We start from the raw sequence: 179,031 nt of genomic DNA on the forward strand, positions 1-179,031 counted from the left end.
GGGTGACGCGCTCGCCGAACGGCCGTAGCGCGGTGGGTACTTCGGCACCGCGGGCGACCAGGACGACTTGGTTGCCGGGATGCCGGAGGAGGAGGTCCGCGGCCAGGGTGGTGCCGATGCCGCCCGTGCCGCCGAGGACCAGATGGGTGCCCGGCGCGGCGGCAGGGCGGGGCGCCTCACCGGCGGGCACCGGCACGGTGGTGCGGTGCCACCAGAAGCCGTCGCGCAGCGCCGTCGCCCGGTCGGTGACGGTGTCGTCGAGGAGCAGGTCGGGCAGGTGGGCGGCCCAGGCCGCCGGGTCGGGGCCGGGCAGGTCGGTCCAGCGGAGCGTGACGCCCAGTTCCTGCCGGGGGACTTCGAGGGCCCCGGCGAGCAGACCGGCCAGGGGGACGTGGACGGTCCCGGTGACCGGCTGTGCCCGCTGGGACAGCAGCCAGGCCCGGGGCCGGTCCGCCGCCGGGCGGTCGGCGAGGGCCAGTGCGAGGGCGGCGACCGTGTCCAGGCAGGCCCACTCGGCGGTCCGGAGACCGGTCGCGTCCGTGCCGTCGCCGAGGGCGAGGGGCAGCGCGTGCAGCCAGTCGACGGGGGGTTCGCCCGCGCCGGTCAGGCGGTCGAGCAGGGCGGCGAGTTGTGCGGCGTCGGCGACATCGGCCTCGTAGCGGTCGTCGCCGAGCCGGGTCAGGCCCTGTCCGGCGCGTACGGTCACCACCCGGGCGTAGGGGCGCTCCAGGAACCGCCAGTTCTCACCGTCCTGTCCGGGGCCGATCACCACCACGGCGGTACGGCGGGACGCCGGTGCGCCGGTGCGGGCGCGCCGTGAGCGGGTCCACAGGGGTTGGTGCAGCCACTGGGCGGCGGGCAGCCGGGGGACAGCGGGCAGCCGGGAGACAGCGGACGGTGCCTCGGGGGCGCGCGGGATGTCGTACTCGGCCGTGTCGAAGGCGGGCGGTGGGAAGTCCCAGGGCGCGGGCGCCGGGCCGGGCGGCCAGGCGACGGTGCGGCCGGCCGTCCAGGCCCCGGCGAGGGCGTGCGGGTCGAGGTCCGCCACGGCCGGCGCGTCCTGGGCCGGGGGCGCGGTGACCGCGGGCAGGGACCGCAGCCAGGCGACGGCGGACGCGGCGTCGGGGTGGACGGCCGCCGCGCGGTGGGCCAAAGCGGGCCGCCCGGCCTGGAGGTGCCGCAGCACCTGGGGGTAGGTCTCGGGGCGGGCCGCCAGATAGTCGGCGATTCGGCGCCCGTCCGCGCGGACGGCGGCTTCCGAGGCGCCGGACAGCACCAGGCACGGCGGTATCTCGGGCGGAACCCGCTCCGGCACCGCGGCCGGCTGCTCCAGCAGGAGGTGGGCGTTGGTGCCGCCGATGCCGAAGCTGCTCACCCCGGCCACCCGGGGCCGGTCCGCGGCCCAGGGTTCGGCGGCGACCGGGATCCGGAACGGGCCGTCGGCGATCTCCGGGTTGAGCCGGTCGAAGTCGGCCGTCGGCGGTACGACCCCGTGGTGCACCGCGAGCACCGCCCGCACCAGTCCCGCCACCCCCGCCGCCGCGCCCAGGTGGCCGATCTGGCTCTTCACGGACGACAGCGCCAGCCGCGCGTCCGCCGCCGGCCGGTACGCCTGGCGCAGCGCCGCCGCCTCGACCGGGTCCCCGAGCCGGGTGCCGGTGCCGTGCGCCTCGACGTATCCGACCTCGTCGCCACGGCGGCCGCTCCGCTCCAGCGCGGCACGGATCGCGGCGCGCTGCCCGGGCAGCGACGGGGCGCTGTATCCGAGCTTGCCGGAGCCGTCGTTGTTGAGCCCCGAGCCGGTGACGACCGCGTAGACGGTGTCGCCGTCCCGGCGGGCCGCGGCCAGCGGCTTGAGGACGACCACCGCGGTGCCGCTCGCGCCCACGGTGCCCTCGGCGTCCGCGCTGAAGGGCCGGCAGTGCCCGTCGGGGGAGAAGATGTGCTGCGGCCGGTAGGTGTAGCCGTCGGTCAGCTCGGTGTCGACGAGGACCCCGCCGACGAGCATCACCTCGGCGTCGCCCTGCCGCAGCATCCCGGCGGCGATGTGCACCCCGGCGAGCGAGCTGGAGCAGGCGGACTGGAGGGTGAACGCCGGTCCGGTCAGCCCGAGATGGTAGGCGGCCTTGGTGGCGAGGAAGTCCTTCTCGTGGTGCAGGGCGAGCCGGAAGGAGTCGGGCAGCAGGTCCGGGTCGCCGTCGCGGAGCATGCGCCGGAAGTAGGTGTTCTCGCCGCAGGAGGCGACCAGACCGACCGACAGCCGCGCCGGGTCGCCGATCCCGGCGTGGGCGAGGGCCTCGGCGCAGTTCATCAGCAGCTGGCGCTGCTGGGGGTCCATCAGCCGCGCCTCCTGCGGGCTGATCGTGAACCGGCCCGGGTCGAAGGCGAGCGGCCCTTCCAGCTGGCTGCGGGCGCCGACCCGGCCGTCGGCCGCGGCGAAGTGCTCGATGCCGCGCCGGCCGGAGACGACCAGGTCCCAGAACGCGGCCAGGTCGGGCGCGCCGGGCAGCCGTACGGCCATGCCGACGACGGCGACGGGCTCGTCCGCCCGGCGCGGTTCCGGACGGGCGCCAGGGGTGTCCGGGGCGGTGCCGTCGTCCGACACCAGCCGGGCCAGGGCGCGCAGGGTGACGTGCTCGAACAAGTCCGGTACGGAGAAGGGGAGATCGCCCTCGCCCGCGCATCTGAGCTGGAAGCGCATCAGGTCCAGGCTGGTGGCCCCGGCGTCGAAGAACCGCTCGTCCACGGCGATGCTCCGCCCGGTCGCAGTCCGGAACAGGTCCGCCAGCCGCCGTTCGAGGGGCGACAGCCCGGCGTCCGCGCGGTCGCCCGCCCGGTCGCCCGCCCGGTCGTCCGCGCGCAGTTCGCGCCCCGGAGCGGTGAGCGCCGCCCGGCGGTCCAGTTTGCCGCTCGGTGTGCGCGGCACGTCCGTGACGCGGCGGAACCGGGCCACCCGGACGTAGGCGGGCAGCAGCCGCGCCAGCTGCCGGGCCAGGTCCGCCGGGTCGGGATCCTCGCCCCGGCACTGGAGGACGGCGACCAGCCGGCCGTCCAGCACGCCCGCGACCGCGTTGACCACTCCCGGACAGCCCAGCAACGCGGCCTCGACCTGGCCCAGTTCCAGGCGGTGCCCGCCCAGTTTGACCTGGCCGTCGTCGCGCCCCGCGTAGTGCAGCAGTCCTTCCTCGTCGAAGCGGGCCCGGTCGCCGGTGCGGTACAGGGTGCCCAGCTCGGGGTCGTCCACGAACCGGTCCCCGTGTGCGGCGGGGTCGCCGAGATAGCACCGGCCCGCCATCGGACCGCCGACGAGCAGCTCGCCCGTCACCCCCGGCGGTACGGGCAGACCGCCCTCGTCGACCACCCGCAGTACGGCCCCCGCCACCGGGCGCCCGATGGCCGGTCGGGCCGGCCAGCCGCCCGGGTCGCCTTCGAGGCACAGGCCGCTGACGACATGGGTCTCGGTCGGCCCGTAGTGGTTGAACAGCCGGGCACCGCCCGGCAGCCCCGCGAACCAGCGCCGGATCGCGTTTGTGCACACCAACTGCTCTCCGGCGGTGACCACTTCACGCAGCCGGGACGGGAACACTCCGCCGCGCACCCCGTGTTCGGCGAGCAGCTGCAGGGCCACGTACGGCAGGAAGATCCGCTCCGCTCCGCCCGCCTCCAACTGCCGCAGCAAGGTGGGCATGTCCTGCCGCCAGGCCGGTCTCACCAGGCGCAGTTCGCCGCCGGAGCAGAGCGTGGTGAGGATCTCCTGGAAGGAGACGTCGAAGGAGAGCATGGAGAACTGCTGGGTGACGGCGGGCCGTTCGAGTCCCCCCGCGACCCGCTGCCAGGCGATCAGGTTGCACAGGGTCCGGTCGGGCACCTGCACCCCCTTGGGCGTGCCCGTGGAGCCGGAGGTGAACAGGGTGTACAGCGGCCGGAGTCCGCGGTGCCGGTACGGCACGGGCGGCGCGGTGGGTGTGCGGGTGAGGGTGACGACGTGCCGGGGCAGATCCGGCGGGGCGATCGTGGCCAGGACGTCGAGGTCCTGGGCGCCGGTGAGTACGCACAGCGGGTCCGCGTGGTCCAGGACGTGCCGCAGCAGGGCCGGCGGGTAGGCGGGGTCGAGGGGGACGACGGTCAGGTTGAGCCGGGCCGCCGCGAGCAGGGCGACGACATGCTCGACGGACGGCTGCAGGCAGAGCGCCACGGATGCCGGGGCGGCGGGATCCTCGGGGGCCGTCAGGAGCGACGCCAACTCGTTGGCCTGCGCGTCGAGTTCGGCGTAGGTGAGCGTGGTCCCGCCGAGGGTGACGGCGGGCGCGTCCGGGGTGCGGGCCACCTGACGGGCGAAGCCCTCGGCGACCGTCGCGAAGTCCGCTGCCACGGGGACGCCGTGGACCGTCGCCGACGTGCGGTGCGGGGCGACGAGTTCGCCGAGGCTGATGTCGCCGCCGTCGTCGCCGGTCAGCCGGTCCAGGGCCTGCCGGAACAACCGGGCCGCGCTCTGCGCGCGTTGGGCACCGAAGTCGTCGCGGTACTCCCAGAGGCAGGCGAACCCGGACTCGTCCTCCACCACCGACAGCGTCAGCGCGCACTTGGCGCCCAGCGGCTCGGGCCACAGCGGCTCGACCGCGCAGTCCGTCAGACGCAGGGCGGAGAACTCCGTGTTCTCCAGGACGAAGAGGTAGTCGAAGAGGGGCGAGCGGCCGCGGAACGCCGGGTCGGCGAGGACATCGGCGAGGAGAACCTCCTGCCCCCGCAGAACCCGCCGCACGGTGTCGGCGTGCGACGCGAGGTGGGCACGGAGGGAGTCGCCGGGCCGGGCGTCCAGGCCGAGGAGCACGGTGTTCGCGAACATGCCGACGGTCTCGGCGAACTCGGGGCGCGGCCGGTTCGCCACGGGAGCGGCGACCAGCGGCCGGGCCTGCCCCGTCACGCCGTACAGGCACGCGCCGAACGCCGACACCAGCAGCTGGAACCTGGTCAGGCCGAGCTCCGCGGCGCGCCGGTCCAGTGCGCTCCGGCGGACCAGGTCGAGGGAGGTGCGCAGCAGCCGCGCCCGGGCCGGTGCCGGGGGCCGGGCGGTGGACGTCGGCACGGGCCGGGGCAGGGGCACGGGTTGGGGCTGGGGTGGGGGTTGGGACTCGGATGCAGACAGGGCGGGTGACGGTTCCGGCGCGGCGGCGTAGTGCTCGCGCAGCCGGGCGCGGTGGTCCGCGTAGCCGGGGGCCGCCCGCCGGTCCCGCTGCCAGCGGGCGAGGTCGAGCGGGCCGGCGGCCGGGGCCGGACGTCCGGCGGCGCCCGCGTAGGCCTCGGCGAGGTCCCGGAAGAGGACGTTGAGCGACCAGCCGTCCACGGCCGCGTGGTGCAGGTGCAGCAGCAACAGGCCGCCGTCGGCCCGCTCCGTCCAGGCGGCCCGCAGCATACGGGGCTCGGTCAGGTCGAAGCGGTGGGCGAAGAAGCGGTCGGCGGTCTCCTGCCAGGGCTCCTCCGCACGGGCGTGCGGCGGCTGCCAGGGGTCGTACGGCGGCTCGGTCCGCTGAAGCAGGCCGTCCGGGGCGGGCACCAGCCGGGTGCGCAGGGCGGGATGCCGCTCCACCAGCGAGCACAGCGCGCGGCGCAGCGCCCGCGGGTCGACGGTGCCCCGGATCCTGAAGGCGAGCGGTACGTCGTAGGAGCGGTCGTCGGGATCGCGCAGCCGCAGCAGCCAGAGGCGTTCCTGCTCGCTGGTGGCCGGCGCGGTCGTGGCGTCCGGGGCGGCCGGTGGCAGCGGCGGACGGGAGCCGGCCGGCGCGGTGCGCACGGCGTCCGCGAGGGCGGTGAAGTCGGCCTCCAGCACCAGGTCCTGGGGGAGGTCGACGCCGTACCGCTCCAGGATCGCGAAGCGGAACCGCACCGCCTTGAGGGAGTCGCCGCCGCTCGGGATCCACCGGTCGTCGGGACGCAGACCGCCGACGGCGAGGATCTCCTCGGCTGCCTCCAGGACGGGACGCTGGTCCGCGCGGACGGCCACCGCGTCCGCCCGGCTGCCGCGCCACGGCGCGGCCGCGTCGCGCAGCAGCGCGGCCTGGTCGACCTTTCCGTTGGCGGTCAGCGGGAGCCGGGTGATGAGGTGGGTGTGGTGGGGGCGCATGTACGGCGGCAGGGCGGCGGTGAGATGACGTGCGTAGTCGGTGAAGGATAGGCCGTCGCCGAGGACGAGGAAGGCCAGCAGCTCATGGCGGTCCGCCGCGTCCCGCCGGGTGCAGACATGGGCCTGGCGGACGGCGGGCAGGGTCAGGATCCGCTGCTCCACCTCGCCCGGTTCGATGCGGAAGCCGCGCACCTTGACCTGCCGGTCGGCCCGTCCGACGTAGGTCACCCGCCCGTCTGCGTCCCGGCGCACCAGGTCACCGGTCCGGTACCAGCGGCGCGGGGTGCCGTCCTCGTCCGCCAGCCGGACGAAGCACCGCTCGGTGAGCTCCGGCAGATTGCGGTAGCCGCGTGCCAACGCCGGTCCGGAGAGGAGGAGTTCGGCCACCTCGCCGTCCTCCGCGAGGCGCCCGTCCGTGGTGCGCAGCAGCACTCCGGTCCCCGGCAGCGCGGTGCCGATCGGGACCGAGTCGCCGTCGAAGTCGCGGGGTATCGGGTGGCACAGGGCGAACGTCGTCGCCTCCGTCGGCCCGTACACGTTGTGCAGGACGGTGGCCGAGCCCGGGTTCGCGTCGTACCAGGTGCGGATCGCGCGCGGGTCGAGCCGTTCGCCGCCGACGAGCACCTGCGCGGTGTCGGCGAAGCAGCCGGGGACCTGGTCGACGACCGTGTTGAAGAGCGCCACCGTGAGGAACAGGGTGTCGACCCGGCGCTCGCGCAGCACGGCCGTGAACCGGTGCGGGCTGTGCACCTCGGAGTCGTCCAGGACGACGCAGACGCCGCCGGTGAGCAGCGGGGCCCAGACCTCGAAACTGAGCGCGTCGAAAGCCGGGTTGGACAGGCAGCCGAACCGGGCACCGGGCCGCGGGTCGAGCCAGCCCGGCCGGGCCAGCCGCAGCACACCCGCGTCGGTGACCTCCACGCCCTTGGGACGGCCGGTGCTGCCGGAGGTGTAGAAGACGAAGGCCGTGCCGCCGTCGCCGGCGGGTGCGGGCCGTGCGGTGGGGACGGGAGGCGCGGGCCGTGCGGCGGCGACGGGGGATGCGGGCCGTGCGGCGGCGACGGGGGATGCGGGCCGTGCGGCGGAGACGGGGGATGCGGTCGGGCCGAGGAGCAGGTCGGCCTCGATCCCGTGGGCGTGCTCGGTCGTACCGTCGTGGACGACCGCGACGGCGCCGGAGTCGTCCAGGATGTGGCGCTGCCGGTCGGGCGGGCTGAGCCGGTCGAGGGGGACGACGGTGGCTCCCGCGCGGCGGATTCCGAGCATGACGCACACCAGCTGCCAGGAGCGGGGCAGGCAGACCGCCACGGACTGCCCGGCGCCCACGCCCCGTTCCCGCAGCCGCTCGGCCACCCGGCCGCTGAGCAGGTCGAGTTCGGCGTAGTCGAGCAGCCGCCCGCCGTCCTCGACGGCGACCGCGGAAGGCGTACGACGGGCCCGGTCGAGGACGGCTGCGGCCAACCCGGACCGGGGGAGGCCGGCTTCGGTCGGACCGGACGGTGTGCCGAGGTCGGTCATCGGGCTTCTCCCGCCGGTACGGCGACAGTTCGCGCCCCGGATGTCGACTGCCCCTCGTGACGGGCGAGTTCGGCGGCCAGCAGCGCGGCGACCCGGGCCGTCTCGGCGCCCTCCAGGATCTCCCAGTGGTCGCATTCCATCGTCTCCACGTGGAAGTCGCCCTGCGCGCGCCGCTCCCAGAAGGCGCGGACCTCGGCGTGGAAGGGGGTGCGGGCGCCGTCCGGCACGGCCTCGGCGAGGACCAGCCGGGCCGGGGAGGCGGCCGGGACGTGCTCGCGGGCGGTGAGCCGGTTGTGGTTGTAGATCCGGAAGTACCGGTCCACCTGGGCGTCGTCGATGCCCGGGTACATCCCGTTGAACCGTACGAGTTTGTCGCGGAACTCCGCCGCGTCGACGGGCGCGATCGCCGCGCGGGCCTCGGCGTCGTCGGTCGCCTGGGTGTCGAGCAGCACCACGCTCACATCGCTCCGTCCGGCACGGCCGAGCAGGCGGCCCATCTCGTGGGCGACGAGCCCGCCGTAGGAGAGGCCGGTCAGGACGAGCGGGCCGTCGCCGAGGGGTTCGAGGAGGCGCAGATAAGCCCCGGCCATCGCCTCCACGGTGGGCAGCAGGTCCTCGCCCGGGTTCACCCCGGGGGACTGGATGCCGTACAGGCCGGTGCGCGGAGGCAGATGGGCGGCGAGCGGCAGGTAGCAGAAGGCGGTGCCACCGGCCGGGTGGACGCAGACCACCCGGGGGCCGGTGCCCCGGCGGAACTCGATGAGGCTGCCCGGTGCGCGGTGCGTGCCGTCCTCGCGCAGCAGCGCGGCCAGGGCCTCGATCGTCGGCCGGACCATGACCTCGGCGACCGGCAGCCGGCGGCCGAAGGCCTCGGAGACCTCGTGGGCCATCTTGATGGCGGACAGCGAGGTGCCGCCGATGTCGAAGAAGTTGTCGCCGACGCCGATCGCGGGGTGCAGCAGCACCCGCTGCCAGACGCGGAACAGGGTGTGTTCGACGTGGTCGCGCGGACTGGCCGTGTTGACCTGGCCGTTCGTCTGCTCGTGCACGAGGCGCAGCAGGTCGGCGCGGTCGAGTTTGCCGTTGCGGCCCAGCGGCAGGGTCTCCAGGTCGAGGACGACGGCGGGCACCATGTAGTCCGGCAGGCTGCGGGCGAGTGCCGTGCGCCAGTCGGCGCTCGTACGGGCCGTCGCGGTGCCCCGGCCGACGGCGGCCACCAGACGGGGCCGGCCCGCCGGGTCCTCGTCGGCGAGGACGACGGCCTCGCGGACACCGGGCAGCCGGGTCAACGCCGCCTCGATCTCGCCGGGTTCGATGCGGAAGCCGCGGAGTTTGACCTGGTCGTCGGCGCGCCCCACGTAGTGGAGCAGACCGTCGTCGCCCCAGCGGGCGAGGTCGCCGGTGCGGTAGACGCGGGCGCCGGGCACGAACGGGTCCGGCAGGAAACGCTCCTCGGTGAGGTCGGGGCGGTGGAGATAGCCCCGGGCGAGGGCCGCGCCGCCGAGATGGACCTCCCCGACGACGCCCGGCGGGACCGGCTGCAGCCGGGCGTCCAGGACGTAGCAGCGGGTGCCGGGCAGCGGACGGCCGATGGGGCACGGGCGGTCCAGCGGGCGGGGGTCGTAGTGGGCGGTGCTGTAGAGGGTCGCCTCGGTGGGGCCGTAGCCGAAGCAGACCCGCAGGCCGGGCAGGCGCTCCGTCATCCGGTGCAGCGCGGCCTCGGTGAGCGACTCGACCCCGGTCAGCAGCTTGCGCAGGCGCAGGCCGCGCAACCGGTGGTCCGGGTCCTCGTCCGCCCACTTGACGTAGGCGGGCGGCAGGAAGGCCTGGACGATCCCGCGCTCACGCAGCCAGGCGAAGAACTCCTCCGGGTCGCCCCGCAGTTCTTCGGGGACGATGTGCAGCACACCGCCCGTGGTGAGGGGCAGCAGGAGTTCGTGGACCGAGGCGTCGAAGCCGATGCTGGACCAGGCCGAGCCGGCCTCGCCCGGCGCGGTGCCCATCCGGTCGTGCCAGGCCGAGAAGAGGTTGAGGACGCTGCGGTGCTCGACGGCGACTCCCTTGGGCCGCCCGGTGGACCCGGAGGTGAAGATCACGTAGGCCAGTTGGTCCGGGGAGCGGGTGATCCCGGCCGGCGGCCCGTCCCCGGTGGTCGTCCCCTCGGCCTCGGCCTCGACCGAGGCGAGGTCGAGCCAGTCCGGCGGGCGGTCCGCGCCGGAGTGGTCGCTGAGGACCACGGGGCACATGGCGTCCTCGACCATCGCGGCGAGGCGTTCCCGGGGCTGCCCCGGGTCGAGCGGGAGGTAGGCGGCACCGGCCTTGAGGATGCCGAGGACGCCGACGGCCAGGTCGCGGGTGCGGCGCGCGTGCAGTCCGACCACGTCACCCGGGCGGACGGCACGGGCGACCAGGGCGTGCGCCAGCCGGTTGGCGCGCCGGTCCAGGGTCGCGTAGTCCAGCGCCTCATCCCGGTCGGCGACGGCGACGGCGGCGACGGCGACGACGGCGGTGGCGGAGGGGTGCGCGCGGGCCCGGGCCTCGAAGAGCTCCGTGAGGCCGGAGGCCGTACGCAGGGCGGTCGCCGTGGCGTCGGAGTGGCCGGAGTGGCCGGAGAGATCGGAAGAACGGGAGGGGCCGGAGGAACGGGAAGGGCCGGAGGAACGGGAAGGGCCGGAGGAACGGGAAGGGCCGGAAAGGGCATCGTCCTCCTCCCGTGCCCGGGTGGCGTCGCCGGCGCCGATCAGCTCCAGGCGCTCGCGCGGGTCCATCAACTCCAGGGTGTCGACGGTGCGGTGCGGGTGCCGGGCCATGTCCGTGAGCAGCTGCCGGAGGTGTCCGGCCCAGCGTTCGGCGGTGGCGGTGTCCACCAGCGCCGTCGCGTGGTCGAGATGCCCGGTGACCCGCCCCTCCGACTCGGTCGCCGACAGGGCGAGGTCGAACTTGGCCGGGGCGTGGGCGATCGGCAGCGGCACGGTCTCGACACCGGGCAGGCTCAGCAGGTCGTGCCGGTCCGGGACCCAGGCCAGCATGGTCTGGAACAGCGGGGTGTGGGCCGCGCTCCGGGGCGGGTTCGCCACTTCCACGATCCGCTCGAACGGCAGGTCCTGGTGGGCCAGGGCGGCGCGGACCACCGCCCGGGTCCGGGCCAGGGCCTCGGCCGCGGTCGGGGAACCGGACAGGTCGACGCGGAGCGGCAGCGAGTTGACGAGGAACCCGATGAGCCCGGCGGTCCCCGGGCCGCGACGACCCGCCACCGGACTCCCGACAACGATGTCCTGCTGCCCGGACAGCCGGGACAGCAGCATGGCCCAGCCCGTCAGCACCGCCACGAACAAGGTGGCCCCGTGTTCCCGGGCCAGCCCGCGCAGCGCGGCCGTGATGTCCGCGTCCAGCTCGAACCCGACCCGGCCGCCGGCATACCCCTGCTCCGCAGGCCGTGGCCCCGCCAGCGGCAGTTCGAGCACGGGCGGAGCGTCGGCCAGCACGTCCTTCCAGTACGCCTCCTGGACGGCGAGCCCACCGCCGAGCACCGACTCCCGCTGGGCTTCCGCGTAGTCCGCGTACTGGAGCCGCAGCTCGGGCAGACCGTCCGGCACACCCGCTGCCAACGCCTCATACAGCAGGCCGAGTTCGCGCATCATCACGTTCATCGACGCACCGTCGTAGATGCTGTGATGGAACGTCAGCAGCAGCACATGGCGGGCGCCGCCGAGGGCGAGCAGCCGGCCGCGCCAGAGCGGACCGGCCGCCAGGTCGAACTCCCGCTCCGCTTCCTGGAGTTGGCAGGCCGCAACTCGTCCGTCGGGGTCGGCCGAGGTGGTGAGGTCCTCGATGTCCAGGACGCCGCCCGGGCCCGCCGGGTCGATGTGCTGGCGCACTCCGCCCGCCTCGGCCACCAGCCGGGTCCGCAGGGTCTCGTGCCGGTCGGTCAGGGCGTCGAAGGCGGCGGCCAGGACGCGGCGGTCGAGCGGACCGGTGAGGAGGAAGGCCAAGGTCTCGTTGTAGGCGGTGTTCCCGCCCGGGAGCTGGGCCAGGAACCACAGCCGCTGCTGGGCGAAGGACGCGGGGCGGACGAGGCGGGGGGTGTTCTGCACCGGCAAGGCCTGGCCTTCCTGTCGGGTGGACGGGACCGGGGACGGAACAGAGGCGCGGTGGAACAGGGGCACAGTGGATTCAGAGGCGCAGTGGGTTCAGAGGCGCGGCGAACGACGGCATCGCGCGAAATGCCGGAATCGGGAGGAGGGGGAGGGGTGGGGGTGGGGTGGGGGGAGGGAACGCGGGGATATCGGCGAGTGGGGGCAGGACCGACGGGATACGCGTGGTGCGGCCGCGCACGCTGATGCGTCAGCTGTGCGGAGTTTCCGAGGAGGCTCCGTGACGTAGCTGTGATCATCAGTCACGCGTTGAGGGCATGTCAACACTTGACATTCCAGGGGGAGTTCACCTACCGGAGGCGGCTCTTCCGCAGCCTCTCCCACACCTCCCGTGGATCCGGACGGGCCGGACGTGCCTCACAGCCGGAGGGTGAACCAGGTGGTCTTGCCCTCGTCCGTGGGCCGCACTCCCCAGCTGTCGGCGAGCGTGCGGACGAGCAGCAGACCCCGGCCGGACTCCTCGTCCTCGGCGGCCCGGCGCGGCCGGGGCAGTTGCGGGCTGCGGTCGCTGATCTCCACGGTGAGGTCGGTGGCCGTGCGGTGCAGATGCAGACCGATGGGGCCCTCGCCGTGCTGGACGGCGTTGGTCAGGGTCTCCGACAGCAGCAGGAGCGCCTCGTCGGCGCCCGCGGCGCAGTCCCAGGCGGTGAGCGCCTGGTGCAGGAACGCCCGCCCCGCCGGCACCGAGGAGGGGCAGGCCGGCAGATCGGTGGTCAGGGCCGCCAGCGGCGCGGCCGGGAGCTGCGCGAGCAGCAGGGTGACGTCGTCGTTGTGGCTCTCGGCGTCGGGCAGCAGACTCGCCAGCACATGGTCGGCGGCGGTCTCCAGGCACGGTGTGCCCGCGAAGAACTTCTCCAGGACGACGGTGAGTTCGGCGATCCGCTCCTCGATGTCGCTGCCCGGCGTCTCGATCAGGCCGTCCGTGTAGAGCACCAGGGTCGCCCCGGGCGGGACGGCCGTACGGGACTGCTCGTAGAGGACACCGCCCACCCCGAGCGGGGCGTTGACGGGCGAGTCGAGGATGCCGACCGCGCCGTCGTCGGCACTCGCGACGAGCGTCGGCAGATGACCGGCCGAGCAGACGGTCACGGTCCCGGTGTCGGGGGCGATGACCAGGTAGCAGCAGGTGACGAGCTGGTCGGGGACGTCGAGGTCGGCCACGCAGGAGTCCAGCGCCTGCATCAGGAGCCGCGGCTCCATCCCCGTCTTCGCCAGCGCGTGGGCCGCCGAGCGCAACTGGCCCATGACGGCGGCGGCCTCCAGCCCGCGGCCCATCACGTCACCGATCAGCACGCCCACCCGGTCGGCGCCCAGCGGTATCAGGTCGAACCAGTCGCCGCCCACCCCGGCGCCCTGGGTGGCGGGCCGGTAGCGGCTGGCGGTGGCCAGACCGGGCAGCGCGGGCGGGGTGCCCATCAGACTGCGCTGCAGCGTCAGCGCGATGTGCCGCTGCTGCTCGTACAGGGCGGTCAGTTCGGCCTCGGCGCGCTTGCGGTCGCTGATGTCCCGGACGATGGCGCACGCGCCGACGACCCGGCCACGGGTGTCCCGCGTCGGCCACAGGGTGACGTCCACGTCGAGCAGCGCCCCGGAGCGGGTGACCCGCAGCGTCTCGAAGTGCTCGACCTTCTCGCCCTGGCGCAGCCGGGTCAGCAGCGCGCTGACCTCCGCGCGGAGGTCGGGCGGGGCGAGCATCGACACGTGCCGGCCGATCGCCTCCTCGGCGGTGTAGCCGTAGAGGTCCTGCGCCGCCGCGTTCCAGTAGGTGATGTCCCCGTCGAGGGTCTTGGCGAGGATGGCGTCCTGGGAGGACTCGACGAGGGCGGCGAGCTCGTTGATACGGGCCTCGGCGGCCTTGCGGTCGCTGACGTCGCGGACGGCGGCGGACACCAGCAGCCCGTCCGCGGTCTCCATCGGGCTGAGGCTGATCTCCACCGGGAACTCGGTGCCGTCCTTGCGCAGCCCGTGCAGTTCCAGTCCGGCGCCCATCGGACGGACCTGGCGGTTCGCCGAGTAGCCGCCCCGGTGCAGGGTGTGCTGGGTACGGAAGCGGTGCGGCATCAGCAACTCGACCGGGTGACCCAGGAGTTCCTCGCGCCGGTAGCCGAAGAGTGCCTCGGTCTGCGCGTTGACCAGCTTGATGATGCCCTGGCCGTCCACGATGACCATCGCGTCCGGCGCGGCCTCCAGCAGACCGCGGAAGCGTTCCTCGGCGGCGCCCGTCCCCTGGCCGGGGGCCGGCGCGCCGCCGCACCGGCAGTGCTGCGCCGCCGTCTCCGCTGTCACGGCCACGCGCGTCCGTTCGCCTCCGAGGGAGCCGGCCATGTCCGCCCCACCCCTTTCCCGCCGATGGATGCGGTCATCTCAGCGCTTCCGGCGCGCCGGGGCGGGGAGAAGTCGTTTAGTGGCCGCGACCGCCCGAACCTGTTCGCTGCGGGGCGCTCGTTGGCCCTCTCGCGTCCGAGGACGGGGATGGGGCCGGGGCGGGCCGGGGCAGGCAGGGTGGGGCAGGGCCGGGCCCGGCCAGGCGGGGCAGGGCGGGGTGGGGACGGGGATTGGGCTGGGATCGGGGCCGGACGCGGCGGCGCGGCGACCACGCGGGCCGTGCGGGCCGTGCGGGCTGCGCGGGCTGCGCGGGCCGGGGGGCCGTGCGGGCCGGGGGGGGTGACCGGCGGCTGCCGGGCCCGCGACCCGGCGACGCTCTCCGGCGCGTACGGCGGCATGCCGGCGATGGTCGCCAGCAAGCGGCTGATCCGGTCCGGTCGGGCCGCCGCCCTTCCCTCACTTGCCCATGCGCTCCCCGGAACCCGGCTGTTCCAGGTGGGAGGCGAGAACCGCGGCCTGTACCCGGCGCTGGACGCCCAGCTTGGCCAGCAGCCGGGAGATGTGGTTCTTGACGGTCTTCTCGGAGAGGTAGAGCTTCTTGCCGATCTCGCGGTTGGTGAGGCCGTCGCCGATCAGCGCGAGGATGTCCCGTTCGCGGGGCGACAGGCTCGCCAGCTCGGCGGGGACCGAGGGCGTCTCGGCGGGGTCGGCGCGCAGCGACCGCATCAGGCGGGCCGTGGTCGCGGGGTCCAGCATCGACTGGCCGGAGGCGACGGTGCGCACCGCGGAGACCAGGTCGGAGCCCTTGATCTGCTTGAGGACATAGCCGGACGCCCCGGCCATGATCGCGTCGAGCAGGGCCTCCTCGTCGTCGAAGGACGTCAGCATGAGGCAGGCCAGCTCGGGCATCTGGTCGCGCAGTTCCCGGCAGACGGTGATGCCGTCGCCGTCGGGCAGCCGGACGTCGAGGACGGCGACGTGCGGCCGCAGGGCCGGACCGCGGGCGAGCGCGTGCTGGACGGTACCGGCGTCGCCGACGACCGAGATGTCCGGTTCCGCTTCGAGCAGGTCGGTGATGCCACGCCTGACCACCTCGTGGTCGTCCAGCAGGAAGACCCGGATCGGGTCCTGTTCCGTGAACGTGCGCGACTGCGTCATGACGGCCCCTCGTCCTCACCGGATGCGCGGGCAGACCGCGGACTGCCCCCAATGATCATCGCTCCGCCGGGGCGGGCCGTGCTAGGGCCGTCCGGCCCCACTTGTGCGCTCCGGGCCCGCCGCCACGCTCGGCGCCGGGCGCGGGGACAGCTCGAAGTCCACGTCCACCACGCCCTCGACGGCCCTGACCAGCCGTGCCGCCACCGGCACCAGGGACGTGTCGCGGATCCGGCCGGCGAGCGTCACGACGCCGTCGCGGACGACCACCCGCAGCAGGGACGCGGGGGCCGGGAAGAGGTACGACACCACGTCGCGCCGGACCTCCTCGGCGATCTCCTCGTCGTCGCGCAGGAAGACCTTGAGCAGGTCGGCGCGGCTCACCACGCCCTGGAGCACGCCCACCCCGTCGACCACGGGCAGCCGCTTCACCCCGCCCCGCGCCATGATCCGCGCCGCCTGGGCGAGCGTGGCACCCGGACGGACGGTGAGCGCGGGAGCGGTCATCAGCCCGCCCGCCGTCAGCGCACCGGCCTCGGCCGCCGCGTCCCGCACCTCCTGCCCGTCCCGGACCTCTTCCGCGTCCCGGACCTCCTCCGCGTCCCGGACCTCCTCCCTGCGCAGCAGGTCCGCCTCGGAGACGACGCCGACGACCCGGCCCTCGCCCTCGACCACGGGCAGGGCGCTGACCCGCCAGTCCCGCATCAGCCGCACGATCTCCTTGAACGGGGCCCCGCGTCCGACGCTCACGACGGTCGTGGTCATGACGTCGCTGACGATGCGCGGTGTGCCGTGCATGGCGGTCACTCCTCGGTCGCTTCTTGGTCAGACGCTCGCCCCGGCGCCGTACGGGGCGTAGAGGTCGAGCAGTCGGGTACGGGCGGCGCGCAGACGGTGGGCCAGCACCTCGCCCACCCACTGGCCGACGGCGTTCCCCAGCTCGGGGTCCTGCCGGCACAGCGACCTGACGGTCTCGGCGTCGAACTCCCAGGCGCGTACCGGGGTGGTCGCCGCGGCGCCCATGTGCCACACGCGCGGGCCGAACAGCCAGGACCAGCCGACCAGTTCGTTGTGGCCGACGTTCTCGATGACGGCCGCCCGGCGGCCGGGCACATGCATGTCGAGCTCGATCCTGCCGGTCCGGACGATCCAGAACCGGTCGGCGCGGCCGCCTTCGTCGAAGAGCCGGGTCCCGGCGGCGAACGAGACCTCCCGCGCGGCCGGCATCAGACGGTCCCGGTACTCGGCGGGCAGCGCGCGCAGCACGCTGGGGGACGGGGGTGCGTTCATGGCGGGCCTCCCGGTGCGGGTGTACGTGGTCCTGCCGCCAGCGTGTGCCACGGGGCGCGCTCCCGCCATGGGCCGAGCGGACCCGCCGCCCCGGGACCATCAGCCCACCGGCGGGCCGTACGGCCGTCCCCAAGGGTCGTACGGCCGTCCTCGCGGCCCGTACGGCCTACTGCCTACCGAGGGGGCTGCTTCGCGAGCCACTCGCGGTAGGCGGTCACCGCCGTCGGCAGGGTCGGGAAGATGCGGTCCGGGCCGACCGAGGCGGCCAGGCCGTAGGTCCGGAGGTCGTCCAGGAGGTCCTGTTTGACGCGGGCGAGGGCGAACACGACTCCGCGTGCGGTCAGTTCGCGGCGGAGGTCGTCGACCGCGTCGAGGGCGGTGATGTCGACCTCGACATTGGCCTCGGTGTTGAGGACGAACCAGCGGACCGGCTCCGTCCGGTCGGAGACGGCGGCCAGCGCCCGGCGCCGGAAGTTCTCCGCGTTGGCGAAGAACAACGGCGAGTCGTAGCGGTAGACGAGCAGACCGGGGACGGTCCGGGCGGCCGGGTAGTCGTCGATGTCGTGCATGCCCGCGAGGCCGGGCACCAGCCCCTCGACCGCGTCGTGCGGGCGGGCCACCCGCGTCAGCAGCTCCGCGACCGACAGGCCCACGGCCACCAGCACGCCGTACAGGATGTCCAGGGCGAGCACCCCGGCCAGGCAGCCGAGGGCCAGCAGCAGCTCGCGGCGGCGGAAGGCGGCCAGCCGGCGGAAACCGCCGAGGTCGACCATGCGGGTCGCCGCGTAGACGACGAGGGCGCCGAGCACCGCCGAGGGCGTGCGGGTCAGCAGGGGACTGAGGAAGAGCAGCACGGCGAGGACGAGGGCTCCGGCCACCAGGGAGTACGCCTGACTGCGGGCGCCCGCCGAGGTGGCCAGGGCGGTGCGGCTGGCGCTGCTGCTCACCGGGAAGCCGTGCACGGCGCCGGCGCCGAGGTTGGCCGCGCCCAGGGCCAGGAACTCCTGGTTGGCGTCGAGCTCCGGCTCCTCGTCCGGCCCCCGGCCGGCGAAGGCGCGCGCGGTGAGGATGAAGTCCGTGTAGGCGACGAGCAGGACGCCCAGCGCCGGCAGGACCAGCCGGGGCAGCTCGCCCAGGTCCGGGGCGCCGAGGCCGGGCAGGCCCGAGGGCACCGTGCCGATCACCTTGACGCCGAAGCGGCCGTCGAGGTCGAACACCGTGACGGCCGCTGTGCCCAGGACGACTGCCAGCAGCGGACCGGGGACGGCGGGCGCGTACCGGGCCAGGAGGAGGACCATGGCCAGGACGGCCGCCGAGAGCACGAGGGTGGGCGCGTGTGCCTGTCCCAAGTGGGAGAGGAACGACCAGAGTTGGGGGAAGAACTCGGTGCCCGTCGTCGGTACCCCGGTGAGTTTCGGCAGCTGGTCCACAGTCATGATCAGCGCCACGCCGGTCAGGTAGCCGATGAGGACGGGGCGGGAGAGCAGGTCGGCGAGGAAGCCGAGGCGTGCCGCCCACGCGACCACGCAGAGCAGGCCCACCGCGGCGGCCAGGGTGGCGGCCAGCACCGCGTACCGGGCCGAGTTCCCGGCGGCGAGCGGGCCCACCACGGTGGCCGTCATCAGGGCCGTCGTCGACTCCGGGCCGACCGACAGCAGCCGGGATGAGCCGAACACGGCGTACAGGGCCAGCGCGGGCAGGATCGCCCACAGCCCGGCGACCGGGGGCAGCCCGGCCACCCCGGCGTACGCCATGACCTGCGGCACCAGATACGCGGCGACGGTCACACCGGCGAGCGTGTCGCCCTTCAGCCAGGCGCGCCGGTAGCCGAGCAGCGAGCCGAGCCCGGGCGCGAGCGCGCACCACCTCACCTGTCTGCCGCCGCCCTCGCCCATGGAGCCCCTTTCGCCGGGGCCCCAGCATCCACCGGGCCCGGGCCGGCCGCGAGACGGACGCGCCGGACCGGTCCAACAGGCCTTACGACCAGGGCCGTTCGGCCCCACCCCCACCGGCCTTCGGCATCCGGCGCACCTGCCCGTTCCGGGCCGGAGCGGCCCTCGCAGAGGCCGACATCCCGCGCCCGCGGATTCCGCTCCGCAGGAGGTGGAGAGCGTGCTCCTGTCAGGGCCGTTCGGCCCCACCCCACCGACCTTCGGCATCCGGCGCACCTGCCCGTTCCGGGCCAGAGTGGTCTTCGCAGAGGCCGACATCCCGCGCCCGACCCGAGGTTCCCGCTCCACAGGAGGTGGAGACCATGCTCCGTACCGTCCCCGCAGGCCCCGACGGCTCACCGCCCCGCTCCGGCACCACCGCGCCCCGCTCCGGCACCACCGCGCCCCGCTCCGGCGCCACCGCGCCCCGCTCCGGCGCCACCGCGCCCCGCTCCGGCGCCACCGCGCCCCGCTCCGGCGCCACCGCGCCCCGCTCCGGCGCCACCGCGCGCCGGTCCGGCCGGACCCCGGGCGGCTACGGGGCCCGCCCGCCGGCCGCCACCGACGAGTCCCTCGACAGGTCCGACGCCGAGCCCCTGGACGACTCCCTCGACAGGTCGGCCGCCGAGCCCCCGGACGGCTCCCTCGGCGAACTCACCGCCGAGCCCTCCGGCGAATCCGCCGCCGAGCCTCTCGGCGGCGTCCCGCGCGGCCGGGGCAGTGCCCGGAACGCGGGCGGCCTCGGGGCGGGGCGGTGACCGTCGTGGAGGAGCTTCCGCTCGTCGTAGGTGTGGACGGTTCCGAGCCGAGCCTGCGGGCCGTGGAGTGGGCGGCCGACGAGGCCGCCCTGCGCGGGACACCGTTGCGGCTGGTGCACGCCTCGCTCTGGGAGCGGTACGAGGGAATCTCGCCCGCGGGCGCCCTCGCCGAGCCGTCCGAGCAGGTGATGGCCGAGGACATCGTCGAGGCCGCGGCGCGGCGGGCCCGGGGCCGGCAGCCCGAGGTGAAGGTGTCCTCCGAGGTGCTGCCCGAGGAGCCCGAGTACGCGCTGGTGCGGGAGAGCCGCGACGCCGGTCTGCTGGTGCTGGGCAGCCGCGGGCGCCACGGCCTCACCGAGGCCCTGCTCGGCTCCGTGAGCCTCACCGTCGCCGCCCACGCGCACTGCCCGGTGATCGTGCTCCGTGGCGACCAGGACACCCGGGGCGGCGGAGCGGGCAGGCACGGCCGGATCCTCCTGGGCGTGGGGGACCGGCGGGAAGCGGTGCGCTTCGCGCTGCGCGAGGCCGAGCTGCGGGGCGCCGAGCTGGCGGCCGTACGGGCCTGGTGGTGCCCGCCGTACGAGACCACCGACCTCCCGCTCCTGGCGGGGGCACCGGCCCGGGCGCACGAGCAGGCGGCCGCCGAGCGGCTGGCGGAGGCCCTGGGCGAGGCCCCCGAAGGCCTGACGCTGCGCCGGCGGACCGTGGAGGGCCACGCCCGCCAGGTGCTGTCGGCCGCCTCCCGCGACGCCGACCTGCTGGTCGTGGGCGCCCGCCGCAAGTCAGGGCACCGCGGCCTGCCGCTCGGCCGGACCGTCCACGACGCCCTGCACCACTCCGCCTGCCCGGTCGCCGTCGTACCCGAGTGGGTGTGAGCGAGGTGCCCGGCCGCCGGTGCAGGTACCACTGCCGCTCAGAGACTTGCCGCGTGATCGGGGACGTAGGTCTGCAGATCCCGCGGCGGACGCTCGTACCCGGTCGACGGCGGCCGTTCCGGCAGCTCCAGGACCTGCGGTGGCAGCTCCTGGTAGGGCACCGAGGACAGCAGGTGGGCCATCATGTTCAGCCGGGCCCGCCGCTTGTCGTCGCTCTCCACGATGTTCCAGGGCGCCTCGGTGAGGTCGGTGTGCACCAGCATCTCGTCCTTGGCCCGGGAGTACGCCTCCCAGTGGGTGATCGACTCCAGGTCCATCGGCGACAGCTTCCAGCGCCGCAGCGGGTCCTCAAGGCGCTTGCGGAACCGCTCCTGCTGCTCGACGTCGCTCACCGAGAACCAGTACTTGCGCAGCAGGATCCCGGACTCGACCAGCATCCGCTCGAAGATCGGGCAGTGCCGCAGGAAGAGCTGGTACTCCTCCTTCGAGCAGAAGCCCATCACATGCTCGACCCCGGCCCGGTTGTACCAGGACCGGTCGAACAGCACGATCTCCCCGGCGGCCGGCAGATGCGCCGCGTACCGCTGGAAGTACCACTGGGTGCGCTCGCGCTCGGTCGGCTTGGGCAGCGCCGCGATCCGCGTGAAACGCGGATTGAGGTGCTCGGTCACCCGTTTGATCGTGCCCCCTTTGCCGGCCGCGTCCCGCCCCTCGAAGATCACCACGAGGCGGGCGCCCGTCGCCCGCACCCACTCCTGCAGCTTCACCAGCTCGGTCTGGAGGCGGAGCAGTTCCTTCTCGTACGTCCTGCGCGGCAGCTCCGCCGCGTTCTTGCCGGCCATGCCGCCTCCACCACCCGATGACCCCCGCACCGACGACCTCCGGAGCGTCAGCCATGTCCACGGTCGAAAACCAGGACGCCACCGTACTGTCCGACGACGAACTGCGCACCCTGGACGCGCACTGGCGGGCCGCCAACTACCTGGCCGCCGGGCAGATCTACCTGATGTCCAACCCGCTGCTCACCGAACCGCTCACCCCCGAGCACATCAAGCCCCGGCTGCTCGGCCACTGGGGCACCTCGCCCGGCCTGAACCTCGTGTACACCCACCTCAACCGGGTGATCAGGGCACGCGGCCTCGACGCGCTCTGCGTCTGGGGACCCGGCCACGGCGGCCCCTCCGTGCTGGCCAACTCCTGGCTGGAGGGCAGTTACAGCCAGACCTACCCGGACGTCTCCCGGGACGTGCGGGGCATGGAGCGGCTCTTCCGCCAGTTCTCCTTCCCCGGCGGGGTGCCCAGCCATGTGGCCCCCGAGACACCCGGCTCCATCCACGAGGGCGGCGAACTCGGCTACTCCCTGTCGCACGCCTACGGCGCCGCCCTCGACCACCCGGACCTGCTGGTCGCGTGCGTCGTCGGCGACGGCGAGGCGGAGACCGGACCGCTCGCCACCTCCTGGCACTCGAACAAGTTCCTCGACCCGGTGCACGACGGCGCCGTCCTGCCGATCCTGCACCTCAACGGCTACAAGATCGCCAACCCGGCCGTGCTGGCCCGCCTCCCCGAGGCCGAGCTCGACGCCCTGCTGCGCGGCTACGGCCACGCCCCGATCCATGTCACGGGCGACGACCCGCACCAGGTGCACCGGGCCATGGCCGCGGCGATGGACGAGGCCCTGGACCGCATCGGAGCGCTGCAGCGCGCGGCCCGCGAGGACGGGGTCACCGAGCGCGCCCACTGGCCCGTCATCGTGCTGCGCACCCCGAAGGGCTGGACCGGTCCCGCCGAGGTGGACGGCGAACCGGTCGAGGGCACCTGGCGGGCCCACCAGGTGCCGCTGGCCGGCGTCCGCGAGAACCCGGACCACCTGCGGCAGCTGGAGGCCTGGCTGCGCTCGTACCGGCCCGCGGAACTCTTCGGCGCCGACGGCCGCCCCACCGCCGACGTGCTCGCCTGCGTCCCCGACGGTACGAAGCGGCTCGGCGCGACCCCGTACGCCAACGGCGGCCTGCTCCTGCGCGACCTGCCCATCGCCGACCTCGACGAGTTCGCGGTCCCCGTCCACAAGCCGGGCGCCACCCTGCACGAACCCACCCGCGTCCTCGGCGACCTGCTGGAACAGGTCATGCGGGACACCAGCGTCCAGCGCGACTTCCGGCTGGTCGGCCCCGACGAGACCGCCTCCAACCGGCTGCAGGCCGTCTACGGAGCCAGCGGCAAGGCCTGGCAGGCCGAGGTGCTCCCGGTCGACGAACACCTCGACCGGCACGGCCGGGTGATGGAGATCCTCTCCGAACACACCTGCCAGGGCTGGCTGGAGGGCTATCTCCTCACCGGCCGGCACGGACTGTTCTCCTGCTACGAGGCGTTCGTGCACATCGTCGACTCGATGGTCAACCAGCACATCAAGTGGCTGAAGACGTCCAGGCAGTTGCCCTGGCGCGCCCCCATCGCCTCCCTCAACTACCTGCTCACCTCGCACGTGTGGCGCCAGGACCACAACGGCTTCTCCCACCAGGACCCCGGCTTCGTCGACCACGTCCTCAACAAGAGCCCCGAGGTCGTCCGCGTCTACCTCCCGCCGGACGCCAACACCCTTCTCTCCGTCGCCGACCACGCCCTGCGCAGCCGGGACTACGTCAACGTCATCGTGGCCGGCAAGCAGCCCTGCTTCGACTGGCTCTCCATGGACCAGGCCCGCGTCCACTGCGCGCGCGGTGCCGGGATCTGGGAGTGGGCCGGTACCGAGAACGGCTCCCGCGAGCCCGACGTCGTCCTCGCCTGCGCCGGCGACGTGCCGACCCAGGAGATCCTCGCCGCCGCCCAGCTGCTCCGCCGCAACCTGCCCCAGCTGGCCGTACGCGTGGTCAACGTCGTCGACATGACCCGCCTCATGCCCAAGGACGAACACCCGCACGGGATGACCGACTTCGAGTACGACGGCCTGTTCACCACCGACAAGCCGGTGATCTTCGCCTACCACGGCTACCCCTGGCTGATCCACCGCCTCGCCTACCGCCGCACCGGCCACGAGCACCTGCACGTGCGCGGCTACAAGGAGTCCGGGACCACGACCACCCCGTTCGACATGGTCGTCCGCAACGACCTGGACCGCTACCGCCTGGTCATGGACGTCATCGACCGCGTCCCCGGCCTCGCCGTCCGCGCCGCCGCCCTGCGCCAGCAGATGGCCGACACCCGCACCCGCCACCACGCCTGGATCCGCGAGCACGGCACCGACCTTCCCGAGGTCGCCGACTGGACCTGGACGGACTGACGCCCGGCCGCTCAGCCCGTCCGGTGCCCCCACTTCGGTTCCACGAGATCCCACTCCCGCCCCCACCGGGCGATCCGCCGCTGATCCAGCCGCCACCGGGCGACGGCTCCCGCACCGAGCACGACCCCGGCGGTGGCGCCGGCGGCACCGGCCCCGAGGACCCCGGCCTCCAGACCCGCCTCCGTGGCGTCCGGTGGTGCGGCGACCAGCCGGCCCCGGCCGTCCTGCCAGACCACGACCCGGCTGCCGGCCGGCAGGCCCGCCGCGACCAGGGTCGGGCCGGTGCGGGCCGACCCGTCGGGCGCCGTCCACCGCACCGAGCCCATCACGTCGGGCGCGGTGCTCTTCGGCGCGTCGGCGACGAGCACGGCCCGGACGGACCGGCGTTCGGCCCGCTGCTGCGCGAACACCTGGTCGGCGGCCTGCGCGGTCACGGTGCCGGCGACGGTGCCGCCGAGCGCGACGCCCGCGTACACGGCCAGGACGATCCAGGCCTCGACGAGGTCGTCGTGCCGCCGCAACGGGTTGTTCCGCCACCGCCACAGCCGTCTGCTCGCACTGTCGCCGTGCATCGGACCGTACCTCCTCGTCGTCGTGGTGGTGACGTCAGCGAAGGCGGCGGACGGGACGGGTGAGCCGTCAGCGGGCGTCGGAGAGCGCTCGGGGGAGTGGCGGCCCGGACACCCCGCGGACCAGCTCGAAGGTGCCGTCCAGCCCCGTGCGGCGCAGCAGCCGCAGGAAGCCGTCGTCCGGCGTGATCAGGCGCAGCCGGCCCTGCCGCGACCGGATCCGGTTCCGGGCCCGGCACAGCACGCCGAGCCCGGCGCAGTCGATGAAGGAGACGGCACGCAGATCCACCACCAGGTCGGGCTTCGGGCCGGACGTCAGGGCGTCCAGGGCCGTGCGCAGCGCCAGCACCGCGAGGACGTCTATCTCGCCGTGCAGGGTCACCACCGTCGTCCCGTCGGCGCTGTGCGTCGTGTGGTACGCCGTGGACCTGGTGTGGTTGTCGGCCATAGGCCCAGACAAGCCGAGGCGGCGGGTCTCCGGAAGGGCCGTTCGGCCCCTTCGGCCCGGTACCAGCGGGCCCGAACGTCCTCCGCCCGCTCCGGTGGGGCCCGTCCGGCGGGCACCGGGGGCCGGACGGCCCAAGCGCGGCCCACCGGGCGGGGACACGATGGACCCACCGGACGACCAAGGACGGTGAGCGTGTCATGAAGGCCTTCGTCTTCCACGGCCCCGGGCAGTCCGCCTGGGAGGAAGTCTCCGATCCCGCGATCAAGGAGCCCACCGACGCCGTGGTGCGGGTGGCCGCCGTCACGATCTGCGGCACGGACCTGCACATCCTCAAGGGCGACGTCCCCGAGGTGCCGCCCGGCACGGTCCTCGGGCACGAGGCCGTCGGCGAGATCGTGGAGACCGGCAGCGACGTACGGAGCGTCCGGCCGGGCGACCGGGTGCTGGTCTCGTGCATCACCTCCTGCGGCCGCTGCCGCTTCTGCCGGGAGCAGCGGTACGGCCAGTGCCGGGGCGGCGGAGGCTGGATCCTCGGCCACCTGATCGACGGCACCCAGGCCGAGTACGTCCGGGTCCCGCACGCCGACCTGTCCGTGCACAAGCTGCCCGGCACGCTCGCGGACCAGGACGCCGTACTCCTCGCGGACATCTTCCCGACCGCCTACGAGGTCGGCGTGCTCAACGGGCGGGTGCGCCCCGGCGACACCGTCGCCGTCGTCGGCGCGGGTCCGGTCGGGCTCGCGGCCGTCGCCACGGCCCGGCTGTTCTCGCCCGAACGGATCATCGCCGTGGACCTGGTCCCGGCCCGGCTGGAGGCCGCCCACCGGTTCGGCGCGGACGCCGTGGCCGACGTCCACGAGGCCCCCGCCCAGCTGGTGGCGGACCTGACCGACGGACTCGGCGCGGACGTGGTGATCGAGGCCGTCGGCGTACCCGAGAGCTTCGAGCTGTGCACCCGCATGGTGCGCCCCGGCGGCCGCGTCGCCAACGTCGGCGTGCACGGCAGGCCCGTCACGCTGCACCTCGAAGACCTGTGGAGCAAGAACATCACCCTCACCACCGGCCTGGTCGACACCCACTCGACACCGGCCCTGCTGCGGATGGCCGCCGCCGGCCGGCTCCCGACCGCGCAGCTGGTCACCCACACCTTCCCGCTGAGCCGGACGGAGGAGGCGTACGACGTCTTCGCCCGGGCCGGCGAGAGCGCCGCGCTCAAGGTCGTGCTCGGCGGGAAACAGCACGAACTCGCCGTTCCCGCGGCCTGACGAGAGGACGTGACCGGTCATGGCCGAACAGGTACGGCCGCACACCGTGGAGAAGCCGCCCCTGGGGGACCTGGGCCGCCGGCTGGCCGCACGCCGGACGGAACTCGGCCTCACCCGCAAGGAGACCGCCGTCCGGGCCGGCATCGCCCCCGGCTATCTGGAGTACCTGGAGGAGAACCCGCTCGCCGCACCGGGCACGGGCGCCCTGCTCCGGCTGGCCGAGGTGCTGCACACCACGCTGTCCCATCTCACCGGCGGCGACACCGAGTCCCCGCCGGGGGCAGCCCGTGCCGGGCGCGACCCGGAGTTCGTGGAGCTGGACCCCGCCCGGTGCACGGCCCTGCTCGGCACGCACGGGGTGGGCCGGCTCGGGGTGGCCACGGCCACCGGGCCGGTGATCGTGCCGGTCAACTACGGCGTCGTGGACGGCGCGATCGTCTTCCGCACCGCTCCCGGCACGACCCCGGCGCGGGCCGCGGGCTGCCGGGTGGCCTTCGAGACCGACCGTATCGACGACGCGTTCAGCGAGGGCTGGAGCGTCCTGGTCCGTGGCCGCGCCCACCTCGTGACCGACCCGGACGACATCCGCAGGCTCTCGGCACGGACCTACAGCGCCCCCTGGGCAGGGGGCCGGCGCGAGCTGTGGGTGCGTGTCGTCCCCGGCGTCGTCACCGGACGCCGGATCAGGACCTGACACCCAGTGACGGAACGACCTGACACCCAGTGACGGAACGACCTGACACCCAGTGACGGAACGCTCCCGGTACCGCAGCAGGAGGCGGCCCCATGTACGCCAATGACGGATTCCGCGAACTCGACCGGCAGGAGTGCCTGAGCCTGCTCGCCACGGTGCCCGTGGGCCGGATCGTCTTCACCCGTCAGGCGCTGCCCGCCGTACTGCCGGTCAACTTCGGCCTGGACGGCGACGGCGCGGTACTGCTGCGGACGTCGGCGGCCTCGGAGCTGGTGCGCGCCGTCGACGGCTCGGTGGTCGCCTTCGAGGGCGACGCGGTCGACGCCGCCGCGCGGTCCGGCTGGAGCGTCGTCGTCACCGGTCCCGCGACCGTGGTGAGCGACCTCGCCGAGCACCGCCGGCTGGTCCGTACCGGCCCGCGGTCCTGGGTGCCCGCGCCCCACGAGGTCTTCGTGCGCATCCGGCCCGAACTGGTCACCGGACGCGAACTGGTCGGCGGGCGCAGCCTGTACGGGGTGGACCTGACGGCCCTGACCTCCGGCGGGCCCCGGTCGGCGTGACCGCTCAGCCGTCGTCGGCGACCAGGGCGATCCCGGTCACCAGGTCGGGGTGGATGCGGACCGCGTGTTCCATGGTCCGGTCCAGCCACGGCCGCAACAGCGTCTCGTAGCGGGCGAGTTCGCGCGGGTCCGTCACCAGACGGGCGTAACCGGTCACCACCACGCTCCAGCCCAGGTGGGTGTCCGGGTCGATGACGTCCGCCTCATAGGCGACCACGACCCCGGTGCCGTCCGCCTGCCGGGCGCGGGAGGTCAGCGCGGCACCCTCGTGGGTGCGGATGACGATGTCGCCGTCGACCAGCACATGGTTGACCGGCCGGACGGCGGGCAGGGCCTGCCGGGTGAAGACGATCCGCCCCAGGGACACCGACCCCAGCAGCCGCATCGCCTCCACGCCGTCGAGCTCGACGCTCCGGCGCGCACCTGGCACCGGAGCGGGCGCGCTGTCGTCGTGGGCCATGGCGGGCTTCCGTCGGTGAGCCGCGCCGGAAGGCGCGGGCGGGGTGCGTCCGGGTGTGTCCGGGTGCGTCGGCGTGGCGGGGATCCGGTGCCACGGGGGGCGTTACGGGCGGAGCGACACCGCGGGGGATCGGTGCCGCTCCTGAGACGACTCTCTCCCGGACGACACCCCGGCGCAGGTGCCGTTGGTCCCGCGTCCGGGGCCGACCGGCCCTACGCGCGGACCGGTGCCCCGCCGTCCGGACGGCCGCCCGCCACCACCGCCCTCCGCCACCGCCCGGCCGTGCCCGGTTGGCCGATCCGGGTGCCCGCCCCCGCTGCCGCCCACTACCGTGTCAGGTGACCGGACCTGCCGGTACGCGCGGGTCGACAGGATCTGGAGGACAGGACCGGTGGAAAGCTCCGAGGAAGCCCGGATACGGCTGCCTCAGCTCAGGCTCGACGAACTGCTGGACGAGCTGCAGGCCCGGCTGGACGCGGCCCGCGGCACCCGGGACCGGGTGCACAGCCTGCTGGAGGCGGTCCTCTCCGTCGGCCGGGAACTGGACCTGGAGCAGGCGCTGCACAGCATCGTGGAGGCGGCGGCGGTGCTGGTCGACGCCGAGTACGCGGCGCTGGGGGTCATCGGGCCCGACGGCAAGCGGCTGTCCGCGTTCCACACCGTCGGCGTCAGCGAGAAGCAGATCGCCCGCATCGGCCCCTACCCGGAGGGCCACGGCATCCTCGGCGAACTGATCCGCAACCCCGAGCCGCTGCGCCTCGCGAAGATCTCCGAGCACCGGGCCTCGTACGGCTTCCCGCCGAACCACCCGCCGATGAACACCTTCCTCGGCGTCCCCATCCGGGTCCGCGACCAGGTCTTCGGCAACCTGTACCTGACCGAGAAGCGGGGCGGGGCCCAGTTCGACGAGGAGGACGCGTCGGTGACGTCGACGCTGGCCGTGGCGGCCGGCGTGGCGATCGACAACGCCCGGCTGTACGAGGAGTCACGGCTGCGCGAGCGCTGGCTGCGGGCCAACGCGGAGATCACCCACAGCCTGATGTCCGGCGGCGACTCCGGCGAGGCCCTGGCCCTCATCGCCGAGCAGGCGCGGGGCATCACGGGCTCGGCGCTGGCCGCCGTGGCCATACCCGTGGAGGGGGCCGGTTCGCTCAGCGTGGAGATCGCCGTCGGCATGCACGCCGAGGACCACCGGGGACTGGTGCTGCCCCTGGACAAGACCCTCATGGGCCTCGCCTTCGCCGACGGTGCCCCGGTCACCAGCGAGGACGTCGGCCACGACGACCGGGTCACCCCCGAGCCGCCCCGGTTCCAGGGGCTCGGCCCCGCCGTGGCCATTCCCATCGGCACCGGCGACAGCGGCGTACGGGGTGTGCTCCTGCTGGCGCGCGAGTGCGGCGGCCCGGTCTTCACCGCCCCCGAGACGGAGTCGATGCGGGGCTTCGCGGCCCAGGCGGCGATCGCCCTGGAGCTGGCCCAGCGCCGCCGCGACGCCGAGGAGATCGCGGTGCTCCAGGACCGCGACCGGATCGCCCGGGACCTGCACGACCTGGCCATCCAGCGGCTCTTCGCCACCGGGATGACCCTGCAGAGCGCCGGCCGCTTGATCGAGCACACCGAGGCGTCCGAGCGGGTGCTGCGGGCCGTGGACGACCTCGACGAGACCATCAAGATCATCAGGTCGACGATCTTCGGGCTGCGCGCCCGCGACGACGGCGCCGGGACCGGTCTGCGGGCCCGCGCGGTCCGGGTCGCCGGGGAGGCGGCGCCGGTGCTCGGCTTCGCCCCGAGCGTCCGCATGGAGGGCCTGCTCGACACCGACGTGCCCAAGGAGGTCGCCGACCATGTCGTCGCCGTCCTCGCCGAGGCCCTCACCAACATCGCCCGGCACGCCCGCGCCCACCGCGCCGAGGTCGTCCTGTCGACCGACGGCCGCGACCTGCTGCTGACGGTCCGGGACGACGGTGTGGGCATCCCGCCCGACGGCCGCCGCAGCGGTCTGCGCAACATGGCGGAGCGGGCGGCGGAACTTGGTGGCAGCCTGGAATGGGACTGCCCCGACGGAGGCGGTACGACGCTGGTGTGGCGGGTGCCGGTCGCGAACCCGTAGGCGTCACCGCACGGCACCGACCCCTGGAGGCCGCCATGATCGGCACCCCGTCCGTGGTGGGCGACGTGATGACCCGCACGGTCGTCGCCCTGCAGCGAGGAGCGGCGTTCAAGGACATCGTGAAGGCGATGCGGGGCCGCGGGGTGGGTGCCCTGCCCGTCCTGGACGACGACCGGCACGTCATGGGCGTCGTCTCGGAGGCGGACCTGCTGCGCAAGGAGGAACTCCGGGACGGCGCCTCCGGCGCGTACACCCGGGAGCTGCGGTCCGGCGATCTCACCAGGGCGGCCGCGGCGACCGCCGGGGAGCTGATGAACACCCCCGCCGTCACCGTCCGGGCCGACGCCACGCTCCCGCAGGCCGCGCGCACGATGGCGCAGCACGGGGTGAAGCGGCTGCCCGTGGTCGACGCCCAGGGCGTGCTCGTCGGCATCGTGAGCCGTTCCGACCTGCTCAAGGTGTTCCTGCGGGACGACGAGCAGATCGCCGAGGAGATCCGCCGCGACGTCCTCCCGCACCTGTTCGCCGCCGAGGCCGAACCGGTCCGGGTGCGGGTCCGCGACGGCGTCGTGACCCTGACCGGCCGGGTCACGGACACCGCGCTGGTGCCGGTCGCCGTCGGCTGGGTGCGGGGCGTCGAAGGCGTCGTCGACGTGGACTGTGCACTGGCCGGACCAAGTCGCCGCCCCGACCTCGACCCGGATTTCCCGGACGCCGAGGGGAGTCCGGGCCCGCCGACCGCGCAGGCAGGCACCGGACCATGAGGCGGGACAACCGGCACGGGCCGGCCGTGCGGTACCTGCGGTGGTGGCGCTGGCGGCGCAATCCGCTGCGGCGGCACAGCGACGTCGTGGAGGGCTGGGTGGTGCTCGCGCTGTGGGTCCTCACCCTGGTCGGCGGTGCGCTCGCCGGCTGGGCCGCCGCCGCGGGCGTGGACCGGACGATCGCCGACCGGTGGGCCGGCGTCCACCCGGTCTCCGCCGAGCTGACCGAGAGCGCCGCCCACGGCACGCCCGTCAGCGCGGGCTACGACATCGGCAGGACCTGGGTCACGGTCCGCTGGACCGCCGCCGACGGCTCCGTGCACACCGGCCGGGCCAAGGCCCTCCCCACGGCGGCCGCGGGCAGCCAGGTCCGGGTCTGGGCCAACCGCAGCGAGGCGCTCGTCGCCGAACCACCGGGCAAGGCGGAATCGACCTTCGAGGCGGTCGTGGCCGGCACGCTCGCGGTGCAGCTCACCGTGACCGTCGGCTACGGCACCGGCCGCCTGATCCGCCACCGGCTCCTCGACCGGCGCCTCGCCGAATGGGACACCGAGTGGCGCCACATCGGCCCCCAGTGGCGCAACCTCAGCGGCGGCAGGGGCTGAGCAGACCGCCGCCCGCCGGGTCAGTTCATGTCGCTGCGTACGGAGACCGGGGCGAGGTGGCAGCGGACGTCGACCACGCCCTCCACGGCGCGGGCCAGGCGTGCCGCGACCGGGGCCAGATCCGTGCTCTCGATCCAGCCGGTCAGGGTCACCACGCCCTCGTCGACATCGACCCTGATGTGGTCGGCGGAGAGCGGGAACAGCCGGTCGACGACCTCCCGGCGCACCTCCTCGGTCAGTTCCGCGTCCTCGCGCAGGAACACCTTCAGGAGGTCCGCGCGGCTGACGATGCCCTTCAGCAGGCCCACGCCGTCCACGACCGGCAGCCGCTTGACCCGGCGCCGGGCCATGATGCGCGCGGCCTCGGCCAGGGTGGCGTCGGCGTGCACGGTCACCGCGGGCGCGCTCATCAGCTCCCCGGCGGTCACCCCGCCGGCCTTGGCGAGGTCGGCCAGCCGCTCCCGCTGCACGAACCGGTCCGGGTCGCTGTCGCGGAACTCCTCCTTCGGCAGCAGATCGGCCTCGGACACGACACCGATCACCCTGCCCTCGCCCTCCAGCACGGGCAGGGCGCTCACCTTCCACCGGTCCAGCAGTGCGACGACGTCCTTGAACGAGGCGTCGCGGCCGACGGCGACGGGGCTGTGGGTCATCACATCGCTGACGGTGTGCGGGCTGCCGCGCATGACTGCCTCCTCGGATCTCCCCGTCTCCCAGCGTGGAACCGCTGCGGACCGGACACCAGGGCCGCCCGGACCCCCTGAGGGGCTCTTCGGCCCGCGCACCGGCGAGGCCGCGGCGCACAAGGGCGGGAAGGACGCCATCCACTTCTCGCGGATCCTGATTGCGCGGTGCGCGACCGCCGCCGGCCGCTTCCCCGCGTCCTGTGCGGGTCCTTCCCGTCCCCTTCAGCACACCACGGGACGGCCCGCACCACCACTGCCGGGGCGCTCCGGCGGAGCATTCCGGTCCGGGCGCCCGCCCGGTGTCCGTCATGCCGCCGGCCGTACTCCTCTGGCGGAGCGGCCGACCGTCGCGCAGCGTGGAGGTGGGGGCTGGCCGAACGCCTGAGGAGAGGTGGAAGGCATGGACAGTGACGTCCCCGAGGCGCGCGTCGTGGTCGGCGTCGACGGATCGCCGTCCTCGTACGCGGCCCTGCGCTGGGCCCTGCGCTACGCCGGCCTGGTCGGCGGTGTCGTGGAGGCGGTCGCGGTGTGGGAACTGCCGGGCCTGTACGGCTGGTCGGGGCCCGCCGTGGACATGGACGTCGACGCGGAGGAGGCCCGCGACCGGATGCGCCAGGAACTGACCGACGTGCTCGGCCCCGACCAGGCCGCCTCGGTCCGCTCCCACCTGGTGCACGGCAACGCCTCCGACGTCCTGCTGCGCGCCGCGGAGGGCGCCGAGGCCCTGGTCGTCGGCAGGCGTGGCCGGGGCGGGTTCGCCCGCGCCCTGCTCGGCTCCGTCAGCCAGCATGTCTCCCAGCACGCCACCTGCCCGGTCGTGATCGTGCGCGCGGACCAGAAGTCAGCGTAGGCTGCGCCACCCGTACGAGGGTGGGGTGGCATGGACGTCCTGGGGATCGACGCCTGCGGCAAGCTCGGCTGGGTCGGGATCGGGCTCAGGGACGGGGCGTACGCGGGCAGCCTGGTCGACGTCCGGCTCGACGCGCTGATCGCACGCGCCGCGACGGCCCGTATCGTCGCGGTGGACATGCCGCTCGGGCTGGTCGCGAACGGCTGGCGCGCCGCCGACCTCGCCGCCAAGGCCCTGCTCGGCAAGCGCCGCAACAGCGTCTTCCTCATCGCCCCCGAACCGGCCTGGCGGGAGCGGGACTACCCGGCGGCCGCCGACCGCTGCCAGGAGCTGACCGGCAACCGGCTCAGCCGGCAGGCCTGGGCGCTGGCCCCCAGGCTGCTGGAGGCCCGCGCGTGCTGGGCGGCCGACGACCGCGTCCACGAGATCCACCCCGAGGTGTCCTTCCACGCCCTGGCCGGCGGGATACCGCTGACCCACGCCAAGAAGACCTGGCGCGGCCAGCACCTGCGGCGCTCCCTGCTCGCCGAGGCCGGCATCGTCCTCCCGGACACCCTCGGCGAGGCGGACCAGGTACCCCCGGACGACGTACTCGACGCCGCCGTCGCGGCCTGGTCCGCCCACCGGATCGCCCAGGGGACCGCACGCCGCATCCCCGAAACACCCCAACTCGACCCAGCGGGCCGCCCGGCCGAGATCCACTTCTGACCGACGCCGAGCAGCGCCGACTGCTTCCCGGCGGGCGCGGATGGTCTCGGACGGGCCGTGGCGGGTGTGGGTGGGTCTGGGTGGTGGCGGGCGCGCCTGAGTGGTGCCGGGTGGGTCTGGGTGGTGCTGGGCGGGTTCGGGCGGTGCCCGGCAGGTCCGGGTCGTGCCGGGTGGGCCGTGGCGGGTGTGGGTGGTGCCGGGTGGGCCGTGGCGGGGGCGGGTGGGTCTGGGTGGTGGCGAGCGCGTCTGAGTGGTGCCGGGTGGGTCTGAGTGGTGCCCGGCAGGTCCGGTGTGGTGTCGGGTGGGCCCGAGTGGTACCGGGTGGGGACGGGCAGGCTCGGGTAGTGCCGGGTGAGGCCGGGCGGCACCAGAAGACGCCGGGAGGCATCGGCAGGTTCTGGCAGGCTCCGGGAGGCATCGGCAGGCTCCGGGTGATGCCCGGAGACGGTGGCGCTCCGGCGGGCCCCGGGGCGTCGGACCTCGGCGGATCGTGGCGTGGTGTAGCGGGCTACACCACGGGTCCGGGAGCGCGCTCCCTCGTGGCCGGGCAGGGGCGACGGGATCGTGGACGGCAGAGATCCCCGGGGCGGAGCAGCCCCTCGTCCCCGCCCCACGTCCTAAGGATTGCCCGATGGCCGCCAAGTCGCCGCTCGCCACCGTCAAGTCGTTCTTCGCCGATCTGCTGCTCTGGTCCTTCTTCGTTGTGGGCCTGGCCGCCGCCATGGGCGGGGCGGGTGCCGTGCTCGACGGTACGGCGAAGACCGCGGCGACCTTCGCCGGGATCGCCGTCTCGCTGGTGACCGGCACCCGTATCGCGAAGAAGCCGAAGATCAAGGCGTTCCTGTCGACCCGTCCGGTGCTGTGGTTCCTGTTCCTCTTCAACGGCGGTGTCGCCGCGGTCGCCTACTTCACCATGGACGGCGCGAAGGGCATCGCCACCGCCGCCGGGATGGGCCTGGTGGCCCTCGGCGCGGCGGGCGGTCTGGTGTCGGGCCGCCGCGGGTCCGGCGCCGACCGGACCCAGGAAGAACCGACCGGAAACTCGGCCACCGGCTGGTAGGCCACGCCCCCGGCGTACCGGGGCAGCCCCGGCCGTCCGCCTCCCGGGCCCGGATCCGATCCATGGATCCGGGCCCCTGCCGTACCGGTCCCGCCGCCGTGGTGGTGGAGCGGGCTACACCACGCGTCCGGGAGAGTGCTCCCTCGTCGCCCGCGCCGCCCCGCGAAAGGGTGGAACACGGAGCGCCGGACGGCCCCGCCCCGGTACCCGCTCCCCTCGCCCGTCCCCGAATTCCCGTTGTGGAGGCCTCTCCGTCATGGCAACTGTCCTTTATCACCTGGGCCGTACGGCCTTCCGGTGGCGGTGGTTCGTCACCCTGCTGTGGGTGGCGGTCCTGGGCGCCGTCGGCTTCGCCGCGTCCAAGGCGCCCGCGGCCGCCGACGAGGGCTTCACGATGCCGGGGATCGAGTCCCAGAAGGCGTTCGACCTGCTGGAGCAGCGCTTCCCGGGCACGGCGGCCGACGGGGCGAGCGCCCGGATCGTGTTCATCGCCCCGAGCGGTGAGAAGGTCACCGCGGCCGGCCACCGGAAGGCCGTCGAGAGACTCGTCGACGAGGCCGCCGACGGCTCCCAGGTGGCCACCGCGGTCGATCCCTTCCGGGCGAAGGCGGTCAGCGAGGACGGCAGGACCGCGTACGCGACGGTCTCCTTCACGGCGAAGGCCGACGACCTGACCGACGTCAGCAAGCAGCACCTCGAACGGGCCGTCGACCAGGCCAGGGACGCGGGGCTGACCGTCGAGGTCGGCGGCGACGCCCTGGCGACGCAGCCCGCCGCGGGCGGCAGCGCCGAGGCGATCGGCATCGCGGTCGCCGCCCTCGTCCTGCTGGTCACGTTCGGCTCGCTGGCCGCCGCCGGACTGCCCCTGATCGCGGCGATCATCGGCGTCGCCGCCAGCATGACCGGCATCATGGCCCTGTCCGAGACCTTCGGCCTGTCCGAGAACACCGGCACCCTCGCCACCATGCTCGGCCTGGCCTGCGGCATCGACTACGCCCTGTTCGTCGTCTCCCGCTACCGCGAGGAGCGCGCCAAGGGCCACGCGCCCAGGGACGCCGTCGGCCTGGCCGTCGGAACGGCGGGCTCCGCGGTCGTGTTCGCCGGTCTCACCGTCGTCATCGCGCTGGCCGGGCTCTCGGTGGTCGGTATCCCGATGCTCACCAAGATGGGCCTGGCCGCCGCCGGCGCGGTGCTCGTCTCCGTGCTGATCTGCCTGACCCTGGTCCCGGCGATCCTCGGCTTCTGGCCGAACGCGGTGCTCTCGCGCGGTGCCCGCCGCAACTCCCGGCGCCACCGCCGGAAGCTGGCGAGGACCGAGAACGGCGGCTCCCGGTGGGCCAAGGCCGTCGTCCGCCTGCCCCTGCCCGTCCTGCTGCTCGGCGTGGTCGGCCTGGGCGCGGTCGCCACCCCCGTACTCGACCTCCAGCTCGGTATGCCGGGCGACGAGGCCAAGCCCACCTCCACCACCGAGCGACGGGCCTACGACGCGCTCGCCGAGGGCTTCGGCCCCGGCTTCAACGGGCCCCTGACCATCGTCGTCGACGCCAGGGAGGCCGAGAGCGCCAAGTCGGCCGTGTCCGTGGTCGCCAAGGACATCGCCGCCACCGAGGGCGTGGTCTCCGTGTCGCCGGCCCGCTTCAACAAGGCGGGGGACACCGCGGTGTTCTCCGCGACCCCGTCCACCAGCCCGACCGACGAGCGGACCAAGGACCTGGTCAAGACCATCCGCGGGGAACGGTCCGGCATCGAGAAGGACGCCGGGGTGTCCTTCGAGGTGACCGGGAAGACCGCGCTGGACATCGACGTCGCGCAGAAGGTACAGGACTCGCTGATCCCGTACCTCGCGGTGGTGGTGAGCCTCGCGATCGTGCTCCTGCTGCTGGTGTTCCGCTCCCTGCTCGTCCCGCTCAAGGCCGCCTTCGGCTTCCTGCTCTCCGTCCTCGCGGCCCTCGGCGCCGTCGTCGCGGTCTTCCAGCAGGGGCACGGCGCCGAACTGCTGGGCGTGGACTCCACCGGCCCGATCATGAGCATGATGCCGATCTTCCTGGTGGGCATCGTCTTCGGACTGGCCATGGACTACGAGGTGTTCCTGGTCTCGCGGATGCGTGAGGCGTACGTCCACGGTGAGGAGCCCCGGCAGGCCGTCGTCTCCGGCTTCCGGCACAGCGCCCGGGTGGTCGTGGCCGCCGCGCTGATCATGATGGCGGTGTTCTCCGGGTTCATCGGCGCCGGCGAGTCGATGATCAAGATGATCGGCTTCGGGCTCGCGATAGCGGTCCTCTTCGACGCCTTCGTGGTGCGCATGGCGATCGTCCCGGCCGTCCTCGCGCTGCTCGGCCACAGGGCCTGGTACCTGCCGAAGTGGCTGGCCCGGCTGCTGCCCGACATCGACGTCGAGGGCGAGAAGCTGAGCCGCAAGGTGCCCGCGCCGACCGCCCCGACCGACTCGGCGTCCGAGGAGCCGCGGACGGCGGAGCCCGCCGCGACGCACTGAGACGCGAGGAGGGGCCGCCCCGGCCGGGGCGGCCCCTCCCACTGTGCCCTACGTCCCGCTCACTCCTGCGGCGCGTGCGCCAGATAGGCGAGGACCGCCAGCACCCGGCGGTGGCCGCTGTCGCTCGGCGGCAGGTTGAGCTTGAGGAACACGTTGCCGATGTGCTTGTGGACCGCGCGCTCGGTGACGACGAGGGTCTTGGCGATGGTCGCGTTGTCGTGGCCCTCGGCCATCAGCCCCAGCACCTCGCGCTCGCGGGGCGTGAGCGAGTCGAGCGGGGAGTCCTTGCGGCGGGTGAGGAGTTCGGTGACCACCTCGGGGTCCAGCGCGGTACCGCCGCCGGCCACCCGCTCCAGCGCGTCGAGGAACTCGTCGACCCGGCCGACCCGGTCCTTGAGCAGATACCCGATCCCGCTGGTCCCGCCGCCCAGCAGCTCACTGGCGTACGACTCCTCGACGTACTGCGAGAGCACCAGCACCGGCAGTCCGGGGATCCGCTCCCGGGCCTCCAGCGCCGCCCGCAGCCCCTCGTCGCGGAAGCCCGGGGGCATCCGCACGTCGAGCACGGCCACGTCCGGGCGGTGCTCCAGGAGCGCGGGCATGATCTCGGGCCCGCTGCCCGCGACGGCCACGACGTCGTGCCCGGACGAGGTCAGCAGCAGGACCAGTCCCTCCCGCAGGAGGGCGTTGTCCTCGGCGATCACCACACGCACGGCAACTCCACTTCGATCACGGTCGGCCCCCCGACCGGGCTGGACACTTCCATCGTTCCGTCGAGCGCGGCGACCCGCCGCCGCATCCCCAGCAGCCCGGAGCCGCCGGTCTCGTCCGCGCCGCCGCGCCCCTCGTCCCGGACCCGCACCCGCAGGCCGCGGCGCACCCGCACGAGCCGGACCTCGGCCCGCGACACCCCGCTGTACTTGACGACGTTGGTGAGCGACTCGGCCACCGCGAAGTAGGCGGCCGCCTCCACCGCCGCGGGCGCCCGCACCCCCTCGTCGAGACCGCCGTCGTCCACGGCGACCTCCAGTCCGCTGCCCGCCGCCAGCGCCCGGACCGCGCCGGCCAGGCCGCGGTCGCTGAGGATCGGCGGATGAATGCCGCGCACCACCTGCCGCAGCTCCGTCAGCGCCTTCTCGGCCTGTTCCTGGGCCTCGTCGAGGAGCCGGAGCCCGGTCTCGCGATCCCCGCCGTAGGCGCGCCGGGCGAGTCCGATGCGCATGGACAGCGCCACCAGCTGCGCCTGTGCCCCGTCGTGCAGGTCCCGTTCGATCCGCCGCAGTTCGGCCTCGTGCGCGGCGATCGCGTCGGCGCGGGTCGCGGCCAGTTCCTGGACCCGGGCCGTGAGCTGCGCCTGCGGGGACGGCTTGAGCAGCGCGGTCGACCAGTCGGCCTCCAGGTCCGCGAGCCGCACGATCAGCGGGAGGACGACGGCCTCGCGGCGCAGCAGCCCGCACCACACGCCGTCGACGACCAGCCCCACCGGCCACAGCGGCACGGCGAGGGCGAGCAGCGCGCCGTAGAACCAGTACGCGACCATCCAGCGCGCGTCGGTCCGGGTGCCGGGGTCGCGTACGGCCGTCACCACCCGCTCGCGCACCGTCCCGGTCAGCGGCCGGTACACCTCGGGGATCTTCACCCCGGTCCAGGTGGCGGTCAGGCTCCGCTTGGCGCCCGCGATCCGCCGGATCAGCAGCACCGTCTCGGGCAGCAGCCAGACACCGACGACCGCCAGCGTGCCGATCGCGGTGATCAGCAGGACGGTGACGAAGATCCACATTCCGAATGCCATCGCGGCGGCCAGAACGAGGTGGACCGTGGCCCACCCGGCGCGCCGCACCGTTTTCCACATGCAGGGAAGCTAAACGTTTTGCTTGAGTCACGCAAGTTTTGTTAGGGTCGAGGGATGCCGTGTCGCCGGGAGAGGGGCTGGACGTGCGAGCGAACCTCACGGAGCGGCCGGCGCCGCCGCGCACCGGTGGCCGGGACGTCCTGATCGTCGCCCAGGACACCGCCGAGACCGATCTGCTGACCACCACCCTGGGCCTCGCCGGCTACCGCGTCACGGGCACGGCGGCCACCGGCGCCGAGGGGATCGAACGGCTCTCGCGGGGCCGGTTCGACCTGGTGGTGTGGGACGCCACGCTGCCGGACCTCAGGGACGTCGCCCGGGGCCGCCGGATCGCGCCCGAGGAACGCCCGCCGCTGCTCTACCTGATCACCTGCGAGTACCTCCACACCCTCCTTCCCGTCCTCGGGCGGGGCCGGGACGACTACGTCACCAGGCCCGTCCGCACCACCGAGGTCCTGGCCCGCGCCCAGCTCCTGCTGCGGGGCCCGCATCCCTCCGGCCGCCGGGGCACGGCCGAGTACGCCGACCTGGTCCTGGACGACGCCACCTGCCAGGCCAGGCGCGGAACCCGCCCGCTGGGCCTGACCCCCGCCGAGTACCGGCTGCTGCGCCACCTGCTGGCCAACGCCGAGCGCGTGCTGTCGAAGGAGCAGATCAGCCGCTACGTCTGGGGCGAGTTCCGGGCGAGCGATGCCATCGAGAAGCTCGTCTCCCGGCTGCGGCACAAGGTGGACCGCGAGGAGCCCGCGCTGATCCACACCCGCCGGGGCTTCGGCTACTGGCTCGGGCACGCCCGGGGCTGAGCGCCGCACCACCACCGCCGCCACCGCCACCGTTCTGTGACGACCGTCACGTCCGGGAATTGTCGGGAAGCCGTCCGGGAGGTGTCGGACCGGCTCGCTGTCATGCGGGTACGGCGACCGTCCGGTTCCCGCTCCTCCCGCGTCCCGTGCGGCCGCCGGTGAGGTGCCCGCGGGGACCCGGTCGCCCCCACCGCACAGCACTTCGGCGAGGAGCAGCACATGACGACCGTAGGAATAGTCACCGGGGCCGGGCGCGGCATGGGGGAGGCGTGTGCGCGGCGGCTCGCCGGCACCGTGGACGTGCTGCTGCTCGTCGACCGGGACGCGGCGAGCGCCGAGGCGGTCGCGGCGAGCCTCGACGACCCGGCCGGGCACTCCCGGGCCGAGGCGTTCGCCCTCGACATCACCGACCGCGAGGGCCTGGCCCGGCTCGCCGCCCGGGTCGCCGCACTCGGCACGCTGCGCGCCGTCGCCCACGCCGCCGGCATCTCGCCCACCATGGCCGACTGGCGCCGCATCTTCGAGGTCGACCTCGTCGGCACCGCCCTGCTCGCCGAGGCGCTGCGCCCACTCGCCACCGAGGGCACCGCGCACGTCTACTTCTCCTCGATGTCCCCCCTGCTCGCCGGCGTCGACAACCCGGATCCGGCCATCGGCGCGATCCTGGACGAGCCGCTGCGCGAGGACTTCCTCGACCGCATCCGGGAGGCCGTCGGACCGGAACTCGAACAGTCCACCCTGGCCTACCCGTGGGCCAAGCACGGCGTCGCCCGGTTCGCCCGCCGGGAGGCCGTACGGCTCGGCCCGGTCGGGGCCCGCGTCTGCTCGCTGGCCCCCGGCATCATCGACACCCCGCAGGGCCGGCAGGAGGCGGCCGAGCAGTCGTCCATGCGCAGACTCGTCGAGGCGACGCCGCTCGGCAGGACCGGCCGTTCGGAAGAGGTCGCGGAGGTCGTCGCCTTCATGCTGTCGGACGGGGCGAGCTTCCTGAACGGCGTCGACATCCTCGTCGACGGCGGTGTCCACGCGGCCGTCCGCGACTGCTGACGCATCCCGTCGACGGCTCAGGAGACCATCGCCCTGAGCCGTTCGACGTCGGCCAGCCGCCGGGCCGGGTCCGGGGCCAGGGGCCGGACCTGGAGGGTGGTGACCCCGGCCGCCCGGAAGACGGCGAGCCGTTCGGCGACGTGGGCGGCGGGGCCGACCAGCGAGGTGGCCCGCAGCAGCGCGTCGGGCACGGCGGCCGCGGCCTCCTCCTTGCGGCCGGACAGGTAGAGGTCCTGGACGGTGGCCGCCGCGGCCCCGAAGCCGTAGCGGTCCGCGAGGTCGTAGTAGAAGTTGTGGCCGCGTGCCCCCATCCCGCCGATGTACAGGGCCAGTTGCGGCCGGGCCAGGTCGATCAGGGCACCGGCGTCGTCGCCGATCGCCAGGGGCGGCGAGACGACGATGTCGAGCGGCCCGAGCGCGGGGTCCCGCGCCGCCGATCCGGCGGCCAGCGCGGGACCCCAGACCTCCGCCGCCTTCTCCGGGTGGAAGAACATCGGCATCCAGCCCTCGGCGATCTCGGCGGCCAGCGCCACGTTCTTCGGTCCGATGGCGGCCAGGACGATCGGGACGCGTTCGCGCACCGGGTGGTTGATGAGCTTGAGCGGCAGGCCGAGACCGGTGCCCTCCCCGGGCGGCAGCGGGATCCGGTAGTGGCGGCCCGCGTGCACGACCTTCTCCCGCCGCCACACCGACCGGCAGATCTCCACGATCTCCCGCGTCCGCGCCAGCGGAGCGGTGTACGGCTGTCCGTGGAAACCCTCGATCACCTGCGGCCCGGAGGCGCCGAGGCCCAGGGTGAACCGGCCGTCCGAGACATGGTCCAGGCCCGCGGCGGTCATCGCGGTGAGGGTGGGGGTGCGGGTGTAGATCTGCAGGATCCCGGACGCGATCTCCAGCCGCTCGGTACGCGCGGCGATGAAGCCGAGCCGGCTGATCGCGTCGAACGAGTAGGCCTCGGGCACGAAGACGATGTCAAGACCGGCCCTCTCGTAGTCGCGCAGCTCGTCGACGGCCTCCTTGAAACCGCCGCTGTAGCTCAGGGGCATACCGATGCGCATACCGACCTCACTCCCTCCCGCACGGCAAATAAAGGGCACTCTATAGGGTGATTGTCTCTGTGGGCGATGTCTCCGCAGTGTTGATGGCCATTAACCGCACACTCTTTTTCCGGTGCTGTCGCGGCGGTACCCGCACGCCCCTCCTGTCGTCCGCCCGGCTGGTGCGAGGATGTCGGCCGACAGGGAGCGTGCCGAGGGAAGGGATCGCGGATGGAGCCGCCACGGGGCGACACGGCGGTCTTCGCGGGAACCGCCCGGTCGGGCCGGCCGCGCGCGACCTCGCGGGCCGCGCTCGAACGGCTCGGCTTCGAGCTGTTCGCCGAACGCGGCTTCGACGACACCACGGTCGACGACATCGCCGCTGCGGCGGGCATCGGCCGGCGCACCTTCTTCCGCTACTTCGCCTCCAAGAACGACCTCGTGTGGGGCGACTTCGAGGAACAGCTGACCCGGCTCGACGCGCTGCTGACGGCGGCCGACCCGGACACCCCGATGATGGACGCGCTGCGCGCGGCGGTCGTCGAGTTCAACCGGTTCGACCCGGCCCAGGTGCCCTGGCACCGGCAGCGCATGGCCCTCATCCTGCGCGTGCCGACGCTCCAGGCGGACTCGGCCGTGCGGTACGCGTCGTGGCGGGACCTCGTCACGGAGTTCGCCGCCCGGCGGCTGGGCCGCCCCGCGTCCGACCTGCTGCCCCGGCTGGTCGGCGGCACCACCCTGGCCGCGTGCGTCACGGCGTACGAGCAGTGGCTGGCGGACGAGAGCGCCGACCTGGGGGACCTGCTGGCCCTGGCGGTAGGGCAACTCGCGGACGGGTACCGGGACCTGGCCGGCTAGCCGCACCCGCCGCGGGGGCCTGCATGGCTAGCCGCACCCGCCGCGGGGCGCCGGTCCTCAGGCCGGGCCGCGCCGCATGGCGTGGGCGACGACCTCCCCGATGAGGACCGCGGTGGCCGCCGGGCCCCTGAGCGGCGGCGTCGGCAGGACGGACGTGTCCGCGACGCGCAGCCCGGCGACACCGTGCACCCGGCCGTGGGCGTCGACGGCGGCCCGGGGATCCCCGGCGGGACCCATCGGAACCGTGCCGCAGGTGTGGTGCGACGTGCCCAGGTGCCCGAGGATCCACTCGTCGAGCAGCCGGTCGTCGCCCAGCACCTCGGCCACCGGCGCCACGAGCCCCGCGGAGACCGCCGCGAAGTCGTCCGTGCCGGCCAGCTCGGCGGCGACCCGGACCGCTTCGCGCATCCGCCGCCGGTCCGCCGCGGTCGACAGATAGCCGTAGTCGAGGTCCGGGGGTGTCGCGGGATCGGCGGACCTGGTGCGCATCCGGCCCGTCGGCCGCGGGGTCTGGACGGAGACGAGGAACGCCAGCGGAGCGCCGGGCACCGACACCCTGCCGCCGGTCAGGCCGGCCGGCGGGACCAGGGACTGCAGGATCTCCAGGTCGCCCGGATGGGCCCCGTCCGACGAGGACAGGTGCAGCGCGCCGCCCAGCCAGGAACCGGCCGGCTCCGGCAGCGGACGCCGCGGTGCCCACTCCAGCACCACCTGCGGATGGTCGCCGAACCGCGCTCCGACGGCCGGCGCGTCCCTGACCACGGGGATGCCGAGCGCCTCCAGGGAGCGGCGCGGCCCGACGCCCGACAGGTGCAGCAGGTGCGGGGAGCGCAACGCCCCGGCACAGAGCACCACTTCGCCGCCGTACACCGTGTCGCGGTGCCCGTCGCGCTCGACCACCACACCGGTCGCCCGGCCGTGCTCGACGACCACCCTCAGGACCGTACTGCCCCCCGCCACCCGGAGGTTGGGCCGGCCGGCCGCGCCCAGCAGGTAACCGAGGCCCGTGTTGAGGCGCACCCCGTCCACGACGTTGCACGGCACCGGGCCGAAACCCGGCGCGCCCTGGGCGTTCTTGTCCGGCTCCGCCGGGAAGCCCAGCCGCCGGGCGGCCGCCCGGAACGCGACGGCGGCGGGATGGCCGAGGCCGGTGCGGCGGACCCGCACCGGCCCCCGGTCGCCGTGCAGTTCGCTGCCGCCCAGGTCGAGGTCGGTCTCCAGCGCACGCAGGAACGGCAGCATCCGGTCGTAGGACCAGACCGGTCCGGCCGCGGCCGACCAGCGGTCGAAGTCCGCCCGCCGGGCCCGGACGAAGTATCCGCCGTTGACGGTCGTCGAGCCGCCCAGGACCCGTCCCCGGACGACCGTGTACGGACGCTCCGGGGCGAGCCGGACCGGGTACGGCTGGACGGCGGGGTGACCGGGCTGCGCGCCGGGCACCAGCCGCGCGTCCAGCAACTCCGGCGCGAACGCCGACGCGCCGGACGGCACCGGGCCGGCCTCCAGCACCAGCACCCTGCGGCCCGGATCCTCGCTCAGCCGCGCCGCGAGCACGGCCCCGCTGCCGCCGGCCCCGACCACGATGACGTCCGGGCGCGTCACCGGTGCCCGCCGTGCGCCGGAGAGTGGCAGGGCGTCAAGTGCCGTTGCGTTGCCGTCGTCTTCATCCGTGTCCTCTGCGAATGCGTCCTCTTCGAAGCTCCGTGCCTCCGGCGTCTTCACTTTCGGCACCCGGTGTCATTATTCTCCGGATGTCCGATGGGAGCGATGCCCAGGGAGAGTCGCATGAACGAATCACCAGCCACCCCGCCCGTCCCGGAGAGCGAGATCCAGGACGGGAGGACCCCCGCCGAAGGCTCGTTGATCGAGGCGGACGAGCTGATCGAGGAGGTCTCCATCGACGGCATGTGCGGCGTCTACTAGGCGCCGCCGGATGACCGCCATGGACCTCGACCGCGCCATGGACCTGGACCGCGCCTGGGACCTGCATCCGCAGGTCTCGGTGCGGCCCGAACCCTTCGGTGCGCTGCTGTACCACTTCGGCACCCGCAAGCTGTCGTTCCTCAAGGACCGGCGGCTGCTGGCCGTCGTCCAGGCCCTCGCGGACGCGCCTACGGCCCGCGCCGCCTGCCTGGCCGCGGGACTCACCGAGGCCGAACTGCCCCGCTACGGCCGGGCCCTGGCCGTACTCGCGCAGTCCTCGATGCTCGTCGGGAGGACCTCATGACCACCACGCCCGCCCCGTCCCGGCTGGTCGACCTGTTCGAGCTCGGGCTCGACGCACCGATCTGCCTGACCTGGGAACTCACCTACGCCTGCAACCTGTCCTGCGCCCACTGCCTGTCCAGCTCCGGCCGCCGCGACCCGCGCGAGCTGAGCACCGCCGAGGCCAGGGCCGTCATCGACGAACTGGAGGCCATGCAGGTCTTCTACGTCAACATCGGCGGCGGCGAACCCACGGTCCGCGCCGACTTCTGGGAACTCCTGGACTACGCCACCGCCCACCACGTCGGCGTGAAGTTCTCCACCAACGGTGTCAGGATCACCCCGGAAGCCGCGGAGCGCCTCGCCGCCAACGACTACGTGGACGTCCAGATCTCCCTCGACGGTGCCACCGCCGAGGTCAACGACGCGGTGCGCGGCCCCGGTTCGTACGCCACGGCCGTCAGGGCCCTGGAGAACCTCGCCGCCGCCGGCATGAAGAACTTCAAGATCTCCGTCGTCTGCACCCGGCACAACATCCCGCAGCTGGACGCCTTCAAGGCACTCGCCGACCGCTACGGCGCCCAGCTGCGCCTGACCCGGCTGCGCCCCTCCGGACGCGGCGCCGACGTCTGGGACGAACTCCACCCGACCGCCGCACAGCAACGCGAGCTGTACGACTGGCTGGTCGCGCACGGTGAGAACGTGCTGACCGGCGACTCCTTCTTCCACCTCTCCGCCTACGGCGAGTCCCTCCCCGGCCTCAACCTGTGCGGTGCCGGACGTGTCGTCTGCCTGATCGACCCGGTCGGTGACGTCTACGCCTGCCCGTTCGCCATCCACGACGAGTTCCTGGCCGGCAACGTCCGCGAGGTCGGCGGCTTCGCCGGGGTGTGGCGCGACTCGGAGCTCTTCCGGCGGCTGCGGACCCCGCAGCACGGCGGCGCCTGCGCCTCCTGCGCGTTCTACGACACCTGCAAGGGCGGCTGCATGGCCGCGAAGTTCTTCACCGGACTGCCCCTGGACGGCCCCGACCCCGAGTGCGTGCAGGGCTACGGCGCGGAACGGCTCGCCCACCGTGACACGGCCCTGCTTCCCAAACCGTCCGGCGACCACTCACGGCGCCCCGTGGACCTGGTGCTCACGCGCCGCCCTCCGGTCAGCGCCTGCGCCGAGAGCCCCCTGGCCGGGCTGGACCCGACACCCACCGGAAAGGGCGGGACACATGCCTAGGAACCCCTGGTTCGAGACGGTCGCCGAGGCCCGGCGCCGGGCGAAGCGGCGGCTGCCCGGTTCGGTCTACGGCGCGCTCGTCGCCGGCTCGGAGCGCGGCCGTACCATCGACGCCAACACGGAGGCCTTCGCCGAACTGGGCTTCGCGCCACGGGTCGTGGGCCATCACGCGGAGCGCGACCTGTCCACGACGGTCCTCGGTGTGCCGACCGAGCTGCCCGTGCTCATCTCGCCGACCGGGGTGCAGGCGGTCGACCCGGACGGGGAGGTGGCCGTGGCCCGGGCCGCCGCGAACCGGGGCGTGATCATGGGGCTCAGCTCGTTCGCCAGCAAGCCCGTGGAGGAAGTGGCCGACGCGCAGCCCGACTTCTTCTTCCAGCTGTACTGGAGCGGCACCCGCGACACCATGGTGCAGCGCATGGACCGGGCCAGGGCCGCCGGCGCCAAGGCGCTCATCGTCACCCTCGACTGGTCCTTCTCCCACGGCCGCGACTGGGGCAGCCCCGCCATCCCGGACAAGCTCGACCTCAGGACCATGCTCCGGTTCGCCCCGGACGTCCTGCCCCGGCCCGGCTGGCTGTGGCGGTACGCGAGGTCGGGCCGCGTCCCCGACCTCACCGTCCCCAACCTGACCGCCCCCGGCGGAGCTGCCCCGACCTTCTTCGGCGCCTACGGCGAATGGATGGGGACCCCACCGCCCACCTGGGAGGACCTGGCGTGGCTGCGCGAGGAGTGGGGCGGCCCCTTCCTCCTCAAGGGCGTCTGCCGGGTGGACGACGCCAAGCGCGCCGTCGACGCCGGCGTCTCCGCGCTGTCCGTCTCCAACCACGGCGGCAACAACCTCGACACCACCCCGGCCACCATCCGGCTGCTGCCCGCCGTCGCGGAAGCCGTCGGCGACCAGGTCGAGGTGCTGCTCGACGGCGGGATCCGGCGCGGCGGCGACGTGGCGAAGGCCCTCGCCCTCGGCGCCCGCGCCGTCCTGATCGGCCGCGCCTACCTGTGGGGCCTCGCCGCGAACGGACAGGCCGGCGTCGAGAACGTGCTGGACATCCTGCGCGGCGGCCTCGACTCCGCCGTCCTCGGCCTCGGCCACTCCTCCGTGCACGAACTGAGCCCCGACGACCTGGTGATACCGCCCGGCTTCCGCCTGACACTGGGCGGCGGAGCAGTACCGTCGACCGGGTCCGCCGGGTCTGCCGGGTCTGCCGGGTCTGCCGGGTCTGCCGGGTCCGCCGGGTCCGCCGGGTCGACCGGGTCAGGCAGGGCGGCCGGGTCCGGCGCCGAGCCGGCGCTCGCGGAGGCCGACGCCGAGTCCACGGCCGCCTGACCGTGTCCGGGGACAGCGTGCCGCCCGTCCTGGCGGACTGCGTGTGGCCGGCCGTGCCCGCAGGCGCACTCGTCCTGGTCCCGGTCGGGTCCACCGAGCAGCACGGCCCGCATCTGCCGCTCGACACCGACACCGTCGTCGCCCGCGCCGTCGCCCGGCGGACGGCCGCCGCCCTCGACGGCGGCCCGCAAGACCCGCACGGTCCGCCGCTGGTGGCCCCGGCCGTGGCCTTCGGCGCCAGCGGTGAGCACGCCGGCTTCCCCGGGACCGTCTCGATCGGGCACGAGGCGCTGCACGCGGTCCTCGTGGAACTGGCGCGGTCGCTGTCCCTTTGGGCGGGCCGGATCGTGTTCGTCAACGGCCACGGCGGCAACACCGTCACCCTCGACCGGGCCCTCACCCAGCTGCGCGCCGAGGGCCACGACGCCGCCTGGACCGCCTGCGAGGTCCCGGGCGGCGACGCCCACGCCGGCCGTACGGAGACCTCACTGCTGCTGCACCTGGCACCCGGACGCGTCCGCCTCGACGCCGCAGTCGCCGGCGACACCCGCCCACTGGCCGCGCTCCTGCCGGAACTGACGGCCCGTGGCGTCCGCGCGGTGTCACCCTCGGGCGTACTCGGCGATCCGGCCGGTGCCTCGGCAGCGGAGGGGCGCCGGGCGACGGCCGCGATGGTCGCCACCACCGTCCGCCGCGTCACCGCGTGGGCCCCGAACGCCCACGGCCGCCTCACCGACCCCGCCCGGACCGCGGCCCCCTCCACACCGCCGACGCCTCCCCCCACCGCGAAAGGCGCACCCCAGTGACGCTTCCCCCCGGCCCCGACGCCCGTCCGGACGCCGGCCCGAGCACCTGTCCGAACGCGTGTCGGGCCGCGTGTCCGGCGTCCCTCTCGGCTGTCCTCGCCGAGGGCCCGCGCCGGTGGGCGCTGGTTCCGGGCCTTGGCGCCCGTTTGGTCCGACCCGGAGTCTGCTCGGCCGCGTGTCCGGCGTCCCTCTCGGCTGTCCTCGCCATGGGCCCGCGCCGCTGGACGCCGGCTCCGGGCTCCGACGCCCGTCCGGTCCGTCTCGGAGCCAGCTCGGCCGGGCGTCCGAGCGCCTGTCCGGGCGTTCGTCCGACGGCCCGCGCGGCCGTCCTCGCGAAGGGCTCCCGCTCATGACGCTTCCCCTCGGCTTCGTCGTGGCGTTCGACCGGCACACGCGGGTGGTGGACGGTGGCCGGGCGTTGCTCGGGGGGTTTCCGACGCGGCTGCTCAAGCTGACGCCGCGGGCGCGGCGGCTGTTCACCGGGCGGGTGCTGGTCGTGCGGGACGCGGCGGGGGCGCTGCTCGCGGACCGATTGCTGGAGACGGGTATGGCGCATCCCGTCGCCGGCTCGCTGCCGGCGCCGGCGGACCCCCGGTACACGGTCGTCGTGCCGGTCCGCGACCGCCCGCGCCAACTCGACCGTCTGCTGCGGAGCATCGGTCCCGGCCGCCCGGTGATCGTGGTCGACGACGCGTCCCGGCAGCCGGCCGCCGTGGCCGCCGTGGCGGCACAGCACGGCGCCCGGCTGGTCGCGCTCGCCGACAACGTCGGGCCCGCCGGGGCACGCAACGCCGGACTGCGCCTGGTCGGCACGCCGTACGTGGTCTTCGCCGACTCCGACATCGTCCTGGACCTCGACACGGTCCCCACCCTGCTCCGGCACTTCGCCGACCCCCGGGTCGCGATGGCCGTCCCACGGATCACCGGACTGTCCGCTCCGGCCACGACCTGGATCGAACGGTACGAGAACTCGCGGTCGTCGCTCGACCTCGGCGCGCACCCCGCCCCGGTACGGCCCGGCACGCCGGTCTCCTGGGCCTCCTCCGCCTGCGTGGTGGCGAGGACCGACGCGCTGGGGGACGGCTTCGACGCGAGCATGCGGGTCGGGGAGGACGTCGACCTGTGCTGGCGGCTGGTGGCGGCGGGCCGCCGGGTGCGGTACGAACCCGCCGTCCGGGCCGCCCACGAACACCGGGTGCGCCTGGGGGACTGGCTGCGCCGCAAGGCCTTCTACGGCACCGGGGCGCAGCCCCTCGCCGAACGGCACCCCGAGTCCGTCGCACCCGTCGTGTTCGCGCCGTGGAGCACGGCACTGGCCGCCGCGCTGCTCGCAGGACGGCGCTGGTCGGCGCCGGCCGCCGTGGCCGTCCTCGGCGTCGTGACCGTACGCATCGCCCGGAAACTCGACGGCACCGAGCACCCCTACCGGCTCGCCGTGCGGCTGACCGGCAACGGAACCCTCGCCACCCTGTCGCAGACCTCCGCGCTGCTGACCCGCCACTGGTGGCCGCTGACGGCCGTGGGCTGTGTGCTCTCCGGCCGCCTCCGCCGTGCCACCGCGGTCGCCGCCCTGGCCGACATCGCACTCGAATACCGTCGAGATCAAGCCACACTCGACCCGCTGCGCTACGGCGTCGCCCGCCGCCTGGACGACCTCGCCTACGGGGCGGGCGTGTGGTTCGCCGCCCTCCGGGCCCGCTCCGGCGCCGCGCTGCGCCCCCGCGTCACCCGCTGAGACGTTCCAGTCCCGGTCAGCGGAAAGCGCCCGGCCGCCGCCCGTCCCCTGCCCCGACACTGAGACATCCCGCCGCCGGCACCACGCCGCGCGGGCGATGGACCAGTCACCAGGAGGTGGGCGGAGTGACGCATGAAGTGGTCGGCCGTATCGAGGAGTCGGGTCCGGAACTGGCCGCACTCGCCGACGAGAACGAGTCACTCGGCAAGTTGAGCGACCGTACCGTCGAACTGCTGCGTTCCGCCGGGGTCATACGGCTGCTGCAGCCCAAGGAGTTCGGCGGTTTCAGTGCTCATCCCCGGGACTTCGCGGAAGCGGTGATGGCGGTCGCGCGGCACGACGGGGCCGCCGGCTGGGTGTGCGGTGTCGTCGGGGTGCACCCGTGGGAGCTGGCCCAGATGGACCCGCGCCTCGCCCACGAGGTGTGGGACGACGACCCGGACACCTGGATCGCCTCCCCGTACATGCCCAACGGCATCGCCGACCCGGTGGACGGCGGCTTCGTCCTCAGCGGACGCTGGCCCTTCTCCTCGGGCAGCGACCACTGCAGCTGGGACTTCCTCGGGGCGCTCGTCGGCGACGGCAAGGGCAGGCCCGCGGGGCCGATCCAGGTGATGCACGTGGTGCTGCCGCGGTCGGACTACGAGATCATCGACGGCACCTGGGACGTCGTCGGCCTCTCCGGCACCGGCAGCAAGGACGTCGTCGTCGACAAGGCGTTCGTGCCCGAGTACCGCACCATCAGGCAGGAACAGGTCCAGGCCGGTGCGGCGGCCGAGGAACTCGGACTCACCGACAGCCTGTACAAGCTGCCCTTCGCCTCGATGTTCCCGCTCGGGATCACCGCGGCCGTCATCGGCATCTGCGAGGGCGCGCTCGCCCACCACCTCTCCCAGCAGAAGGACCGGGTCGCCGTGACCGGCATCCAGGTCCGCGACGACCCGTACGTGCTCTACGCCGCGGGCGAGGCCGCCGCCGAGATCGCCGCCTCCCGGGTGCAGCTCATCGACGGCATCAGCCGGATGTACGACCAGATAGAGGCCGGCAAGCCGGTCACCATCGAGGACCGGGCGACCGTACGCCGCAACCAGGTCCGCTGCGCCTGGCGGGCCGTCTCCGCCCTGGACGAGATCTTCGCGCGGTCCGGCGGCAACGCCATCCGCAAGGGCAACCCGATCCAGCGGTACTGGCGGGACGCGCACGTCGGGCTCTCGCACATGATCCACGTGCCGGGCACCGCGTACCACGCGTACCCGCTGTCCCAGATGGGGCTCGATCTGCCCGAGTCGATGCGGGCCGTCATATGACCCACCGGGCGACCCGGCAGCAGGAGGTGGATGTGATCGACGGCCGCCGGTTCCGCGACGTGCTGGGCAACTTCCCCACCAGCGTGGTCGCGATCACCACCACGGACGCCGGGGAACGGCCGCACGGGATGATCGTCGGCACCTTCACCTCCGTGTCCCTGGACCCGCCCCTGGTGTCCTTCCTGGCCGACCGCTCCTCGACGACCCTGCGGACGATCAGGGCCGCGGGCCGCTTCTGCGCCAACGCGCTCGCGGGCGACCAGGAACGGCTCTCCCGGCGGATGGCGACCGGGCCGGCCCGGGAGCGGTTCGCGGACACGGCCTGGGAGGCCTCGCCGCTGGGCAGTCCCGTCCTGGACGGGGTCGTCGCCTGGGTGGACTGCGCGGTGGAACAGGTCGTCGAGATCGGCGACCACCTGCTGGTCGTGGGGCGGGTCCACGACCTGTGCGTCGAGTCGTTGAAGACCCCGCTGCTGTTCTTCCGCGGCGGATACGGCGACTACCTCTCCAGCGCGGCACTGCTGCTGGACAGGCTCGTCGGCTGGGACGAGATCGGTCGGTAGCCACCGGTCGGCACACATAGGGAGCCGCAGTGAGAAATGACCTCTACATAAGACTTTCGCGCATCTCGGCGTGGTGCGGTGTCGTCCTGATGGTGGGCTTCATCGTGGCCTTCAGCGCGGGCCACCTGCTCACCCCGGTCGACCCGGAGATGAGCCCCGCGGACCTCGTCACCTTCCTGCACGACCACCGCACGGGGATCCTGTGGTGCACCGTGATCATGGTGCTGGCCGTGCCCTTCGAGTACCCGTACGTCGTCGTGACGAGCCTTCAGATGAAGCGCGTCGAGGGCGGCTGGGGTCTGCTGTCCATGATCCAGCTGACCACCGGGGTCGTCGCCCCGCTGGGCTTCTTCTTCCCCCTCGCCATCCTCTCCGCCGCCGCGTACCGGCCGGAGATCCACTCGCCCGACGTGCTGTCAGCGTTGACCGACACCTTCAACCTGATGCTGGTGGGCAACGCGTGCATCTTCGTCCTCCAGGTCTGGTCGATCGGCTACACGGCGTTCATCGACCACCGGGAGAAGCAGGTCTTCCCCAAGTGGTACGGCTGGCTGAGCATCGTGCTGGGCGTGCTCCTCATCCCGGGGGCCTTCGTCTTCGTCGTCCACAGCGGTCCGTTCGCCTGGAACGGCGTGCTGGCGAACACGATCCCCTCGCTGACGTACTTCGTCTGGAAGGTCGCCACTCCTTATGTGCTGCTGAAGGCGATCAAGTCGGAGGAGCAGGAACTGGCCGGTCTGCCGGAGGCCCAGCCGGCGACCGTCTGAGCGAACGCCCGAGCGAATGCCTGTGGCCGTGACCCCGGTGGGGGGCACGGCCACAGACGTGTCGTCAGACCGAGAGCGCGAACCCGCCCGTCACCCGCAGGGTCTCGCCGGTCACGAAGGACGCCTTCGAGGAGACCAGGTAGAGCAGCGCCTCGACGATGTCCTCCTCCCGGCCCTCCTGCCGCAGGATCTGCTCCCCGAGGACGCGTTCCGCCTCGGCGGGGGAGAGCTGCTGCCGTACCGCGTCGGTGAAGATCAGGCCCGGCGCGATCGCGTTGACCCGGATGCCGTCGGCGGCGAACTCCCGCGCGAACGACACCGTCAGACCGCGCACGGCGAGCTTGGAGACGCCGTAGACGCTGCGGTTCGCGTACGCCGCCGACGAGGAGATGTTGACGACCGAGGCCCCGGCACGGCCCTTCATGGCCTCGTGGGCGGCCATGGTGCAGATGACGGTGCCCATGATGTTGACGTCGATCACGCGCCGTACCTTGGCCAGGCCCAGTTCGGTGAAGGGCTTGTTGTAGGCGGCGTGCAGACCGGCGTTGTTGACCAGGATGTCGAGTCCGCCGTGGCGCGCCACGATCCCGTCCACCACGGCGCCGACCCCGTCCTCGTCCGCCACGTCGCAGGCGACCCCCGTCGCGCCCCGGCCCTTCGCGGTGAGTTCCGCGGCCGCCCCGGCCGCCGCGTCGCCGTCGATGTCGGCGAGCACGACATGCGCGCCGAGCGCCGACAGCGCCTCCCCGAACGCCTTCCCGAAGCCCCGGCCGCCGCCGGTGATCAGGGCGACCTTGCCCTGGTGCGGTGTGCTGTCCGGCATCAGAACCTCACTTCGATCGCTGCCGTCACTTCGATCACTTCGATCACTTCGGGCCGAACCGCTGGCCCGCGTCCAGGCGCAGGCACTGGCCGTTCAGCATCGGGTTGTCGACGACCGCCAGGGCGAGCTTCGCGTACTCCTCGGGCCGGCCCAGGCGCCGGGGGAACGCGGCGTCCTTCACCAGGGCGGCCCGCGTCTCGGCGGGGATCTTCTCGGTGGCGCCGGTCTCGAACAGACTCGGCGCGATGGCGACGACCCGGATGCCGAGGGAGCCGAGGTCCCGGGCCATGGTGAGGCTCATGCCGGCGATGGCGGCCTTGGCGGCGGAGTAGGCGACCTGCCCGATCTGCCCCTCGAAGGCGGCGATCGACGAGGTGTTGACGATGACCCCGCGTTCGCCGTCGGTTTCCTCGGGCTCGTTGCGGCTCATGTGCGCGGCGGCCAGCCGGCTGATGTTGAAGGTGGCGACGGCGTTCAGGTCGAGTACCCGGCGGAAGGTCTCCAGGTCGTGCGGACCGTCCTTGCCGAGAGTGCGCCGCACACTGCCGCCACCCGCCGTCGTGACCGACACGTGCAGCCCGCCCAGCGCCTGTACGGCCGCCTCCAGCGCCCCTTCCGTCGCCGCGAAGTCGGTCACGTCGACGGGGTGGAAGCTGCCGCCGAGCGCGGCGGCGACCTCCCCGCCCGCCGACGCCGGACGGTCCAGCACCGCGACGTCGGCGCCGCGGGCCGCGAGGAGTTCGGCGGTGGCCCGGCCCATGCCGGAGGCGCCGCCGAACACCACCGCCTTCTTGCCCTTGATCTCCATGGGGAACCTTTCGGATCGTCCGCTCACGCGGATGCGGGAGACGCCCGCAGGAAGTCGCAGAGCCGGTCGCGGTGGACGGCGGTGTCGCCGTACAGCACGCTGTCGGCCCTGGCCCGGCGCAGGTGGAGATGGAGCTCGTGCTCCCAGGTGAAGCCGATGCCGCCGTGCAGCTGGAGGGCCCGGGCCGCGACCTCGCCGGCCGCGGCCGCGACGTACGAGGCGGCGGCGCAGGCGGCCCGGCCGGCGTCCTCGGTACCCGCGTCGGCGGCCATCGCCGCGTAGGCGGTGACGGCGCGGGCGCCGTGCACCCGCAGCGCCATGTCGGCGCAGGCGTGCTTGACGGCCTGGAAGGAGCCGATGGGGCGGTCGAACTGGACCCGGGACGTGGTGTGTTCGACGGTGAGTTCCAGCATGCGCTCCATCACCCCGAGCGCGTCGGCGCAGCGCAGCACCGACGCCTCGTCGAGCAGCCGCTGGATCTCCTCCGGGCCGGCGCCGAGCCGGCGGTCCGGAGGCACCCGCACCCCCTCGAACCGGACCTCGTAGAACGCGCGGGTCAGGTCCAGGACCTCCTGCCGCCGGACCGTCACCCCGGAGGCCGTACGGTCGACGAGGAAGGACTCCGGGACGCCGTCCCGTAGTGCGGTGACGAGCAGCCAGCGGGCGCCGCCCGCGTCCTGTACCGCCGTCTTCACCCCGTCCAGGACGACCGTGTCCCCGTCCGAGCGGGCCGTGGCCCGCACGCCGTCCAGCGACCACGGGGCGTGCGGCTCGGCGAAGGCCCAGGTGGCCCAGGCCGAGCCGGCGGCGAGCGCGGGCAGCACCTCGGCCCGCAGCGCGGGCGGTGCCCAGGCGGCGAGTGCCCGCCCTGCGATCGCGGTGGGCGTGACCGGTCCCCGGCCGAGCGCCCGCCCCATCTCCTCGGCGACCAGGGCGAGTTCCACCAGACCTTGCCCGGCACCGCCGTACTCCTCGGGCAGTCCGAGACCGGGCCAGCCGAGGTCGGCCGTCAGCCGCCACACCTCGGGATCGACGTCCTCCGCGCGGTCCGCCCAGGCCCGCACGTGGGTCACCGGAGCCCGGTCCGACAGCAGGTCGCGCGAGGCCGTACGGAGCATCTCCTGCTCTTCACTGAGCTCGAAGTTCACCCGAGCAAGGTATCCTCTTTTGATTCAACGGTCGAGATCCTCAGGCGAGATGAGTCATGACCTGTTGATCAACGAATGATTTGAGTACTCTGAATTCCATGGTTGATGCCGTTCTCCTCTCCGCGTGCCGCACCGCCATCGGAACCGCCCGCCGGGGCAGCCTGCGGGACACCGACGCCTTCGAGCTCGCCGCCGTCGTGGTCCGTGAGGCCGCCCGGCGCAGTGGACTGCCACCCGAGGCGTTCGACGACGTCGTCCTCGGCGAGTCCCTGGCCGGCGGCGGCGACATCGCCCGCCACGCGGCCCTGCGGGCGGGCCTGACCCATGTCCCCGGCCTCGCCCACAACCGGCACTGCGCCTCCGGACTGGCCAGCGTGGCCACCGCGGCCGCCGGCGTACGGGCCGGGATGGACCGGGCCGTGATCGCGGGCGGGACGCACTCCTCGTCGACCGCCCCGGTGGCCCGGCGGCGGATCCCGGGCACCGACGACTGGCAGGACCCCTGGATGGCGCCGACCCATGTGCCGACGCCCGAGGCGCCCAACGACGACATGGGGGTCCTCGTCGGCTGGAACACCGCCCGGCTGGCCGGGCTCACCCGCGAGGAGATGGACGCCTGGGCGCTGCGCTCGCACGAGCGGGCCGTACGCGCCGTCGACGAGGGCCGGTTCACCGACGAGATCGTCCCCGTGCCGGTCACCGGCCGGGACGGCACCGCCTCCGTCTTCGACACCGACGAGCACCCGCGCCGCGACACCAGCGCCGAGAAGCTCGCCGCGCTGAAGGTGCTGCACCCCGAGATCGAGGGGTTCTCCATCACGGCCGGCAACTCCAGCGGCGTCAACGACGGCGCCGCGGCGGTCGTCGTCGCCTCCTCCGACCTGGCCGCGGAGCACGGACTCACCCCGATCGCTACCGTACGGTCCTGGGCGAGCGTGGGAGTGGACCCCGTCGAGACGGGGCTCGCGCCGGTCGCGGCCATCCGCAAGGCCCTCGACCGGGCCGGGCTCGGCCTCGGCGACGTCGACCTGTTCGAGGTCAACGAGGCCTTCGCGGCCGTGGCCGTGGCCACCACCCGCGAGCTGGGCCTCGACCCCGAGCGGGTCAACCCGTTCGGCAGCGGCTGCAGCCTCGGCCACCCGATCGCCACCACCGGCACGCGCATGGTCGTGACGCTCGCGCACGAACTGCGCCGCCGGGGCGGCGGGACCGCGGTCGCCGCCATGTGCGCGGGCGGCGGTATGGGCGCGGCGCTGGTCCTGACGGTCTGACCGACGGTGATCCAGGTCGGGGCCGAGGGGCTGGACTGCCGCTGGACGGACGGTGTGCTGTGGCTGACGCTGGACCGGCCGCGGGCACGCAACGCCATGACCATCGCCATGCGGCGCGGGCTGATCGAGGCCGTCAGGGCGGCCGACGACGACGCGGAGACGCGGCTGGTCGTCCTCACCGGCACCGATCCCGCGTTCTCCGCGGGTATCGACCTCAAGGAGGCGCTGGGTAACGGCACCGGCTCGCCGCGCGGGGCGCGCACGGACCCCGCCGAGGTGGTGCGGGCGGCCCGTACCCCGGTGCTCGGCGTGATCAACGGCCCCTGCTACACCGGGGCGTTGGAACTGGCGCTGTCGTGCTCGTTCCTCATCGCCTCCGACCGGGCGCGGTTCGCCGACACCCATGCCGCGATCGGGCTGGCGGCGGGCTGGGGAATGAGCGCACTGCTGCCGCGCGCCGTCGGCACCCGGCTCGCCCGCCGGATGATGCTCACGGGCGAGCCCATCGACGCCCGACGGGCCCTGGCGGCAGGCCTGGTCACCGAAGTCGTCCCGCACGACTGCCTCCTCGACCTCGCCCACGAGATCGCCGGCCTGATCCGCGCCGCCCACCCCGCAGCCGTCACGGACACCCTCGCCCTGCTCGCCGACGGCGAGGACACCAGCCTCGCCCACGCCCTCACCCTGGAATCACGCGCGAAACTGCGCCGCCGATACGACGTGGCCGAAGTGGCACACCGGTTCGACAGTGCCCCGAAGGGGCGCGAGGAACTGCGCGACCAGCCACGATGACGCCGCAGCCGACCGACGGCGCATGTGCGGCCCGGCAGCGGACTCGCACATGCGCACAGCTCAGGGGCGCGGGGAACCGCGCGACCAGCCACGACCCGGCCGCAGACGACCCACCACCCATTCCCGGCCCCACAACAGAGCCGCGCCTCTGAACAGCCACAGTGCAGTCACCCCACCGCGGCCTCCCCCAGATAGCGGCGCAACAGCTCCGGCCCGGCCACCCCCGCGTCCCCCGCCCAGGCCACACTCCCGCGCCGCAGCACCAGGCACCGGTCGGCGAAATCGAGCGCCCGGCTCGCGAACTGCTCGATCATCACGACCGCCACACCGGCGGCCCTGGCCCGCCGCAGGCTCTCGAAGACCACGTCGACCATCTTCGGCGCGAGCCCCAGCGACAGCTCGTCGGCGATCACCAGCCGGGGGTCGGCGGCCAGGGCCCGCGCCAGCGACAGCATCTGCTGCTCGCCCCCGGACAGCGTCCCCGCGGCCTGCCGCCGCCGCTCCCGCAGCACCGGAAAGATCTCGAAGGCCCGCTCCAGCGCCGCAGGCCGGCCGCGCCGGTCGCCGGCGGTGGCCATCCGGAGGTTCTCCAGCACGGTCAGGGAAGGGAACACCCCGCGCCCCTCGGGCAGATGGACGAGCCCCGCCCGGCGGATCGCGTCCGGCGGCTGCCCGGTGAGGTCCCGGCCCCCCAGCGCGAAGCGACCGGCGGCGGCCGGGACGAGCCCCGACAGCGCCCTGGCCAGCGTGCTCTTCCCCGCCCCGTTCGGCCCCAGCACCGCGAGCGCGCTGTTCGGCGGCACCTCGAACGTCACGTCCCGCAGCGCCTGGGAGGCCCCGTAACGCACGGTCAGATCACGGACGGCGAGCAGCGGGGCACCGGTGACGGTCATGCGGAAGTCCTCTCCTCGTCCTGGCCGGCATCCTGATCTGCCGCCTCGCCCAGGTACGCCGCGCGTACCGCGGGATCCCGGCGCACCTCGGCAGGGGAGCCCACACTGATCTCGACGCCGAAGTCGAGGACGTGGACCACGTCGCTCATCCCCAGCACCAGCTCGACGTCGTGCTCGACCAGCAGCAGCGACACCCCGTGGTCGGCGACGACACGCGTGAGCGTCGCCGCCAGCTCGTCGGTCTCGCGCGCGTCGAGCCCGGACGACGGTTCGTCGAGGAGCAGCACACCCGGGTCGACGGCGAGCGCCCGGGCGATCTCCAGCAGCCGGCCGGTGCCCAGCGGCAGCCCGCCGACCGGCCGGTGCGCCTGCCCGGTCAGCCCCAGCGCCGCGAGCAGTGCGTCGGTCCTGCGGTCCTCGTCGGCCGGGGCCCGCCGGAAGCCGCCCCCGGTGACGAGGTCGGTCCAGATCCGGTGCCGGGTGTGCCGCAGCCGGTACGCCAGCACCACGTGCTCACGGACCGTCAGCCCCGGGAACAGCTCCGGATGCTGGAAGGTACGCGCCAGCCCGCGCCGGGCCCGCGCCTGCGCACTGGCCCGGGTGACGTCCCGGCCGTCCATCAGGACCGCGCCCTCGCTCGGCGCGAGCAGCCCGGACAGCACGGCGAACAGCGTGCTCTTGCCCGCGCCGTTGGGCCCCACAAGCCCGACCACCGAGGCGGGCGGCACGGCCAGATCGACCTCGCTGAGGGCGACGAGCCCGCCGAAGCGGACGGTGACCCCGCGGGCCTCGACGCGCGGTGGTGTCGTACCGGATGCCGCGCCGGTACGACTCGTACCCGCCGCCGTGCTCATACGAGTTCTCCCTCGGGCGTCGAAGGCTCCCCGGCGCGGGCCCGCCGGCCCTGCCGCCACCGTCCCAGCTCGCGCAGCTGCCGGGCGTGCATCGCGATGATCCCCTCGGGGTTGCGGGCGAGCATGACCGCGCCGAGGCCGAACAGGATGACCGGGATCTCGGCCCAGCGGGTCGGCAGGTAGGTCTGGAACACACTGGGCAGCACGGCGAAGGCCACTCCGGCGACCAGCGCCCCGACGACCGGCCGCGCTCCCACCGTGACCAGGACGGCCAGCCAGACCAGGCCGGTGAACGGGTTGAAGGAGTCGGGCAGCGCCGACTGGTAGGCGAGTGCGAGGAGACCTCCGCCGACGGCCGCGACGAAGGTGGCCACGGCGGAGACGAGCACCTTGACCGGTACGACGCCGAGCCCGAGCGTGCGGGAGCCGGCCTCGCTCCAGCGGACCGCCGTCACGGCGAGCCCCGCCGTCGAGCGCCGCAGGTTGACGACGAACAGACCGAGGACGGCGAACACCGCCAGCGCGAGCAGCGCGAAGCTCCGGTTGTCCAGCGCCCAGGCCGGGCGGGGCATGTAGATGCCCTGGCCGGAGTTGTAGAAGCGGTCGCGCAGGAAGACCAGGTTCTGGGCGAGCAGCCCGAAGGTCAGGGTCACCAGGGCGACGTACAGGTTGCCCAGCCGGATCGTCAGGAGGCCGAGCACCACCCCGACCGGGACCACGCCCACCGCGCTCACCAGCACCGCCGCCAGGGGCGGCCACCCGGAGTTCGTGGTGAGGTCGGCGGCGAACAGGGCGCCGAGCCCCGCGAAGGTGATCTGGCAGAGCCAGATCATGCCGCCCTCGCCGGTGACCAGCGTGCCGGACAGCAGCGCCGTGGCCAGCGCGACACCGGTGGCCGTCAGCCCGGTCCAGAAGTCGTTCAGGACCAGCGGCAGGCATCCGACGACGGCGAGCGTCGCCAGGGGGGCCAGGAACCCCGAAGGGGTCGTGATCGCGGGTGCGCCCGCGGCTTCGGCGCGGACCGCGCGGTCCAGCGCGCCGCCCGCGGGTGCGTCTCCCGCCCGGCCGCGCACCGCGTGGGCGAGCAGGAAGACGAGCATGAAGAGGAAGGGGACGCTCGGCACGATCTGCGCCGACAGCGCGCTCTGCGGATCGAGCCAGCGCTGGATCACGCTGGTGACCACGCCCATGGCCAGGGCGACCGCGACGGCCGTCGGCAGACTGCGCAGCCGGGCCGCCACCACGGCCGCGAAGGCGGCCGCCATCAGGAACGTCATCCCGTCCACCGACAATCCGGCGGTGGGCGCGACGAGGACGCCGGCCAGCCCCGCCAGCAGCGAACTGACCGCCCACACCCCGACCGACACCCGCGTCGGACTGACCCCCGACATCGCGGTGAGCGCCTCGGAGTCGACCAGGGCGCGGACCTTCAGGCCGAGGTCGGTGAAGCGCAGCAGGACGGTCCCGATGACCAGGACCACGGCGAGACCCGCGTAGGTGATCAGCTGGTTCATGTCGACGACCGCGCCGAACGGCCGGTACACCGCGACGGGTTGGGGCGCGAGACCCGGCGCGGTGGCGTTCACCAGCCGCCCGAGCACCAGGTCGACCAGCGGCGGCAGGGCGACCGACAGACCGATCGTGGCGACGATCTTCACCAGCGGGGAGCGCAGCCGCAGGTGCCGGAAGAGCACCACGTACAGGAGCACACCCAGCGCGGGGCCGAAGGCGCCGATCGCGACGGCGGCGGCGAGCGGCAGCGGCCAGCCCTGCTCGACGTACAGGAAGTAGTAGAAGCGGGCCACGGCGAACGCCATGGCTCCGAAGGCGAAGTTGAAGACGCCCGAGGAGACATGGGTGACGACCAGTGAGGCCGCGGCGATGGCGTAGACGGCCCCCAGGGCGAGGCCGGCGACAACGTAGGAGAGCAACGACGGCCTCCTGGGAGTGCGTGCTCGGATGAGCAACGGGACCCGATTAAAGTGCTCTCATAAGGAGTTGGCGTCAACCCTACGGGGGCATATCGCCGCACGAGCCGGTGACAAAGGATACTTAATATGCTCCACTGTGCCTCGCGTACCACCTGTCGGAACCGTCGTTCGACGGGCCGGGGACGGAGGAGAGCACATGAGAAGAGTCGGTGCCATCGCAACCTGGACCAGTGCCGCGCTACTGCTGCTCACCGCCTGCGGCGGCGGTGCCGCGGGTGACGCGGACAGCGCCGGCGGGCCGGTGAAGGTCGGCGTGCTGACCTCGCTGAGCGGCGCGGCCGCCGCGCACTACGCGGACACGGAGAGCGGAGTGAAGGCCCGGTTCGCGGCCTACAAGGCGGCCGGCGGCAAGTGCGCCGCACGCGGCTTCGACGTGGTCATGGCCGACGACCAGTCCACCCCGCAGGGCGCGCTCACCGCGGCCCAGCGACTGGTGCAGCAGGAGAACGTGTACGCGGTGCTGCCGGTGAGCACCTACTTCTACGGCGCCGGACAGTACGCCGGCACCCAGGCCGCCTCCACTCCGTTCCTCGGCGGCGCCTTCGACGGCGGCGAGCAGTGGTTCGACCCGAAGTACGGCAACCTCTTCCCGGCGATGTCCGGCACCGACTACGACCGCGCCGCGACCACCCTCGGCACGTACTGGAAGAAGCTCGGCGGCACCAAGGTCGCCGTGGTCGCCTACAACACGCCGAGCTCCGCCAAGGCGGCCGAGGGGGCCGCGGTCTCGGCCGAACACGCCGGACTGGGCCGGGGCTACGTCAACGAGCGCATCCCGTTCGGCAGCAGCGACGTCGGCCCGATCGTCCTCGGCATCAAGAAGTCCGGCGCCGACGTGCTCTACGCGCCGGTGATCCCCGAGACCGGCTTCGCGCTCGCCACCGGCCTGCGCCGGGCCGGGGTGAAGATGAAGTCCATCCTGCTGGCCACCGGCTACGGAGCGGACCTGCTGAAGTCGCCGCCCACCCTGAAGGTGGCGCAGGGCGTGGGCTTCATGACCTCCTACGCGCCGGTGGAGACGGACACGAAGGCGACCGCCGCCTGGTCGGCGGCGCTCAAGCGGTACGCCAAGTCCGCCTCCGGCATCCCCTCCTTCTCCCAGGCGGTCGGCTGGATCAGCGCGGACCTGCTGCTGCACGGGCTGGAGAAGGCCGGCTGCACCGCGAGCCGCAAACAGCTGATGGCCGCGCTGCGCACCGACAACAGCTGGACCGCCGGCGGACTGTTCCCGCAGCCCGCCGACTTCGCGCACAAGGGCACCTACTCGGTCGGCGGCCCCGGCGACTGCACCTTCGTCTCCGTCCTCAAGGGCGCGAAGTTCGTGCCGGACCCGGCGGCCGCACCGGCCTGCGGCGAGCAGATATCCGGCGTGAAGGTCAGCGTCAAGTAGCGGCCGGGCGGCACGCGGCTCAGCGTGCCGCCCAGCTGACCGTCTTCGTCTGCAGGTACTCGTCCAGGCCGAACTCGCCCCACTCCCGGCCGAGTCCGCTCTGCTTGTACCCGCCGAACGCGGCCCGGGGGATCACCCCGGGGCTGCTCGCGTTCAGGGCGACCGCGCCGGTCCGGATACGGGACGCCATCTCGTACGCGGCCACGGTGTCGGCGCTCCACACGGCGCCGGCAAGGCCGTACGGGCTGTCGTTGGCGATCCGCACCGCCTCCTCGTCGTCGGCGAAGGGGATGACGACACCGACCGGGCCGAAGAACTCCGTGCGGGCGATGGTCATGGAGTTGTCGACGTCGGTGAAGAGGGTCGGCTCGACGAAGTAGCCGCGGTCCAGGCCGGCGGGCCGGCCGCCGCCGCAGACGAGCCGGGCCCCCTCCTCCTCGCCCAGCCGGATCAGCTTCTCGACCTTGCCCCGCTGCGCCTCGCTGATCAGCGGGCCCATGGTGGTCGCCGGGTCGGCCGGGTCACCGACCTTCACCCGCGCGAGGGCCGCGGTCAGCCGCGCGACCAGTTCGTCGTGGACGGACTCGTGCACCAGCGTGCGGGTCAGCAGCGAACAGCCCTGTCCTGCATGGGCGGTGATGCCCGTGAGCGCGGCGCGGACCGCGCCGTCGAGGTCGCCGTCGGCGCGGACGATGTTGGCCGACTTGCCGCCGAGTTCGAGGACGACCTTCTTCAGCGAGGCCGCGGCCTGGGCGTAGACCATGCGGCCGACCGTGTCGGAGCCGGTGAAGCTCACCAGGTCCACCATGGGGTGGGTGGTCAGCGCCCGGCCCGCCTCCACGTCACCGGTCACGATGTTCAGCACGCCCGGCGGCAGCCCGGCCGCGTCCGCGAAGTCGCCGATCAGCAGCGACTCCAGGGGCGTGGCGGGCGCCGGTTTCAGTACGGCGGTGCAGCCGGCCGCGAGGGCCGGGACCACCTTCATCATGCTGAGGAAGAACGGGAAGTTGTAGGCGGAGATCAGCGCGCACACCCCGAACGCCTCGCGGCGCAGCACTCCTTGGAAGATGCCGGTGCCCGGCGTGATCGTCGGGTCCATCGGGCGCTCCCAGGCGAACGTGGGGATCACCCGCTCGGCCATGTCCCGCAGATGCGTCACCGGGACCCGGGTCTGCAGGGTCTCGGCCAGGGAGCGGACCGAGCCCGCCTCCGTCATGTTGACGGCGACGAGTTCGGGCAGCCGGCGCTCCATCTCCTCGGCCATCCGCAGCAGGACGGCGGCCCGCTCCATGGGCCGCATCCGTGGCCACGGCCCCTCGTCGAAGGCGCGCCGGGCCGCCCGGACGGCCTCGTCGACGTCGGCCGGCGCGGAGCCGGGGACCTCCGCGATCGTCTCCTCCGTCGCGGGATTGCGGACCGGTACCGGCGTGTCCGACCGGCCGTCGGTGCGGCGCCCGTCGATGTAGAGCTGCGCGGAGAACGCGTACGCCGTCGTCATGTCGGTCTCCTGGTCGTCTGCGGTGGTATCCAGACCTGATCAGTTGAGTGTACTGAATTTGCCCACTGCGGGAAGAGGGCTGCCCGGTTCCCGCTGTCAGCAAGGCGTCAGGATTCTGAGAGGAAATCGCCTGCTCATTCCGTATGCTGAATCATTGACTGGACCGATCGGTACAGCTAACTTCGGCAGCACCAGCGGGTTGGATTTCTGCGACGAACGACGAGGTTCGAAAGAGGTACCGCCTGTGTTCAAGGAATTTGTCGTCTCCGGCGACTCCCACATCATCGAGCCGGTCGATCTCTTCAAGACCCGGCTGCCCAAGCAATTGCGCGACCGCGCCCTGTGGGAAGAGGAGTTCACCCTCGACGAGCCGATCGTCGACGGCGGGCACACCGAGTTCAAGAAGCTGCACACCATCGGGTTCGACGGCTGGACCATCTCCAAGTACCGGCAGACCGGCGGGGAGACCCCGGACGGCGACCCGGAGCACATCATCCGGGACATGAACTTCGACGGCGTCGACGCGTCGGTGATGTTCCCGAACCTCTCGCTGTTCGTCCTGTTCACGGACGACCACGAGCTCTCCATGGCCCACGCCCGGGTGTGGAACGACTACCTGGTCGAGCGGTACCTGTCGTACAAGGACCGGCTGCGGCCGACGGCCGCGATCCCGCTCACGGACGTCCCCGAGGCGGTCGCGGAGATCGAGCGGGTGGCACGACTGGGGATCGGCGCGCTCCTCCTCCCGGAGATACCGCCGCTGCCGTACTACTCGCGGGAGTACGACCCGGTCTGGGCGGCCGCGCAGGCGCACGGACTGCCGGTCTTCATCCACGTGGCGACCGGCGGGGTGAAGGTCAAGGAGCAGGTGTCCGAGACCGCGCTCACCGTCCGCGGCCTGATGACGGCCATGAACATGGGCAAGGGCAACCTGACCGACGACATGGTGGCCGGCCGCACCATGGGCAGCGCGGTCGGCTCGGCCGTGGCCGGCCCACAGGGCATCATCGCCAGCCTCGTCGGCGGCGGGGTGTGCGAGCGCTTCCCCGACCTGCACTTCAACCTGATCGAGTACACGGCCGGCTGGCTGGTCTCCTTCATGGGCTACATGGACAAGGCGTGGAAGACCGGCACCGGCCAGGACCCCGACTGGTGGCTCGGCTTCTGGGACGACAGCCGCGGGCCGAAGGAGCAGCTCTCGATGGGACGGCTGTTCGCGGTCAACGACAAGTGGCCCTACCCGCTCAAGCCCACCGAGTACGTCCGGCGCCAGATCCACGTCCAGTTCGCGGACGACCCGACGGCCGTCAAGGCCCGCCACATCACGGGCCTGTCGACGGTGATGTGGGGCAACGACTACCCGCACGCCGAGGGCACCTTCCGCAGCAGCGAGGAGTGCATCGCCGAGAACTTCGAGGGCGTGGGCGACGAGGACCGCGCCGCGATCCTCGGCGGCACCCTCGCGAAGGTCGTCGGCTTCGACAGCAGCCGCAAGCTGGCACCGGTGCCCGAGGGCGCCTGACGGCTCGGGCCGGACGGCCCGGATGCGGGCCGGACCCGGCGGGGCGCGACCGCCCGGCCGGGTCCGGCCCGCTCAGGCCGGGTCCGGCAATGCCCCGATCAGCGCCAGGGCGGCCCGGGCGTACGCGGCGCGGCGGCCGCGGCTCACCATGAAGCTGGGCGCGGCGAAGTAGCCGATGTCGCGGGGGAGCGAGCCGGCGCGACGGGCCAGGGCGTCCTTCGCGTCGGCGGTCGTACCGCAGACGGCGATCCCGGTCAGCATGTCGTCGGTGACGGCCCGGACCATGGCGTCGGTGTCACCGGCCCGGAAGGCGTCGCGCAGCCGGGCCACGGGCTCCTCCCAGCCGTGGTGGGCGACGAAGGGGTCGTATGTCCGGACCGTCAGGTAGAAGGCGATCATGCGCCGGGCGTCGGCGATCGCGCGTTCGGGCGCGTGGTCGTCGACCGCCGTGATGATCCAGCCGTGTTCCAGCGGACGCGTACCCGCCGGGTCGCCCTCGCCGTCGCCGTCACTCGCGCCCCGGGCCACCGCGGGCCGTACCACCTCGTTCCACCAGGAACCGGTGAACAGCCCGTGCCCGACGACACCGTCGGCCACCCGGCCGGCGGTGGCCGCCATGCGGGCGTTGAACGCGGCGAGCAGGACCGGGATGTCCAGCCGGCCGAGCACGGGGGCCCGGACGTCGGCGTCGAGGTGGTGGAACTCGCCCGCGTACCGGACCCGTTCGCCGTTCTCCGCGTGCAGCCAGGCCCGTACGGCGCCGACGGTGTCGGCGATCCGGGCCACCGGCCGTTCCGCGGGCACGCCCAGCCAGTCCCGGTTGATCCGGAACGCGGCGCTGCCCAGCCCGAGGAACAGCCGGCCCGGCGCCTGGGCGTGCAGCTGGCGCAGGGCGGTGGCGTGGGCGTAGGGGGTGCGGGCGAAGGCGTAGGCGATGGCCGGGCCCGCCAGCGCGCGCTCGGTGTTCGCGACGATGTCGGCCACCGTGAGGTAGGCGTCGTGGTCGGCGAACTCCCCGGCGCAGAAGGCCTCGACGCCGGCCTGCTCGGCCTCCCGTCCGACGTCCCGGCCGGGCCAGGGCATACCGAACCGCATGACAGCCTCCCGTTGATCACCTCGACATGGCAGAGCTGTAAAAAAGTACACTTATTTAGGTGTGGGTGGGAAGCCTCACCGCAGTGTCCACTTCCCCCTGGGTACCGCGGCGCGGTCGACCTCGGCCTTGCCGATCGGGTTCCCGAGCTGTGTGTACGACAGCCCGGTGCGCAGGGCCTGGGTGCGGGTCGAGTCGAGGGACTCCCAGATCGCGCGGACGGTGCCCTGGACGGCGGCCGGCGGCTTCGCCGCGATGATCCGGGCGATCTCGTCGGCCCTGTCCCACAGTTCCTCGCGCGGCAACACCTCGCTGACCAGGCCGATCTGCAGCGCCCGGGCGGCCGACACGCGCTCGTCCAGGCCGAGCAGGGCGATCCGCAACGCCTCCCCGAGGGGGATGCGCCGGGCCAGGCCGATGGGTTCCAGGGCCGCCGTCAGCCCGTAGCTGACGTGCGGGTCGAAGAACGTGGCCTCCTCCGAACAGATCAGGATGTCGGCTTCGTTGAGCCAGTAGAAGGCGCCGCCCGCGGCCATCCCGTGCACCGCGCAGACCAGCGGTTTCCACACCTGGTTGAGCTTCGGCGAGAGGAACTCGCCGGGATCCGTCTGCGACCAGACGTTGGGGTGGCGGTCGATGCCCTCCTTCACGTCCATCCCGGTGCAGAACGCCCGGTCACCGGCCCCGCGCAGCACGACGACGCGCACGTCGTCGTCGTGCTTGACGGTGTCCCAGAGGGCGGCGAACTCCTCCAGCATCCGCTGGTTGAAGCCGTTCATCGCCTCCGGCCGGTTGAGGGTGACGGTGGCGACGTGGTCGGTCACCTCGAACAGGACGGTCTTGAGTTCCATCCGGCAGCTCCGTTCTCGACGCGATCCAGGAAAGTAGTATACTTTTCTCTGGTTACTCGGCGCCGCGGGTTCGGCGCCACGAGAGCCGCGGAGGACACTGCGATGAGGCCACGCGTGGGTCAGATGCTCGCCAGTACGGTCGACACGACGGCGGTGATCGTCGTCCGGTGCCCGGACGGGGAAGTGGAGATCGGCTGCGGCGGAGCCGCCATGGTCGAGGGCGACGGGAAGGGCGCGGGAGCCGCCGCCGGTACCCCGGACCCCGGCCTGAGCGGCGGCGCGCTGCTCGGGAAGCGGTACGCCGACGACGAACTCGGTGTGGAACTCCTGTGCACCAAGCCCGGACCGGGCACCCTGACGGTCAACGGCGTCCCGCTGCCGATGAAGTCCGCCAAGCCGCTCCCGGCCTCGGACTGAGGGGCGGCGGCCCGTGAACATATCGATGCTCCTGGACATGGCCGCCGAGGGCTTCGGCGACCGGGTCGTCGTCGGACGCGCGGACGACGGCCTGACCGCCGCGCGGCTGCGTGAACTGGCCGCGGGCGGCGCCGGGTTGATCCGCTCCGCCGAAGCCGACGCGATCGTCTACCTCGCGGTCAACGGCCCGGCCCTGCCCGCCGCGCTCTTCGCGGCCGCCGGCGCCGGAGTACCCCTGGTCCCGGTCAACTACCGCCTCGGTGACGCCCAGCTCGACGCCCTGCTGGCGAACCACCCCCGCGCGCTGGGCATCGCCGACCCGGCGCACGACGCGGCGCTGCGGCGCGCGGGACTGCCGGTCCTCAGCCCCGCCGAGTGGCTCGACCGGGCGGCCGGGCAGACAGACCCGCGGGCCGACGCCGACCCGGTGGTCCCCGGCGCCCCGGCCGTCCTGATCTACACGAGCGGGACCACCGCCGCGCCCAAGGGCGTCGTCCTGCGCCACCACAACCTGGTGTCGTACGTGCTCGGCACCGTGGAGTTCGCCGGAGCCGGCCCCGACGAGGCGGCACTGGTGAGCGTCCCGCCGTACCACATCGCCGCCGTGTCGAACGTGCTGACGAACCTGTACGCGGGGCGCCGGGCCGTCACCCTGGAGCAGTTCACCCCGGAGGGCTGGCTCGACCTGGTGCGGCGGCAGCGGATCACCAACGCGATGGTCGTCCCGACGATGCTCGCCCGCATCATGGACACGGCCGGGCTCGACCGGTCGGTGCCCTCGCTGCGCGCGCTCGCCTACGGCGGGGCCCGGATGCCGGTCCGGGTCGTGGAGACCGCGCTGCGGGCCTGGCCGCACGTGGACTTCGTGAACGCCTACGGGCTCACCGAGACCTCCTCCACCATCACCGTCCTGGGCCCGCGGGAGCACCGTACGGCCGTCGCCAGCGACGACCCCGCGGTACGGGCCCGGCTCGGCTCGGCCGGACTGCCGGTGCCGGGCGTCGAACTGGAGGTCCGCGACCCGTCCGGCGCGGTGGCGGCCCCCGGCGAGACCGGGCAGATCTGGGTGCGCGGCGAGCAGGTCTCGGGGGAGTACGCGGGAGGCGGCTCCGCCGTCGACGAGCGGGGCTTCTTCCACACCCGCGACCGGGGCCGCCTCGACCACGACGGCTACCTCCACATCGAGGGCCGGGCCGACGACACGATCATCCGCGGCGCCGAGAACATCGCGCCCGCCGAGATCGAGGACGTCCTGCTCGGCCACCCGGACGTGCTCGACGCGGTCGTCGTCGGCCTGCCCGACGAGGAGTGGGGCCAGCGCATCGAGGCGGTGGTCGTCCTGCGCGACGGGGTGAGCGTCGACCCGGAGTCCCTGCGGGCCCAGGTGCGCGCCACGCTGCGCGGCTCCAAGACCCCGGAGCGCATCACGCGCTGGCCCGAACTGCCCCGCACCCCCACCGGCAAGCTGATCCGGCGTGACATCGTCGAGGCGCTGACCGCCGGGAACCGGACGGGGGCCGGCGCATGAGCGTCCTCGCCGACAGCCCGGACCTGACCGCCGAACTCGCGCGGCGCACCGCCGTCGCCCTGCGCGGCTGGGCGCCCGAGGCCACGGTGGAGTCGGTCGAGCCGCTGGCCGGCGGCACATCGAGCCTCACCTACGTGGCCACGCTGGCGGGTGCCCCCGCCGGCCACGAGCGCGTCGTCCTCAAGGTGGCCCCGCCCGGCCTGGAACCGGTCCGCAACCGGGACGTCCTGCGCCAGGCGCGGCTCATGCAGGTGCTGACCGGGGTACCCGGCGTCCGCGTGCCGAAGGTGCTGTTCTCCGACAAGGGTGCCCCGACGGCCCAGCAGCCCTTCGTGGCGATGGAGCTGGTGCCCGGACAGTGCGTGGAGCCGGTGCTCGTGCCGCGCGGTACCGTGCCGGCCGCGCAGGTACGGGCCCGTGCGCTCGACGCGGCCCGGATGCTGGCCCGCCTGCACCGCGTGGACCCCAAGCGGACCGCGCTGGCGGTGGAGCCCGTCGTCACCCCCGGCGCCGAGATCGACCGCTGGGCACGTGCGTTCACCACCGTTCCCGAGGATCTGCGGGCCGGCTGCGAGGCCGTCGAGGCACGGCTGCGGGCGACCGCGCCCGCCGCGATGATGCCGGTGGTCACCCACGGCGACTACCGGCTCGGCAACACCCTGTGCGACGCCGACCGGGTGAACGCGGTCATCGACTGGGAGATCTGGTCGCTCGGCGACCCCCGCGTCGACATCACCTGGCTGACCTTCTTCACGGACGAGGCCCACCACCCGGCGTCCGTCTCCGACGAGCCGACGGGGATGCCCGGGAAGGCCGAACTCATCGACGCGTACCAGGAGGCTCGGGGCGGACCGCTCCGTGACATGGCCTGGTTCGAGGCGCTGACGAAGTACAAGGAGGCGGCGGCGACGGCCCTGCTGATCAAGCGGGGGCGGAAGGCGGGGCGGGTGACGGACATGCATCGGCGGATGGCGCCGGCCTTGCCAGTGCTGCTGGCGGAAGCGATCGAACTGCTGCGGTAGTTCGTCGGCTGCGGGTGCGTCGTGGTTGCTCGCGCAGTTCCCCGCGCCCCTAAAAGCATGGGGCGCGCCCGGTCTTTAGGGGCGCGGGGAACTGCGCGACCAGCCCCCACGCACCCGCACTGTTTTCAGTACAGGCCGCCGTCCACCCGGATCAGTGACCCCGTCGTGTAACTCGACGCGTCGCTCGCCAGGTACAGCGCCGTGCTGATGATCTCCTCCGGCCGCCCCGGCCGGCCCGCCGCGCTGCGCGCGGTCTGTCGCTTCTCCTCGGTCCACGCCTTGGAGATGTCCGTCAGGAACGGCCCCGCCGAGATCGTGTTGACGCGCACCGTGGGGCCGTACTCCAGGGCGAAGACGGTCGTCAGGGCGTTCAGCGCGGCCTTGGCGCCGGCGTAGGGGCCGAACCGAGGCTGGGGGAAGAGCGCCCCGGAGGACGAGATGTTGATGATCGAGCCGCCGTCGCCCTCGGCCATCCGCTCTCCGATCAGCGAGGCGAGCCGGAACGGGCCCTTGAAGTTGACGCCGATCACCTTGTCGAAGAGTTCCTCGCCGGTCCCCGCCGAGGAGGGGGCCAGCGGGGACATCCCGGCGTTGTTGACGAGGACGTCGACGTGTCCGAACTCCTCGTACGCGAGGTCCGCGAGCCGGCCGAGGTCGTCCCAGTGGCCGACGTGCGCGGCGACCGGCAGCGCGCGCCGGCCGAGGGCGCGGACCTCCGCCGCGACCGTCTCGCAGGCCTCGGACTTGCGGCTCGCGATCACCACGTCCGCGCCCGCGGTCGCGAAGGCCCGCACCATCTCCCGGCCCAGCCCCCGGCTGCCACCGGTGACGAGCGCGACCTTCCCGGACAGGTCGAACAGGTCCGCCGGGGCGATGGACTTGGCGTCGCGGCCGCCCGCGTCGCGTTCGCCGGTCACCCGTCCACCCGGCCGCTGAGCCCGTCGTCCTCGATGATGTGGGCGTAGCGCTTGCGGGCCGCCTCCAGCTTCGGCGGGATGTGCTCGCTGGGGAACAGCCCCTCGGCCGGCCGGTGGTTCCTGAGGACCTGCTTGGCGATCGTGGTGCGGTGCACCTCGGTCGGGCCGTCGGCCAGGGCCAGGTTCGGGGCGGCCATCCACCACTTGGCGAGCGGGAGTTCGCCCGTGGTGCCCAGCGAGCCGTGCAGGTGCACCGCCCGCTGGACGATGTCGTGCAGCACCTTCGCCGTCTGCACCTTGCACATCGCGATCTGGGTGCGGGCGGCACCGTGCGGCTGGGTGTCGATGATCCAGGCGGTGTGCAGCACGAGCAGCCGGAACTGCTGCAGCTCCACCCAGGAATCCGCGATGAACTGCTGCACCGCCTGCTTGTCGGCCAGCAGGGTGCCCTGGGTACGACGGGACAGCGCCCGCTCGCACATCATGTCGAAGGCGCGCGTGCACTTGCCCACGGTGCGCATCGCGTGGTGCACCCGGCCGCCGCCGAGCCGGGCCTGGGCGACCGCGAAGCCCTCGCCGGGGCCGCCGAGCATGGCGTCGAGCGGTACGCGGACCTGGTGGTAGCGGATGTAGGCGTGGATGCCCTCGTCGAGGTTCTCCCGCTCGTCCATGGTGCCGACGTTGCGCTTGATCTCGATGCCGGGCGTCCCGGACGGCACGATGAGCATCGACATGCGCCGGTGCGGGGGCGCGTCCGGGTCGGTGACGGCCATGACGATGAGGAAGGCCGCGTACCGGGCGTTGGAGGAGAACCACTTCTCCCCGTCGATCACCCACTCGTCGCCGTCCCGCCAGGCGCGGCACGTGAACTCCTTGGGGTCGGCGCCCGCCTGCGGCTCGGTCATCGAGAAGGTGGAGACGATCTCGCCGTCCAGCAGGGGCTGCAGATAGTCGGCCTTCTGCCGCTCGGTGCCGAACATCGCGAGGATCTCGGCGTTCCCGGTGTCGGGAGCGGCGGTGCCGAAGACCGTCGGCGCCCAGTAGGAGCGGCCGAGTATCTCGTTGAGCAGGGCGAGCTTCACCTGGCCGTAGCCGGGGCCGCCCAGTTCGGGGCCCAGGTGGCAGGCCCACAGGCCCTGCTCCCGGACCTGTTCCTGCAACGGCCTGAGGATCGCGCGGGCCTTCTCGTTGCCGGTGTCGTACGGGTCGCCGCCGTGCGGGAACAGGAGGTCGAGGGGCTCGACCTCCTCGCGGACGAAGGCGGCCGCCCAGTCGAGCTTGGCCTGGAAGTCAGGTTCGATCGTGAAATCCAGCATGGCGAAAACAGTATACTTTTTGGCGGCCTCGGTCCATACTCGAAGCGGCAAGAGGCCGATTGGGTATGCGCAATAGCGAGATTCGGGAGGTCTGGTCGGATGCAGAGGCCGATGGAGGGCGTGCGGGTGCTCGAAGTCGCGCAGTTCACCTTCGTCCCAGCGGCGGGTGCCGTGCTGGCCGACTGGGGTGCTGACGTGATCAAGATCGAGCACGCCGAGCGCGGCGACGCCCAGCGCGGGCTGGTGCGGGTGCTCGGTTACGAGGCGGCCAGCGCGGGGTCGTCCTTCTTCCCGATCATGGAGGGGCCCAACCGGGGCAAGCGCAGCGTCGGCCTCGCCCTGGAGAAGCCCTCGGCGCGGCCCGTCCTCGAGGAACTGATCCGCTCCAGCGACGTGTTCCTCACCAACTTCCTGCCCGACGCGCGCAAGAGGCTGCGGATCGAGCTGGAGGACGTCCGGGCGGTCAACCCCGACATCATCTACGTCCGGGGAAGCGGCTTCGGCACCCGCGGCGAGGAGGCCGGCAAGGGCGGCTACGACAGCACGGCCTTCTGGGCGCGCGGCGGCAGCGCCGCCGGGGTCACCCCGCCCGGCGCCGACCGCATGACCCGGATGCCGGCCGGCGCCTACGGCGACTCGATGGGCGGCATGACCATCGCCGGCGGCATCGCCGCGGCCCTCTACTCCCGGGCCACCACCGGCGAACCCTCCGTCGTGGACGTGTCCCTGATCGGGGTCGGTGCCTGGGCGACCCAGTTCACCGTCAACCTGGCGCTGCTGACCGGCGGCCCGCTCCCGGTGAAGACCCAGCCCCGCTACGGCTCGGCCACCAACCCGCTCATCGGCGCCTACCCCACCGCCGACGGCCGCTGGATCGAACTGTCCATGCTGCAACCGGGCCGCTACTGGGCCGAGTTCTGCAAGCTGGCCGGCCGTGAGGAACTCGGCGCCGACGAACGGTTCGACAGCACCGAGAAGCTGATGGCGAACGCGGCCGAGGCCGCCGAGATCGTCGCCGGTCTGATCGCCTCCCGGCCCTACGCCCAGTGGGTGGAGATCCTCTCCCGGGGCGAGGGGCAGTGGTCGGCGGTGCAGAACTCCTGGGAGGTGGGCCAGGATCCCGCCCTGCGGGCCAACGGTCTCATCGCGCCCGTGGTGGACGCCGACGGCGTCGACCGTGAACTGGTCGCCAATCCCGTCCAGTTCGACGAGACCCCGGCCGTCCTCACCCGGGCACCGCAGTTCGCGGAACACACCGACGAGGTCCTGCGCTCGCTCGGCCTCGGCGACGACGAGCTCATCGCGCTCAAGATCGACGGCGCGGCGACGTGACGGACGTACGACGAAAGGAGCCGTGATGGGGACGACGCTCGACGAGTCCGAGGGAACGTACGAGGGCCTGCCCGCCTACCATTTCGACAACCGGCTCGGCGGCCCCGTCCTCAGCCACCAGGAGCGCTGGGACGAGATGGCCGGCACCCACGGCGGGTTCCGCAGCACCGTCGCGCGCGGCTTCTGGGTCGTCACGGACGGCCCGGCCGTGCAGCAGGCGCTCCAGGACTGGCGGACCTTCTCCAACAAGTCGGTGACGGCACTCGAACCGGACCCGAAGTTCCTGTGGATACCGGAGATGCTGGACCCGCCCACCCACAGCGTGTGGCGGCGCCTGCTCGGCCGCTTCTTCTCCCCGGGCGCGGTTGCCGCCCGCGAACCGGAGGTCCGCCGGACCGCCGCGGAACTGATCGACGGCCTCGGGGAACTCGACGGCGCCGACGTGCTCGACGAGTTCGCGCGCCGCTTCCCGACCCTGATCTTCATGCGTCTGATGGGCCTGCCCGAGGAGGACCTGGCCACCTTCCTCGCCTGGACCCGCGAGCTGCTGCATCTCTCGCATGCCGAGGACCCGGACGGCGCCCGGCAGCTGACCGCCATGCGGGAGGTGTCGGCGTACTTCGACGAACAGATCGCCCTGCGCCGCAGGACCCCCCTGGACGACCTGCTCTCGCACGCCATGACCTGGGAGATCGACGGCGAGCCCATCAACGACCGGGACATGCACGCCTTCTGCGTTCTGATGTTCCAGGCCGGCTTCGACACCGTGCCCATCTCGATCGGCTGGGCGCTGTACCACTTCGCCACGCACCCGGAGCAGCGCGCCGAGATCCTCGCCGATCCCTCGCTGATCCCGACCGCGGTCGAGGAGATCCTGCGCGTCTACTCGTTCGTCGTCCCGGCCCGCAAGGCGACCCGGGACGTCGAGGTCGGCGGCTGCCCGGTCCGCGCGGGCGAGATGGTGATGCTCCCGCTCGCCGTCACCAACCGCGACCCCGGACGGTACGAGCACCCGCTGGAGGTGGACCTGCACCGCACGGCCACCAACCACATCGCGTTCGGCTCGGGACCGCACCGCTGCCTCGGCTCGCACCTCGCCCGCCTGGAGCTCAACGTGGCGGTCGAGGAGTGGCACCGGCGCATCCCCGACTACCGGGTCGCCCCCGGCCAGGAGCTGTGGCAGCACGGCAACATGTACGGCATCAAGTCGCTCCGGCTGGAGTGGTGAGGCACCGGCCATGACACATCCCCTGCGAGCGGCGGACCTCTACCACACCGGGATCGTCGTCGACGACGTGGAGGCCTGGAAGGCCCGGATGAGCGAGGTCGCCGGGTACCGGTGGACCGAGACCATGTCCGCCGAGCTGCCGGTGCGGCTGGCGGACGGCGACCGGGTGCTCAACCTCCGCTACACCTACTCCCTGGACGCCCCGCACATCGAACTCGTCCAGGAGATCCCCGGCACCCCGTGGACGGCGGCCGAACACATCGCCACCCACCACCTCGGCTACTTCTGCGACGACCTGGCGGCCACGTCGAAACGGCTGGCGGAGGCGGGCTTCGCCCTGGAGGCCTGCGCGGTGATCGACGGCGAACCGTCGGTCTTCGCCTACCACCTGGCCCCCTCCGGCATCCGCGTCGAGATCGTGGACCGCACCCGGATCCCCGACCTCGCCGCCTATCTGCGGTCGAAGACGCCCCGGTGACGGCCGACGCGACCGCCACGGCGGCGGCCGGGGACGGGAAGGACACGACAGCGGCCTTCACCGAGGAGCACGAGCAACTCCGCGCCACCCTGCGCCGCTTCCTCGCGGACAAGGCGCCCAGCGAGGCCGTGCGCCGCTCCATGGAGTCCGCGGACGGACACGATCCGCTGCTCTGGCGGCGGATGGCGGACGAACTCGGCCTGCTCGGACTGGCGTTGCCCGAGGAGTACGGCGGCTTCGGCGGCGGCCCCGTCGAACTGGGCCTGGTCCTGGAGGAGTTGGGCCGGACCCTGCTGCCCTCCCCGTACTTCGCGACCGTGGCCCTGGCCGGCCAGGCCCTCGCGGCCTCCGGCGACGAGACGGCCAAGGCACACTGGCTGCCCGCCGTCGCCGACGGGTCGCTGACCGGCACGCTGGCGCTCGCCGAGGAGAGCGGATCCTGGCATGCCGAGGACGTGCGGGCCGAGGCCGTGCCCGACAGCGACAGCGACAGTAATGGCGACGGTGCCGGCCACCGGGTGTCCGGCACGAAGATGTTCGTCGTCGACGGCCACAGCGCCGACCTCGTCCTGGTCGTGGCCCGCGCGGCCGGCGGACCCCGGCTGTTCGCCGTGGAGGGCACGGCGCCCGGAGTGACCCGCACCCGGCTGGAGACGCTCGACCCGACCCGGCGCCTGGCCCGGATCGACCTCGACGGCGCCCCGGCACTGCCGGTCGGCCCGGCGGGCCCGGCCGCCACCGCGTATCTGCGCCGGGTGACCGACCTCGCGCTGGTGGCGCTGGCCGCCGAACAGGCCGGCGGAGCCCAGGCGTGCCTGGACGCGGCCGTGGCGTACGCCAAGGTCCGGGTGCAGTTCGGGCGGCCCATCGGCTCCTTCCAGGCGGTCAAGCACAAGTGCGCCGACACGCTGGTGAAGGTCGAGGCGGCACGGTCGGCGGTCTACCACGCGCTGTCCGTGGCGGCGGACCCGCCGCGGTCGGAGGAGGCGGGCGAGTCGCCGCTGTCCACGGCCGCCGCGGTCGCCGCCGTCTGCTGCGCGGACGCCCACACTCACGCGGCCAAGGAGAACATCCAGATCCACGGCGGCATCGGCTACACGTGGGAGCACGACGCCCACCTCCATCTGAAACGCGCGAAGTCCTCCGAGCAGCTCCTCGGCAGCCCGGCGGCGCACCGCCGGCGGCTGGCCGGACTGGTCGGGATCTCCGCGCCCCAGGCGACGAAAGGCCGATCACGTGGGAATCCGTGACCGTCTGTCCCGGCTGCTCGGCGAAGCCGCCGCCGACGCCCAGGCGATCGAGTACGACGGCGAGTGGTGGACCTGGGGACAGGTCCGCGCGACCGCGGGCGCCGTCACGGCGCTCCTCGACGAGGCGGGCCTGCCGCCCGGCGGCCGGGTCGGCGTCGTCCTGGAGAACCGCCCCGAGCACGTCGCCGTGGTCGCCGCGGTGATCGCCTCCGGGCGCTGCCTGGTGATGCTGAGCCCGCTGCAGCCGGCCGAGCGGCTCGCGGCCGACGTCGAGCGCTGTGCGCCGCCCGTCGTGGTCGCCGGTGCCGAACCGCTGGCCCGCGCGGGCGTGTCCGCCGCGGTGACCGCCCACGGCGCGGCGCTCGAACTCGGCCCGGACGGCACCGTGCGGCCCGCCGGCGGCAGCGCCCCCGCCGACGCCCCCGCCAACCCCGACGTCGCCGTGGAGATGCTCACCTCCGGCACCACCGGCCCCCCGAAACGGATCCACCTGCGCATCGCCCAGCTCGACCACGCGCTGGTCTCCGGCGGCCAGACCCCCAAGGCGGAGCGCCTGCTGTCGGCGTCGGCCTCGCTCGTGTCCAGCCCGCTCGTGCACATCGGCGGCCTGTGGCGGGCGCTCGCCTGCCTCGCGACCGGCCGCCGCATGCTGCTGATGCCCAAGTTCGCCGTCGAACCCTGGGCCGCAGCGGTGGAACGGCACCGGCTGCGGGCGGCGAGCCTGGTCCCGGCCGCGATCCGCGCGGTGCTCGACGCCGGGGTGCCCAAGGAACGGCTGGCGAGCCTCCAGGTCGTCACCTCCGGCACCGCGCCCTGCCCGGCCGAACTGGCCGACGCGTTCCACCGTACGTACGGCGTGCCCGTCCTGATGACCTACGGGGCGACCGAGTTCGCCGGGGCGGTGGCCGGCTGGACGCTGCCGCTGCACGAACGCTGGTGGCGGCGGAAGGCGGGCAGCGCCGGGCGCGCCTTCGACGGCGTCGACCTGCGGGTGACCGGCGAGGACGGCGCCGAGCTGCCCGTCGGGCGGACGGGCCTGCTGGAGGTCAGGACCGAGCAGAGCACCCACGGCGGCCGGGTGTGGGTACGCACCAGCGACCTCGCCCGGATCGACGCCGACCGTTTCGTCTGGATCGAGGGGCGCGCCGACGACGCGATCATCCGCGGCGGCTTCAAGGTGCAGCCGGAGACGGTCGCCCGCGTCCTGGAGTCGCACCCGGCCGTACGGGAGGCGGCCGTGGCCGGACTGCCGGACGCGCGGCTCGGCGAGGTGCCCGTCGCGGCGGTCGAGGCCGAGCCGGCCCGGCCCGCCCCGGACCCCGCCGAACTCGTCGCCCTGTGCCGAGGCCGGCTCACCCCCTACGAGGTGCCCGCGCACATCGTCGTCCTCGGCGCACTGCCCCGGACCCCCTCGGGCAAGGTCAGCCGGGTGGAACTGCTGGGACTGGTCAGGGACCGGCTGGGACTGAAGGAGGAACGGCGATGACCGACACCGAGGAGCGGTACGGCGTCCTCACCGACGAGGCGGTCGAGCGCTCCCGGCGCCGCCTCGGCATCCCCCGGCCGCAGCGCAACCCGCCGCACAACCACGAGGTGACCTGGGACGGCGCCCGCCACTTCGCCTACGGCTACGGCGACGACAACCCCCTGTACTGCGACCCCGACTACGCGGCCGGCACCCGCTGGGGCGACCTGATCGCACCGCCCACCTTCCTCTACACGATGGGCGAGGACGCCGCCCCGCCGCCCGACGCCGAGACCAAGGCACTCCTCAGGGGCGACCCCTTCGCCGGGCTCGGCTCCTACCAGGCGGTGATGGAGTTCGAGTGGTGGCGCCCGCTGCGCCGGGGCGACCGCTGCCGGGTGCTGCAGACCCAGGTGGGCGTGACCCTCAAGCCCAGCCGCTTCGGCGGCCGTACCGCCCACGTCGTCAACGACTACCTCTACGCCAACGGACGCGGCGAGCCGCACGCGCTGCGCCGGGGCACCTGGATCAACGCCGAACGGCACACCTCGAAGCAGCGGGCAACGGAACAGCTCGTCCAACAGCCCTACGCTGCAGCCGAGTTGGCGGAGATCGACGCCGCCTACGCGGCCGAGACCCGGCGCGGCGCCGAGCCCAGGTACTGGGAGGACGTCGAGATCGGCGAGGAGCTCCAGCCCCGGGTGAAGGGGCCGCTGACCACCACCGACGTGGTGGTGTGGCACCTGGGCTGGGGCATGCAGCTCACCCCGCCCGGCGCGTTCGGGATCGCCGCGCGGGTCCGGCGCAAGGCGCCCGGGCTCTACCCGCCGAACCCGCTGAACGTCCCCGACACCGTGCAGCGCCTGCACTGGGAACCGGAGCGGGCCCGGGAACTGGGCCTGCCGGCCCCCTACGACTACGGCGGCATGCGCGAGACCTGGCTGTGCCACCTGCTCACCGACTGGATCGGCGACGACGGCTGGCTGTGGAAACTCCGGTGCGAGCACCGCAGGTTCAACTACCTCGGCGACACCACCTGGGTGCGCGGCACGGTCGTCGGCAAACGCCTGGCGGACGGCCGCGCCGAGGTCGACGTCGAGGTGCGCTGCGAGAACCAGCGGGGCGAGGTCACCACGCCGGGCACGGCCGTCGTCCTGCTGCCCACCCGCGACCGGGCCGTCGAACTCCCCGCGCCGCCCGCGGCGGACCTCGACGGCATGGTCGCCCATGAACTGACCCGATTCGCCGTGACCGGCGACCATCCAAGGAGGTAGGCGTGTCCGACGAGGTACTGGTGGAGCGCCGTGGCGCGGTGCAGCTCATCACGGTCAACCGCCCGGCGGTGAAGAACGCGTTGGACGCGGCGGTGGCCGAGGGGGTGGCGGCCGCGGTCGACGAACTGGACGAGTCGGACGAGCTGCGGGTCGGCGTGCTCACCGGCGCGGGCGGCACGTTCTCGGCGGGCATGGACCTCAAGGCGTGGCTGCGCGGCGAGACCCCCGCGATCGAGGGCCGCGGCCTGTGCGGGATCAGTATGACGCCGCCGCGCAAGCCGCTGATCGCCGCCGTCGAGGGCTGGGCCCTGGCGGGCGGCTTCGAACTGCTGCTCGCCTGCGACCTTGTCGTCGCCGCCCGCACCGCCCGGCTCGGCGTGCCCGAGGTGACCCGCTCACTGGTCGCCCGCGCGGGCGCAGCGCTCCATCTGCCGCGCCGCATCCCGTACGCGATCGCCCTCGAACTCCTGCTCACCGGCCGGCCGATCGACGCCGAACGCGCCGCCTCGTACGGCCTCGTCAACCGGCTCACCGACGAGGGCGGCGCACTGGACGGCGCCCTCGAACTCGCGGCCACCATCGCCGCGAACGGCCCCCTTGCGGTCGCGGCCACGAAACAGATCGCCCGCTCCACCGCCGACTGGACCCTCGACGAGGCCTGGAACAAACAGTTCGACATCGCCGAGCCCGTCTTCCAGTCCGAGGACGGCAGGGAAGGCGCCGCGGCCTTCGCGGAGAAGCGCCTGCCGTCCTGGAAGGGCCGCTGAGGATGACGCCAGGGGCGGGGATCACTGGCGGGGCTGGGACCACCGGCGCGGCCGGAAGTACCGGCGGGGCCGGGATCACCGGCGGGGCCTGGACCGCTGGCCGGCATGAGGACGCCAGCCGACGCGATGACGTCGGCCGGGGCAAGAGCACCAGCCGTGCCGGGGACGCCAGCCGTGCCGAGGGCACCGACCGTTTTGGGGATGCCGACCGTGCCGCGGATGCCGACCGTTTTGGGGATGCCGACCGTTTTGGGGATGCCGACCGTGCCGGGGATGCCCACCGTGCCGCGGGGGCGGCCGGCGTTTCCGGTCCGCTTGCCGGATGCCGGGTTCTGGAGCTCGGCGGTATCGGGCCGGGGCCGTTCGCCGGGATGTTTCTCGCGGATCTGGGGGCGGAGGTCGTGCGGGTGGACCGGCCAGGGCGGGAGGGGGACGCGGACGCGGGTGGACCGGCGGCCGTGCTGGACCGGGGGAAGCGGTCGGTCGTACTGGACCTGAAGGAGCCCGCCGCGATCGACGCGCTGCTGGGCCTCGTAGCGCGCGCGGACGTGCTGATCGAGGGGTTCCGGCCCGGTGTCACGGAGCGGCTCGGCATCGGACCGCACGCCTGCCTGGCCCGCAACCCCCGCCTGGTCTACGGGCGGATGACCGGCTGGGGCCAGGACGGGCCGCTGGCCGCCGCGGCCGGACACGACATCACCTACATCGCGCTGACCGGCGCGCTCGGCGCCATCGGCGAGGCGGGCGGCCCGCCGCGGATCCCGCTGAACCTCGTCGGCGACTTCGGGGGCGGCGGCTGCTACCTCGTGATCGGCGTGCTGGCCGCCCTGCACGCCGTCGGCCGCACCGGCGCCGGCCAGGTCGTCGACGCGGCCATCGTCGACGGCACCGCCCACCTGCTCGCCAGCACCTTCGCCAAGCTCGCCCGCGACGAGTGGCGCGACGAGCGGGGCGTCAACCGGTTCGACGGCGGCTGGCCCTTCTACGCCGTGTACGAGACGAAGGACGGCCGCCATGTCGCCGTCGGCGCGCTGGAGCGGAAGTTCTACCGAAGTCTCGTGGAGATGCTCGACCTCGGTGTGGACCCGGACCGGCAGCACGACCGAGCGGCCTGGCCCGAGCTGCGGGACCTGCTGGCGAAGCGCTTCGCGGAGCGCACCCGGGACGAGTGGGCGACGCTGTTCGAGGGCACCGACGCCTGCGTGGCGCCCGTGCTGAGCCTGACCGAGGCGGCGGCCCACCCCCAACTGGCCGCCCGAGCCAGCCTGTTCACCCGCGACGGCGTGCTCCAGCCCGCCGCGGCCCCCCGTTTCTCGGAGACCCCCGCCCGCCCCGGCCCGACGGCACCGGCCGTCGGCGCCGACACCCGAGCCGTGTTCCGCGACTGGGGCGTGCCGTTCCCCGGCTGACCCGGGAACCCGGTGCCCCGACGACCAGACCTAGGAGTTGTCATGCGAGACGCCGTCATCGTCGACGCCGTACGCACCCCGATCGGCAAGCGCAACGGCTCGCTGGCACCGGTGCACGCGGCGGACCTGTCGGCCGAGGTGCTCAAGGCGCTGGTGCGGCGCACCGGCATCGACCCCGGCACCGTGGACGACGTGGTCTGGGGCTGCGTCACCCAGATCGGCGACCAGTCCAGCAACGTCGGCCGGTTCGCGGTGCTCGCCGCGGGCTGGCCCGAGCACGTCCCGGCCGTCACGGTCAACCGGGCCTGCGGATCCAGCCAGCAGGCCGTCGACCAGGCCGCGCACGCCGTCATGGCCGGCCAGTACGACCTGGTGGTCGCGGGCGGTGTCGAGACCATGAGCAGGGTGCCGCTCGGCTCGCACCGTACGACCGGGCAGCCGTACGGTCCCGCCGCCATCGCCCGTTACGGCGGCGCCGAGTTCAGCCAGGGCATCGGCGCCGAACTGATCGCCGAACGGTACGGGTTCAGCCGGGCCCGCCTCGACGCGTTCGCCTCCGAGTCGCACGCGAAGGCCGCCGCGGCGATCGACTCGGGCGTCTTCGACGACCACCTCGTGCCGATCGACGTCGACGGCACCAAGTTCGCCACGGACGAAGGGCTGCGGCGGGGCACCTCGCCCGGGACGCTGGCCCGGCTCAAGCCGTCGTTCCAGGAGGACGGTGTGATCCACGCCGGCAACTCGTCCCAGATCTCCGACGGGGCCGCCGCCCTCCTCGTCACCACCCCGGAGCGGGCCCGCGACCTCGGCCTGACCCCGATCGCCCGCTACCACAGCGGAGCGGTCAGCGGCGCCGACCCGATCACCATGCTCCTCGGCCCGGTCCCCGCCACCGAGAAGGTGCTGCGCCGCTCCGGGCTCTCCCTGGACGACATCGGCGCCTACGAGGTCAACGAGGCCTTCGCCCCGGTGCCGTTGGCGTGGCTCGCCGAGACCGGCGCCGACCCGGGGCGGCTCAACCCGCTCGGCGGGGCGATCGCCGTCGGCCATCCGCTCGGCGGCTCCGGCGCCATCCTGATGACCCGGCTGCTGGCCCGGATGCGCCGGGAGAACCTCCGCTACGGCCTCCAGACCATGTGCGAGGGCGGCGGCACGGCCAACGCGACCATCGTCGAGCTGCTGTGACGACCCGCCCGCTGCCCCAACCCACGCTCGCCAGCGCCGAGTTCTGGGCCTCCGGCGCCGACGGCGTGCTCCGGATCCCGCACTGCGCCGACTGCGACCGGTACTTCCACCCGCCGCTGCCGGTGTGCCCGTCCTGCCGCGGCCGTTCCGTGGCCCTCGCCCCGGTCTCCGGCAGGGCGGTCGTGGTCGGCTTCAGCGTCAACCACCAGACCTGGCTGCCCGATTTCCCGCCGCCGTACGTCGTCGCGGTGGTCGCCCTCGCCGAGGACGACCGGGCCCGCCTGACCACCAACATCGTGGGCTGCGACCCGGACGAGGTGAAGGTCGGCCTGCGCGTCCGCGTCCGCTTCGAGCACCACGACGACGTGCACCTCCCGCTGTTCGAACCGGATCCGGGGGCAGAGGGCCCCGGGCCGCTGCCGCAACCGCGCGAGGTGCGTGCCCGGCCCATGGCCTCCCCGGACAAGTACGAGGACAGAGTGGCCCTGACCGGTGTCGGCCAGTCGCGCGTGGGCCGCCGTCTGATGGTCGATCCGCTCTCCCTGACCGTCGACGCCTGCCTGGCCGCGGTCGCGGACGCGGGACTCGACCTGGACGAGATCGACGGGCTCTCCACCTACCCGGGGCCCAGCCCCGACGGCATGAGCGAGGGCGGTGTCACCGCCCTCACCGAGGCCCTCCAGCTGCGCCCCACCTGGGTCAACGGCGCCCGCGAGGTGCCGGGCCAGATCGGCTCGATCACCGCCGGGATGCTCGCGGTCGCGGCCGGGCTCTGCCGGCACGTGCTCTGCTTCCGCACGGTGTGGGAGTCCTCCCACAGCGCCCTGGTGCGGGCCGGGCGCCGGCAGTCCGGCGGCGGCCCGGCCACCGGCATGTTCGAGTTCCGGGCCCCCTTCGGGGCGATGTCGGCCGCGCAGTGGATCGGCTGCCACGCCTCCCACTACCTGCACCGCTACGGCGTCGGCCGCGAGGCCCTCGGCGCGATCGCGGTCACCGCGCGGACCAACGCCGGCCGCAACCCGGAGGCCCTGCACCGCGATCCGATGACCCTCGACGACTACTTCGACGCCCGTATGATCACGACCCCGTTCGGGCTCTACGACTGCGACGTGCCGTGCGACGGAGCGGTGGCCGTCGTCGTCTCCGCGATCGAGACGGCGTACGACCGCCCCCGGCCGCCGGTGCTGGTCGAGTCCGTCGGTACGGCCGTCCTCGAACGGCTCAGCTGGGACCAGGACACCCTGACCCACCTGCCGCAGTCCCGCGGCCCCGCCGCACACGTCTGGACCCGTACCGACCTCACCCCCGCGGACGTCGACGTGGCCCTGCTCTACGACGGGTTCACCTTCAACGCCCTGTCCTGGATGGAGGGCCTCGGCTTCTGCGGGCCGGGCGAGGCGACCGACTTCATCGGCGACGGCAAGACCATCTCCCTGGACGGACGGCTCCCGCTGAACCCGCACGGCGGCCAGCTCTCCGCCGGCCGCCTGCACGGCTACGGCTTCGTCCGCGAGGCGATGCTGCAACTGCGCGGGGACGCCCCGGGCCGTCAGGTCGAGGGCGCCCGCGTCGCGGTGGTCACGGCGGGCGGGGGAGTGCCGTCCGGGGCGATGCTGCTGCGGACGGCGGAGTAGGAACTCGCCGTCCGCAGCAGCACTCGCTCAGGCCTCGTCGTCGTAGGTGACGACGACCTTCTCGGCGGCGCCGGGAGTGAGCGCCAGCTCGAAGGCCCGGTGCACCTCGGCGAACGGCACCCGGTGACTGATCAGCCGGGCGAACCGTTCCTGGTGCTCGGCGAGTTCCGCCGTCACCTCGAAGATCTCGGTCGGGTACCCCTGGGAGGCGATGAGGGTGAGTTCGCTGCGCAGCATCCCGCCGAGGTCGATCGCGTCGGAGGGCTTCTGCACGGCGACCATCACCAGCTTGGCGCCCCACTTGGCCGCGTCGACGGTGGTGTTGAAGACGGCGGCGACACCGGCGGCGTCGATGTAGATGTCGGTGCCGGCGCGAGGCTGCCCGAGGGCGTTGGCCGCCTCGCCGTGCAGTGCGGTCAGCCGCGCGGTGACGTCCTCGGTGCCGGAGTGGATCACCGCGTCGGCGCCGACGGCCAGCGCGGTCTCCAGCCGCTCGGGGATGACGTCGGCGACGACCACGTGCCCGACCCCGCGCAGCTTCAGCCAGATGGTGACGCCCAGCCCGATGGGCCCGGCACCGAAGACCACGACCTTGTCGTCGGGGCGCGCCCCGGACCGGTTGACGCAGTGCCGGGCGACCGCCATCGGCTCGTTGAGCGAGGCGACGGCGAAGGGCACGGTGTCCGGGAAGACGGCGAGGGTCCGGCCGATCTCCGCGTCCTCCAGCAGCAGGTACTCGCTCATCCCGCCGTGCGCGCCGCCGCAGCCGATGATCCCCGAGGGCACGCCCTGCGGGTTCACCACCACCCGGTCGCCGACCTTCAGCCCGGTGACCTCGGCGCCCAGCTCCGCGATCTCGCCGGCCGGTTCGTGCCCGAGCAGCAGCGGCTCCACCGAGCCGTCGGCGTTGTACGGGGTGCCGCCCGCGTGGACGAAGAAGGTGTCGGTGCCGCAGATCCCGCAGGCGCGGATCCTGACCACCACGTCCCTGGGGCCCGGCACCGGACGCTCGGACTCCACGACCTCGACCGTGTCCTTCTCCGTGCCGGTCCGGACGGATTTCATCGTCGCCATGTGGATGTCTCCTTTCCCGGGGCGCCGGTCACCAGGTGACGGGCAGCTCGTAGATGCCGTACGCCTGGGAGTCCTCCTTGAACTTCAGCTCCGAGACGTCGACCGCGAGCCGCAGGGCCGGGATGCGGCGGAACAGGGTGCTGAAGACGACGTGCAGTTCGATGCGGGCCAGCTGCTGGCCGACGCACTGGTGCGGACCCCAGCCGAACGCGTGGTGGTGCGCCGCGGTGCGGGTCAGGTCGAGCCGGCCGGGCTCGGGGAAGGCCTGCGGGTCCCAGTTGGCCGCCGGCAGCGAGGCGATGACGCCCTCGCCGGCGCGGATGGTCTCCCCGCCGATCTCGATGTCGTCCAGCACGGCCCGCCGGGCCAGCAGGTGCGGGATCGTCAGGTAGCGCAGGAGTTCCTCGACGGCCTTGGTCACGTACTTCGGGTCGTCCTGGTTCTCCCGCAGCGCCGCGAGCTGGTCGGGGTGCTGCAGCAGCAGCGCGGTGCCCAGGGTGATCATGTTGGCGCTGGTGTCGTGGCCGGCGACGAGCAGGATGTGCCCGAGCGGGGCGGCCTCCTCCATGGAGAGCACCCCCTCCTTGATCCGCGCGCCGAGGTCGGAGAGGACGTCCTCACCGGGGTTGTCCATCTTGGCCTCGATGAGCCCGGCGATGTAGCGGCGCACCTCCACGGTGGACCGGGCCGCCTCCTCGGGGGTCTTGAAGCGGGCGTTGGTGACCCCGGCGTGCTCCTGGAAGAAGTCGTGGTCCTCGTAGGGGACTCCGAGGAGCGCGCAGATCATGAGCGAGGGCAGCGGCAGGGAGAGCGCCTCGTTGAGGTCGACCGGGTTGGGTCCGGCCAGCATCTTGTCGATGAGGTCGTCGGTGATCTGCTGGATCTCCGGGCGGAGCTTCTCCATCCGGTGCCGGGTGAACGAGTTGGTCAGCATGCGGCGCCAGCGGGTGTGCTCGGCACCGTCGGTGTTGTTGATGGACGGCTGGATCTCCGCCGCGTGCGCCTTCATGGCCTCGGTCGTGTGCGGGTAGCCGGGGGCACCGATGTTCGCGCTGAGCCGCGGGTCGGTCATCAGCTCGCGCTGTGCGGCGTGCGAGGTGACGAGCCACGGGGTGGTGCCGTCCCAGGTGCGGACGCGCAGGACGTCCTTGTCCGTCTCGTGCAGCGCGAGCAGGCCCGGAGGGGGCGCGAACGGGCACTGGCTCGATCGGGGCGTCGGAAACTCCGGCAGCTCCGTGGCGGCATCGGTCCCGGCGATGCTCTCGCTCATGGTTCCCTCGTTCTCTCGGCGGCACAATTGAGGGCACCATACGTGGACCGAGCGGTACAATCAATATTGCGGACGCATGTTCGGCGGAGGTCGTGGCCGGTATCGACCGTACGGTCTATTCAAGGGGACTGAGGCCCTTCCGTCGCGCGTCCGGCCAGGTCAGCGGGGTTCCCGGGGCATCCCGAGGCCTCGCTCGGCGATCTGTGTCCGCAGCACCTCGTTCGCGCCGCCCGCGATCGTGTACGCCCGTGAGTACAGGTGGGCGTCCTGCCACCAGCCCGCCGCGACCACCTCCGGGTCGCCCTCGGTGAGCAGGCCGTCGGTGCCCTGCAGGCCCAGGCCGAAGTCGGCCAGGTCGTGGTTGAGCTCGCTGAAGAAGACCTTGCCCAGCAGGGCGTCCGCGGGCCGCTCCGTGCCGTGCAGCATCCGCGACTGCGCGAGGGCGATCAGCGCGGCGTTCACCTGCACCCGCGCGGCCAGTTCGCCGATCCGCTGCCGGGCGGCGGAGTCGTCGAGCGCGGCCCGGCCGCCGGGCGGCGCCTCCTCGGCGAGCCGCACCAGGTCGTCCAGCACGGCGAACAGCTCGACACCGCGCGCGGCCACCCCGGACCGCTCCCGGGCGAGGCTGCTCATCGCCACCCGCCAGCCGTCGTCGACCCGGCCGATCACGTTCGCCGCCGGGATCCGCACGCCGTCCAGGAAGACCTCGTTGAAGTCGGTGGTGCCGGTGATCTCGCGCAGCGGCCGCACCTCGACCCCGGGGCTGCGCATGTCCAGCGCGAAGGCCGTGATGCCCCGGTGCTTCGGCGCGTCGGCGTCGGTGCGCGCGAGCAGGTAACCCATGTCCGCGTGCTGGCCGTTGGTCGTCCACACCTTCTGGCCGTCGACGACGAACACCGCGTCCCCGCCCTCGCCCTCGCGGCGCGCCCGGGTGCGCAGCGCGGCCAGGTCGCTGCCCGCCTCGGGCTCGCTGAACAACTGGCACCAGACGTCGGCGCAGGAGCGGATCCGGGGCAGGAAATACGCCCGCTGGGCGTCGCTGCCGAACTCGACGAGCGCCGCCGAGGCCAGCGAGGCCGCGCCGACCGGGGCCCAGGTGCGGGCGCGGGCGATCTCCTCGGCGACGACGGACGGCTCCAGGGGATGCGCGTCGGGCCGGCCGCCGTACTCGACGGGCCAGTCGATGCCGAGCAGCCCCGCCTCGTACAACCGCGCGGTCCAGGCCCGGATCGCCGGCATCAGTTCCGGCTCGGGTGCCCGTACTCCGGAGTGTGCCTTGACGCCCGGCGCGTGCTCCGCCACGAAGGCGCGCACCTTGCGGCGGAAGGCGTCCAGTTCGGGTGTGGGTTCCAGTCGCATCGCCGCCGGCTCCTCGGTCCTCATGCAAGCGATCTCGAAATGAGGGTACTCTAACCATGGCTCAGGCCCGCCTGCCAAGGGCCTGTGTCGAAATCAGTGACCCGATCCCGCCCGTCGCACGGCCGGTCGGAGGCTCCTGGACCCGGTCCTGAATAGACTGGGGATCCGCAATGTTTCCGCAGAGGAGTTGGCCCATGGCGACTGCCGTCGACCGCGAGCCCGCCGACGGCGAGACCGACATCCCGGTCGGCAAGCTCGCCGCGCAGACCGCCCGGCGCATCGAGGCGACCGTGATCCGCCGGGGCTGGCCCGTCGGCGAGTCGCTGGGCTCCGAGGTGGACCTGCGGGAACGGCTCGGAGTCAGCCGGGCGGTGCTGCGCGAGGCGGTGCGGCTGGTCGAGCACCACCAGGTCGCCCGGATGCGGCGCGGCCCCGGCGGCGGCCTGATCGTCTGCGCCCCCGACGCGGGACCCGCGACCCGGGCCATGGTGATCTACCTCGAATACGTCGGCACCAGCGTCACCGACCTGCTCCGGGCCCGCCAGCTGCTCGAACCGATCGCCGCCGGCCTCGCCGCCGACCGCGTCACCGAGGAGGGCATCGCGAAGCTCCGCGCCACCCTCGACTCCGAACGCGACCACTGGGACGACCCCTCGGTGCACTCGCAGGACCCCCTGCACCCGGTGCTCGGCCAGCTGTCGGGCAATCCGGTGCTGCACCTGTTCATCGACGTCCTCACCCGGCTCACCGCCCGCTACGCCCACACCTCGCGCCGTATCTCCAAAGCGGAGATGCACGCGGCGAAGGAGACCTCACACCGCGAGCACCGGGCCGTCGTGGACGCCGTCGTCGCCGACGACGGGGCCCGCGCGCAGACCGAGCTGACGGCCCATCTGGAGTCGGTGGCCGCCTGGATCGAGAAGCACCGGGTGCGCCGGGGCGCGCGGATCTCGGGGAACGTGGTCGAGCCCGAGCTGGTCGAGGGCCCGCGCGCCAAGCTGGCCGAGGTGGTGGCCTCCCGGATCCACGACGACATCGCCGCCCGCGGCTGGCAGGTCGGCATGGTCCTCGGCTCGGAGGCCGACCTGCTGGCCCGCTACGAGATCAGCCGGGCCGTCCTGCGCGAGGCCGTACGGCTCCTGGAGTACCACTCGGTCGCCCGGATGCGGCGCGGCCCCGGCGGCGGCCTGGTCGTCACCGAACCCGAACCGCAGGCCAGCATCGACACGATGGCCCTCTTCCTCGAATACCAGGGCGTCACCGCCGACGACCTGCGGATCGTCCGCAACGCCGTCGAACTCGGCATCGTCGCCAGGGTGACCGCCCGGCACGCCGCGGGCGACCGGGAGATCGCCGAGCGCCTGGGCAGGGCCGTGCGCCGGCCCACCGAGGGCCCGGCCGACGACCCCCGCAAGGCCGACCTGTTCCACTCCGAACTGGCGGCCCTGGCCGACAATCCCGTGCTGTCGCTGTTCCTCGCCATCATCACCGAGCTGTTCCGCCGGCACGCCTCCGGACACGACCGGCCGCTGCCCGGCGACACGGCGGCCGAGGAGGTCCAGCACGTCCACCAGCGCATCCTCGACGCCATCGTGCAGGGCGACGCCGGGGTGGCCCGGCACCGGATGCGCCGCCACCTGGACGCCCTCATCCCCTGGTGGCACTGATTTACTGCCACTGATTCCCCGGCCCCGTACGGCTCCTCGCTGTACGGGGCTTTCTGCTGCGCTCGCGGTCTCTAATTGCGTATACTGAATAGGGTCGAGAGTCGAAGGAGATCCGATGCGCCGGACCCTGTTCGAACAGGACCACCAGGACTTCCGTCTGCTGGTCCGGGACTTCATCGCCCGCGAGGTGCTGCCGGTGTACGAGGACTGGCGGCGCGCCGGTCTCGTCCCCCGGGACCTCTTCACCTCGATGGGCAAGCTGGGCATCCTCGGCACGGCGGTCCCCGAGGAGTACGGCGGCGGGGGCCAGGAGGACTACCGCTTCAACGTCGTCATCCAGGAGGAGTGCGCCCGCGCGGGCGTCACCCTCGGCGGCCTGCGCACCCATCTCGACGTCGTCGTCCCGTACTTCACGGGTCTCGCCGACGCCGGACAGCGCGCCCGCTGGCTGCCGGGCCTCGCCTCGGGCGAGCTGTACACCGCGATCGCGATGAGCGAACCGGGCACCGGCTCCGACCTGGCCGGCGTCACGACGCGGGCGGTCCGCGACGGCGACCACTGGGTGCTCGACGGCGCCAAGACCTTCATCACCGGCGGCCACCACGCCGACCTGGTGATCGTCGTGGCCCGCACCGGCGCCGACCCCGCCGACCGGCGCGCCGGACTGTCCCTGCTCGTCGTGGAGAAGGGCATGCCCGGCTTCACCGTGGGCCGCAAGCTGGAGAAGATCGGCCTCACCGTCCAGGACACGGTGGAGCTGGCCTTCGACGCCGTCCGGGTCCCCGCCGCCAACCTGCTCGGCGAGGAGGGCGCCGCCTTCACCCACCTCGGCCGCAACCTGGCCCAGGAACGCCTGGCCATCGCGGTCGGCGCCGTCGCCCAGACCCGCGCCGCGATCGACCTGACCGTCTCCTACGTCCGCGACCGCGAGATATTCGGCAAGGCGCTGTCCTCCTTCCAGAACACCAAGTTCGAACTCGCGGCCATGGCCACCGAGGCGGAGGCCGCCCAGACCTTGCTGGACGCCGCGATCACCGCGCTCGTCGACGGTGAGCTGAGCCCGGCCGACGCGGCCAAGACCAAGCTGTTCTGCACCGAGACCCAGGGCCGGGTGGTCGACCGCTGCCTGCAACTGCACGGCGGCTACGGCTACATCCTCGAATCCCCGATCGCCCGGCTGTACGCCGACGCCCGGGTGACCCGCATCTACGGCGGGACCAGCGAGGTCCTGAAGACCATCATCAGCAAGTCCCTTGGCCTGTGAGGAGACAGAAGTGAACATCGACGGTTCGACAGCGCTGGTCACCGGCGGTGCCTCCGGCCTCGGACTGGCCACCGCGCGCCGGATCACCGACCGCGGCGGCCGGGTCGTGCTGGCCGACATCTCCGAGGAACAGGGCGCCAAGGCGGTCGCCGAACTCGGCGAGGCCGCCCGCTTCGTCCGCACCGACGTCACCGACGAGGACGCGGTGAACGCGGCCCTCGACGCCGCGCAGGAAATAGGCCCGCTGCGCTTCGTCGTGCACTGCGCCGGACGCGGCGGCGACCGCACCCGGATCATCGACCGCGAGCGCACCCCCGGCGAACTCGCCACCTTCGCCGAGGTCATACGCGTCAACCTGATCGGCACCTACAACGTGCTGCGCCTGGCCGCCGCCCGCCTCTCCGGCAACGAGGCCGTGGACGGCGACCGCGGGGCCGTCGTCCTGACCGCCTCGGTCGCCGCGTTCGACGGCCAGATCGGCCAGACCTCCTACACCGCCGCCAAGGCCGGCGTGCACGGCATGACCCTGGTCGCCGCCCGTGACCTGGCCAGCTGGGGGATCCGGGTGAACACCATCGCCCCCGGCATCATGGACACCCCCATGCTCGGCCGCCTCCGCGAGGACATCCGCGACGGCCTCGCCGCCTCCGTTCCGCACCCCAAACGCCTCGGCGACCCCGACGACTTCGCCCGCCTGGCCGTCGAGATGCTGGAGAACCCCTACCTCAACGGACAGACCGTCCGCCTCGACGGCGCGATCCGCATGGCCCCGCGATGACCGCCCCGGGCACCGAGGAGGAGTTCCGCACCCGCCTGCGCGCCTTCCTGACGGAGCACCACCCCGGGCGCGGTCCCAAGGACCCCGCCGAACGCCTCGCCTGGCAGAAGAAGTGGCTGGCCACCCTGTACGACGGCGGATACGCGGGCCCGAGCTGGCCGCGGGCGTACGGCGGCATGGACCTGTCCTTCACCCGTCAGGTCGTCTACCAGGAGGAGTACGCGCGCGCCCGGGTCCCCGGCCCCCTGGGCACCGGACTCGGCATCGCCGCGCCCACCCTCATCAGGTACGCCACACCCGAGCAGAAGGACCGCTTCCTGCGCCCCATGCTGCGCGGCGACTCGGTGTGGGCGCAGGGGTACTCCGAACCGGAGGCGGGCTCGGACCTCCCCGCCCTGCGCACCACGGCCCGCCGGGAGGGCGGCGGCCCCGACGACCCGGCCGCCGTGTACGTCGTCAACGGCCAGAAGGTGTGGAACAGTTCGGCCGACATCGCCGACATCCTCTTCACCCTCGTCCGCACCGGGCCGCCCGACTCCCGCCAGGACGGCATCAGTTACCTCCTGATCGACGCCCACGCCCCCGGCGTGACCGTACGCCCGCTGCGGGACCTCACCGGCGACGCGCACTTCTGCGAGATCTTCTTCGACGACGTCCGGGTCCCGGTGGCGAACCGGGTCGGCGCGGAGAACGGCGGCTGGCCGCTGGTCCGCACCAGCCTCGGCCACGAACGGGCCGCCGGGGCGATGAACCAGGCGGCCCGGTACCGGCGCGTGCTCGACGAGCTGATCGAGCTGGCGCACGAACGCGGTGCCACCGCCGACCCGTTGGTCCGCGACCGGCTCGCGGACTTCGAGATCCGGGTGACGGTCATGCGGCTCACCGGGATGCGGACCATCGCCGACATCATGGCGAAGGGCGAGCCGGGCCCGGCCTCCTCGACCTCCCGGCTGTTCATCGTGACCTTCGAGCAGGAACTGCACGAGTTCGCGCTGGAGTTGCTGGGCCCGTACGGGATCCTGGGCCGCCGCGACCCGCACGCCGTCCAGCGCGGCCGCTGGGTGTGGGGCTTCCTGCGCACCCGGGCCTCCACGATCGGCGCGGGCACCGCCGAGATCCAGCGCAACACCATCGCCGAACAGGTCCTGGGACTGCCCCGGGACCCGGCGATGCCGGCCACCGGGAGAACACGATGAGAGCCGCCCGCTGCACGAACTACGGACCGCCGGACGGCCTGACCGTCGTCGAACTGGACGACCCGGCACCCGGGCCCGGGGAGGTCCTGGTCCGGGTGCACGCGGCGGCGGTCAACTACCCGGACGTGCTGCTGGTGGCGAACCGCTACCAGGTGCCCGCACCGCTGCCGTTCACCCCGGGCAGCGAGTTCGCCGGGGTCGTCGCCGCGCTCGGCCCGGGGGTGTCCGGCCCGGCGGTGGGCACGCCGGTGGCCGGGGCGGTGCTCACGGGCGCCTTCGCCGAGCGGGTCGTGGTGCCGGTGGCCGGGCTGCGGCCCGTCCCCGAGGGCCTCGACATGGTGCACGCCGCCGCGTTCCACGTCACCTACGCGACCGCCTACCACGCCCTGACCACCGTCGGACAGGGCACGGCGGGGGAGTGGGCGGTGGTGCTGGGGGCCGCGGGCGGGGTCGGCTCCGCGGCCGTCGACGTCGCCACCCGGCTCGGCCTGCGCGTCGTCGCGGCCGCCTCCAGCCAGGAGCGGCTCACGGTCGCCCGGAAGCTGGGCGCCGAGGGCGGCGTCGACTACGTCCGCGAGGACCTGAAGACCCGCGTCCGCGAACTGACCGGCGGCGAGGGCGCCCACCTGGTCGTCGACCCGGTGGGCGGCGACCACGCGGAGGCCGCCCTGCGCGCGCTGCGCCGGGGCGGCCGGTTCGTCACCGTCGGCTACGCCGACGGGAAGATCCCGCGGATCCCGCTCAACCTGGTGCTGCTCAAGGACGCGGTCGTCCGGGGCTTCGAGATCCGGATGCTGCGCCGGTACGCCCCGGACGCGGTGGCCGCGGGGGACCGGGCGCTGGCCGAGCTGGTCCGGGAGGGCATGCGCCCGCTCGTCTCCCGGGTGCACCCCCTCGCGGAGGTGGCGTCGGCCCTGACCGACGTGGCACAGCGGCGCACCACGGGCAAGGTGGTCATCGACCTGACGGCATGACCCTCAGAACGCCGGCAGCTGCGGGCGGCGCCTGACGTAGCCGCCGGCGTCCACCCGCATCTGCATGCCGGTGACGTACTTCGACTCCTCCGACACCAGGAACAGCACCATGTCGGAGACGTTCTCCGCCTCGACGTAGGGGATGCCGAAACCCGTCGTCGCGGGGAAGGAGGACAGCGCGTCCTCGCGGGTCGGGTTCTCCAGGTCGGGCCGGAACGACCGGTACATCAGGTCGCTGTTGAGCATGTCGGTGTTGACGTTCGTGGGGTGCACCGCGTTGACCCGGATCCGGCGGGCCAGCAGGACCGTCGCCAGGTCGTGCACGAACGCGGCCACCTGGCGCTTGGCGAAGGAGTAGCCCAGCCCGCCGGGCCCGTTGGCCGGGTTGTCGACGGTCGCCGGGGTCAGCGCCGCGATGGACCCGGTCGCGACGATCGAGGCGCCGTCGGGCAGATGCGGCAGCGCCGCTTCGACGGCGTGCACCACCCCGTTGAAGTCGACGGTGACGGCGTCCAGGAAGGCCTGCGCGGTCTGCCGCGGCCCCAGCGGGGCGATCCCGGCCTGGGCGACCACGGCGTCCAGGCGCCCCAGCTCGGCCACCCCCTCGGCGACCGCCGCCTTCAGCGCGGCCGGATCCCGGACGTCCGCCTTGCGGGCGACGATCCGCCGGCCGAGCTTCTCCACCTCCCGCACCGTCTCGTCCAGGTCCGCCTCGGTGGCCAGCGGGTAGCCGTTGGTCGCGATGTCCGCGCACAGGTCCACGGCGACGATGTCGGCGCCCTCCGCGGCGAGCCGGACCGCGTGGGCCCGGCCCTGCCCGCGCGCGGCCCCGGTGATGAAGACGACCTTGTCCTGCACTCGACCCATGGGGGTCTCCTTCCGTCGAATAAAAGAGTAGCCTGAATAGTGGCGCGGGAAGCCGGGCGATCCCTGATCGTCTCCGATTCAAGCGGGAGTTGGTCGATCATTCCCGTCCAGTGGGACATGTTCAGTACACACAATGTGCCCGGTGCTAGAGAGTCCCCGAGACCGAGGGAGCACACGATGCCGTTGCAGCCATGGATGAAGTTGCTGTCGACCGACGACCACCTGATCGAACCCCCACACCTGTGGTCCGACCGGCTGCCGGCCCGGTACCGGGAGGCCGGGCCGCGCATCGTGGAGCAGCCGCGCGGCGAAGGACAGGCACCCGCCGAGGTCTGGGTCTACGAGAACCGGATCTACCCCTACATCGGCCTCAACGCCGTCGCCGGCAAGCAGCCCGAGGAGTTCGGCCTCGAACCCACCCGCTACGACGAGATGATCCCGGGCTGCTACGACCCCAAGGCCCGGATCCGCGACATGGACCTGGACGGCGTCTGGGGCGCCCTGTGCTTCCCGTCCTTCCCCGGGTTCTCCGGCCATGTCTTCCTGGACGGCCAGGACCGCGACCTCGCCCTGCTCTGCGTCCAGGCGTGGAACGACTTCGTCCTCGACGAGTGGTGCGCCACCGCGCCGGGCCGGCTCATCCCGCTGGTCATCATGCCGATGTGGGACGTCGACGCGTGCGTCGCCGAGATCCACCGCACCGCGGCCAAGGGCGCGAAGGCGATCTCCTTCCCGGAGAACCCCGCCCCGCGCGGCCTGCCCTCCTTCCACACCGACTACTGGGACCCCATGTTCTCGGCGGCCGAGGAGACCGACCTGCCCGTCTGCCTGCACTTCGGCACCTCGGGCAAGCCCCCGAAGACCGCCGAGGAGGCCCCCTTCGCGGTGACGATCACCCTGTTCGGCTGCAACGCCATGTTCGCCACCGCCGACCTGCTCTTCTCCTCGGTGCTGCACAAGCACCCCAAGCTGAAGATCGGTCTGTCCGAGGGCGGCATCGGCTGGATCCCCTACCTCCTGGAGCGCGCCGACGGCACCTGGGAGCGGCACCGCTTCTACCAGAACGTCAACCAGAGCGTGCGGCCCTCGGAGCTGTTCCACAAGCACTTCCACGGCTGCTTCATCGACGACCGGTTCGGCGTCGAGGTACGCCACCACGTCGGCATCGACAAGATCACCTGGGAGTGCGACTACCCGCACTCCGACTCCTACTGGCCCAGGTCCCGCGCCTACGCGGCCGAGGTCCTCGCCGACGTACCCGACGAAGAGGTGCACAAGATCGTGGAGCTCAACACCCGCCGCCTCTACAACCTCCCCGCATGAGCCGGGTCCCCGAGTCCGAGCGGTCCGACTGGACCGACCTGGACCTGCTCACCCGCGAGGAGGCGCACGGCCGGCTCCTCGCCGAGATCGCGCAGACGGACGCCCGCCTCACCGCACTGGGCCCGTCCGACGAGGCCGAACGCGAACTCCTGCGGACCCGGCTGCGTGCCCTGCGCGAGGCCGCCGAGGACCTGATCGACCAGCCGAAGGGGGACTGAGGTGGCCATGGGGCGCATGGAGGGCAAGGTCGCGCTCATCACCGGAGGGGCGCGCGGGCAGGGCCGTTCGCACGCCGTGCGGCTGGCCGAGGAGGGCGCGGACGTCGTCGTCATCGACGTCTGCCACGACATCAGTGCGGAACTGCCCTACGCGCTGGCGACGAGGGACGAACTGGAGGAGACCGCCAAGCTGGTCAGGGAGACCGGCCGGCGGTGCGTCCCGGTCCAGGCCGACGTCCGCTCGGTCGCCGAGATGCGGGCCGCGGTCGAGGCGACGCGCGAGGAGTTCGGGCGGCTCGACACCGTCGTCGCCAACGCCGGGGTGATGAGCATAGGGGCCGCCTGGGAGCTGTCCGAGGAGGTGTGGGACGTCACCGTCGACGTCAACCTCAAGGGCCCCTGGAACACGGTGCGCGCCGCGGTCCCCTGGATGATCGAGCAGGGGGAGGGCGGCTCGATCGTCATCACCAGCTCGGCGGCCGGCATCCGCGGCCATGTGCCGTACGCCCACTACGTGGCGAGCAAGCACGGCGTGGTGGGCCTGATGAAGGCCCTGTCCAACGAACTCGCCCCGCACCGCATCCGGGTGAACACCGTCCACCCCACCGGAGTCAGCGACACCGGCATCACCGTCGGCGTGCCGATCGAGGAACTCGCCGCCCGCGAGCCGCTGTTCGCGCTCGCCGCGATGAACCCCCTGGCCCCGTACGTCGAGCCCCGGGACGTCTCCAACGCCGTCCTCTTCCTCGCCTCGGACGAGTCGCGGTACGTCACCGGGCTGCAGTTCACCGTCGACGCGGGATCGACCAACAAGCCGTAGAACGGAGTGGGTTGCATGAAGGTCACCATCGACACGTCGTCGTGCTCGGGCCACGCGCGGTGCGCGGCCGCGGCACCGCGGCTCTTCCGCCTCGACGACGACGGCTATGCGCTGCCGCTCGACGCGGACGTCCCGGAGGGCCTGGAACAGGACGCCCGTGACGGGGCGACGGCCTGCCCGGAGCGGGCCATCACCGTCGGCTGACACGGCGCCGACCGATACGGCGGAGCCCCACGGTCCGAGGACCGTGGGGCTCCCCCCGTACCCGCCCGTTCAGCCGGCCGGCTGCGGCGGCGGCGTGAAGTGGTGGCCCCAGAACGCGCCGTCCGTGATCTCGTACACCGGGACGGGCTCGGGCACCTTGAGGCCGTTCCAGCCGAACTCGACGGCGTAGTTCTCCGGGGACCAGACGTAGAACGACACCATGTGGTCGTTGGTGTGCTTGCCGAGCGAGTGCATCATCGGCACCTCGTACTTGCCGGCCCGGTCCAGGGCACGGCCGACGTCGTCCAGGGTCGCCGCCTCCACCATGAAGTGCAGCAGCCGGCCCGGGCCCGGCATCGGCGTCACGCCGAGCGTGTGATGGCGCGCGTTGCAGCCCATGAACCAGGTGGTGCCGCCCGGCGAGCGCATGGTGTTCCGCTCGATGAAGCCGAGGACGCCGACGTAGAAGTCGAACGTGGTCCGCGCGTCCTCCGCGGAGACGATCACGTGGCCGAAGCCCATGTCGCCGGTGACGAACTTCGACACCAGCGGGGTCTGCACCGGCACGTGGTCGAGGATCGCGCCGTAGAACAGCTCGACCGGGTTGCCGCCCGGGTCGTTGAACTTGACGAAGCCGGTGACCCTGCGTTCCGCCGCCTCGGCCTCGGTGCCGGCGGTCACCTTGATGCCGGCCTTCTCGACGGCCGCGACCAGCCTGGCCAGCTCCCGCTCGTCCAGGACCTCAAGGCCGAGCGCGGTCATCCCGGGCTGGGCGCCGGGAGAGACCACGATCCGGGCCGGATGGTCGTCCATCCGGAAGGACAGCGACTCGGAGTCGGCATCCCCGGACGGCATCAGACCGAGGAAGTCGGCGCCGAAGGCCTTCCACTTGTCGAGGTCGTTGGACTCCAGACGCAGGTACCCGAGGGAGTGAACACCCATCAGGCCCTCCCCTCACATTTGGTCAGGTCCGGGGCGGCCCGTCGGGCCCCCGGTGTTCGGTACACCCGCGACGGTAGGAGGCCCCGCGGCCCCGCCGCCGGGACCGTCCCACTGATCGGGAGGCGTACGGCGACGGCCGCGGCGCCGGTGCCACGGTGACCGTCATGACACTCAGCTACGAGGACACCCTGCGCGAACTGACCACCGACGACGGCGTCCTGCGCTACCACGAGGCCGGCGACGGGCCGCCCCTGCTGATGCTGCACGGCTCCGGCCCCGGCGTGACCGGCTGGCGCAACTACCGTGGCAACCTGCCCCTGTTCGCCCGGCACTTCCGCTGCCTGGCCCTGGAGTTCCCCGGCTTCGGCGTGAGCGACCCGACCCCCGAGAACCCGATGGCGGCCGCCCCCAAGGCCGTCCTGCGCTTCCTGGAGGGGCTCGGCCTCGACCGCGTCGACGTCATCGGCAACTCCATGGGCGGGTTCGTCGCCGTGGGCCTCGCGGTGGCCCACAAGGATCTGTTCCGCCGGGTCGTGACCATCGGCGGGGTGGGGCGCAACCTCCTCTCCCCGGGCCCCAGCGAAGGGCTCAACCTGCTGGTGGAGTTCGCCGAGAACCCCACCCGCGACAACCTCGTCCAGTGGCTGCGGTCCATGGTCCACGACCCGGCCCTGCTCACCGACGAGCTGATCGAGGAGCGCTGGGCGAGCGCCACCGAACCGGAGACCCTGGAGGCGTCCCGCCGGATCTACGGCCGCCAGGCGATGGCCGCGATGCAGGCCGCGCAGTCGCAGTCCGACCAGCCGATCTGGGCCATGCTCCACAAGGTGACCGCGCCCACCCTGCTGACCTGGGGCCGTGACGACCGGGTCACCCCGCTGGAGAGCGCGCTGCTGCCGATGCGCACCATCCCCAAGGCCGAACTGCATGTGCTCCCCGACTGCGGGCACTGGGCGATGATCGAGCAGAAGGAGGCCTGGGAGAGCGCGGTGCTGGCCTTCCTGACCCGCCCGGAGGCCGGCTGAGTGCCCTCGGCGCGAGCACTCGACGACAGGGAGGACGCGGACGTGGCGAGACCCGTGGAAGCACGGCCCGCCGCCGCGCCGACGTCGACCCGGCAGGCGGCACGGCAGGTCAGGATCCTGCGCGCCGCCTCCGAACTCGGCGCCCGCGAGGGGCTGGCGAGCGTCCAGATGCACGACGTGGCCAAGGAGGCCGGCGTCGCGATCGCCACGCTGTACCGCTACTTCCCGTCCAAGCCCTACCTGTTCCTGTCGGTCCTCGAATGGCACATCGAGCAGTTCCTCGGCGACCGAGACCGAGACCGCGAACCGGTGACCGCCCGTACGACGGACCCCGCGACCGAGGTGGCCGACATCCTGGTCGCGCTCACCGGGAAGCTGCTGGGCAGCCGCCTGCTGGCCTCGGCGGTCGCGGTGTCCTCGTTCACCGAGTACGCCACCGGCGTCCCGGCCCGGATCGACATCGTCGAACGGGCGCTGGGGCAGCGGCTGCTGCGGCTGCTCGCGCGGCGCGGCGGCGCGGACGCGGCCACCTGCCGCAGCAGGACGCGGCTGCTGGTCTACGGCTGGTGGGGCCTGTTCGTCGCGGTCCTGACCGAGGAGATCTCCCCCGAGCAAGGAGCCGCCGATCTGCGCCTGGCCGCACGGCTGATCGTCACCGGCTGAGCATCCGAAGACGCCCGGGACACCGAAGGCGCGCGGGACACCGAAGATGCCCGGGACACCGAGGGTGTCCCGGGCACTGTCACGTTCTCGGGGGTCAGTCGTCCGTCCCGACGATGTCCAGGACGGCGCGGTAGGCGAAGGCGATGCTGGACCCGATCGGGGTTCCGGCACCCGGGTAGACCCGCCCGGACATCGCGGCCGCGGTGTTGCCGCTCGCGTACAGGCCGGGGATCGGCTGCCCGTCCGGCCGCAGCACGCGGGCCTCCCGGTCCGTCCGCAGGCCGCCCTTGGTGCCGATGTCGGAGGGCACGATCGTCGCCACGTAGAACGGGGCCTCGGCGATCGGCGTCAGCAGCGGGTTCGGGAACTCGGTCTCCGGCTTCGCCGGGAAGTTCTGCCGGGGGTCGGCCGCGAACGGCACGATGTGGTGGAACATCTGGTCCCACACCGACTCGCCGCGGCGGAAGCTCTCGTCGACGCCGGTGCGCGCATAGCCGTTGAACTCCTCGACGGTCCGCCGCAGGTTGTCGAACGGGACGCCGATGAGCCGCGCCAGATCCTCCAGGGTGTCGGCCTTGCGCAGCGCGCCCGACTCCAGCCACTCCGGGCGCAGCGGCTCGTCGGGCGGACCGCCGAAGCTGTCACGGTCCAGCTGACGCTGGTCGAAGATCCAGTGGGCCGGTATGTGGCTGACGTCCGAGGAGTTGTGCAGGCGCATGATCTCGTGCCCGACCTGGTCGTAGGGCCGGGTCTCGTTGACGAAGCGCTCGCCGGCGGCGTTGACCCAGATGCCGCCCCGGGTGCCGGTGTGGAAGACGGGCCGGCCGTCCGGCTGGATGAGGCCGGCCACGAACCAGGCCTCGTCGAGCAGGTCGACGTCCGCGCCCACGGCGAGGCCGGCCCGCAGGGCGTCGCCCGTGTTGGTCGGCACGCCGTTGGACCAGTCGCCGGTCAGCGGCGCCTGGTGCTTCTCGCGCAGCTCGCGGTCGTGGTCGAAGCCGCCGGCCACCAGGATCACACCGCGTGTGGCCCGGAACCGGACCGGCTCGCCCTCGCTGGTCGCCTCGATGCCGACGATCCGGCCGTCCTCGACGATCAGGCTCTCCAGCCGGGTGTTCAGCCTGACCGTGCCGTTGCCGGTCTCCAGGAACGCGCCGAGCGCCCGGCCGGCCAGTGCCCGGCCGCCGGAGACCAGCGGGCCCTCGTCGAAGTCCCACCGCTCGGTGGGCAGCGAGCGGCGCAGGATCCGGGCGTTCTCCTTGAGTTCGGCGATCTCCAGCGGCATCGGGAAGACCGTGTGCCCGGTGGGCGAGGCACCTTCGGCGGTGACGAAGTAGTCCGGGACCGGCCCGTGGACGAACGGCGGGAACCAGGCGCTCCGCTCCAGCTCGTCGATCAGCTTCACCCCGGCCTCCAGGTAGGCGTCCTGGAGCGTCTCGCGGGAGGGGTCGCCGATCACCTTCCGCAGGTACGTGCGGGCCGCCTCGACGTCGTCGCCGAGCCCGGCGCGCGTGAGCGGCGCGGAACCCGGGAACCACAGCCCGGCGCCGGAGTACGCCATCGTGCCGCCCACCAGGGCGGACTTCTCGACGACCAGGGTGCGCAGGCCGCGCGAGGCCGCCACGTACGCCCCGACCAGACCTCCGCCCGACCCTACGACGATCACGTCGTAGGCATCTTCGTTGATGCTCATCCGAACCTCCTGATGGGTGCCGAACCTGTGGGTGGGGGGAGAGGGACCGCGCTGTGCGGGGCGGCCGGGGCGGACCCGGGAACCCGGGCTCCCGGACAGCGGCTACGACGACGGGCCCGCGACGGCGACCGGCCGGCCGGGGCGTCCCACGGCCCCCGCGGGCCGGGGCATGCCGCCATCGCCGCCCGGCAGCCCCGCAGACGACGGTAATGAGACAGCGCAAGGTCATTCCCGCGCCATCTCGCTCAGCGAGACCGCCGCCCGCCCGGGCCGCCGGCCTGGACCTTCCGGACGGCGGCACGGGTCCCGGTGGGCCGCCCGCCAGTCCCGGTGAGCGGAAAGTCCCCGGCGGCTCCCCCGCACGTCGGCGGAGGCTGAAGGCCGGAACGAGGTGAGGACGGCGATGACAGACGTGTGGGAACCGACGGCGGTCGCGGACCGCGAGACAGCCGTGGCCGAGGCGGCCGCGCGCCTCGCCCGGGCGGCGCGCGACCACAGCCCCTGCGCGCCGGTACGGGATCTGCTCGGCCCGGCCGACATCGGCCTCGCGTACGCCGTCCAGCGGCGCCTGGTCGGCGACCGGATCGCCGCCGGAGCCCGCGTGGTCGGCCGCAAGATCGGGCTGACCTCCCCGTCGGTGCAGCGTCAGGTGGGCGTCGACCGGCCCGACTTCGGCGTGCTGCTGGACGACATGGACGTCACCGCCCTGCCGGCCGTGCCCAGCGGCCGGCTGCTCCAGCCCAGGGCCGAGGCGGAGATCGCGTTCGTGCTCGCCGCCGACCTGGACACCGACGACCTCGACCTGGCGCGGGTCCGCTCGGCGGTCGGGCACGCGGTGGCCGCGCTGGAGATCGTGGACAGCCGGGTGGCCGGCTGGGACATCGCGATCACGGACACGGTCGCCGACAACGCCTCCAGCGGCCTGTTCGTGCTCGGGCGACAGACCGTCGGCCTCGACGAGTTCGAGCCGCGGGACGTGACCATGCGGCTGTACGCCGACGGGAAGCTCGCCTCCGAGGGCGACGGCACCGCCTGCCTGGGCGATCCGCTCGCCGCGCTGCTGTGGCTGGCGCGCACCGCCCGCGAGTTCGGCGACCCGCTGCGCGCCGGGCAGGTCGTGCTCTCCGGCGCCCTCGGCCCGCTCGTCCCCACCCCGCCAGGCAGCACCGTACGGGCCGAGATGACCGGCGGCCTCGGCACGGTGACCGCGACCTTCTCACCCAAGGACCAAGAAGGATGACGAAGACCAAGGTGGCCGTAATCGGCTCCGGCAACATCGGCACCGATCTGATGATCAAGATACTGCGCCTGTCCGACACCCTGGAGATGGCCGCCCTGGTGGGCATCGACCCGGAGTCGGACGGCCTCGCCCGCGCCGCCCGCCTGAAGGTGCCCGTCACCCACGAGGGCGTGGACGGCCTGATCCGGATGGACGGCTTCGACGACATCGGGATCGTCTTCGACGCCACGTCGGCCAAGGCCCACATCGAGAACGCCAAGAAGCTCGCCCCCTACGGCAAGCGCCTGGTGGACCTCACCCCGGCGGCCCTCGGGCCGTACGTGGTGCCGACGGTCAACCTGGACGAGCACCTCGCGGGCGAGGCCGGCAACCTCAACATGGTCACCTGCGGCGGCCAGGCCACCATCCCGATCGTGCACGCCGTCAGCCGCGTCACCCCCGTGCCCTACGCGGAGATCGTCGCCTCGATCGCCTCCCGGTCGGCCGGCCCCGGCACCCGCGCCAACATCGACGAGTTCACCGAGACCACCGCCGGGGCGATCGAGAAGGTGGGCGGCGCCCGGCGCGGCAAGGCGATCATCGTGCTCAACCCGGCCGAACCGCCGCTGATCATGCGGGACACCGTGTACTGCCTGATCGGCGACGCCGACCACGACGCGGTCCGCGCCTCCGTGGCGGAGATGGTGGCCGCGGTCGCCGAGTACGTGCCCGGCTACCGGCTCAAGCAGCAGGTCCAGTTCACCCCGGTGGCCGCCGACGACCCGGTGCACACCCTCTTCACCGGCGACGCCCGCGAGGCGACCACCAAGGTCTCCGTCTTCCTCGAAGTCGAGGGCGCCGCCCACTACCTGCCCGCCTACGCCGGCAATCTCGACATCATGACCTCGGCCGCCCTGCGGGTCGCCGAGCGCGTCGCCCTCCGTCCGACCTCCGAGGTGGCCCAGTGACCCGCAGGCTCTACGTGCAGGACGTCACCCTCCGGGACGGCATGCACGCCATCCGGCACCGCATCACCCCCGAGTTCGTCGCGAAGATCTCCGCCGCGCTGGACCGGGCGGGTGTGGACGCCATCGAGGTCGCGCACGGCGACGGACTGGCCGGCGGCAGCCTCAACTACGGGCCCGGCAGCAACACCGACTGGGAGTGGATCGAGGCCGCCGCCGACGCCGTCGACCGCGCGGTCCTCACCTCCCTGCTGCTGCCCGGCATCGGCACCATCGCCGAACTCAAGCGCGCCTACGCCCTGGGGATCCGCTCCATCCGCATCGCCACCCACTGCACCGAGGCCGACGTCGCCGCCCAGCACATCGCCACCGCCCGCGAACTCGGCATGGACGTCTCCGGGTTCCTGATGATGGCCCACATGGCCCCGGCCGAGAAGCTGGCCGAACAGGCGAAGCTGATGGAGTCCTACGGCGCGCACTGCGTCTACGTCACCGACTCCGGCGGCCGGCTCACCATGGACGGCGTCCGCGACCGCATCCGCGCCTACCGTGACGTGCTCGCCCCGGAGACCCAGATCGGCATCCACGCGCACGAGAACCTCTCCCTCTCGGTCGCCAACTCCGTGGTCGCCGTGGAGGAGGGGGTGACCCGGGTCGACGCGTCCCTCGCCGGACAGGGCGCGGGTGCGGGCAACTGCCCGATCGAGCCGTTCGTCGCCGTCGCCAACCTCCTCGGCTGGAAGCACGACTGCGACCTGCACGCCCTCCAGGACGCCGCCGAGGATCTCGTACGACCGCTGCAGGACCGCCCGGTCCGTGTCGACCGGGAGACCCTCACCCTCGGCTACGCCGGCGCCTACTCCAGCTTCCTGCGGCACGCCGAGACCGCGGCGGAGCGGTACGGCCTGGACGCCCGCACCATCCTGGAGGAGGTCGGCCGCCGGGGACTCGTCGGCGGCCAGGAGGACATGATCGTGGACATCGCCCTGGACCTCACCAGCCGCGCCTGACCCACCGACCGCTCGTACCGCTCCCGGACGGCCTCCGGGAGCGGTACGTTTTTACGTGACGGGAAGAATAGACCAACCGCTCTAATAAATCGGTGCACGCCTCTATCTCTGCGGTCGAAGCCGTTGGTACTTTGTCGTCGGCGCCGAACTAGAATTGATTTCAGTTTGAGCAGAGAGGCACCGACGATGACGTCTGCCCTTCGCCTGAGCGCGCGTACCACCGAGGCCGACGGCCCCGCGCTGCCTCCGTCGATGATGGAGCGCGTGACGCTGATCATGGATCTCTTCGAACGGCCGCAGACCCGGCTGACGCTCGAGGCGATCTCCCGTCGGACCCAGCTGCCGCGCTCGACGACACACCGCATACTCGACCAGCTGGTCCGCCTGGACTGGCTGCGCCACACCGCGGCCGGATACACACTGGGGAGCCGCGCCCTGGGCCTCGGCGGCCGGGAGATCGACCACAGCGCGCTGCGTGCCGCCGCCGCGCCCCACCTGCTGGACCTGGCGGTGCGGACCAGGATGGTCGTCCACCTGGCCGTGCTCGACGGACCGGAGATCTACTACCTGGACAAGGTCGGCGGCCGGGCCGCCTTCGACATCCCCTCGAAGGTCGGCGGCCGGGCGGTCGCGCACTGCACCGGGCTGGGCAAGGCCCTGCTCGCCTGGCTGCCCGCGGAGGAGGTCGAGGCCCGGTGCGCACAGGTGATGGAGCCCCGCACCCCGCAGAGCATCGGCCGTCTCGACCAGCTGCACCGCGAACTCGGCCTGGTCCGGCGCCGCAACGGCCTGGCGATCGAACGGGGCGAATGCTTCCCGCACATCGGATGCGTCGGTCTCGCGCTGCGCGGGCCAGAGGGCCCGGTCGCGGCGATATCGGTGGTCGGTGACGACAGCACCGCGCTCGAACTGGTGGCCCCGCTGGTGGTCAACGTGGTCCGGGCCGTCTCCGAGGACCTCGCCGACACCCCGCTGCCGGACCGCCAGGACGTGCTGGCGGGATAGCGGGAACCGGCCGTCCCCGACGGCCGGACCGGCCCGCGGGGCGCCCCCCTTCCGTCCCCCCGGACCGACGGCTGTGGGGGCGGAAGGGGAGGCGGCGGGTCACCAGGCCGTCCAGCCGCCGTCCACCGTGAGGGTCGTACCCGTGACGAAGCGGGAGGCTTCGGAGGCGAGGAACACCGCGGCCCCGCCCAGTTCGTCGGCGCTGCCGACGCGGCCCAGCGGGGTGCCGGCCGTGATCCGCTCGCCCCAGCGGCTGTCCAGCAGCCCGGAGCTGAGGTCGGTGTGGAAGTAGCCCGGGGCGAGGGAGTTGACCCGTACCCCGCGATCGGCCCATTCCACGGCGAGCGCCCGGGTCAGCGCCTCGACGCCGCCCTTGCTCGCGGCGTACGCGGCGATCCGCTCGAAGCCGGTACTGGCGTGCACGGACGAGACGTTGACGATCGAGCCCGAGCGCTGGGCCAGCATCGCCTTGCCGGCCTCCCGGCAGCAGTAGAACGTGCCCTGGAGATTGACGTCGAGGACCTGCTGCCAGTCCTGGTCGGTGACCCGCTCGCTGCGGGTGAAGTGCGGGCTGATCCCGGCGCAGTTGACGAGCGTGTCCAGCCGGCCCGTCGCGTCGGTGATGCGCTCGGCCATCTCCCGCACGGCGGCCGAGTCGGCGATCGATCCGGGGACTACCAGTGTCTTGCCGCCGTGACCGGCGAGTTCGGCCGCGAGCCGGTCGAGGTCCGGGGCGGTGCGGGCGGTCACCGCGACGGTGGCGCCGGCCTGGGAGAGGGCGACCGCGATCGCCCGGCCCAGGCCCTTCCCCGCCCCTGTCACCCACGCCGTCCTGCCGTCCAGGCGCAGTTCGGTGTTGACGTCGGCCATGGCTCAGCCCTCCGTGGGGATGTCGCGCAGGGTCCGCTTGAGGACCTTGCCCGAGGGGGTGCGGGGCAGTTCGTCGACGAAGTCGACGCGGGCGGGCACCTTGAACTTGGCCAGCCGGGTCCGGCAGAACTCCCGTAGCTCCTCGGCGCTGGCCTGCGTGCCCGGCCGCAGCACCACGAAGGCGCGCGGGACCTCGCCCCAGCGGGGGTGGGTCAGCCCGACCACGGCCGCCTCCAGCACGGCGGGGTGCTCGTACAGGACGCGTTCCACCTCGGGGGTGGCGATGTTCTCGCCGCCGGAGACGATCATGTCCTTCTTGCGGTCGTCGATGTAGAGGAAGCCGTCCTCGTCGAGGTGGCCGATGTCGCCGGTGTGGAACCAGCCGTCCCTGAGCGCGGCGGCCGTGGCCTTCTCGTCGCGCCAGTACCCGGCGAAGACCTTCGGCCCGCGCAGGGTGATCTCGCCGAGCTCGCCCGCGGGCACCTCCTTGTCCTCGTCGTCGACGATCCGGACCCGGGTGTGCGGCACGGGACGGCCGACCGAGCCCAGTTTGGTCAGGGCGTGCTCGCGGTCGAGGAAGGTGTCGCCGGAGACGGTCTCGGTCAGGCCGTAGGCGTCGGCGTACCAGGCGTTGGGGAACGCGGTCATGATGCGCCGCAGCACCGGCTCCGGCGTTTTCTCGCCGCCGCCCAGGATGAAGCGGACCGAGGCGGTGTCGTAGGTGTCGCGGTCGGGGACCTCCAGCACCGCGTTGACCATGGCGGGCGCCAGCCACAGGTTGGTGACGCGGTGCTTCTGGATCGCGTGCAGCGTGCCGACCGGGTCGAACCTGCGCTGGAGCACCACGCCGCCGCCCGCGTAGAGGGTCGCGAGGCCCGGCATGTCGAGGCCGCCGACGTGGTACAGCGGGCCGCACACCAGCGTGGTGTCGGCCGCGGTGAGACCGAAGTGGACGATGTGCGCGAGGTTCTTCGCCGCCAGGTTCCCGTAGGTGATGCGCACGCCCTTGGGGCGTGAGGTGGTGCCGGAGGTGTACATCAGGCGCTGCAGGTCCTCCGGCCCGACGTCCACCGGCTCCACCCGGGCGCCCCGGTGGGCGGCGAGCAGCGCCTCGTAGTCGATCCAGGACGCGGTCGGCGCGGAGCCCACCAGGATCCGGTGCTCCAGATCGGTCAGGCAGCCGGCGCTGCGTTCCATCGCCGGGGCGAACTCCGGCTCGGCGATGACGGCCCTGGCCTGGGAGTGACCCAGGATGTACTGCCACTCCTCCTCGGAGAGACGGTAGTTGAGCGGCAGGAACACGGCGCCGATCCGGCTCGCCGCGTAGACCAGCTCCAGGAACTCCGGCCGGTTGTAGAGGAGCAGGGCGACGACGTCGCCGCGCCCGATGCCCAGTTCGGTCAGCCCGGCGGCCAACTGGTTGACGCGTTCGTGCAACAGACGAACCGTCAGTTCCTGGTCCTCCTGCGCGACCGCCACGGCGTCGGGCCGCTGGGTCAGGTGGTAGTCGAGGATGCTCGCGAAATTGTGCACGGCTCACTCTCACTGTGTGGTGTTCGACGACGACCGCGGCCGCCCCGGCTCAAGGGCAACCCGGATCCCGACCGGTCGGTTGCCCGCACCGAAGATTTAGTGTACCCCTTGGTCTATAAAACTTGTTTCCGCACTTTACGACGGCATGAAGGCCTCGACAAGCGCTCTGGCGCCTGCCGCTGCCGAAGCTGCCGGAATGTGCCGGAGAAGCCGACGAGGAGGTGCCCGTGCCACGCATCCGCTTCGACCTCGACGGGCCGGTCGTCACGGTCCGCCTGGACAACCCGCCGATGAACGCCTTCGACTCCGCCCAGCGGGCGGAGCTCTCCGCCTGCGTCCGCGAACTCGCCGACGCCCCCGGCGTACGGGCCGTGGTGCTCTACGGCGGAGAGCGGCTGTTCGCGGCCGGCGCGGACGTGAAGGCACTGGCCGCGATGGGCCCCGAGGAGGTCCGGGGCTGGAACCGCGCCCTGCAGCGGACCTTCGACGAGGTCGCACGCCTGCCGATGCCGGTCGTCGCCGCCCTCACCGGCTACGCCCTCGGCGGCGGCCTGGAGCTGGCCCTCGCCGCCGACTACCGGGTGGCGGCCGACGACGCGCTCCTCGGCCAGCCCGAGGTCCAGCTCGGCATCATGCCGGGCTCCGGCGGCACCCAGCGCCTCACCCGCCTCGTCGGCCCGTCCCGCGCGAAGAACCTGCTGATGACCGGCCGCCGCGTGGGCGCCGACGAGGCCCTGCGCCTCGGCCTCGTCGACGAGGTCGTCCCGCCCGCACGCGTCCTCGACACCGCCCTCGCCTACGCCCGCCGCCTCGCCGAGGGCCCGGCCGCGGCCCTGGAAGCGATCAAGGAGGCGGTCGACCACGGCGCCGACACAAGCCTGACCACCGGCCTCGCCCTCGAACGCGCCTTGTTCACGGGCGTGTTCGGCACCACCGACGCCGACACCGGCATCCAGTCCTTTTTGGAACACGGCCCGGGGCGGGCCCGCTTCGGAGAAACGGCACAGGAGCGCCCCTGAAAGGGGCGCGGGGAACTGCGCGACCAGCCACCACGGCGCCGCAGCCGAACGACGACGCACGACGACACGAAAGGGGTGCCCCCATGAAGGCACTGCGCTGGCACGGCGCACAGGACCTCCGCCTCGAAGAGGTCCCCGACCCTCCCGAGCCCGCCCCGCACGAGGCGGTCGTGGAGGTCTCCTGGTGCGGAGTCTGCGGCACCGACCTGCACGAGTTCCTCGAAGGCCCGCACATGATCCGCACCGGCCCGCACCCCCTCACCGGTGCCGAGCCGCCCCTCGCCCTCGGTCACGAACTGAGCGGCACCGTCGTCGCGCTCGGCACCGCCGTGCCCGGCATCGCGGTCGGCGACCGCGTCACCGCCGACCCCGTCTGGCGCTGCGGCGTCTGCTTCTGGTGCGCGCGCGGCGAGTACCACATCTGCCCCAGCAGCGGCTCCGTCGGCCTCGCCTCACCGGGCGGCTTCGCCGACCGCGTCACCGTACCGATCGCCGGCCTGACCCGGCTGCCCGACAACGTCACCGACGAGATGGCGGCGGTCGCCGAACCGCTGGCCGTCGGCCTGCACGCGGTGACACGTGCCGGTGTGCGGCCCGGCGACAACGTCCTGGTCGTCGGCGGCGGACCGATCGGCGTCGCGGTCGTCCTCGCGGCCCGCGTCGCCGGCGCGGCCGGTCTCTACGTGAGCGAACCCCTCAAGGAGCGCCGCGAGATGCTGCTCGGCCTCGGCGTCACCGAGGCCTTCGACCCGGCGGAGACCGACGTGCGCCGCGAGGTGTTCCTGCGCACCGGCCGGATCGGCCCGGACGCCGTCATCGACGCGACCGGCGTGCCCCGGCTCGCCGCCCAGGCCGTCGCCACCGTCCGGCGCGGCGGCCGGGTCGTGCTCGCCGGAGTCGGCCACGGCAGCGTCGAGTTCGACATGGGGCAGCTCGTCTTCTACGAGCGTTCCGTGCTCGGCACGCTCGGCTACAACTTCGACATTCCCCGCGTGATCGACCTGATGAGCACCGGGCGCCTGGACGCCTCGGCGCTGGTCACCGGACGTTTCCCGCTCTCCGCGGGAGCCGGGGTCTTCGCGGACCTGGCCGCAGACCGGGCCCGCCACCTCAAGGTTCTGCTGACCCCGAAGGGATGACCGACATGGATTTCGACCTGCCCGAGGAGACTCTCGCTCTCAAGGAGATGGTGCGTGAGTTCGCGGCCAAGGAGATCACTCCGCACGCGGCCCAGTGGTCGGAGAACGAGGAGTTCCCGACCCAGGTCTTCACCAAGCTCGGTGAACTCGGCCTGATGGGCATGCTGGTGCCCGAGGAGTACGGCGGCGCCGGCTCCGACATGGTCACCTACGTCGCCGTGATGGAGGAACTCGGCGCCGCCGACCAGTCGGTGGCCTCCTCCTGGAACGCCCACTCGACCATCGCCACGCTGCCGCTGCTCGCCTACGGCACCGAGGAGCAGAAGCACCGCTGGCTGGCCCCGCTGGCGGCCGGCGAGGCCATCGGCGCCTTCGGTCTGACCGAGCCGGAGGCCGGTTCCGACGCGGCCGGCATCGCCACCACCGCCCGCCGGGTGGACGGCGGCTGGGTGATCAACGGCACCAAGATGTTCATCACCAACGCCGGCACCGACATCAGCCAGGGCGTCACCATCCTCGCCGTCACCGGCCGGGAGGAGGGGGGACGCAAGCGCTACGCGACCTTCTACGTCCCGACCGGCACCCCCGGCTACACCGTCGGCCACAAGCTGAAGAAGCTCGGCTGGCACGCCATGGACACCCGGGAACTGGTCTTCGACGGCTGCTTCGTCCCCGACGACCACCTGATCGGCGAGGAGGGCGGCGGCCTGCGCCAGTTCCTCTCCGTCCTCGACAAGGGCCGCATCAGCGTCGCCGCGCTCGGCCTGTCCCTGGCGAAGGCGGCGCTCGGTCTGGCGGTCAAGCACGCCACCGAACGGCACCAGTTCGGCCGTCCGCTGTCGGACTTCCAGGCCGTCGGGCACAAGATCGCCGACATGGGCACCGAACTGGAGGCCGCCCGCTGCCTGGTCTACCGGGCCGCCTGGCTCGCCGACCAGGGGCGCCCGCACAGCACCGCGTCCGCCATGGCCAAGCTCTACGCCTCCGAGGTCGCCAACCGGTCCGCCTCCCAGGCCGTCCAGATCCACGGCGGCTACGGCTATGTCCGGGAGTCGGAGATCTCCCGCTTCTACGCCGACGCCAAGATCCTGGAGATCGGCGAGGGCACCAACGAGATCCAGCGCAATGTCATCGCCAGGGCGCTGGTCAGCGAGGCGTGAGCCGGTTCCCGCGGTGTGCGTCGGTACACCGCGGGACCGTCGTCCGTCAGCCGGCGGCGGGCACCTGCTCCCACTCGGCCTCCGGGTCGAGCGGAAGCCCGGGCCGCTCGCGCTTGAACGCCTCCGCCTGCTCCTCGACCCTCGGCAGGGCGTGGTCCGGCGCGCCGAACCCGCGGAACAGGGTCGCGCAGTACTCCCGGGACAGGAACGGCGCGTCCCACTGCCCCTCCGGCCGCACCCACTGGTAGGTGTGGTTGTGCAGGTTCAGGAACTGCAGGGTGGCCAGGCGCGGCGAGGTCTGCCGGAAGACGCCCTGGACCATGGCCTCCGAGAGCAGCCCGGAGATCAGCTCCTCGAAGTCGGAGCGCTGCCCGAGCAGGGTCTTGAGCTCGTCGCCGCTGAGACTGCGGTAGTCGTGCTCGTAGACCCAGATGTGGTCGAGCCGCCGGAAGATGATCGTCAGCAGCGACTCCGAGAGGAGCCGCAGCCGCAGCAGGGGCTCCTCGTCCAGGTCCGCGATCTGGCGGGCGCGGGCGAGCAGCGGCCCCATCACCCGGGACTGGATCTCGACCAGCAGGTTCTCCTTGGAGCCGATGTAGTAGTACAGCGCTCCCTTGGCGAGCCCGACCGCACGACCCAGGTCGTTGATGGAGGTCGCCGCGTACCCCTGCTGTGCGAACAGCGAGGCCGCGATGTCGATGATCTTCTGGCGTCTGACCTCGAAACCCGGTCCATGGCCCGGCGGACGTGGCATGGATTCCTCTCCCCGCGTGATGTGACGACGTGTCGATTGAAACAGGCTCCCGGGCCCGCGTCGAACAGCCTTCGGCACATCCGGGGGAAGCGGACTCCAGGGCGTCGTTCCAGTTTGCTAGACCAAACGGTACATTAAAACATGGAATACAGACGGCCCGGCCGTCTCTGTGAGCATTGCGAGGACGCGCATGACGCAGGTACCGCAGCACACCGGCTCCGCCCCAGCGGACGACCTCCTGGAAATGTACCGCCGTATGCGGCGCATCCGGCGCTTCGAGGAACGGGCGTCCGATCTGTACAAGGCGACGGAGATACCCGGCTTCCTGCATCTGTCCATCGGACAGGAGGCCAGCGCCGTCGGCGCCTGCTGGCCGCTCACCGAGCGCGACGGCATCACCTCCACCCACCGCGGCCACGGCCACGTCCTGGCCAAGGGCCTGGACGCCGCCCCGATGATGGCGGAGCTGATGGGCAAGGACGCCGGCACCAACCGGGGCCGCGGCGGCTCGATGCACATCGCCGACCCCGGCATCGGCATCTACGGAGCCAACGGCATCGTCGCCGCCGGACTGCCGATCGCCGGGGGCGTCGCCACGGCCGCCAAGCTGCGCGGCCGGGGCGACGTGGTGGTGGCGTTCTTCGGGGACGGCGCGGTCGCCCAGGGCATGTTCCACGAGGCCGTCAACCTGGCCGCCGTATGGGACCTGCCGGTCGTCTTCCTCTGCGAGAACAACCACTACTCCGAGTTCTCGCCCGCCGCCGAACAGCACCGCGCCACCCTCGCCGCCCGCGCCAACGGGTACGGCATCGGCTACGAGCACGTCGACGGCAACGACGTCCTCGCGGTGAAGACGCTCCTGACGGACGTGGTGGCACGGCTGCGGACGGGCGGCGGACCGGTCCTGGTGGAGGCCGAGACCTACCGCTGGCACGGCCACTACGAGGGCGACCCCGAGCGCTACCGCCCGGCCGAGGAGGTCGCGGCCGCCAAGGAACGCGACCCGCTGATCATCGCGCGCCGGCACCTGGCGGCGGCCGGGGTGGCCGCGGCCCTCGTGGACGCCGTCGACGAGGAGATCGACAAGGAGATCGAGGCGGCCGTGGAGTGGGCCCGGAGCCTGCCCGAGCCGGCCCCCGAGACGCTGTACGACTTCGTCTCCGCCCCGCGTACGGCCGTACCCGAGCCCGCCCCCGCCCAGGGGGAGATCTTCCGCACCATGGACGCCGTACGCCTCGCCCTGGAGCACGAACTCACCGCCGATCCGGACGTGTTCGTCGCCGGCATCGACGTCGGCGCGGGCGGCAACGTCTTCGGCCTCACCCGGGGCCTGGCCCAGGCCTTCCCGGGCCGGGTCCGGGACACCCCGATCAGCGAGAGCGCGATCCTCGGCGCGGCGGTGGGGGCGGCCATGGCCGGGATGAAGCCGGTCGTCGAGATCATGTACATGGACTTCATCGGCGTCTGCCTGGACATGCTGCTCAACCAGGCCGCCAAGCTGCGCTTCATGACCGGCGGCCGGGCGAGCATGCCCCTGGTCGTGCGCACCCAGTTCGGCGCGGGCCGCTCCTCCGGCAGCCAGCACTCCCAGTCCCTGGAGGCCCTGCTCGCGCACATCCCCGGCCTCACCGTGGTGATGCCCTCCAACCCGGCCGACACCTACGGCCTGCTGCGGGCCGCCATCCAGGACCCCAACCCGGTGGTCTTCGTGGAGAACCGCCTCCAGTACGGCTTCAAGGGCCCCCGCCCGCCGGCCGACCACCTCGTCCCGCTGGGCCGGGCCAAGGTCGTCAGGGAGGGCACCGACGTCACCCTGGTCTCCTGGTCGCGGATGGTCCAGGACTCCCTGGCGGCCGCGGAACTGCTCGCCGCCGAGGGCGTGAGCGTCGAGGTGGTCGACCTGCGCACGGTCGCCCCGCTGGACCGCGAGACCGTCCTCGCCTCCCTCGCCAAGACCAACCGGCTGGTCATCGCCCACGAGGCGGTACGGGACTTCGGCATCGGCGCGGAACTGTCGGCGCTCGCCGTCGACGAGGGCTTCTGGCACCTGGACGCGCCCGTCACCCGGGTCGCCCCGCCGCCGATGCCGGCCCCCTACACCCCCGCCCTGGAACGGCTCTGGCTGCCCTCGCGCGACACCATCGCCGACACGCTGCGACGGATCGCGGCGGTGTGACCCACGGGCCGCACGGCGCATGACGAAGGGGTGCCCCCGGGACCGGATCCCGGGGGCACCCCTTCGTCATGGTGTGTGTGCTTCGTGGTGTCCGCCGCCGGCCCGACTTCGTCGGCAGGACAAGGGAGGGCCGGCGGCGGTCCGGCCGTGACCGTGGATCAGACGGTCGCGACCGGAGTCAGCGGACTGCCCTGCGTGCCGGGCAGGTTCAGCGGGGGAGCGGTGAGCAGGAAGCGGCTGCGGTTGTGCTCGCGCAGCCACGCCGCCAGGTCGTGCAGGTACCACAGCTCGCCGAGCGGGACGCCCAGCTTGAACAGGCACAGGTGGTGGATCGGGAGCAGGGTGTGCCGGCCCTGGGCCTGGGTGACGCCCACGCCCTCGACCGCGTAGTTGTCGGAGATCAGCGCCGACATCTGCGAGTCGGCGATCCACTTGAGGATGTCCGGGTCGTCCGCGTCGAGGTACGCGGCGGTCTGGTGGATCGCTACCGGGTCCGGGTTCTTCTCCCAGGCGAGGATCTGGGTGGCGAAACCGGTGTGCAGCAGCACCATGTCGCCGGGCTCCACGGTCACGTTGTCCGCGGCCATGATCTCCTGGAGCTGCTTGTAGCTGACGGCCTGGTAGCCGGTGCCCAGGTGGTGGGCGATGTCGATGAGGACGCCGCGGCCCTGGACGCCGTGCTCCGCCATCTTCTCCAGGCCGAGGTGGCGGGCGAAGCTGACGCTCCCGCTGCCGTCGCCCTTGGCGTCCTCCCGCGGTCCCACCAGGTCGGTGCCGGGGCGGAAGCCGTTGTAGTAGACCGGCTCGGCCTCGCCGTCGCCGTCGGCGTCGAACTCGGCGCCCTGGTGGGCGAGGGAGTCCCACTGGGTCGAGTACTGCAGCCAGAGGGTCACCACGTCGTCGGACCAGACGTCGATGAGATCCGGGCTGATCTGGTCGCGCGCGACGACGTTGTAGAAGACGTCCTGGTTGTGCGCGAGGTCCTCGGTGGGCTTCAGGATCGGCGGGTAACGCCGCTGGTTGAGCGAGGTCCCGCCCGGGTAGTCCAGCGGCAGGCTCAGGCTGAAGGTGACCCCGTGCTCCACCTCGCGCACGCCCTGGAGCACCTTCTCGGCGGTCAGCAGGTTGATGCGCCCGAGTTCGTCGTCCTCGCCGAAATCGCCCCACGTCGATCCCGGCGGCCGCTGCTTCCAACGCTTCGTCACGATAAAACGCCTCCTTAGACGACGGTCCCCGTCGACGGTCGTGGCCGCATGCTATTTCTAATGTACCGAGTGGTCAACTAGTGGGACGGCTTGGAATTGAGGCTTCATATTGCCCGCTTCGATCAATAGACTGACTGGTCGAAACGTCTACCGCTTGGAGAGGCAATGAGCGAATCCACACCGGCGTGGGTCGCGGCCGGGGTCCGTGCCGTGATCGGCGCGCACACCCAGGCCCAGGACACCGGCCGCACCGACGACATCGTCGCGCTGTACGCGCCCGACGGGATCCTGGAGCTGCCCGGCATGGACCCGGTGCGCGGGCACGACGCCCTGCGCGCGGCCTTCAAGGGCTGGGCCCCCACGCAGCCGCAGCTGCACCTCGTGGGCAACACCGTCGTCACCTCCTCCGGGCCGGACGAGGCGACCGCGAAGAGCGACGTGGCCTTCTTCCAGCGGGGCGAGTCGGGCTGGGCCCCGCAGGTCGTCGGCCACTACGAGGACACCCTGCGGCACGTCGACGGCACCTGGCTGATCCAGCGCCGCGTGACCGTCTTCCAGGCGTAGTCCGCCCCCGTCCGCTCCCATCCTTCGCCCCTGCTGAGAGAAGAAGACACATGACCATCTCCGCCGAAGAAGCCCTGGCCGGCGTGCAGTCCGTCATCGCGGCCTACGCGCACGCCATCGACGCGGGCGACGCCGGCAGCGTCGCCGACCTGTTCACGGAGGACGGCGTCTCCGAGATCGCCGGCCAGGGCACCTTCGAGGGCCGTGCGGCGATCCGTGCGGCCTACGGCGCCTTCAAGCCGCAGGCTCCGCAGCTGCACCTCGTCGGCAACACCGTCCTCACCTCGCCCCCCGGCGAGGAGGTGACGGCCACCAGCAACCTGGTGTTCTTCGCCCGCGGCGAGCAGGGCTGGGCCGTCCAGCTCGTCGGGAGCTACGAGGACACGGTGGCCCTCGTGGACGGGGCCTGGCAGTTCCGCAAGCGGGTCACGTCCTTCAGCTGACCCTGCCGGACGACCCGGCACCGCCGAGCGCCCGTGCCGCCGGTCCCGTCCTGTGACGGGACCGGCGGCACGGGCGCCGCTGTGTTCAGTCCCGCTTCTCCGCCTTGGCGAAGGAGAACGCGGGGAAGTCGTTCTCCACGGACTCGTTGATCAGCTCCTGGAGCTTCCACCGGCCGGTCGGGTTCAGCAGCTGCTTGATCGCCTTGCCGGGGATGTTCGCCCCGTAGAAGTAGCTGCTCTTGAGGAAGGAGGACTGGCCCTCGCTGTCGTTGACCAGGTTCGTCCACTCCTCCTCCGCGGCCGCGGTGACCGCGACGACGTCATGGCCGCGGTTGCGGGCGTGCGCGAGCACGTCCATCACGTAGTCGACCTGGTCGCCGGAGTAGCGCGGGTTGTTGCCGAGCGCGCCGTGCGGTCCGCCGGGGAAGAAGAAGTTCGGGAAGCCGGCGGTCGCGACGCCCAGGTACGTCGACGGACCGTCCCCCCAGTGGTCCTTGAGCGCGAGCCCGTCACGGCCCCGCACGCCCAGCCGGTTCAGGGCGCCGGTGCCGAAGTCGTATCCGGTGGCCCAGATGATGATGTCGACCTCGTGCACGCCCTCCGCGGTCTCGATGCCGGTCTCCGTGATCCGGACGATCGGCGTCTCGTTGATGTCGACGAGGTGGACGTTCGGCTTGTTGTACGCCTCGTAGTACCCGGTGCCGAACGGGGGCCGCCGGCCGCCGTAGCCGTGCCCCTTGGGGATCAGCTTCTCCGCCGTCGCCGGGTCCTTGACGATGGAGCGGATCTTGGCGGCGATGAAGTCGCAGAACTCCTCGTTGACCGTGGGGTTGGTGGTCATGTCGTAGTAGTGCTCGGAGAGCTTGGTGAAGCCGGGGCTGTTCCACTTCTGCTCGTAGAACTCCTGCCGCTGCTCCGGGGTGTCCTCCAGGCCCGAGCGCATGGTGATCTGGTGCAGGAACCCGCTCACCGAGGTGTTCAGCGTGTCGCGGATGGACTCGAAGTTCGCCTTCAGGTCCGCCTGCTCCTCGGCCGTGATCGGCCGGTTGTTCAGCGGCGTGAGCCAGTCGGCGACCTTCTGGTACACCGTGACGGAGGCCACCTCGTCGGCGATCGCCGGGACGATCTGGACCCCGCTGGAGCCGGTGCCGATCTGGGCCACCCGCTTGCCGGCGAAGTCCACCGGCTCCTTCGGCCACCGGCCGGTGTGGTGCTGCTCACCGCGGAAGTCCGCACGGCCGGGGATCTCCGGGATGAACGGCACCGAGAGGATGCCGGTCGCCGCGACCACGAACCGCGCCCGGCGCTCCGTGCCGTCCTCCGTGCGGACCGTCCAGGTGCCCGACGGCTCGTCCCAGACGGCCGCGGTCACCTTGGTGCCGAAGGAGATGTGGCGGCGCAGGTCGAACCGGTCGACCACGTGGTTGAAGTACCGCTCGATCTCCGGCTGGCCGGCGAAGTGCTCCGACCACTCCCACTCCTCCCACAGCTCCTTGGAGAACAGGTAGCCGTAGGTGTAGCTCTCGGAGTCGAAGCGGGCCTGGGGGTAGCGGTTCCAGTACCAGGTGCCGCCCACACCGGTGCCGGCCTCGATCAGGTGGGCCGAGAAGCCGGCCTCGCGGGCCCGGTAGAGCTGGTAGATGCCGGTGACACCGGCACCGATCACGAGTACGTCGACCACGCCCTGCTCCGGTGCCTGCGCCTGGGCGCCGGTCGCTGCCTCCGGCACCTTCGTCGATTCGCTCATCTGCCCTCCAACGTGACAGGGGCCGCTGCTCCCGCGTGCGCCTTGAATGATGTTTCGACCAGTCGGTCGAATATTCAGGCCGAGCGTAGGGGAGGGGATGGGCCCGATCAATGGTCCGGGGGCGCGGGTTTTGGGGTTCCCCCGGAGATCTCGCCGTACGGCGGGCTCGGTCCGCGGTGCGGACGGCCGGATCGGCGCGATGGATTGATTGTACCGACCGTTTGAATTAACTTTCGCTCAGGCGAACCGCACAATGTCGTGGCAGAGGAGTCGCACATGACGACCGAGGACGTCCAGGAACCCACCGCAACGGGGCCCGGGGCCACCGCCGATCTGCGAGCCGCCGGCTGGAAGGCCATGCGCGCGGCCCTGCCCGGGGTCTTCCCGGAGGGGGAGGTCGATCTCCGCGACGGCCGTCTCGGGGAGGAACTGGTCGACATCGGCCTGACCAGTGTCTGGGGTGCGATCTGGGGCCGTGAGGGGCTCGCGCCCCGGGACCGCAGCCTGGTCACGCTCGGCCTCCTGATCGCGCTGGGCGCCGAGACCGAGCTGAAGACACACGTCCGGGTCGCGCTGACCAACGGACTGACCAAGGACGAGATCGCCGAGGTCATCTACCACTCCGCCGGCTACGCGGGCTTCCCCCGCGCGGTGGGGGCCCGCACCGCGGCGCGTGAGGCGCTGGGCGAGTGACGGGCGCCGTACGGCACCACCCGTCCCCGGCACACCGCACGCATCAGGCACACAAGGAGCACGCATGACACTGCAGGGAAAGGTCGCGGTCGTCACCGGCGGCGCCCGCGGCATCGGACGGGCGATCGCGATCGTCCTCGCCTCGCACGGCGCGGCGGTCGCCGTCTGGGACCTGAACGCCGAAGGCGCGGAGAAGACCGTCGCCGAGATCCAGGAGGCGGGCGGCACCGCGATCGCCGTGGCCGGTGACGCGGCCGACGCCACGGCCGTCGCCGCCGCGGCGGCCCGGACCCGCGAGGAGCTGGGCGCCGTCACGATCCTCGTGAACAACGCCGGCACCACCGCCTATGTGCCGTTCACCGGCATCAGCGAGGCCGCCTGGGACCGCATGATCGGCATCAACCTCAAGGGGCCGTTCCTGGTCACCAAGGAACTGGTGCCGGACATGCTGGCGGCCGGCTGGGGCCGGATCGTCAACATCTCGTCCTCGTCCGCGCAGACCGGCGCCCCCGCGATGGCCCACTACGCGGCTTCCAAGGGCGGCGTCATCGGCCTCACCCGGGCCCTCGCGATCGAGTACGCCGACAAGGGCATCACCGTCAACCACGTGCCGCCGGGCTTCATCGACACCCCGCTGGTGCGCGAGGGTCCGGTCGACGTCGAGGCGGCCGCGGCCACCATGCCCATGAAGCGGGCCGGGCAGCCCGAGGACATCGCCCACGCGGTGGCCTATCTCGCCTCCGAGGAGGCCGGTTACGTGACCGGCCAGAGCCTCAGCGCCAACGGCGGGCGCTACCTCGTCTGAGCCCCGCCGGCCGCACGACCGGCACGCTCGCCGTCTTCGTCGGGCCTCGCGGGACGGGCACCGCCCTTCGCGCGAGGCGCCGACCGGGCGTCGGCCGCGTCTTTATCTGGACCTTTATGCGGACCGAATTGATTCTGCCGACCGGTCGGTCTATTTTTCAGAGACGGACACCGCACCACGGACCCAAACGGAGTCACGCATGACGATCGACGACATCACCAGGGGGAACACGGCCGGCGAGGTGCTCGCATGACGGCCCCCGACCGCGTGCTGGTGGTGGGCGCCTCCGCGTCCGGACTGACCACCGCGGAGGCGCTGCGGCGCAAGGGGTACACCGGCGCCCTCACGGTGCTCGGCGACGAGCCGCACGTACCGTACGACCGCCCCCCGCTGTCCAAGCAGGTGCTCGCCGGGGAGTGGGAACCCGACCGGGCGGCCCTGCGCACCGAGGACGTCCTGTCGGCGCTGGACGCCGAGTTCGTGCTCGGCGACCCGGCCGTCGCACTGGACCCGGCGACCCGCACCGTGCGCACCGAATCCGGCCGCGAGCTGACGGCCGACGCGGTCGTGATCGCCACCGGTGTACGGGCACGGCGGCTGCCCGGCCAGGACGCGCTCGCCGGGGTGCACGTGCTGCGCACCCTCGACGACGCCCTGGCCCTGCGCAAGGACCTGCTCTCCGGCCGGCGGCTCGTGGTCGTCGGCGAAGGCGTCCTCGGCTCCGAGATCGCGGCCACCGGACGCAAGCTCGGCCTGGACGTCACCCTGACCGGCCCCCTCGACGCGCCCATGGCGCTGCAGGTGGGCCCCCTGGTCTCCGGCGTCCTCGCCGAACTGCACACCGAACGCGGCGTCCGGCTGCGCCTGGGCAACGGCGTCACCGGGCTCACCGACGACGGCGCGGGCCGGGTGGCGGGCGTCCGGCTCGGCAGCGGCGAGACGCTGCCGGCCGACGTGGTGGTCGTCGCGATCGGCGCCGTCCCGGCGACGGAGTGGCTCTCGGACAGCGGGCTGCGGCTGGACAACGGCGTGCTCTGCGACGCCACCTGCCGGGCCGCGGACGGGATCTACGCGGTCGGCGACGTCGCCCGCTGGCACCACGAGTGGCTCGGCCGCCCGGTCCGCCTGGAGAACCGTACGAACGCCACCGAACAGGCCATGGCGGTGGCCGCGGCGATCCTCGGCGACGACCGGCCGTACGCGCCGGTCCCGTACTTCTGGACGGACCAGTTCGACGCCAAGCTCCAGGTGCACGGTTTCCTGCCGCCCGAGGCCGAAGTCGACGTCGTCGAGGGCGATCTGACGGCCCGTCGTTTCGTCGCCCGGTACCGGCTGGACGGCGTCGTCACCGGCGTCCTCGGCTGGAACATGCCCAAGCAGGCCCGGATGCGCCGACAGGAGATCGTCGACGCCTTCCGTACCCCCACCCCCACCCCCTGAACGAGCTGGAGAGATCCCATGAAGGTTGTCGTCGACGAGGAGAAGTGCGTCGCGGCCGGACAGTGCGTGGCCGCCGCCATGGACGTGTTCGACCAGCGCGAGGACGACGGCATCGTCGTCGTGCTCAACGAGAACCCGCCCGCGGAACTGGCCGACGAGGTGCGCAACGCTGCCGCGGTGTGCCCCGCGCTGGCCATCCGCATCGAGGAATAGCCCGATCCGAGCCCCCCTCCTTCCCCCCACCCCATCACCGTAGGAGAACCCATGGCCGAGGCAGAGGCCCGAACCGCCCCCGACGAGCAGGTCTACTACTACCAGGACGACCGGGACGCCAAGTGCCCGTTCGCCCCGGCGCCGGGGCTGCGCGCCCTGAACGAGACGGGCCCGGTCTCCCGGGGCCGGATCTGGGACGGCAGCACCCCGTGGCTGGTCACCGGACACGCCGCACAGCGCGCGATCCTGTCCGACCCCCGGGTCAGCTCGGACGACAAGCAGGCCGGGTTCCCCTACCCGAACCGGGCGATGGCGGAGACGGCACACCTCCACCCGCTCACCATCTTCAACGCGGACGGCGCCGACCACACGCGGATCCGCCGCATGATGACCCGGCCCTTCACCCGCCCCCGGATGGAGGCGCTGCGCCCGGAGATCCAGCGGATCACCGACGACCTCATCGACAAGATGCTGGCCGGCCCCAAGCCGGTCGACCTGGTCCACGCGATCTCGCTCCCGCTGCCCTCGCTGATGATCTGCGCACTGCTCGGAGTGCCGTACTCCGACCACGAGTTCTTCCACGAGCACGCGTCCTTCGCCACCCGCAGCGACAAGACCACCGAGGAGCAGAACCGCGCCAACGAGGCGCTGGGCGGCTACCTGGCGGCTCTCCTCCAGAAGAAGATGGAGGAGCCCGGCGAGGACGTGCTCTCCGACTTCGCCGCCCGCATCAAGGACGGCGACCTCACGCTTCCCGAGGCGACCCTGCTCTCCATGATCCTGCTGATCGCCGGTCACGAGACCAGCGCGACCATGATCACGGTGGGCACGGCGCTCCTGATGGACAATCCCGAGCAGCTGGCCAGGCTGCGCGAGGTCGAGGACACCAAGGACGCGGCGCCCGCCGTCGAGGAGATCCTGCGCTATCTGACCGTCGCCCAGTTCGGGCAGCGCCGGATCGCCGCCGAGGACTTCGAGTTCGAGGGCGCCGAGATCAAGGCCGGCGACGGCATCGTCGTCCCGCTGCCCGCCGGCAACTGGGACCCGGAGGCCTTCCCCGACCCGGAGAAGCTCGACCTCGCCCGCGACTCCCGCCACCACCACGCCTTCGGCTGGGGCATCCACCAGTGCCTCGGCCAGCAGCTCGCCCGCATCGAACTCCAGGTGGTCTACGGCACGTTGTACCGGCGCATCCCGACCCTGCGCCTCGCCGTCGACCGGGACGAACTCGACTTCCGGGGGGCCGACGCGCTCGCCTTCGGCATCAGCGAGCTGCCCGTCACCTGGTAACCGGGGCGCCCGCCCCACGGGTTCGCGCCCACCGCCGGTTCCGCCCGCCCGGACGGGACCGGCCTCCGTATCCCGCACGCAACCGCCGCACAACAGGAGTCAGGCATGAGCAAGTTGAGCTTCGAAGGACGCGTCGCCGTGGTCACCGGCGCGGGTCGTGGCATCGGCCGGGCCCATGCCCGTCTCCTGGCGGCGCGTGGGGCGAAGGTCGTCGTCAACGACCTGGGCGGCTCCATGGAGGGCGACGGCGCCGACGCCGGTCCCGCGCAGAAGGTCGTGGACGAGATCGCCGCGGCGGGCGGCGAGGCCGTCGCGGACACGCACGACGTCTCCACGCCGGCCGGCGGACAGGCCATCGTCGACACCGCGATCGAGCACTTCGGCCGCATCGACGTCCTCGTCAACAACGCCGGGATCATCCGGTACGCGGGCCTGCCCGACATCGATGCGGAGAACCTTGAGCGCCACCTCTCCGTGCATCTCGTCGGCTCGTTCAACACGATGCGCGCCGCCTGGCCGCACTTCGTGGACCAGCGCTACGGCCGGGTCGTCCTGACCACCTCCAGCGGCATGTTCGGCATGGACAACAACCTGTCGTACGCGGCCGCCAAGGCGGGCACGGTCGGTATGGCCCGCAGCGCGAAGCTGGCGGGGGAGCCGCACAACATCAAGGTCAACCTGATCGCGCCGGCCGCGATGACCCGGATGGGCGGAGGCCCCGAGGAGGAGCCCGCCGAGGCCGCCCCGGGCATGCCGTACATGCCGTCCGACGCCGTCGCGCCCATGGTCGCCTACCTCGCCCATGAGAGCTGCCCGGTCAACGGCGAGATCTACACCGCCGGGGCGGGCCGCTTCGCGCGCGTCTTCCTCGCCTCCACGGAGGGCTACGCCCACGAGGGCGGCCCGGCCTCGATCGAGGACGTGGCCGCGAACTGGGAGGCCATCAACGACGAGAAGGGCTACTACGTCCCCGCCGACCTGATGGCCTGGACCGGGGCCTTCCTCAAGCACCAGCTCGGGCAGCTCGGGACGGGGGCCGCGTCGTCCTGACCCGTACGGCCAGGATCTGACGCCCTGTTCCCTCTGTCTTCCTGATTTCCTGTCTTCCCTGTTCTCTCGATGCCGCGCGAATTATTACATTCGCGCGGCATTTTTCTGTTGGTGGGGAAGTGACCGTGCTCGTCGGAAATTCTCCTGTCCGAAGGATTGATTGTACCGACCGTTAGGTCTACGTTACGTGCGAAGCCGGGCCCGCTCCGCATCCCGCGCTTCGTACGGGCCGACGAGCTACGTCGGCGTTCCGGATCGGCCGGCTCATCCCTGTGCCCGTCCGATCTCCCCTCCGGCAAGGCGCTTCAGGCCGTGTCTGTCCGCGGCGGCTTCCCGCGCCCCCGACCGTCCACGGAAGGCCCCCATGTCCCAGACGCAGACCGTTCCGCCACAGGCGGACGACAGATCCCGCTCCACCACACGCAACGTGCTCGTCGTCGTCGCGCTGTTGTGGACAGTCCAGCTCGTGTCGCTCGTCGCCGCGCTGTCCGGCATCGCCCAGGCCGACGTCGCGATCCACTTCCAGACGACCCAGATCGCCTGGTTCACCCTGATGACCCTGCTGACCGGCACCTTCTTCCTGCCGTTCATGGTCAAGGGCGCCGCCCTGTTCGGGAAGAAGCGCGTCCTGCTCGTCGCCACCGGGCTCGGGTTCGCCGGCGACCTGCTCGCCGCCGTCGCCACCGACTACCGCACCCTGCTCATCGGGCGCGGTCTCGCCGGTGTCTACGCGGCCACGATGCCCATCGGGTACGCCATCACCCGCGACATCTTCCCGCGCCGCTGGGTCGGCATCGCCAGCGGCATCCTCGCCGGCGGCGTCGGCCTGGTCGCCTTCGGCGGACCGTTCCTGGCCGGCTGGCTGCTCGACGACTACGGCTTCCGCGGCGTGCTGTGGTTCATGGCCGTCAGCACCGCGGTGAGCTTCGCGATGGTCGCCCTCTTCGTCCCGGAGAGCCCGGTCCGGCAGAGCGCGGGCCGCATGGACTGGACCGGCGGACTCCTCCTCGGCGCCGGGGTCACCGGGCTCGTGTACGCGGTGGGCGAGGGGGCCGACTGGGGCTGGGGCAGCGGGAAGTTCATCGGCTTCGTCGCGGGCGCGGTGGTCGTGCTGATCGCCTTCCTGCTCGTCGAGCGCCGGGTGGCCGAGCCGCTGTTCCCGCCGGCCATGACCCGGCGCCGGCCCGTGTGGACCGTGCTGCTGGCCACGTCCGTGGCGGCCGGTTCGCTCAGCGCCGTCGGCGTGGTCATCCAGCTGCTCGTGCTGATGCCGAACATCCCGCACGTCTCCGAGGGCCTCGGCTGGTCCGGTACCCACAACGCCATCGTCACCAGCCCGATCAGCGCGATGATCATCGTCGGGGCCGTGGGCACCGGCTGGGTCGCCCGCCGCGTGGACGCCCGGATCCTGCTGGCCATCGGCTCGGCGTGCACGGTCATCGGCTACGGCATCGGCACCCACCTGCACCACAACGGCCCGCAGATCGTGGCCTGGGGCGTGCTCGCGGGCCTCGGCACCGGCATGGTCGTCGCCGTCGTCCCCATCATGATCATCGAGGTGGTCTCGCCCGCCGAACAGGCCCTCGCCAACGGCGCCCAGACCCTCGCCCAGGGCGTCGCCCAGATCATCGTCTCCCAGCTGGCCTTCGTGGTCATGGCCCAGCACGGGGTGGTCCTCAAGGGCACCCAGTTCTACCTCGACCAGGGCTTCACCAACGGCCTCTGGCTCGTCGTCGGATGCTGCGCCCTCGGGACGGTGCTGGTCGCGCTCGTGCCGAGGAGCCGGCGGCTCGGCGAGGCCGAGACCCCGGTCCCGCAGACGGTCTGACGTACGCACCCACGGGGTGGAGCGGGCTACACCCGGGATCCGGGAGCCCGCTCCATCGTCGCGTCGGGCGGGGGACGGGATCGTGGTCGGCAGAGATCGAGAGCACCTGGCTCTCGTGCCGAGGAATTCCGCCGGTGGCCGCGAGCGCGCCGCCGTCAGAAGGGACCGACCCCATGGCCGTCGACCGACGCCGCCGTTTCACCGTCCTCGCCACCACCGCAGCCGCCGTCGCCCTGACCGCCGCCCTCGCCACCGGATGCGACCCCGACGACTCGCTGGACTGCCTCACCAACGCCGACTCGATCGCGGACAGCATCACCGCCATCAACAAGGCCGGCGCCGACGCGATCGAGGACCCGACGCGGACCGAGGAGTCCATCACCACCATCGAGAAGAACCTGGACAAGATCAACGACAAGAGGGACGACAACGCGGACCACGGCAAGGTCGACAAGGCGGTCGACGACCTCAACAAGGCGATCAAGGACTACAACAAGGCGATCCTGAACGGCGACACCCATCCCGACTCCAGCAGGATCGACGCGGCAGCCGACCGGCTCAAGAGCGTGTGCACGTCCTGACACGGTCTCCGGGTCCGGCCCCGCCGGAACCCGGAAACCGCCACCCGAGAGACACTCGTCCTGTGACGAGTGTCTCTAGTGAGGAGTGGCGCATGACCACGGTAGGTATTGCCACCGGTGCCGGTCGCGGGACCGGGCAGGCATGCGCGAGCCGCCTGGCCGACTTGGTGGACGTGCTGTTGCTCGTCGACCGCGACGAAGCCGCCGTGACCGCGTTCGCGAAGGACCTGTCGGGCCACGGCGGGCGGGCCGTCGCCGAACCGTTCACGGCGGACACCGCCGACCGCGACGACATGGCCCGGCTGGCCGCGCGGGCCGGGGAACTCGGCACGCTCCGGGCCGTCGCGCACGCCGAGGGCGTCGCTCCGGAGGAGGCCGACTGGCGGGGCATGCTCCAGGCCGACTTCGTCGCGACCGCGCTGGTCGCCGAGGCGCTGCGGCCGCTGGCCGGCGCCGGGACGGCGTTCGTGTACCTGGCCTCCGTGTCCCCGCTGATCGCCCATGTCGACCCCGACCCGGCGGTCGCGGCCGTCCTCGACGATCCGTTGCAGGAGGACTTCCTCGACCGGGTCCGCGAGGCGGTGGGCCCGGCGATCGAGGATCCCGCCTGGGCGTACCCGTGGGCCACGTACGGTGTGCACCGCTTCGTCCGCGCCGAGGCGGTGCGGCTCGGACCGGTGGGCGCCCGGGTGTGCTCGGTGTCGCCCGGTGCGATCGACACTCCGCAGACGCGGTTCGAGATGGCGCGGCACGCGTCGGTACGGGAGCTGGTCGAGAGCACGCCGCTGGGGCGTGTCGGCCGGTGCGAGGAGGTCGCGGCCGTCGCCGCGTTCCTGCTGTCGGACGAGGCGAGCTTCGTGACGGGCGTGGATGTCGTGGTGGACGGGGGGTTGTGCGCGGCGGTGGGGGAGGAGTGAGGCGGTAGCACCCTGTGGGGGGTGGCGTCGGGGGGTGCGCGGCTGCGGGCGCGTGGGGGCTGGTCGCGCAGTTCCCCGCGCCCCTGGCGGGGCGCTTGAGTCACGTGACTCGCGGCGCGTAGGGCAATTCTCGCCAGCGGTATTGGCATTCTCTTTTTGTGCAAGTAGCGTATCCGGGCGATGGATGACTTTGTGCAGACCTCGTCCGGCATCCCGCTGAAGCCGGTCTACGGACCGGCGGACCGGGGTGCCGAGCCGCCCGTGCCGGGTGCGTTCCCGTTCACGCGCGGCAACTACGCGTCCGGGTACCGGGGGCGGCTGTGGACGCTGAGGCAGTACTCGGGGTTCGGCACCGCCGAGGAGTCGAACCGGCGTTACCACTACCTGCTGGAACAGGGCGGGACGGGCCTCTCCGTGGCGCTCGACCTGCCCACCCAGTGCGGTTACGACTCCGACGACCCGGAGGTGAGCGAGGAGGTCGGCCGGGTCGGGGTCGCCGTCGACACGCTGGCCGACGCCGAGGTGCTGTTCGAGGGCATCCCGCTGGACCGGATCAGCACCAGCTTCACCATCAACGGCACGGCGGCGATCCTGCTCGCGTTCTACGTGGCCGCCGCCGAGCGCCGGGGAGTCCCCCGGGCGAAGCTCACCGGCACCATCCAGAACGACATTCTCAAGGAGTACGCCTCCCGGGGCACCTGGATCTGGCCGCCCGAGCCGTCACTCAGGCTGATCGCCGACACCATCGAGTTCTGCGCCGCCGAGGTGCCGAGATTCAACGCGATCTCGGTGGCCGGGGCGCACTTCCGGGACGCGGGCGCCAACGCCGTGCAGGAGATGGCGTTCACGCTCGCGGACGGGGTGACGTACTGCGACACCGTGCTGGAGCGCGGCCGGATGACGATCGATCAGTTCGCCCCGCAGGTCTCCTTCTTCTTCTACACGCACGGCGACTTCTTCGAGGAGATCGCCAAGTACCGCGCGGGGCGCAGGCGTTGGGCGTCCATCGTGCGTGAGCGGTACGGCGCCGCGTCCGACAAGGCGGCCATGTTCCGCTTCGGCTGCGTGGCCGGCGGCGCCTCGCTGTACGCCCCGCAGGCCCGCAACAACACGGTCCGGGTCGCCTACGAGGCGCTCGCGTCCGTCCTCGGCGGGGTCCAGTCGATGTTCACCGCCGCCTGGGACGAGCCGTTCGCCCTGCCCAGCGAGGAGTCGGCGACCCTCGCCCTGCGCACCCAGCAGATCCTCGCCCACGAGACCGGCGTCGCCCGGGTCGCCGACCCGCTCGGCGGCTCGTACTTCGTCGAGGCGCTCACCGACGCCACCGAGGAGCGGATCGTCGAGATCATGGCGGATCTGGAAGCGCACGGCGGCATGGTCCGGGCCATCGAGGACGGCTATCTGCAGGGGCTCATCGCCGACGAGGCCTACCGGATCCACCAGGAGGTCGAGGCCGGCACCCGCCCGGTCGTCGGCGTCAACCGGTACGTCGACGCGGACGAACCCGCCCCGGAGATCGCCACCTACGAACTCGACGCGCGGGGCCGCGAGACCCAGCTCAAACGCCTCGCCCGCGTCCGGGCCGAACGCGACCCGGCCGACGTCCGGGCCCGGCTGGCCGCCCTCTCCCGGGCCGCCGAGGGCACCGACAACCTGATGGGCCCCCTGATCGACTGCGCCAACGCCTACTGCACGGTCGGCGAGATGGTCACGGCGCTGAAGAACGTGTGGGGCGAGTTCCGGCAACCGGTGGTGTTCTGATGGGGATCCGCGTGCTCATCGCCAAGCCCGGCCTGGACGGCCACGACCGGGGCGCCAAGATCGTGGCGCGGGCCCTGCGCGACGCGGGCTTCGAGGTCGTGTTCACCGGCATCCGGCAGCGCGTCGACGACATCGTGGCCACCGCCGTCCAGGAGGACGTGGCGATGGTCGGCCTCAGCATGCTCTCCGGCGCGCACCTGGCGCTGACGGCGAAGACGGTCGAGGCGCTGCGGGCCGCGGACGCCGGGGACGTCGCGGTCGTCGTCGGCGGCACGATCCCGCCCGCGGACGTGCCGCGGCTCAAGGCCGCGGGCGCGGCGGGGGTGTTCCCCACCGGCACCCCGCTGGACGTCGTGGTCGCCGAGGTGCGCGCCCTCACGGCGTCCCCCTGAATCCCCCCTGAATCCCCTCTGAATCCCCTGACTTTCCCCGGCTCCTCGCAGGAGCGGGGCCCGCACCCGGACAGCTGGAGGGAACGTGCGGATCGGTGTCATGATCGGGCCCGAGCGGGGCGACTCCGCCCGCAAGGTGGCGCGGATGCTCACGGACGTGGAGTGGGCCGAGTCGGCGGGCCTGGACACCGCCTGGATCCCGCAGATCCCCACGGACTTCGACGCGTTGACCGCCGTCGCGCTGATGGGCGCGCGCACCTCGCGGATCGAGCTGGGCACGGCCGTCGTACCGCTGCAGGCCCAGCACCCCGTTGCGCTCGCCCGCCAGGCCCTGTCCACGCAGGCGGCCACCGGCGGACGGCTCGCGCTGGGGGTGGGCCCCTCGCACCACTGGATCGTCCAGGACATGCTCGGCCTGCCCTACGAGCGCCCGGCCGGGCTCACCCGTGACTACCTCGACATCCTGGACGCGGCCCGCCGCGGCCCCGGCCCCATCGACGTCGAGAACGCCACCTACACCGTGCACAACCCGCTCGACCTCGGCCCCGTGGCACCCCTGCCGGTCCTGCTCGCCGCCCTCGGCCCGGTCATGCTGGCCCTCGCGGGCGAGCGGGCCGACGGGACGGTGCTGTGGATGGCCGACGAGCGGGCCGTCGCCGAACACGTCGTCCCCCGCATCACCAGGGCCGCCGAGGCCGCCGGACGTCCGGCACCGCGCATCGTCGCCGGAATCCCGGTCTGCCTGTGCCGACCCTCCGAGGTCGACGCGGCGCGGGAACGCGCGAACCGGATTCTCGGCGAGGCGGAGATCTCGCCCAACTACCAGCGACTGCTGGAGTACGGCGACGCCAAGGACGTCGGCGACCTGTGCGCGGCCGGCGACGAGGCGGCCGTCGCGGCCCGGTTCCGGCGGTTCGCGGACGCGGGCGTCACCGACCTGTCCGTACGCCTGCTGCCCCTCGGCGACGGCCGCGAGGAACTGGTCGCCTCCAAACGCCGCACCCGGGAGATGATCGCCGCCCTCGCGGCGGAGTTCCGGTGAACCCCGGACCCCTGGCCGGGCTGCGGATCCTGGAGGTCGGCCACATCCTCGCGGGTCCCTTCGCCACCATGCTGCTCGCCGACCTCGGCGCCGAGGTCACCAAGATCGAGCCGCCCGGCGGCGACCTCTCCCGGCAGGTCGGCGACGCCTACTTCGCCAGCATCAACCGCAACAAGCGCAGCATCCGCCTCGACCTCACGACCGGGCAAGGGCAGTCCAGGCTCGGCGAGTTGGCCGCCGACGCGGACGCGCTGCTGGTGAACCTCAAGCCGTCGGTGATCCGGCGCCTGGGCCTCACCTACGACGCTCTGCGCCGCTTCAACGAACGGATCGTCTGCGTGGCCGTGACCGGCTACGGGCTGGACGCGGGCGACGACCCGGCCTTCGACTACGTCATCCAGGCCGCGACCGGCGTCGCCGCGCTCACCGGGGACCCCGACGGTCCGCCGACCCTGCCCGGCTACTCCTCCGCCGACAACTCGGCCGCCCTGACCGCCGCGTTGGGGCTGCTGGCGCAGATCGTGTCCGGGCGCGGCGGCCAAGTGGAGGTCGCCCTGCGGGACGTGATGCTCGCCCAGCTCAACTACCGCGCCGCCGCCTACCTCAACGACGGCGTCGAGCCGCGCCGCATGCCCCACGGCGCCCACTCCTACTACGTACCGGCCCAGCTCTTCCCCACGGGTGACGGGTACCTGGCGCTGTTCGTCACGCACGACGGCTTCTGGCGCGCCTTCGCCGCCGAGGCCGGGATCGACGGCTTCCCGACGATGGCCGAGCGGGCCGCCCGCCGCGACGAGGTCCTCGCCGCCGTCACCCGGGCCCTGGCCGCCGACACGGCCAAGGGCTGGGAGGCGCGGCTGCGCCCGCTCGGCGTCCCGGCGGCAGCCGTGCGCACCCTGCCCGAGGCACTGGACGCCACCCCGGAGATGATCGTGCGGGCGGGCGGCTTCCGGCTGGTCGGCAGCCCGGTCCGGGTCGCCGGATACCGGCCCGAGTTCCGGCCGCCGCCCCGCCTCGGCGAACACGGCTCACTCGTAGTGGACGGTGACTGACCCCTCGTCCGGCACGCCCTGGCAGGTGAGGACGTATCCCTCGGCGACCTCCTCCTCGGTGAGGACGTCGTTCACCCGCATCGTCACGCTGCCCTCCGTCACCCTGGCCATGCAGGTGGCGCAGTTGCCCGCCTCGCAGGAGAACGGCGGGGTCAGACCGGCCCGGCGGGCGCTCTGCAGGAGGGTCTCGTTCGGGTGCTTGGGCACCGAGACGCGGGCGCCGCCCAGCAGGACGGTGACGGTCCCGGTGTCCTCCGGCGCCTTGGTGCCGTTGACCGCGGGTACGGCCGTACCGCCGCCGAAACGCTCGCTGAAGACCCGCCCCGGACCGGGCAGCGCCGCCTCCACCAGTTCCATGAAGGGCTCCGGCCCGCACACGTACGCGTCCGCGTCGGCGTCCTCTCCGACGAACTCCCGTATGCCGTCCGGGTCCAGGAACCCACGCTCGGCATCGAGATGCCGTACGACCGTCAGCCTCCCCGGGTACCGGGCGGACAGCTCCTCCAGCACCGAGCGGAAGATCGCCGCGTCCCGGTCGCGGTCGGCGCAGAGCAGCCGGACGCTCCGCCCGGTGCCGGCGAGGGTGCTCTTGGCCAGGGAGAGGATCGGGGTGACACCGCTGCCGCCGCTGAAGCCGAGGAGCGGTGTCCCGGCCGGGCGTAGACAGAACTTCCCCCGGGGCTCGGTCAGTTCGAGTTCGTCGCCCTCGCCGACGCGGTCGAGGAGCCAGTTGGAGACCCTGCCTCCCGGGACGCGCTTGACCGTCGTCGTCAGCTCGGTGTCGGACTCCGGAGCGCTCGACATCGAGTAGGAACGCAGCAGGTCCCGCCCGTCGACCCGGACCCGGAACACGCAGAACTGCCCGGCCAGATAGGTGAACGGGCCGTCGTGCGGGTCCAGCACGAAGGTCCGGGCGTCGGCGGTCTCCTGGACGATCTTGACGACGGTCGCACGCCGGAACAGGGCCGGGCTCGCCATGGACGCCCTCCTCAAGCTCTGGTATCAAGGTTCTGTCCCAATGAGAATACTATTCTCACCTGGTGAAGGGGACCCTCTCAACGGGCGGGAGCGAGAGATGACCGAACGGGCCGCGCTGGTCTTCGAGGACCGGGAGTACAGCCGCGCCGAGCTGACCGCGCTCGCGGACGGGCTGGCCGCGACACTGGCCCGGCGGGGGCTGCGGGCGGGGGAGCGGGTGGCGCTGATGTCGTCCAACCGGCCCGAGTTCGTGATTGCCGTGCAGGCCGTCTGGCGGCTGGGCGCGGCGGTCGTCCTGCTCAGCCCGGCCTGGAAGCGGGGCGAGGTGGAGCACGCCCTGGCCGTCACCGAACCGGGCCATGCCGTCGGCGACCATCCGGTGCTCGACGGCCTGATGCCGATGCTGCACCTGGACGAGCCGATCGTGCCGGGACGGGCGGACGAGGTGCCCGTCGACCAGGACGCCGACGCGGTGCTGGTGTTCAGCTCGGGCACCACCGGGATGCCCAAGGCCGTCCGCCACACCCACGGTTCGCTGGCCGCCGCCGTCCGCCACTGGCGGGACGCCCTCGGCCTCACCGACCGCGACCGCCTGCAGATCGCCACCCCGCCCTCGCACATCCTGGGCCTGCTCAACATCGTCACGGCCCTCGAAACCGGCGCCCGGCTGCGGCTGCACCGCCGCTTCGACCTCGACCGGCTGCTGCACCACATCGAACTCGACCGCATCACCGTGGAGATGGCCGTCGCCCCGATCGCGCTCGCCCTCGCCTCCCACCCGAAACTGGAGTCCTACGACCTGTCCTCGCTGCGGTACATCATGTGGGGCGCCACGCCGGTGACCCCGAGCATCGCCGAGACGGTGACCCGGCGGACGGGCGTCGCCTGGGTGCCCGCCTACGGGGCGAGCGAACTGCCCGTCATCGCCTGCAACCCGCTCGACGGGGCCCGGCTGGACACGCCCGGGCGTCCCGTGCCCGGGGTGCGCCTTCGGGTCGTCTCGCTGGACACCGGGGAGCCGGTCGGACCGGGCGTGACCGGGGAGATCGAGGTGCGCTCCGCGTCCCTGATGGCCGGCTACCTGCCGGCCGAGGCCACGGCCGACGCCCTTCACGACGGCTGGTACCGCACCGGTGACGTCGGCAGCGTCGACGCGGACGGCTGGGTGTACCTCACCGACCGCTCGAAGGAGATGATCAAAGTGCGGGCCTTCCAGGTGGCCCCTGCCGAGGTCGAGGCCGTCCTGCACGGTCATCCGGCGGTCGCCGACTGCGCGGTGTTCGGCGTCCCCGACGGCGCCGACGGGGAGGCGGTCGTGGCGGCGGTACGGCGGGCCGCGCCCGTCGAGGCCGCCGAACTCGTCGACCTGGTCGGCAGCCGGCTGGCCTCCTACAAACGGCCGCGCCGCGTCGAGTTCGTGTCCGAGATCCCGCGCCTGCCCTCGGGGAAGGTGCTGCGGCGAGTGCTCAAAGAGCGGGTCCTCGAAGAGCGTGTCCTCAAAGAGCGGGTCCTCAAAGAGCGGGTCCTCAAGGAAGAGCTTCTCAAGGAGCGCGATGGACGTACGGCTGACAGCTGAGCAACGCCAACTCCGGGACGCGGCGGCCCGCCTGGCCGACGACCTGGGGCCCGGCTCGGTCCTCGCACTGGACGACGCCGACCGGGTCGCCCGGCTGGAGAAGGCGGTGGAGGCCACCGGCTGGCGGGCGTTGCGCTCGGACGGCGCCTCCGGCGTCGAAGTGGCCCTGGTGGTGGAGGAGTTCGGGCGCGGACTGGTCGACGTACCGTTCCTCGGGCCGGTACTCGCCGACGGCCTGGCCCCCGGGCTCTCCTCGGCGACCGTGGCCGTGCCCGGCTCGGTGGCCGGTCCCGCGGCCGGTCGGGCGTGGGACACGCGCGGCATGCGACACGCCGTGGCCCTCGCGGGCAACCGGGTGCTGTCCGCCGGGATCGGCCCCCTCGCCCCCGGGGCCGACCTGACCCGCCGCACCGCCGAACTGCGCGGCGCTCCCGAGGAGATCGGCACGGTCACCGCCGAAGCGGCCCACCGCTGGCGGGCGTTGGCCCTGGTCGCCACCTCCGCCGACCTCGTCGGCGCGGCCCGCGGCGCGCACACCCTCGCCTGCGACTACGCCAGGATCCGCGAACAGTACGGCCGGACGATCGGCTCCTACCAGGCCGTCGCCCATCTCCTCGCCGAAGGACTGGCCCTGATCGAGGGCTCGGTCAGCGTCCTGCGGCACGCGGCCTGGGCCGTCGACGAACTGCCGCCCGCCGAGGCCCTCAGGGCCGCCCGGATCGCCAAGCTCTACTGCGCCCGCGCCGCCCGCACCGTCTGCGAGACCGCCGTCCAGGTGCACGGCGGCATCGGCAACACCTGGGAGTGTCTCGCCCATGTCCATCTGCGCCGGGCGCTGACGTCCGCCGACCTGTTCCCCGTGCGCCTGGAGGAGATCGACCGTGGACTTTCGTGACGCGCCCGAGGAGGCCGCCTTCCGCGACCGCCTGCGCACCTGGCTGGCCGAGCACGCCGGCGCCTTCCCCACGTCCGGCGACGCCTACTGGGCCCGCCAGGGCGACTGGCACCGCGCCCTGCACGCGGCCGGATTCTTCGGCCTCTCCTGGCCCGAGCGGTACGGCGGCCACGACCTCCCGCCGGTCTACGACGTCATCCTCGACGAGGAGTTGGTACGCGCCGGCGCCCCGGCCCGACCCAGCCTCGGCTACCTCGTCCAGGGCCTCGGCCGGCACGGCAGCGAGGAACTGCGCCGCCGCTTCCTGCCCGGCATGATCGACGGCACCGAGCGCTGGTGCCAGGGCTTCAGCGAACCCGGCGCCGGCTCCGACCTCGCCTCCCTCACCACCCGCGCCACCCGAGACGGCGACACCTATGTGGTGAACGGCCACAAGATCTGGACCAGTTACTCCGACGTCGCCGACTGGTGCCTGCTCCTCGCCCGCACCGACCCGGACGCACCCCGCCACCGGGGCATCTCCGCGTTCGTCGTCGCCATGGACCAACCCGGCGTGGAACAGCGCCCGTTGAAGATGATGAGCGGGGTGACCAAGGAGTTCGGGCAGGTCTTGTTCGACGGCGCGACGGTGCCCGCGGACCAGATGGTCGGCGCGCCGGGGGAGGGCTGGGCGCTGGCCATGACCGTCGTCGGACACGAGCGCGAACCCTCCACCCTCGGTTTCTCGGCCCGCTACGGGAAGATCGTCGGCGACCTCGTGGCCCGCACCCCTGGCCCCCCGCCGCCCGAGCTCGCCTGGGCGATCGTGGAGACGGAGATGCTGCGCCTGCACGTGCGCCGCAGGCTCTCCGAGCAGCTCGACGGCGTCTCCCACGGCCCCGAGGGCTCCCTGGACAAGCTCCTCATGACCTGGACCGAACAGACGGTGGGCCACGCGGCCCTGGCCGTCGGCGGCACCGACGACCCGGAACTTCTGCACACCTACCTCTACAGCCGCGCGCAGAGCGTCATGGGCGGCACCTCGCAGATCCAGAAGAACATCATCGCCTCGCGAATCCTCGGACTGGGAGCCTGACATGACGGACGGTCAGCACATGTACGACATGCCTGCGGAGATCGAGGTCCGCGCGGACGGGCCGTTGCGGATCATCACCCTCAACCGACCCGACGCGCTCAACGCCGTCAACGACCCGCTGCACACCGGCCTCGCCCGGCTCTGGCCCCGGCTCGCCGACGACCGGGACGCGCGGGCCGCCGTACTCACCGGAGCGGGAACGGCGTTCTCGGCGGGCGGTGACTTCGGCTACCTGGACGAGATCAGACAGGATCCCGACCTGCGGGCCAGGACCATCGCCCACGGCCGGGACCTGGTCCTGGGGATGGTCCGCTGCCGGGTCCCCGTCGTCGCCGCCGTCAACGGCCCCGCCGTGGGCCTCGGTTGCAGCCTGGTCGCGCTCAGCGACATCGTCTACATGGCCGAGTCCGCCTACCTCGCCGACCCGCACGTCCAGGTCGGCCTGGTCGCGGCCGACGGCGGCCCGCTCACCTGGCCCCTGCACACCAGCCTGCTGCTCGCCAAGGAGTACGCGCTCACCGGCGCCCGTATCCCGGCCGAGAAGGCCGTCGCCCTCGGCCTGGCCAACCATGTGGTGGCCGACCCGCTCGCCGAGGCGACCGCCTGCGCCAAGCGGATCGCGGGACTGCCCCGGCAGGCGGCGGAGAGCACCAAACGCATCCTCAACCTGCACCTGGAACGCGCGGTCCTGGCCACCCTCGACTACGCCACGACCGCCGAGGAACAGTCCTTCCAGACCGACGACTTCCGGGACACCCTCGCCCGCCTCACGAACCGGGAGAAGTGAGGCGGGCGCCCCAGGGCGGGGTTCACTTCGGCGGGAAGCGCAGCGCCCCGTCCAGGCGGATCACCTCGCCGTTGAGATAGTCGTTCTCGCAGATGTGCTGGACGAGGGCCGCGTACTCGGGGGAGCGGCCCATCCGCCGGGGGTGCGGGACCTGCGGCCCCCAGTACTCCTCCAGCTGGTCGCCCGCCTTGCCGTAGGCGGGCGTCAGGAACGTGCCCGGCGCGACCGTGACCACCCGGATGCCGAGCGGGGACAGGTCACGGGCGGCCACCAGGGTCATGGCCGCGACCCCGCCCTTGGCCGCCGCGTACGGCAGCTGCCCGATCTGGCCCTCGTACGCCGCGATCGACGCGGTGTTGACGACGACCCCCCGGCCGCCGTCCTCGTCCACGGGTTCCTGCCGGGCCATCGCGGCGGCGGCCAGCCGCAGGACGTTGAAGACGCCGGTCAGGTAGATGTCGACGGTCCGCCGGAACCCGGCGAGGTCGAGGGGCTCGCCGTCCCTGCCGACCAGCCGGCCGCCGCTCGCCGGACCGCCGTGCACGTCCACCGAGATCCGCAGCGGGCCCAGCGACTCCGCCTCCCCGAGCGCCGCAAGGACGTGGCTCTCGTCGGTGGCGTCCGTGCGCACGTACCGGACCCCCAGCTCCTCCTCCAGGGCCTTGCCCTTCTCGTCGGCGAGGTCGGCGACGACCACGGACGCTCCCGCCGCGTGCAGCCGGCGGACGGTCGCCTCGCCCAAACCCCCGGCCCCGCCCACCACGACCGCCGACGCCCCTTGAACCCGCATCGCGACTCCCCTCCCAGGGATACATGGTTCTAGTATGAGGAGAGTAGCATTCTCGCAGTGTGCTGAGATCCCTGTCCGGCCCGCCGAGTTGGAGACCTCCATGCCCGAGGCAGTCATCGTGTCCGCCCTGCGCACCCCCGTCGGCACCGCCCGCAAGGGGACCCTGCGCGACACCACCGCCTTCGAACTGGCCCACCACATCGTCGGGGCCGCCGCGGCCGGGCTCGACCCGGACCGCGTCGACGACGTCATCCTCGGCGAGGGCCTCTACGGCGGCGGCGTCCTCGCCCGGCACGCCGCCCTGACCACCGGGCTCACCGGAATCCCGGGGGCGGCCGTCAACCGGCACTGCGCCGCCGGTCTGGCCGCCGTCGCCGACGCCGCCGCGAGCATCCGCGCCGGGATGGACGAACTGGTGATCGCGGGAGGCGTCAACTCCGCCTCCACGGCCCCGAAGTCGGCCTTCCGCGTCGACGGAGCCTGGGTCGAGCCCTGGATGCCGCCCACCCACCCCGACCGCCCGGACGCCCCCAACAACGACATGTCGATCACCATCGGCTGGAACGTCGCCCAGCGGGCCGGCGTCAGTCGCGAGGAGATGGACGCCTGGGCGCTGCGCTCGCACCGCAACGCCGTGCGCGCCATCGACGAGGGCCGGTTCGACGCCGAGACCGTCCCCGTCGACACCCCGCACGGCCGCTTCTCGGTCGACGAACACCCGCGCCGTGACACCTCGTTGGAGAAGCTCGCCGCCCTCAAGCCGCTGCACCCGGAGATCGACGGCTTCAGCATCACCGCGGGCAACGCCTGCGGGGGCAACGACGGGGCCGCGGCCCTGGTCGTCGCGAGCGAGGCGACGGCGACCGCGCAGGGCCTGACCGCGCTGGCGACCGTACGGTCCTGGGCGTCGGTGGGCGTGGACCCCGCGGAGACCGGGCTCTCACCCGTCAAGGTCATCCCGAAGGCGCTCGCCCGCGCCGGACTCACCACCGCGGACGTCGACCTCTACGAGATCAACGAGGCCTTCGCCTCGGTGACCGTGGCCGCCGTCCGCCTCCTCGGCCTCGACCCCGACCGGGTCAACGTCAACGGCAGCGGCTGCTCCCTCGGCCACCCCGTCGCCGCCACCGGCGCCCGCATGCTCGTCACGCTCGTGCACGAACTGCGCCGCCGGGGCGGCGGGATCGGCGTCGCGTCGATGTGCGCCGGGGGCGGGATGGGGTCGGCGATGGTGGTGGAGGTACCGGCGCCCTGACGCCGGCCATGGGGGCCGCGGGGGGGGGGGGGGGGGGGGGGGGGGCGGGCGCGGGGGGGGGGGGGGGGGGGGGGGGGGGGGGGCCGGGGGGGGCGCCGGCCCCCCCCCCCCCCCCCGCCGCGGCGCGGGGGGGGGGGGTTGGGTGGGTGGTGGTGGGTTGTGGTCCGCGCCCCGTGCCGCGGGCGGGGGGGGCGGGGGGGGGGGGGGGTGGGCGGCCGCCGCCGCCGTGATCTGCGGCAGATCGAGCGTCGTACGGATCCCCGGTGCCGCCTCGCACACCACCGGCACGGCGTTGACCGCACGGTTGGCCGTGTACGCCGGTGACACCTCGGCCATCCGGTCGAGCGGCACCGGCAGCCGGATGCCGACCTCCAGCGGGGCGTCGCCCTCGACCGAGAGATGCCAGCCCGTGTCCCCCAGGTCCCAGGCCGGATCGAGGTCCCTGGTGCAGTACCAGGTGGCCCGGAAACGCAGCAGTGGACGGCCTGCCCGCACCCCGGTCACCACGAGCCGCTGGGCCGCGACCGTACCGGCGGCCAACTCGCCCGCGGCGATGCGGACCGGGCGGCGCGCGGTCGCCAACTCGCCCGATGCCTCAAGGGAGTCGAGAGGCATCCCCAGCGCGTCCGCGACCAGCCGCAGCGACGGACCGAAGCTGGTACGGGCCCCGGACAGCCGCCGCTCGTCGAACTCCGCCGGTACCACGCCGAAGCCCATCACCCCGAACAGCAGCTCGGGGGAGGGGCGTCGGGACAGGTCGGCGTACTCGTCGATGGTCAGGCTGTCGAGGCGCCGGGCCAGGGACGTCAGCACGAGCGGCACCGCCTCGGTGATGAACCCGGGGCTGCTGCCCGTGCTGTGGATCGAGCTGCCACCCCGCGCGCAGGCCTCCTCGACCCGGGCGCGTACGTCGGGATCCATGCTCCCCGGATGATGGAACTCGCCCCGCGTGGTCACCACGTTCGCGCCCGAGGCCAGCAGCCGGCACACCTCGTCGACATCGCAGGTGAGCGGCGCGTAGAGCACGCAGTCGGCGCCCAGGGACAGGATGTTCCCGACGTCGTGGGTCGCGGTGACCCCGGTCGGTCCTGTCCCGCACAACTCGCCCGCGTCGCGGCCCGCCTTGGCCGGGGTGTGGACGTACACGCCGGCCAGCGTGAGTCCGGGGTGCCCGATGATCCCGCGCAGTGAGCGGGCGCCGATCGTGCCGGTGGCCCACTGGACGACCCGGTACGGCCTCATGCCGGCTCCCCGGTGAAGCGCAGCAGGGCCTCCTGGGCGTAGGACGCGACGAGGGTGCCGTCCTCGGTGAGGACGTCGCCCCGGCCGAAGCAGCGGCCGTGCGCGAGGACCGGGCTGTGCTGGCGCAGCAGCAGCCAGCCGTCGGCGCCGAACGGGCGGTGGAACCAGACCGTGTGCGAGGTGACGGCGGAGGTGAACGCCGTGCCGGAGTCGTGCTGGGTGATACCGGCCAGGGGGCGCAGGGCCGTGCCGATGAGGGTCAGGTCGGTGGCGTACGCGGTGAGCGCCGGGGCCAGTTCCGCCGCCCCGTCGGCCGGGAGGCGCATCCACACGTCGTACTCGGGCGGTTCGGCGACCGGGGTGTCCAGGTCGGTGGCGGCCCGCGTCTCCCAGGGGATCGGGTGGAGATCCGTGCGGTGTTCGGGGCCGGGCGGTGCGGGCACGGCCGGGACCGTCTGCCGGGCCGGGCCGTCCTCCGGGATGTGCAGGGACACCGAAGCGGTGGCCACCACGCCCTTCGACTGCCGGGCGACGATGGTCAGTGCGGCGAAGGAACCGCCGTCGTGGTGGCGCTCCACCTCGTAGCGGACGGGCTCCTCAGGCCGGCCCGCCCGCGCGAACAGGGCGTGCAGGGACTTGACGCCCTTGCCCGGGCAGCTCAGTTGAGCCGCCCGGACGAACTGGGCCAGCAACTGCCCGCCGAACAGGCGGTGGTAGCCGAGTCGTTGGTTGCCCGCCTCGTAGACGGGGCCGGTCTTCTCGTCGTGCCCCCGGAGGTCGAGGCAGTGCCGAAGGTCGTCCCAGAGTTCACTCACGGCAAGTGGCATGCCCGTGAGGGTAGTCCCACTATCCAGATATGAGAATGGCGCTCTCGCCCGGCTCAGTCGCTGGTGATCCCGTTGGCGCAGTAGTCCCAGATCTCGTCCGCGGTCAGCGGGTGGGCCGCGTCCTGGCCGCTCGACTGGGCGTTGAACATGACGGTCTGCATGGTCAGCGCCGCCACCCGCTTGGGCTTGAAGCCCTCGCGGAGCAGGTGCGCGTCCTCCAGCTCCTGCATCAGGTCGGTGAACAGCGTCAGCAGGGGCGCGTTCGCCACCCGCATCTCGGCCGGGTGCGAGACCAGCAGGCGCAACGCGAAGTCGCTGAACAGCGGACGCTGTCGGCCGGTCAGGTCGGGGCGTGAGCTCTCGAACAGCTCCTGGACGACCACCCTGAGCCGGTCCAGCGGGGTGGACTGCTCGGCCGCGATCGCCCGCAACTGGTCGGCGGACTTGCTCATCGCGTCCTCGAACAGGGCGAGCAGCAGCTCGTGCTTGCCGTCGAAGTGCTGGTAGAAGCTGCGCAGCGACTGCTTGGACCGGTCGACGACCTCCTGCACGGTGAAGTCGGTCGTGCCCTTCTCCGCCATGATCGCCTGGGCCGCGTCGAGAAACCGCTCCACCCTCTGCTCCGCCCGGCGTTTCGCCGCCTGGGTGGAACGCTCGACCGCGCGCTGCTTCCAGGCCGGTTCCTCGGTCGGTGTGCTCACGGGCTGCTCCGCCTTCTGTGCCATGAGGAGAACATTACTGCAGCACACCGACAAGCATCTGTATCCAGTCTGGACACCGTCGGAGATCTGGAGGAGACTTCGAATTCCATCTGAAGAGAATTGCATTCTCATCGCCGGGAGGCCGTTCGGATGCTGTTCGAGTTCGACGCCGAGCAACGGCTGTGGCAGGACACCGTGCACAAGGCCGTCCTCAAGGAGTGCCCGCCCGCCCTGGTGCGGGCCGTCGTGGACGACGGCGCCGACCCGGCCCCGCTGTGGCGCGCGTACGCGGACCTCGGCTGGACCGAGCTGACCGACCCGGCCGACGCGGTCGAACTGGCGATCGTCCTGGAGGAGCTGGGCCGGGCCACCGACCCCACCCCCTACCTGGCGACGCTCACCCGATTCGCCCCGCTCGCCCCCGGGTTCGGCGACCCCGGCCGGTCCGGCACGGCCGTCTACGAAGGCGTCACCGCGCGGCCCACCGACGGCGGCTGGGTCCTCGACGGCACCGCCCGCCACGTACTGGACGGCGACCGGGCCGACCACTTCGCCGTGGTCACCGACGCGGGCGTCTTCGTCGTACCGGCCGCCGCGGCGAGCGCCGTACGCACCCCGGTCCTCGACCCCGTCCTGCACCTCGCCGACGTCACCTTCGAGCGGGTCGGGGTGGGCGGAAGCGACCGTGGCGGGGCGGATCCGGACAGCGCCCGGGACATCGCGCTCACCGGCATGGCCCTGACCATGGTCGGCGCCTGCCGCCGCGCCCTGGACCTGGTGCTCGACCACGTGCGCGGACGACGGCAGTTCGACGCGCCCATCGGCTCCTTCCAGGCCGTCCAGCACAAGGCGGCCGACATGCACGTGGCCGTCGAACGGGCCCGCGCCCTCGCCTACTTCGCCGCCCTCACCATCGCCGAGGACGACCCGCGCCGCCGCCTGGCCGCCTCGATGGCCAAGGCGTCGGCGGGGGAGTGCCAGGCCCTGGTGTTCCGCAACGCCGTGCAGCTCTTCGGCGCGATGGGACACACCTGGGAGAACGACCTGCAGTTCGCGGTCAAACGGGCCAAGGCGGGCGAGCTGATGCTGGGCGGGGCCGCCGAACACCGGGCGTTCATCGCCGAGCACTCGATCGCCGAGGAGGTCGTATGAGGCTGTCCTTCGACGCCGAAGTGGAGGCCTTCCGGGCCGAGTTCGTGGCCTTCCTGGAGGCGAACCTGCCGGCCGAGGCCGAGGCCGCCGAACGCTCCCGCTCCACCGCGCACCTGCCCGAGTGGGCCAGACGCTGGCAGCGCCTGCAGTTCGACGAGGGCTGGCTGCTGCCCGGCAACCCGCCCGAGTTCGGCGGCCGGAACGCCACCGTCGTCCAGCAGTACGTCCACCGCGAGGAGCTGTCCCGGCGCCGGATCTGCCACAGCTTCAACCCGCAGGGCGTCGGCATCATCGCCGCCTCCCTGCTCACCTTCGGCACCGAGGAGCAGAAGCGGCGCTGGGCCGTGCCCATCCTGCGCGCCGAACTCACCGCCGCGCTCGGCATGAGCGAGCCCGGCGCCGGATCCGACCTCGCTTCCCTGCGGACCCGCGCCGACCTCGACGGCGAGCACTTCACCGTCAACGGCCAGAAGGTCTGGACGTCCGGCGCCCACGACGCCGACGTCCTCCTCGCCTTCGTCCGCACCGACCCGGACGCCCCCAAGCACAAGGGCATCAGCGTCCTGCTGATCCCCACCGACACCCCCGGCGTGACCCGCCGCCCCTTCGCCTCCTACACCAGCCCCGACGACCGGGACTTCAACGAGGTCTACTTCGACGACGTCCGGGTCCCCGCCGAGAACCTCGTCGGCCCCCTCAACCAGGGCTGGCGGGTCGCGAACGGCTCCCTCGGCCACGAGCGCACCCTGATGTGGCTCGGTGAGGCCGAGCGACTGGAGGCCGTCGTACGGGACTTCCGGCCCACCGACGCCGTACAGCGGGACTGGTACGCCACCCTGGTCATGGACCTCCAGGCGCTACGACTGCTCGGCTCGGCCGCGCTCGCCCGCGCCGCCCGGGGCGAGCAGGACGTGCCCGCGCTGTCCGTGCTGAAGGTGTTCGGCTCGGAGGCGGCCCAGCACGCCCTGGAGCACGTCCTGGAGGCGTCAGGGCCGGACGGGCTGGACCACCCGGCGCGGACCGCGCCCTACTTCCACATGAGCTTCGACGACGACTCCGCCAGCTGGTTCAACCGCTTCGCCCGGAGCTTCGGCGGCACCATCGCCGGCGGTACGTCCGAGATCCAGCGCACGATCATCGCCGAGCGCGTGCTCGGTCTGCCCCGACGCTGAGGAGACGTCCGTGCACATCCTGTACGAGGTGAAGGACTCCATCGCCACCCTCACCCTCAACCGGCCCGAGGTCGCCAACGCCCAGAACGCCGCCCTCCTCGACGAACTCGACGCGGCCTGGACCCGGGCCGCCGAGGACCCGGACGTAAAGGTGATCGTGGTGCGCGCCGAGGGCAAGCACTTCTCCGCCGGGCACGACCTCAAGGACCGCTGGCCCGGCCCCGACGAGATCACCCTGGAGTGGATCTACCGCGCCGAGAACCGCCGCTACCTGGAGTACACCCTGCGCTGGCGCAACACGCCCAAGCCGTCGATCGCCGCCGTGCAGGGCCGCTGCATCGCCGGCGGGCTGATGCTGTGCTGGCCCTGCGACCTGATCGTGGCCGCCGAGGACGCCCTGTTCTCCGACCCGGTCGTCACCATGGGCATCGGCGGAGTCGAATACCACGGCCACACCTGGGAGTTGGGACCCCGCAAGGCCAAGGAGATCCTGTTCACCGGCCGTCCGCTGACCGCCGAGGAGGCGGAGCGGGTCGGCATGGTCAACCGGGTCGTCCCGCGCGCGGAGTTGGACACGGCCACCCGGGAACTCGCCGAGCGGATCGCCGCGATGCCCGCCTTCGGCCTGCGCCAGGCCAAACGCGCCGTCAACCAGACCCTGGACGTCCAGGGCTTCTACGCGGCGATCCAGTCCGTCTTCGACATCCACCAGACCGGCCACGGCAACGCGCTGAGCGTCAGCGGCTATCCGATCCTGGCGAAGCTGGACGAGATGAAGGAGAAGCTGCGGTAGCCGCGCCGACGAGTTCAGAAAGGCCGATCGGCGATCATCTCGGCCGCCTTTTCGGCGATCATGATCGTGGGCGCGTTGGTGTTGCCGCTGGTGAGGGTCGGCATGACCGAGGCGTCCACGACACGGAGTCCCTCGACTCCGTGGACCTCCAGCTCCGGACCGACGACGGAATCGGGTCCGGTTCCCATGGCGCAGGTGCCCACGGGGTGGTACGCCGTGGCACTCCAGCTGCGGACCTGCTCTTCGAGAGCCGCGTCGCTCATTTCGTCGAGACGCTCCAGGTCGTCACCGGCCGGGAGGTACGACCGCGCCAGGTGTTCGGCGAACGGCGCGCAGTGGGCGATGCCCATGACCGCCCTGAGTCCGGCGACCATGACCGACGTGTCCGCGGGCACGTCGAAGTACCGGGGATCGATCAGCGGTGGGGCCTGCGGATCCGCCGACGCGAGACGGACGGTGCCGCGGGTCCGCGGGTGCAGGGGGACGCAGTTCACCGTGAACACCGGCCGGTCGGTTCCTTCCTCACCGCTGAGGATGAGTGCCGTGGCCCCTCCCATCAGCTGGACGTCAGGACCGTCCTGGCCGTCAGTGACGTCGAGGAACGCGCCGACCTCGCCGTAGTTGGAGGCGAACGGGCCGTCGCCGTGGGCGCGCCACCGTTCCAGGTTGTCCGGGGTGAGCAGGTCCCGGACGAGGTCGGTGGAGTTCCGGGTCTCCCACACCACGGGAGTCATCAAGTGGTCCTGGAGGTTGCGCCCGACCCCGGGCAGGGGGACGCGTACGTCCATCCCCACCTCGTGCAGCTCGTCGGGATCGCCGATGCCCGAAAGGAGCAGCAACTGGGGCGAGTTGACGGATCCGCCGCTGAGCAGCACCTCCCTGTCGGCGTGGGCGGTCCGCTCCTGTCCGTCGTGGAGATAGGTGATGCCGGTCGCGCGTGGTCCGTCGAGCGTGATCCTTGTCGCCAGGGCACCGGTGCGTACCGTGAGATTGGGTCGGCTGAGCGCCGGGCGCAGATAGGCGTCGGCCGTTGACCAGCGTCGCCCGTGATGGCAGGTCACCTGGTACAGGCCGGCGCCAGCGGGAGACGTACCCGCGAAGTCGTCGTTGCGGTCCAGTCCCCACGTCACGGCCGCGTCCAGCCAGGACTGTGAGAGTTCGTGGGTGTAGACGCGGTCCTCGACGTGCAGGGGGCCGTCCGCACCGTGGTAGGGCTCGCCGAGGCGGCTGTTCGACTCGGACTTCTTGAAGTAGGGCAGGACGTCGTCGTAGCCCCAGCCCTTCGCTCCGTGCTCGTCACGCCAGCCGTCGTAGTCGCGCCGGTTGCCCCGGGCATAGATCATGACGTTGGTGGAGGACGAGCCGCCCAGTGTCCTGCCCCGGGGCCAGGAGAACGTGCGTTCCGGCCGGGTCTGCTCGACCGTCCGGTAGCTCCAGTCGCTCTGCGATCCGAAGAGCATGCCGAGCGCGGCCGGGATGTGGAGGAGTTCGTCGGTGTCGGGGCCGCCCGCTTCGAGGAGCAGCACGCGGACGCGGTCGTCGCGGCTCAGGCGGTCGGCGAGTACGCAACCGGCGCTGCCGGCGCCCACGACGACGTAGTCGAATCCTTCAACTCCGTTGGAATTCATGGTGGTTTCCTCACCCCGCGAGCATCAGGGGCGGTAGATCGACTGGAACTGCTGGTAGGCGTGCAGCCCCTCGGGACCCAGTTCGCTGCCGAGTCCGCTGGCCTTCCTGCCCCCGTAGGGAGAGGTGAGGTCGGGAAGATAGCCGTTGAGCCCGACGGTGCCGGTCCGTATGCGGCGGGCCACCCGGGTGCCGTGGTCCAGGTCCGAGGTCCATACGGTGCCGGCGAGGCCGTAGTCCGACGCGTTCGCCAGGCGCACGGCCTCGTCCTCGCCGTCGTAGGGCGTGACCGTGAGGACCGGGCCGAAGATCTCCTCCTGCGCGACGGTCGACGCGTTGTCGACGTCGGCGAACACGGTGGGTTCGACGAACCAGCCCCGGTCGAGGCCGGGTGGCCGGCCGCCTCCGGTGGTGAGCCGGGCCCCTTCGTTGAGGCCGGTCTTGATGTAGTGCAGGACCCGTTCGCGCTGGCGCTCGCTGACGAGCGGGCCGATCTCGGTGCCCGGGTCGAGCGCGTCACCGACAACGGCGTCGCGGGCCATCGCCGTACAGAACTCGACCACTTCCCGATACCGGCTGCGAGGGGCCAGGATCCTGGTGCTCGCGTAACAGGTCTGACCGTTGTTGAGCAGGGCGGCCATGAAGAACTGCCGCGCGTTCGCGGCGAGATCGGCGTCGTCGAGAACGACTGCGGCGGACCTGCCGCCCAGTTCCAGGGTCACCGGCCGCAGCAACTCGGCACACACGGCGGCCACTTGGCGCCCCGCCCTGGTGGATCCGGTGAACGACACCTTGTCGACGCCGGGATGGGAGACCAGGCACGCGCCGGTGTCACGGCCGCCAGGCACGATGTTGATCACGCCGTCGGGGATGCCGGCTTCCTCGACGGCCTCCGCCAGCAGCACCGAGTCGAGGACCGTCTCCGGCGCCGGTTTGAGGACGACCGCGCACCCGGCCGCGAGAGCCGGGGCCACCTTGAAGAAGGCGATGGTCTGCGGGAAGTTCCAGGTCATGATGGCGGCTACGACGCCCGCGGGTTCCCGGCGGACCAGGGTGGTGCCCCGGGGCAGTCCGGTACGCGGTTCCTCGGGCGTCATGCTGTCGGCCAGACCCGCGTAGTAGCGCAGCAGGGCCGACGGCACCACTCCTTCGAAGGACCGGGCGACGGTGATCGGCATGCCGTTCTGCGTACTGACGGCCGCGGATGTCGCCTCCGTCCTGGCGTCGAGCGCGTCCGCGAGACGGATCATGGCGGCCGCGCGTTGTCCGGAGGCCCAGGAGGCCCAGCCGGCCGGTGCGTCGAACGCGGCCCGAGCGGCTCCGACCGCCCGGTCGATGTCGTCCCGGGAACCGTCCGGCACGGCACCGAGATGATCTCCGGTACTCGCGGACGAGACATTGATGTGACGGTCGCCGGACGCCTGTACCCAGCGTCCGCCGATGAAGAGATGGTGGGGATCCATGGCGAAATCCGTGGTAGTGGAGACGAATCTGAATAAAAGCGACATTACACCCATCTGGGGTAATCTGTCACCAGATGGGGAGGTGGCATCTCATGAGGACATACGGCGGAGCCACGGGGGAGGAGCGCGCCGCGGCCCGCCGTCGGCGCCTGATGGAAAGCGGCCTCGAACTCTTCGCCGGCCAGGGATACGCCCACACCTCCATGCGGGCGGTACTCCGCCACGCCGGAGTGAAGGACAGGTACTTCGCGGAGAGCTTCACGTCCCTCGACGACCTGATGGCGGCGCTCATGAGGGACATCTACGAGGAGCAGATCACCCGGTGCGCCGAGGCGATCGCCACGGACCAGCCGCTGCGCGACCGGGCCCGGAACGTGATCGACGCCGTCGTCGGACTCTCTCTGGAGGACCCGAGAAAAGGACGCGTCAAACTCACGGAATCCCTGGGGGCCGGTCCGCTCACGGCGCGCGAACGGCGTCTGGGCCTGCACCGCATGAGCGGTCTCGTGGACTCCCTCCTGCGGGAAGGGCTCCGTGATTCCCGGATCGACCCCACCACCCTGTCCGTGGCCGTCGTCGGCGCGGTCAGCGAAATGCTGCTGAGCTGGTTCAACGGAGAGCTGGCGATCTCACGGGAGGAACTGGTGGATCAGGGCCTCTTCCTTTTCGAGGCCGTCACCGCACACGCCTCGTCACCGTCACGGGAATGACAGGGCGGCCATCGGCATTCCGCCGCCGAGCGGGGTCGCACGTCAGCTCAGCAGCGATCGAGGTCGTGCGGCCAGGATCGCCTCGGCCTCGTCACCGATGGTCCGGACCACGTCCGCGGCGGGGCGGACGGCCTCGACGAAGACGGCCGACTGCCCGTAGAGAACCGGGCTCGTGTCGGGGTCGGGCGGGCTCTCGACGGGGCTGACGTCCTTCGGGGGCGCGAACTCCTCTCTCCGTTCCCGCAGCGTCGCCTCGCGCTCCGACCACTCGTCGGTGAACCGGTTGCGGCGGACTCGTTCACCGATGCCCGCCGGCCACGGCAGCCCCGACACGATGTCGTACGCCCGCGTCCATACAGTGTCACCGCCGTCGCTCTCGACGATCAGGCGCTTGTGGGCCTCGTGCACCTCGATCGCCTCGGGCGTGGCGAGGAACGCCGTGCCCAGCCAGGCGCCGTCCGCCCCGGCGGTGAGGACGGCCGCGAGTGTCCGGCCGTCGCCGATCCCCCCTGCGGCCAGCACCGGAACCTCGGGGTAGCGCCGCACGAGCCCGGCCAGGAACGGCAGGAGGCCCATCGTCCCGGTGTGGCCACCGGCCTCGGCGCCCTGCGCCACGAGGACGTCGGCACCCGCGGCGACGGCCGCCCGCGCGTCGTCGTAGTTCTGCACCTGGCACATCACCCGGGCGCCCGCGGCCTTGGCGCGGGCGAGCCACGGCTGGGGATCGGCGAACGACAGCGCGACGACCTCCGGCCGTTCCTCCAGGGCGGCCTCGAAGAGCGGTTCGGTGAAGGGAAGAAACGGCGTGATGAAGCCGACGCCGAACGGGCGGTCGGTCGTGGCGCGGACGGTCGCGATCTCCGCGCGGATCCAGTCAGGTCCCTTCCAGGGGTGTGTGCCCCCGAAGGAGCCGAGCCCGCCGGCCGCGGAGACGGCGGCGGCGAGTGTCCCGCCGCTGTGCAAGCCCATCGGGGCCGCCATCACCGGGTAGGTGATACCGAACATTTCGGTAAATCTCGTATGCAGCATGGGTGGACGTTAGCGAACACAGAGCCGGGGAGCGCCTAGGCGCCAGCGCCGGGCAGCTTCTGGGAGAGTTCGATCATGTTGCCCCACGGGTCGCGGAAGAACGCCAGCCGACGGCTGATGTCCTCGATCTCGAAAGGCTCGCCGACCAGGTCCACACCACGGCGGGCGAGCTCTGCGCGGACTGTGTCGACATCGTCGACGTGGACGCAGATGTGCTGGTAGCCGCCGTGCTGGAGGCTGACTCCGAGGTCGTCGAGGACGTCGTTGGGGAAGGGTACCGGTCCGGCGAGGAGTTCCACGTGGAAGGTGTCGTCGTCGGGCGGGCAGAGGTACGCGAGCTTCAGCTCGCCGTAGGGCCACTCCTGGAGCACGCGGAAGTCCAGCTTCTCCGTGTACCAGGCCTTCGCCGCGTCGTAGTCGGGGACACGGATACCCACATGGTGGCCGCCGAAGGACGCGAAGGGGCTCGACGGGTTCTTCGGCGGGTGGGGCGGCATGGGCATCGCGATCACTCCTGTTCTGCTGAACCGTCAGGGGCCGGCCGCCAGACTCTGGGTGCCGAGCACCGAGATCAACGCCAGTTTCTCGGCGTCCTCGGTGCCGGGCTCGGCCGAGTACACGAGGATGTGCAGGTCGTGATCCTCCACCCGGAGCTGGTCGCAGTCCAGGGTGAGCAGCCCCACCTGCGGATGCTCGATCGTCTTGCGCGAGGCTTCCAGGCGGCCGACGACCCCCGCGTCCCACAGCTCGGCGAACCGCTCGCTGCCGGAACGCAACTCGGCGATCAGCCGCCGCAGTTGACGGTCCCCGGGATAGCGGGCCGCCGTGGTGCGCAGCTCGGCGACCATGCCGGTCTCGAAGGCGCGCCGCTCCTGCGGGGTGTGCCGCACCCGGGTCGGCCAGCCCAGGAAGTTCCGCCAGGCGCCGTTGCGCTGGAAGCCGCGCAGCTGGGACGGGTCACCCATCAGCGCCCCGTACATCGGGTTGGCCACCAGCAGCGTCATGGCCGCGTCGGAGACCGCCACCGGAGTGTCGGCCAGCCGGTCGAGGAGCCGCTGCACGCTGGGCGTGATGTACCCGGGCACCATGTCAGGACCCGGCGGCACCAGCCCCGCCACCCCGAAGAGGTAGGTCCGCTCGTCGGCGGAGAGCCGCAGCGCCCGGGCCAGCGCCTCGACGACCTGCACGGACGGATTGGCCGCCCGGCCCTGTTCGAGACGCGTCACGTAGTCGACCGAGATCCCGGCCAGCAGCGCCAGCTCCTCGCGCCGCAGCCCGGCCGCACGCCGCTGCCCGCCGGCCGGCAGCCCCGCCGCGTCCGGGGCGACGCGGTCGCGCCAGCGCCGCAGCGCCTGCCCGAGTTCCGTCGCCGTCATGCCCCCAGTCAACACCGTCGGCCGTCGCCGTGCCTGGTACCGGCAGTCCCAGGAAGAAGGATCTGCTGGCTGACCCGGCGGCCGGGGCGCAGGGTGGAGACATGACGACAACACTGATCACCGGAGCCAACAAGGGCATCGGCTACGAGACCGCCCGCCAGCTCATCGCCGCAGGTCACACTGTGTACGTGGGAGCCCGGGACGCCGAGCGCGGACGCCGGGCCGCGGAGGAACTGGGCGCCCGGTTCGTCCTGCTCGACGTCACCGACGACGCCTCCGTCGAGGCCGCGGCCAAGACCGTCGCGGCCGACGGCGGACTGGACGTCCTGATCAACAACGCCGGGATCGAGAGCAGGACCCCGGACAACAGCGTGCCCACGGCCGAGACCGTCACCGCCGACCAGATGCGCAACACCTTCGAGACCAACGTCTTCGGTGTGGTCCGCGTCCTGCACGCCTTCCTGCCCCTGCTGCGGCGCTCGGCCGCGCCGGTCGTGGTCAACGTCAGCAGCGGTCTGGCCTCGCTGACGGCCCTGTCCGACCCCGACCACCCCGCGCACTTCTACCCCGGCATCGCCTACCCGACGTCCAAGACGGCCGTCAACATGCTCACCGTGCAGTTCGCGAAGGCGTTCCCGGCCCTGCGGATCAACTCCGTCGAGCCCGGCTTCACCAAGACGGACCTGAACGGCAACACCGGCACCCAGACCGTCGAGCAGGGCGCCGAGGTCATCGTGCGGATGGCGCAGATCGGCCCGGACGGCCCGACCGGCGGCTACTTCGACGTCAACGGACGACTTCCCTGGTGAACCGCGACCGACGGGGCGGCCGATGCGGTGGTGCGCGACCGACATGGCGGGCGCCTCGGTGATGCGCGACCGGCCGGGGCGCCTGTTCGGTGAACCGCGACCGGCCCGGGCGGACGCCCCGGTGAGTCACAGCTGAGTCAGCCGGGGCGCGGTGCCGCGTGAGCGCACCAGCGCCCCGGCCTCGCGCGTCAACTCACGGGCGCTGCCGAGGAGTCCGTCCAGGACGACGGCCCGGCGGACGTGCCGGTGGAGCGGGTGCTCGGCGGTGAACCCGATCCCGCCCAGCACCTGCTGGCAGTGCCGGGCCGCGGTCAGCGCCGCCTGCCCGGCCGCCGCCTTGGCCAGCAGCGCGCCCAGGTCGTCCTCGGCCGCCGCGAGGACGGCCTCGGCGCCTTCCAGGGCCACCAGGGTCTCCGCGAGCCGGTGCCGTACCGCTTGGAACGCGGCGAGCGGGCGGCCGAACTGGACCCGGTCCAGGGCGTGTCCCCGGGCGAGCGCCAGCATGGCGTGGCCGGTGCCGAGCAGCCACCAGCCGACCGCCCGCCGGCCGACGGCGAGCGGGACGGGATCGCCGGTGGGCGCTGTGACCGGCCGCAGGGGGAGTTCCTCGTCCAGTCCGGCGTCTGCCGTACCGGCTCCGTACTCCCACACCACCCACCGGCCGCCCGCATACGGCAGCGTCGCCGAGCCCACCACGTCCGTGAGCGCCGAGGCGTGCGCCCCCGTCTCGCCCAGCAGCCGGAACACCGTCGCGACGGCCGGACCCGGGAACTCGGCCAGCAGCTCGCGCCAGCCCAGCCCGGCCAGCGCCGCGTCCAGGGCGGGGCCCGGGGCGGTGGTCGTCATCGTCTTGCGGAGCGTCTGTGTCAGCAGCTCCAGCTCGGCGGGGTCCACGGTCACTCCCTCCCCAGGTCGAGCAGCCGGCGGGCGATGATGTTGCGCTGGATCTCGGCGGTGCCGCCGTAGAGGGTGGCCGCCTTCGCGTAGAGGTACTCCGACCGCCAGGGAGAGTCGGTCAGTTCCAGGACCCCGGGCAGCAAGTCCCGTACCGTCTCGAAAAGTTGCTGCTCGGCGGTGGCCAGCAGCACCTTGTCGACCGAGGTCTCCGGGCCGAGCCGGGCGCCCGCGGCGAGCCGCTGCTGGGTGGCGTGGGAGCGGCAGCGGACGGTGTGCAGGCCCAGGTAGGCGGCGCCCAGGGCCGAGTCGTCCGCGTCGTCCGTCGCGTCGGTCTCGGCCAGGAGGCGGTCGAGGCGGGTGTAGAGGTGGGCGACCCGGTGCCAGAAGCAGGTGGAACGCTCGTGCGGGAGCAGGTCCATCGCGAGCCGCCAGCCGTCGCCGGGGCGGCCCAGCATCCGGTCGGCGGGCACGACGACCTCGTCGAAGAAGACCTCGGCGAACTCGTCGACGCCGTGCATCGTGCGCAACGGCCGCACGGTGATGCCGGGGGTGTCCATGTCGACGAAGAACGCGGTGATGCCGTCGTGGCCGGGGGCCGTGCGGGTGAGCAGGACGCACCGTGCCGCGTACTGGGCGAGGCTCGTCCACACCTTCTGCCCGCTGATCACCCAGACGTCGTCCCGGGGCACGGCCCGGGTGGTCAGCGAGGCCAGGTCGCTGCCCGAGCCCGGCTCGGAGAAGCCCTGGCACCACTGCTCGCGGCCACTCAGCAGCAACGGGACCATGCCCGCGGCCAGTTCGGGACGGGCGTAGGAGACGAGGGTGGGGGTGAGGACCTCGACCATCGAGTAGATACCGGGCTCGGCGAGGCCGCGGGTGGCGACCTCCTCGCCGAGGACCGCCCGCAGGACCGCCGGTCCGCCGAGGCCGCCGACCTCCTCCGGCCAGCCGTACCGCATCCAGCCCGCGTCGAACAGGGCCCGGCGGACCCGCGCCAGCTGGGCGACCTGCGCGTCCAGGGAGTGGTCGGGGCCGGGCGTGAGGTCGTTTTCCTCCAGCCAGGCGCGCAGGGCGGTGCGGAACTCCGCCGCCGTGGTGAACGTGCTCATACCGCCGGGCGCCCGAACGCGTGCGGGCGCCCCGAGTCGTGGGCGCCGCTGCGCCGGATGAAGGTCATGGCCCGGGTGCGCAGCCGCCAGCCGTCGGCGGTGCGGACGTAGGTGTCGTTGTAGTAGCCGATGCGCATCTCGTGCGTGGTGTCCTCGACGAAGCAGAGCGGCTGGGTGCCGGTCGCCGTGTCTCCCGACAGCGCGACGGCGGGCGTGCCGGTGAGGAACAGCCCCTTGGGGGCCGCCGCGACGAGGGCGGGGAACTCCGCGAGGGGGTAGGTGTCGCCGAACGCGCTGTAGCTGCCGTCGGGGGTGAAGACCGCGAGCAGCCCGTCCAGGTCGCCCCGGGTGATGGTCACCGCGTAGCGGGCGAGGAGCTGCTGGATCTCGACGAGGTCGGCGGTGGTCTCGTCAGTGGTCACGGGCCCGCCTCCTTTCCGCACGCTCGCGCGCGTCGTGTTCGGGCCGGATGCCGAAGGTGTTGAAGGCCGTCGCCATGAGGGCGTACGTCCCGACGGTGAACACCAGGTCCATCAGCTGGCGTTCGTCGAGGTGCTCCGCGAGCGCGGCCCAGGTGCCGTCGGACATGTCCGAGCCGTCCTCCAGTTCGTCGACGGCCCGGAGCACCGTGCTCTCCAGCGGATCGTCCGCCTTGCCCTGGCCCGCGGCCTCGATCTCGGCCTCGGTGAGACCGCACTGCTGGGCGGCGAGGACGTGGTGGGCCCACTCGTACGCGCAGTCCCGGCGCCGCGCGACCCGCAGGACGACCAGCTCGCGCAGCCGCTCCGGGAGGGTGGAGCCGACCAGGAGGTACGTGCTGAACGGGAGGAAGGCCGCGGTCAGGTCGGGGTGCCGGACGAGCGTGGACATCGCGTTGCCGGCCGCCTCGGCGTTCCGCATGCGCCGGGGGAGCAGGGCGGCGAGCACCTCACGGGTCCGGTCGTCCCACTGGTCGTCGGGCAGCGGAGGCAGGCGAGGCGGCATGCGGGCTCCCTCGGCAGAGTCTTCCGAGAATGGGATTCTCGGATGCGAGTTTCAGATTTTCACCCGCGTCGCGGTGGCGTCAACCGTTGGGCGCGGCCCTTCGGGCCCGGTGGTCGCCGCTCCTCCGTCCTGACCGGGCATGATTCCTCCCGCTCCCATCTGATTGCCCAATTCTCCTGTGCGGATGGTTGCTTCTCATCTAATGAGAAGCTACTTTCCACCGCAGGCAGGGCCAAGGCAGGCAGGACCTGTGACACCCAGAAGAGATGGGGAGCCGTGAGTCTTTTCCATGAGGACCGGCTGTTGATCGACGGGCGGCTGGTGCGCGCGGAGCGCACGTTCGAGACCGTCGATCCGTCCACCGGGAAGGTGCTGGGGACGGCATCCGACGCGGACACCGGTCATGTCGAGGCGGCGGTGGCGGCCGCCCGCCGCGCGTTCGACACCACCGACTGGATGCGCGACCGCGAGCTGCGGCTGCGCTGCCTGCGCAGCCTGTACGACGCGTTGCACACGCACCGCGAGGAACTGCGCGACCTGACCATCGCCGAGGTGGGCGCACCCCGCTCCCTCACCCACGGACCCCAGCTCGACGAGCCGATCGAGATGGTCAAGTACTACGCGGATCTCCTCGAACACCACCCCTTCCGCGAGGAGTTGCCCGTCCTGGAGAGCCGGGGGCGTCGGCACCGCCGCTGGATCGAGAAGGAGGCCGCCGGAGTCGTCGCGGCCATCCTGCCGTACAACTTCCCCAACCAGCTGGCCCTCGCCAAGCTCGCCCCCGCGCTCGCCGCGGGCTGCACGGTCGTCCTCAAAGGCGCACCGGACACCCCGTGGACGACCCTCGCGCTCGGCCGGATCATCGCCGAGGAGACCGGCATCCCCCCGGGCGTCGTCAACGTCCTGACCTCGTCGGGACCCGAGACCGGCGCACTGCTCACCACCCACCCCGGCATCGACATGATCACCTTCACCGGGTCGACCCCGGTCGGCAAGGCGATCATGGCCGCCGCCTCCGCCACCCTGAAGCGGGTCTTCCTGGAGCTCGGCGGCAAGTCCGCGATGATCCTGCTCGACGACGCCGACCTCGCGAACGCGGCGATGTTCGCCGCCTTCACCATCTGCTCGCACTCCGGCCAGGGCTGCGCCCTCACCTCACGCCTGCTGGTCCCGCGCGAGCGGCACGACGAGATCGTCGGCCTGGTCGCCGCCATGCTCGGCAAGGTCAGGTACGGCGACCCGGCCGACCCCAAGACCCACATGGGCCCCCTGATCAGCGAGAAGCAGCGGGCCAAGGTGCACGGCATGGTCGAGCGGGCCGTCGCCGCCGGCGCCCGTCTGGTGACCGGCGGCCGTCCCGTCGACGGGGAGGGCTTCTTCTACGAGCCCACCCTGCTCGCGGGCGTCGACCCGGCCGCCGAGATCGCCCAGGAGGAGGTCTTCGGACCGGTGCTCGCCGTCATCGCCTACGACGACGAGGACGACGCCGTCCGGATCGCCAACGACTCGGTGTACGGGCTGTCCGGCGCGGTGCTCGGCGCCGACGCCGAGCGGGCGACCGCCGTGGCCCGCCGGATCCGCAGCGGCACCTTCAGCATCAACGGCGGCAACTACTTCGCCGCCGACGCCCCGTTCGGCGGGTTCAAGCAGTCCGGCATCGGCCGGGAGATGGGCGTCGCGGGCCTTGAGGAGTTCCTGGAGCTCAAGACCTTCGCCGTGCCGGTCGACTGACCGGCCCACAGCAGCCCGGGGAACACCACCGAGGAGGAACCCCGTGAGAGTCCAGGCAATCCCCGCCGCCCTCGCGGTGACGGCGCTGCTCGCCGTTGCCGGATGCGGCGGCCACGACAGCGCCGGCGACACGAGCGACGGCGACGCGACGCCCACCAAGGCCGCCCAGCAGGCCGCGGGCGGCGACTTCGGCGACCTGAAGAACGTCTGCGGACCCGGCGACGCCAAGAGCGCGCCCACCCAGGGCGTCACCGCCGACACCATCAAGCTCGGCGTCTTCTCCGACGTCGGCTTCACCAAGAACTCCGAATTCGTGGACGCCGCCAAGGTGTTCACCTCCTGGTGCAACGCGGCCGGCGGCATCGACGGCCGCAAGCTCGTCGCCACCACCCGCGACTCCAAGCTGATGGAGGTCCGCCAGCGGATGCTGGAGGCCTGCCAGTCGGACTTCGCGCTCGTCGGCGGCGGCGCGGCGCTGGACGCCCTCGGCGTGCAGGACCGGCTCAAGTGCCTGCTGCCCGATTTCCCCGCCCAGGTCAGCCAGATCCAGAACCAGGGCTCCGACCTGCAGCTCAACGAGACGGGCGGCGCGTCCTACGACCGCTACCCCGGCTACTACCAGTGGCTGCTCAAGACCGCCTACCCCAAGTCGGCGGGCGCCGTCGGCACCATCGCGGGCGACGCCGCGGTCAGCAAGGTCATCGACGCCCGCGCCCAGGAGAGCCTCAAGGCCTCCGGCGCGAAGATCACCTACCACGACCTGTACCCGGCCGCCGGGGTCTCCGACTGGACGCCCTACGCCCAGGCCATCAAGAGCAAGGGCGTCAAGGGCCTGGTGTTCCTCGGGGACTTCGCGAGCCTCGCCAAGCTGGAGCAGATCCTCACCGGCATGGACTACAAGCTGGACTGGATCGACGCCAACAACAACGCCTACGGCGCGCCCTTCCTGCAACTGGCGGGCAAGTCCCTCGACTACCAGAACAACTTCGCCGACCTCAGCGGCGTCTACCCGCTGGAGAAGGCCGCCGACAACCAGGCGACCGAGCAACTCGTCTCCCTCTACAAGAAGTACGCCCCCGACGCGCAGCCCACCCTGCCCGCCGTCCGCGGCTTCGCGGCCTGGCTGCTGTTCGCCAAGGCGGCCTCCTCCTGCGGCGACCAGCTCACCCGCACGTGCGTCTACAACGCGGCCCGCAAGGAGAGCGCGTGGACCGGCGGCGGACTGCTCGCCCCCGTCGACCTGTCCCAGGCCGACGCCCCGCTGAAGTGCTTCAACGTCGAGAAGGCCACGTCCAAGGGCTGGCAGCCCGCCGACTTCGCGCCGAACACCGGGGCCTACCGCTGCGACGCGCCCACCTACAAGTTCAAGGGCGCCTACGGCAAGCCCCTCACCCTCGCCGACGTCGGCAAGAGCATGAGCGATGTGAAGTAGAGGCTGAAGCAGATGGAGCAGTTCCTCACCTTCGGCGTCGTCGGCCTGAGCACCGCGGCGATCTACGCGGTGATCGGCAGCGGCCTGGTGCTCACCTACGTCACCACCGGCGTGTTCAACTTCGCGCACGGGGCGGCGGGCATGCTGGCGGCGTTCTGCTACTGGCAGTTCACCGTCGGCTGGGGCTGGCCCGTGCCGGTGGCCCTGGTGGTGGTGCTCCTGGTGCTGGCGCCCGGGTTCGGCCTCGCCGTCGAACGGGTCCTGATGCGGCCCGTGCAACGGCTCGGCGAGGCCGAACGCCTGGTGATGACGGTGGCGCTGCTCAGCGGCGCCATCGCCGCCGCCCGCTGGATCTGGGACCCCAACGTCCCCCGCCCGCTGACGGTGTTCTTCGCCGACGAGAAGCCCCTGCACCTCGGCCCGGCCACCGTCACCTGGCACCAGGCGCTCACCATGGCCGTAGCGGTGGCGGTCGCCGTCGCCCTGTGGTTCCTGCTGACCCGCACCCGCACCGGCGCCGAGATGCGGGCCACCGTCGACGACCGCGCCCTCGTCCGGCTCACCGGCGCCGACCCGGTCAGGGCCGGCCGCGTCGCCTGGATCCTCGGCACCCAACTCGCCGCGATCGGCGGCATCCTGATCGCCCCGACCGTCGCCCTGGACGCCTCCCAGCTCTCCCTCCTGATCGTCAGCGCCTACACCGCCGCCGTCTTCGGCAGGCTGCGCAGCCTGCCGCTCACCTTCGCCGGCGCGGTCGTCGTCGGCTGCATGGAGAGCTACCTCACCGGCTACCTCCCGCAGAACCCGTACCTGCCCGGCCTGCGGCTGGCCGCCCCCGCGCTGCTCCTCTTCCTCGCCCTGCTCCTCTTCCGCCATCCCCGACTGCGCCACCGCGACCGCCGGCTGGTCCAGGTCCCGGCGCCCGGGCTGCGCGGCACCGCCGTCTTCGCCGCCGCCACCGTCGCGTTCGCGGTGGTCCTGGCCACGGTGCTGGACGAGGCCGACCTCGTCACCTACGGACCGATCTTCTCGCTCGGCGTCGTCGCCCTGTCCTACGTGCCGCTCGCCGGGTACGCCGGGCAGATCTCCCTCTGCCAGCTGAGCATGGCCGGCATCGGCGCCGTCGTCTGGGGACACCTCGGCACCCACGGCGAACTGTGGGCGCTGGCCGCCGCGATCGCCGTCGCCGGGGCCGCCGGGGCGCTGATCGCAGTGCCCGCGCTGCGGTTCTCCGGCGTGTACCTGGCGCTGGGGACGGCGGCGTTCGCGGTGATCCTCGACCGGTGGATCTTCACCCTGCCCGCCTTCCACCTCCTCGGTCTGCGCATCTCGCTCTTCGACCAGGGCTCGGTGGACATGAGCGGGCCCGACCTGTTCGGATGGCATCTCGACTCCGCCGCCGACCTGACCGTCCTCGCCGCCGTCTGCCTCGGCCTCGCCTCCCTCGCGGTCGCGTGGCTGCGCCGCGGCGGCTTCGGACGGCGCCTGATCGCCCTGCGGGACAGCGAGGCGGCGTACGCGACCCTCGGCGGCAACCTGCTGCTGACCAAGGTCGCCGTGTTCGCCCTGTCGTCGGGCATCGCCGGACTCGGCGGCGCCCTCTACGGCATGCAGCAACGCGCCATCACCGCCGAGCAGTTCAACCTCGTCGCCGGACTGCCGATCTTCCTCGTCGCCGTCATCGGCGGCCTCGGCGCGGTCGGCACCGGCCTGTTCACCGGCACCGCCTACCTCGGCCCCAACATCCTCACCGGCATGGCCTCCTGGACGCAGAACATCGTCGCCCTGCTGCCCGCCCTGGCGGGAATGGGCCTCGGGCACAGCCCCGAGGGGATCGTGGCCAGGTTCCGCCGCCAGTGGGAGCCCCTCGGCCGGGACCCGGCCGCCCTGCCCGTCCTGCTCGGCGCCCTGGCCCTGGGCTGGGTGCTGCGGCTGACCGGCGCGATCGACGGCTGGACGTTCCTGACCGGTTCGCTGGTCGTGGGCTTCGCGCTGCGCGCCTGGGCCGCCGCCCGCAGGCAGCCGGAGACCGGGCAGGACGTCCCGGTCGAGTGGTGGGGCGTACGACGGCCCTGGCGTCCCGAGGACGAGGAGGTGCTGGTCCGTGCCACTGCTGGACGTTAGCGGCGTCACCGTCGCCTTCGGCGGCAACCGCGCCCTGGACGGGGTCGCCATGAGCGCCGACCGCGGCCGGATCACCGGACTGATCGGGCCCAACGGGGCCGGAAAGAGCACCCTGTTCGACGTCGTCTCCGGACTGCGCCGGCCCTCGGCGGGCCGGGTCGCCCTCGACGGCCGGGACGTCACCCGCCTCGGCCCCGCCCGCCGCTGCCGGCACGGACTGGCCCGCACCTTCCAACGCCTCGAACTCTTCGGCCGGTTGAGCGTCCGCGACAACCTCCTCGTCGCCGCGGAACTCGGCCCCGGACGACGGCGGGCGGCACCCCTGGCCGACGAACTGCTCGACCGGCTCGGCCTGACCGGCATCGCCGACACCCGCGCCGACAACCTCCCCACCGGCGTCGCCCGCCTGGTCGAGGTCGGCCGCGCCCTGGCCGTACGCCCCGCGCTGCTGCTCCTCGACGAGCCCGCCGCCGGGCAGGACGGCGAGGAGACCGACCGGTTCGCCGCCCTGCTGCGCTCGATCGCCGCCGACGGCACCGCCGTCGTCCTGGTCGAGCACGACATGGGGCTGGTCATGGGCGTCTGCGACGAGGTGTACGTACTCGACCTCGGCAAGGTCATCGCCGTAGGACCGCCCGAGGTGATCCGCAACGACGAGACGGTGCTCGCGGCCTACCTGGGGGACGTGTGAACGCTCTGCTCGAACTGCGCGCCGTGCGCGCCGCCCACGAGGGCATCACCGTCCTGCACGGCGTCGACCTGAGCGTCGGCGCCGGGCAGGTCGTCGCGCTGCTCGGCCCGAACGGCGCCGGAAAGACCACCACGCTGCACGTCGCCGCCGGACTCCACCCGCCGCTCTCCGGGCAACTCCTGCTCGGCGGGCGGGACATGACCGGCGCCGACCCCCGCGACCTGGCCCGGGCCGGGGTCTGCCTCATCCCCGAGGGACGCGGGGTCTTCCCCAGCCTCTCGGTCCGCGACAACCTCCTCATGATGACCTTCACCGGCCGCACCCGCGCGGAGATCGAGGAGATCGCCTACGCCCGCTTCCCGGTCCTCGGCAAGCGGCCGGGCCAGGCGGCGGGGACGCTCTCCGGCGGCGAACAGCAGATGCTCGCCCTCGCCCGGGGCCTGGCCACCGACCCCGCCGTCCTGCTCCTCGACGAACTCTCCATGGGACTCGCCCCGCTGGTCGTCTCCCGGCTCTACGAACAGGTCGCCGAGATCGCCCGGCAGGGTGTCGCCGTCCTGGTCGTCGAGCAGTTCGCCGCCGCCGTCCTCGGCATCGCCGACCACGCCGCCGTCCTCGTGCGCGGCCGCATCCAGCGCCAGGGCCGCCCGGACGGCGGGCTGCGCGACGAACTGTCCGCCCTCTACCTCGGGAGTTCCGCATGACACCCACCGAGCCACCCACCGACTCCCGTGCGGACCGCTTCGTCCGCGAGCTGGCCGACCTCCGGATCCCCGACCCGGCCGCCGCCCGCGCGGGCCTCTGGCTGCGCCTGGGCGGCGCCCTGATGGCCGTCGGCCTGGTCCTCGCGGTGTCGGCGTACTTCGTCTCGCACAACACCCAGAACCCGCTCGACCAGCGCGACGCCCTCGCCCTCGGCCTCGGCGGCATCGCCGGGACGGTCGTCGGTGCCGCGCTGTTCCTGCGCTACTCGCTCACCGGCTTCCTGCGGTTCTGGATGGCCCGCCAGTCCTACGACCTCGCCGTGCTCGCCGACCGCCTGTCCGAAAGGGACCCGCACCATGACCTCACCAGCACCGACGCTGCGCCCCGGTGACCAGCTCGCCAGCACGGTGTGCGCCACCCGGGTCGTCGTGGTCCGCGCCCCGGCCGCCGGACAGCCCGCCCTGACCTGCGGCGGCGCCCCCATGGTGCCCGCCACCACCGCACCGCCCCCGCCCGCCGCCACCGGCGACCCCGTCACCCTCCTCGGCAAGCGCTACACCGACGCCGACGACACCCTCGAACTGCTCTGCACCAGCCCCGGCACCGGCGAACTCGCCAGCGCGGGCGTCCCCATGACCCTCAAGGCCGCCAAACCCCTCCCCGCCTCGGACTGACCCGCACCCACCGGCTTCACAGCGAAAGGGACCTCGCATGAACAAGGACGACCTGATCCTCATCAGCGTCGACGACCACGTCATCGAGCCGCCGGACATCTTCGTGAACCACCTCCCGAAGCGGTACCTGGACGACGCCCCCAAACTCGTCCACCGCGAGGACGGCAGCGACGTGTGGCAGTTCCGCGACAACACCGTCGGAAACGCCGCCCTCAACGCCGTCGCCGGACGCCCCAAGGAGGAGTACGGCCTCGACCCGCAGGGCATGGACGAGATCCGCCCCGGCTGCTACGACGTCCACGAACGCGTCAAGGACATGAACGCCGGCGGTGTCCTCGCCCAGATGAACTTCCCGTCCTTCCCCGGCTTCTCGGCCCGCATGTTCGCCACCGAGGACTCCGACTTCTCCCTCGCCCTCGTCCGCGCCTACAACGACTGGCACATCGACGAGTGGTGCGGCTCCTACCCCGGCCGCTTCATCCCGATGGCCCTGCCCGCCATCTGGGACGCCGAACTCTGCGCGGGCGAACTGCGCCGGGTCGCCGCCAAGGGCTGCCACTCGATGACCTTCCCCGAGAACCCGGCCGCCCTCGGCTACCCCAGCTTCCACGACCCCTACTGGAACCCGGTGTGGCAGGCCGCCTGCGACACCGGCACCGTCCTGTCGGTGCACATCGGCTCCTCCGGGCGCCTCGCCATCCCGGCCGTCGACTCACCGCCCGACGTGATGATCACCCTCCAGCCGATCAACCTCGTCCAGGCCGCCGCCGACCTGCTCTGGTCGCGCACCCTCAAGGACTACCCGGACCTGAGGATCGCCCTCTCCGAGGGCGGCACCGGCTGGATCCCCTACTTCCTGGAGCGGGTCGACCGCACCTTCGAGATGCACGCCGCGTGGACCCTCCAGGACTTCGGCGGCAAGCTGCCCTCCGAGGTCTTCCGCGAGCACTTCCTGACCTGCTTCATCACCGACAAGCTCGGCGTGAAGCTGCGGCACGACATCGGCATCGACAACATCTGCTGGGAGGGCGACTACCCGCACAGCGACTCCCTGTGGCCCGACGCCCCCGAGCAACTGCACGGCGTCCTCACCGAGTTCGCCGTCCCGGACGCGGACACCGTGAAGATCACCCACGAGAACGCCATGCGCTGGTACTCCTTCGACCCGTTCGCGCACATCCCCCGCGAACAGGCCACCGTCGGCGCCCTGCGCAGGGCCGCAGCGGGCCACGACGTCAGCATCCGGGCCCGCAGCCGCCAGCTGAAGGAACCCGTCGACAAGCTGGAGGCCTTCCGCGCCCGGGCCCGCGCGGCCGTAGCGGCGGCGAGCAAGTAGTGGCGAACGGCAACGACTTGTTCGACCTCACGGGACGCTCGGCGCTGGTCACCGGAGCCGCGGGCGGCATCGGCGCCGCCGTCGCCCACGCCCTGGCCCGGGCCGGCGCCGCCGTCCTCGTCACCGACGTCGATCCGACCGCCGCCGCGGCCGTCGCCGGGAAGATCACGGCGGCGGGCGGCGCGGCCGACAGCGCCGGACTCGACGTACGGGACCGGGCCGCAGCCGACGCCGCCGCGGCTCGGGCGGCCGCCCTCGCCGACGGCCGCCTGCACATCCTCGTCAACAACGCCGGCGTCACCGCGCCGGCCATGTTCCCCGACCTCGACGAGGACACCTTCCGCCTGCTGCTCGACATCCACGTCCTGGGCACCTTCACCTGCTCCCAGGCCGCCCTCCCGTACCTGCCCACCGACGGCACCGGACGCATCGTCAACGTCACCTCGTCCGCGGGCCTGACCGGCACCCTCGGCCAGGTCAACTACTCGGCCGCCAAAGCCGCGGTGATCGGCATGACCAAGTCCATGGCCAGGGAACTGGCGAGACGGCAGATCAAGGTCAACGCCCTCGCACCGCTCGCTGCCACCCCCATGACCGAGACCATCCGCACCCACGAGAAGTTCGCCGCCACCATGCTCGCCCGCATCCCGCTCGGCCGCTGGGCCGAACCCGACGAGGTCGCCGGGGCCTTCGTCTTCCTCGCCTCGGACGCGGCCTCCTTCGTCACCGGCCAGGTCCTGCCGGTCGACGGCGGCCTGGTGATCTGATGACGCCGGAACCGCTCTCGACTCCGGGACCCCTCTCCGGCGTGACGGTGGTGGCCCTGGAACAGGCCGTCTCCGCACCCCTGTGCACCCGGGTCCTGAGCGACCTCGGCGCCCGGGTCATCAAGGTGGAGAACCCGGACGGCGGCGACTCGGCCCGGCACATCGACGACGTGGTCGGCGGACTCGCCGCCCACTTCGTCTGGGCCAACCGGGGCAAGGAGTCCCTCGCCCTCGACCTCAAGTCCGAGGCCGGGACAGCAATCCTGCACCGCCTCCTCGACCGCGCCGACGTGCTGGTCTCCAACCTCGCCCCCGGCACCACGGCCAAACTGGGCCTGGCCCCCGACGACCTGGCGACCCGCCACCCCGACCTGATCGCGGTGGAGATCGACGGCTACGGACCCGGGGGCCCGCTCTCCCACAAACGCGCCTACGACCTGCTCGTCCAGGCCGAGTCCGGCGTCTGCGCCATCACCGGCCACCCCGGCGCCCCGGCCAAACCGGGCCCGCCCATCGCGGACGCCAGCACCGGCCTCTACACGGCCCTGTCGATCGTGGCGCTGCTGTACGCCGGTGAGCGCCGCGGCAAGCCGGGCGGAGCCGTCGCGGTGAGCATGTTCGACACCATGACCGAACTCATGGGCTATCCGCTCACCTACACCCGGCACGCGGGTCACTGGCAGCAGCCGCTCGGCATGAGTTCGCCCGCCGTCGCCCCGTACGGCGCCTACCGCACCGCCGACGGCCACACGGTCGTCCTCGGCACCACCAACGACCGCGAATGGCAGCGCCTGGCACGGGAGTTGCTGGAACGCCCCGACCTCGCGGCCGACGACCGCTTCCGCACCAACCCCGGCCGCGTCACCCACCGCGAGCTGCTCGACGCCGAGATCGGTGCCTGGTGCGGCCGTCACCGGCTGGCGTACATCCAGCAGCGCGCCGACGACGCGGGCATCGGCAACTCCCGCTACAACACCCCGGACGACGTACTCGCCCACCCCCACCTCGCGGCCCGCGACCGCTGGCGCCGCATCGACACCCCCGCCGGGCCCGTCCCCGCCCTGCTGCCACCCCCGGTCATCGCCGGCTACGACCCGCCGATGGGCGCCGTCCCCGCGCTCGGCGAGCACACCGAGCGGATCCTGGCCGAACTCGGCTGCCACGAACCGGAGTCGGAGAACGGCACATGACCGCGCCGCCCGCCCTCCTGACCAGTGACAGCGGCAGCGTACGGACCCTCACCCTGAACCGCCCGCACCGCAGGAACGCCGTCGACCGGGACCTGTGGGGACTGCTGCGCCAGGCGCTCACCGAGGCCTCCCACGACCCCGCCGTACGGGCCCTCGTCCTCACCGGCGCCGGCGGAGCCTTCTGCTCCGGCGCCGACCTCACCAGCGGCGCCGCCGACCCCCGGCACCCCCTGGACAAGGTGCGCGACCTGAACGAAGTCGCCCTGCTGCTGCACGAGTCACCCGTCCCGACCGTCGCCAAGGTCGACGGCGTGGCCGTCGGCGCGGGATGGAATCTGGCACTCGGCTGCGACCTGGTGGTGGCCACGCCGGAGAGCCGGTTCTCGCAGATCTTCACCCGCCGCGGCCTCTCCCCGGACTGCGGCGGCTCCTGGCTGCTGCCCCGGCTCACCGGACTCCAGCAGGCCAAGCGACTCGCCCTGCTGGCCGAGACGATCGACGCCGAGGAGGCCCGGTCGCTGAACCTCGTCACCTGGGTGGTGCCCGCCGACGAGATCGACGCGTACGTCGCCGGCCTCGCCGACCGGCTGGCGGCCGGGCCACCCGTCGCCCAGGCGCAGACCAAGGCGCTCCTCAACGAGGGCACCGGCCGCACCCTGCGCGAGGCGCTCGCCGCCGAGGCCCGCGCCCAGACGGCGAACTTCGCCTCGACCGACGTGACCGAGGCCTACGCGGCCTTCGCCGAGAAGCGAGAACCGCGTTTCACCGGCCGCTGGTTCCGCCAGCCCGCTACGGAGGACCCTTCATGCGCGAAGCAGTGATCGTCGAGGCCGTCCGCACCCCGATCGGGAAACGCGACGGCGGCCTGTCGGGCGTGCACGCGGCCGACCTCTCCGCCGTCGTCCTGAACGCCCTCGCCGAACGCACCGGCCTCGACCCGGCGCTCGTCGACGACGTCGTCTGGGGCTGTGTCTCCCAGGTCGGCGACCAGTCCAGCAACATCGGCCGCTACGCCGTCCTCGCCGCAGGCTGGCCCGAGACCGTGCCCGGCACCACCGTGAACCGGGCATGCGGATCCAGCCAGCAGGCCCTCGACTTCGCCGTCCACGCCGTCATGTCCGACCAGCAGGACGTCGTCGTGGCCGGCGGGGTCGAGGTCATGAGCCGGGTGCCGCTCGGCTCGGCACGGGCCACCGGGACGCCGTACGGGCCCCAAGTCCTCGCCCGCTACCACGACTTCTCCTTCAACCAGGGACTCTCCGCCGAGAAGATCGCCCAGAAGTGGGGCTTCACCCGCACCCGCCTCGACGAGTTCGCGGCCCTGTCCCACGAACGCGCGGCCACCGCGCAGGACAGCGGCGCCTTCGAGGCACAGACCGTGGCGGTGGAGGGAGTGAAGGCCGACGAGGGTGTACGACGCGGCACCACCGCCGAGAAGCTGGCGCGGCTCAGGCCCGCCTTCCTCGACGACGGCCTGATCCACGCGGGCAACGCCTCCCAGATCTCGGACGGCGCGGCGGCCCTCCTGGTCACCACCCCGGACAAGGCAAGGGAGTTGGGACTCACCCCTGTCGCCCGCTACCGCTCGGGCGCGGTGGTCGGCGACGACCCGGTGCTCATGCTGACCGGCCCGATCCCGGCCACCGAGAAGGTGCTCGCGAAAGCCGGCGTCGGCCTCTCCGAGGTCGGCGTCTTCGAGGTGAACGAGGCCTTCGCACCCGTGCCGCTCGCCTGGCTCGCCGAGACCGGCGCCGATCCGGCCCTGCTCAACCCGCACGGCGGCGCCATCGCACTCGGCCACCCGCTGGGCGCGTCCGGTGCCGTTCTGATGACCCGCATGATCCACCACATGCGCGACCACGGGATCCGCTACGGCCTGCAGACCATGTGCGAGGGCGGCGGCACCGCCAACGCCACACTCGTCGAACTCATCGACTGACCGGGGGTTTTCGGTGCGCCGACACATCTTCACCGCCGACCACGAGGAATTCCGCACACTGGTCCGGGAGTTCGTCGCCAAGGAGGTGGTCCCGAACTACACCTCCTGGGAACAGGAGGGCCGACTGCCCCGCGAGCTCTTCGAGCGGCTGGGCGCGCTGGGCGTCCTCGGCATCGCGATCCCCGAGGAGTACGGCGGGGCGGGCATCGCCGACTACCGCTACAACGTCGTCCTCCAGGAGGAGGCGTCCCGGGCCCTGGTCACCCTGGGCACCGTACGCACCCAACTCGACGTCATCCTGCCCTACTTCCTCGCCTACGCCGACGCGGAACAACGCCGGCGCTGGTTCCCCGGCCTCGTCGCCGGCCGGCTGCTCACCGCCATCGCGATGACCGAACCCGGCACCGGCTCCGACCTGGCGGGCATCCGCACCACCGCCGTACGCGACGGCGACACCTACGTCCTCAACGGTGCCAAGACCTTCATCACCGGCGGGCTCCTCGCCGACCTGGTGATCGTCGTCGCACGGACGTCGGCGGACCCCGCCGACCGGCGTGCCGGGCTGACCCTGCTCGTGGTCGAGGACGGCATGCCCGGCTTCACCCGGGGACGGGTCCTGGACAAGCTGGGCATCAAGGTCCAGGACACCGTCGAGCTGGCCTTCGACGACGTACGGGTCCCGGTGGCCAACCGGCTGGGGGAGGAGGGCGCGGCCTTCGGCTACCTGGGCCACAACCTCGCGCAGGAGCGGCTGACGGTGGCGGTCGGCTCGGTCGCGCAGGCACGGGCCGCCCTGGACACGACGATCGCCTACGTCAAGGAGCGCGAGGTCTTCGGCAGGCCGGTGGCGGCCTTCCAGAACACCAAGTTCGAACTCGCTGCCGTCGCCGCCGAGACCGAGGCCGCGCAGGCCATGCTGGACCGCGCGGTCCTCGACCTCGTCGCCGGAGACCTCTCCGGCGCGGACGCGGCCAAGGTGAAACTCTTCTGCACGGAGACGCAGGCCCGTGCGGTCGACCGCTGTCTGCAACTCTTCGGCGGCTACGGCTATATGACGGAGTATCCGATCGCCCGGCTGTACGCCGACGCCCGCATCACCCGCATCTACGCCGGAACGAGCGAGGTCATGAAGGTGATCATCGCCAAGTCGCTGGGGCTGTGAGCCGCTCGCGTGCGGCTCAGGTTCCGTAGGCCGTGGTCTCCGCGAGGTCGGCCGCGGACTTCATCAGGTCCAGCACCATCGGACCGAAGGCCTGCAACTTCTCGTTGTCACCGGCCCGTTGGAAGCCCTGCTCCAGCACGATGGCCAGCTTCCACTGGGCGAGGACGTCGTAGTAGTCCATGTCGTCGACCTGACGGCCGGACACCTGCGCGTAGTGCTCGATCAGCTGTGCGCGCGAGGGCATGCCGAACAGGTCGACGTAGGACGCGGTGGCGGCCTCGGGGGCGCCGGTGTCCTCGGGCCAGCCGCGGAGCATCCAGGCGAGGTCGAGCTTGGGGTCGCCGATCGTGCCCATCTCCCAGTCGACGACCGCGGCGAGCCGGGCCGGGGCGCCGTGCCGGAACATGACGTTGGCGAACTGGTAGTCGCCGTGCATCAGGCCCGGGACGTAGTCGAGGGGCTTGTGGGCGCGTAGCCAGGCGGCGGCCGTCTCGAAGCCGGGCAGTTCGCGGCCCTTGGCCCGCTCCAGGTAGCGGGTCCACCGGTCGACCTGCCGCTCGTGGAAGCCGTCCGGGCGGCCCAGGTCGTGCAGCCCTTTCGCCTGCCAGTCCACGCGGCCCAGCAGGGCGGCGCCCTCGGCGAGTTGGTAGGCCAGCCCGGCCCGTGCGGCGAGGTCGGTGCCGAACGGCTCCGGCCAGCCGCGTCCGCCGGTGGTGGACATCGGCGACCAGCCGTCGACGAACTCCATCAGGTAGAAGGTACGGCCGAGGACGGCGGTGTCCGTGCAGACGGCGATCGCCTCGGTGTGCGGGACGTCCGTGCCGTTCAGCGCCTCGGTGATCCGCCACTCCCGCAGGATGCCCTCGTCGCGGGCGGGCGGCGCGGTGGGCGGTGGGATGCGCAGGGCGCAGTGCAGTTCGCCGCGCCGGATCTCGTAGATCTCGTTCTGCGCGCCGCCCGAGACGAACCGGTGCTCGACCGGCTCGCCCTTGCCGGGCAGCCCGGACTCGTCCAGCCAGGGCGCCAGCCGCTCGACGTCGATCATCGGGCTTCCGCCCCGGGCTCCAGGAACTCCGCGTACTTGGCGCGGGCGGCGGCCAGCCGCTTGGGGAGATAGCCGCTGGGCCAGAGGTCCTCGCTGGCCCGGTGGTCCCGCAGCACCTGCCTCGCGACCGTCACCTTGTGCACCTCGGTCGGCCCGTCCGCGATGCCCAGCACGCTGGCGCCCAGCAGCATCCGGAACAACGGCATGTCGCCGCTGACGCCCAGCGCGCCGTGCACCTGGATCGCGCGGTGTGCTATGTCATGCAGCACACCCGGCAGCAGCACCTTCACCATCGCGATGTCCTTGCGGACCTTGCGGTAGTCGTTGTACTTGTCGATCTTCCACGCGGTGTGCAGCACGGTCAGCCGGAACTGCTGGAGCTGCGCCCACGAGTCGGCGATGTGCCCCTGCACGAACTGCTTGTCGGCGAGGACGGTGCCCTGGGTGTGCCGGCTCAGCGCCCGCTCGCACATCATGTCGAACGCCTTGCCCGCGAGCCCGATCGTCCGCATCGCGTGATGGATCCGCCCGCCGCCGAGCCGGGTCTGCGCGATCACGAACGCCTGACCCTCCCCGCCGAGCAGCGCGTCCGCCGGCACGCGTACGCCCTCGTAGTGCACCAGCGCGTGAGAACCCCGTTCTTCGGGCTCACCGGCGAGCGCGACATTCCGCTCGATGACGATCCCGGGTGTCTCCGCCGGGACCAGGAACATCGACATGCTCTTGTACGGGTCCCCGTCCGGGTCCGTCACGGCCATCACGATGAAGAAGGCGGCCGTCCTCGCGTTGGACGAGAAGTACTTCCAGCCGTCGATGACCCACTCGTCGCCCTCCCGCACCGCGCGGGTGGTGAACTCCTTGGGGTCGGCGCCCGCCTGGGGCTCCGTCATCGAATAGCAGGAGAAGATCTCGCCGTCGAGCAGCGGGCGCAGATAGCGCTCCTTCTGCGCCTCGGTGCCGTAGTGGGCGAGGATCTCCGCGTTGCCCGTGTCCGGCGCCTGGCAGCCGAAGACGATCGGGGCCCAGGAGGAGCGGCCCAGTATCTCGTTGAGCAGGCACAGTTTGACCTGCCCGTGGCCCGCGCCGCCCAGGTCGGGGCCGAGGTGGGTCGCCCACAGTCCGTGCGCCCGCACCTCCTTCTTGAGGGGGTCGAGGACGTTGCGGAGGTTGTCGTCGGGCGGGGTGAACTGCAGGCCGTCCCAGAGGAGATCGAGGGGTTCGACCTCCTCGCGCACGAACTGGTCCGCCCAGTCCAGCTGCGCCTGGTAGTCCGGCTCGGTCTCGAAGTCCCACGGCATTGTGTCTCCTTCCGGCGGATGCCAGAATAACGTTCTCATGAAGGAGAACACAATTCCCCTGACACGGAACGCGACTTCTGGAGCGTCGCCGGACCGGCCTCCGGACGGCCTGGCCGACCGGATAGCCCGGCGCGCCCTGGCCCGGCGCGCCGACCAGTACGCCGACGAGGTGCGCGCCCTCCTCGACGCGGCACGGGCGGTGATGCGCCGCTGCGGCACCGGCGCACGCCCGCGGGTCGCCGACATCGTGGCGGCCGCCGGACTGTCGAACGAGGCGTTCTACCGGCACTTCCGCTCGAAGGACGCCCTGGTCGCCGCGATCATGGAGGACGGCACCGAGCGCCTGTGCGGCTACATCGCCCACCAGATGGCCAAGGAGCCCACCCCGGAGGGCCAGGTGCGCCGCTGGGTCGAGGGCGTCCTGTCCCAGGCCAGGGACGCCGACACGGCCGCGACGACACTCGCCGTCATGTGGAACGCGCAGAGTGTGGGGGAGGGGTTCCTGGCCGGCCCGCCCTCCGCCACCGGCCTCCTCGCCGACCTGCTCGGCGCGCCGTACACCCGGCTGGGGAGCGCCGCTCCCGACCTGGACGCGTCCCTCGCCGCCCACGCCACGGTCGGCCGCCTCGCCGACCACCTGTGGCGCCGGACGCCGCCGACGGACGATGATTTCGACCACCTCACCCGCTTCTGTCTGCGCACGGTCACACCCCAGGGAGGCCATGAATGAAGGCGAGCGATCAGTTCCACGTGGGCATCGTCGTGGACGACATCCCGGCGGCGGCGGCCGAGCTGACGGCGCTGTTCGGCTACCAGTGGTGCGCGGAACTGGGCGCACCCGCCCAGGTGAGCCTGCCCGGCGGTGACACGGTGCTCGACCTGGCGTCGACGTACTCCATGTCCGTGCCCCGGCTGGAACTGGTCCGAAGCGTCCCGGGCACCCTCTGGCAGCCGGCCGCCGACTCGGGAGTCCACCACCTCGGGTACTGGTCCGACGACGTGGCCGCCGACTCCGCCGAACTGGCCCGGCGCGGCTGCGCGACCGAGGCCGTCGGCCGCCGCCCGGACGGCACCCCGTACTGGGCGTTCCACCGCGGCCCCACCGGCCCGCGCGTCGAACTCGTCACCCGTGCGCTGCAACCCGTCCTGGAGCAGTACTGGGCTACCGGCAGGAGGCCGTCATGACCGCCGTACCGGAGCCCGGACGGACGACGAGCGTGGGAATCGTGACCGGAGCCGGGCGCGGCATGGGCCTGGAGTGCGCCCGGCGGCTGGTGGGGGTGGTGGACCGGCTGCTGCTGGTCGACCTGGACGAGAAGACGGTGGCCGCGGCCGCCGAGGAACTCTCCACGGACGCGCGGACGACCGTCGTCGAACCGCACACCCTGGACATCACCGACCGCGACGGCCTGGCCCGCCTCGCCGCCCGCGCGCGCGAACTCGGCACCCTCCGCGCCGTCGCCCACGCCGCCGGTATCTCACCGACCATGGCCGACTGGCGCCGCATCCTCACGGTCGACCTCGTCGGCACCGCGCTGCTGGCCGAGGCCCTGCGCCCGCTCGCCACGCGGGGGACGGCGCTGGTGTGCTTCGCCTCGATGGCCGCGCTGTTCGGCGACACCGCACCCCGGCCCGCGACCGAGGAGGCCCTGGCGGACCCGCTGGACGAGCACTTCCTCGACCGGATCCGCGCCGCCGTCGGACCGGACATCGAGGACCCGGGCGTCGCCTACACCTGGGCCAAACGCGGAGTCCAGCGCCTCGTGCAGCGGGAGGCTGTGCGCGTCGGGCCGGCCGGGGCACGTGTCTGCTCGGTGTCGCCCGGTGTCGTCGCCACCCCGCAGGGCCGCCAGGAGGCGGAGCACCACCCGTCCATGGCCGCGCTGGTACGACAGTCCGCTCTCGGCCGCGAAGGCCGCCCCGAGGAACTCGCCGCCGTCGTCGCCTTCCTGCTGTCGGACGAGGCGTCCTTCCTCACCGGCGTCGACATCCTGGTCGACGGCGGGGTACGGGCCGGGCTGACGGCACGCAACGCCTAGCCGCCCGCTGCCGCCGGCGGCGCGATCCCGGACACGATCACGGCGTTGGTCCGGGCCGCCGCCTGCCGCAGCGGCTTGGCCTTCTCGTAGGCGGCCGACTCGTACCACGCCCGGGCCGCCGCCACCGACTCGAACTCCAGGACGACGGTCTGGTCGCCGTGCCACTCGCCCTCCAGCACCTGCGGGCCGGAGTCGACGGCCAGGACGGCAGCCCCGCTCTCCGCGAGGGAGAGCCCGGCCGCCCTGCCGTAGGCGGCCATCGCGGCGGGATCGTCGATGGCCTCGGTGAAGATGACGTAGCCCTTGGGCATGGTGCTCCTCGTCGTCAGCTCACGGTGATGGCGTGCTCGGGGCAGAGGGCGGCGGCCGAGCGGACCGCGTTCTCGTGTTCGGCGGGGACCTCGGGGGTGGCCACCACGGCGTAGCCGTCGTCGCCCAGGTCGAAGACCTCCGGGCAGAGCGAGCAGCACACCCCGTGCCCGCGGCAGCGGTCGTCGTCGACGGTGACCTTCATCGGGCCGGGCTCCACTCCAGGTCGAGATGGGTGAGGCCGCGGAGGATGAAGGTCGGCACGTACTGGTAGCGGCGGGCGTTCGCCGGGCCGTGCACCCGCTCGGCGATCCTGATGTCGGAGGTGCGGTCCAGCAGCCGTTCCAGGGTGACCCGGGCCTCGGCGCGGGCCAGGGGCGCGCCCGGGCAGGTGTGGGCACCGCGGCCGAACGCGAGGTGCCGGCGGACGTTGGGGCGGCCGACGTCGAAGGTCTCCGGGTCCTCGAACTGGCGCGGGTCGCGGTTCGCGGCGCCGTTGACCACCATCAGCGTCGTCCCGGCCGGGACCTCCACACCGCCCACCGTCGTCGCCACCCTGGACAGCCGGAAGTCACCCTTCACCGGGCTCTCCGCGCGCAGCGCCTCCTCGACGAAGTTCGGGATGCGCTCCCGCTCGGTGCGCAACAGCCGCTGCAGCTCCGGGCGTTCGGCGAGCACCTTGAGCGCCGAGCCGAGCAGCCGGACGGTGGTCTCCTGACCGGCGGCGAAGAGGTTGGCCGCGACCCGGACGACGTCCATGACCTCCGGGGTCGAGCCGTCCGGGAAGGTCGCGGTCGCCAGGCCCGTGAGCACGTCCTCGCGCGGCTCCCGGCGGCGCTCCTCGATGTACGTGGCGAAGCGGCCGTAGAGGAACTCCAGCGGCGAGTGGTGCAGTGTGTCGTCCCCCGTGCTGCCCACGCCGCCCCCGTCCGGCGGGCGGTTCTGGAGCCGGTCCATGAACTCCTGCCGGTCCTCCTCCGGCACGCCGAGCAGGTCGGCGATGACGAGGAGCGTGAACGGTCCGGCGAACCCGCCGATGAACTCCCCCTCGCCCGGCGCGAGAAACGCGTCCAGCAGCCCGTCGGCGAGGTGCCACATGGACGCCTCGTTCTCCTTGAGGCGCTTCGGCGTGATCAGCCGCATCAGCAGGGCGCGGTGGTCGGTGTGCACCGGCGGGTCCATGGTGGGCAGTTGGTCGCTCATCGGCAGCGCGTCCCGGTGCCGCTCGATCAGCCCGCTCACGTCGTCCCCCTCCAGCGGGACCGGGAACCCGGGGAACGGGCCGGTGACCGAGACGCAGGAGGAGAAGGTGTCGGTGTCGTTGTAGACCTGCAGTGCCTCCTCGTACCCGGTCACCATCATCACGTCGTGATGGCTCTCCCGGTGGACGGGGCACTGCCCGCGCAGGGCGTCGAAGTAGGGATAGGGATCCGCGACGAGCCTCTCGTCCCGGAAGAAGTCGATCGCCTCGAAGTCGTTCACGGTCTGTTCGGCTCCCTCTCGGCCGGCACCCTGACGATCGGGGACGGTAGCACAATTCTCCGATTGCTGGAATGCTGAATGATGTTCAGGAGAGCGCCATTCTCATTCGTGATGGGGAGAGTTGTGGAACAGACGCGGAAGCTCGATGGACGAGGTGGAGAGCTGCGCGCCGGGAGCGTCGGGTTCGTCGGCCTCGGCAGCATGGGGAGCGTGCTCGCCGGGAACCTGGTGGGTGCCGGGTATGCGGTCGTGACCCATGACGCGCTGGGTGCCGGGCGCTCGCCCGAGGGTGCCGTGCATGTTCCCGAGGTGGCCGAAGTCGCCCGCAGTGTGGGCGTGTTGGTGCTGAGCCTCCCCGACGGGGCCGCGTCCGAGCAGGTCGCCCGCGCAATCCTGGCGGCGCCCGGCCGCCTCGTCCGGTACGTCGTCGACACCTCCACCATCGGCCCGGCCGCCGCCCGCACCGTCGCCGGACTCCTGGCCGAGGGCGGCATCGGCTACGTCGACGCCCCCGTCTCCGGCGGGGTCGCCGGAGCCCGCGCCCGCACCCTCACCGTCATGTATTCGGGGGACGGCGACGCGTGCTCTGCCGTCGAGGGCGTGCTGGCCGGACTGAGCGACCGCCGCCGCCGGGTCGGTGACCGTCCCGGCATGGCCCAGGCCCTCAAGCTCGCCAACAACTTCCTGTCCGCGACCGCCCTCGCCGCCACCAGCGAGGCCGTCGCCTTCGGACTGGCCGCCGGACTCGACATGGCCACGATGCTCGACGTGCTCAACGAGTCCAGCGGCCGGAGCGCGGCCACCGAGGACAAGTTCCCGGCCCACGTCCTCACCGGCCGCTACGCCGCCGGCTTCGCCAACTCCCTGATGGAGAAGGACGTACGGCTGTATCTGCGGGCGGTGGGTGAGCAGGACGGCCCGGCGGTGATCGGTGAGGTGACCGGGGCCGTCTGGGAGCGGTTCGCCCGGGCCGAGCCGGGGGCCGACTTCACCCGGATCTTCCCCTTCGTGGACGGGTCCGTGGACGGGTCCGTGGACGGATCCTGACGGACCGGCCGCCGAGTCCGCCGCGGCCTCCCGCGCCCTTCCTGACGAACGGCTGACTTGACGGCCGATCCGGAATGAGAATAGCATTCTCATTCGGAGAGACTGAGATTATCGTGAGTCCCCTCCGTACAAGCGACTGGAGGACCAGACCCCATGGCGCACTTCAAGAAGCCCGCGGCGGGCAGCTGGACCGCACACCTGAAGATCGGCACGGAGCCGGTGTCGTACGAGGACTCGATCACCCCCGCGCACTACGAACTGGAGCGCGAGGCGATCTTCAAGCGCACCTGGCTGAACGTGGGGCGGGTCGAGCAACTCCCCAAGCGCGGCAGCTACTTCACCAAGGAGCTGGACGCGGCCGGCACCTCCGTCGTCGTGGTGCGCGGCATGGACGACGAGGTACGCGCCTTCCACAACGTGTGCCGGCACCGCGGCAACAAGCTCGTGTGGAACGACTTCCCCCGTGAGGAGACCAGCGGGGTCTGCCGCCAGTTCACCTGCAAGTACCACGCCTGGCGCTACGACCTCGAAGGCAAGCTGTCCTTCGTCCAGCAGGAGCAGGAGTTCTTCGACCTGGACAAGTCGCAGTACGGCCTCAAGGACGTACGGACGGAGGTCTGGGAGGGGTTCGTCTTCGTCAACCTCGACCCCGAGAACACCACTCCGCTACGGGAGTTCCTGGGCGAGTTCGCCAAGGGCATCGAGGGCTACCCGTTCCACAAGATGACCCAGGCGCACCGCTACCGCGCCGAGATCGGCGCCAACTGGAAGCTGTTCATCGACGCGTTCGCCGAGTTCTACCACGCGCCGATCCTGCACGCCGGCCAGTACGTGTCCGACGAGGCCCGCAAGATCCAGAAGTACGGGTACGAGGCGCTGCACTACGACATCGACGGGCCGCACAGCATGGTCTCCTCCTGGGGAGGCATCGCCCCGCCGCACGACCGGAAGATGGTCAAGCCCATCGAAGGAGCCCTGCGCAGCGGCCTGTTCGGGCCCTGGGAGGCCCCGGACATCGGCCTGAGCACCGAGCAGCTGCCGCCGGCAATCAACCCCACCCGGGACCCGCGCTGGGGCATGGACTCGTTCGTCTTCTTCCCCAACTTCATGCTGCTGATCTGGCGGCCGAACTGGGTGCTGACCTACCACTACTGGCCGACCGCCTACAACACCCACATCTTCGAGGCCACCTGCTACTTCGTCCCGCCCGAGAACGCCTTCCAGCGCCTGCAGCAGGAGCTGGCCGTCGTCTCCTTCAAGGAGTACGGCCTGCAGGACGGCAACACCTTGGAGGCGACCCAGACCATGCTCGAATCGCGCGCGGTGCGGGAGTTCCCCCTCAACGACCAGGAGGTCCTGCTCCGCCATCTGCACGGCACCGCCCGGCAGTACGTCCGCGAGTACCAGCAGCGCACCTCCGGCGCCCCGGCCGCGAGCTGACCCGAGGAGACCGAACCATGGCCACCGTCTTTCCCCCCGAGTTCGCCGCGCTGGAGCCCTTCGCCGACTGGGCCGTCCCCACCGAGAAGGCCCGCTACGCCAAGCGGATCGCCAGCACCATGGACGAACTGGACACCTTCTACAACGCGGCGTTCCCGCTCCTCGCGTCCGGCACGGAGTACCTGCAGAACATCTCCATGGCGGACATCTCCGAGGAGGACAAGCACCTGCTGTGGCTGTTCTGCGCCCTGGTGACCGTCGCCTTCTCCGTGGAGGCCTGGCGACAGCCCCGGGTGCCCGACACGGGCCCGGCGAGCATCGACGCCGTCGTCGAACCGGCGGTGTGAGCGCCGTGCGAGCCCACCGCGCCGCGGGAGGTGCCTGATGCCCCGCCCACGCACCCCGCAGCCCCCGGTCCGGCTGCGCGCCGCCCGCATGCTCGACATCGACAAGGGCGAACTCGTCGAGCCGGGCGACCTGCTGATCGAGGGCGAGCACATCACCGCCGTCGCCCCGACGACCGTCCCGCCCGACACCGTCGAACTGGACCTGGGCGACGTCACGCTCCTGCCGGGCCTGATGGACATGGAGGTCAACCTGCTCCTCGGCGGGCCCGACCACCGCAGCCCCCTCAACCCCGTCCAGGACGACCCCGCCGTCCGCACCCTGCGCGCCGTCGCCAACGCCCGCCGCACCCTGCGGGCCGGCTTCACGACCGTACGCAACCTCGGTCTGTTCGTGCAGACCGGGGGCCTGCTGCTCGACGTGGCGCTGAAGAAGGCCATCGACCTCGGCTGGATCGAGGGACCGCGGGTCGTGCCGGCCGGGCACGCCATCACGCCGACCGGCGGGCACCTGGACCCGACCATGTTCCAGGCGCTCGCGCCGCACATCATGCCGCTGACGGTCGAGGAGGGGATCGCCAACGGCGTCGACGAGGTGCGCAAGGCGGTCCGCTACCAGATCAAGCACGGGGCGCGGGTCATCAAGGTGTGCGCCTCCAACGGTGTCATGTCACATACCGGTCCGGCCGGCGCCCAGCAGTACTCCGACGACGAACTGCGCGCCATCGCCGACGAGGCACACCGTGCCGGGCTCAAGGTGGCCGCGCACTGCATGGGCGACCGGGCGATCCGGGCCGCGCTGGACGCGGGCATCGACTGCGTCGAGCACGGCTTCCTGGCCGGCGACGAGACCCTCGACCTGATGGTGGAGCGCGGCACCTTCCTGGTCGCCACCACCTACATCGCCGACGGCATGGACGTCTCCAAGGCCGCGCCCGAACTCCAGGCCAAGGCCGCCGACGTCTTCCCCCGCGCCAAGGCGACGACCAGGCGGGCCATCGAACGCGGCGTCCGGGTCGCCTGCGGCACCGACGCCCCGGCGATCCCGCACGGCCGCAACGCCCGCGAACTCCTCGCCCTCGTCGACCGCGGCATGACCCCGCTGGCCGCCCTCCGGGCCGCGACGACCGTCGCCGCGGAACTGATCGACGCCGACGACCGGGGCCGCCTCGAACCCGGCCTGCTCGCCGACGTCGTGGCCGTCCCCGGCGACCCGCTGACCGACATCGGGGTGACCGAGGACGTGCGGTTCGTGATGAAGGGCGGACAGGTGTACCGGAACGAGACCGCCGACCACTGACAGGCCGGGGGGACGGGGGGACGGAAGGGGGGGGGGGGGGGGGGGGGGGGGCCCCCCCCCCGCGGGGGGGGCGCCCCCCCCCCCCACCCCCCGTGGGCCCCCCCACCCCCCCCCCCACCCCCCCCCCGGGAAGTGGGGCCCCCC

161 protein-coding genes and 2 pseudogenes (1 of these 163 running past the window's edge) are annotated in these 179,031 nt (G+C 72.7%); 106 read left to right on the plus strand and 57 right to left on the minus strand.

Annotated elements, in window-relative coordinates; genetic code table 11:
* The 7 genes from ACGFZS_RS39820 to ACGFZS_RS39850 form a co-directional block, all read right to left on the minus strand.
* On the minus strand, positions 1–7,639 hold the 5' portion of the coding sequence (locus ACGFZS_RS39820; RefSeq protein ID WP_393799227.1) for an amino acid adenylation domain-containing protein. 1,694 nt of this gene lie to the left of the window's left edge; 7,639 of the gene's 9,333 nt are visible here — the first part of the coding sequence; it begins with the start codon at positions 7,637–7,639; its stop codon lies off the left edge, out of view.
* Complete coding sequence (locus ACGFZS_RS39825) at positions 7,636–11,733, minus strand: amino acid adenylation domain-containing protein (RefSeq protein ID WP_393799228.1); 4,098 nt, start codon at positions 11,731–11,733, stop codon at positions 7,636–7,638. The genes ACGFZS_RS39820 and ACGFZS_RS39825 overlap by 4 nt, the downstream gene beginning before the upstream one ends.
* 417 nt (positions 11,734–12,150) lie before the next feature.
* Positions 12,151–14,085, minus strand: a complete 1,935-nt coding sequence (locus ACGFZS_RS39830) for a PAS domain S-box protein (protein ID WP_393799229.1) — start codon at positions 14,083–14,085, stop codon at positions 12,151–12,153.
* A 489-nt stretch (positions 14,086–14,574) separates the two neighbouring features.
* Positions 14,575–15,276 carry a response regulator gene (locus ACGFZS_RS39835; RefSeq protein ID WP_393799230.1) on the minus strand — a complete coding sequence of 234 codons (702 nt, stop codon included), beginning with the start codon at positions 15,274–15,276 and terminating at the stop codon, positions 14,575–14,577.
* Between the two features lie 81 nt (positions 15,277–15,357).
* Entirely contained in the window at positions 15,358–16,071 is a 714-nt protein-coding gene (locus ACGFZS_RS39840; RefSeq protein ID WP_393799231.1) for a CBS domain-containing protein, read from the minus strand.
* A 27-nt stretch (positions 16,072–16,098) separates the two neighbouring features.
* A complete protein-coding gene (locus ACGFZS_RS39845) occupies positions 16,099–16,563 on the minus strand; it encodes a cyclic nucleotide-binding domain-containing protein (protein ID WP_365695934.1) in 465 nt (154 codons plus the stop codon).
* Positions 16,564–16,736: 173 nt separating this feature from the next.
* Positions 16,737–18,458 (minus strand): SulP family inorganic anion transporter, encoded by a 1,722-nt coding sequence (locus ACGFZS_RS39850; RefSeq protein WP_393799232.1) that lies wholly within the window; start codon positions 18,456–18,458, stop codon positions 16,737–16,739.
* A 359-nt stretch (positions 18,459–18,817) separates the two neighbouring features.
* Between ACGFZS_RS39850 and ACGFZS_RS39855 the strand changes: the two genes are divergently transcribed.
* Together ACGFZS_RS39855 and ACGFZS_RS39860 are read left to right on the plus strand one after the other, a co-directional pair.
* Positions 18,818–19,252, plus strand: coding sequence for a hypothetical protein (locus ACGFZS_RS39855; protein WP_393799233.1), 435 nt, complete (start codon positions 18,818–18,820; stop codon positions 19,250–19,252).
* Positions 19,249–20,127, plus strand: a complete 879-nt coding sequence (locus tag ACGFZS_RS39860; protein WP_393799234.1) for a universal stress protein — start codon at positions 19,249–19,251, stop codon at positions 20,125–20,127. Before ACGFZS_RS39855 ends, ACGFZS_RS39860 begins: the two co-directional genes overlap by 4 nt.
* A gap of 38 nt (positions 20,128–20,165) precedes the next feature.
* Here ACGFZS_RS39860 and ppk2 read toward each other — a convergent pair whose 3' ends face one another.
* Positions 20,166–20,969, minus strand: a complete 804-nt coding sequence (gene ppk2, locus ACGFZS_RS39865; protein WP_393799235.1) for a polyphosphate kinase 2 — start codon at positions 20,967–20,969, stop codon at positions 20,166–20,168.
* A gap of 53 nt (positions 20,970–21,022) precedes the next feature.
* Here ppk2 and ACGFZS_RS39870 point away from each other — a divergent pair, with 53 nt between their 5' ends.
* Complete coding sequence (locus tag ACGFZS_RS39870; protein ID WP_393799236.1) at positions 21,023–23,407, plus strand: phosphoketolase; 2,385 nt, start codon at positions 21,023–21,025, stop codon at positions 23,405–23,407.
* A gap of 11 nt (positions 23,408–23,418) precedes the next feature.
* On the opposite strand, the gene ACGFZS_RS39875 is transcribed toward ACGFZS_RS39870, so the two are convergent.
* Positions 23,419–23,979, minus strand: coding sequence for a hypothetical protein (locus ACGFZS_RS39875; RefSeq protein WP_393799237.1), 561 nt, complete (start codon positions 23,977–23,979; stop codon positions 23,419–23,421).
* Positions 23,980–24,046: 67 nt separating this feature from the next.
* On the minus strand, positions 24,047–24,424 hold the full coding sequence (locus ACGFZS_RS39880; protein ID WP_359221877.1) for an STAS domain-containing protein: 378 nt from the start codon (positions 24,422–24,424) through the stop codon (positions 24,047–24,049).
* A 197-nt stretch (positions 24,425–24,621) separates the two neighbouring features.
* On the opposite strand from ACGFZS_RS39880, the gene ACGFZS_RS39885 reads away from it, so the two are divergent.
* From ACGFZS_RS39885 to ACGFZS_RS39895, 3 genes are all read left to right on the plus strand, one after another.
* Positions 24,622–25,689, plus strand: coding sequence for a zinc-dependent alcohol dehydrogenase family protein (locus ACGFZS_RS39885; RefSeq protein ID WP_393799238.1), 1,068 nt, complete (start codon positions 24,622–24,624; stop codon positions 25,687–25,689).
* Positions 25,690–25,708: 19 nt separating this feature from the next.
* Positions 25,709–26,383, plus strand: coding sequence for a helix-turn-helix domain-containing protein (locus tag ACGFZS_RS39890; protein WP_393799239.1), 675 nt, complete (start codon positions 25,709–25,711; stop codon positions 26,381–26,383).
* A gap of 92 nt (positions 26,384–26,475) precedes the next feature.
* Entirely contained in the window at positions 26,476–26,943 is a 468-nt protein-coding gene (locus ACGFZS_RS39895; protein ID WP_393542925.1) for a pyridoxamine 5'-phosphate oxidase family protein, read from the plus strand.
* Between the two features lie 4 nt (positions 26,944–26,947).
* On the opposite strand, the gene ACGFZS_RS39900 is transcribed toward ACGFZS_RS39895, so the two are convergent.
* Positions 26,948–27,403, minus strand: a complete 456-nt coding sequence (locus ACGFZS_RS39900) for a pyridoxamine 5'-phosphate oxidase family protein (protein WP_393799240.1) — start codon at positions 27,401–27,403, stop codon at positions 26,948–26,950.
* A gap of 391 nt (positions 27,404–27,794) precedes the next feature.
* Here ACGFZS_RS39900 and ACGFZS_RS39905 point away from each other — a divergent pair, with 391 nt between their 5' ends.
* From ACGFZS_RS39905 to ACGFZS_RS39915, 3 genes are read left to right on the plus strand one after another with little or no spacing between them, the layout of a single operon-like run.
* Complete coding sequence (locus tag ACGFZS_RS39905) at positions 27,795–29,513, plus strand: GAF domain-containing protein (protein WP_393799241.1); 1,719 nt, start codon at positions 27,795–27,797, stop codon at positions 29,511–29,513.
* Positions 29,514–29,548: 35 nt separating this feature from the next.
* A complete protein-coding gene (locus ACGFZS_RS39910; RefSeq protein WP_393799242.1) occupies positions 29,549–30,277 on the plus strand; it encodes a CBS domain-containing protein in 729 nt (242 codons plus the stop codon).
* Positions 30,274–30,882, plus strand: coding sequence for a hypothetical protein (locus tag ACGFZS_RS39915; RefSeq protein ID WP_393799243.1), 609 nt, complete (start codon positions 30,274–30,276; stop codon positions 30,880–30,882). The genes ACGFZS_RS39910 and ACGFZS_RS39915 overlap by 4 nt, the downstream gene beginning before the upstream one ends.
* 20 nt (positions 30,883–30,902) lie before the next feature.
* Here ACGFZS_RS39915 and ACGFZS_RS39920 read toward each other — a convergent pair whose 3' ends face one another.
* Positions 30,903–31,568, minus strand: a complete 666-nt coding sequence (locus ACGFZS_RS39920; protein ID WP_393542917.1) for a CBS domain-containing protein — start codon at positions 31,566–31,568, stop codon at positions 30,903–30,905.
* Positions 31,569–31,968: 400 nt separating this feature from the next.
* Between ACGFZS_RS39920 and ACGFZS_RS39925 the strand changes: the two genes are divergently transcribed.
* The 4 genes from ACGFZS_RS39925 to ACGFZS_RS39940 all read left to right on the plus strand — a co-directional run bounded on the left by ACGFZS_RS39925 (position 31,969) and on the right by ACGFZS_RS39940 (position 36,680).
* Positions 31,969–32,418: a universal stress protein gene (locus ACGFZS_RS39925; protein WP_393799244.1), complete on the plus strand. Its 450-nt coding sequence runs from the start codon at positions 31,969–31,971 to the stop codon at positions 32,416–32,418.
* Between the two features lie 30 nt (positions 32,419–32,448).
* Positions 32,449–33,126 (plus strand): DUF429 domain-containing protein, encoded by a 678-nt coding sequence (locus ACGFZS_RS39930; protein WP_393799245.1) that lies wholly within the window; start codon positions 32,449–32,451, stop codon positions 33,124–33,126.
* A 631-nt stretch (positions 33,127–33,757) separates the two neighbouring features.
* On the plus strand, positions 33,758–34,186 hold the full coding sequence (locus ACGFZS_RS39935; RefSeq protein WP_393799246.1) for a hypothetical protein: 429 nt from the start codon (positions 33,758–33,760) through the stop codon (positions 34,184–34,186).
* A gap of 256 nt (positions 34,187–34,442) precedes the next feature.
* Positions 34,443–36,680 (plus strand): MMPL family transporter, encoded by a 2,238-nt coding sequence (locus tag ACGFZS_RS39940; RefSeq protein WP_393799247.1) that lies wholly within the window; start codon positions 34,443–34,445, stop codon positions 36,678–36,680.
* Between the two features lie 59 nt (positions 36,681–36,739).
* Here the strand turns inward: ACGFZS_RS39940 and ACGFZS_RS39945 are convergent, their stop codons facing one another.
* Together ACGFZS_RS39945 and ACGFZS_RS39950 are read right to left on the minus strand one after the other, a co-directional pair.
* A complete protein-coding gene (locus ACGFZS_RS39945) occupies positions 36,740–37,393 on the minus strand; it encodes a response regulator transcription factor (protein WP_365696039.1) in 654 nt (217 codons plus the stop codon).
* Positions 37,381–38,532 (minus strand): histidine kinase, encoded by a 1,152-nt coding sequence (locus ACGFZS_RS39950; protein WP_359221862.1) that lies wholly within the window; start codon positions 38,530–38,532, stop codon positions 37,381–37,383. Before ACGFZS_RS39950 ends, ACGFZS_RS39945 begins: the two co-directional genes overlap by 13 nt.
* An 83-nt stretch (positions 38,533–38,615) precedes the next feature.
* Between ACGFZS_RS39950 and ACGFZS_RS39955 the strand changes: the two genes are divergently transcribed.
* The gene (locus tag ACGFZS_RS39955) at positions 38,616–39,335 is read left to right on the plus strand and encodes a response regulator transcription factor (protein WP_393799248.1); all 720 of its coding nucleotides are present in this window, start codon (positions 38,616–38,618) and stop codon (positions 39,333–39,335) included.
* A gap of 219 nt (positions 39,336–39,554) precedes the next feature.
* Complete coding sequence (locus tag ACGFZS_RS39960) at positions 39,555–40,382, plus strand: SDR family oxidoreductase (RefSeq protein WP_393799249.1); 828 nt, start codon at positions 39,555–39,557, stop codon at positions 40,380–40,382.
* A 17-nt stretch (positions 40,383–40,399) separates the two neighbouring features.
* Here ACGFZS_RS39960 and ACGFZS_RS39965 read toward each other — a convergent pair whose 3' ends face one another.
* On the minus strand, positions 40,400–41,440 hold the full coding sequence (locus tag ACGFZS_RS39965; RefSeq protein WP_393799250.1) for an LLM class F420-dependent oxidoreductase: 1,041 nt from the start codon (positions 41,438–41,440) through the stop codon (positions 40,400–40,402).
* Between the two features lie 210 nt (positions 41,441–41,650).
* On the opposite strand from ACGFZS_RS39965, the gene mftR reads away from it, so the two are divergent.
* Positions 41,651–42,277 (plus strand): mycofactocin system transcriptional regulator, encoded by a 627-nt coding sequence (gene mftR, locus ACGFZS_RS39970; protein WP_393799251.1) that lies wholly within the window; start codon positions 41,651–41,653, stop codon positions 42,275–42,277.
* Positions 42,278–42,334: 57 nt separating this feature from the next.
* Here mftR and mftG read toward each other — a convergent pair whose 3' ends face one another.
* On the minus strand, positions 42,335–43,879 hold the full coding sequence (gene mftG, locus ACGFZS_RS39975; protein WP_393799252.1) for a mycofactocin system GMC family oxidoreductase MftG: 1,545 nt from the start codon (positions 43,877–43,879) through the stop codon (positions 42,335–42,337).
* A 183-nt stretch (positions 43,880–44,062) separates the two neighbouring features.
* On the opposite strand from mftG, the gene mftA reads away from it, so the two are divergent.
* From mftA to ACGFZS_RS40020, 9 genes are all read left to right on the plus strand, one after another.
* Positions 44,063–44,200: a mycofactocin precursor MftA gene (gene mftA / locus ACGFZS_RS39980; RefSeq protein ID WP_393658411.1), complete on the plus strand. Its 138-nt coding sequence runs from the start codon at positions 44,063–44,065 to the stop codon at positions 44,198–44,200.
* A gap of 10 nt (positions 44,201–44,210) precedes the next feature.
* Positions 44,211–44,504: a mycofactocin biosynthesis chaperone MftB gene (gene mftB, locus ACGFZS_RS39985; protein WP_355728961.1), complete on the plus strand. Its 294-nt coding sequence runs from the start codon at positions 44,211–44,213 to the stop codon at positions 44,502–44,504.
* Entirely contained in the window at positions 44,501–45,712 is a 1,212-nt protein-coding gene (gene mftC, locus ACGFZS_RS39990; protein ID WP_393799253.1) for a mycofactocin radical SAM maturase, read from the plus strand. Before mftB ends, mftC begins: the two co-directional genes overlap by 4 nt.
* Positions 45,705–47,042, plus strand: a complete 1,338-nt coding sequence (gene mftD / locus ACGFZS_RS39995; RefSeq protein WP_393799254.1) for a pre-mycofactocin synthase MftD — start codon at positions 45,705–45,707, stop codon at positions 47,040–47,042. Before mftC ends, mftD begins: the two co-directional genes overlap by 8 nt.
* Before the next feature lie 17 nt (positions 47,043–47,059).
* Complete coding sequence (mftE, locus tag ACGFZS_RS40000; protein WP_393799255.1) at positions 47,060–47,848, plus strand: mycofactocin biosynthesis peptidyl-dipeptidase MftE; 789 nt, start codon at positions 47,060–47,062, stop codon at positions 47,846–47,848.
* A gap of 349 nt (positions 47,849–48,197) precedes the next feature.
* The gene (gene mftF / locus ACGFZS_RS40005) at positions 48,198–49,583 is read left to right on the plus strand and encodes a mycofactocin biosynthesis glycosyltransferase MftF (RefSeq protein WP_393799256.1); all 1,386 of its coding nucleotides are present in this window, start codon (positions 48,198–48,200) and stop codon (positions 49,581–49,583) included.
* A 125-nt stretch (positions 49,584–49,708) separates the two neighbouring features.
* Positions 49,709–50,890, plus strand: a complete 1,182-nt coding sequence (locus tag ACGFZS_RS40010) for a hydroxylase (RefSeq protein WP_365696057.1) — start codon at positions 49,709–49,711, stop codon at positions 50,888–50,890.
* Positions 50,887–51,453, plus strand: a complete 567-nt coding sequence (locus tag ACGFZS_RS40015) for a flavin reductase family protein (protein ID WP_393799257.1) — start codon at positions 50,887–50,889, stop codon at positions 51,451–51,453. The genes ACGFZS_RS40010 and ACGFZS_RS40015 overlap by 4 nt, the downstream gene beginning before the upstream one ends.
* Positions 51,454–51,482: 29 nt before the next feature.
* Entirely contained in the window at positions 51,483–52,220 is a 738-nt protein-coding gene (locus tag ACGFZS_RS40020) for a hypothetical protein (RefSeq protein ID WP_359221843.1), read from the plus strand.
* Between the two features lie 64 nt (positions 52,221–52,284).
* Here the strand turns inward: ACGFZS_RS40020 and ACGFZS_RS40025 are convergent, their stop codons facing one another.
* The 3 genes from ACGFZS_RS40025 to ACGFZS_RS40035 are packed head-to-tail and all read right to left on the minus strand — an operon-like array spanning position 52,285 to position 54,999.
* Positions 52,285–53,043 carry an SDR family NAD(P)-dependent oxidoreductase gene (locus ACGFZS_RS40025; protein WP_393799258.1) on the minus strand — a complete coding sequence of 253 codons (759 nt, stop codon included), beginning with the start codon at positions 53,041–53,043 and terminating at the stop codon, positions 52,285–52,287.
* 43 nt (positions 53,044–53,086) lie between these two features.
* Positions 53,087–53,851, minus strand: coding sequence for an SDR family NAD(P)-dependent oxidoreductase (locus ACGFZS_RS40030; RefSeq protein WP_393799259.1), 765 nt, complete (start codon positions 53,849–53,851; stop codon positions 53,087–53,089).
* A 23-nt stretch (positions 53,852–53,874) separates the two neighbouring features.
* The gene (locus ACGFZS_RS40035; RefSeq protein ID WP_393799260.1) at positions 53,875–54,999 is read right to left on the minus strand and encodes an acyl-CoA dehydrogenase family protein; all 1,125 of its coding nucleotides are present in this window, start codon (positions 54,997–54,999) and stop codon (positions 53,875–53,877) included.
* 98 nt (positions 55,000–55,097) lie between these two features.
* Here ACGFZS_RS40035 and ACGFZS_RS40040 point away from each other — a divergent pair, with 98 nt between their 5' ends.
* Together ACGFZS_RS40040 and ACGFZS_RS40045 are read left to right on the plus strand one after the other, a co-directional pair.
* A complete protein-coding gene (locus ACGFZS_RS40040) occupies positions 55,098–56,270 on the plus strand; it encodes a thiolase family protein (RefSeq protein WP_365696063.1) in 1,173 nt (390 codons plus the stop codon).
* Between the two features lie 6 nt (positions 56,271–56,276).
* A complete protein-coding gene (locus tag ACGFZS_RS40045; protein ID WP_393799261.1) occupies positions 56,277–57,062 on the plus strand; it encodes an enoyl-CoA hydratase-related protein in 786 nt (261 codons plus the stop codon).
* A gap of 167 nt (positions 57,063–57,229) precedes the next feature.
* On the opposite strand, the gene ACGFZS_RS40050 is transcribed toward ACGFZS_RS40045, so the two are convergent.
* From ACGFZS_RS40050 to ACGFZS_RS40060, 3 genes are read right to left on the minus strand one after another with little or no spacing between them, the layout of a single operon-like run.
* Positions 57,230–57,955 carry an ABC transporter ATP-binding protein gene (locus ACGFZS_RS40050; protein ID WP_393799262.1) on the minus strand — a complete coding sequence of 242 codons (726 nt, stop codon included), beginning with the start codon at positions 57,953–57,955 and terminating at the stop codon, positions 57,230–57,232.
* On the minus strand, positions 57,952–58,809 hold the full coding sequence (locus tag ACGFZS_RS40055; RefSeq protein WP_393799263.1) for an ABC transporter ATP-binding protein: 858 nt from the start codon (positions 58,807–58,809) through the stop codon (positions 57,952–57,954). Before ACGFZS_RS40055 ends, ACGFZS_RS40050 begins: the two co-directional genes overlap by 4 nt.
* Positions 58,806–60,740 (minus strand): ABC transporter permease, encoded by a 1,935-nt coding sequence (locus ACGFZS_RS40060; RefSeq protein WP_393799264.1) that lies wholly within the window; start codon positions 60,738–60,740, stop codon positions 58,806–58,808. Before ACGFZS_RS40060 ends, ACGFZS_RS40055 begins: the two co-directional genes overlap by 4 nt.
* Before the next feature lie 196 nt (positions 60,741–60,936).
* On the opposite strand from ACGFZS_RS40060, the gene ACGFZS_RS40065 reads away from it, so the two are divergent.
* Positions 60,937–62,190, plus strand: coding sequence for an ABC transporter substrate-binding protein (locus ACGFZS_RS40065; protein WP_393799265.1), 1,254 nt, complete (start codon positions 60,937–60,939; stop codon positions 62,188–62,190).
* Between the two features lie 19 nt (positions 62,191–62,209).
* On the opposite strand, the gene ACGFZS_RS40070 is transcribed toward ACGFZS_RS40065, so the two are convergent.
* Positions 62,210–63,688, minus strand: a complete 1,479-nt coding sequence (locus tag ACGFZS_RS40070; RefSeq protein WP_393799266.1) for an aldehyde dehydrogenase family protein — start codon at positions 63,686–63,688, stop codon at positions 62,210–62,212.
* A gap of 244 nt (positions 63,689–63,932) precedes the next feature.
* On the opposite strand from ACGFZS_RS40070, the gene ACGFZS_RS40075 reads away from it, so the two are divergent.
* Positions 63,933–65,210 (plus strand): amidohydrolase family protein, encoded by a 1,278-nt coding sequence (locus tag ACGFZS_RS40075; RefSeq protein WP_393799267.1) that lies wholly within the window; start codon positions 63,933–63,935, stop codon positions 65,208–65,210.
* A gap of 72 nt (positions 65,211–65,282) precedes the next feature.
* Here ACGFZS_RS40075 and ACGFZS_RS40080 read toward each other — a convergent pair whose 3' ends face one another.
* Together ACGFZS_RS40080 and ACGFZS_RS40085 are read right to left on the minus strand one after the other, a co-directional pair.
* Positions 65,283–66,305, minus strand: coding sequence for an LLM class flavin-dependent oxidoreductase (locus tag ACGFZS_RS40080; protein ID WP_393799268.1), 1,023 nt, complete (start codon positions 66,303–66,305; stop codon positions 65,283–65,285).
* Positions 66,306–66,380: 75 nt separating this feature from the next.
* Positions 66,381–67,154, minus strand: coding sequence for an enoyl-CoA hydratase/isomerase family protein (locus tag ACGFZS_RS40085; RefSeq protein WP_393799269.1), 774 nt, complete (start codon positions 67,152–67,154; stop codon positions 66,381–66,383).
* A 102-nt stretch (positions 67,155–67,256) separates the two neighbouring features.
* On the opposite strand from ACGFZS_RS40085, the gene ACGFZS_RS40090 reads away from it, so the two are divergent.
* The 3 genes from ACGFZS_RS40090 to ACGFZS_RS40100 are packed head-to-tail and all read left to right on the plus strand — an operon-like array spanning position 67,257 to position 70,121.
* Entirely contained in the window at positions 67,257–67,571 is a 315-nt protein-coding gene (locus tag ACGFZS_RS40090) for a hypothetical protein (RefSeq protein ID WP_365696077.1), read from the plus strand.
* Positions 67,572–67,584: 13 nt separating this feature from the next.
* Complete coding sequence (locus ACGFZS_RS40095; RefSeq protein WP_393799270.1) at positions 67,585–69,099, plus strand: class I adenylate-forming enzyme family protein; 1,515 nt, start codon at positions 67,585–67,587, stop codon at positions 69,097–69,099.
* Positions 69,096–70,121, plus strand: coding sequence for a phosphotransferase family protein (locus ACGFZS_RS40100; RefSeq protein ID WP_393799271.1), 1,026 nt, complete (start codon positions 69,096–69,098; stop codon positions 70,119–70,121). Before ACGFZS_RS40095 ends, ACGFZS_RS40100 begins: the two co-directional genes overlap by 4 nt.
* 125 nt (positions 70,122–70,246) lie before the next feature.
* On the opposite strand, the gene ACGFZS_RS40105 is transcribed toward ACGFZS_RS40100, so the two are convergent.
* On the minus strand, positions 70,247–71,038 hold the full coding sequence (locus tag ACGFZS_RS40105) for an SDR family NAD(P)-dependent oxidoreductase (protein WP_393799272.1): 792 nt from the start codon (positions 71,036–71,038) through the stop codon (positions 70,247–70,249).
* Positions 71,035–72,354, minus strand: coding sequence for an acyl-CoA dehydrogenase family protein (locus ACGFZS_RS40110; RefSeq protein WP_393799273.1), 1,320 nt, complete (start codon positions 72,352–72,354; stop codon positions 71,035–71,037). Before ACGFZS_RS40110 ends, ACGFZS_RS40105 begins: the two co-directional genes overlap by 4 nt.
* A 99-nt stretch (positions 72,355–72,453) precedes the next feature.
* Here ACGFZS_RS40110 and ACGFZS_RS40115 point away from each other — a divergent pair, with 99 nt between their 5' ends.
* The 10 genes and pseudogenes from ACGFZS_RS40115 to ACGFZS_RS40160 all read left to right on the plus strand — a co-directional run bounded on the left by ACGFZS_RS40115 (position 72,454) and on the right by ACGFZS_RS40160 (position 84,376).
* A complete protein-coding gene (locus ACGFZS_RS40115) occupies positions 72,454–73,686 on the plus strand; it encodes a CaiB/BaiF CoA transferase family protein (protein ID WP_393799274.1) in 1,233 nt (410 codons plus the stop codon).
* Between the two features lie 25 nt (positions 73,687–73,711).
* Positions 73,712–74,914 (plus strand): cytochrome P450, encoded by a 1,203-nt coding sequence (locus ACGFZS_RS40120; RefSeq protein WP_393799275.1) that lies wholly within the window; start codon positions 73,712–73,714, stop codon positions 74,912–74,914.
* 10 nt (positions 74,915–74,924) lie between these two features.
* Positions 74,925–75,392, plus strand: a complete 468-nt coding sequence (locus tag ACGFZS_RS40125) for a VOC family protein (protein WP_393799276.1) — start codon at positions 74,925–74,927, stop codon at positions 75,390–75,392.
* Positions 75,389–76,642: an acyl-CoA dehydrogenase family protein gene (locus ACGFZS_RS40130; protein ID WP_393799277.1), complete on the plus strand. Its 1,254-nt coding sequence runs from the start codon at positions 75,389–75,391 to the stop codon at positions 76,640–76,642. Before ACGFZS_RS40125 ends, ACGFZS_RS40130 begins: the two co-directional genes overlap by 4 nt.
* Positions 76,629–78,128, plus strand: a complete 1,500-nt coding sequence (locus ACGFZS_RS40135) for a class I adenylate-forming enzyme family protein (RefSeq protein ID WP_393799278.1) — start codon at positions 76,629–76,631, stop codon at positions 78,126–78,128. The genes ACGFZS_RS40130 and ACGFZS_RS40135 overlap by 14 nt, the downstream gene beginning before the upstream one ends.
* Positions 78,125–79,381, plus strand: a complete 1,257-nt coding sequence (locus tag ACGFZS_RS40140) for a MaoC family dehydratase N-terminal domain-containing protein (RefSeq protein ID WP_393799279.1) — start codon at positions 78,125–78,127, stop codon at positions 79,379–79,381. The genes ACGFZS_RS40135 and ACGFZS_RS40140 overlap by 4 nt, the downstream gene beginning before the upstream one ends.
* Before the next feature lie 2 nt (positions 79,382–79,383).
* Complete coding sequence (locus ACGFZS_RS40145) at positions 79,384–80,148, plus strand: crotonase/enoyl-CoA hydratase family protein (RefSeq protein ID WP_393799280.1); 765 nt, start codon at positions 79,384–79,386, stop codon at positions 80,146–80,148.
* 305 nt (positions 80,149–80,453) lie between these two features.
* Positions 80,454–81,557, plus strand: a pseudogene (locus ACGFZS_RS40150) (CaiB/BaiF CoA transferase family protein); the annotation flags it as partial.
* 42 nt (positions 81,558–81,599) lie between these two features.
* Positions 81,600–82,742: a thiolase family protein gene (locus tag ACGFZS_RS40155; protein WP_393799281.1), complete on the plus strand. Its 1,143-nt coding sequence runs from the start codon at positions 81,600–81,602 to the stop codon at positions 82,740–82,742.
* Positions 82,739–84,376, plus strand: coding sequence for an OB-fold domain-containing protein (locus tag ACGFZS_RS40160; RefSeq protein WP_393799282.1), 1,638 nt, complete (start codon positions 82,739–82,741; stop codon positions 84,374–84,376). Before ACGFZS_RS40155 ends, ACGFZS_RS40160 begins: the two co-directional genes overlap by 4 nt.
* Positions 84,377–84,403: 27 nt before the next feature.
* On the opposite strand, the gene ACGFZS_RS40165 is transcribed toward ACGFZS_RS40160, so the two are convergent.
* From ACGFZS_RS40165 to ACGFZS_RS40175, 3 genes are all read right to left on the minus strand, one after another.
* On the minus strand, positions 84,404–85,450 hold the full coding sequence (locus tag ACGFZS_RS40165) for a zinc-binding dehydrogenase (protein WP_393799283.1): 1,047 nt from the start codon (positions 85,448–85,450) through the stop codon (positions 84,404–84,406).
* Positions 85,451–85,478: 28 nt separating this feature from the next.
* Positions 85,479–86,720 carry a cytochrome P450 gene (locus ACGFZS_RS40170; protein ID WP_393799284.1) on the minus strand — a complete coding sequence of 414 codons (1,242 nt, stop codon included), beginning with the start codon at positions 86,718–86,720 and terminating at the stop codon, positions 85,479–85,481.
* Positions 86,721–86,879: 159 nt separating this feature from the next.
* The gene (locus ACGFZS_RS40175; protein WP_393799285.1) at positions 86,880–88,079 is read right to left on the minus strand and encodes an acyl-CoA dehydrogenase family protein; all 1,200 of its coding nucleotides are present in this window, start codon (positions 88,077–88,079) and stop codon (positions 86,880–86,882) included.
* A gap of 194 nt (positions 88,080–88,273) precedes the next feature.
* On the opposite strand from ACGFZS_RS40175, the gene ACGFZS_RS40180 reads away from it, so the two are divergent.
* The 5 genes from ACGFZS_RS40180 to ACGFZS_RS40200 all read left to right on the plus strand — a co-directional run bounded on the left by ACGFZS_RS40180 (position 88,274) and on the right by ACGFZS_RS40200 (position 93,958).
* Positions 88,274–89,746: a FadR/GntR family transcriptional regulator gene (locus ACGFZS_RS40180; protein ID WP_393799286.1), complete on the plus strand. Its 1,473-nt coding sequence runs from the start codon at positions 88,274–88,276 to the stop codon at positions 89,744–89,746.
* A gap of 115 nt (positions 89,747–89,861) precedes the next feature.
* A complete protein-coding gene (locus ACGFZS_RS40185) occupies positions 89,862–91,010 on the plus strand; it encodes an acyl-CoA dehydrogenase family protein (protein WP_393799287.1) in 1,149 nt (382 codons plus the stop codon).
* Between the two features lie 10 nt (positions 91,011–91,020).
* Positions 91,021–91,788, plus strand: coding sequence for an SDR family NAD(P)-dependent oxidoreductase (locus ACGFZS_RS40190; RefSeq protein ID WP_393799288.1), 768 nt, complete (start codon positions 91,021–91,023; stop codon positions 91,786–91,788).
* A complete protein-coding gene (locus tag ACGFZS_RS40195; protein WP_393799289.1) occupies positions 91,785–92,984 on the plus strand; it encodes an acyl-CoA dehydrogenase family protein in 1,200 nt (399 codons plus the stop codon). Before ACGFZS_RS40190 ends, ACGFZS_RS40195 begins: the two co-directional genes overlap by 4 nt.
* Positions 92,981–93,958: an NADPH:quinone oxidoreductase family protein gene (locus tag ACGFZS_RS40200; protein WP_393799290.1), complete on the plus strand. Its 978-nt coding sequence runs from the start codon at positions 92,981–92,983 to the stop codon at positions 93,956–93,958. The genes ACGFZS_RS40195 and ACGFZS_RS40200 overlap by 4 nt, the downstream gene beginning before the upstream one ends.
* A 3-nt stretch (positions 93,959–93,961) precedes the next feature.
* On the opposite strand, the gene ACGFZS_RS40205 is transcribed toward ACGFZS_RS40200, so the two are convergent.
* Positions 93,962–94,825 (minus strand): mycofactocin-coupled SDR family oxidoreductase, encoded by an 864-nt coding sequence (locus ACGFZS_RS40205; RefSeq protein WP_365695256.1) that lies wholly within the window; start codon positions 94,823–94,825, stop codon positions 93,962–93,964.
* Positions 94,826–95,002: 177 nt separating this feature from the next.
* Here ACGFZS_RS40205 and ACGFZS_RS40210 point away from each other — a divergent pair, with 177 nt between their 5' ends.
* The 4 genes from ACGFZS_RS40210 to ACGFZS_RS40225 are packed head-to-tail and all read left to right on the plus strand — an operon-like array spanning position 95,003 to position 97,390.
* Complete coding sequence (locus tag ACGFZS_RS40210; protein ID WP_393799291.1) at positions 95,003–96,148, plus strand: amidohydrolase family protein; 1,146 nt, start codon at positions 95,003–95,005, stop codon at positions 96,146–96,148.
* Positions 96,145–96,366: a hypothetical protein gene (locus ACGFZS_RS40215; protein WP_393799292.1), complete on the plus strand. Its 222-nt coding sequence runs from the start codon at positions 96,145–96,147 to the stop codon at positions 96,364–96,366. The genes ACGFZS_RS40210 and ACGFZS_RS40215 overlap by 4 nt, the downstream gene beginning before the upstream one ends.
* Before the next feature lie 7 nt (positions 96,367–96,373).
* A complete protein-coding gene (locus ACGFZS_RS40220; RefSeq protein WP_393799293.1) occupies positions 96,374–97,186 on the plus strand; it encodes a mycofactocin-coupled SDR family oxidoreductase in 813 nt (270 codons plus the stop codon).
* A gap of 15 nt (positions 97,187–97,201) precedes the next feature.
* Entirely contained in the window at positions 97,202–97,390 is a 189-nt protein-coding gene (locus ACGFZS_RS40225) for a ferredoxin (protein WP_393799294.1), read from the plus strand.
* 69 nt (positions 97,391–97,459) lie between these two features.
* Here the strand turns inward: ACGFZS_RS40225 and ACGFZS_RS40230 are convergent, their stop codons facing one another.
* Positions 97,460–98,332 carry a VOC family protein gene (locus ACGFZS_RS40230; RefSeq protein ID WP_393799295.1) on the minus strand — a complete coding sequence of 291 codons (873 nt, stop codon included), beginning with the start codon at positions 98,330–98,332 and terminating at the stop codon, positions 97,460–97,462.
* A 164-nt stretch (positions 98,333–98,496) separates the two neighbouring features.
* Between ACGFZS_RS40230 and ACGFZS_RS40235 the strand changes: the two genes are divergently transcribed.
* On the plus strand, positions 98,497–99,357 hold the full coding sequence (locus tag ACGFZS_RS40235; RefSeq protein ID WP_365695250.1) for an alpha/beta fold hydrolase: 861 nt from the start codon (positions 98,497–98,499) through the stop codon (positions 99,355–99,357).
* A 42-nt stretch (positions 99,358–99,399) separates the two neighbouring features.
* A complete protein-coding gene (locus ACGFZS_RS40240) occupies positions 99,400–100,020 on the plus strand; it encodes a TetR/AcrR family transcriptional regulator (RefSeq protein ID WP_393799296.1) in 621 nt (206 codons plus the stop codon).
* Between the two features lie 94 nt (positions 100,021–100,114).
* Here the strand turns inward: ACGFZS_RS40240 and ACGFZS_RS40245 are convergent, their stop codons facing one another.
* Positions 100,115–101,713: an FAD-binding protein gene (locus ACGFZS_RS40245; protein WP_393799297.1), complete on the minus strand. Its 1,599-nt coding sequence runs from the start codon at positions 101,711–101,713 to the stop codon at positions 100,115–100,117.
* 403 nt (positions 101,714–102,116) lie between these two features.
* On the opposite strand from ACGFZS_RS40245, the gene ACGFZS_RS40250 reads away from it, so the two are divergent.
* The 4 genes from ACGFZS_RS40250 (at position 102,117) to ACGFZS_RS40265 (ending at position 105,912) form a co-directional block, all read left to right on the plus strand.
* A complete protein-coding gene (locus ACGFZS_RS40250; protein ID WP_393799298.1) occupies positions 102,117–102,953 on the plus strand; it encodes a 2-keto-4-pentenoate hydratase in 837 nt (278 codons plus the stop codon).
* Positions 102,950–103,900: an acetaldehyde dehydrogenase (acetylating) gene (locus ACGFZS_RS40255; protein ID WP_393799299.1), complete on the plus strand. Its 951-nt coding sequence runs from the start codon at positions 102,950–102,952 to the stop codon at positions 103,898–103,900. Before ACGFZS_RS40250 ends, ACGFZS_RS40255 begins: the two co-directional genes overlap by 4 nt.
* Positions 103,897–104,907 carry a 4-hydroxy-2-oxovalerate aldolase gene (dmpG, locus tag ACGFZS_RS40260; protein WP_359221780.1) on the plus strand — a complete coding sequence of 337 codons (1,011 nt, stop codon included), beginning with the start codon at positions 103,897–103,899 and terminating at the stop codon, positions 104,905–104,907. The genes ACGFZS_RS40255 and dmpG overlap by 4 nt, the downstream gene beginning before the upstream one ends.
* 186 nt (positions 104,908–105,093) lie before the next feature.
* Positions 105,094–105,912, plus strand: a complete 819-nt coding sequence (locus ACGFZS_RS40265) for an IclR family transcriptional regulator (RefSeq protein WP_393799300.1) — start codon at positions 105,094–105,096, stop codon at positions 105,910–105,912.
* A 99-nt stretch (positions 105,913–106,011) separates the two neighbouring features.
* Here ACGFZS_RS40265 and ACGFZS_RS40270 read toward each other — a convergent pair whose 3' ends face one another.
* Positions 106,012–106,782, minus strand: a complete 771-nt coding sequence (locus ACGFZS_RS40270) for an SDR family NAD(P)-dependent oxidoreductase (RefSeq protein ID WP_393799301.1) — start codon at positions 106,780–106,782, stop codon at positions 106,012–106,014.
* Positions 106,783–106,785: 3 nt separating this feature from the next.
* Complete coding sequence (locus ACGFZS_RS40275; protein WP_393799302.1) at positions 106,786–108,315, minus strand: long-chain fatty acid--CoA ligase; 1,530 nt, start codon at positions 108,313–108,315, stop codon at positions 106,786–106,788.
* A 227-nt stretch (positions 108,316–108,542) separates the two neighbouring features.
* On the opposite strand from ACGFZS_RS40275, the gene ACGFZS_RS40280 reads away from it, so the two are divergent.
* The 3 genes from ACGFZS_RS40280 (at position 108,543) to ACGFZS_RS40290 (ending at position 111,633) form a co-directional block, all read left to right on the plus strand.
* On the plus strand, positions 108,543–109,334 hold the full coding sequence (locus tag ACGFZS_RS40280; RefSeq protein ID WP_393799303.1) for an enoyl-CoA hydratase/isomerase family protein: 792 nt from the start codon (positions 108,543–108,545) through the stop codon (positions 109,332–109,334).
* A gap of 83 nt (positions 109,335–109,417) precedes the next feature.
* Entirely contained in the window at positions 109,418–110,473 is a 1,056-nt protein-coding gene (locus ACGFZS_RS40285; RefSeq protein WP_393799304.1) for an alcohol dehydrogenase catalytic domain-containing protein, read from the plus strand.
* On the plus strand, positions 110,470–111,633 hold the full coding sequence (locus ACGFZS_RS40290; RefSeq protein WP_365695242.1) for an acyl-CoA dehydrogenase family protein: 1,164 nt from the start codon (positions 110,470–110,472) through the stop codon (positions 111,631–111,633). Before ACGFZS_RS40285 ends, ACGFZS_RS40290 begins: the two co-directional genes overlap by 4 nt.
* A 46-nt stretch (positions 111,634–111,679) precedes the next feature.
* Here the strand turns inward: ACGFZS_RS40290 and ACGFZS_RS40295 are convergent, their stop codons facing one another.
* Positions 111,680–112,387, minus strand: a complete 708-nt coding sequence (locus ACGFZS_RS40295; protein WP_393799305.1) for a TetR/AcrR family transcriptional regulator — start codon at positions 112,385–112,387, stop codon at positions 111,680–111,682.
* A 190-nt stretch (positions 112,388–112,577) separates the two neighbouring features.
* On the opposite strand from ACGFZS_RS40295, the gene ACGFZS_RS40300 reads away from it, so the two are divergent.
* On the plus strand, positions 112,578–114,563 hold the full coding sequence (locus ACGFZS_RS40300) for a pyruvate dehydrogenase complex E1 component subunit beta (protein ID WP_393799306.1): 1,986 nt from the start codon (positions 112,578–112,580) through the stop codon (positions 114,561–114,563).
* A 158-nt stretch (positions 114,564–114,721) separates the two neighbouring features.
* On the opposite strand, the gene ACGFZS_RS40305 is transcribed toward ACGFZS_RS40300, so the two are convergent.
* The gene (locus ACGFZS_RS40305) at positions 114,722–115,768 is read right to left on the minus strand and encodes a cyclase family protein (protein ID WP_393799307.1); all 1,047 of its coding nucleotides are present in this window, start codon (positions 115,766–115,768) and stop codon (positions 114,722–114,724) included.
* 165 nt (positions 115,769–115,933) lie between these two features.
* Between ACGFZS_RS40305 and ACGFZS_RS40310 the strand changes: the two genes are divergently transcribed.
* Positions 115,934–116,332: a nuclear transport factor 2 family protein gene (locus ACGFZS_RS40310; protein ID WP_393799308.1), complete on the plus strand. Its 399-nt coding sequence runs from the start codon at positions 115,934–115,936 to the stop codon at positions 116,330–116,332.
* A gap of 50 nt (positions 116,333–116,382) precedes the next feature.
* Positions 116,383–116,775 carry a nuclear transport factor 2 family protein gene (locus ACGFZS_RS40315; protein ID WP_393799309.1) on the plus strand — a complete coding sequence of 131 codons (393 nt, stop codon included), beginning with the start codon at positions 116,383–116,385 and terminating at the stop codon, positions 116,773–116,775.
* An 85-nt stretch (positions 116,776–116,860) separates the two neighbouring features.
* Here ACGFZS_RS40315 and ACGFZS_RS40320 read toward each other — a convergent pair whose 3' ends face one another.
* Complete coding sequence (locus ACGFZS_RS40320; protein ID WP_393799310.1) at positions 116,861–118,522, minus strand: flavin-containing monooxygenase; 1,662 nt, start codon at positions 118,520–118,522, stop codon at positions 116,861–116,863.
* Between the two features lie 276 nt (positions 118,523–118,798).
* Between ACGFZS_RS40320 and ACGFZS_RS40325 the strand changes: the two genes are divergently transcribed.
* The 13 genes from ACGFZS_RS40325 to ACGFZS_RS40385 all read left to right on the plus strand — a co-directional run bounded on the left by ACGFZS_RS40325 (position 118,799) and on the right by ACGFZS_RS40385 (position 131,586).
* Positions 118,799–119,215: a carboxymuconolactone decarboxylase family protein gene (locus ACGFZS_RS40325; protein ID WP_359223754.1), complete on the plus strand. Its 417-nt coding sequence runs from the start codon at positions 118,799–118,801 to the stop codon at positions 119,213–119,215.
* A 64-nt stretch (positions 119,216–119,279) separates the two neighbouring features.
* Positions 119,280–120,020 (plus strand): SDR family NAD(P)-dependent oxidoreductase, encoded by a 741-nt coding sequence (locus ACGFZS_RS40330; RefSeq protein ID WP_355727718.1) that lies wholly within the window; start codon positions 119,280–119,282, stop codon positions 120,018–120,020.
* Positions 120,021–120,269: 249 nt separating this feature from the next.
* Entirely contained in the window at positions 120,270–121,460 is a 1,191-nt protein-coding gene (locus tag ACGFZS_RS40335; protein ID WP_393799311.1) for an NAD(P)/FAD-dependent oxidoreductase, read from the plus strand.
* Positions 121,461–121,478: 18 nt separating this feature from the next.
* Positions 121,479–121,673, plus strand: a complete 195-nt coding sequence (locus tag ACGFZS_RS40340) for a ferredoxin (protein ID WP_266423071.1) — start codon at positions 121,479–121,481, stop codon at positions 121,671–121,673.
* 51 nt (positions 121,674–121,724) lie between these two features.
* A complete protein-coding gene (locus ACGFZS_RS40345) occupies positions 121,725–122,963 on the plus strand; it encodes a cytochrome P450 (RefSeq protein WP_393799312.1) in 1,239 nt (412 codons plus the stop codon).
* Between the two features lie 105 nt (positions 122,964–123,068).
* On the plus strand, positions 123,069–124,013 hold the full coding sequence (locus ACGFZS_RS40350; RefSeq protein ID WP_393799313.1) for an SDR family NAD(P)-dependent oxidoreductase: 945 nt from the start codon (positions 123,069–123,071) through the stop codon (positions 124,011–124,013).
* Between the two features lie 364 nt (positions 124,014–124,377).
* Entirely contained in the window at positions 124,378–125,841 is a 1,464-nt protein-coding gene (locus ACGFZS_RS40355) for an MFS transporter (RefSeq protein ID WP_393799314.1), read from the plus strand.
* 173 nt (positions 125,842–126,014) lie between these two features.
* Positions 126,015–126,422 carry a hypothetical protein gene (locus ACGFZS_RS40360; RefSeq protein ID WP_393799315.1) on the plus strand — a complete coding sequence of 136 codons (408 nt, stop codon included), beginning with the start codon at positions 126,015–126,017 and terminating at the stop codon, positions 126,420–126,422.
* Between the two features lie 92 nt (positions 126,423–126,514).
* Positions 126,515–127,339 (plus strand): SDR family oxidoreductase, encoded by an 825-nt coding sequence (locus ACGFZS_RS40365; protein WP_393799316.1) that lies wholly within the window; start codon positions 126,515–126,517, stop codon positions 127,337–127,339.
* Positions 127,340–127,519: 180 nt separating this feature from the next.
* Positions 127,520–129,100, plus strand: coding sequence for a methylmalonyl-CoA mutase family protein (locus ACGFZS_RS40370; protein ID WP_393799317.1), 1,581 nt, complete (start codon positions 127,520–127,522; stop codon positions 129,098–129,100).
* Positions 129,100–129,492 carry a cobalamin B12-binding domain-containing protein gene (locus tag ACGFZS_RS40375; protein ID WP_393799318.1) on the plus strand — a complete coding sequence of 131 codons (393 nt, stop codon included), beginning with the start codon at positions 129,100–129,102 and terminating at the stop codon, positions 129,490–129,492. The genes ACGFZS_RS40370 and ACGFZS_RS40375 overlap by 1 nt, the downstream gene beginning before the upstream one ends.
* A gap of 85 nt (positions 129,493–129,577) precedes the next feature.
* Positions 129,578–130,534 carry a TIGR03564 family F420-dependent LLM class oxidoreductase gene (locus ACGFZS_RS40380; RefSeq protein WP_393799319.1) on the plus strand — a complete coding sequence of 319 codons (957 nt, stop codon included), beginning with the start codon at positions 129,578–129,580 and terminating at the stop codon, positions 130,532–130,534.
* Positions 130,531–131,586 carry a CaiB/BaiF CoA transferase family protein gene (locus ACGFZS_RS40385; RefSeq protein WP_393799320.1) on the plus strand — a complete coding sequence of 352 codons (1,056 nt, stop codon included), beginning with the start codon at positions 130,531–130,533 and terminating at the stop codon, positions 131,584–131,586. The genes ACGFZS_RS40380 and ACGFZS_RS40385 overlap by 4 nt, the downstream gene beginning before the upstream one ends.
* Here the strand turns inward: ACGFZS_RS40385 and ACGFZS_RS40390 are convergent.
* Positions 131,563–132,564, minus strand: coding sequence for a 2Fe-2S iron-sulfur cluster-binding protein (locus ACGFZS_RS40390; RefSeq protein WP_393799321.1), 1,002 nt, complete (start codon positions 132,562–132,564; stop codon positions 131,563–131,565). The genes ACGFZS_RS40385 and ACGFZS_RS40390 overlap by 24 nt on opposite strands.
* A 97-nt stretch (positions 132,565–132,661) precedes the next feature.
* On the opposite strand from ACGFZS_RS40390, the gene ACGFZS_RS40395 reads away from it, so the two are divergent.
* The 4 genes from ACGFZS_RS40395 to ACGFZS_RS40410 are packed head-to-tail and all read left to right on the plus strand — an operon-like array spanning position 132,662 to position 136,897.
* A complete protein-coding gene (locus ACGFZS_RS40395) occupies positions 132,662–134,140 on the plus strand; it encodes a class I adenylate-forming enzyme family protein (RefSeq protein ID WP_393799322.1) in 1,479 nt (492 codons plus the stop codon).
* Complete coding sequence (locus ACGFZS_RS40400) at positions 134,118–135,035, plus strand: acyl-CoA dehydrogenase family protein (RefSeq protein ID WP_393799323.1); 918 nt, start codon at positions 134,118–134,120, stop codon at positions 135,033–135,035. Before ACGFZS_RS40395 ends, ACGFZS_RS40400 begins: the two co-directional genes overlap by 23 nt.
* A complete protein-coding gene (locus ACGFZS_RS40405; RefSeq protein ID WP_393799324.1) occupies positions 135,022–136,110 on the plus strand; it encodes an acyl-CoA dehydrogenase family protein in 1,089 nt (362 codons plus the stop codon). The genes ACGFZS_RS40400 and ACGFZS_RS40405 overlap by 14 nt, the downstream gene beginning before the upstream one ends.
* Before the next feature lies 1 nt (position 136,111).
* Positions 136,112–136,897 carry an enoyl-CoA hydratase/isomerase family protein gene (locus ACGFZS_RS40410; protein ID WP_362596469.1) on the plus strand — a complete coding sequence of 262 codons (786 nt, stop codon included), beginning with the start codon at positions 136,112–136,114 and terminating at the stop codon, positions 136,895–136,897.
* Positions 136,898–136,919: 22 nt separating this feature from the next.
* Here ACGFZS_RS40410 and ACGFZS_RS40415 read toward each other — a convergent pair whose 3' ends face one another.
* The gene (locus tag ACGFZS_RS40415; protein WP_362596471.1) at positions 136,920–137,687 is read right to left on the minus strand and encodes an SDR family NAD(P)-dependent oxidoreductase; all 768 of its coding nucleotides are present in this window, start codon (positions 137,685–137,687) and stop codon (positions 136,920–136,922) included.
* 100 nt (positions 137,688–137,787) lie between these two features.
* Here ACGFZS_RS40415 and ACGFZS_RS40420 point away from each other — a divergent pair, with 100 nt between their 5' ends.
* Positions 137,788–138,942 (plus strand): thiolase family protein, encoded by a 1,155-nt coding sequence (locus tag ACGFZS_RS40420; RefSeq protein ID WP_393799325.1) that lies wholly within the window; start codon positions 137,788–137,790, stop codon positions 138,940–138,942.
* Between the two features lie 279 nt (positions 138,943–139,221).
* Here the strand turns inward: ACGFZS_RS40420 and ACGFZS_RS40425 are convergent.
* The 3 genes and pseudogenes from ACGFZS_RS40425 to ACGFZS_RS40435 all read right to left on the minus strand — a co-directional run.
* Positions 139,222–140,184 (minus strand): annotated as a pseudogene (locus ACGFZS_RS40425) (dihydrodipicolinate reductase); the annotation flags it as partial.
* Complete coding sequence (locus ACGFZS_RS40430; RefSeq protein WP_393799326.1) at positions 140,181–141,011, minus strand: acyl-CoA thioesterase; 831 nt, start codon at positions 141,009–141,011, stop codon at positions 140,181–140,183. The pseudogene ACGFZS_RS40425 and the gene ACGFZS_RS40430, both read right to left, overlap by 4 nt.
* 53 nt (positions 141,012–141,064) lie before the next feature.
* A complete protein-coding gene (locus ACGFZS_RS40435) occupies positions 141,065–141,736 on the minus strand; it encodes a TetR/AcrR family transcriptional regulator (RefSeq protein WP_393799327.1) in 672 nt (223 codons plus the stop codon).
* 126 nt (positions 141,737–141,862) lie between these two features.
* Here ACGFZS_RS40435 and ACGFZS_RS40440 point away from each other — a divergent pair, with 126 nt between their 5' ends.
* Genes ACGFZS_RS40440 through ACGFZS_RS40450 form a run of 3 tightly spaced genes read left to right on the plus strand, consistent with a single transcriptional unit; the run spans position 141,863 to position 144,829 of the window.
* Positions 141,863–142,864: an acyl-CoA dehydrogenase family protein gene (locus ACGFZS_RS40440; RefSeq protein ID WP_393799328.1), complete on the plus strand. Its 1,002-nt coding sequence runs from the start codon at positions 141,863–141,865 to the stop codon at positions 142,862–142,864.
* A complete protein-coding gene (locus tag ACGFZS_RS40445; protein ID WP_393799329.1) occupies positions 142,861–144,036 on the plus strand; it encodes an acyl-CoA dehydrogenase family protein in 1,176 nt (391 codons plus the stop codon). Before ACGFZS_RS40440 ends, ACGFZS_RS40445 begins: the two co-directional genes overlap by 4 nt.
* A 10-nt stretch (positions 144,037–144,046) precedes the next feature.
* Entirely contained in the window at positions 144,047–144,829 is a 783-nt protein-coding gene (locus tag ACGFZS_RS40450; RefSeq protein ID WP_393799330.1) for an enoyl-CoA hydratase, read from the plus strand.
* Positions 144,830–144,843: 14 nt separating this feature from the next.
* Here the strand turns inward: ACGFZS_RS40450 and ACGFZS_RS40455 are convergent, their stop codons facing one another.
* Together ACGFZS_RS40455 and ACGFZS_RS40460 are read right to left on the minus strand one after the other, a co-directional pair.
* On the minus strand, positions 144,844–146,457 hold the full coding sequence (locus tag ACGFZS_RS40455) for a GMC family oxidoreductase (protein WP_393799331.1): 1,614 nt from the start codon (positions 146,455–146,457) through the stop codon (positions 144,844–144,846).
* Between the two features lie 24 nt (positions 146,458–146,481).
* Positions 146,482–147,918: an aldehyde dehydrogenase gene (locus tag ACGFZS_RS40460; RefSeq protein WP_393799332.1), complete on the minus strand. Its 1,437-nt coding sequence runs from the start codon at positions 147,916–147,918 to the stop codon at positions 146,482–146,484.
* 92 nt (positions 147,919–148,010) lie between these two features.
* Between ACGFZS_RS40460 and ACGFZS_RS40465 the strand changes: the two genes are divergently transcribed.
* Positions 148,011–148,628: a TetR/AcrR family transcriptional regulator gene (locus tag ACGFZS_RS40465; RefSeq protein WP_393799333.1), complete on the plus strand. Its 618-nt coding sequence runs from the start codon at positions 148,011–148,013 to the stop codon at positions 148,626–148,628.
* 42 nt (positions 148,629–148,670) lie between these two features.
* Here the strand turns inward: ACGFZS_RS40465 and ACGFZS_RS40470 are convergent, their stop codons facing one another.
* Genes ACGFZS_RS40470 through ACGFZS_RS40480 form a run of 3 tightly spaced genes read right to left on the minus strand, consistent with a single transcriptional unit; the run spans position 148,671 to position 151,033 of the window.
* The gene (locus ACGFZS_RS40470) at positions 148,671–149,633 is read right to left on the minus strand and encodes an NAD(P)H-dependent flavin oxidoreductase (RefSeq protein WP_393799334.1); all 963 of its coding nucleotides are present in this window, start codon (positions 149,631–149,633) and stop codon (positions 148,671–148,673) included.
* Positions 149,634–149,692: 59 nt separating this feature from the next.
* On the minus strand, positions 149,693–150,160 hold the full coding sequence (locus tag ACGFZS_RS40475; RefSeq protein WP_362596495.1) for a VOC family protein: 468 nt from the start codon (positions 150,158–150,160) through the stop codon (positions 149,693–149,695).
* 27 nt (positions 150,161–150,187) lie between these two features.
* Positions 150,188–151,033: a helix-turn-helix domain-containing protein gene (locus tag ACGFZS_RS40480; protein WP_393799335.1), complete on the minus strand. Its 846-nt coding sequence runs from the start codon at positions 151,031–151,033 to the stop codon at positions 150,188–150,190.
* 101 nt (positions 151,034–151,134) lie between these two features.
* Here ACGFZS_RS40480 and ACGFZS_RS40485 point away from each other — a divergent pair, with 101 nt between their 5' ends.
* On the plus strand, positions 151,135–151,842 hold the full coding sequence (locus tag ACGFZS_RS40485) for an SDR family oxidoreductase (RefSeq protein WP_393799336.1): 708 nt from the start codon (positions 151,135–151,137) through the stop codon (positions 151,840–151,842).
* A gap of 126 nt (positions 151,843–151,968) precedes the next feature.
* Here ACGFZS_RS40485 and ACGFZS_RS40490 read toward each other — a convergent pair whose 3' ends face one another.
* From ACGFZS_RS40490 to ACGFZS_RS40505, 4 genes are read right to left on the minus strand one after another with little or no spacing between them, the layout of a single operon-like run.
* Positions 151,969–152,736: an acyl-CoA dehydrogenase family protein gene (locus tag ACGFZS_RS40490; RefSeq protein WP_393799337.1), complete on the minus strand. Its 768-nt coding sequence runs from the start codon at positions 152,734–152,736 to the stop codon at positions 151,969–151,971.
* Between the two features lie 2 nt (positions 152,737–152,738).
* Complete coding sequence (locus ACGFZS_RS40495) at positions 152,739–153,848, minus strand: acyl-CoA dehydrogenase family protein (protein WP_393799338.1); 1,110 nt, start codon at positions 153,846–153,848, stop codon at positions 152,739–152,741.
* Positions 153,845–154,270 (minus strand): nuclear transport factor 2 family protein, encoded by a 426-nt coding sequence (locus ACGFZS_RS40500; RefSeq protein WP_393799339.1) that lies wholly within the window; start codon positions 154,268–154,270, stop codon positions 153,845–153,847. Before ACGFZS_RS40500 ends, ACGFZS_RS40495 begins: the two co-directional genes overlap by 4 nt.
* Positions 154,260–154,832, minus strand: coding sequence for a carboxymuconolactone decarboxylase family protein (locus ACGFZS_RS40505; protein WP_393799340.1), 573 nt, complete (start codon positions 154,830–154,832; stop codon positions 154,260–154,262). The genes ACGFZS_RS40500 and ACGFZS_RS40505 overlap by 11 nt, the downstream gene beginning before the upstream one ends.
* A gap of 276 nt (positions 154,833–155,108) precedes the next feature.
* Between ACGFZS_RS40505 and ACGFZS_RS40510 the strand changes: the two genes are divergently transcribed.
* The 13 genes from ACGFZS_RS40510 to ACGFZS_RS40570 are packed head-to-tail and all read left to right on the plus strand — an operon-like array spanning position 155,109 to position 168,583.
* Entirely contained in the window at positions 155,109–156,563 is a 1,455-nt protein-coding gene (locus ACGFZS_RS40510) for an aldehyde dehydrogenase family protein (RefSeq protein WP_393799341.1), read from the plus strand.
* Between the two features lie 43 nt (positions 156,564–156,606).
* Positions 156,607–157,995: an ABC transporter substrate-binding protein gene (locus tag ACGFZS_RS40515; protein ID WP_393799342.1), complete on the plus strand. Its 1,389-nt coding sequence runs from the start codon at positions 156,607–156,609 to the stop codon at positions 157,993–157,995.
* A 12-nt stretch (positions 157,996–158,007) separates the two neighbouring features.
* Positions 158,008–160,119, plus strand: a complete 2,112-nt coding sequence (locus ACGFZS_RS40520; protein WP_393799343.1) for an ABC transporter permease — start codon at positions 158,008–158,010, stop codon at positions 160,117–160,119.
* Complete coding sequence (locus tag ACGFZS_RS40525; protein WP_393799344.1) at positions 160,100–160,810, plus strand: ABC transporter ATP-binding protein; 711 nt, start codon at positions 160,100–160,102, stop codon at positions 160,808–160,810. The genes ACGFZS_RS40520 and ACGFZS_RS40525 overlap by 20 nt, the downstream gene beginning before the upstream one ends.
* Positions 160,807–161,514: an ABC transporter ATP-binding protein gene (locus tag ACGFZS_RS40530; RefSeq protein ID WP_393799345.1), complete on the plus strand. Its 708-nt coding sequence runs from the start codon at positions 160,807–160,809 to the stop codon at positions 161,512–161,514. The genes ACGFZS_RS40525 and ACGFZS_RS40530 overlap by 4 nt, the downstream gene beginning before the upstream one ends.
* Positions 161,511–161,906: a hypothetical protein gene (locus ACGFZS_RS40535; protein ID WP_393799346.1), complete on the plus strand. Its 396-nt coding sequence runs from the start codon at positions 161,511–161,513 to the stop codon at positions 161,904–161,906. The genes ACGFZS_RS40530 and ACGFZS_RS40535 overlap by 4 nt, the downstream gene beginning before the upstream one ends.
* Positions 161,872–162,189 carry a hypothetical protein gene (locus ACGFZS_RS40540; RefSeq protein ID WP_393799347.1) on the plus strand — a complete coding sequence of 106 codons (318 nt, stop codon included), beginning with the start codon at positions 161,872–161,874 and terminating at the stop codon, positions 162,187–162,189. The genes ACGFZS_RS40535 and ACGFZS_RS40540 overlap by 35 nt, the downstream gene beginning before the upstream one ends.
* 37 nt (positions 162,190–162,226) lie before the next feature.
* Entirely contained in the window at positions 162,227–163,525 is a 1,299-nt protein-coding gene (locus ACGFZS_RS40545; protein WP_393799348.1) for an amidohydrolase family protein, read from the plus strand.
* On the plus strand, positions 163,525–164,292 hold the full coding sequence (locus tag ACGFZS_RS40550; RefSeq protein WP_393799349.1) for an SDR family NAD(P)-dependent oxidoreductase: 768 nt from the start codon (positions 163,525–163,527) through the stop codon (positions 164,290–164,292). Before ACGFZS_RS40545 ends, ACGFZS_RS40550 begins: the two co-directional genes overlap by 1 nt.
* Positions 164,292–165,482, plus strand: a complete 1,191-nt coding sequence (locus ACGFZS_RS40555; protein WP_393799350.1) for a CaiB/BaiF CoA transferase family protein — start codon at positions 164,292–164,294, stop codon at positions 165,480–165,482. Before ACGFZS_RS40550 ends, ACGFZS_RS40555 begins: the two co-directional genes overlap by 1 nt.
* Positions 165,479–166,303: an enoyl-CoA hydratase/isomerase family protein gene (locus ACGFZS_RS40560; protein ID WP_393799351.1), complete on the plus strand. Its 825-nt coding sequence runs from the start codon at positions 165,479–165,481 to the stop codon at positions 166,301–166,303. The genes ACGFZS_RS40555 and ACGFZS_RS40560 overlap by 4 nt, the downstream gene beginning before the upstream one ends.
* Positions 166,288–167,421 carry a thiolase family protein gene (locus ACGFZS_RS40565; RefSeq protein WP_393799352.1) on the plus strand — a complete coding sequence of 378 codons (1,134 nt, stop codon included), beginning with the start codon at positions 166,288–166,290 and terminating at the stop codon, positions 167,419–167,421. The genes ACGFZS_RS40560 and ACGFZS_RS40565 overlap by 16 nt, the downstream gene beginning before the upstream one ends.
* A 13-nt stretch (positions 167,422–167,434) precedes the next feature.
* Positions 167,435–168,583, plus strand: a complete 1,149-nt coding sequence (locus ACGFZS_RS40570; RefSeq protein WP_393799353.1) for an acyl-CoA dehydrogenase family protein — start codon at positions 167,435–167,437, stop codon at positions 168,581–168,583.
* A gap of 16 nt (positions 168,584–168,599) precedes the next feature.
* On the opposite strand, the gene ACGFZS_RS40575 is transcribed toward ACGFZS_RS40570, so the two are convergent.
* Together ACGFZS_RS40575 and ACGFZS_RS40580 are read right to left on the minus strand one after the other, a co-directional pair.
* A complete protein-coding gene (locus ACGFZS_RS40575) occupies positions 168,600–169,628 on the minus strand; it encodes a phosphotransferase family protein (protein WP_393799354.1) in 1,029 nt (342 codons plus the stop codon).
* Positions 169,625–170,926, minus strand: a complete 1,302-nt coding sequence (locus tag ACGFZS_RS40580; protein ID WP_393799355.1) for an acyl-CoA dehydrogenase family protein — start codon at positions 170,924–170,926, stop codon at positions 169,625–169,627. Before ACGFZS_RS40580 ends, ACGFZS_RS40575 begins: the two co-directional genes overlap by 4 nt.
* Positions 170,927–170,963: 37 nt before the next feature.
* On the opposite strand from ACGFZS_RS40580, the gene ACGFZS_RS40585 reads away from it, so the two are divergent.
* The 3 genes from ACGFZS_RS40585 to ACGFZS_RS40595 are packed head-to-tail and all read left to right on the plus strand — an operon-like array spanning position 170,964 to position 172,965.
* On the plus strand, positions 170,964–171,656 hold the full coding sequence (locus tag ACGFZS_RS40585; RefSeq protein WP_393799356.1) for a TetR/AcrR family transcriptional regulator: 693 nt from the start codon (positions 170,964–170,966) through the stop codon (positions 171,654–171,656).
* Entirely contained in the window at positions 171,653–172,111 is a 459-nt protein-coding gene (locus ACGFZS_RS40590; RefSeq protein ID WP_393799357.1) for a VOC family protein, read from the plus strand. The genes ACGFZS_RS40585 and ACGFZS_RS40590 overlap by 4 nt, the downstream gene beginning before the upstream one ends.
* Positions 172,108–172,965 carry an SDR family oxidoreductase gene (locus tag ACGFZS_RS40595; RefSeq protein ID WP_393799358.1) on the plus strand — a complete coding sequence of 286 codons (858 nt, stop codon included), beginning with the start codon at positions 172,108–172,110 and terminating at the stop codon, positions 172,963–172,965. Before ACGFZS_RS40590 ends, ACGFZS_RS40595 begins: the two co-directional genes overlap by 4 nt.
* Here ACGFZS_RS40595 and ACGFZS_RS40600 read toward each other — a convergent pair.
* Genes ACGFZS_RS40600 through ACGFZS_RS40610 form a run of 3 tightly spaced genes read right to left on the minus strand, consistent with a single transcriptional unit; the run spans position 172,962 to position 174,756 of the window.
* Positions 172,962–173,276: a DUF1330 domain-containing protein gene (locus tag ACGFZS_RS40600; RefSeq protein ID WP_393799359.1), complete on the minus strand. Its 315-nt coding sequence runs from the start codon at positions 173,274–173,276 to the stop codon at positions 172,962–172,964. The two genes, ACGFZS_RS40595 and ACGFZS_RS40600, sit on opposite strands and share 4 nt — an antisense overlap.
* Positions 173,277–173,290: 14 nt before the next feature.
* Positions 173,291–173,479, minus strand: coding sequence for a ferredoxin (locus ACGFZS_RS40605; RefSeq protein ID WP_365695189.1), 189 nt, complete (start codon positions 173,477–173,479; stop codon positions 173,291–173,293).
* Positions 173,476–174,756: a cytochrome P450 gene (locus ACGFZS_RS40610; RefSeq protein ID WP_393799360.1), complete on the minus strand. Its 1,281-nt coding sequence runs from the start codon at positions 174,754–174,756 to the stop codon at positions 173,476–173,478. The genes ACGFZS_RS40605 and ACGFZS_RS40610 overlap by 4 nt, the downstream gene beginning before the upstream one ends.
* Before the next feature lie 111 nt (positions 174,757–174,867).
* Here ACGFZS_RS40610 and ACGFZS_RS40615 point away from each other — a divergent pair, with 111 nt between their 5' ends.
* The 4 genes from ACGFZS_RS40615 (at position 174,868) to ACGFZS_RS40630 (ending at position 178,887) form a co-directional block, all read left to right on the plus strand.
* Positions 174,868–175,803, plus strand: a complete 936-nt coding sequence (locus ACGFZS_RS40615; protein WP_393799361.1) for an NAD(P)-dependent oxidoreductase — start codon at positions 174,868–174,870, stop codon at positions 175,801–175,803.
* A 153-nt stretch (positions 175,804–175,956) separates the two neighbouring features.
* The gene (locus ACGFZS_RS40620) at positions 175,957–177,243 is read left to right on the plus strand and encodes an aromatic ring-hydroxylating dioxygenase subunit alpha (protein ID WP_393799362.1); all 1,287 of its coding nucleotides are present in this window, start codon (positions 175,957–175,959) and stop codon (positions 177,241–177,243) included.
* A 17-nt stretch (positions 177,244–177,260) separates the two neighbouring features.
* Positions 177,261–177,590, plus strand: a complete 330-nt coding sequence (locus ACGFZS_RS40625; protein WP_393799363.1) for a hypothetical protein — start codon at positions 177,261–177,263, stop codon at positions 177,588–177,590.
* 37 nt (positions 177,591–177,627) lie between these two features.
* Positions 177,628–178,887, plus strand: coding sequence for an amidohydrolase family protein (locus tag ACGFZS_RS40630; RefSeq protein ID WP_365695184.1), 1,260 nt, complete (start codon positions 177,628–177,630; stop codon positions 178,885–178,887).
* Positions 178,888–179,031 lie beyond the last annotated feature (144 nt).

The sequence above is a fragment of the Streptomyces sp. NPDC048288 genome (genome assembly GCF_043201555.1).
Lineage (GTDB): Bacteria > Actinomycetota > Actinomycetes > Streptomycetales > Streptomycetaceae > Streptomyces.

What these genes read in the sequence shown, in the direction of transcription:
- ACGFZS_RS39835 (WP_393799230.1), bottom strand. Translation starts at nt 15,276, where the DNA reads ATGACGCAGTCGCGCACGTTCACGGAACAGGACCCGATCCGGGTCTTC.
- ACGFZS_RS39840 (WP_393799231.1), bottom strand. Translation starts at nt 16,071, where the DNA reads ATGCACGGCACACCGCGCATCGTCAGCGACGTCATGACCACGACCGTC.
- ACGFZS_RS39845 (WP_365695934.1), bottom strand. Translation starts at nt 16,563, where the DNA reads ATGAACGCACCCCCGTCCCCCAGCGTGCTGCGCGCGCTGCCCGCCGAG.
- ACGFZS_RS39850 (WP_393799232.1), bottom strand. Translation starts at nt 18,458, where the DNA reads ATGGGCGAGGGCGGCGGCAGACAGGTGAGGTGGTGCGCGCTCGCGCCC.
- ACGFZS_RS39855 (WP_393799233.1), top strand. Translation starts at nt 18,818, where the DNA reads ATGCTCCGTACCGTCCCCGCAGGCCCCGACGGCTCACCGCCCCGCTCC.
- ppk2 (WP_393799235.1), bottom strand. Translation starts at nt 20,969, where the DNA reads ATGGCCGGCAAGAACGCGGCGGAGCTGCCGCGCAGGACGTACGAGAAG.
- ACGFZS_RS39870 (WP_393799236.1), top strand. Translation starts at nt 21,023, where the DNA reads ATGTCCACGGTCGAAAACCAGGACGCCACCGTACTGTCCGACGACGAA.
- ACGFZS_RS39875 (WP_393799237.1), bottom strand. Translation starts at nt 23,979, where the DNA reads ATGCACGGCGACAGTGCGAGCAGACGGCTGTGGCGGTGGCGGAACAAC.
- ACGFZS_RS39880 (WP_359221877.1), bottom strand. Translation starts at nt 24,424, where the DNA reads ATGGCCGACAACCACACCAGGTCCACGGCGTACCACACGACGCACAGC.
- ACGFZS_RS39885 (WP_393799238.1), top strand. Translation starts at nt 24,622, where the DNA reads ATGAAGGCCTTCGTCTTCCACGGCCCCGGGCAGTCCGCCTGGGAGGAA.
- ACGFZS_RS39890 (WP_393799239.1), top strand. Translation starts at nt 25,709, where the DNA reads ATGGCCGAACAGGTACGGCCGCACACCGTGGAGAAGCCGCCCCTGGGG.
- ACGFZS_RS39895 (WP_393542925.1), top strand. Translation starts at nt 26,476, where the DNA reads ATGTACGCCAATGACGGATTCCGCGAACTCGACCGGCAGGAGTGCCTG.
- ACGFZS_RS39900 (WP_393799240.1), bottom strand. Translation starts at nt 27,403, where the DNA reads ATGGCCCACGACGACAGCGCGCCCGCTCCGGTGCCAGGTGCGCGCCGG.
- ACGFZS_RS39910 (WP_393799242.1), top strand. Translation starts at nt 29,549, where the DNA reads ATGATCGGCACCCCGTCCGTGGTGGGCGACGTGATGACCCGCACGGTC.
- ACGFZS_RS39915 (WP_393799243.1), top strand. Translation starts at nt 30,274, where the DNA reads ATGAGGCGGGACAACCGGCACGGGCCGGCCGTGCGGTACCTGCGGTGG.
- ACGFZS_RS39920 (WP_393542917.1), bottom strand. Translation starts at nt 31,568, where the DNA reads ATGCGCGGCAGCCCGCACACCGTCAGCGATGTGATGACCCACAGCCCC.
- ACGFZS_RS39925 (WP_393799244.1), top strand. Translation starts at nt 31,969, where the DNA reads ATGGACAGTGACGTCCCCGAGGCGCGCGTCGTGGTCGGCGTCGACGGA.
- ACGFZS_RS39930 (WP_393799245.1), top strand. Translation starts at nt 32,449, where the DNA reads ATGGACGTCCTGGGGATCGACGCCTGCGGCAAGCTCGGCTGGGTCGGG.
- ACGFZS_RS39935 (WP_393799246.1), top strand. Translation starts at nt 33,758, where the DNA reads ATGGCCGCCAAGTCGCCGCTCGCCACCGTCAAGTCGTTCTTCGCCGAT.
- ACGFZS_RS39940 (WP_393799247.1), top strand. Translation starts at nt 34,443, where the DNA reads ATGGCAACTGTCCTTTATCACCTGGGCCGTACGGCCTTCCGGTGGCGG.
- ACGFZS_RS39950 (WP_359221862.1), bottom strand. Translation starts at nt 38,532, where the DNA reads ATGTGGAAAACGGTGCGGCGCGCCGGGTGGGCCACGGTCCACCTCGTT.
- ACGFZS_RS39960 (WP_393799249.1), top strand. Translation starts at nt 39,555, where the DNA reads ATGACGACCGTAGGAATAGTCACCGGGGCCGGGCGCGGCATGGGGGAG.
- ACGFZS_RS39965 (WP_393799250.1), bottom strand. Translation starts at nt 41,440, where the DNA reads ATGCGCATCGGTATGCCCCTGAGCTACAGCGGCGGTTTCAAGGAGGCC.
- mftR (WP_393799251.1), top strand. Translation starts at nt 41,651, where the DNA reads ATGGAGCCGCCACGGGGCGACACGGCGGTCTTCGCGGGAACCGCCCGG.
- mftA (WP_393658411.1), top strand. Translation starts at nt 44,063, where the DNA reads ATGAACGAATCACCAGCCACCCCGCCCGTCCCGGAGAGCGAGATCCAG.
- mftB (WP_355728961.1), top strand. Translation starts at nt 44,211, where the DNA reads ATGACCGCCATGGACCTCGACCGCGCCATGGACCTGGACCGCGCCTGG.
- mftC (WP_393799253.1), top strand. Translation starts at nt 44,501, where the DNA reads ATGACCACCACGCCCGCCCCGTCCCGGCTGGTCGACCTGTTCGAGCTC.
- mftD (WP_393799254.1), top strand. Translation starts at nt 45,705, where the DNA reads ATGCCTAGGAACCCCTGGTTCGAGACGGTCGCCGAGGCCCGGCGCCGG.
- mftF (WP_393799256.1), top strand. Translation starts at nt 48,198, where the DNA reads ATGACGCTTCCCCTCGGCTTCGTCGTGGCGTTCGACCGGCACACGCGG.
- ACGFZS_RS40015 (WP_393799257.1), top strand. Translation starts at nt 50,887, where the DNA reads ATGACCCACCGGGCGACCCGGCAGCAGGAGGTGGATGTGATCGACGGC.
- ACGFZS_RS40025 (WP_393799258.1), bottom strand. Translation starts at nt 53,043, where the DNA reads ATGCCGGACAGCACACCGCACCAGGGCAAGGTCGCCCTGATCACCGGC.
- ACGFZS_RS40030 (WP_393799259.1), bottom strand. Translation starts at nt 53,851, where the DNA reads ATGGAGATCAAGGGCAAGAAGGCGGTGGTGTTCGGCGGCGCCTCCGGC.
- ACGFZS_RS40040 (WP_365696063.1), top strand. Translation starts at nt 55,098, where the DNA reads ATGGTTGATGCCGTTCTCCTCTCCGCGTGCCGCACCGCCATCGGAACC.
- ACGFZS_RS40050 (WP_393799262.1), bottom strand. Translation starts at nt 57,955, where the DNA reads ATGACCGTCACCGGTGCCCCGCTGCTCGCCGTCCGTGATCTGACCGTG.
- ACGFZS_RS40055 (WP_393799263.1), bottom strand. Translation starts at nt 58,809, where the DNA reads ATGAGCACGGCGGCGGGTACGAGTCGTACCGGCGCGGCATCCGGTACG.
- ACGFZS_RS40065 (WP_393799265.1), top strand. Translation starts at nt 60,937, where the DNA reads ATGAGAAGAGTCGGTGCCATCGCAACCTGGACCAGTGCCGCGCTACTG.
- ACGFZS_RS40070 (WP_393799266.1), bottom strand. Translation starts at nt 63,688, where the DNA reads ATGACGACGGCGTACGCGTTCTCCGCGCAGCTCTACATCGACGGGCGC.
- ACGFZS_RS40080 (WP_393799268.1), bottom strand. Translation starts at nt 66,305, where the DNA reads ATGCGGTTCGGTATGCCCTGGCCCGGCCGGGACGTCGGACGGGAGGCC.
- ACGFZS_RS40085 (WP_393799269.1), bottom strand. Translation starts at nt 67,154, where the DNA reads ATGGAACTCAAGACCGTCCTGTTCGAGGTGACCGACCACGTCGCCACC.
- ACGFZS_RS40090 (WP_365696077.1), top strand. Translation starts at nt 67,257, where the DNA reads ATGAGGCCACGCGTGGGTCAGATGCTCGCCAGTACGGTCGACACGACG.
- ACGFZS_RS40100 (WP_393799271.1), top strand. Translation starts at nt 69,096, where the DNA reads ATGAGCGTCCTCGCCGACAGCCCGGACCTGACCGCCGAACTCGCGCGG.
- ACGFZS_RS40110 (WP_393799273.1), bottom strand. Translation starts at nt 72,354, where the DNA reads ATGCTGGATTTCACGATCGAACCTGACTTCCAGGCCAAGCTCGACTGG.
- ACGFZS_RS40115 (WP_393799274.1), top strand. Translation starts at nt 72,454, where the DNA reads ATGCAGAGGCCGATGGAGGGCGTGCGGGTGCTCGAAGTCGCGCAGTTC.
- ACGFZS_RS40120 (WP_393799275.1), top strand. Translation starts at nt 73,712, where the DNA reads ATGGGGACGACGCTCGACGAGTCCGAGGGAACGTACGAGGGCCTGCCC.
- ACGFZS_RS40125 (WP_393799276.1), top strand. Translation starts at nt 74,925, where the DNA reads ATGACACATCCCCTGCGAGCGGCGGACCTCTACCACACCGGGATCGTC.
- ACGFZS_RS40140 (WP_393799279.1), top strand. Translation starts at nt 78,125, where the DNA reads ATGACCGACACCGAGGAGCGGTACGGCGTCCTCACCGACGAGGCGGTC.
- ACGFZS_RS40155 (WP_393799281.1), top strand. Translation starts at nt 81,600, where the DNA reads ATGCGAGACGCCGTCATCGTCGACGCCGTACGCACCCCGATCGGCAAG.
- ACGFZS_RS40165 (WP_393799283.1), bottom strand. Translation starts at nt 85,450, where the DNA reads ATGGCGACGATGAAATCCGTCCGGACCGGCACGGAGAAGGACACGGTC.
- ACGFZS_RS40170 (WP_393799284.1), bottom strand. Translation starts at nt 86,720, where the DNA reads ATGAGCGAGAGCATCGCCGGGACCGATGCCGCCACGGAGCTGCCGGAG.
- ACGFZS_RS40175 (WP_393799285.1), bottom strand. Translation starts at nt 88,079, where the DNA reads ATGCGACTGGAACCCACACCCGAACTGGACGCCTTCCGCCGCAAGGTG.
- ACGFZS_RS40180 (WP_393799286.1), top strand. Translation starts at nt 88,274, where the DNA reads ATGGCGACTGCCGTCGACCGCGAGCCCGCCGACGGCGAGACCGACATC.
- ACGFZS_RS40185 (WP_393799287.1), top strand. Translation starts at nt 89,862, where the DNA reads ATGCGCCGGACCCTGTTCGAACAGGACCACCAGGACTTCCGTCTGCTG.
- ACGFZS_RS40195 (WP_393799289.1), top strand. Translation starts at nt 91,785, where the DNA reads ATGACCGCCCCGGGCACCGAGGAGGAGTTCCGCACCCGCCTGCGCGCC.
- ACGFZS_RS40200 (WP_393799290.1), top strand. Translation starts at nt 92,981, where the DNA reads ATGAGAGCCGCCCGCTGCACGAACTACGGACCGCCGGACGGCCTGACC.
- ACGFZS_RS40205 (WP_365695256.1), bottom strand. Translation starts at nt 94,825, where the DNA reads ATGGGTCGAGTGCAGGACAAGGTCGTCTTCATCACCGGGGCCGCGCGC.
- ACGFZS_RS40210 (WP_393799291.1), top strand. Translation starts at nt 95,003, where the DNA reads ATGCCGTTGCAGCCATGGATGAAGTTGCTGTCGACCGACGACCACCTG.
- ACGFZS_RS40215 (WP_393799292.1), top strand. Translation starts at nt 96,145, where the DNA reads ATGAGCCGGGTCCCCGAGTCCGAGCGGTCCGACTGGACCGACCTGGAC.
- ACGFZS_RS40220 (WP_393799293.1), top strand. Translation starts at nt 96,374, where the DNA reads ATGGGGCGCATGGAGGGCAAGGTCGCGCTCATCACCGGAGGGGCGCGC.
- ACGFZS_RS40225 (WP_393799294.1), top strand. Translation starts at nt 97,202, where the DNA reads ATGAAGGTCACCATCGACACGTCGTCGTGCTCGGGCCACGCGCGGTGC.
- ACGFZS_RS40230 (WP_393799295.1), bottom strand. Translation starts at nt 98,332, where the DNA reads ATGGGTGTTCACTCCCTCGGGTACCTGCGTCTGGAGTCCAACGACCTC.
- ACGFZS_RS40235 (WP_365695250.1), top strand. Translation starts at nt 98,497, where the DNA reads ATGACACTCAGCTACGAGGACACCCTGCGCGAACTGACCACCGACGAC.
- ACGFZS_RS40245 (WP_393799297.1), bottom strand. Translation starts at nt 101,713, where the DNA reads ATGAGCATCAACGAAGATGCCTACGACGTGATCGTCGTAGGGTCGGGC.
- ACGFZS_RS40250 (WP_393799298.1), top strand. Translation starts at nt 102,117, where the DNA reads ATGACAGACGTGTGGGAACCGACGGCGGTCGCGGACCGCGAGACAGCC.
- ACGFZS_RS40255 (WP_393799299.1), top strand. Translation starts at nt 102,950, where the DNA reads ATGACGAAGACCAAGGTGGCCGTAATCGGCTCCGGCAACATCGGCACC.
- ACGFZS_RS40265 (WP_393799300.1), top strand. Translation starts at nt 105,094, where the DNA reads ATGACGTCTGCCCTTCGCCTGAGCGCGCGTACCACCGAGGCCGACGGC.
- ACGFZS_RS40270 (WP_393799301.1), bottom strand. Translation starts at nt 106,782, where the DNA reads ATGGCCGACGTCAACACCGAACTGCGCCTGGACGGCAGGACGGCGTGG.
- ACGFZS_RS40285 (WP_393799304.1), top strand. Translation starts at nt 109,418, where the DNA reads ATGAAGGCACTGCGCTGGCACGGCGCACAGGACCTCCGCCTCGAAGAG.
- ACGFZS_RS40290 (WP_365695242.1), top strand. Translation starts at nt 110,470, where the DNA reads ATGACCGACATGGATTTCGACCTGCCCGAGGAGACTCTCGCTCTCAAG.
- ACGFZS_RS40295 (WP_393799305.1), bottom strand. Translation starts at nt 112,387, where the DNA reads ATGCCACGTCCGCCGGGCCATGGACCGGGTTTCGAGGTCAGACGCCAG.
- ACGFZS_RS40300 (WP_393799306.1), top strand. Translation starts at nt 112,578, where the DNA reads ATGACGCAGGTACCGCAGCACACCGGCTCCGCCCCAGCGGACGACCTC.
- ACGFZS_RS40310 (WP_393799308.1), top strand. Translation starts at nt 115,934, where the DNA reads ATGAGCGAATCCACACCGGCGTGGGTCGCGGCCGGGGTCCGTGCCGTG.
- ACGFZS_RS40315 (WP_393799309.1), top strand. Translation starts at nt 116,383, where the DNA reads ATGACCATCTCCGCCGAAGAAGCCCTGGCCGGCGTGCAGTCCGTCATC.
- ACGFZS_RS40320 (WP_393799310.1), bottom strand. Translation starts at nt 118,522, where the DNA reads ATGAGCGAATCGACGAAGGTGCCGGAGGCAGCGACCGGCGCCCAGGCG.
- ACGFZS_RS40325 (WP_359223754.1), top strand. Translation starts at nt 118,799, where the DNA reads ATGACGACCGAGGACGTCCAGGAACCCACCGCAACGGGGCCCGGGGCC.
- ACGFZS_RS40330 (WP_355727718.1), top strand. Translation starts at nt 119,280, where the DNA reads ATGACACTGCAGGGAAAGGTCGCGGTCGTCACCGGCGGCGCCCGCGGC.
- ACGFZS_RS40335 (WP_393799311.1), top strand. Translation starts at nt 120,270, where the DNA reads ATGACGGCCCCCGACCGCGTGCTGGTGGTGGGCGCCTCCGCGTCCGGA.
- ACGFZS_RS40340 (WP_266423071.1), top strand. Translation starts at nt 121,479, where the DNA reads ATGAAGGTTGTCGTCGACGAGGAGAAGTGCGTCGCGGCCGGACAGTGC.
- ACGFZS_RS40345 (WP_393799312.1), top strand. Translation starts at nt 121,725, where the DNA reads ATGGCCGAGGCAGAGGCCCGAACCGCCCCCGACGAGCAGGTCTACTAC.
- ACGFZS_RS40350 (WP_393799313.1), top strand. Translation starts at nt 123,069, where the DNA reads ATGAGCAAGTTGAGCTTCGAAGGACGCGTCGCCGTGGTCACCGGCGCG.
- ACGFZS_RS40355 (WP_393799314.1), top strand. Translation starts at nt 124,378, where the DNA reads ATGTCCCAGACGCAGACCGTTCCGCCACAGGCGGACGACAGATCCCGC.
- ACGFZS_RS40360 (WP_393799315.1), top strand. Translation starts at nt 126,015, where the DNA reads ATGGCCGTCGACCGACGCCGCCGTTTCACCGTCCTCGCCACCACCGCA.
- ACGFZS_RS40365 (WP_393799316.1), top strand. Translation starts at nt 126,515, where the DNA reads ATGACCACGGTAGGTATTGCCACCGGTGCCGGTCGCGGGACCGGGCAG.
- ACGFZS_RS40370 (WP_393799317.1), top strand. Translation starts at nt 127,520, where the DNA reads ATGGATGACTTTGTGCAGACCTCGTCCGGCATCCCGCTGAAGCCGGTC.
- ACGFZS_RS40375 (WP_393799318.1), top strand. Translation starts at nt 129,100, where the DNA reads ATGGGGATCCGCGTGCTCATCGCCAAGCCCGGCCTGGACGGCCACGAC.
- ACGFZS_RS40390 (WP_393799321.1), bottom strand. Translation starts at nt 132,564, where the DNA reads ATGGCGAGCCCGGCCCTGTTCCGGCGTGCGACCGTCGTCAAGATCGTC.
- ACGFZS_RS40395 (WP_393799322.1), top strand. Translation starts at nt 132,662, where the DNA reads ATGACCGAACGGGCCGCGCTGGTCTTCGAGGACCGGGAGTACAGCCGC.
- ACGFZS_RS40400 (WP_393799323.1), top strand. Translation starts at nt 134,118, where the DNA reads ATGGACGTACGGCTGACAGCTGAGCAACGCCAACTCCGGGACGCGGCG.
- ACGFZS_RS40410 (WP_362596469.1), top strand. Translation starts at nt 136,112, where the DNA reads ATGACGGACGGTCAGCACATGTACGACATGCCTGCGGAGATCGAGGTC.
- ACGFZS_RS40415 (WP_362596471.1), bottom strand. Translation starts at nt 137,687, where the DNA reads ATGCGGGTTCAAGGGGCGTCGGCGGTCGTGGTGGGCGGGGCCGGGGGT.
- ACGFZS_RS40420 (WP_393799325.1), top strand. Translation starts at nt 137,788, where the DNA reads ATGCCCGAGGCAGTCATCGTGTCCGCCCTGCGCACCCCCGTCGGCACC.
- ACGFZS_RS40430 (WP_393799326.1), bottom strand. Translation starts at nt 141,011, where the DNA reads ATGCCACTTGCCGTGAGTGAACTCTGGGACGACCTTCGGCACTGCCTC.
- ACGFZS_RS40435 (WP_393799327.1), bottom strand. Translation starts at nt 141,736, where the DNA reads ATGGCACAGAAGGCGGAGCAGCCCGTGAGCACACCGACCGAGGAACCG.
- ACGFZS_RS40440 (WP_393799328.1), top strand. Translation starts at nt 141,863, where the DNA reads ATGCTGTTCGAGTTCGACGCCGAGCAACGGCTGTGGCAGGACACCGTG.
- ACGFZS_RS40445 (WP_393799329.1), top strand. Translation starts at nt 142,861, where the DNA reads ATGAGGCTGTCCTTCGACGCCGAAGTGGAGGCCTTCCGGGCCGAGTTC.
- ACGFZS_RS40455 (WP_393799331.1), bottom strand. Translation starts at nt 146,457, where the DNA reads ATGAATTCCAACGGAGTTGAAGGATTCGACTACGTCGTCGTGGGCGCC.
- ACGFZS_RS40460 (WP_393799332.1), bottom strand. Translation starts at nt 147,918, where the DNA reads ATGGATCCCCACCATCTCTTCATCGGCGGACGCTGGGTACAGGCGTCC.
- ACGFZS_RS40465 (WP_393799333.1), top strand. Translation starts at nt 148,011, where the DNA reads ATGAGGACATACGGCGGAGCCACGGGGGAGGAGCGCGCCGCGGCCCGC.
- ACGFZS_RS40470 (WP_393799334.1), bottom strand. Translation starts at nt 149,633, where the DNA reads ATGTTCGGTATCACCTACCCGGTGATGGCGGCCCCGATGGGCTTGCAC.
- ACGFZS_RS40475 (WP_362596495.1), bottom strand. Translation starts at nt 150,160, where the DNA reads ATGCCCATGCCGCCCCACCCGCCGAAGAACCCGTCGAGCCCCTTCGCG.
- ACGFZS_RS40480 (WP_393799335.1), bottom strand. Translation starts at nt 151,033, where the DNA reads ATGACGGCGACGGAACTCGGGCAGGCGCTGCGGCGCTGGCGCGACCGC.
- ACGFZS_RS40485 (WP_393799336.1), top strand. Translation starts at nt 151,135, where the DNA reads ATGACGACAACACTGATCACCGGAGCCAACAAGGGCATCGGCTACGAG.
- ACGFZS_RS40495 (WP_393799338.1), bottom strand. Translation starts at nt 153,848, where the DNA reads ATGAGCACGTTCACCACGGCGGCGGAGTTCCGCACCGCCCTGCGCGCC.
- ACGFZS_RS40505 (WP_393799340.1), bottom strand. Translation starts at nt 154,832, where the DNA reads ATGCCGCCTCGCCTGCCTCCGCTGCCCGACGACCAGTGGGACGACCGG.
- ACGFZS_RS40520 (WP_393799343.1), top strand. Translation starts at nt 158,008, where the DNA reads ATGGAGCAGTTCCTCACCTTCGGCGTCGTCGGCCTGAGCACCGCGGCG.
- ACGFZS_RS40535 (WP_393799346.1), top strand. Translation starts at nt 161,511, where the DNA reads ATGACACCCACCGAGCCACCCACCGACTCCCGTGCGGACCGCTTCGTC.
- ACGFZS_RS40540 (WP_393799347.1), top strand. Translation starts at nt 161,872, where the DNA reads ATGACCTCACCAGCACCGACGCTGCGCCCCGGTGACCAGCTCGCCAGC.
- ACGFZS_RS40545 (WP_393799348.1), top strand. Translation starts at nt 162,227, where the DNA reads ATGAACAAGGACGACCTGATCCTCATCAGCGTCGACGACCACGTCATC.
- ACGFZS_RS40555 (WP_393799350.1), top strand. Translation starts at nt 164,292, where the DNA reads ATGACGCCGGAACCGCTCTCGACTCCGGGACCCCTCTCCGGCGTGACG.
- ACGFZS_RS40560 (WP_393799351.1), top strand. Translation starts at nt 165,479, where the DNA reads ATGACCGCGCCGCCCGCCCTCCTGACCAGTGACAGCGGCAGCGTACGG.
- ACGFZS_RS40565 (WP_393799352.1), top strand. Translation starts at nt 166,288, where the DNA reads ATGCGCGAAGCAGTGATCGTCGAGGCCGTCCGCACCCCGATCGGGAAA.
- ACGFZS_RS40575 (WP_393799354.1), bottom strand. Translation starts at nt 169,628, where the DNA reads ATGATCGACGTCGAGCGGCTGGCGCCCTGGCTGGACGAGTCCGGGCTG.
- ACGFZS_RS40580 (WP_393799355.1), bottom strand. Translation starts at nt 170,926, where the DNA reads ATGCCGTGGGACTTCGAGACCGAGCCGGACTACCAGGCGCAGCTGGAC.
- ACGFZS_RS40585 (WP_393799356.1), top strand. Translation starts at nt 170,964, where the DNA reads ATGAAGGAGAACACAATTCCCCTGACACGGAACGCGACTTCTGGAGCG.
- ACGFZS_RS40590 (WP_393799357.1), top strand. Translation starts at nt 171,653, where the DNA reads ATGAAGGCGAGCGATCAGTTCCACGTGGGCATCGTCGTGGACGACATC.
- ACGFZS_RS40595 (WP_393799358.1), top strand. Translation starts at nt 172,108, where the DNA reads ATGACCGCCGTACCGGAGCCCGGACGGACGACGAGCGTGGGAATCGTG.
- ACGFZS_RS40600 (WP_393799359.1), bottom strand. Translation starts at nt 173,276, where the DNA reads ATGCCCAAGGGCTACGTCATCTTCACCGAGGCCATCGACGATCCCGCC.
- ACGFZS_RS40605 (WP_365695189.1), bottom strand. Translation starts at nt 173,479, where the DNA reads ATGAAGGTCACCGTCGACGACGACCGCTGCCGCGGGCACGGGGTGTGC.
- ACGFZS_RS40615 (WP_393799361.1), top strand. Translation starts at nt 174,868, where the DNA reads ATGGGGAGAGTTGTGGAACAGACGCGGAAGCTCGATGGACGAGGTGGA.
- ACGFZS_RS40620 (WP_393799362.1), top strand. Translation starts at nt 175,957, where the DNA reads ATGGCGCACTTCAAGAAGCCCGCGGCGGGCAGCTGGACCGCACACCTG.
- ACGFZS_RS40625 (WP_393799363.1), top strand. Translation starts at nt 177,261, where the DNA reads ATGGCCACCGTCTTTCCCCCCGAGTTCGCCGCGCTGGAGCCCTTCGCC.
- ACGFZS_RS40630 (WP_365695184.1), top strand. Translation starts at nt 177,628, where the DNA reads ATGCCCCGCCCACGCACCCCGCAGCCCCCGGTCCGGCTGCGCGCCGCC.